Annotated in this window: 212 protein-coding genes and 5 pseudogenes (2 of these 217 running past the window's edge); 94 read left to right on the forward strand and 123 right to left on the reverse strand. The window is 65.8% G+C overall.

The annotated features are described in order from the left end of the window. Together tcuB and ACIGJG_RS23155 are read left to right on the forward strand one after the other, a co-directional pair. Positions 1-520, forward strand: partial view of a tricarballylate utilization 4Fe-4S protein TcuB gene (gene tcuB, locus ACIGJG_RS23150; RefSeq protein ID WP_483673976.1) — the end only. 692 nt of this gene lie to the left of the window's left edge; 520 of the gene's 1,212 nt are visible here — the last part of the coding sequence; its start codon lies beyond the left edge, outside the window; it ends in the stop codon at positions 518-520. Positions 521-610: 90 nt separating this feature from the next. After that, the gene (locus ACIGJG_RS23155) at positions 611-1,594 is read left to right on the forward strand and encodes a Bug family tripartite tricarboxylate transporter substrate binding protein (protein ID WP_483673977.1); all 984 of its coding nucleotides are present in this window, start codon (positions 611-613) and stop codon (positions 1,592-1,594) included. A 47-nt stretch (positions 1,595-1,641) separates the two neighbouring features. On the opposite strand, the gene ACIGJG_RS23160 is transcribed toward ACIGJG_RS23155, so the two are convergent. The 6 genes from ACIGJG_RS23160 to ACIGJG_RS23185 all read right to left on the reverse strand — a co-directional run bounded on the left by ACIGJG_RS23160 (position 1,642) and on the right by ACIGJG_RS23185 (position 8,975). Then, entirely contained in the window at positions 1,642-2,406 is a 765-nt protein-coding gene (locus ACIGJG_RS23160; protein WP_041680298.1) for a fumarylacetoacetate hydrolase family protein, read from the reverse strand. Between the two features lie 39 nt (positions 2,407-2,445). Then, on the reverse strand, positions 2,446-3,087 hold the full coding sequence (locus tag ACIGJG_RS23165; protein ID WP_483673978.1) for an aspartate/glutamate racemase family protein: 642 nt from the start codon (positions 3,085-3,087) through the stop codon (positions 2,446-2,448). A 13-nt stretch (positions 3,088-3,100) separates the two neighbouring features. Continuing rightward, on the reverse strand, positions 3,101-4,549 hold the full coding sequence (locus ACIGJG_RS23170) for an MFS transporter (RefSeq protein ID WP_220630034.1): 1,449 nt from the start codon (positions 4,547-4,549) through the stop codon (positions 3,101-3,103). Between the two features lie 112 nt (positions 4,550-4,661). Next, complete coding sequence (locus ACIGJG_RS23175) at positions 4,662-6,161, reverse strand: amidase family protein (RefSeq protein WP_483673979.1); 1,500 nt, start codon at positions 6,159-6,161, stop codon at positions 4,662-4,664. A 79-nt stretch (positions 6,162-6,240) separates the two neighbouring features. After that, positions 6,241-7,545: an MFS transporter gene (locus ACIGJG_RS23180; RefSeq protein ID WP_011301255.1), complete on the reverse strand. Its 1,305-nt coding sequence runs from the start codon at positions 7,543-7,545 to the stop codon at positions 6,241-6,243. 209 nt (positions 7,546-7,754) lie between these two features. Continuing rightward, positions 7,755-8,975, reverse strand: a complete 1,221-nt coding sequence (locus ACIGJG_RS23185) for a pyridoxal-phosphate-dependent aminotransferase family protein (RefSeq protein ID WP_011301254.1) — start codon at positions 8,973-8,975, stop codon at positions 7,755-7,757. A 179-nt stretch (positions 8,976-9,154) separates the two neighbouring features. Between ACIGJG_RS23185 and ACIGJG_RS23190 the strand changes: the two genes are divergently transcribed. Further along, positions 9,155-9,883, forward strand: a complete 729-nt coding sequence (locus ACIGJG_RS23190; RefSeq protein WP_483673980.1) for a GntR family transcriptional regulator — start codon at positions 9,155-9,157, stop codon at positions 9,881-9,883. A 95-nt stretch (positions 9,884-9,978) separates the two neighbouring features. Here the strand turns inward: ACIGJG_RS23190 and ACIGJG_RS23195 are convergent, their stop codons facing one another. Further along, a complete protein-coding gene (locus tag ACIGJG_RS23195) occupies positions 9,979-10,431 on the reverse strand; it encodes a YaiI/YqxD family protein (RefSeq protein ID WP_140953535.1) in 453 nt (150 codons plus the stop codon). 340 nt (positions 10,432-10,771) lie between these two features. Here ACIGJG_RS23195 and ACIGJG_RS23200 point away from each other — a divergent pair, with 340 nt between their 5' ends. The 3 genes from ACIGJG_RS23200 (at position 10,772) to ACIGJG_RS23210 (ending at position 14,705) form a co-directional block, all read left to right on the forward strand. Further along, a complete protein-coding gene (locus ACIGJG_RS23200) occupies positions 10,772-11,878 on the forward strand; it encodes a porin (RefSeq protein ID WP_220630037.1) in 1,107 nt (368 codons plus the stop codon). Between the two features lie 102 nt (positions 11,879-11,980). Continuing rightward, positions 11,981-13,780, forward strand: coding sequence for a methyl-accepting chemotaxis protein (locus ACIGJG_RS23205; protein WP_483673981.1), 1,800 nt, complete (start codon positions 11,981-11,983; stop codon positions 13,778-13,780). A gap of 334 nt (positions 13,781-14,114) precedes the next feature. After that, on the forward strand, positions 14,115-14,705 hold the full coding sequence (locus ACIGJG_RS23210) for an HD domain-containing protein (RefSeq protein ID WP_483673982.1): 591 nt from the start codon (positions 14,115-14,117) through the stop codon (positions 14,703-14,705). Positions 14,706-14,826: 121 nt separating this feature from the next. Here ACIGJG_RS23210 and ACIGJG_RS23215 read toward each other — a convergent pair whose 3' ends face one another. Beyond that, positions 14,827-15,030 carry a cold-shock protein gene (locus ACIGJG_RS23215; RefSeq protein WP_011301248.1) on the reverse strand — a complete coding sequence of 68 codons (204 nt, stop codon included), beginning with the start codon at positions 15,028-15,030 and terminating at the stop codon, positions 14,827-14,829. Between the two features lie 492 nt (positions 15,031-15,522). Here ACIGJG_RS23215 and ACIGJG_RS23220 point away from each other — a divergent pair, with 492 nt between their 5' ends. The 4 genes from ACIGJG_RS23220 (at position 15,523) to ACIGJG_RS23235 (ending at position 16,779) form a co-directional block, all read left to right on the forward strand. Then, positions 15,523-15,753 (forward strand): hypothetical protein, encoded by a 231-nt coding sequence (locus tag ACIGJG_RS23220; RefSeq protein ID WP_011301247.1) that lies wholly within the window; start codon positions 15,523-15,525, stop codon positions 15,751-15,753. Positions 15,754-15,802: 49 nt separating this feature from the next. Next, positions 15,803-15,940, forward strand: coding sequence for a hypothetical protein (locus tag ACIGJG_RS23225; RefSeq protein ID WP_483673983.1), 138 nt, complete (start codon positions 15,803-15,805; stop codon positions 15,938-15,940). 157 nt (positions 15,941-16,097) lie between these two features. Beyond that, positions 16,098-16,319: a DUF2188 domain-containing protein gene (locus tag ACIGJG_RS23230; protein WP_140949386.1), complete on the forward strand. Its 222-nt coding sequence runs from the start codon at positions 16,098-16,100 to the stop codon at positions 16,317-16,319. A 229-nt stretch (positions 16,320-16,548) separates the two neighbouring features. Beyond that, positions 16,549-16,779 (forward strand): hypothetical protein, encoded by a 231-nt coding sequence (locus ACIGJG_RS23235; RefSeq protein WP_011301245.1) that lies wholly within the window; start codon positions 16,549-16,551, stop codon positions 16,777-16,779. Positions 16,780-16,910: 131 nt separating this feature from the next. Here ACIGJG_RS23235 and ACIGJG_RS23240 read toward each other — a convergent pair whose 3' ends face one another. Further along, entirely contained in the window at positions 16,911-17,477 is a 567-nt protein-coding gene (locus ACIGJG_RS23240) for a helix-turn-helix domain-containing protein (RefSeq protein WP_483673984.1), read from the reverse strand. Between the two features lie 110 nt (positions 17,478-17,587). Between ACIGJG_RS23240 and ACIGJG_RS23245 the strand changes: the two genes are divergently transcribed. Further along, positions 17,588-18,115, forward strand: a complete 528-nt coding sequence (locus ACIGJG_RS23245) for a GNAT family N-acetyltransferase (RefSeq protein WP_011301243.1) — start codon at positions 17,588-17,590, stop codon at positions 18,113-18,115. On the opposite strand, the gene ACIGJG_RS23250 is transcribed toward ACIGJG_RS23245, so the two are convergent. The 4 genes from ACIGJG_RS23250 to ACIGJG_RS23265 form a co-directional block, all read right to left on the reverse strand. Next, positions 18,086-19,216, reverse strand: a complete 1,131-nt coding sequence (locus ACIGJG_RS23250; RefSeq protein ID WP_140949388.1) for an NAD(P)H-dependent flavin oxidoreductase — start codon at positions 19,214-19,216, stop codon at positions 18,086-18,088. The genes ACIGJG_RS23245 and ACIGJG_RS23250 overlap by 30 nt on opposite strands. Positions 19,217-19,283: 67 nt before the next feature. Beyond that, complete coding sequence (locus tag ACIGJG_RS23255) at positions 19,284-20,171, reverse strand: LysR substrate-binding domain-containing protein (RefSeq protein WP_483673985.1); 888 nt, start codon at positions 20,169-20,171, stop codon at positions 19,284-19,286. Between the two features lie 352 nt (positions 20,172-20,523). After that, positions 20,524-21,234, reverse strand: a complete 711-nt coding sequence (locus tag ACIGJG_RS23260) for an SDR family NAD(P)-dependent oxidoreductase (RefSeq protein ID WP_140949390.1) — start codon at positions 21,232-21,234, stop codon at positions 20,524-20,526. A gap of 156 nt (positions 21,235-21,390) precedes the next feature. Continuing rightward, the gene (locus ACIGJG_RS23265; RefSeq protein ID WP_011301239.1) at positions 21,391-21,855 is read right to left on the reverse strand and encodes a RidA family protein; all 465 of its coding nucleotides are present in this window, start codon (positions 21,853-21,855) and stop codon (positions 21,391-21,393) included. Between the two features lie 361 nt (positions 21,856-22,216). On the opposite strand from ACIGJG_RS23265, the gene ACIGJG_RS23270 reads away from it, so the two are divergent. Beyond that, on the forward strand, positions 22,217-22,633 hold the full coding sequence (locus ACIGJG_RS23270; RefSeq protein WP_011301238.1) for an organic hydroperoxide resistance protein: 417 nt from the start codon (positions 22,217-22,219) through the stop codon (positions 22,631-22,633). A 131-nt stretch (positions 22,634-22,764) separates the two neighbouring features. Here ACIGJG_RS23270 and ACIGJG_RS23275 read toward each other — a convergent pair whose 3' ends face one another. Both ACIGJG_RS23275 and ACIGJG_RS23280 read right to left on the reverse strand, forming a co-directional pair. Further along, positions 22,765-23,520 (reverse strand): creatininase family protein, encoded by a 756-nt coding sequence (locus ACIGJG_RS23275; protein ID WP_011301237.1) that lies wholly within the window; start codon positions 23,518-23,520, stop codon positions 22,765-22,767. Positions 23,521-23,612: 92 nt separating this feature from the next. Further along, on the reverse strand, positions 23,613-24,899 hold the full coding sequence (locus ACIGJG_RS23280) for an MFS transporter (protein WP_011301236.1): 1,287 nt from the start codon (positions 24,897-24,899) through the stop codon (positions 23,613-23,615). 217 nt (positions 24,900-25,116) lie between these two features. Here ACIGJG_RS23280 and ACIGJG_RS23285 point away from each other — a divergent pair, with 217 nt between their 5' ends. The 3 genes from ACIGJG_RS23285 to ACIGJG_RS23295 all read left to right on the forward strand — a co-directional run bounded on the left by ACIGJG_RS23285 (position 25,117) and on the right by ACIGJG_RS23295 (position 28,600). After that, a complete protein-coding gene (locus ACIGJG_RS23285; protein ID WP_483673986.1) occupies positions 25,117-26,037 on the forward strand; it encodes a LysR family transcriptional regulator in 921 nt (306 codons plus the stop codon). A 444-nt stretch (positions 26,038-26,481) separates the two neighbouring features. Then, positions 26,482-28,227, forward strand: a complete 1,746-nt coding sequence (locus tag ACIGJG_RS23290) for a M30 family zinc metallopeptidase (RefSeq protein WP_483673987.1) — start codon at positions 26,482-26,484, stop codon at positions 28,225-28,227. A gap of 61 nt (positions 28,228-28,288) precedes the next feature. Continuing rightward, complete coding sequence (locus tag ACIGJG_RS23295) at positions 28,289-28,600, forward strand: hypothetical protein (protein ID WP_041680597.1); 312 nt, start codon at positions 28,289-28,291, stop codon at positions 28,598-28,600. Between the two features lie 23 nt (positions 28,601-28,623). On the opposite strand, the gene ACIGJG_RS23300 is transcribed toward ACIGJG_RS23295, so the two are convergent. Together ACIGJG_RS23300 and ACIGJG_RS23305 are read right to left on the reverse strand one after the other, a co-directional pair. Then, a complete protein-coding gene (locus ACIGJG_RS23300) occupies positions 28,624-29,337 on the reverse strand; it encodes a 2OG-Fe(II) oxygenase (RefSeq protein ID WP_140949394.1) in 714 nt (237 codons plus the stop codon). A 139-nt stretch (positions 29,338-29,476) separates the two neighbouring features. Next, the gene (locus tag ACIGJG_RS23305) at positions 29,477-30,379 is read right to left on the reverse strand and encodes a LysR substrate-binding domain-containing protein (RefSeq protein ID WP_483673988.1); all 903 of its coding nucleotides are present in this window, start codon (positions 30,377-30,379) and stop codon (positions 29,477-29,479) included. A 113-nt stretch (positions 30,380-30,492) separates the two neighbouring features. On the opposite strand from ACIGJG_RS23305, the gene dkgB reads away from it, so the two are divergent. The 4 genes from dkgB (at position 30,493) to ACIGJG_RS23325 (ending at position 34,162) form a co-directional block, all read left to right on the forward strand. Then, complete coding sequence (dkgB, locus tag ACIGJG_RS23310) at positions 30,493-31,296, forward strand: 2,5-didehydrogluconate reductase DkgB (RefSeq protein WP_483673989.1); 804 nt, start codon at positions 30,493-30,495, stop codon at positions 31,294-31,296. A 141-nt stretch (positions 31,297-31,437) separates the two neighbouring features. Continuing rightward, entirely contained in the window at positions 31,438-32,568 is a 1,131-nt protein-coding gene (locus tag ACIGJG_RS23315; RefSeq protein WP_483673990.1) for a cytochrome P450, read from the forward strand. A 40-nt stretch (positions 32,569-32,608) separates the two neighbouring features. Then, entirely contained in the window at positions 32,609-32,965 is a 357-nt protein-coding gene (locus ACIGJG_RS23320; protein ID WP_011301228.1) for an antibiotic biosynthesis monooxygenase family protein, read from the forward strand. Positions 32,966-33,049: 84 nt separating this feature from the next. Further along, positions 33,050-34,162, forward strand: coding sequence for an extracellular catalytic domain type 1 short-chain-length polyhydroxyalkanoate depolymerase (locus tag ACIGJG_RS23325; protein ID WP_011301227.1), 1,113 nt, complete (start codon positions 33,050-33,052; stop codon positions 34,160-34,162). A gap of 8 nt (positions 34,163-34,170) precedes the next feature. Here ACIGJG_RS23325 and ACIGJG_RS23330 read toward each other — a convergent pair whose 3' ends face one another. Continuing rightward, the gene (locus tag ACIGJG_RS23330) at positions 34,171-34,497 is read right to left on the reverse strand and encodes a 2Fe-2S iron-sulfur cluster-binding protein (RefSeq protein ID WP_220630049.1); all 327 of its coding nucleotides are present in this window, start codon (positions 34,495-34,497) and stop codon (positions 34,171-34,173) included. Next, positions 34,478-35,098 carry an IMPACT family protein gene (locus tag ACIGJG_RS23335; RefSeq protein ID WP_220630050.1) on the reverse strand — a complete coding sequence of 207 codons (621 nt, stop codon included), beginning with the start codon at positions 35,096-35,098 and terminating at the stop codon, positions 34,478-34,480. Before ACIGJG_RS23335 ends, ACIGJG_RS23330 begins: the two co-directional genes overlap by 20 nt. A gap of 229 nt (positions 35,099-35,327) precedes the next feature. On the opposite strand from ACIGJG_RS23335, the gene ACIGJG_RS23340 reads away from it, so the two are divergent. The 4 genes from ACIGJG_RS23340 to ACIGJG_RS23355 all read left to right on the forward strand — a co-directional run bounded on the left by ACIGJG_RS23340 (position 35,328) and on the right by ACIGJG_RS23355 (position 39,678). Continuing rightward, positions 35,328-37,319: a PhoX family protein gene (locus ACIGJG_RS23340; RefSeq protein ID WP_140949400.1), complete on the forward strand. Its 1,992-nt coding sequence runs from the start codon at positions 35,328-35,330 to the stop codon at positions 37,317-37,319. Positions 37,320-37,529: 210 nt separating this feature from the next. After that, positions 37,530-38,627 (forward strand): methyl-accepting chemotaxis protein, encoded by a 1,098-nt coding sequence (locus tag ACIGJG_RS23345; protein ID WP_011301223.1) that lies wholly within the window; start codon positions 37,530-37,532, stop codon positions 38,625-38,627. A 110-nt stretch (positions 38,628-38,737) separates the two neighbouring features. Further along, positions 38,738-39,055, forward strand: a complete 318-nt coding sequence (locus tag ACIGJG_RS23350) for a high-potential iron-sulfur protein (protein WP_011301222.1) — start codon at positions 38,738-38,740, stop codon at positions 39,053-39,055. A gap of 5 nt (positions 39,056-39,060) precedes the next feature. Continuing rightward, positions 39,061-39,678, forward strand: a complete 618-nt coding sequence (locus ACIGJG_RS23355; protein ID WP_011301221.1) for a DUF938 domain-containing protein — start codon at positions 39,061-39,063, stop codon at positions 39,676-39,678. Between the two features lie 37 nt (positions 39,679-39,715). Here the strand turns inward: ACIGJG_RS23355 and ACIGJG_RS23360 are convergent, their stop codons facing one another. Continuing rightward, positions 39,716-40,480 (reverse strand): sulfite exporter TauE/SafE family protein, encoded by a 765-nt coding sequence (locus ACIGJG_RS23360; RefSeq protein WP_140949401.1) that lies wholly within the window; start codon positions 40,478-40,480, stop codon positions 39,716-39,718. 105 nt (positions 40,481-40,585) lie between these two features. Next, positions 40,586-41,074 (reverse strand): GFA family protein, encoded by a 489-nt coding sequence (locus ACIGJG_RS23365; RefSeq protein WP_011301219.1) that lies wholly within the window; start codon positions 41,072-41,074, stop codon positions 40,586-40,588. A gap of 235 nt (positions 41,075-41,309) precedes the next feature. Between ACIGJG_RS23365 and ACIGJG_RS23370 the strand changes: the two genes are divergently transcribed. Next, positions 41,310-42,371, forward strand: a complete 1,062-nt coding sequence (locus ACIGJG_RS23370; protein ID WP_483673991.1) for a CAP domain-containing protein — start codon at positions 41,310-41,312, stop codon at positions 42,369-42,371. Between the two features lie 21 nt (positions 42,372-42,392). On the opposite strand, the gene alkB is transcribed toward ACIGJG_RS23370, so the two are convergent. Further along, on the reverse strand, positions 42,393-43,064 hold the full coding sequence (gene alkB / locus ACIGJG_RS23375) for a DNA oxidative demethylase AlkB (RefSeq protein WP_011301217.1): 672 nt from the start codon (positions 43,062-43,064) through the stop codon (positions 42,393-42,395). A 224-nt stretch (positions 43,065-43,288) separates the two neighbouring features. Here alkB and ACIGJG_RS23380 point away from each other — a divergent pair, with 224 nt between their 5' ends. Further along, positions 43,289-43,423, forward strand: a complete 135-nt coding sequence (locus ACIGJG_RS23380) for a hypothetical protein (RefSeq protein ID WP_041680593.1) — start codon at positions 43,289-43,291, stop codon at positions 43,421-43,423. An 80-nt stretch (positions 43,424-43,503) separates the two neighbouring features. Here the strand turns inward: ACIGJG_RS23380 and ACIGJG_RS23385 are convergent, their stop codons facing one another. From ACIGJG_RS23385 to fliF, 6 genes are read right to left on the reverse strand one after another with little or no spacing between them, the layout of a single operon-like run. Next, complete coding sequence (locus ACIGJG_RS23385) at positions 43,504-44,967, reverse strand: flagellar hook-length control protein FliK (RefSeq protein WP_483673992.1); 1,464 nt, start codon at positions 44,965-44,967, stop codon at positions 43,504-43,506. A gap of 23 nt (positions 44,968-44,990) precedes the next feature. Continuing rightward, a complete protein-coding gene (gene fliJ, locus ACIGJG_RS23390) occupies positions 44,991-45,443 on the reverse strand; it encodes a flagellar export protein FliJ (protein WP_011301215.1) in 453 nt (150 codons plus the stop codon). After that, positions 45,436-46,902: a flagellar protein export ATPase FliI gene (gene fliI, locus ACIGJG_RS23395; RefSeq protein WP_140949404.1), complete on the reverse strand. Its 1,467-nt coding sequence runs from the start codon at positions 46,900-46,902 to the stop codon at positions 45,436-45,438. Before fliI ends, fliJ begins: the two co-directional genes overlap by 8 nt. Next, positions 46,895-47,665: a flagellar assembly protein FliH gene (gene fliH / locus ACIGJG_RS23400; RefSeq protein ID WP_483673993.1), complete on the reverse strand. Its 771-nt coding sequence runs from the start codon at positions 47,663-47,665 to the stop codon at positions 46,895-46,897. Before fliH ends, fliI begins: the two co-directional genes overlap by 8 nt. Further along, positions 47,652-48,665 (reverse strand): flagellar motor switch protein FliG, encoded by a 1,014-nt coding sequence (fliG, locus tag ACIGJG_RS23405; protein ID WP_011301212.1) that lies wholly within the window; start codon positions 48,663-48,665, stop codon positions 47,652-47,654. The genes fliH and fliG overlap by 14 nt, the downstream gene beginning before the upstream one ends. Further along, positions 48,652-50,358 (reverse strand): flagellar basal-body MS-ring/collar protein FliF, encoded by a 1,707-nt coding sequence (fliF, locus tag ACIGJG_RS23410; protein WP_011301211.1) that lies wholly within the window; start codon positions 50,356-50,358, stop codon positions 48,652-48,654. The genes fliG and fliF overlap by 14 nt, the downstream gene beginning before the upstream one ends. Before the next feature lie 458 nt (positions 50,359-50,816). On the opposite strand from fliF, the gene fliE reads away from it, so the two are divergent. After that, a complete protein-coding gene (gene fliE, locus ACIGJG_RS23415) occupies positions 50,817-51,140 on the forward strand; it encodes a flagellar hook-basal body complex protein FliE (RefSeq protein ID WP_011301210.1) in 324 nt (107 codons plus the stop codon). Positions 51,141-51,234: 94 nt separating this feature from the next. On the opposite strand, the gene ACIGJG_RS23420 is transcribed toward fliE, so the two are convergent. From ACIGJG_RS23420 to ACIGJG_RS23455, 8 genes are all read right to left on the reverse strand, one after another. Then, positions 51,235-51,516 carry an EscU/YscU/HrcU family type III secretion system export apparatus switch protein gene (locus tag ACIGJG_RS23420; RefSeq protein ID WP_140949406.1) on the reverse strand — a complete coding sequence of 94 codons (282 nt, stop codon included), beginning with the start codon at positions 51,514-51,516 and terminating at the stop codon, positions 51,235-51,237. Continuing rightward, positions 51,513-52,835, reverse strand: a complete 1,323-nt coding sequence (gene fliK / locus ACIGJG_RS23425) for a flagellar hook-length control protein FliK (protein WP_140949407.1) — start codon at positions 52,833-52,835, stop codon at positions 51,513-51,515. The genes ACIGJG_RS23420 and fliK overlap by 4 nt, the downstream gene beginning before the upstream one ends. A gap of 51 nt (positions 52,836-52,886) precedes the next feature. Next, entirely contained in the window at positions 52,887-53,219 is a 333-nt protein-coding gene (locus ACIGJG_RS23430) for a flagellar protein FliT (RefSeq protein ID WP_011301207.1), read from the reverse strand. A gap of 22 nt (positions 53,220-53,241) precedes the next feature. Next, on the reverse strand, positions 53,242-53,646 hold the full coding sequence (gene fliS / locus ACIGJG_RS23435; protein ID WP_011301206.1) for a flagellar export chaperone FliS: 405 nt from the start codon (positions 53,644-53,646) through the stop codon (positions 53,242-53,244). Positions 53,647-53,667: 21 nt separating this feature from the next. Continuing rightward, complete coding sequence (gene fliD, locus ACIGJG_RS23440; protein WP_011301205.1) at positions 53,668-55,083, reverse strand: flagellar filament capping protein FliD; 1,416 nt, start codon at positions 55,081-55,083, stop codon at positions 53,668-53,670. A gap of 50 nt (positions 55,084-55,133) precedes the next feature. After that, positions 55,134-55,505: a flagellar protein FlaG gene (locus tag ACIGJG_RS23445; protein WP_011301204.1), complete on the reverse strand. Its 372-nt coding sequence runs from the start codon at positions 55,503-55,505 to the stop codon at positions 55,134-55,136. Positions 55,506-55,638: 133 nt separating this feature from the next. Next, positions 55,639-56,760 (reverse strand): FliC/FljB family flagellin, encoded by a 1,122-nt coding sequence (locus tag ACIGJG_RS23450; protein ID WP_140949408.1) that lies wholly within the window; start codon positions 56,758-56,760, stop codon positions 55,639-55,641. A 221-nt stretch (positions 56,761-56,981) separates the two neighbouring features. Beyond that, positions 56,982-57,302 (reverse strand): RNA chaperone Hfq, encoded by a 321-nt coding sequence (locus ACIGJG_RS23455; protein WP_011301202.1) that lies wholly within the window; start codon positions 57,300-57,302, stop codon positions 56,982-56,984. Positions 57,303-58,184: 882 nt separating this feature from the next. Here ACIGJG_RS23455 and ACIGJG_RS23460 point away from each other — a divergent pair. Together ACIGJG_RS23460 and ACIGJG_RS23465 are read left to right on the forward strand one after the other, a co-directional pair. Continuing rightward, positions 58,185-60,077 (forward strand): methyl-accepting chemotaxis protein, encoded by a 1,893-nt coding sequence (locus tag ACIGJG_RS23460; protein ID WP_483673994.1) that lies wholly within the window; start codon positions 58,185-58,187, stop codon positions 60,075-60,077. A gap of 174 nt (positions 60,078-60,251) precedes the next feature. Beyond that, entirely contained in the window at positions 60,252-61,838 is a 1,587-nt protein-coding gene (locus ACIGJG_RS23465) for an MDR family MFS transporter (protein ID WP_483673995.1), read from the forward strand. 9 nt (positions 61,839-61,847) lie between these two features. Here the strand turns inward: ACIGJG_RS23465 and ACIGJG_RS23470 are convergent, their stop codons facing one another. Beyond that, a complete protein-coding gene (locus tag ACIGJG_RS23470) occupies positions 61,848-62,780 on the reverse strand; it encodes an oxygenase MpaB family protein (protein ID WP_483673996.1) in 933 nt (310 codons plus the stop codon). 248 nt (positions 62,781-63,028) lie between these two features. After that, positions 63,029-63,310 (reverse strand): hypothetical protein, encoded by a 282-nt coding sequence (locus ACIGJG_RS23475; protein WP_041680293.1) that lies wholly within the window; start codon positions 63,308-63,310, stop codon positions 63,029-63,031. Positions 63,311-63,625: 315 nt separating this feature from the next. Here ACIGJG_RS23475 and ACIGJG_RS23480 point away from each other — a divergent pair, with 315 nt between their 5' ends. Further along, positions 63,626-64,081, forward strand: a complete 456-nt coding sequence (locus ACIGJG_RS23480) for a BON domain-containing protein (protein ID WP_220630058.1) — start codon at positions 63,626-63,628, stop codon at positions 64,079-64,081. A 76-nt stretch (positions 64,082-64,157) separates the two neighbouring features. On the opposite strand, the gene ku is transcribed toward ACIGJG_RS23480, so the two are convergent. The 5 genes from ku to ligD all read right to left on the reverse strand — a co-directional run bounded on the left by ku (position 64,158) and on the right by ligD (position 70,698). Next, a complete protein-coding gene (gene ku / locus ACIGJG_RS23485; RefSeq protein WP_011301196.1) occupies positions 64,158-65,162 on the reverse strand; it encodes a non-homologous end joining protein Ku in 1,005 nt (334 codons plus the stop codon). Between the two features lie 16 nt (positions 65,163-65,178). Continuing rightward, positions 65,179-65,322, reverse strand: coding sequence for a hypothetical protein (locus ACIGJG_RS23490; RefSeq protein ID WP_166487102.1), 144 nt, complete (start codon positions 65,320-65,322; stop codon positions 65,179-65,181). Between the two features lie 88 nt (positions 65,323-65,410). Then, positions 65,411-67,390 carry a hybrid sensor histidine kinase/response regulator gene (locus ACIGJG_RS23495; RefSeq protein ID WP_011301195.1) on the reverse strand — a complete coding sequence of 660 codons (1,980 nt, stop codon included), beginning with the start codon at positions 67,388-67,390 and terminating at the stop codon, positions 65,411-65,413. A 210-nt stretch (positions 67,391-67,600) separates the two neighbouring features. Next, positions 67,601-67,996, reverse strand: a complete 396-nt coding sequence (locus ACIGJG_RS23500; RefSeq protein ID WP_011301194.1) for a hypothetical protein — start codon at positions 67,994-67,996, stop codon at positions 67,601-67,603. Next, entirely contained in the window at positions 67,993-70,698 is a 2,706-nt protein-coding gene (ligD, locus tag ACIGJG_RS23505) for a DNA ligase D (protein ID WP_483673997.1), read from the reverse strand. Before ligD ends, ACIGJG_RS23500 begins: the two co-directional genes overlap by 4 nt. Before the next feature lie 316 nt (positions 70,699-71,014). On the opposite strand from ligD, the gene ACIGJG_RS23510 reads away from it, so the two are divergent. Continuing rightward, the gene (locus ACIGJG_RS23510; protein ID WP_011301192.1) at positions 71,015-72,028 is read left to right on the forward strand and encodes an SDR family oxidoreductase; all 1,014 of its coding nucleotides are present in this window, start codon (positions 71,015-71,017) and stop codon (positions 72,026-72,028) included. Positions 72,029-72,059: 31 nt separating this feature from the next. On the opposite strand, the gene ACIGJG_RS23515 is transcribed toward ACIGJG_RS23510, so the two are convergent. Further along, the gene (locus ACIGJG_RS23515; RefSeq protein WP_011301191.1) at positions 72,060-73,076 is read right to left on the reverse strand and encodes a sigma-54 interaction domain-containing protein; all 1,017 of its coding nucleotides are present in this window, start codon (positions 73,074-73,076) and stop codon (positions 72,060-72,062) included. Between the two features lie 344 nt (positions 73,077-73,420). Between ACIGJG_RS23515 and ACIGJG_RS23520 the strand changes: the two genes are divergently transcribed. From ACIGJG_RS23520 to ACIGJG_RS23540, 5 genes are all read left to right on the forward strand, one after another. Further along, entirely contained in the window at positions 73,421-74,824 is a 1,404-nt protein-coding gene (locus ACIGJG_RS23520) for a sigma-54-dependent transcriptional regulator (protein WP_011301190.1), read from the forward strand. A 99-nt stretch (positions 74,825-74,923) separates the two neighbouring features. Beyond that, positions 74,924-75,736 carry a sensor histidine kinase gene (locus ACIGJG_RS23525; protein WP_483673998.1) on the forward strand — a complete coding sequence of 271 codons (813 nt, stop codon included), beginning with the start codon at positions 74,924-74,926 and terminating at the stop codon, positions 75,734-75,736. Positions 75,737-75,898: 162 nt separating this feature from the next. Continuing rightward, positions 75,899-76,279, forward strand: coding sequence for a hypothetical protein (locus ACIGJG_RS23530; RefSeq protein WP_011301188.1), 381 nt, complete (start codon positions 75,899-75,901; stop codon positions 76,277-76,279). Between the two features lie 62 nt (positions 76,280-76,341). Beyond that, positions 76,342-76,935 (forward strand): hypothetical protein, encoded by a 594-nt coding sequence (locus ACIGJG_RS23535; protein WP_011301187.1) that lies wholly within the window; start codon positions 76,342-76,344, stop codon positions 76,933-76,935. Between the two features lie 37 nt (positions 76,936-76,972). Next, the gene (locus ACIGJG_RS23540; protein WP_011301186.1) at positions 76,973-77,464 is read left to right on the forward strand and encodes a PRC-barrel domain-containing protein; all 492 of its coding nucleotides are present in this window, start codon (positions 76,973-76,975) and stop codon (positions 77,462-77,464) included. A gap of 139 nt (positions 77,465-77,603) precedes the next feature. Here ACIGJG_RS23540 and ACIGJG_RS23545 read toward each other — a convergent pair whose 3' ends face one another. Beyond that, on the reverse strand, positions 77,604-77,918 hold the full coding sequence (locus tag ACIGJG_RS23545; RefSeq protein ID WP_011301185.1) for a BON domain-containing protein: 315 nt from the start codon (positions 77,916-77,918) through the stop codon (positions 77,604-77,606). A 198-nt stretch (positions 77,919-78,116) separates the two neighbouring features. On the opposite strand from ACIGJG_RS23545, the gene ACIGJG_RS23550 reads away from it, so the two are divergent. Genes ACIGJG_RS23550 through ACIGJG_RS23560 form a run of 3 tightly spaced genes read left to right on the forward strand, consistent with a single transcriptional unit; the run spans position 78,117 to position 80,701 of the window. Next, the gene (locus ACIGJG_RS23550; protein WP_011301184.1) at positions 78,117-78,716 is read left to right on the forward strand and encodes a low affinity iron permease family protein; all 600 of its coding nucleotides are present in this window, start codon (positions 78,117-78,119) and stop codon (positions 78,714-78,716) included. Position 78,717: 1 nt separating this feature from the next. Further along, positions 78,718-79,884, forward strand: coding sequence for a DUF3182 family protein (locus ACIGJG_RS23555; protein WP_140949417.1), 1,167 nt, complete (start codon positions 78,718-78,720; stop codon positions 79,882-79,884). Beyond that, a complete protein-coding gene (locus ACIGJG_RS23560; RefSeq protein ID WP_140949418.1) occupies positions 79,871-80,701 on the forward strand; it encodes an alpha/beta hydrolase family protein in 831 nt (276 codons plus the stop codon). The genes ACIGJG_RS23555 and ACIGJG_RS23560 overlap by 14 nt, the downstream gene beginning before the upstream one ends. A 91-nt stretch (positions 80,702-80,792) precedes the next feature. Here the strand turns inward: ACIGJG_RS23560 and ACIGJG_RS23565 are convergent, their stop codons facing one another. The 4 genes from ACIGJG_RS23565 to ACIGJG_RS23580 all read right to left on the reverse strand — a co-directional run bounded on the left by ACIGJG_RS23565 (position 80,793) and on the right by ACIGJG_RS23580 (position 84,119). Continuing rightward, the gene (locus ACIGJG_RS23565; RefSeq protein WP_011301181.1) at positions 80,793-80,981 is read right to left on the reverse strand and encodes a DUF3008 family protein; all 189 of its coding nucleotides are present in this window, start codon (positions 80,979-80,981) and stop codon (positions 80,793-80,795) included. Between the two features lie 97 nt (positions 80,982-81,078). Further along, the gene (locus tag ACIGJG_RS23570) at positions 81,079-81,237 is read right to left on the reverse strand and encodes a DUF3309 family protein (RefSeq protein WP_084791964.1); all 159 of its coding nucleotides are present in this window, start codon (positions 81,235-81,237) and stop codon (positions 81,079-81,081) included. A 204-nt stretch (positions 81,238-81,441) separates the two neighbouring features. Continuing rightward, positions 81,442-82,095 (reverse strand): response regulator, encoded by a 654-nt coding sequence (locus tag ACIGJG_RS23575; protein WP_011301180.1) that lies wholly within the window; start codon positions 82,093-82,095, stop codon positions 81,442-81,444. Beyond that, positions 82,092-84,119 carry a type IV pili methyl-accepting chemotaxis transducer N-terminal domain-containing protein gene (locus tag ACIGJG_RS23580; RefSeq protein ID WP_011301179.1) on the reverse strand — a complete coding sequence of 676 codons (2,028 nt, stop codon included), beginning with the start codon at positions 84,117-84,119 and terminating at the stop codon, positions 82,092-82,094. Before ACIGJG_RS23580 ends, ACIGJG_RS23575 begins: the two co-directional genes overlap by 4 nt. 343 nt (positions 84,120-84,462) lie before the next feature. Here ACIGJG_RS23580 and ACIGJG_RS23585 point away from each other — a divergent pair, with 343 nt between their 5' ends. From ACIGJG_RS23585 to ACIGJG_RS23595, 3 genes are read left to right on the forward strand one after another with little or no spacing between them, the layout of a single operon-like run. Then, positions 84,463-84,888, forward strand: coding sequence for a hemerythrin domain-containing protein (locus ACIGJG_RS23585; RefSeq protein ID WP_011301178.1), 426 nt, complete (start codon positions 84,463-84,465; stop codon positions 84,886-84,888). Positions 84,889-84,907: 19 nt separating this feature from the next. Next, on the forward strand, positions 84,908-86,236 hold the full coding sequence (locus tag ACIGJG_RS23590) for a hypothetical protein (RefSeq protein ID WP_483673999.1): 1,329 nt from the start codon (positions 84,908-84,910) through the stop codon (positions 86,234-86,236). Between the two features lie 7 nt (positions 86,237-86,243). Further along, positions 86,244-86,993 (forward strand): Crp/Fnr family transcriptional regulator, encoded by a 750-nt coding sequence (locus tag ACIGJG_RS23595; protein ID WP_483674000.1) that lies wholly within the window; start codon positions 86,244-86,246, stop codon positions 86,991-86,993. Here the strand turns inward: ACIGJG_RS23595 and ACIGJG_RS23600 are convergent. Further along, a complete protein-coding gene (locus ACIGJG_RS23600; protein ID WP_041680289.1) occupies positions 86,930-88,105 on the reverse strand; it encodes an NAD(P)H-dependent flavin oxidoreductase in 1,176 nt (391 codons plus the stop codon). The two genes, ACIGJG_RS23595 and ACIGJG_RS23600, sit on opposite strands and share 64 nt — an antisense overlap. A 257-nt stretch (positions 88,106-88,362) precedes the next feature. On the opposite strand from ACIGJG_RS23600, the gene ubiU reads away from it, so the two are divergent. From ubiU to ubiT, 3 genes are read left to right on the forward strand one after another with little or no spacing between them, the layout of a single operon-like run. Continuing rightward, on the forward strand, positions 88,363-89,391 hold the full coding sequence (ubiU, locus tag ACIGJG_RS23605; RefSeq protein ID WP_181184380.1) for a ubiquinone anaerobic biosynthesis protein UbiU: 1,029 nt from the start codon (positions 88,363-88,365) through the stop codon (positions 89,389-89,391). Positions 89,392-89,421: 30 nt separating this feature from the next. Continuing rightward, positions 89,422-90,336, forward strand: a complete 915-nt coding sequence (locus ACIGJG_RS23610; RefSeq protein ID WP_140949422.1) for a U32 family peptidase — start codon at positions 89,422-89,424, stop codon at positions 90,334-90,336. Beyond that, on the forward strand, positions 90,333-90,785 hold the full coding sequence (gene ubiT, locus ACIGJG_RS23615; protein WP_140949423.1) for a ubiquinone anaerobic biosynthesis accessory factor UbiT: 453 nt from the start codon (positions 90,333-90,335) through the stop codon (positions 90,783-90,785). The genes ACIGJG_RS23610 and ubiT overlap by 4 nt, the downstream gene beginning before the upstream one ends. A gap of 22 nt (positions 90,786-90,807) precedes the next feature. Here ubiT and norR read toward each other — a convergent pair whose 3' ends face one another. Continuing rightward, a complete protein-coding gene (norR, locus tag ACIGJG_RS23620) occupies positions 90,808-92,376 on the reverse strand; it encodes a nitric oxide reductase transcriptional regulator NorR (RefSeq protein ID WP_483674001.1) in 1,569 nt (522 codons plus the stop codon). A gap of 142 nt (positions 92,377-92,518) precedes the next feature. Here norR and ytfE point away from each other — a divergent pair, with 142 nt between their 5' ends. Both ytfE and ACIGJG_RS23630 read left to right on the forward strand, forming a co-directional pair. Then, positions 92,519-93,196, forward strand: a complete 678-nt coding sequence (ytfE, locus tag ACIGJG_RS23625; protein ID WP_011301170.1) for an iron-sulfur cluster repair protein YtfE — start codon at positions 92,519-92,521, stop codon at positions 93,194-93,196. Positions 93,197-93,245: 49 nt separating this feature from the next. Next, positions 93,246-95,531 carry a nitric-oxide reductase large subunit gene (locus ACIGJG_RS23630; protein WP_220630065.1) on the forward strand — a complete coding sequence of 762 codons (2,286 nt, stop codon included), beginning with the start codon at positions 93,246-93,248 and terminating at the stop codon, positions 95,529-95,531. Positions 95,532-95,592: 61 nt separating this feature from the next. Here the strand turns inward: ACIGJG_RS23630 and ACIGJG_RS23635 are convergent, their stop codons facing one another. The 4 genes from ACIGJG_RS23635 to ACIGJG_RS23650 form a co-directional block, all read right to left on the reverse strand. Then, positions 95,593-96,435, reverse strand: a complete 843-nt coding sequence (locus tag ACIGJG_RS23635) for a TauD/TfdA dioxygenase family protein (RefSeq protein ID WP_011301168.1) — start codon at positions 96,433-96,435, stop codon at positions 95,593-95,595. A 44-nt stretch (positions 96,436-96,479) separates the two neighbouring features. Continuing rightward, positions 96,480-97,454: a quinone oxidoreductase family protein gene (locus ACIGJG_RS23640; protein WP_011301167.1), complete on the reverse strand. Its 975-nt coding sequence runs from the start codon at positions 97,452-97,454 to the stop codon at positions 96,480-96,482. A gap of 225 nt (positions 97,455-97,679) precedes the next feature. Next, the gene (locus tag ACIGJG_RS23645) at positions 97,680-98,681 is read right to left on the reverse strand and encodes an AraC family transcriptional regulator (protein WP_011301166.1); all 1,002 of its coding nucleotides are present in this window, start codon (positions 98,679-98,681) and stop codon (positions 97,680-97,682) included. A gap of 147 nt (positions 98,682-98,828) precedes the next feature. Next, complete coding sequence (locus ACIGJG_RS23650; protein ID WP_011301165.1) at positions 98,829-99,887, reverse strand: beta-keto acid cleavage family enzyme; 1,059 nt, start codon at positions 99,885-99,887, stop codon at positions 98,829-98,831. Between the two features lie 343 nt (positions 99,888-100,230). Here ACIGJG_RS23650 and ACIGJG_RS23655 point away from each other — a divergent pair, with 343 nt between their 5' ends. Both ACIGJG_RS23655 and ACIGJG_RS23660 read left to right on the forward strand, forming a co-directional pair. Beyond that, positions 100,231-101,223, forward strand: a complete 993-nt coding sequence (locus tag ACIGJG_RS23655; protein WP_011301164.1) for a Bug family tripartite tricarboxylate transporter substrate binding protein — start codon at positions 100,231-100,233, stop codon at positions 101,221-101,223. A gap of 2 nt (positions 101,224-101,225) precedes the next feature. Beyond that, on the forward strand, positions 101,226-102,281 hold the full coding sequence (locus tag ACIGJG_RS23660; protein WP_140949425.1) for an AraC family transcriptional regulator: 1,056 nt from the start codon (positions 101,226-101,228) through the stop codon (positions 102,279-102,281). A 146-nt stretch (positions 102,282-102,427) separates the two neighbouring features. Here ACIGJG_RS23660 and ACIGJG_RS23665 read toward each other — a convergent pair. Continuing rightward, positions 102,428-102,826, reverse strand: a pseudogene (locus tag ACIGJG_RS23665) (ABC transporter permease); the annotation flags it as partial. An 80-nt stretch (positions 102,827-102,906) separates the two neighbouring features. After that, positions 102,907-104,004: pseudogene (locus tag ACIGJG_RS23670) on the reverse strand (LLM class flavin-dependent oxidoreductase). Between the two features lie 245 nt (positions 104,005-104,249). On the opposite strand from ACIGJG_RS23670, the gene ACIGJG_RS23675 reads away from it, so the two are divergent. The 3 genes from ACIGJG_RS23675 to ACIGJG_RS23685 are packed head-to-tail and all read left to right on the forward strand — an operon-like array spanning position 104,250 to position 107,704. Continuing rightward, a complete protein-coding gene (locus ACIGJG_RS23675) occupies positions 104,250-105,458 on the forward strand; it encodes an acyl-CoA dehydrogenase family protein (protein WP_011301160.1) in 1,209 nt (402 codons plus the stop codon). 18 nt (positions 105,459-105,476) lie between these two features. Beyond that, positions 105,477-106,100 (forward strand): cysteine dioxygenase family protein, encoded by a 624-nt coding sequence (locus ACIGJG_RS23680; RefSeq protein ID WP_011301159.1) that lies wholly within the window; start codon positions 105,477-105,479, stop codon positions 106,098-106,100. Further along, positions 106,097-107,704, forward strand: a complete 1,608-nt coding sequence (locus tag ACIGJG_RS23685) for a rhodanese-related sulfurtransferase (protein ID WP_483674002.1) — start codon at positions 106,097-106,099, stop codon at positions 107,702-107,704. Before ACIGJG_RS23680 ends, ACIGJG_RS23685 begins: the two co-directional genes overlap by 4 nt. Before the next feature lie 100 nt (positions 107,705-107,804). On the opposite strand, the gene ACIGJG_RS23690 is transcribed toward ACIGJG_RS23685, so the two are convergent. Beyond that, on the reverse strand, positions 107,805-110,147 hold the full coding sequence (locus ACIGJG_RS23690; protein WP_181184381.1) for a PAS domain-containing hybrid sensor histidine kinase/response regulator: 2,343 nt from the start codon (positions 110,145-110,147) through the stop codon (positions 107,805-107,807). 305 nt (positions 110,148-110,452) lie between these two features. Between ACIGJG_RS23690 and ACIGJG_RS23695 the strand changes: the two genes are divergently transcribed. Together ACIGJG_RS23695 and ACIGJG_RS23700 are read left to right on the forward strand one after the other, a co-directional pair. After that, on the forward strand, positions 110,453-111,049 hold the full coding sequence (locus ACIGJG_RS23695; RefSeq protein ID WP_011301156.1) for an excisionase family DNA-binding protein: 597 nt from the start codon (positions 110,453-110,455) through the stop codon (positions 111,047-111,049). 500 nt (positions 111,050-111,549) lie between these two features. Further along, on the forward strand, positions 111,550-111,822 hold the full coding sequence (locus ACIGJG_RS23700) for a hypothetical protein (protein WP_011301155.1): 273 nt from the start codon (positions 111,550-111,552) through the stop codon (positions 111,820-111,822). Positions 111,823-111,850: 28 nt separating this feature from the next. Here ACIGJG_RS23700 and ACIGJG_RS23705 read toward each other — a convergent pair whose 3' ends face one another. Both ACIGJG_RS23705 and ACIGJG_RS23710 read right to left on the reverse strand, forming a co-directional pair. After that, positions 111,851-112,516 carry a hypothetical protein gene (locus tag ACIGJG_RS23705; RefSeq protein ID WP_011301154.1) on the reverse strand — a complete coding sequence of 222 codons (666 nt, stop codon included), beginning with the start codon at positions 112,514-112,516 and terminating at the stop codon, positions 111,851-111,853. Continuing rightward, positions 112,516-113,910 carry a selenium-binding family protein gene (locus ACIGJG_RS23710; protein WP_483674003.1) on the reverse strand — a complete coding sequence of 465 codons (1,395 nt, stop codon included), beginning with the start codon at positions 113,908-113,910 and terminating at the stop codon, positions 112,516-112,518. Before ACIGJG_RS23710 ends, ACIGJG_RS23705 begins: the two co-directional genes overlap by 1 nt. A gap of 212 nt (positions 113,911-114,122) precedes the next feature. Here ACIGJG_RS23710 and ACIGJG_RS23715 point away from each other — a divergent pair, with 212 nt between their 5' ends. After that, a complete protein-coding gene (locus ACIGJG_RS23715) occupies positions 114,123-115,685 on the forward strand; it encodes an AMP-binding protein (protein WP_483674004.1) in 1,563 nt (520 codons plus the stop codon). Positions 115,686-115,884: 199 nt separating this feature from the next. Further along, positions 115,885-116,772, forward strand: a complete 888-nt coding sequence (locus ACIGJG_RS23720; protein ID WP_483674005.1) for a DMT family transporter — start codon at positions 115,885-115,887, stop codon at positions 116,770-116,772. A gap of 12 nt (positions 116,773-116,784) precedes the next feature. Here ACIGJG_RS23720 and ACIGJG_RS23725 read toward each other — a convergent pair whose 3' ends face one another. Next, entirely contained in the window at positions 116,785-117,627 is an 843-nt protein-coding gene (locus tag ACIGJG_RS23725) for a 3-oxoadipate:acetyl-CoA acetyltransferase (protein WP_011301150.1), read from the reverse strand. Between the two features lie 60 nt (positions 117,628-117,687). Beyond that, on the reverse strand, positions 117,688-119,586 hold the full coding sequence (locus ACIGJG_RS23730) for a bifunctional sugar phosphate isomerase/epimerase/4-hydroxyphenylpyruvate dioxygenase family protein (protein ID WP_425332964.1): 1,899 nt from the start codon (positions 119,584-119,586) through the stop codon (positions 117,688-117,690). A 106-nt stretch (positions 119,587-119,692) separates the two neighbouring features. Between ACIGJG_RS23730 and ACIGJG_RS23735 the strand changes: the two genes are divergently transcribed. Further along, positions 119,693-120,460 (forward strand): IclR family transcriptional regulator domain-containing protein, encoded by a 768-nt coding sequence (locus ACIGJG_RS23735; protein ID WP_011301148.1) that lies wholly within the window; start codon positions 119,693-119,695, stop codon positions 120,458-120,460. A gap of 33 nt (positions 120,461-120,493) precedes the next feature. On the opposite strand, the gene ACIGJG_RS23740 is transcribed toward ACIGJG_RS23735, so the two are convergent. Further along, positions 120,494-121,453, reverse strand: a complete 960-nt coding sequence (locus tag ACIGJG_RS23740; protein WP_011301147.1) for a LysR family transcriptional regulator — start codon at positions 121,451-121,453, stop codon at positions 120,494-120,496. 88 nt (positions 121,454-121,541) lie between these two features. Here ACIGJG_RS23740 and aroQ point away from each other — a divergent pair, with 88 nt between their 5' ends. Beyond that, positions 121,542-121,997 (forward strand): type II 3-dehydroquinate dehydratase, encoded by a 456-nt coding sequence (aroQ, locus tag ACIGJG_RS23745; protein ID WP_011301146.1) that lies wholly within the window; start codon positions 121,542-121,544, stop codon positions 121,995-121,997. 740 nt (positions 121,998-122,737) lie between these two features. On the opposite strand, the gene ACIGJG_RS23750 is transcribed toward aroQ, so the two are convergent. From ACIGJG_RS23750 to ACIGJG_RS23760, 3 genes are all read right to left on the reverse strand, one after another. Next, positions 122,738-123,811, reverse strand: coding sequence for a porin (locus tag ACIGJG_RS23750; protein ID WP_140949434.1), 1,074 nt, complete (start codon positions 123,809-123,811; stop codon positions 122,738-122,740). 86 nt (positions 123,812-123,897) lie between these two features. Further along, complete coding sequence (locus tag ACIGJG_RS23755) at positions 123,898-125,223, reverse strand: MFS transporter (RefSeq protein WP_483674006.1); 1,326 nt, start codon at positions 125,221-125,223, stop codon at positions 123,898-123,900. A gap of 109 nt (positions 125,224-125,332) precedes the next feature. Then, positions 125,333-126,166, reverse strand: a complete 834-nt coding sequence (locus ACIGJG_RS23760; RefSeq protein ID WP_483674007.1) for a shikimate dehydrogenase family protein — start codon at positions 126,164-126,166, stop codon at positions 125,333-125,335. 316 nt (positions 126,167-126,482) lie between these two features. On the opposite strand from ACIGJG_RS23760, the gene ACIGJG_RS23765 reads away from it, so the two are divergent. Further along, positions 126,483-127,556, forward strand: coding sequence for a 4-hydroxyphenylpyruvate dioxygenase family protein (locus ACIGJG_RS23765; RefSeq protein ID WP_140949436.1), 1,074 nt, complete (start codon positions 126,483-126,485; stop codon positions 127,554-127,556). A gap of 459 nt (positions 127,557-128,015) precedes the next feature. Beyond that, entirely contained in the window at positions 128,016-129,389 is a 1,374-nt protein-coding gene (locus tag ACIGJG_RS23770; protein ID WP_140949437.1) for an MFS transporter, read from the forward strand. On the opposite strand, the gene ACIGJG_RS23775 is transcribed toward ACIGJG_RS23770, so the two are convergent. Beyond that, positions 129,383-130,360 carry a LysR substrate-binding domain-containing protein gene (locus ACIGJG_RS23775; RefSeq protein ID WP_011301140.1) on the reverse strand — a complete coding sequence of 326 codons (978 nt, stop codon included), beginning with the start codon at positions 130,358-130,360 and terminating at the stop codon, positions 129,383-129,385. The two genes, ACIGJG_RS23770 and ACIGJG_RS23775, sit on opposite strands and share 7 nt — an antisense overlap. Before the next feature lie 95 nt (positions 130,361-130,455). On the opposite strand from ACIGJG_RS23775, the gene pcaH reads away from it, so the two are divergent. From pcaH to pcaDC, 4 genes are read left to right on the forward strand one after another with little or no spacing between them, the layout of a single operon-like run. After that, entirely contained in the window at positions 130,456-131,157 is a 702-nt protein-coding gene (gene pcaH / locus ACIGJG_RS23780; protein ID WP_011301139.1) for a protocatechuate 3,4-dioxygenase subunit beta, read from the forward strand. Between the two features lie 4 nt (positions 131,158-131,161). Further along, positions 131,162-131,731, forward strand: a complete 570-nt coding sequence (gene pcaG, locus ACIGJG_RS23785; protein WP_011301138.1) for a protocatechuate 3,4-dioxygenase subunit alpha — start codon at positions 131,162-131,164, stop codon at positions 131,729-131,731. Between the two features lie 60 nt (positions 131,732-131,791). Continuing rightward, positions 131,792-133,180: a 3-carboxy-cis,cis-muconate cycloisomerase gene (locus tag ACIGJG_RS23790; RefSeq protein WP_011301137.1), complete on the forward strand. Its 1,389-nt coding sequence runs from the start codon at positions 131,792-131,794 to the stop codon at positions 133,178-133,180. A gap of 36 nt (positions 133,181-133,216) precedes the next feature. Beyond that, positions 133,217-134,407 carry a bifunctional 3-oxoadipate enol-lactonase/4-carboxymuconolactone decarboxylase PcaDC gene (gene pcaDC, locus ACIGJG_RS23795; protein ID WP_140949438.1) on the forward strand — a complete coding sequence of 397 codons (1,191 nt, stop codon included), beginning with the start codon at positions 133,217-133,219 and terminating at the stop codon, positions 134,405-134,407. Between the two features lie 6 nt (positions 134,408-134,413). Here pcaDC and ACIGJG_RS23800 read toward each other — a convergent pair whose 3' ends face one another. Further along, on the reverse strand, positions 134,414-135,301 hold the full coding sequence (locus tag ACIGJG_RS23800; RefSeq protein WP_140949439.1) for a helix-turn-helix domain-containing protein: 888 nt from the start codon (positions 135,299-135,301) through the stop codon (positions 134,414-134,416). Positions 135,302-135,425: 124 nt separating this feature from the next. On the opposite strand from ACIGJG_RS23800, the gene pobA reads away from it, so the two are divergent. After that, positions 135,426-136,595, forward strand: a complete 1,170-nt coding sequence (gene pobA, locus ACIGJG_RS23805; RefSeq protein ID WP_140949440.1) for a 4-hydroxybenzoate 3-monooxygenase — start codon at positions 135,426-135,428, stop codon at positions 136,593-136,595. Here pobA and cobA read toward each other — a convergent pair. The 20 genes and pseudogenes from cobA to ACIGJG_RS23905 form a co-directional block, all read right to left on the reverse strand. Next, a complete protein-coding gene (gene cobA / locus ACIGJG_RS23810; RefSeq protein WP_011301133.1) occupies positions 136,574-137,359 on the reverse strand; it encodes a uroporphyrinogen-III C-methyltransferase in 786 nt (261 codons plus the stop codon). The two genes, pobA and cobA, sit on opposite strands and share 22 nt — an antisense overlap. Positions 137,360-137,389: 30 nt before the next feature. After that, positions 137,390-138,901: a cytochrome D1 domain-containing protein gene (locus ACIGJG_RS23815; RefSeq protein ID WP_483674008.1), complete on the reverse strand. Its 1,512-nt coding sequence runs from the start codon at positions 138,899-138,901 to the stop codon at positions 137,390-137,392. After that, entirely contained in the window at positions 138,898-140,061 is a 1,164-nt protein-coding gene (gene nirJ / locus ACIGJG_RS23820) for a heme d1 biosynthesis radical SAM protein NirJ (protein WP_483674009.1), read from the reverse strand. The genes ACIGJG_RS23815 and nirJ overlap by 4 nt, the downstream gene beginning before the upstream one ends. Before the next feature lie 10 nt (positions 140,062-140,071). Next, positions 140,072-140,572, reverse strand: a complete 501-nt coding sequence (gene ahbB / locus ACIGJG_RS23825) for a siroheme decarboxylase subunit beta (RefSeq protein ID WP_140949443.1) — start codon at positions 140,570-140,572, stop codon at positions 140,072-140,074. A 6-nt stretch (positions 140,573-140,578) separates the two neighbouring features. Then, entirely contained in the window at positions 140,579-141,034 is a 456-nt protein-coding gene (locus tag ACIGJG_RS23830; protein ID WP_011301129.1) for an Lrp/AsnC family transcriptional regulator, read from the reverse strand. Then, positions 141,031-142,014 carry a siroheme decarboxylase subunit beta gene (ahbB, locus tag ACIGJG_RS23835; protein ID WP_220630078.1) on the reverse strand — a complete coding sequence of 328 codons (984 nt, stop codon included), beginning with the start codon at positions 142,012-142,014 and terminating at the stop codon, positions 141,031-141,033. The genes ACIGJG_RS23830 and ahbB (ACIGJG_RS23835) overlap by 4 nt, the downstream gene beginning before the upstream one ends. A gap of 11 nt (positions 142,015-142,025) precedes the next feature. Then, positions 142,026-143,267, reverse strand: coding sequence for a cytochrome D1 domain-containing protein (locus tag ACIGJG_RS23840; RefSeq protein ID WP_483674010.1), 1,242 nt, complete (start codon positions 143,265-143,267; stop codon positions 142,026-142,028). After that, positions 143,213-143,542, reverse strand: a complete 330-nt coding sequence (locus tag ACIGJG_RS23845) for a c-type cytochrome (RefSeq protein ID WP_011301126.1) — start codon at positions 143,540-143,542, stop codon at positions 143,213-143,215. The genes ACIGJG_RS23840 and ACIGJG_RS23845 overlap by 55 nt, the downstream gene beginning before the upstream one ends. Before the next feature lie 5 nt (positions 143,543-143,547). Further along, complete coding sequence (locus tag ACIGJG_RS23850) at positions 143,548-143,853, reverse strand: c-type cytochrome (RefSeq protein ID WP_140949445.1); 306 nt, start codon at positions 143,851-143,853, stop codon at positions 143,548-143,550. A gap of 61 nt (positions 143,854-143,914) precedes the next feature. Continuing rightward, the gene (locus ACIGJG_RS23855; RefSeq protein WP_483674011.1) at positions 143,915-145,582 is read right to left on the reverse strand and encodes a cytochrome D1 domain-containing protein; all 1,668 of its coding nucleotides are present in this window, start codon (positions 145,580-145,582) and stop codon (positions 143,915-143,917) included. 182 nt (positions 145,583-145,764) lie between these two features. Next, a pseudogene (locus ACIGJG_RS23860) lies at positions 145,765-146,058 on the reverse strand (putative zinc-binding protein); the annotation flags it as partial. Further along, the gene (gene mobB, locus ACIGJG_RS23865) at positions 145,989-146,603 is read right to left on the reverse strand and encodes a molybdopterin-guanine dinucleotide biosynthesis protein B (protein ID WP_483674012.1); all 615 of its coding nucleotides are present in this window, start codon (positions 146,601-146,603) and stop codon (positions 145,989-145,991) included. The gene mobB and the pseudogene ACIGJG_RS23860, both read right to left, overlap by 70 nt. A 5-nt stretch (positions 146,604-146,608) precedes the next feature. Further along, positions 146,609-147,301 (reverse strand): carbonic anhydrase, encoded by a 693-nt coding sequence (locus ACIGJG_RS23870; protein WP_011301121.1) that lies wholly within the window; start codon positions 147,299-147,301, stop codon positions 146,609-146,611. A 27-nt stretch (positions 147,302-147,328) separates the two neighbouring features. Then, the gene (locus ACIGJG_RS23875) at positions 147,329-148,081 is read right to left on the reverse strand and encodes a peptidylprolyl isomerase (RefSeq protein WP_011301120.1); all 753 of its coding nucleotides are present in this window, start codon (positions 148,079-148,081) and stop codon (positions 147,329-147,331) included. 27 nt (positions 148,082-148,108) lie between these two features. Further along, on the reverse strand, positions 148,109-148,792 hold the full coding sequence (narI, locus tag ACIGJG_RS23880) for a respiratory nitrate reductase subunit gamma (RefSeq protein ID WP_140949449.1): 684 nt from the start codon (positions 148,790-148,792) through the stop codon (positions 148,109-148,111). Positions 148,793-148,811: 19 nt separating this feature from the next. Next, the gene (gene narJ / locus ACIGJG_RS23885) at positions 148,812-149,489 is read right to left on the reverse strand and encodes a nitrate reductase molybdenum cofactor assembly chaperone (RefSeq protein WP_140949450.1); all 678 of its coding nucleotides are present in this window, start codon (positions 149,487-149,489) and stop codon (positions 148,812-148,814) included. Positions 149,490-149,507: 18 nt separating this feature from the next. Beyond that, positions 149,508-151,055, reverse strand: coding sequence for a nitrate reductase subunit beta (gene narH / locus ACIGJG_RS23890; RefSeq protein WP_140949451.1), 1,548 nt, complete (start codon positions 151,053-151,055; stop codon positions 149,508-149,510). Positions 151,056-151,057: 2 nt separating this feature from the next. Further along, the gene (locus ACIGJG_RS23895) at positions 151,058-154,792 is read right to left on the reverse strand and encodes a nitrate reductase subunit alpha (RefSeq protein WP_140949452.1); all 3,735 of its coding nucleotides are present in this window, start codon (positions 154,790-154,792) and stop codon (positions 151,058-151,060) included. A 176-nt stretch (positions 154,793-154,968) separates the two neighbouring features. Continuing rightward, a complete protein-coding gene (locus ACIGJG_RS23900; protein ID WP_483674013.1) occupies positions 154,969-156,354 on the reverse strand; it encodes a NarK family nitrate/nitrite MFS transporter in 1,386 nt (461 codons plus the stop codon). Between the two features lie 38 nt (positions 156,355-156,392). After that, complete coding sequence (locus tag ACIGJG_RS23905) at positions 156,393-157,682, reverse strand: MFS transporter (protein ID WP_011301114.1); 1,290 nt, start codon at positions 157,680-157,682, stop codon at positions 156,393-156,395. A gap of 222 nt (positions 157,683-157,904) precedes the next feature. On the opposite strand from ACIGJG_RS23905, the gene ACIGJG_RS23910 reads away from it, so the two are divergent. Further along, a complete protein-coding gene (locus ACIGJG_RS23910; protein ID WP_483674014.1) occupies positions 157,905-159,122 on the forward strand; it encodes an NnrS family protein in 1,218 nt (405 codons plus the stop codon). Positions 159,123-159,185: 63 nt separating this feature from the next. Here ACIGJG_RS23910 and ACIGJG_RS23915 read toward each other — a convergent pair whose 3' ends face one another. Beyond that, positions 159,186-160,367, reverse strand: coding sequence for an MFS transporter (locus ACIGJG_RS23915; protein WP_245001793.1), 1,182 nt, complete (start codon positions 160,365-160,367; stop codon positions 159,186-159,188). Positions 160,368-160,523: 156 nt separating this feature from the next. Here ACIGJG_RS23915 and ACIGJG_RS23920 point away from each other — a divergent pair, with 156 nt between their 5' ends. Next, complete coding sequence (locus ACIGJG_RS23920; RefSeq protein WP_140949456.1) at positions 160,524-161,438, forward strand: LysR family transcriptional regulator; 915 nt, start codon at positions 160,524-160,526, stop codon at positions 161,436-161,438. Positions 161,439-161,680: 242 nt separating this feature from the next. Continuing rightward, on the forward strand, positions 161,681-162,253 hold the full coding sequence (locus ACIGJG_RS23925; protein ID WP_258234489.1) for a hypothetical protein: 573 nt from the start codon (positions 161,681-161,683) through the stop codon (positions 162,251-162,253). Positions 162,254-162,312: 59 nt separating this feature from the next. Here ACIGJG_RS23925 and ACIGJG_RS23930 read toward each other — a convergent pair whose 3' ends face one another. Then, the gene (locus ACIGJG_RS23930; RefSeq protein ID WP_220630084.1) at positions 162,313-162,627 is read right to left on the reverse strand and encodes an H-NS histone family protein; all 315 of its coding nucleotides are present in this window, start codon (positions 162,625-162,627) and stop codon (positions 162,313-162,315) included. A gap of 1,120 nt (positions 162,628-163,747) precedes the next feature. Next, a complete protein-coding gene (locus ACIGJG_RS23935) occupies positions 163,748-165,130 on the reverse strand; it encodes an NCS2 family permease (protein ID WP_011301103.1) in 1,383 nt (460 codons plus the stop codon). Between the two features lie 439 nt (positions 165,131-165,569). Between ACIGJG_RS23935 and ACIGJG_RS23940 the strand changes: the two genes are divergently transcribed. After that, complete coding sequence (locus ACIGJG_RS23940; RefSeq protein WP_041680282.1) at positions 165,570-165,773, forward strand: hypothetical protein; 204 nt, start codon at positions 165,570-165,572, stop codon at positions 165,771-165,773. 18 nt (positions 165,774-165,791) lie between these two features. Here ACIGJG_RS23940 and ACIGJG_RS23945 read toward each other — a convergent pair whose 3' ends face one another. After that, positions 165,792-166,415 (reverse strand): N-acetyltransferase, encoded by a 624-nt coding sequence (locus ACIGJG_RS23945; protein ID WP_483674015.1) that lies wholly within the window; start codon positions 166,413-166,415, stop codon positions 165,792-165,794. Positions 166,416-166,996: 581 nt separating this feature from the next. Here ACIGJG_RS23945 and ACIGJG_RS23950 point away from each other — a divergent pair. The 3 genes from ACIGJG_RS23950 to ACIGJG_RS23960 all read left to right on the forward strand — a co-directional run bounded on the left by ACIGJG_RS23950 (position 166,997) and on the right by ACIGJG_RS23960 (position 169,634). Beyond that, entirely contained in the window at positions 166,997-168,181 is a 1,185-nt protein-coding gene (locus ACIGJG_RS23950; RefSeq protein WP_483674016.1) for a glycosyl hydrolase, read from the forward strand. A gap of 17 nt (positions 168,182-168,198) precedes the next feature. Continuing rightward, positions 168,199-168,459, forward strand: coding sequence for a MoaD/ThiS family protein (locus ACIGJG_RS23955; RefSeq protein ID WP_011301100.1), 261 nt, complete (start codon positions 168,199-168,201; stop codon positions 168,457-168,459). A 218-nt stretch (positions 168,460-168,677) separates the two neighbouring features. Beyond that, a complete protein-coding gene (locus tag ACIGJG_RS23960) occupies positions 168,678-169,634 on the forward strand; it encodes a chemotaxis protein (protein WP_011301099.1) in 957 nt (318 codons plus the stop codon). A gap of 261 nt (positions 169,635-169,895) precedes the next feature. Here the strand turns inward: ACIGJG_RS23960 and ACIGJG_RS23965 are convergent, their stop codons facing one another. Together ACIGJG_RS23965 and ACIGJG_RS23970 are read right to left on the reverse strand one after the other, a co-directional pair. Next, positions 169,896-170,549 (reverse strand): peroxiredoxin, encoded by a 654-nt coding sequence (locus ACIGJG_RS23965; RefSeq protein ID WP_011301098.1) that lies wholly within the window; start codon positions 170,547-170,549, stop codon positions 169,896-169,898. A gap of 50 nt (positions 170,550-170,599) precedes the next feature. Next, on the reverse strand, positions 170,600-171,037 hold the full coding sequence (locus tag ACIGJG_RS23970) for a universal stress protein (protein WP_483674037.1): 438 nt from the start codon (positions 171,035-171,037) through the stop codon (positions 170,600-170,602). A gap of 214 nt (positions 171,038-171,251) precedes the next feature. Between ACIGJG_RS23970 and ACIGJG_RS23975 the strand changes: the two genes are divergently transcribed. Beyond that, positions 171,252-172,910, forward strand: a complete 1,659-nt coding sequence (locus ACIGJG_RS23975) for a SulP family inorganic anion transporter (protein WP_483674017.1) — start codon at positions 171,252-171,254, stop codon at positions 172,908-172,910. A gap of 9 nt (positions 172,911-172,919) precedes the next feature. On the opposite strand, the gene ACIGJG_RS23980 is transcribed toward ACIGJG_RS23975, so the two are convergent. Then, the gene (locus tag ACIGJG_RS23980) at positions 172,920-173,123 is read right to left on the reverse strand and encodes a ribbon-helix-helix domain-containing protein (RefSeq protein ID WP_011301095.1); all 204 of its coding nucleotides are present in this window, start codon (positions 173,121-173,123) and stop codon (positions 172,920-172,922) included. Positions 173,124-173,204: 81 nt separating this feature from the next. Beyond that, on the reverse strand, positions 173,205-174,821 hold the full coding sequence (locus tag ACIGJG_RS23985; protein ID WP_483674018.1) for a phospholipase D family protein: 1,617 nt from the start codon (positions 174,819-174,821) through the stop codon (positions 173,205-173,207). A 118-nt stretch (positions 174,822-174,939) separates the two neighbouring features. Between ACIGJG_RS23985 and ACIGJG_RS23990 the strand changes: the two genes are divergently transcribed. Further along, positions 174,940-175,146 (forward strand): DUF6494 family protein, encoded by a 207-nt coding sequence (locus tag ACIGJG_RS23990; protein WP_220630085.1) that lies wholly within the window; start codon positions 174,940-174,942, stop codon positions 175,144-175,146. A gap of 12 nt (positions 175,147-175,158) precedes the next feature. Here ACIGJG_RS23990 and ACIGJG_RS23995 read toward each other — a convergent pair whose 3' ends face one another. The 11 genes and pseudogenes from ACIGJG_RS23995 to ACIGJG_RS24045 all read right to left on the reverse strand — a co-directional run bounded on the left by ACIGJG_RS23995 (position 175,159) and on the right by ACIGJG_RS24045 (position 185,868). Then, on the reverse strand, positions 175,159-176,268 hold the full coding sequence (locus ACIGJG_RS23995) for a dihydrolipoamide acetyltransferase family protein (protein WP_011301092.1): 1,110 nt from the start codon (positions 176,266-176,268) through the stop codon (positions 175,159-175,161). A gap of 27 nt (positions 176,269-176,295) precedes the next feature. Continuing rightward, on the reverse strand, positions 176,296-177,273 hold the full coding sequence (locus ACIGJG_RS24000) for an alpha-ketoacid dehydrogenase subunit beta (RefSeq protein WP_011301091.1): 978 nt from the start codon (positions 177,271-177,273) through the stop codon (positions 176,296-176,298). A 12-nt stretch (positions 177,274-177,285) separates the two neighbouring features. Then, positions 177,286-178,386: a pyruvate dehydrogenase (acetyl-transferring) E1 component subunit alpha gene (gene pdhA, locus ACIGJG_RS24005; RefSeq protein ID WP_011301090.1), complete on the reverse strand. Its 1,101-nt coding sequence runs from the start codon at positions 178,384-178,386 to the stop codon at positions 177,286-177,288. 188 nt (positions 178,387-178,574) lie between these two features. Beyond that, the gene (locus ACIGJG_RS24010) at positions 178,575-180,494 is read right to left on the reverse strand and encodes a hybrid sensor histidine kinase/response regulator (RefSeq protein ID WP_483674019.1); all 1,920 of its coding nucleotides are present in this window, start codon (positions 180,492-180,494) and stop codon (positions 178,575-178,577) included. 52 nt (positions 180,495-180,546) lie between these two features. Further along, positions 180,547-181,446, reverse strand: a complete 900-nt coding sequence (locus ACIGJG_RS24015) for an ATP-binding protein (RefSeq protein ID WP_011301088.1) — start codon at positions 181,444-181,446, stop codon at positions 180,547-180,549. 1 nt (position 181,447) lies between these two features. Next, entirely contained in the window at positions 181,448-182,440 is a 993-nt protein-coding gene (locus ACIGJG_RS24020; RefSeq protein WP_041680281.1) for an ATP-binding SpoIIE family protein phosphatase, read from the reverse strand. Positions 182,441-182,468: 28 nt separating this feature from the next. After that, on the reverse strand, positions 182,469-182,879 hold the full coding sequence (locus ACIGJG_RS24025) for an anti-sigma regulatory factor (RefSeq protein ID WP_041680280.1): 411 nt from the start codon (positions 182,877-182,879) through the stop codon (positions 182,469-182,471). A gap of 1 nt (position 182,880) precedes the next feature. Continuing rightward, on the reverse strand, positions 182,881-183,240 hold the full coding sequence (locus ACIGJG_RS24030; RefSeq protein ID WP_011301085.1) for an STAS domain-containing protein: 360 nt from the start codon (positions 183,238-183,240) through the stop codon (positions 182,881-182,883). A gap of 15 nt (positions 183,241-183,255) precedes the next feature. Further along, the gene (locus ACIGJG_RS24035; protein WP_483674020.1) at positions 183,256-184,110 is read right to left on the reverse strand and encodes an STAS domain-containing protein; all 855 of its coding nucleotides are present in this window, start codon (positions 184,108-184,110) and stop codon (positions 183,256-183,258) included. Between the two features lie 216 nt (positions 184,111-184,326). Continuing rightward, positions 184,327-184,590 (reverse strand): annotated as a pseudogene (locus tag ACIGJG_RS24040) (MetQ/NlpA family ABC transporter substrate-binding protein); the annotation flags it as partial. Positions 184,591-184,593: 3 nt separating this feature from the next. After that, positions 184,594-185,868: an O-acetylhomoserine aminocarboxypropyltransferase/cysteine synthase family protein gene (locus ACIGJG_RS24045; RefSeq protein WP_041680574.1), complete on the reverse strand. Its 1,275-nt coding sequence runs from the start codon at positions 185,866-185,868 to the stop codon at positions 184,594-184,596. 290 nt (positions 185,869-186,158) lie between these two features. Between ACIGJG_RS24045 and ACIGJG_RS24050 the strand changes: the two genes are divergently transcribed. The 3 genes and pseudogenes from ACIGJG_RS24050 (at position 186,159) to ACIGJG_RS24060 (ending at position 188,501) form a co-directional block, all read left to right on the forward strand. Beyond that, positions 186,159-187,058, forward strand: a complete 900-nt coding sequence (locus tag ACIGJG_RS24050) for a ketopantoate reductase family protein (RefSeq protein ID WP_011301081.1) — start codon at positions 186,159-186,161, stop codon at positions 187,056-187,058. Between the two features lie 144 nt (positions 187,059-187,202). After that, positions 187,203-187,658, forward strand: a pseudogene (locus ACIGJG_RS24055) (ABC transporter permease); the annotation flags it as partial. Between the two features lie 75 nt (positions 187,659-187,733). Next, on the forward strand, positions 187,734-188,501 hold the full coding sequence (locus tag ACIGJG_RS24060) for a class I SAM-dependent methyltransferase (protein ID WP_011301079.1): 768 nt from the start codon (positions 187,734-187,736) through the stop codon (positions 188,499-188,501). Between the two features lie 34 nt (positions 188,502-188,535). On the opposite strand, the gene ACIGJG_RS24065 is transcribed toward ACIGJG_RS24060, so the two are convergent. Then, a complete protein-coding gene (locus ACIGJG_RS24065; protein WP_041680279.1) occupies positions 188,536-188,889 on the reverse strand; it encodes a LysR family transcriptional regulator in 354 nt (117 codons plus the stop codon). A gap of 241 nt (positions 188,890-189,130) precedes the next feature. Further along, positions 189,131-189,364, reverse strand: a complete 234-nt coding sequence (locus ACIGJG_RS24070) for a hypothetical protein (protein WP_011301077.1) — start codon at positions 189,362-189,364, stop codon at positions 189,131-189,133. Positions 189,365-189,787: 423 nt separating this feature from the next. Between ACIGJG_RS24070 and ACIGJG_RS24075 the strand changes: the two genes are divergently transcribed. The 3 genes from ACIGJG_RS24075 (at position 189,788) to ACIGJG_RS24085 (ending at position 192,509) form a co-directional block, all read left to right on the forward strand. Further along, complete coding sequence (locus ACIGJG_RS24075) at positions 189,788-190,309, forward strand: hypothetical protein (RefSeq protein WP_483674021.1); 522 nt, start codon at positions 189,788-189,790, stop codon at positions 190,307-190,309. 107 nt (positions 190,310-190,416) lie between these two features. Further along, complete coding sequence (locus ACIGJG_RS24080; RefSeq protein ID WP_011301075.1) at positions 190,417-191,163, forward strand: IclR family transcriptional regulator; 747 nt, start codon at positions 190,417-190,419, stop codon at positions 191,161-191,163. Between the two features lie 176 nt (positions 191,164-191,339). Next, entirely contained in the window at positions 191,340-192,509 is a 1,170-nt protein-coding gene (locus ACIGJG_RS24085) for a GGDEF domain-containing protein (RefSeq protein WP_483674022.1), read from the forward strand. Between the two features lie 6 nt (positions 192,510-192,515). On the opposite strand, the gene ACIGJG_RS24090 is transcribed toward ACIGJG_RS24085, so the two are convergent. The 3 genes from ACIGJG_RS24090 to ACIGJG_RS24100 are packed head-to-tail and all read right to left on the reverse strand — an operon-like array spanning position 192,516 to position 195,608. Then, positions 192,516-193,364: a citryl-CoA lyase gene (locus ACIGJG_RS24090; protein WP_011301073.1), complete on the reverse strand. Its 849-nt coding sequence runs from the start codon at positions 193,362-193,364 to the stop codon at positions 192,516-192,518. Then, positions 193,361-194,560, reverse strand: coding sequence for a CaiB/BaiF CoA transferase family protein (locus ACIGJG_RS24095; protein ID WP_011301072.1), 1,200 nt, complete (start codon positions 194,558-194,560; stop codon positions 193,361-193,363). Before ACIGJG_RS24095 ends, ACIGJG_RS24090 begins: the two co-directional genes overlap by 4 nt. A gap of 52 nt (positions 194,561-194,612) precedes the next feature. Next, complete coding sequence (locus ACIGJG_RS24100; protein WP_011301071.1) at positions 194,613-195,608, reverse strand: Bug family tripartite tricarboxylate transporter substrate binding protein; 996 nt, start codon at positions 195,606-195,608, stop codon at positions 194,613-194,615. A gap of 199 nt (positions 195,609-195,807) precedes the next feature. On the opposite strand from ACIGJG_RS24100, the gene ACIGJG_RS24105 reads away from it, so the two are divergent. Next, on the forward strand, positions 195,808-197,064 hold the full coding sequence (locus ACIGJG_RS24105) for an Hsp70 family protein (RefSeq protein ID WP_041680277.1): 1,257 nt from the start codon (positions 195,808-195,810) through the stop codon (positions 197,062-197,064). A gap of 42 nt (positions 197,065-197,106) precedes the next feature. Here the strand turns inward: ACIGJG_RS24105 and ACIGJG_RS24110 are convergent, their stop codons facing one another. The 5 genes from ACIGJG_RS24110 to ACIGJG_RS24130 form a co-directional block, all read right to left on the reverse strand. Continuing rightward, positions 197,107-197,814: a phosphorylase gene (locus ACIGJG_RS24110; RefSeq protein ID WP_011301069.1), complete on the reverse strand. Its 708-nt coding sequence runs from the start codon at positions 197,812-197,814 to the stop codon at positions 197,107-197,109. Continuing rightward, on the reverse strand, positions 197,811-199,832 hold the full coding sequence (gene shc, locus ACIGJG_RS24115; RefSeq protein ID WP_011301068.1) for a squalene--hopene cyclase: 2,022 nt from the start codon (positions 199,830-199,832) through the stop codon (positions 197,811-197,813). The genes ACIGJG_RS24110 and shc overlap by 4 nt, the downstream gene beginning before the upstream one ends. Before the next feature lie 100 nt (positions 199,833-199,932). Beyond that, on the reverse strand, positions 199,933-200,799 hold the full coding sequence (gene hpnD / locus ACIGJG_RS24120) for a presqualene diphosphate synthase HpnD (protein WP_041680571.1): 867 nt from the start codon (positions 200,797-200,799) through the stop codon (positions 199,933-199,935). Positions 200,800-200,930: 131 nt separating this feature from the next. Beyond that, positions 200,931-201,524 (reverse strand): BON domain-containing protein, encoded by a 594-nt coding sequence (locus tag ACIGJG_RS24125; RefSeq protein ID WP_011301066.1) that lies wholly within the window; start codon positions 201,522-201,524, stop codon positions 200,931-200,933. A 28-nt stretch (positions 201,525-201,552) separates the two neighbouring features. Further along, positions 201,553-201,756 carry a cold-shock protein gene (locus ACIGJG_RS24130; protein ID WP_011301065.1) on the reverse strand — a complete coding sequence of 68 codons (204 nt, stop codon included), beginning with the start codon at positions 201,754-201,756 and terminating at the stop codon, positions 201,553-201,555. 964 nt (positions 201,757-202,720) lie between these two features. Here ACIGJG_RS24130 and wecB point away from each other — a divergent pair. The 11 genes from wecB (at position 202,721) to ACIGJG_RS24185 (ending at position 216,943) form a co-directional block, all read left to right on the forward strand. After that, positions 202,721-203,872: a non-hydrolyzing UDP-N-acetylglucosamine 2-epimerase gene (gene wecB / locus ACIGJG_RS24135; RefSeq protein WP_011301064.1), complete on the forward strand. Its 1,152-nt coding sequence runs from the start codon at positions 202,721-202,723 to the stop codon at positions 203,870-203,872. Between the two features lie 70 nt (positions 203,873-203,942). After that, positions 203,943-205,283: a glycosyltransferase gene (locus ACIGJG_RS24140; RefSeq protein WP_011301063.1), complete on the forward strand. Its 1,341-nt coding sequence runs from the start codon at positions 203,943-203,945 to the stop codon at positions 205,281-205,283. Further along, complete coding sequence (locus ACIGJG_RS24145; RefSeq protein WP_220630092.1) at positions 205,280-206,323, forward strand: bactofilin family protein; 1,044 nt, start codon at positions 205,280-205,282, stop codon at positions 206,321-206,323. The genes ACIGJG_RS24140 and ACIGJG_RS24145 overlap by 4 nt, the downstream gene beginning before the upstream one ends. 9 nt (positions 206,324-206,332) lie before the next feature. Then, complete coding sequence (locus ACIGJG_RS24150; protein WP_245001796.1) at positions 206,333-207,397, forward strand: hypothetical protein; 1,065 nt, start codon at positions 206,333-206,335, stop codon at positions 207,395-207,397. A gap of 8 nt (positions 207,398-207,405) precedes the next feature. Beyond that, complete coding sequence (locus tag ACIGJG_RS24155) at positions 207,406-209,250, forward strand: polysaccharide deacetylase family protein (RefSeq protein ID WP_011301060.1); 1,845 nt, start codon at positions 207,406-207,408, stop codon at positions 209,248-209,250. A 136-nt stretch (positions 209,251-209,386) separates the two neighbouring features. Continuing rightward, positions 209,387-210,250 carry a YaiO family outer membrane beta-barrel protein gene (locus ACIGJG_RS24160; RefSeq protein ID WP_235679729.1) on the forward strand — a complete coding sequence of 288 codons (864 nt, stop codon included), beginning with the start codon at positions 209,387-209,389 and terminating at the stop codon, positions 210,248-210,250. Beyond that, positions 210,247-211,074: a hypothetical protein gene (locus tag ACIGJG_RS24165; protein ID WP_166487097.1), complete on the forward strand. Its 828-nt coding sequence runs from the start codon at positions 210,247-210,249 to the stop codon at positions 211,072-211,074. Before ACIGJG_RS24160 ends, ACIGJG_RS24165 begins: the two co-directional genes overlap by 4 nt. A 216-nt stretch (positions 211,075-211,290) precedes the next feature. Then, positions 211,291-212,001 carry a response regulator transcription factor gene (locus ACIGJG_RS24170; RefSeq protein ID WP_011301057.1) on the forward strand — a complete coding sequence of 237 codons (711 nt, stop codon included), beginning with the start codon at positions 211,291-211,293 and terminating at the stop codon, positions 211,999-212,001. Continuing rightward, positions 211,994-213,670, forward strand: a complete 1,677-nt coding sequence (locus ACIGJG_RS24175) for a FecR domain-containing protein (RefSeq protein WP_011301056.1) — start codon at positions 211,994-211,996, stop codon at positions 213,668-213,670. Before ACIGJG_RS24170 ends, ACIGJG_RS24175 begins: the two co-directional genes overlap by 8 nt. After that, on the forward strand, positions 213,645-216,044 hold the full coding sequence (locus ACIGJG_RS24180) for a CHASE2 domain-containing protein (RefSeq protein WP_483674023.1): 2,400 nt from the start codon (positions 213,645-213,647) through the stop codon (positions 216,042-216,044). Before ACIGJG_RS24175 ends, ACIGJG_RS24180 begins: the two co-directional genes overlap by 26 nt. Before the next feature lie 422 nt (positions 216,045-216,466). Beyond that, positions 216,467-216,943, forward strand: coding sequence for a PaaI family thioesterase (locus tag ACIGJG_RS24185; RefSeq protein WP_483673097.1), 477 nt, complete (start codon positions 216,467-216,469; stop codon positions 216,941-216,943). Positions 216,944-217,017: 74 nt separating this feature from the next. Here ACIGJG_RS24185 and ACIGJG_RS24190 read toward each other — a convergent pair whose 3' ends face one another. The 4 genes from ACIGJG_RS24190 to ACIGJG_RS24205 all read right to left on the reverse strand — a co-directional run bounded on the left by ACIGJG_RS24190 (position 217,018) and on the right by ACIGJG_RS24205 (position 220,095). Beyond that, positions 217,018-217,701 (reverse strand): glycosyltransferase family 2 protein, encoded by a 684-nt coding sequence (locus tag ACIGJG_RS24190; RefSeq protein WP_140953069.1) that lies wholly within the window; start codon positions 217,699-217,701, stop codon positions 217,018-217,020. Next, positions 217,698-218,309 (reverse strand): class I SAM-dependent DNA methyltransferase, encoded by a 612-nt coding sequence (locus ACIGJG_RS24195; RefSeq protein WP_011301052.1) that lies wholly within the window; start codon positions 218,307-218,309, stop codon positions 217,698-217,700. The genes ACIGJG_RS24190 and ACIGJG_RS24195 overlap by 4 nt, the downstream gene beginning before the upstream one ends. Further along, positions 218,306-219,310: an acyl-CoA dehydrogenase gene (locus ACIGJG_RS24200; RefSeq protein ID WP_483673098.1), complete on the reverse strand. Its 1,005-nt coding sequence runs from the start codon at positions 219,308-219,310 to the stop codon at positions 218,306-218,308. Before ACIGJG_RS24200 ends, ACIGJG_RS24195 begins: the two co-directional genes overlap by 4 nt. Before the next feature lie 149 nt (positions 219,311-219,459). Further along, complete coding sequence (locus ACIGJG_RS24205) at positions 219,460-220,095, reverse strand: TetR/AcrR family transcriptional regulator (RefSeq protein ID WP_011301050.1); 636 nt, start codon at positions 220,093-220,095, stop codon at positions 219,460-219,462. Between the two features lie 82 nt (positions 220,096-220,177). On the opposite strand from ACIGJG_RS24205, the gene ACIGJG_RS24210 reads away from it, so the two are divergent. After that, positions 220,178-221,707 carry a flavin-containing monooxygenase gene (locus ACIGJG_RS24210; RefSeq protein ID WP_483673099.1) on the forward strand — a complete coding sequence of 510 codons (1,530 nt, stop codon included), beginning with the start codon at positions 220,178-220,180 and terminating at the stop codon, positions 221,705-221,707. Next, entirely contained in the window at positions 221,704-222,666 is a 963-nt protein-coding gene (locus ACIGJG_RS24215; RefSeq protein WP_483673100.1) for an alpha/beta fold hydrolase, read from the forward strand. The genes ACIGJG_RS24210 and ACIGJG_RS24215 overlap by 4 nt, the downstream gene beginning before the upstream one ends. Positions 222,667-222,701: 35 nt before the next feature. Here the strand turns inward: ACIGJG_RS24215 and ACIGJG_RS24220 are convergent, their stop codons facing one another. Beyond that, entirely contained in the window at positions 222,702-223,091 is a 390-nt protein-coding gene (locus tag ACIGJG_RS24220) for a hypothetical protein (RefSeq protein ID WP_011301047.1), read from the reverse strand. Between the two features lie 132 nt (positions 223,092-223,223). On the opposite strand from ACIGJG_RS24220, the gene ACIGJG_RS24225 reads away from it, so the two are divergent. Beyond that, positions 223,224-223,949, forward strand: a complete 726-nt coding sequence (locus tag ACIGJG_RS24225; RefSeq protein WP_220630098.1) for a ubiquinone biosynthesis protein COQ4 — start codon at positions 223,224-223,226, stop codon at positions 223,947-223,949. Between the two features lie 11 nt (positions 223,950-223,960). On the opposite strand, the gene mdcH is transcribed toward ACIGJG_RS24225, so the two are convergent. After that, positions 223,961-224,215: the 3' end of a malonate decarboxylase subunit epsilon gene (mdcH, locus tag ACIGJG_RS24230; protein ID WP_140953059.1), read on the reverse strand. 672 nt of this gene lie beyond the right edge of the window; 255 of the gene's 927 nt are visible here — the last part of the coding sequence; its start codon lies beyond the right edge, outside the window; it ends in the stop codon at positions 223,961-223,963.

The following is a 224,215-nucleotide window of genomic DNA, read 5'->3' on the forward strand; positions in this document are numbered from 1 at the left end:
CGGACACGGCCAGGGGTGCAACGAGCAGGACGATCGCTTTACGCTGGCGCGTCGCCGCTTCCATCACCTGACGTTCTACGGCTTCATGGCCTGCTTTGCGTCCACCGGCGTGGCGACGCTGTACCACTACCTGCTGGATCTCCACGCGCCGTATCCGGTGACGAGCTTGCCTGTGATGCTTGGGTCGGCCGGCGGAATCGGGCTGCTCGTCGGCCCTGCTGGCCTGCTGTGGCTGAATCTGCGGCGCGACCCCAACCGCGGCGATGCCGCCCAGCGTCCCATGGATCGTGGCTTCATCGCGCTGCTGCTGCTGACCGCGGCTACCGGCCTTGCCTTGCTCGCCGGCCGTGATACCGGCGCCATGGCCACGCTGTTGGCCGTCCACCTCGGCGTGGTGATGGCGCTGTTCGCCACGCTGCCGTTCGGCAAGTTCGCCCACGGCATCTACCGCTGCGCGGCGCTATTGAAGTCGGCCATCGAAAAGCGCCAGCCGAACTCGCTGCAGCTCGGTTCGGACTGAGGCAGTCCCAACCTCCAATGCGCTCAGGCACCGGCGTTTGCTACCCGCGGCGCCGACAAGAACATCATCGAACCCCAAGGAGACAGTCGCATGTTTGACATGACCCGCCGTACCGCCATCGCCTGCCTGGCAGGCGCAAGCTTCGCACTCTGCAGCATGATGCCCGCTGCCGCGCAGAGCTGGCCGGAGAAGCCCGTCACGGTCGTGGTACCGTTCGCTTCCGGTGGCACCACCGACATCATTGCCCGCACCATTGGCCAGAAAATGGGCGAGTCGCTTCGCCAGCCCGTCGTGGTGGACAACCGGCCCGGTGCCGGCGGCACGCTTGGCGCGAGCAACGTGGCACGCGCCACGCCAGACGGCTACACGCTGCTGCTGGCCACCGTCGCGCATACCATGGCGCCAGGCATCTACAAGAAGCTGCCCTACGATTTCACGCGCGACCTGGTGCCGGTCGGCCTCGTGGCGTTGACTCCGAACGTGCTGCTCGTCAGCGCTTCGATGCCCGTGAAGTCGGTGGCTGAGTTGATTGCCTACATCAAGTCGCATCCCGGCAAGGTGAATTACGGCTCGGCGGGTCCCGGCAGCACCGAGCATCTTTCCGGCGAACTGTTCCGGTCGATGACCGGCACCGATATCGTCCATGTCCCGTACAAGGGCGGCGCACCGATGATGACCGACCTCATCGCCGGGCAGATCCAGATGGCCGTGGAGACCAGCCCGTCGGCGGCACCGCACGTGCGCTCAGGCAAGCTCCGTGCGCTGGCGGTGACTACGGCGAAGCGTTCGCCCGCCTATCCCGGCGTGCCTACGTTGGACGAAAGCGGCATCAAGGGCTACGAGGTGACCACGTGGTATGCGCTGATGGCGCCGCGTGGCACGCCTGAGACGGTCACGCGGCGCCTCGGCACGGAACTGGCCAAGGCGCTGCAACAGCCGGACGTGCTGAAGCGCTTCGAAGAGCAGGGGGTGACGGCGGGTGACATGACGCCAGCGAAGCTTGCAGAGTTCATCCGCCAGGAAACCGAGCGTTGGGGGCGGGTGTCGAAGACGGCCGGTGTGACTGCGGATTAATAGCGCCGCATGCAAATGTTGCGGCATACCGGCATACCGGCAAACCGTTAGAACTGAACTGACGCGCTGCCGATACCATCGAACGCCACGGTCACCAGATCGCCAGCGGAAGCGGGCAGGATGCCGACCCATGTGCCCGTGGTGACGACCGTACCCGCTTCCACGCGCCTGCCTTCGCGCGTAGCGTGTCTCAACCAGGCCACCAGCCCAAACGCCGGATCGCCAAGCGCATGCGTGCCGCGGCGCTCCAATTCCTGCGCGCCAATCCTGACGTGGCAACGCTGCGAGGCCCAGTCGCGAGCCTGGTAGGGCATCCATTCGCCGAGCACCAGCGCGCCGTGCGCCTGCAAGTCTGCAAGTTTCAGCAGCGCCGGTGCATCGGTGTACTGCTGCCAGCGCGAGTCCACGACTTCGATCGAGACTGCCATGGCGTCGATCCATGCCGATGCCGTCTCGCCATCGAGAGCTGCTGCTTCAGCAGCGTCTACCGAGCGCCCGAGGCGCAGCGCAATCTCGGCCTCGATGCCACGCCAGGTGAAGGGCCATCCCTCGGCTCGCGCCGGGCTGCTCCAGACGCCTTCCACAGGAAGTTGCGCGTGCGTCAACTGCGCCTGACGGGACGGTCCGCCGGACTTCCAGAATGCAGGCCCGGATGTTTGCCAGCCGAAAGCCGAGGCTACCTTTGCCTGTACTGCGTAGGACTCCTCGGGCGTCGTCAATGCGCCAGCCAGTGACTGCGCATCGACGCACTGTTGTTCGCGCCTTGCGCGGATGATGGCGTGGGCGACGGCATCGATCGGGTCGACATTCATATGGGTCATCTTGTTGGAGTGAATGAAAGCAATGGCCTGTCAGTCGCCATCCAGGGCACGCAAGATGGCGCGGCATGCTGCGGGTACCGGACCAATCACGGGTATGGCGAATCGCCTGCTGAGTGCCTCGGCGGCGCGGCCCAGCGGACCGCCCCCAATGACCACGGCTTGCGCGCCATCGGCCTCTATGCAGGACTGGACGGCTGCGGCTAACGCTGCCTCCAGCGCTTCAGGGTCCTGACCAAGCAGCAAGGGATTGCCTGAGGTGAACCGTGTTCCTGTGAAGCCGGCCTCCAGCCCAAGCTGACGGACTTTCGACGCGATGGAGGCCGCCAGTGCCGGTGTGGTCGTGGCGATGCCGAAGCGGCCGTGTTGCGCAGCCTCGCGCATGGCCGCCTCGCCGATGCCTACGACCGGCACTGCAAGCCGGCGCCGAAGGATCTCGGCGCCAGGGTCCCCAAACGCGGCGACGATGACGCCGCCGACGCTGCCCACATCGACGGCACCGACCACGTCCGCTGCTGCCTGCAGATCGCTCTCTTCGACGATCATGGGCACGCCACTTTCCATGGTCAGGCCGCGGATGGCTGCGCGTCCGCCCAGGCTGGAACGCGCAATCTCCACCATCATCTGCGTGGTTGCCTGCGACGTATTAGGGTTGATTAACAGGATCGGATTCATGTCATTGCTTGAGTCAGGATCCGCTGGCACTGGCGGTACCCGTGCCGACTGCCAACTCTGCCGTGTCTTCCGGTTCGGGTTCACCCATGGGGCGGCCGAAGGTCTCAGGCGCAAACTGTACGCTTAGCGCGAACACAGCGTACATGGCGGCCAGCATGCTGAACATGCCACCCACGCCGTAGCTTTCGAACACGCGGCCACTGATCAGCGGTGTCAACGCACCGGCCAGCGTACCCAGCGCGAGAATGAGCGAGGTGCCGAAAGCACGGACATCGGTGGGATATTGCTCGGGGGCAAAGATCCAGATCGAGGTGTTCAGCAGCACCACGCAGAACGTAAAGCACGCCCCGAACAACAGCACCAATCCCACATTGAACGTCAGGAAGCCGAAACTCAGCCCTGCCGCGCATGCCAGTCCCGCACCAATGGTCAGCACGCGCTTGCGCGGAAAGTGGTAGCCGCAATACGAAGCTGCCAGCGCGCCGAACAGGCTTCCGCTTTGCATCACCATGGTGAACAACAGGCTTTTCGAGATGGTGTATCCCTGCGACATCAGGATCGTGGGCATCAACGTCAGCACTGAAATCTGCGCGCCGTATGTCATCGAGACCGCGATACCCAACGCGACCGTGCGCCGGCCCAAGCGACCCTGGAACACATCGCGCAACCGTACCCTGGCCCGTGGCGAATCGTCCTGAACGGCCTCCCGGATGTACTGTGTCGGTTCTCCGCGCAGCTTGCCCAGACGCCCGGAAGCGAGGCCGGAGAGCACACGGTTCGCCTGGTCCACGCGGCCCTTCGACAGCAGGAAGCGAGGCGTCTCGGGAATAAAGCGACGGTAGAACACGACGAAGATGGCGGGCACGACCAGGCAGCCGAACAGCCACCGCCAGCTGTCCGGTCCGGGGAACAGCGCGAACACGGCCAAGCCGAACGCGGGTGCCAGCATATTGCCCAGACCGCCGCTGCCCACGCTGACCATGCCGACCGCGGTGCCGCGGAAACGGGTCGAGCACAGCTCGGCAAGGATTGTCACGGCCACCGAGATTTCACCACCCAGGCCGATGCCGACGATGAACCGGCCCGCAGCCAGCACCGTATAGTTCGGCGCCAGCGCGCAGATGACCGCACCGAGCGTGAACAGCAGCAGGTTCGCATTCAGCATCGCGCGACGGCCGTAGCGATCGGCGATATAGCCCGATGCGACGCGGCCCAGTGCCGCTGCGCTGAACGTCAGCGTATTGAGAAAGCCGATATGCGCGACCGATATGCCCCATTGCTCGCGCAAGATGGGCCCCACCAGGCCCACGGCGTTCTGTTCAAAGACATCGAACATCACGCCCAGCATGATCAGGAAGATGATCTTCTTGTGTGCGGCGGTGACGCCGATGCCATCCATTGCCCGGTCGAGTTCGTGCTGCTGGGGCGAACTCGATGATTGGACATTCACTTCTGCGCCCATCTTGTCTCCTCCTCGAAATGAGGTCAGTTACGGTGTGTCCGCAAACTTGCTGCCGGCATCGCTGGCCGGCATTGGAACAGAGCAGTCATGAAAGTGCGGCTGCGACGCGGTGCTAGGTCAGTGCTGGCGCAGTCAGAGGCGGGCGGCGGGCGCCCACGGCGTGCTCCGCCGCGAACGCCAGCCGCAACAACACGGCTTCCGAAAACGGTCGGCCAAACAACTCCAGGCCGACCGGAACGCCATGTGCGGCGTGGGCATCCGGTTCGGAGAAGCCTGCCGGGATGACGATTGCGGGGAAGCCCGTGGCCGACGCGAGCACGCCATTGCGCTCGGCCTGGGCCTCGCCCACGGGCACGACCAGGCGGCGCTGGTGCGGAAACGCCAGCGCATCGAGACGGTGCGCTGCCATCAACCCGAGGACGCGTTCACGCAACGCTTGCTGGCGTTGCAACCGTTCGCGGTATTCGGTCTCGTTGCCTGCCAGTGCCATGGCGTTCTTCAGCGTTCCCGCGACGCTGGGATGCACGCTCGCCGAAGCGATGATGTCTTCCATGGAGCGTACCGACACGTCGGATGGGGCATCGGCAAGGTAGGCGTCAAGGTCGCCCTTCATTTCGTAGAGGTGCACCAGCGTGTCGGCCAGCAGCGCGTCGGGGTGGATCGCTTCATCGATCTGCACCAGCTCGGCACCTCGTGCACGGATGGTGGCAAGCGCGTTCTGCATGACGGCATTGACGGCGCGATGCTCGGGCCCATCGCCAAAGAAGGAGCGCAGTACGCCGATGCGAGCCCCTTTCAGCGCGTCAGGATGCAGTCCTTCGGTGTAGCTAGGCCGGGTATGCGAAGCGGCTTCGCCGGTAACCGGGTCCGCCGGGTCGTAGCCGGCGATGATGTCGAGCAAGAGCGCGGCATCGGTCACGGTGCGTGTGATCGGCCCGATGGTGTCTTGCGTCAGCCCGCAAGGGATCAGTCCGGTACGGCTGACCAGTCCCATCGTCGGACGCAAGCCGACGAGGTTGTTCGCCGAAGCGGGGGAGCGAATGGAATTGACACCATCCGTGCCGATTCCCAGCAGGCCGAAGTTGGCAGCAATACCCGCGGCCGTGCCGCCGCTTGAACCACCCGGCGTCCGCGTGAGGTCATAGGGGTTGCGGGTTTGTCCGCCCAGCGTGCTGACGGTCTCGCCGCCAGATGCCAGCTCGTGCAGGTTGGTCTTGGCCAGTACGATCGCGCCGGCCTCGCGCAGCCTGCGCACGATGAAGGCGTCCTCCACCGCAAGATTGCCTTGCAGGCAACGTGCGCCCGCAGTCGTCTCCATACCGGCGCATTCGATGTTGTCCTTGACCAGGACCGGTATGCCATGCAGAGACGCGAGCGGAACGGATGGCGCGGCCGCAGCTTGCGCGTCCAGTTGATCCGCTTCTGACAATGCGTGGGGATTGAGCTGCAGTACGCTGTAGATGCCCGGGCCGTTCCTGTCATAGGCGGCGATCCGGTCCAGGTATCGCTGCACCAGTTGACGCGCCGTGAGTCGGCCTTCACGCATGGCGGCATGGACGCCCTCTACGGTGGCCTCCATGACCCGGGTGCCGGAGTCGGTGGTTGATTTCATGTTTGTGTTCCTTGCGCCCACGGGAAGGGCGCCGGGGTGATGAGTCGTCGGGGAGCGGCACGCCGCTCCCCGACATGCGCTACCGGTTGACCAGCTTTGCCGGCAAGGTCCAGATGGCGAACGCGCCAAGGACAAGCATGCCCGCAATCATGTAGTACGCGCTGGTACCGCTCTGGGTTACGTCACGCAGATACCCGATCATGTAGCCGCTGGTAAAGCCGGCCAGGTTGCCGATCGAATTGCTCATGGCGATGGCCGTCGCCGCCGCCGCGCCGCTGAGGAAGGCGGTAGGCAGGGACCAGAACAGCGGCGAACAGGTCAGGATGCCGGCCGCGGCAATCGACAGGAACACCAGCGAGAGCGCCGTGCTGTGCATGATCCAGGGCAGGGCCAGGAAGCCGATGGCGCCCATCATGCAGGGCACGATCAGGTGCCAGCGCCGTTCCCGATGCTTATCCGCGCTCTTGCCGAACACGTACATGGTGACGATGGCCGCCATATACGGGATCGCGCTGAGCAGGCCGATATGCAGCGGATCGGACACACCTGTCGACTTGATGAACGTTGGCAGCCAGAGCGTAATGCCGTACTGCCCGGTGACATAGCAGAAGCAGATCAGGCTGATGAGCCAGACACGCGGGTCGGTGAAGACGTTGCCCACGCGCGCCTCATGGCCCGCCGCCTTGTTGTCCTCCGCCTTGGCCAGCTCGAGCACGCGCTTCTCGTCGTCACTGAGCCATTTGGCCTTGGAGATGGAACTGTCCAGGTAGAAGAAGCAGGCGAGGCCCAGCAATATGGCAGGCACGGCTTCAATGAAGAACATCCATTGCCAGCCCGCCCAACCCGCAATGCCCCCCATGCTGCCCATCAAAAAGCCTGACAACGGGTTGCCGATGATGCCGGACAGCGGCGAGCCCATGCAATAGATCGCCATGATCTTGGCGCGCCGATGCGAGGGATACCAGCAGGACAAGTAGTACACGATGCCGGGCGTGAAGCCCGCTTCGGCCAGGCCCAGCAGGAAACGCAAGGTGTAGAAAGCAGTCGGGGTCTCCACGAACACGAAGCACGCCGAAAGCAGGCCCCATGTCACCATGATCCGGCCGATCCAGACCTTGGCGCCGAAGCGGTGAAGCGCAAGGTTGCTGGGTATCTCGAACAGGAAGTATCCGATGAAGAAGATGCCGGCGCCCAGGCCATAGACGGTTTCGCTGAAGCCAAGGTCCTGCGACATCTGGAGCTTGGCAAAGCCGACGTTGACTCGGTCGAGATAGGCAATCAGGAAGCAAAGCATCAGGAACGGCACGAGGCGCCAGCTTACCTTGCGATAAACCGCGTCTTCGTACGAACTCACCTTTGCCCCGGCGTGCAGGGTAGTTTCCACAGCGTCTCCTTTTGTATTGTCAGGTACGTCGGTGCTGCTGCGCCGATGCTGGAGCCGATCGGCGCTGTGTGGAACGTGGAATGGGCCTGTACCGCCGGGGCCTGCGGCTGCGCGCTTGCAGCGGTGCTGCCAACCAGTTGCGGCAAGGCCCTCCCCGGCCTTGACTGTGAACTGGGGCTCGCCGCGATCGCAGGACCCGGTGGCCTGCGTCAGGCTGCGGCCCGCAGCGGCAAGGGGTTTGCGTGGGCCGCGAGATAGTCCATGGCTGCGGCGACGCCGCTTGCGGCCACTGGCACACCGGACAACTTCAGCCCCATTTCGCAGCCGGACAGCGTGGCCATCAGCGTGAGATCGTTGCAGTCGCCGAGATGGCCGATACGGAACATCCGCCCCTTCATCTTGCCGAGCGCCGCGCCGAGCGACATGTTGAAGCGGTCGTAGATGATCCGGCGCACGGAGTCCGCGTCAATGCCGTCGTGCATCATCACGCCGGTCAGCACCGGGCTGTAGACCGACGGGTCCGCGCACTGGATCTCGAGGCCCCATGCGCGCACTGCACGGCGGCAAGCCTCGGCCAGGCGATGGTGGCGTGCGAAGACGTTGTCGAGCCCTTCTTCAAGGATCATGTCCAGCGCCTCCGACAAGCCATAGAGCAGGTTCGTGCTGGGCGTGTAGGGCCAGTAGCCGGTCCGGTTCATGGCGATGATCTCCTCCCAATCCCAGAAACTGCGTGGCAGGCGCGCGGACCGGCTGGCTTCGATTGCCTTCGGCGACACGGCGTTGAAGCTGATGCCCGGCGGCAGCATGAGCCCCTTTTGCGAGCCGGAGACGGTCACGTCCACGCCCCACTCGTCGTGGCGATAGTCGGCAGAGGCCAGCCCCGAGATTGTGTCGACCATCAGCAGCGCCGGATGGCCCGCTGCATCGATGGCCTTGCGCACGGCGGCGATATCAGACGTGACGCCGGTCGAGGTCTCGTTATGCACCACGCAGACCGCCTTGATGGCATGGTCGCTGTCCTGGCGCAGGCGCGCTTCGATCATGTCGGCCTGAACCCCGCGGCGCCAGCCCTCGATGCCCGGCAAGCCCAGGAACTCCGGGCGCAGCCCAAGTTTCTCGGCCATCTTTTTCCAGAGCGTGGCGAAGTGGCCGGTCTCGAACATCAGCACGGTATCGCCCGGGCTCAGCGTGTTGGATAGCGCGGCTTCCCATGCGCCTGTTCCGGAGGCCGGATAGATCACAACCGGCTGCTCAGTCTTGAAGATCTTGCGGATGCCGGCCAGCACCTTCAATCCCAGCGCGCCGAACTCCGGGCCGCGATGGTCAATGGTCGGGTAGCTGATGGCCCGCAGGATGCGATCCGGCACCGGGCTTGGTCCGGGGATTTGCAGGAAATGACGGCCAGCGGGATGGAAGTCCAGTTTCAGCATTTGCTCCTCCTGTTGAATTTTGCATTCAAAATACTTTAGCAGGAGAGGCGCATCGGAGAAGGGCCCGGAACAAGAAAAAAACGCAGTGTTTACCCCGATCTAAGGGGATCTTGCGCCTTGGCGGCGCTGTGCTATGGGTCTGCTAAAATCCCTTCAAACGCCCATTCGTTGGACTTTGCATGCAAGATTCCATGTCATCAGCCGAGACCACCCTCGCATCCATGCTTCCGAAGGTCGAGCGGCAACGCCTGCATGACACGGTCGTGGGCCACCTTCGCAACTTCATCGTGGAGGGGGTACTGAAGGCCGGCACAAAGCTTAACGAGCGAGAGCTTTGCGAAACGCTTGGCATCTCGCGCACACCGCTGCGCGAGGCACTCAAGGTGCTCGCGGCGGAAGGGCTGATCGATATCTCGCCCAATCGCGGCGCCACGGTAGCCAGGCTGTCGGCAACGGAAATCCGGGATACCTTCGAGTTGATGAGTGGCCTGGAGGCGTTTTCGGGAGAGCTGGCCTGCGAACGCATGACCGCTGTCGAGCTTGCAGAACTCAAAGCCTTGCACTACACCATGCTTGCCTGCCGTGCGCAGGAAGACCTGTCCGGTTACTACGACTGCAACCGGCAGATTCATGACCGCATCAATCAGGCTGCGCGCAACGCTGCGCTTCGCCAGACCTACCTGGCCGTCAACCGCAGGCTGCAAGCGCTGCGATTCCGTTCGAACTTCCAGAAGACGAAGTGGGACAGCGCCATCCATGACCACGATGAAATGCTGATCGCGCTGGAGGCGCGCGATGGCAAGCGACTCGCGGCAATCCTGCGCCAGCATTTGCTCGACAAGCGCGACGCAGTGCTGCTCATGCTGGCAGCCGAGGCGGACGCCGCGCCCGTGACGTCGGAATCCTGATTACACGGGAGACTGTCTTCTCAGCAGCACGAGGTCAGAGTAGCCGCGCCGCAAGAATCGAAGTACGGGCGTGGCCAATTCAAGGTCTCCACCATTCATGGCGACACATGGCGAGCCAGGAACCGATCCAATTGGCCCGCGAACGCCTTGCTATCCTGCGCAGCATATGGTGCCGGACCGCCGGTATCAATGCCTGAACTGCGAAGCTGTTCCATCACGTCGCGCATCGTCAGGCGCTCCTGAATGTTCTCGCGGCTGAACCAGCTTCCCCGCGGGTCAAGCACATAAGCGCCCTTTTCCAGGGCAGCGGCGGCAAGAGGAATGTCAGCCGTAATCACAAGGTCACCGTGGATGACCAGTTCGACAATACGGTCATCGGCTGCGTCGAAGCCGGCTGGCACTTGCAGGGCCCTGATAAAGCGCGACGGGGGCGTGCGCAAGAACTTGTTCGCTACCAGCGTGACGCACACTTCGAGACGCTGCGCAGCCCGATACAACATTTCCTTGACCACAACAGGGCAGGCGTCTGCGTCAACCAGTACTTGCATCGCGGAATTCCAATCGATAGTGGGAGCCGCTCATATTACTGCCAGCCCGGCCGATGGGGAGCGCCTATCCGTGGAATTCCGCGCGTCCATACCGGATCGCTTCATCCCGGTTTGGGCTGACAATACGAAAGATAAGTGTATATAAATCAGTGTGTTGTTTACATTGTAATTACAGATTACGTATTTTATACTCCGCCGCGAGATGCGTATTCTGGTTTGCCGGCAAGAGCTGCGCCGTGGTTGGCGCGACCTTCCCCCGCAGTTCAACCGGTAGCAAACAGATTCCCTCAGGTCCGACAGCCCCTGCAGTTCATTTGCTGGAACTTCCAATAAGGAAAACATGAAGCTCAAACTGTTCGCCATCGCCGCCGGGCTGCTTGCGTCGGCCAGCACTTATGCGCAATCAAGCGTGACCCTCTACGGAATCGTGGACGCCGGCGTCGAGTACCTCAACAAGGTGCCTGATGCCACCGGGAACAGTTCGCACCTGCTGGCCCTGCAATCGGGCAGCCAGGCAGGGTCACGCTGGGGCCTGCGAGGCGTGGAAGATCTGGGTGGAGGCCTGCGCGGCGTCTTTACGCTGGAAAGCGGCTTCACCGTTGACGACGGAAAGATGGCGCAAGGTAACCGCTTGTTCGGTCGTGCCGCCTATGTAGGCTTGCAGAACCAGTGGGGGCAACTGACCGTGGGTCGCCACGCTACTCCGTTCTGGGATTTTGCTGGTGCGTTTGATCCGATGTCTAACGCTGGACGCTACGCCATCGGCGCACAAGACCCGTTCATGCTTAGCCAGCGTGCGGACAACTCTGCCAAGTATGTCGGCACGTTCGGTGGCCTGACAGTGACCGGCCTGTACAGCTTCAACTACAACAACCAGGAAATCCCGGGCAACTTCACCAACGGCCGCGAATACTCGCTGATGACCGTGTATGCGGCCGGCCCGCTTTCGGTTGGCGCCGTGTACGACCAGACGAATCAATCGTCCGCCACCGCACTGACGACCAACCAGTTGTTCCGCCGTGCAGCGATTGCTGGCACCTATGCGTTCGGTCGGGCCAAGGTCTACGGCGGCTACCGCTATGCGCGTGCCTACAACGGTGCGTCCCTGCCGGGCACCGCCGGCGCTACCAACACCTACTCCAACCTTGCCTGGGCCGGACTCGGCTATCAGCTCACGCCGGCCTTCTCGCTGACGGGCGCTGCCTACTATCAGAACCTGCGTTACGCCCAGGTTGGCAATCCGTGGCAGTTCGTCGCAACTGCTGATTACATGCTGTCCAAGCGTACCGACCTGTATGCCTCGATGTCATACGCGCTGAACAACAATTCCCGCTCGGCGCTTGGCGTGAACGGCTTCAACGACGTGCTGGGCTCGACGTCCAGTGAGCGCGTGGTGCCCGGTGCCAATCAGTTCGGACTCGTGGTGGGGATCCGCCACAAGTTCTGAGCGGTTGCAACGCGACAGTCAAACAGCCCGGGGACTTCCCCGGGTTTTTTTACAAGCCTGACGAGACAAGCGCGAAGGCCGCGCCAATCCTTGCCCTCTCTTATGCTTTCATCGATTCGCACGAAAATTCAGGTCATTTCCACCGGCATTGTCGTGACATCGCTTGCGCTGACCGCTTGTGCAACCTATGTCATCGTTCGCGACAGCAACCTGGAAACGATCCGGCAAAACCTCGATGCCATCGCTACCGGCCATGCACTCGCGCTCGATGAATGGGTGACAGGGAAAGCAACCATGGTGGCTGCCGCCGCAGAGCAGATTGCGCCAGGCGACCCACGCGGTATTGTTCGTCAGCTGCAGAAGGCCGGCGCATTCCCGATCACCACTGCCGGCTGGCAGGACAAGTCCTTTGTCGCAAGCAAGGACCAGATGCCGTCAGGCTTCGATCCGACTGCGCGACCCTGGTACAAGGAGACCCTGGCAGCGGCTAAGCCAATCGTGACGAAGCCATACGCTGACGCAACGACGGGCAAGCCGTTTGTCTCGTTCGCCGCACCCATCGTGCGAGACGGCGTGACAAGTGGCGTGGTGTCTGCGGTAGTGTCCCTGGATGGCGTACGCGATGTCGTGACCGCCGTGCGCCCGACGCCCGAGAGTCTTGGCTTTGTGGTCGACAAGGATGCCAATATCCTGGCGCACCCCGATGCAAAGTACATCCGCAAGCCGGCGTCGGAGTTGTCGCAAGCGTTGACGCCACAGGCATTGGCATCCCTTGAAAGCGAAGGAAATCCGCTCGAGATCGAGCTCGACGGCAGAATGAAGCTGCTGCGCGCAAGGCCGATTCACGGTACGAACTGGCAGCTCGTCGTGGCGCTGGATAAGGCAGAGGCCACTGCAGCCCTGAATCGGGTGATCAAGACCTCGGCGTTGGCCATCGTGCTGCTGGCGGTGGTGGCCGCGGCGCTGAGCGGCTTGTTCACCGCACGAGCGTTTCGCCGGCTATCCGAAGTGCGAGACGCCATGAATGAAATCGCCACCGGTGACGGCGATCTGACCCGCCGTCTTCCGGTCGACGGCCGTGACGAGGTCTCGCAGATCGCGACATCCTTCAATACCTTCGTCGAAAAGCTCGGCAGCACACTGACCAGGATTCGGCGTGGCAGCGAATCGGTGAAGGTCGCGACCAACGAAATCGAGGCTGGAAACCAGGACCTGTCGCGTCGTACGGAAATGGCGGCGAGCAATCTGGAGGAGACAGCGGCTTCGCTGTCCGAGCTGACCGGATCGGTGAGCCGCTCCGCCGAAGCAACAGTTCAGGCAACACGTCTTGCATCATCCGCCAGTGACGCGGCGAAGCGTGGCGGCAATGTCGTTTCCGACGTCGTCGCGACGATGGAGGACATCGCCCGTTCGTCATCGAGGATCGGGGAGATCATCGGCGTCATCGACGGCATTGCCTACCAGACCAATATCCTTGCACTGAATGCTGCAGTCGAGGCCGCACGCGCTGGCGAACATGGCAAAGGCTTCGCCGTGGTAGCCGGCGAAGTGCGCAGCCTTGCGCATCGGAGTGCCTCGGCGGCCAAGGAGATCAAGACGCTGATCGAGACCTCCGAAGTCAGCGTACAGTCCGGGACCCAGCGGGTTCAGGCTGCCGGCGATGCGATGACGGAAATCGTCGACGGCATCCGCCAGGTCTCCTCGCTCATTTCCGAGATCAGTGCGGCCATGGGCGAACAAAGTACAGGCCTCAGCCAGATCAATCAGGCAGTCGAGGAAATGGAGCAAGCCACGCAACAGAATGCCGCGCTGGTGGAACAGGCAGCGGCGGCTTCGTCGCTGCTGGATGAGCAGGCCGGCGGTCTGGCGGAGGCCGTGGCGGGATTCAAGCTGAATAGCTGAGCGGCCCTGCGCCGCTCGCTCAGGGGCGCGAGTGCAGGCGAATGCATCCTTGTGATGAGGGCAAGCCAGGCCTGCAAAAATTCACAAGCCATGCGCCCCTGAAAACAACGCGGTGCGCAGAATTATCAAGTCATTCGCCCGAATGCTGCGCGGTGACGCGTATCGCTCCCATTCTTCTTCCGTTGGTAATCCCAACGCATCAAGGACATGACCTGACCACGATGAGGTCGGCTGACGCGTTGGCCATGTTGGCGCGTTGCTTGCCGGCGAGGTTGTCCCGGCGTCGCTGCTAAACTTCCGCCGATAAGCCCAGGCCAGCCCCTCTGCATTCACCGTGAACCTTGCCAATCTGGAACGCCAGCTTTCCTTCCTCAGAGAAATCGACGAGCTGAAGAGTGTCGTGCGGTTGACGCCGCTTATCAACCAGTCGCGTCGGGAAAACAGCGCCGAACATTCCTGGCACCTTGCCATGTATGCGCTGATTCTGTCGGAGCATGCGGCAGCACCCGTTGACGTGGTGCACGTCGTGAAGATGCTGCTGATTCACGATATCGTGGAGATCGATGCGGGAGATGTGCCGTTTCACGACCCGGCGGCGCGAGCCGGTCAGGCGGAGCGGGAACAAGAGGCGGCCGAGCGCATTTTCTCGTTGTTGCCGGAAGCGCAGGCCGCGGAGTTTCGCGCGCTATGGGCAGAATTCGAGGCTGCGGAGAGTGACGACGCCAGGTTCGCCAAAGCGTTGGACCGCTTTCAGCCGCTACTCCATAACGCCGCCACCGGCGGCGGCAGCTGGGTGGAGTGCGACGTCACGGAAGAACAGGCCTTTGCACGATACCGGCCTCCCATTGAGCGAGGCGCACCGGCTTTGTGGGAGGAATCCGCCAGGCTCATTCGCGAGCATTACGGCAAGTCGCAGCCAGAGTGAATTGGCCACGCCAGCGGCAAGCTCCGCGGGTCGAGACAGATCACGTTCGACCCGAGGGTTCTTCGTATCAGGGAAGCCCATGCCGCCCAGGCTGTCCTGGGCGCAGGCGACTATAGAGCGACTATAGCTTGCGAATATTCGACGCTTGCAGGCCCTTCTGGCCTTGTGTCACGTCGAACTCCACTTTCGCTCCTTCATCCAGCGACTTGAATCCGCTGCCCTGGATTTCGCTGTGATGCGCAAACAGATCCTTGCCACCGTCATCCGGGGTGATGAATCCATAACCCTTTTCATTGTTGAACCACTTCACAATGCCAGTTGCCATCTTGCCCTCGGAATTTTGCGCACACACAGTCTGCGTGCGGACGAAGTTGCACCAAAGAATCGCCACGCCAATTTCAATACGGCGCCTCGAGCTGTCAGCATAGCCGAAGAGGTGCTGGCTTCATCTCAGGGTTTACCTCTGAAGTAACTGCGGTCTACTGCCTACTAACCCGATGGTCATTAAATGCGATGGGCCAGTTTTATCAGATTTATTCGGGATACATCAGCTTGTGATCGATCACACCATCGCATGCTTGGGGAAACAGCGGAGTTGTCGGTACTTTGGGTAATTGCAGAGTTGCGTCCCTTTTTGGTTGAAGACGGCGCCCGGAGTGACTAAGATGCTCTCTCCGAGCGAGACAGAAAGATCCACGCTCGCCAGCCAGACCTTGCGTCCGCGAACAGATAGCCGCCTTGTGCCGGCCGACCGAATCAGTCACGGACGGTAGTGAAGTCCCGTAGCCCTATTAGACCTAAAGCTTGGGAGACAACTGTGCTGAGTCATCATGAATTTGCCACGCTGGTACTTGTCAATGGCAGCCCGGACTCAACGGAGCTGGACCGTGCGGATATAGAAGCGCTGCTTGCGCGGCAACTCGTCACGCTGGAGCGGCTCGGTCCGGACCGCAGTCGTCCTCACGTGACAATCCAGGGGTACGTCGTGCTCAAGGCGCTGGACCGTAGTCGCGCACACGATTGCCGGGCGCGCGAAACCGTGCGCTAGCCGTACGGCGCACCTGCATCGTTGACCTCAGGCCCATGTGGCCAGTTTGATGCGTCAACGGGTTGGCAAGCGCTCGAAGCGGGACAAGGTGGAGCTTGTCATCCATGGCTCGGACGGCGCGGTGCAGCGCACCGCCTCGTTCCACCACGCCATTGCTGACAGGGTTCGCAACGAACCGCAAGCGTAGTCATTCGCGGGTTCGCGGAGTTCGCAAAGTTCCCCGAGGTCATTGCCGCGCCAGGCGGCTGTGGCAAATTCGGCACGCGTGATATCAGACAAAAGCGGATAGCCGTGTCGGACGCGTTGGACGGAGACTCACTGCATTCCCAAAGTGGAGACCCATCATGCCGGGAAAGAACGTCCATGTCGTTCCAGCCCATGACGGCTGGGCAGTCGAATCGGAAGCCGGTGGCCCCAGGCAGTTGTTCGACTCGCAGGAACAAGCCATTGCCGCAGGCACCGAGAAGGCAAGGCACGACCAGGCAGAGTTGCTGATCCATGGCCGTGACGGCCAGATCCGCGAACGCAATTCATTTGGCCATGATCCCCGCAACATCAAAGGCTAACGAGGTCGGGCGGTGTGGCCCGCGCGTGCCGGGCCAAGCGGACACGGAAGTGTCCGACGCCGCTGCCGCATTCCGGATAGCGTTCTGCCATCACGGTACCGACGGGCCCGCGTAGGGGTGTAAGCCGCTGCGGCATCAAGGCAAACAGCCATCGCAATGTCTATCATGGAAACGGCCAGCCTCCCTTCTGAACTGCAGAATCCTGGCGCGACGGGCCACTTGAGTTGCCATGCTGGATTCCGAGCGCGAGATGCGCGATCTGGAGTTCGCTGACCGGTATATCCATGACGGCCGCGAACGCGTCCGGCGTCAGATTGCGTTGATCCGGACATTGCGCGACGACGGCCATGACATCTCGCAGGCGTGCCGGCTGCTGACGGCACTGCGCGACGCGGTCGCCGTCGGGCGCCGACATCGCGCGCTGATCATCGAGACGCTGATCGACCTCGGTCGCCGGTAGTTCCGCGCCAGCTACCCCGTGCCATGGATTGGGCAGCGTTAGGGGTGGCGATAGGGGTGGCGATAGGGGTGGCGATAGGGGGGGGCGATTACCTGCCGCAGACAGGGTTCGGTGACCCGGCCGGCTAGGTCCTATCGACGGACCAGCGCCACCACATAGCTGCAGGGCTTGCTTCCCGGATTGTAGAAGGTGCATGGCGCCGGCGGGCCCAGTTGCAGGCAGTCGCCGGCTTCCAGTTCGTGGGTGATCTCGCCTTCCTGGAATACCAGCGCCCCGTTGCGCAGCCAGATCTGCTGGTGCAGAAACGTGAACGCCGAGGGCGGGTACGAGACCCGTGCCCCCGGGGGCAGCGTCACTTCTACAAGTTCGAGCATGCCGCCACTGCGCGGGGATACCGCGCGCCGGGTATAGCCCGTTTCGGGATCGGTCCAGACCGGCTGGTCCGCGGCGCGGCTCAGGCGTTCGCCGGCCTGCTCGGCGCGTGCGAGCAGCATCGACAGCGGCAGGCCGAATGCGCCCGACAGCTTGCCCAGCACGGTCGCCGTGGGGCTTGCCTCGCCACGCTCGATCTTGCTGATCATGGCTTTCGAGACACCCGAGCGTTCCGCCAGGTCCGCCAGTGACCATTCGCGCGATTCGCGCTCGACACGCACGCAGGTGGAGATGGCGAAGGTAGGGTCCTGCAGCGGTGAGTGCATGCGCGCGTCTGATTGGCGGTTCGTCCGGCTGGCCGGCGGCTTGATGTGTGCACTATAGTAGACGATCGGCTATCATGTGAGAAGCCCATTTTGCCATCTGGAGAGCAGCCATGAATATCCGCGACGCAGGCCCGGACGATATGCCGGCGGTTACTGTCATCTACAACGAAGCGGTCGAAACCACGACCGCTATCTGGAACGAGACGCCTGTCGATACGGCTAATCGCTTGGAATGGCTCGCTGCGCGCCGCAAGGCGGGGTACCCGGTGCTGGTGGCGGTCGACGGGGATGCCGGGGTGGTGGGCTATGCGTCCTTCGGCGACTGGCGTGCGTTCGACGGCTACCGTCACACCGTGGAGCACTCCGTTTATGTCCGCTCGGACCAGCGCCGCAAAGGTATCGCAGAAGCCCTCATGGTGGCGCTGATCGATCGTGCGCGCGAGCTCGGCAAGCATGTCATGGTGGCGGCCATCGAGGCGCAGAACGCCAGTTCGATCCGCCTGCACGAAAAGCTGGGCTTCAGGCAGGTCGGGCTGCTCCCCGAGGTCGGGACGAAGTTCGGGAAGTGGCTCGACCTTGCCTTCCTGCAGATCCAGCTCGACCAGCGTTCAGATCCGGACCGTATTGCCGGTCGCTGAGATCGCGTTCAGGCCTGCTATCGCATCGCGCAATTCCGCCTGCAACTGGCCGACCAGTTCGGCCGCCGGCAATTGCCGGGCCAACGGCGCAGCCTGTCCTGACCACTGCGCGGCGTAATCACTGTTGCCCTTCGCCTTGGCCGCGGCATGCAAGGCCTTGCCGGCGTCATACGTGGTCGGGTAGTCAGGGACGGCTGGCGCATCGGGCGCCTCGCCCAGTTCCGTGAAGCGGTTCGTGAAGCCGCGCGCCGCGCGCCCGGAAATCGCGCGCGTCAGTGTGGTCGGCCGTGCCGGCTGCGCCGAGAAGGCCGCGCGGTAGGCCGCATCGGCGGATGATTCCTCGCAGCCGACAAAGGCTGTCCCCAACTGGGCGGCCTGTGCCCCAAGCGCCAGCACCGCGGCAATGCCCGCGCCGTCCATGATGCCGCCGGCGGCGATCACGGGCAGACGGGTGTGCTGCACCAGGATGCGCACCAGCGCCAGAGTGCCGAGGCCTTCGTCATAGCCGGCCGGGTCGAAGACACCCCGGTGTCCACCGGCCTCGATGCCCTGCGCCACGATCGCGTCGATGCCGGCCGCCTCGATCTGGCGCGCCTCCTCCAGCGACGTGGCGCTGGCCAGCAGCACGATGCCCGCCGCATGCAGCGCGTCGATCTTTTCCTGGGCGGGCAGCCCGAAGTGGAAGCTCACCACCGCCGGCTTTTCCTCGAGCAGCATCTGGAACATGGCCTCATCCACGACAAAGCTCTTGTAGATCTCGCGCAGGCTCGCGGGCGGCGTGGCGCCATACTCGGCGAATCGCGGCGCAAGGTAGTCGAGCCAGGCTTTCTCGCGCGCGGCATCAGCCACGGCGGGCACATGGCAGAACAGGTTGATGTTGAACGGCTTGCCGGTCAGCGCGCGCGTGTCGCGGATTGCCTTGCGTGCGCCTTCCGCGTCCATGGCGCCAACGCCGAGCGAGCCGAGTCCGCCCGCCTCCGACACGGCGGCGGCCATGGCCGGGGTGCTGACGCCGGCCATCGGCGCCTGGATGATCGGCGTGGCGATATTCAGCAGCGAGAGCAGGCTGCGGCCATCGCCGGAACGCGTGGTGGTGTCCATGACAGTGATTCCTGTTGAGGTCGGGTAGTGGTTTCAAATTCCTGCGGTCGCTGTGCCATCCCGTGTGTCAGGTATGGCGCAGTTCCTGCACGAACGCTTCGTATGCCGAGGTCGTGAAGCCCGCACGCCTGATCAGGAAGGTGTGTGCGGAACGCACCGGCACGGTCTGCAGATCGGTGGCATCGGGGTACATGACAAGCAGCGAGCGCGGCACAATCGCCGCGGCCGATCCGGCGGTGACGCAGGCCAGGATCGCGTGATACGACGGCATTTCGATCACCGACAGCCGGTGGCGGAGATCCTCGCCACGTTGCTCGAGCCAGTCTTCCGCGCAGCGGCGATAAGTGCAGCCTTTCGAGAACGCGGCGAGATGCCGTAGCGTCACGTCCCGCGGGCCGCGCGCCCTTGGGTGCGTGCCGGGCAGGATCAGCACCAGCTCCTCGGTCCGCAGGAAAACGCCTTCCAGTCCCTCGCCAAGCGCCGCCATGCTCGTATTGCGTGGCGTGCCGGTGCCCGGATGCGCAACCACTGCACAGTCCAGCCGATGGCCCAGCACGGCATCGACGAGAAACCCCGTGGTTCCCGTGGTCAGCTTCAGTTCAACTTCAGGCCATGCGGCATGGAACTGAGCCAGCGGCTTAGGCAGCAACGTTGCGGCAGAACTCTCCATCGAGCCGAGCCGCAGCGTGCCGCTTGGCGCACTGAGGCGCATGGATTGCCGCGCTTCCTCGGCCAGCGTCAGCATCTGTTCCGCGTAGCCGAGCAGCCGCTGCCCTTCCGGCGTCAGGATCATCTTCCTGCTGTCGCGCTGGAACAGGGTGACGCCAAGGCTCTCCTCGAGCTGCTTGACCCGCGTCGTGACGTTGGACTGCACGCGCGCGAGGGCCTTTGCTGCCCGGGTGATGCTCTGTTCGCGCGCGACAGCGCGAAAGATTTCCAGTTCTGCGAGTTCCACGTGGCCGGGCGCGACGCTTGGCGAAGCGTTCTCTAATTAAGAATGCAAGTGTATTGAGTATTGTAAATTGAGAACAATGTGTCAAGGAAGCAGGTGTCAGCGAAGGTGCCCGCACGGTACAGGACTCGCGCGATCCCTACGGCGAAGGTTCGCGCACGCTGGCCGGCATGGACAAAGCGGGGTGTCGTCGTCGCCGGCGCGTCAGTCGATCCGTATCTCGATGGCGCCTATGCCTGATGACGGCGCCGCCGTGTGAACCTGCGCGACGGAAACCGCTTTGCGCCAGGCCTGCCGTAGATTGCGGCAGGCCTGGCGCATTCCGCCTTCTTCAGGGTCCTTCAATCAGCGGCACTCAATGCCCGGCACTCTGGCCCCCATCCACATGCAGGATCTCCCCGGTCACGAAGCCGGCGGATTCCAGATAAAGTACCGCGTCGGCAATATCGCGCATCTCGCCCATATGGCCGACCGGATGCAGCGCGCCCAGCGCATCGTGTGTTTCGGGCGCATGCATCGGTGACTTGATGATGCCCGGCGACACCGCATTCACGCGAATGCCGGTCTTCGCATACTCGATGGCCAGCGACTTCGTCGCGGCGTTCAGCCCGCCCTTGGTCAGCGAGGCCAGCACGGAAGGCACGCCGCTGATGGCATGGTCGACCAGGCTCGTCGTGATGCTGACCACATGGCCGCTGCGGCGCTTCTCCATTTCAGCGATGGCCAACTGAGTGATATGGAAAAAGCCGGACAGGTTCACATTGGTCACCGCCGCGTAGTCCTCGTCCGTATAGCTGGTAAAGGGTTTGGCGACGAAGATGCCGGCGTTATTGACGAGCGTATCGACGCGGTCGAACTTTTCCAGCGCTGTGTCGATGACGCGGCGCGCGGTGTCGCGCTCGCCGATATCGCCGGCCACGGTGAGGATGTCCGGATCATCGGACGGCTGGATGTTGCGCGCCGTCGCGACCACGCGATAGCCGCGTTCGCGATAGGCCTTGACCAGCTCTGCACCGATACCCTGCGAAGCGCCCGTGATGATGGCAACCTTGTGTGAAGCACTCATTTTTAACCTCTGCATAATGGAATTGGATTTGGCTGTCTTGCCAATCGGACCGTCGGGACCGATGGGTCCAAATCTAGGTGAAGCGCCGTGGCGGATGAACGGCCGCCGCGACCAAACAGTTGTGCGTCGTGGGAACAAGTCGAGGAGCCACCGCGGTCAGTCGCGCCGGAGTTGCGCGATGACGACGAGGATCACGGCGGCATTCCCCGGTTGCTGGAAGTGCGAATACGCGGCGCGCGCATGTCCGGCCTTGTCGCCGAGCATGTCGGCGAACAGGTCCGACGCACCATCGAGCACCGCCGGCTGCTGCAACCAGCCCTCCGCACTGGTCACATGCCCTTCCACGCGCACGATGTGATCGAGCCGATCAAAGCCGCCCAGATGCGAGCGGATCTGCGCGAGCACGTTGAGCGCCGCCAGTTCCGCCGCCTGCCTGCCTTGTTCCAGCGACAGGTCACGGCCAACCTGCCCCTGCCAGATCACCTTGCCATCTCTGAGCGGCAGTTGCCCTGAAATGAACAGCAGGTCACCAGCCTGGCTGACGGCGGTGTAGCTGCCGAGCGGCTTCGGCGGATCGGGCAGTGCGAGTCCGCGCGCGGCAAGTCTTTCCTCTATCGACATCGTGCCTCCTGCATGAAGTGGCTGTTGCACATGCAGAGCACTGTAGTGACGCGGGCGTTCTGCATAAAGGCATCGCCGCTTACAGCAATTGGTACATCGCGGAACAAGTGCGCGCGACGCCTACATGCCGGCGGCGCCTTTGTATGCGCGTGTATCAGCGAGGAATGCTGATACGTGGGCTCACAACATCGCCGGTATGCCGCTACAGCGGGGATACACCGGTCCCTTCAAATGCATGCACCAGCGCGGCGGACATGGCATCCAATCCGGATGTCCCGGCTCCCCCTGCGTTGCACTGCGGCGACAGGCCCGACCTGAAGCCATTGCCACACTATCGAGCACACAAGGTGAGACCTCAATCATGACCAAGATCGAACACGTTCTGTACACCGGCAAGACCCACACCACTGGCGGCCGCGACGGCGCGGCGCGCAGCAACGACGGGCGCCTGGACATCAAGCTCTCGCCTCCGGGCAGCACCGGCAGCGGCACGAACCCGGAGCAGCTGTTCGCCGCGGGCTGGTCTGCCTGCTTCATCGGCGCGATGGGCAAGGCCGCCAGCGTGTTGAAGGTCAAGCTTCCGGCCGATGTCGCCGTGGACGCAGAGGTGGACCTCGGCACCACGGACGATGCCTATTTTCTGCAGGCGCGGCTCAATGTCAGCCTGCCGGGCATTCCCTCGGACACCGCGCAGGCGTTGGTAGAAAAGGCGCACCAGACCTGCCCGTACTCCAAGATGACCCGCGGCAACATCGATGTCACGATCAACGTGGTCTGAGCCACGGGCCCGTGGATCACGCGGGCTGCTTCCTGACCGACGCCGGCTGCTGTTTAGCCGGCGTCGGCTTGTTACATGGCGGCAAGTTCATGCTGCCGTCAAAGCCTTTCCCATATCGACCCAGACGTGATTCAGGCAGGAATCATTTCGCGGCCGAAGCTGTCCAGTTCCTGGGCAAGGCTGCGCGCTGCCAGCCTGACCAGCGCTTCGCCTTTCTCCGGCGTTGCCAGGCCCGGATCGGAGCCGATGCGGCCATCAGGGAACCGAGCGCGGAAGTCGTGCGCCTCGCGGATCGGGCCCGAAGGCGCGATCTTCGGTGCGTAGTCGGCCAGCTTGATGGCGGCGGGAAACGCCCATTGCGTAATGGCAATTTCCGACGGCGTGGCATGCGAGCCATGACCCGTCGGGAACTGTTCGCGCGCCAGTTCGCCCACGCCTTCCAGATCCCACCAGTTGCACAGCTTCAGCGCGAAGCCCGCGCGGCGGCCGGCAAAGCTCGCCTCGGCATAGATCTCCGAGAATGCCGCTTCAATCGAGGCGATATTGCCGCCGTGCCCGTTGAGGAACAGGATCTTCTCGAAGCCATGGCCCACCAGCGAGCGCGTCCAGTCGCCGATCGCGGCGATAAAGGTGGACGGGCGCAGGCTGATGGTGCCGGGAAAGCCAAGGTGATGCTGGGCCATGCCGATATTGAAGGTGGGCCCGACGAGGATATCGGCGGCCTTTTCCCTTTCCGCTTCGCGCGCAATGATCTCGGGGCACAGCCAGTCGGTCCCGAGCAGCCCGGTTGGCCCGTGCTGCTCGTTCGAACCGATGGGAATGACGATCGTGCGGCTGCGTTTCAGGAACTGCTCGATTTCCGCCCAGGTCGACAGATGCAAAAGCATGATGACTCCTTTCTTTGTCCGTTCCCACCGGAAACCGGACCTGTTTGACAAGGCAGTACGAGCCAGGCAGCGGCGCACTGCTTCCAGATTGGCTACCGCTTCGCGGGCAGCTTGTTAGCGAGAATGATCAGGGCGGCGGCCACAGGCAGGCAAGCCATGGCCAGTATGCCGAGGTGCAGGGTGCCCGTCGCGGTCTTGGCCCACCCGATAATGGCGGGACCCCAGAAGCCGCCCGACAACCCGATGGTATTGATCAGCGCAATGCCGCCGGCCGCCGCCGGGCCCTTGATGTACTCGGCGGGCATGGCCCAGAACACGGTGTAGGCCATCCACAGGCCCATGGTGGCAAGCGTGAGCAGGGCCAGCGTCAGGACGAGATTGCCATCGGCCAGTGTCGAGGCACCCAGCAACAGCCCGGCAGCGAGGGCGGGCAGCGCGCTGTGGAAGCGCCGCTCGCCCACGCGGTCGGACCTGCGGCCCATGAAATACATGCCGAACGCGGCGGCCACATAGGGGATGGCGGAGTACCAGCCGAGTTGCACGGTATCGGTCACGCCCTGTGCCTTGATGAAGGTCGGCAGCCAGAAGCTGATGGCATAGATCGCGGCGATGATGCAGAAGTAGGCGAGCGCCAGCACGTAGACCCTTGCGTCCTTCGCCACGGCCATGAACGAATGCTTGTGCGCCCCGGGGACATGGAGTTCCGCTTCCAGCCGGCGCCGTTCATCCGCGTTCAGCCACGCTGCGTCGGCAGGCCGGTCCGGCACGAACGACAGCGCCAGGATGCCCAGCAGGATGCAAGGCAGCCCCTCGACCAGGAACATCCACTGCCAGCCTGTCAGGCCAGCGGTGCCGGCAAGCGAGGTCATCAGCCAGGCCGACACGGGGCCGCCGACAATGCCGCCGATCGGACCGGCCAGGAAGACGATGGCAATGGCGCGCGCCATCCGTTGCGGACCGTACCAGCACGAGAGGTAATAGATCATGCCGGGAGCGAAGCCCGCCTCGAACACGCCCAGCAGGAAGCGCATGGCGTAGAACATTGGCACATTGCGTACAAAGAGCATGCAGGCGGAAGTGATGCCCCACAGCACCAGGATGCGGCTGAAGGTCTTGCGCGCGCCGACACGCGGCAGCAGCAGGTTGCTGGGTATCTCGAAAAGCACATAACCGATGAAGAAAATGCCCGCGCCTACGCCGTAGGCGGCATCGGAGAAGCCGAGATCGCCTTGCATCTGCAGCTTTGCAAAGCCGACATTGACCCGGTCCAGGTACGCGAACAGGTAACAGGTCAGCAGGAAGGGCAGCAATCGCCAGTTGATCTTGCTGTAAAGCGAGGAGGCGTCGTCAGCGGCGCTTGTGGTGGGAACTGCGATCATGCCGGTCTCCTGTGGTATTGCGCGCAATCGGCGCTTCTAGTAGAGCCGATGGTGACAGCGCAGCGGGAGCCGGCAAAGAGCAACTGTGCTCACACATCGTTCCCTTTTGAGCAACGCAGCCCGCCCCCTTACGCGGCAGCGCGTCCATCGAGCAAACGCTGCCTGCTTCAGGTAAGGTGGCGCATCGCCCGCTCATCGATTCAGTGGATGTCCTCCTATGCGTGAGATCAATCAGCAGCGCTTGCGGTACTTTCGTGAAGTCCTCGCGCAGGGCACGATCCGTGGGGCGGCGGACAGTCTCAATACCGCGCCGTCGGTCATCACCCGGCAGATCCGGCTACTGGAAGAAGAGCTTGGCGCCACGCTGTTCGAGCGCGAGCCGCGCGGCTTGCGGCCAACGGCGGCGGCTGCGCATTTGATCGAGTTCTGGCGCGGGTACCGTTCTCACCAGGAGAAGCTCGAAGACCAGTTGCATGCGCTCAAGGGTCTGCAGCAAGGCGAAGTCCAGCTGGCCATGAGCGAGGGCTACGTGGACCCGCTGGTCAACGAGGTGCTGGCCCCGTTTTGCGCGCAGTACCCGAAGCTCGACGTCCAGCTGGAGATCCTGCCGGTCGACGACGTTCTGAACGAAGTGGCAGAGAGCCGTGCGCACATCGGCCTTGCCTACAATCCGCCGCCGCATCCGCGCATCGAATACCGTGCGAGCGCGCCGCAGCCGGTCGTGCTGCTGGTCCGGCACGATCACCCGCTGGCGTTGCGCGGCGGACCGGCCAGCGTGGCGGACTTGCAGTCCTACCCGCTCGCGATGATGCCGGCATCGTTTGGCGTCGGGCACGCGCTGCAGATGCTGGAGTTTGCCGAGAACATCCGGATCCGCCCGACGCTGGTCAGCAACTCCCTGACGGCGCTCAAGCAGTTCGTCGCCTACGAAAACTTCATGACGCTGATCGGCGAGTTCGCCGCGTATCGCGAGATCGCGGCCGGCACCCTTGCGGCGGTGCCGCTCGATCATCCGCTGTTCCAGGGCACGCAGGCACGGCTGCTGGTCAAGGCCGGCCGGCCCTTGCCGGCGGCGGCGCTTGCGATGCTGGACCATATCTCGCGCAAGATGTCGATCTTCGCCGGTAGCGGAACGTAGCTTTCGCTGCCGGTTTGCAGAGCAAATCGGAAAGGCTCGCGGGTGCAACGCCTGCCGAGCGCTCCCGTCAAGCGATAAGCCACTCCGCCATGGCCGGTTAGACATCCGCGCCACAGTCATTTCATTTGTCCTCCTGCTGTCCCATTGAGTCACCGTGCGCTGGCTCGCAGAATGGCGCAACAAAAAAATACGGAAGGAAGCCGGGAATTTCCCTGATTCATCTTCAAGGAAATTCAGATGGTGGCATTGCCTCGCCGCGATGACGATGGCCAGTTCAGCCATCGTGCGGATTCTGGCTAGCTCATGGCTTCCTGAGGGGTTCCAGCCATAGCGTCGACGCCCTGAAAGATCGACGCATGGCAGGAAGCAGGGCTTCCAAGACGGCAGTCCTGTATCGCCACGCTCATTGCGGCTGGCATTTACTTTTAAATCGGGAGAGTCATTATGCGCGCATCGCGCAAGCAATATTTCAAGGGGTCAGTGGCTGCTGCCACGTTGCTCAGTGTGGCGCTGGCAGGCTGTGGCGGCGGTGGCGATAGCGGTGGCGATGCAACCGCTTCGTCTTCACCGGCCGCGCAGACGCCCGTGAATACACCAGTGGCCCAGCCAGGCGCGCCGGCGGGAAACGCGCCGTTGGGCACGCCCGGTGCGGCACCGGCCGGAGCACCGAAGAACACTCTCGCACTGGCTTGCGAAGGGTGTCCGCCTTCCGTGGCGCTGTCTTACTCTGGTTCGGGCGTCGGCATATGGCGAGCAAAAAACGACACAGCAAGCAGCGCCGATGTGCCAGTGCAGATCGCAGGACTGACGGGGCAGGACCTCACGCTGGTCTTTACCAACACGACTGGCAGCGAGCTGACCGTGCAGGGGATTTCGCTGACGGCGGGCAGCTCGTCAAGCATGCGGCAATCGATGCTGCGCGGCCGAGACGCCGGTGCCCGCGCGCACGGCGGACATGACGAGCAAATCATGGAGTTCAACCGTACCGGCTGGCAGCAGTACGCGCGCCAGGGCGCGGCGCCGCGCTTTTCGGTCGCGGCGCCGGTCCAATGGGCGGTGAACGATACCCGCAACTGGTACAGTGCGGACGGCACCACGCGCGCCGCCACGCTCGTCAGGCAAGCCACGGCGTCGGACGGCGTAACGGTCAACTACTGGGTGGAAACCGCGGAAAGTACGCCACAGAAGGTGTCGTCCGCGCATCTCGATGCGCTCGTGGCAGGATTCTCCAACGCCGGCGGCATCTATGACATGCTGAAATCCGTTGGCGGCCCGCTGTGGGGACCGCACCAGTACGGCAGTTCGATGATTGCGTCCGAGGGCCAGCCGGTCGATATCGTGATCCTGAACTTCGACCGCAACGCGCAGCCGTACGGCAAGCTCGGCTACTTCTGGTCGCAGAACGCGTTTCTGAAGACAAGCCGGCCGGACAGCAACGAATCGGTGTCGCTCTACCTGGACGCGGAAACGCTGTACCTCGGCGGCGAGCCTGGCAGAGAAGATATTCTGCTTGCCATGGCGCACGAAGGCATGCACTTGCAGAACTTCTATCGACGCAGCGTACTGGCCGGTGGCCAATACGGCTTCAATGTCTGGCTGGAGGAAATGACGGCCATGATGATGGAAGACTTTGCCAGCTTGCGCGTCAATGACGGGTACAACAACATCCGTGACAACCGTTTTATCGACTACATCGGTTACAAGGGCGGCAATCTCAACTGCAACCTGCTGAGATTCACCGGCTTCGGAACGAAGTGCGAGAGCTATTCCGTGTCCGGGTCGCTGGGCGGGTTCCTCAACCGCCAGCTGGGGCTTGATTTCTACAAGGACCTGCTCTCGCGCACATCGCATGCCGATTCGGTGGCGGTACTGGATGCGGCAATAAGGAACGCCAAACCAGCATCGAGCCTGGCGGACGAGGTGCTGCGCTGGTCGACCACGTCGGGATCTTTGATGCCTGCCGCGGGGTCGCCGGCCGGCTACGGATATCCGGCGCGCATTGACGGCGGCTTTACCTTGCCCGTGATCGACCCGAGTCTCTACACGGGGATCCGGACATTGGCCACTGCCGTGCCTGACATGCTCGAACCGTACGCGACGTTCCCGGTCGTGCGGCAGGCTGTGCAGGGCACCTACAATGAGACCGTCAAGCTGCCGGCAGGCATGACGCTCACGGTTGTGGTTCACTGACCGGAACGCCGGCATCAGGCGGACATTGCATCACCTTATGCCGGCTCTGCCATACGAGTCCATGTTCAGACGACTACCTGCGGCCCTCATCGTTGCCGCCTGTACCCTTACCGCATGCTTTACGCCGTCGGTCGGTGCCCACATCACACTGGAAGGCAAGATCCGGGTCAAGGGCAATGCCATGTTTCCCATGATCGTGCTGCAGCAGGACGACGGACCGGCGTGGGAGCTGACCGGCATGACCGTGGCTGCGGCACGCGAGCAGTTCAATCAGCTCGCGACCGTGCACGGTACCGTCACGCGCGCGCCGGGCAAGGACACATGGATGCCGGGCCTGCGCGTGGATTCAGTCGAGTCTCGTCCCGAGCCATAGTGCGTCGAGGCGCTCAACGCCGGCTATTGCGCGTCGTGAAAAATCAGCCCGACCGTATGACGCCTGCCGCTGCGCACAACACTGACGCCATGGCGCATTGCGACTTTGCGCGTGCCGCCGCGCAGGCCCGGCACCGGTCGCTGGTTGACAGTGAACACCACGGCATCGCCTTGCCGCAGCGCGACGACTTCGGCGCGCTGGCCATGCGCGGCGCTTTCGGTCATGACGAACTCCCCGCCTTCGAAATCGCGGCCCGGCTCGGAGAGCAGGATCGCGACCTGCAGCGGAAACACGTGGGTCCCGTAGAGGTCCTGATGCAGGCAGTTGTAGTCGCCGGGCCCGTACTGCAGGATCAGCGGCGTCGGCCGGGTCTGGCCTGCGCGATGGCATCGGCCGAGGAAGGCTTCCAGTCCGTCGGGGTACTGCACGTCCACGCGCATCAGCGCATTCCAGCGATTGGCGATCGCCGCGAGCGGCGGATACAACGTGTGGCGAAGCTCGTCCAGCAATGGCGGCAGCGGATAGGCGAAGTACTTGTACTCGCCGCGTCCGAAGCCGTGGCGGGCCATTACGACGCGCGAGCGGTACAACTCGTCGCGGTCGTATAGCGCAGCCAGCGTCTCGCATTGCTTCGGCGTCAGCATGCCCTGCAAGACCGCATTGCCGTGTTCATCCAGTGACCTGCCCACTTCGGTCCAGTCGAATGCTGTGCTGATATCCGCAGAACGCGCTTTCATGCTTTGCGCCTGCTGCATTGGATCAGTCTTCATGGTGGCTCACTCTTTGTGATGACGTGTGATGCCAATGTAAGGACCGAGGCCGTTCTCGAAACTCCGCTGCTTGCTGTTGAATTCAGGGCGAGCGCTACCAGGCCGGCTATTCGTCGAACGGTTGCTTGCCCAGCACCTCAACCACATGATCGACGAAGCAGGTGATGCGCGACGCCAATGCCGTATTGCGATAGTAGACGGCGTTGATCGGCTGACGCTCGTCTAGCGTCTGCCGTGCAAACAGTGGCACCAGCCGGCCACTGTGGCGGTCTTCGCGTGTCATGAAGTCCGACAGGCAGACGATCCCCTGGCCGGCCAGTGCCAGGCTCCTGAGCGTTTCGCCGCTCGATGACGCAATGGCCGGTTTGATGTGCACGATGCTGCCGTCGTCGTCGCGCAATGGCCAGTCGTTGAGCGAATCGGGCTGGCTGAAGCCGAGCAACGCATGCTGCGCAAGCTGGGCAGGTCTGGTCGGTATGCCGTGTCGTTTCAGGTAATCGGGGCTGGCCAGCACCCGCACGCGGCTGGTGCCGATCGGCCGCGCATGCAGCGTCGAGTCCTTGAGCGAGCCGATGCGGAACGCCACATCGGTCCGCTTCTCGATCAGGTCGATGATGCCCTCGTTCGAGTGCAGTTCCAGTTCCACGTCCGGGTAGCGTGCCCGGAAGCCTTCCACCAGCGGCACAAGCACGTGCAGCATGAAGGGCGTCGCCGCATCGACGCGCAGGCGTCCCACGGGGCGCATGCGACGTGCCGCCATCTGCTCTTCCGCGTCGTCGACCATGGCGAGAATGGCGCGTGCATGGGTCAGGAATGCCACGCCTTCCTCCGTCAGCTCCAATCGCCGCGTGGTCCGGCGCAGCAGCGTGGTCTGCAGCTTTTCTTCGAGCCGGCTCAGCGTGCGGCTGGTGGCGGATACCGTTAGGTCGAGCTGTTCCGCGGCTGCTGTGATCGAACCCGTATCCACGACAGCCGCAAAGGCCAGCAGTTCGTCGATGGTCGTCTTCATTGTTGATTTCAAATCAAATGAATTTGACTTATACACGGCTTAATTTGCAAATGTAAAGCCGGCAAACTGGCTCCATTCCAAGTTATCTCTTGCTGCCACACAGGAGTCCCCTCATGAGCATTCCTTCTTTCGGCGTCGGTACGTTCCGCCTGACCGGCCAAGCCGCCGTCGACTCCGTATACAACGCGCTGGACCTCGGCTACCGCGCCATCGACACTGCGCAGATCTACGGCAACGAGGCCGATGTCGGCCAGGCCATCGCCGAAAGCGGCGTGAAACGCGACGAGCTGTTCCTCACCACCAAGATCTGGACCGAGCACTACGCCGCCGACAAGCTCGTGCCGAGCCTGCGCGAAAGCCTGGACAAGCTGCGCACCGACTATGTCGACCTGACGCTGATCCACTGGCCCGCGCGGGGCAACGGCGTGCCGCTGCGCGAGTTCATGGAGGCGCTCGCCGCGGCGAAGTCGCTGGGGCTGACGCGCCAGATCGGCGTCTCGAACTTCAATATCGCGCTGACGCACCAGGCCATCGACGTGGTCGGCAAGGGAGAGATCGCGACCAACCAGATCGAACTGAGCCCCTACCTGCAGAGCCGCAAGCTGACGGCTTTCCTGACGGAGCAGGGCATCGCAGTGACGTCGTACATGACGCTGGCTTACGGCAAGGTGCTGACGGACCCTGTGCTCGCACAGATCGCCGCAAAGCATGGCGCTACGGTGGCACAGGTTGCCCTCGCATGGGCGCTGCAGCTCGGCTATGCCGTGATCCCGTCGTCGACGAAGCGCGAGAACCTCGCAAGCAACCTGCTGGCGCGCGACCTGAAGCTCGACGCCGGCGACATGGCGCAGATCACCGCGCTGGAACGCAACGGCCGCGAAGTCAACCCCGAGGGTCTGGCGCCGGAATGGGACTGAGGCCAGGCTTCTGCATTCGACATTTCATGTCGCCACGAAGCTTCGGGGCAGTGGACAGTGCAAAGATTCGTCTGACGCTGTAGCGCCGCGAGCATTCCTGTTGCGCGCCGCCGATCAGCAACACACCGAATCCGCCACACCATGATGCCTGCCGACCCGCTTGAAGCCGTCACCGCTCCAGATCCGTATCCGTACTATCGTGCGCTCGCGACGCGTCAGCCGTTTGGTTTCGACGAGAGGCTGGGCTTGTGGGTGGCAGCCGGGCGCGCGGAGGTGGCAGCCGTGCTGGCCCATCCCGACTGCCGGGTGCGCCCGCTGTCGCAGCCGGTGCCGACTGCGCTCGCCGGCACCGCGGCGGGCGAGTTGTTTGGCCGTCTGATCCGCATGAACGACGGGGCCGCTCACGCACCGCTGAAAGCCATCCTGATGCGGTTGATGGCCAGCATGGATGCAGCCACGGCAAAAACGCGTTCTGCCGGGCTAGCCGGCGTACTCGATCTCGTGCCGGACATGGCGCCGCTCAACGGTGCCACGATCAATCGCTGGCTGTTCACGCTGCCCGTCGTGACGGTGGCCGATCTGCTCGGCCTGCCCGTGCGTGCGGGCGCCGATGCCATGGCTGTCGCGGCCCGCGTGGCCGCCTACGCAGCGGCGCAGTCGCCGCTGGCTACAGCCGGCGATGTCGAGGCGGGTGCCGACGCGGCTCGGTGGCTGGGGCAGTGGCTGAAAATGCCTGCGGGGCGGCCATGTCCGGCGGAAGACCTCGGCCTGCTGCCAGCGCTGCGGCAAGCGGCGCATGCCGATGACATCGCGCCAGAGGTCGTCGCGGCCAATGTGATAGGCCTGATGGTGCAGGCATGCGAGGCCACGGCCGGGCTTGCCGGCAACATGCTGGTCCGGCTCGGCCGCAGTAGCCCCACCACGCGCGGGCTCGATGAACTGGCTGTGCGCGTGGCGATCGACGATCCGCCGGTGCAAAATACACGCCGCTTCCTTGCGGCTGATGCGCGCGTGTGCGGCGTGCCGGTCAGGGCCGGCGATGCCGTGCTTGTACTACTGGCCGCTGCGTCGTGCGCAGCGCCCGTCGAAGCTGGCGCAAGGCCCTGGACGTTCGGCGCGGGCCGCCATGCCTGCCCCGGCGACGCGCTCGCTCGGGCGCTTGCCGCGGCGACTGTCGACGCGCTGCTCGCGCGTGGCGCGCAGCCGACCGCCCTGGCGCAGGCGTTCCGCTACCGGCCTTCGCACAACGCGCGCATCCCGCATTTCCTTTGAAGCGCTGGTTCCTCCCCAATCTCTCACGGAGACCCACGACATGATCGCCGTCATCTTCGAAGTCGAGCCCGCACCGGGCCGCAAGGACACGTATCTCGACATTGCCGCGAAGTTGCGGCCCACGCTGGAGGCCATCGACGGCTTCATCTCGGTCGAGCGTTTCCAGAGCCTGACGAACCCCGGCAAGATCCTGTCGCTGTCATTCTTCCGCGACGAGGCTGCCGTCATGGCATGGCGTAACACCGAGGAGCACCGCCAGGCGCAGGCCGCCGGCCGCGGCGGCGTGTTCTCGGGCTATCGGTTGCGCGTGGCGCAGGTGTTGCGCGACTACGGCCTGAACGAGCGCGACGAGGCGCCCGCCGACAGCCGCGCGGTGCATGACCGCGCAACGCGCTGAGCCGCCGTGGCTCGCGCATACGCCTGACAAGAAAGCCTGACACAATCGATCCCGTCAACGGAATCCGGACGGGAGGCCAGTCACATGGGACGCCGCGGCGGCAGCACGGCACGGCTATGGACAGCGTTGGGCAAGAGCGCGACGCGCCAGGCCCGGCGCATGGGGCGCGAGATGACCCGCGCGATCAACAAGTCGGTGACCAAGCCGATGACCGAGGCCATCGTGCGCAACGCGGTGAAGCAGTCATCGGCCGTCACCAAGGCCACGCAACGCGCGCTGTCCGGGGTGGCCTCGCCCGTGCCGCCGCCACAAAGCCGCGGCAGCGGACGTTGGGAAGAAGGCGTTGGCGGACTCGGCCCGCTCGCGCAGCGCAACTACCGCATCTTCATACCGGCCGGCGTAACGGCCCGGCGGCGTGCGCCGATGCTCGTGCTCTTGCACGGCTGCGGCCAGGACGCCGCGAGCTTTGCCACGGTCACGCGCGCTGTAACCGTGGCGCGGGAGGCGGGCTGCGTCGTGCTGCTGCCGGAGCAGTCGTCGCAGGGCAACGCACAACGGTGCTGGAACTGGTTTCGTCCCGCTACGCGCGGGAGTGCCGAGGCCGCGTTGCTGATGGCGATGATCGACCATGTGTGTGGCCGCTATCCGGTGCGGCCTGACCGCGTCAGCGTGATGGGGCTATCGGCCGGCGGTGCGATGGCGATGATGCTGGGATTGCGTTATCCGGATCGCTTTATCGGAGTTAGCTCGCATGCGGGGGCGGTGCCTTACAGCGCTGGCAACACGGCGCAGGCCGGGGCGGCCATGCGGGGCAGCCGGGTGCCGGATGCTGCGGCGCGGCAGGCACTGCGGTTATGGTTGGCGGGGCGGCCTTTGCCGCCGTTGCTGCTGCTGCATGGCGATAGGGATTCGGTGGTTTCGGTGGAGAACGCGATGACGGCTGCGCGGCTTTGGCTGGACTTGCTGCCGGATCCGTCGGTGCGGCTGGTCGTGCCTGGCGCGCGTCGCGTGCAGCGTGGGCAAAGGTTGCCGGCGGAGGTGTCTGACTGGCTGGTCGACGGGGAAATCTTCGTGCGGCTCGTCAGGATCGAGGGCCTCGGGCATGCGTGGAGCGGGGGGCCGGCGGCGCAGGCCTTTTCCGATCCGCGGGGACCGGATGCGTTGCGGATCGCGTTGCGGTTTTTCGGGGACAGGTGAGGGCAAGCCTACTCGAGCTTGCCCGGCTCCATCACGACATCGCTGACGGGACACGCCACACAAGGCAGGATCCACCCGTCATCCTTCTCATCCGGGCTGAGCCCGGGCCAGTCGATCCGATAGCGGATAGCGCCCTCGCGCAAACGGCTCGCACAGGCACGGCACGTTCCGTTGCGGCACGAATTGGGCAGTGCGACGCCTTCGAGCAGCCCGGCTTCGAGCAGACTCAGGCCGGCTGGCGCGGCAAAGGTGACATCGCCGGGCAACACGCGCACGGTGAATTCGGCCAGTTCGTCCACCGGGACGTCGCCGGTTTCAGTGTGCGGATCCGTCATCGTCGGCCTGTGGAAACAGCGCACGTCCGTGCGTGGCGTCGCGCAAGGCAGCCTGGGCAGCATCGCGCTGGGTAGCGGGGAGCCGGATCACCAGGCGCGCCATGGCGCCGTAGGCGGTGTCCGCCAGCGTGCAGCCGTCCTGTGCCGCCTGTTCAAGCCAGCGGCGCACGCGCGGCTCGTCGGCGTAGTCGACCTCCACCGCCAGCTCTGCATAGGCAATGCGCTCGACCCGCTCCGCGGATTTCAGTGCCGCGGCAATTGCATCGGTATAAGCGCGCACCAACCCGCCAGCGCCGAGCTTGACACCCCCGTAGTAGCGCACCACGGCGGCCAGCACCCCGTCGAGATCGTGATGGCGCAACACTTCCAGGATCGGCCGTCCCGCCGTGCCGGAGGGTTCCCCGTCATCCGACATCCCCGACTGCCCGCCAGCAAGCAGCGCCCAGCACACATGCGTGGCGGCGGGGTGCTGCGCACGCAGTGATTGCAGGACTGCCATGGCGGCGTCGCGGTCAGGAACGGGGATCGCCAGGGCGAGAAAACGGCTCTTGCGGATCTCGAGTTCGGCGTCGACAGGGGCGGCGAGGGTATAGGTGGGCAAGCGGAACTGCCAGGCAGGCACGGTGGCCAACAACGACAAAACGGGGAGTTTACCGCAGCGCCGCGCCCGGTCATCGATGTGGCGATTTAGTGGTTCATCGTCAACTTCCTGTCATATACCCCCACTACGATGCGCAGCGACGAGGGCGCGGCTGTCGCGCCATGTCTGGTTTCTATGACAAGCGGATGCACTTTGAGCCATGCCGCCCCACTTTCCCCGGAAAAGACCCATGTTCGACAAACCTGATGCCTCGCGTCGCAAGGCGCTGAAAATCCTCGCCGGTGCGCCGATGCTGCCGCTGGGCCTGGCTTCCGCCGGCCTGCTCGTGGGCTGTGGCGGTGGCGATGAGGCCATTGCCGCGCCGGCCACCAACCCCAACGCGACCTTCACCACCGCGGAATTCACCGGCATGAGCGCCCCGACGCTGGCCAATCCGGCCGCCATGGCAACCACGACCGTTGGCTCGAGCATGAAGGTCAACTTCAGCGACGGCAGCAGCCGCACGTTCAAGCTCGCCTACCAGCCGTTCTTCATCACCGGCGACATGGTGCCGGACGGCAAGGGCGGCACTATCCTGGCCGGCGGCTATTACGACATCAACAACCAGCCGATCCGGGATACCTCGGTGGCCGGAAAGGAGCGCCAGTTCTTCTCCGACGCGCCCGACGGCACCTCGCTGCTGAAGATTGAAAATGCCCGCGTTGCCGGCGTGAAGGGCAACCCGGTGTTCGCCGTGGTGCAATTCGAGTACAACACGCGCGACCAGTCGGGAGCCGACACCTATGGCCGCCTGCCGTCGCCCATCGCCGTGCTGACGCTGGACCAGGACCCGGCCACCGGCAAGCTCACGCTGGTCAAGTACCACAACGTGGACACCTCGCCAGCGCACGGCCTGTGGATTACCTGCGGCGCCAGCCTGTCGCCGTGGAACACGCACCTGTCGAGCGAAGAATACGAGCCCGACGCCTTCACCGCCGATGCGAAGCTGATCGCCCAGTACAAGGCCTTCAGCAAGAACCTGCTCGGCAGCGAGACGGCCTACAAGCCTTACCACTACGGCCACCTGCCCGAAGTCCGCGTAAATCCGGACGGCACGGGCAGCATCACCAAGCACTATTGCGTGGGCCGCATCTCGCACGAACTGGTGCAGGTCATGCCTGACAACCGTACCGTGCTGATGGGCGACGACGCCACCAACAGCGGCCTGTTCATGTTCGTGGCCGACCGCGAAACGGACCTGTCGTCGGGCACGCTGTATGTGGCGAAGCTCGGCAGCGGCTTCTCGATCGATCCGGCCGCCGCCGGCTGCGACATCAGCTGGATCAAGCTGGGCCACGCCACCAGCGCCGAAATCGAGAACCTGGCCGACACGCTTGCACCGGCCGATGTCATCGATGTGAAGCTGGTCGATCCGACCATCGCCGATCCGTCGGCCACCGGCTACACCAAGATCTTCTACAACGGCGCTGCCAACTGGGTGAAGGTCATGCCGGGCATGGAGAAGGCCGCTGCGTTCCTGGAAACGCACCGCTACGCCTACCTGAAGGGCGGCAGCATGGGCTTCACCAAGATGGAAGGCACCACGGTCAACATCAAGGACAAGATCGCCTACTCCGCGCTGCAGAACGTGGTCGACTCCATGGTGCTGAACAAGAAGGGCTGGAACGCGCAGAGCGGCATCTCGCTGGACGCCGCGCTGAACGCCGGCGCTGTCATGCAGCACAAGCTGGACGGCGGCCAGAAGGATCAGGACGGCAATGCCATCGACAGCGAATGGGTGCCGGTGCACACCAAGGGCCTGCTCAACGGCCGCGACATCGCCGCGGATGACCTCGGCAACACGGCCGACCCGAACTGGATCGGCAACCCGGACAACCTGAAGTTCTCAGAAAAGCTGCGCACGCTTTTCATTGGCGAGGACAGCGGCCAGCACGTCAATAACTTCCTGTGGGCCTACAACGTCGATACCAGGCAGCTGTCGCGCCTGCTGTCGACGCCGGCCGGCGCTGAAGCCACCGGCCTGCACGCCGTGGACGAGATCAACGGCTGGACCTACATCATGAGCAACTTCCAGCATGCCGGCGATTGGGGTTCCACTTTGCACGCCAAGGTGCAACCGACGCTGGACCCGCTGGTGCGCGCGAACTACAAGGACCGGGCCGGTGCGGCGGTCGGCTACCTGACGGCTGACCTGTCGAGCATCAAGCTGGCCAAGGCCTGACCGGTCGGGCAAGGGGATACATCAGTAGGCGGGCTTCGGCCCGCCTTTTTTGTTTCTGCAAACGGCTCGCCCGCCGAGGACAGGGCCGGCCGGCCAAAGTTGTCTTGTCAACTATATTGGCTGTTCTCCCTAAATATCCGCGCGGCCGTGCCGATACTCCAACGGCAGACCATCGAAAACAGACATCGGACAAAAAGGGGGAGAGCAACAATGTCGCAGGCAAATCTGAGCATCCGTGCGCGTCTGGGCGCCAGCTTCGGACTGGTCGTGCTGTTGTCGGGCGCGGCCATCGGCACGGGCCTGGCGCAGCTTGAGGGCAGTGACGCGGCGCGTTACACCGTGCTCGGCCTGGGCCTGGCAGCACTGGTGGCGGCCGTGGCGGGCGCCTTGTGGCTCGCCGCGGCCATCGAGCGGCCGCTCGCGGATGCCGTCTACATCGCCGAGACCGTGGCCGCCGGCGACCTGAGCCAGGACTTCGACACCGACCAGGGCGGTGCCTTCGGCCGGCTGCTCGGCGGCATGGGCAAGATGGAGGACATCCTGACCGACCTGGTAAGCCGGATCAAGAGCTCGACCGACTCGATCGCCGACTCGTCGCGTCAGATCGCGGATGGCAATACCGATCTCTCCCAGCGGACCGAGGAACAGGCGGCCACGCTGCAGGAAACGGCGTCTAGCATGGGCAGCCTGACCGATATGGTGAGGCGCAACGCCGAACGCGCCCACGCCGCCAATGACATCGCTGCCAATGCCTCTGAGATCGCCGAGCGCGGCGGCGTGGTCGTCAATGACGTGGTGCAGACCATGCAGGCGATCAGCGCCAGCTCGAACAAGGTGGTCGAGATCATCCAGGTTATCGAAGGCATTGCGTTCCAGACCAATATCCTGGCGCTCAATGCCGCCGTGGAAGCGGCGCGTGCGGGCGAGCAGGGTCGTGGCTTTGCCGTGGTTGCCGGTGAAGTGCGCACACTGGCACAGCGCAGCGCCACCGCCGCGAAGGAAATTCGCGTGCTGATCGGCGATTCCGCGCGGCAGGTCGAAGGCGGCGCCGTGCTGGTCGACAAGGCCGGGCAGACCATGGAAGAGCTCCAGCAGGCCGTGCGCAGTGTCACGGGCATCCTCGGCGAGATCTCGGTGGCGTCGCGCGACCAGAGCAGCAGCATCGAGCAGGTCAACCAGGCCGTGGCGCAAATGGATGCCGTCACGCAGCAGAACGCGGCACTGGTGGAACAGGCCGCAGCGGCGTCGGCATCGCTGGCGGACCAGGCCCATCAGCTCCAGGGCGTGGTGGGCGAGTTCAAGCTTTAAGCAGACCGCGTTTGGGGGCCCGGCATTGCACCGGCCGCCTAATCCGCAGTAACCTCTGCGCGAGGCGGCAGGCACATGCCGCCACTTGCCCCACCTCAGAGGAGACTGCCATGCCATGCAGACGCCAGTTCCTGGGATACCTGCCGCTCGCCCTGTCGGGCGGCGTGGCTATCACCGGGCTCTTCGGCAGCCCTTCCGCCAGCGCCGCCATGATCGGCGAGCAGGAGCCGCAGGCGCAGAAAGTTGGCTACAAGGCCGACACCACCAAGGTGGATCCGAAGAAATACCCAAGCCACAAGACCAGCCAGACCTGCGCCAACTGCCAGCTTTATCAGGGCGACACGGGTAGCGCCGCCGGCGGCTGCGCGCTGTTCGGCGACAAGGAGGTCGCGGCAGCCGGCTGGTGCAACGCCTGGGAGCAGGGTTGAAATCCATGACGAGCCAGACCCCTGACCCTGATGCCCGCCGCCTCGCGCCAGCCACGGACCGCAACCGCGAGCCGATCCTCGCCGTGCTTCGCAACGTGCTACCGGCGACCGGAACGGTGCTGGAGATCGCGAGCGGCACCGGCCAGCATGCGGTGCACTTCGCCGCGGCGCTGCCGGGCTTGACCTGGCAGCCAAGCGACCCTGATGCGGCGGCGCGCGCGTCGATCGCTGCCTGGACCCATCACGCAGGCCTGACCAACGTGCGCGCCCCGCTGGCGCTCGATGTGTGCGCGCAGCCGTGGGGTATCGATGCCGCCGATGCCGTGGTCTGCATCAACATGGTCCATATCTCGCCATGGGTGGCCACGCAGGCGCTCTTTGCCGGCGCGGGCCGGCTGCTTGGCGCTGGCGGCGTGTTGTTCCTGTATGGGCCTTACCGGCGTGGTGGCGCCCACACCGCGCCGAGCAATGCCGCGTTCGATGCGCAGCTCCGCGCGACCGATCCGGAATGGGGCGTGCGCGACATGGAAGACGTGATATCTCTGGGCGAGGCGCAGGGCATGCGCTGCGATGCGCCGGTGACGATGCCGGCCAATAATTTCAGCCTCGTGTTCCGGAAATAGACGATCCTGGCTCGCGTGGCGCGCTCCCTTGGGCCCGTCAACCGTGCACCAGCATCACCGCCGCCGTGGCGATCAGGCATAGCGCGAACAGCGCGCGCAGGCGGCGCTCGGGCATCCGGTGCGCCAGTGCCACGCCCCACGAAATTGTCAGCATGCCGCCCAGCGAAAGCGGGATGCCGCTGACCCAGTCGACATGTCCGGCATGCGCGTAAGTGGCAAGGGCCACCACGGCACCGGGCGTCACGAGGGCCAGCGCCAGCCCCTGTGCGGCGGCCTGTCGCATGCCGAACAGGCCAACCAGCGCCGGCGCGGCCACCACGCCGCCGCCGACGCTGAAGAAGCCCGAGAACGCGCCGCCGACCACGCCGACCAGCGGAATCCAGCGCGGCGAGACGCGTGCATGCTGAGCTGTGATCGCCCGTCCGGGCAGCAGCCGCCAGAGAAAATACAGCGCCAGGCCGATCATGAAGCCGGCAAAGATGCGGCGCAGCAACTGCGCATCCATGGAAGTAGCCAGCCGCGCCGACAGGTAGGTCGCGAGTACCGCGCTGAGTCCGAGCATGAGCGCCATGCGCAGCGCGATATCGGCACGCTTGCGGTATTGCCAGAAGCCGATCAGCACATTGGGCGCGATCATGACCAGCGCCGTGCCCTGAGCAAGTTGCTGATCCATGCCGAACAACAGCCCGAGCGCGGGGATGGCAATCAAGCCGCCGCCGATGCCGAACAGGCCGCCTACCGCCCCAAGCAAACCACCCAACCCGAAAATCAACAGCGTAGACAGCAGGAAATGTTCGGGCATTGCGGGCACGGCGCAGGAACGGATGGAGGCGGGACGGAGGTGCGGCGGATGCGGGAGACATCATACGCGACCATTCCGGCACCCGAAGCCGGCCCTCCGCGACGGTCACCCCTTCAGCAGGCCATGCCGGCGATGCCATTCCTGCAGCGACTCCTCCGGCCAGGTGCCGCAACGCACGTGGCCCTTGCCGCGTGGTACATCCACCCACTCGGGGGCGAAATCTAGGGCGGCCTCGACCACATCGGGCGGCTTGGGCAGCGGGGTATCGATGGCCGATGCGTGGGGATGGACGAGGTGCGGCCAGCGCGGATCGAACAACCACAGCGCGCTGCCGCACTTGAGGCAGAAATGCCGTTGCGCCGGTGAACGCGTGGCGCGCTTGCCGGGTTCGCGCATGACGGCGTGGTAGATCCCCAGGTGCTTCTTGCCGCGTACGCGCAGCGTCGAGGCATCGCCGCCCAGATTGATGGCGTAGCCGCCGCTGCCTGCGGTCTTGCGGCAGATCGAGCAGTGGCAATGCATGAACGGATATGGAGAGTCCGACTCCAGCGAGAATTGCACGGCGCCGCAATGGCACGAGCCTTCGAGATGCATGACTGGCCTCCTGTTCAACGATTCGATGCCATTGACTTTAGAAGACGTGCCGTCAGGGGCCCAAGGTCAATGTGCGGCTTACGCTGCTACCTGGCGGATGCCGTGCAGCCGGTGCTGCACCCTGGCAGCCATACGGGGGAATTCGGCCGCAGCGATGCGCTTTTTTGCAGGATTGGCAAGGTAGCGCCGTCGCTACCATGCTGGCTCCCGAATACCCCGCAGGATCCCTTTCCGAATGATCAGGACACGTTTTCTCGCTGCGCTGTTGCCTGTCGCGCTGACCGCCTGCGGCGGCGGTGGAGGCGGTGGAGATAACTCCGCCCAGACGCCGATGGCGCCGCCGCCGACCGCTCGCGCACCGCAGACCAACGTGCCTGCGCCCACCTATGTCGCCGGCTCGGGTCGGCTAGTGATGTTTCAGGCGCTCAACGACGTGCGCGACGCGCTCGGCGTCGGCCTGCTGGCACAGGATGCCGCGCTCGACACGGCCGCCCAGGCACACGCCGAATACCTGCAGGCCAACCGGATCGTCGGCCATGACGAAGCATCCGCCAACGCTGGGTACTACGCCGACACGCCGCTGGCGCGCGCGCGCAAGGCCGGTGCTCCCGATACCGAATGGATTGGCGAGGTGGCGGCCGCACAAGGCGCGGGCGTCGACGTCGCCGCCGACGCCCGCGGCTGTTTCGACCAGTGGTACTCCACGGTCTATCACCTGCAGGGGGTGATCGACAATGCCGAGTCCGTGGGCGTGGGCTTCGTGCCTGCGCGTAACGGCTGGTTCAGCACGTGCGTGCTCATGTTCGGCACGAGTACCGCGGTGCCGCCCGGGCCGCAGGCCAACAGCACCCCTTATGCCGGCGGCCAGCAGATGGCTACGCATGCAATCGTGACGATCCCGCGCGCGGCCGAGGTGGCTGTGCAGCCCGGGTTCAATGCCGGTGGAGAACAGCCGAACCCGGCGCCGGACCTTTCCGCGCCGGGCCGCCCCCTGATGGTGTACGTGAATGGTGCCAACGGCGAAGTCCTGACGGTGTCGAGCTTCCGTCTGTTCGACGGCACCGGCGCCGAAGTGCCCACGCGCGCGTTGGTGTCGGAGGCCGCGAAACCAGGCTCGATGGGGTCGGCCGTGGCCGACCCGAACGGCCAGTACCTGCGGCGCAACGCGGTGTTCCTGCTGCCGCTTGCGCCGCTGAAGTCTGGCGCCACCTACACGGTGAGCTTCGCCGGCGCGCGCGCCGGCACGCCGCTGAGCACAAGCTGGTCGTTCACTACGGTGGCTGCCCCGGTACCCTGACCGGACGCTTTGCCGCAGCGGCTACAGCGCCCTGCGGAAGGTCAGGTTGATCCGTTTCTGCCCGAGCAGCGGGTGGTCACCATCGGCCAGCGGCGCCACGCCATGGAAGGCCAGGCGCGAAGGGCCGCCCCATACCACCACGTCGCCATGGGCGAGCCGTATGCGCGCAGGCCGGTCGGCGCGCCGCAAGCCGCCGAACAGGAACACAGCCGGCAGGCCCAGCGATACCGATACGATCGGGGCGCGAAGATCGCGCTCGTCGCGATCCTGATGCAAGGAAAGCCGGGTGCCCGGCTCATACCGGTTGATCAGGCAGGCATCCGGCGCAAAGCAGGCAAAGCCTGCCTCGGCCGCGGCACGCGTGGCCAGGTCGAGGAATGCCGCGGGCATGGCCGGCCATGGCTCGCCATCGAGCGGATCGCATGGATCATAGCGGTAGCCCGTCCTGTCGGAGACCCAGCCGGCCTGCCCGCAGTTGGTCATGGCCACCGACATGCGCAAGCCACCCGGCGTGATCATGTGGCGCCAGGGCGCTTTTGCAGCAATGTCTCCGATCTCGTCGAGCAATTGCGGCGCCTGCGTGCGCGCAAAGCCGCGCAGCACGATGGCACCGTCCGCAAGCGGCTCGGGCGCGGTGCCGGGGGCATACCCGTCTTGCGAGTTGTCGAGATTGTCGAAGAGGTCGAACGTCATGGGGCAGTGGCACAGGCAGGATGGCAGGGCAACCTGCGGGAATTATCGCTCCGATGCACCGGCGCCGCCGGAACGCTGTGGCGCGGTGTATCGCGCACAATTTGATTCACTGCACTCCTCGGCCCTCGATCGGGAAAATCAGGGTTTATACTTAGCTCCACCTTCCTGATTCCTGCCCCATGACATCGCGCCCGCTCGATCGGGCCAGTTCGACCTGCTGCATCATGAAACGCTTTCTCGCCTTCAGTCTTGTCGCCTGGCTTGCCGCCGCCGTATTGATCTTCGGCGGGGATTCGCCGGCGATGATCGCGTTGAGCGGGGTAGTCGCGCTGGCGGGCCTGGACATCTTCCAGCCCTGAGCCGCCGTTGAGCCGAAAAAGACAAAGGCCGCCCGTGAGGCGGCCTTTGTCGTGTTGGAAGCGCCTGGGGCGCCTCTCAGTCAGGCGAAGGTATCGACCTCTCCCTGTGCCAGCACGCGTGCCGGACGGGCGACCGGCGTGGCGGGCGCGGACTCGGCGCTGGCCAGGTTCGTGCCGAAGCCCGTGTGGCCTCGGCTGTTGCCGGCCTGCTGCTGTTGCTGCTGCTGACCGTTGCCGGTCTGGCCGGCAAAGCTGTCGGCGCCGACCGACGTCTGGCCGAGCTGGATGCCGTTTTCGGACAGTGCGGTGCGCAGGTGGGGAATTGCGGCTTCCACCGCGGCGCGCACGGCCTGGTGCGGCGAAACGAACTGCGCCTGGGCCTGGTCGTTGACGACGTTGAGCACAACCTTCAGCGGACCCAGGTTGGGCGGGTTCAGCTGCAGTTCGGCGCTCTGGCTGCCTTGCCCCGTGAGCCGGATCATCTGCTGGCCCAGCGCCTGCGGCCACTGCGTGTCGTTCAGCGGCGGCGCCACCACGGGGCGTGCGGCTGCGGCGACGGCTGCTGGAGCGGCGGAAGGCGACTGGTTGGCCAGTGCCGCGGCAATTGCCGGTGCAGCGCCGTCGTTCTGCGTGGGCACTGCGGAATCGGCCGTTTGCGCGGCGACCTGGATCTGTTGCGCGAACGGGGCTGCGACGGTTTTGCCGTCCTGCGCAGGACTGTCGACGCGCTGCAGTGCCATGTGCTGAGGCTGACCGGCGCCAGGCTGGCCCTGGCTGTCGGCGAACTGGCCGCCGTGGCCCTGCCGCATGTCAGCCGCCGCAGTCAGCGGCGCATTCGGCGTGGCGGCGGTCTGGGCGGCGTCAGTCGTGACAGGCTTTGCCGAAGCGTCTGCCAGCACGGCGCGCTGCGACAGGATATTGGCAAGCGTGTCGGCGACAGTCGGAGCCGACTTGGCCGTGGTGGCCACCTGCACCGTTGCCTGGGCGGCTTGCGTATCGACCGTATCGGTATTCAGGTCCGCGAGCGTGGTCGCGGCGGCGCTGGTCATATCGGCCGATGCGGCTGCAGGCGATTGCAGTGCTGCAAGTCCCGACGCTGCGGCGGTACCGGCGCCCGAGACGGTGTTGCTGCCTGCGGCAGTTGGCGGCGCGCCATCCGCGGCGACAGGGGTGGGCGTGGCCGGCAGCAGCGTGGCCAGTGCTGCCGCAGCGGCGCTGGCATCAGCCGCCTGCGCGCTGGCGTCCTCATCGTCATTGGGGTCCTTGCGGCGGCCCGGCTGTGCGCCGGTCTTGCCGGCGGTGGCGCGCGGCGTGTCCTTGGCGTCAGGCGTCTTCGCGGTGTTGTTGTCGCGGGTGTCCTTCGCCGGTGCGTCCTTTGCAGGCTGGGCCTTGGCATGGGAATCCTGGCTCGCCGCGGGTTGACTGTTGTCCTTCGCGCGCGATAGCGCACCCCTGAAGGCGTTGTTGCCGGCATCTGCCGCTGCACGGCTGGCCGGGTCTGCCTTGGGAGAGGCGTTGCTGACGATCTGGCTGATATCGATCATGGGTGGATGCTTGTCCCTTGGGCTCAGTTGAGTCGGCTGGCGTTGTCACGGGCCAGTCGTGCGGCGTATTCGTCGTTGGCGCGCTGCTCGCGGCGCGCGGCGACCTTTTCCTCGCGGGCGTCGGCGCGCGCGATCAGGGTGTCGAACGAGTTCACGCGGCGCTTGTTGTTCTGCCAGCGGCTGCGTCCGGCCAGCAGGTCGGCTTCGGCCTTTTCCAGCGCGGTAGTCTGCTGGCGGATGGCGTGGTCGAGCGAGTCAAGGAAGCGCGAGAAATCGTGCCAGCGCCCCGACGTCATCCCTTCCGCGGCTACTGCCTGCATGCGCTCGCGATATTCGTGGCGATATTGCGTGAGCTGGTTGAGCTGGTTCTCGGCCTGCGTGCGCAGCCCCTGCAGCCGGCCCAGTTCGCGCGCGGCGGCATCGGTGTCGTTCTGGGCCAGCTCGGCCAGGGTTTGCAGAGCATTCGGTTTAGCCATATTCGCTCCTGTCGAAGAGGCTATGCAGCTGCCCGACCGCGTCGTCGTATTCCGCGCGCTCGTGGATGTCCTGCTGCAGGAAGGCTTCCATCCGGGGATGGAGCCGGATCGCCAGATCCAGCTCGGGATCGTTGCCGGGCACGTAAGCGCCCACGCTGATCAGGTCGCGGTTGCGCTGGTAGCGCGACATCAGCTGCTTGAAGCGGCGCACCGAGCTGAATTGCTCGGGCGGGATCAGCGCGGTCATCGCGCGGCTGATCGACGCCTCCACGTCGATGGCCGGATAGTGGCCGGCCTCGGCCAGGCTGCGAGAGAGCACCACATGGCCGTCCAGGATCGCGCGCGCCGAGTCGGCGATCGGGTCCTGCTGGTCGTCGCCCTCGGTCAGCACGGTATAGAAGGCCGTGATCGAGCCGCCGCCTTCCGGGCCGTTGCCGGTGCGCTCGACCAGCGTCGGCAGCTTGGCAAACACTGAAGGCGGATAGCCCTTGGTGGCGGGCGGCTCGCCGATCGCCAGTGCGATCTCGCGTTGGGCCATCGCGTAGCGCGTGAGCGAATCCATGATCAGCAGCACATGCTTGCCCTGGTCACGGAAGTACTCTGCCAGCCGCGTCGAATACGCGGCGCCCTGCATGCGCAGCAGCGGCGAGCAATCGGCCGGTGCCGCCACCACGACCGAGCGGGCGCGGCCTTCGGGGCCGAGGATGTGTTCGATGAATTCCTTGACCTCGCGGCCGCGTTCGCCGATCAGGCCGACCACGATCACGTCTGCGCTGGTGTAGCGCGCCATCATGCCGAGCAGCACGCTCTTGCCCACGCCGGAGCCCGCGAACAGGCCCATGCGCTGGCCGCGTCCCACGGTCAGCATGCCGTTGATCGCGCGCACGCCGGTGTCGAGCACCGTCTGGATCGGCGCTCGCATCAGCGGGTTGATCTGTTCGGCGGACAGTGGGACTTCCTGCGCGGCGCGGATCGGGCCCAGGCCATCGAGCGGACGGCCGGCGGCATCCACCACGCGGCCGAGCATGCCTTCGCCGACCGGCAGGCGTTTGGAACCCGGCTCGCGCGGCGAGCTGGCGCCCTCCGGCTGCGGCGACGGCTCGAGCGGATAGACGCGCGCGCCGGGCAGCAGGCCAACCACGTCGGACTGCGGCATCAGGTAGAGGCGGTCTGCGCCGAAGCCGACGACTTCGGCTTCCGCCGTGCGCTGGCCGCCGGGATTGGCGCTGAACTGCCCCGCGGGCAGTTCGATCAGGCAGTCGCTGCCCACGGGCAGTCGCAGGCCAACGGCTTCCAGCACCAGGCCGGCCGCGCGCGTGAGTCGCCCGCAACTGCGCTTGCTGTCGAGGCCGGAGATGCCGGCCGAAGCCTTGTTCAAGGCATGGCGCCAGTGCTCTGCGTGGGGCGCCGGCGGCAGTTCGGGCACCTCGGTCCGGGCTTCCGTCGCAGCGTCAGTCATGCTGCGGCTCCCACGGATCGTCGCGGCCCAGAGCCTTCGCCACGCGTGCCCAGCGGGTTTCCAGCCGGGCGTCGCGTTCGCCGCTGGTCGCGCTGGCGATGCAGCCGCCACGCGTGACGGCCGGGTCTGCGCGCAGGGTCCAGCCAGCAGCTTCGAGTTCGCCCTGCATATGCGCTTCGACCAGCCCCACGTCTTCGGGATGGAGCAGCAGGCACGGCGAGCCGGTCAGCGCCGGTTCGCTGGTCAACAGCTCGCGCACGGCGGGCAGCAGGACTTCCGGATCTTCTTCCACTTTCGTGCGCACGAGCTGGCGCGCGACATCGAGCGCGAGCGAAACCAGCGCATCGGACACTTCCTGATCGACGCCGTCGAGCGCCTTGCGGAAGTTCGCGGCCAGTCCCTGCAGGCGCGTGGCTTCGTTGCGCGCGGCTTCGAGCCCGCGCGCATAGCCTTCGCGGTGGCCGTCGCCATAGCCCTGGGTCTGGCCCTGGGTATAGCCCTGTGCGTAGCCTTCCTTGCGCGCGCCTTCGCGCATGGCGTCGAGCGCCGCGAAGTCGATCGGCGGCGGCGCCGGTTCGGCGGGTGCTTCCTGCACGATCTCTTGCAGCGCGGCGCGCGGGTCCAGGGAACCCATCTGCCAGCGCTGCCAACCGGCGCCGCGCGTGCGGCGCGGCGGCTCGAACGGGGCAAAGCCGCCAGCGTCGCCGGCCTGGTTCTCGCGCAGTGCGATACGTGCGGCAAGGCCGCGCTCAGACATAGGCATCGTCTCCTCCGCCAATCTGGACTTCGCCGGCATCGGCCAGGCGTCTTACCACCTGCAGGATGGCCTTCTGCTCGGCCTCGACCTGCGACACGCGCACCGGGCCCAGCGCATCCAGGTCCTCGCGCAGCATTTCGCCGGCACGCGTGGACATGTTGCGGATGAACTTGTCGCGCAGCTCCGCCGGCGCGCCCTTGAGCGCGACGATGAGCGATTCGGTGGCGATTTCCTTGAGCACGCGCTGGATGCCGCGATCGTCGACTTCCATGAGGTTCTCGAACAGGAACATCTCGTCGATGATCTTCTGCGCCAGGTCGCCGTCGTGCAGGCGCACGCCGTCGATGACGGCTTCTTCGTGCGCGGTGCTCATCAGGTTGATGATCTCGGCCGCCGTGCGTACGCCACCCATGCGGCTGCGCTTCAGGCTCTGGCCCGACAGCAGCTTCGACAGCACGTCCGTCAGTTCTTGCAGCGCGCCCGGCTGCACGCCGCCGAACGTGGCGATACGCAGGATCACGTCGTTGCGCAGGCGGTCCGTGAACAGCGCCAGCACCTCGGACGACTTCTGGCGGTCCAGGTGGATCAGGATGGTGGCGATGATCTGCGGGTGCTCGTCGCGGATCAGTTCGGCCACGGAGGTCGCATCCATCCAGTTCAGCGAGTCGATGCCGCTGCCCGGATCGCGCGATTCCAGGATGTCCTCGATCACCGACTGGGCGCGCTCTTCGCCGAGCGCTTTGTTCAGCACGCTGCGGATGAACGAGCTCGAATCGACGTTCAGCGCGAGGTATTGCTCGGTCTCGCCGCGGAACTCGCCGAGCACGCCGGCCATTTCCTCGCGCGTCACCGAGCGCAGTTCGGCCATGGCCGAGCCCAGTTCCTGCACCTCGCGCTGGGACAGGTGCTTGAACACTTCGGCAGCGGCGTCTTCGCCGATCGCCATCATCAGGATGGCGCTCTTCTGCAGGCCGGTAGCAGTGGAGGCGGCTTTAGCGGAGGTCATTGCCAATCCAGTTCTTGATTACGCTCGCAACCAGGCGCGGGTCGCGTTGCGCGGCGTCGCGCACCAGCGCGAGATCGCTTTCATATTTCGCGGCCAGCCGCAGGACTTCCGGATTGGTCGGTTCCTCGGGTGGCAGCAGTTCGGCCGTAGTTTCGGCGGCCGGAGTGGGTGCCGGCAGCGGCGGGGTGGTGTAGCGGCGCAGGATCGGGCGCGCAATCTTGAACCACGCGAACAGTGCCAGCAGCGCCAGCAGCAGATAGCCCGCGCCGGTCTTGGCCAGGTCGATCATTTCAGGTTGTTTCCACAACGGCAGTTCAGGCGTCACTTCGCGATCGACCGTGAACGGGCTGTTCACCACATTGATCGAGTCGCCGCGGTCGGCCGAGAAGCCCATGGTTTCCTTGGTCAGGTTCTCGATCTGGGCCAGCAGTGCCGGCGGCAGCGGCTGGGCGACCATCTTGCCCTTGGCGTCGGCCTGTTGCCGGTAATTGACCACCACCGCGACGGACAGGCGGCGCACGCCACCGGGCGCCTGCTGCACGTGGCGAACGGTGCGGTCGAGTTCGTAGTTGACCGTCGAATCGCGACGGTTGCTGCTCGGGCCGGTCGATGCGGTGCTCGTGGCGGCCTGGGCCTGGCCTGCCTGCGCGCCTTGCGGCTGCGCGGGTGCGCCGGCCTGGCCCGGTGCCTGTCCGGCACGCGGCGTTTGCGCCGTGGTGATCGGCGCCGTGGCAGGCGCCGGCGGCTGGTTGGACAGCGCGCCCGGCACGCCGCCCGGCGGCGTCGCACCCTGCTGGTTCGACTCGCTGGTCTGCTGGCTGCGGATGGCAGCGTGGGTCGGGTCCTGGTTTGGCTTGTAGCTTTCGTCGGTGTGCTCGACGATCGAGAAATCGACGTCGGCCGTCACCTGTGCGCGCACATTGTCCTTGCCGACGATCGGCGTCAGGATCGATTCGATGCGCTTCAGGTAGTTCTGCTCCAGCGCCTGCACATACTTGAGCTGGGTCGCGTCGAGCATGCGCTCGTTGCCGCTGTTCGACAGCAGGTTGCCGTGCTGGTCGACGATGGAGATCGCCTTCGGCGTCAGTTCCGGCACGCTCGACGACACCAGGTGGCTGATCGCCGCGACCTGGCCTTCATCGATCGCGCGGCCGGGATAAAGCTGCAGCACGATGGACGCCGTGGGCTTCTGGCGCTCCCGCACGAACAGCGTCGGCTTCGGAATGGCCAGGTGCACGCGTGCGGACTGCACGGCGGCGATCGATTCGATCGAGCGCGCGAGCTCGCCTTCGAGCCCGCGCTGGTAATTGACCTGTTCGGCGAACTGGCTGATGCCGAACTTCTGGTTGTCCATCAGTTCCAGGCCCGTAGTGCCGCTCTTGGGCAGGCCTTGCGAAGCCAGGCGCAGACGCGTCTCATGGACCTTTTCCGCCGGGACCATCACGGCGCCGCCGCCTTCGGCGAACTTGTACGGCACGTTCATCTGCTGCAGCGACTGCAGCACCGCGCCGCCGTCGCGCTCGGACAGGTTGCTGTACAGCACCTTGTAGTCCGGCGCACGCGACCACAGCACGCCGACGGCGATGGCCGCAGCCAGTGCGGCGCCACCGAGCATCAGCGGCAGCTTGGGATTGGCCTTGAGGCGGTCGAGCACTTCGCCCGAGCGGCCGGGCAAGGACATTGCCGCGGTCATGCGCGCGCTCCGGCCATGGCCGGGCGATAGCCCCGATCGCTCTGGCGATGGTGGCCACCATGGACGTCGGCACGCCTTGCTTCGGCACGGCTCACTTCAGGCTGCTGAGAAAACACGCGTACTCCCGGGAGGGTTGTTCTGGAACACCGTGCCGGATGGGGAAACGCAAGGCAAAGCCCGCGCCTTTCCGGCACGGTAGCGATGATCGGTCAACGCGCTTGCGCACAATCTGGTGAATAGGCCGGGTTTTCCTCCCGATTTCGGCTGATGGCGCGCGGCGGGCGGCAGGTACGCTTGGCCTCGCTGAAATTGGGTGGCAAGCGCGCGCGATCCGGCTGCAATGTGGACCTTGCGGCACGTTTCGACGGTATTTGCGCGGCTGCCTACCGTCGAACCAATGTCTAACCACAGGATCCGGCACCGATGCATCGACCCGGGCCGGCAGGGAAACCCGCTTCATGACCACGCTCTCTCCTATCGAAGGCATGCTGCAGCAACTGCGCGGCCTGGCCCAGACCGCGGCCGGCACCAGTTCGCAGGCTGCCGCACCGGCGGCCTCCGGTGGCTTCGCCGGCGAACTGCAGCGCAGCCTGAGCCGCATCAATGCCACGCAGGAACGCGCCTACGGCCTGTCCGAAGCTTTTGAACTCGGCAAGCCGGGCGTGGCGCTCAATGACGTGATGATCGAACTGCAAAAGGCCAATGTGTCGTTCCAGACTGGGGTGCAGGTGAGGAACCGGCTGGTGCAGGCGTATCAGGAAATGATGAATATGCCGGTGTAAGGCCATGCCGGCATGGCGCCGGCAAACCGGATGTCAGGCAGCCCCTGTGCCGCGAACGCGGACAGGGGCTGTTTCCATTCAGGGAACAACGGGATCAGACCGGAGCTTCGGGGCCGGATTCCAGCTGGTAGAGCCAGGCAAGCAGCTCCGCAATGGCAGCGTACAGTTGCGGCGGGATATGGCTGTCCAGGTCCACCTGCATCAGCAGGTTCACGAGAGTGGGAGAGCCGTGCACGTAGACTCCGGCTTCCCGCGCACGGGCAATGATAGCCTCGGCGACGACGCCATAGCCCTTGGCCACCACGCGAGGTGCCTTGTCGTCCGTCTGGTACGACAGCGCGATGGCGGCGCCGCGGTTCGGATCGGCTTCGCTCATGCCGAGCCTCCGTTTTCCATGCTGTCGCGTGTTTCGACGTTCAGGCGCTGCAACGCGATGCCTTGCGCTTCGAGCTGGCTGCGCAGCTGCGGACGCGCCGCGATGAAGCGCGCGGCGACATCGGTCTCGGCCGTTGCCAGGCGGGCTTCGAGGCCATTCGGACCGAGTGTCAGCACGGCCTCGACCATGCCGAGCTTCGGCAACTGCAGCCGCAGACGGCTGGACCACTGCCGCGCATCCGATGCGTCTTGACTGGCCGCGTCGTCTTCATGGCGCGTGATGTCCCATTCCATCGGCGTGCCGGGCCACGCTTCGCCGGCGAAGCGGAATTGTTGCGTAGCCAGCAGTTCCAGCTGCTGGCGCACGACACCTTCGGTGGACGGGTGAATGGCCGGTCCTTGCGCCGCTTGCTGTTGCGCGGGCTCGGGGCCGGCACTCAGGTCCATCAGCACGCTGTGGCGTGGCGCGGCGGCTTGCTCCGGGGCGCGCCCCGCGTCGGCCGTGGCCTGGTAGGCCTGCGTGGCGACCGAGCCAGCGGAAGGCCGGGACGGCATGCCATCCGGCGATGCCTCTCTGCTGTAAGACGCATGCGAGCCCATGCCCTGGCGTACGCCTTGTTCGAACGGCGCGTGGTTGTGGGCGACACGCGGGTTGCCTGGCGCTGCCAGCGCTTCGGCAAGCAACTGCGAGGCAGGGATGGGGACCGGGCCAGCTGCGCGTGGCACATCGGCGGCCGTGGAGCTGTTGGAACCTGACGGGCCGCTGTACGTCAGCATCGGCGCCTCGGGCCCGGCTTTCGCACCCGGCGGCGCGAAGGGCGCACTGGGCAGCAGCGGCTGGCCGAGCGGGGCTTGCGGCTGTTGCAGGATGCTGGCCAGTGGCCGCGCACCCGCAACCCATTGCGCCAGGTGCGATTCGTAGAACAGTCCGCTCTCATCCACCATATTGGCCAGCGCCGTCGCCACGGTTGCCGTGTTGCCGGTCGTCGGCGGAGCGGGAAGCAAGGGGCCAGCCGAGCGCAGTGGCTGCGCAGGCGTGCCGTCCATCAGCGTCAGGATGGCGCGCGCGGCAAAGCTCAGCGACTCGCGCGTGGAAGCGCCGGGTAGCAGCGTGGCCTGGCCCGGTTGGCCATTGGCAGCCCTGGCGGCCTGGCTGTTGCGGATGGCCTGGTCGGTCGAGTTCTGCACGCCCGACTCGGATGCGTCCAGCACGGGCTGGAGCAGCGCAACCTTGTCGAGCGTGGACAGGCCCGTGCGCAGTTGTTGCGGATCGAGCGTCTGGACGGAACTCAGTCCGGGAGGAAGATGGATGCCGGTCATGTTGCCGGGACAGACGAGCGGCGGGCCTCTTGGGACTCGCCGCGCAAAGCGTTACGCCGTCGCGCCGTAGGCGGCGGACAGGTCGAACTGGCGGCGCGAGCTGGTCAGCAGGCTGCCAATGCGGCGGAGTTCGGGCATGGCCAGGTCACGGATACGCGCGTCGTACGTCAGGATGCGGTCCAGCAACTGGTAGCGGCGCATGCGCTCGGCATCCGAGAGCGACGCTTCATGGTCGAGCTGGCGCAGCCGGTCGACCAGCACCAGGTAGCCGCTCTGCAGTTCGGCGACGGTATCCCAGTCCGCGGCCTGCGCGGCTTCGAACATGCGGCCAGACAGCACGAGGATTTCCTCGTAGCAGGTGACGATGGGAGAGAATTGAGCCATTTCGGTAGCCTTGCAGCGTAAATTATTGCTCTGCCTGCTGGGACGTCTCGTCGATCTGCGCCCAGGCCGAAGCCAGGCTTTCCAGCAGCCGGTCGACTTCGTCGAGCATGTCGCCATCGCTGTGCAGGTTGGCCAGCATCAGGCGCCGCACCATGTATTCGTACAGCGACTCGAGGTTGGCGGAGATCTCGCCGCCCGCCTCGTGGTCCAGCACGGCGCGCAGGCCGTTGTCGACGATGTCGATGGCCTTGGAGATGGCATTGCCGCGCGCCACGATCTCGCCGTTCTCCAGATGGAACTTTGCCCTCGCGATGGCAGCGCGCGCGCCGTCATACAGCATTGTGATGAGCTTGATGGGACTGGCACTCATGGCGCCGGTCTGGACCCCAACCTGGGCGTAGGCGTTGATGGCTTGGCGGGCGAACATGGTTTGCTCTCGTTAAGGCGGTTACTTGCTCGATGCGTTGTTCAGCGCGGTGAACTGCTGCGTCAGGTAGCTGCTGGTGCGATTCATCTGGCTGACCATCAGGTCCAGCTGGGTGAACTGGGCCTTGTAGCGGTCCATGGTTGTGTTGATACGATCCTGCGAGTCGCTATAGTTCTTTTCCAGATCCTTCAGCGTCTTGGTGATGCCGTCCTGCGCGGTCTTGAGCGAACCGTTTGTGGCCGACAGGCCGTCAACATAGCCGCTTACCTGCTTGCCGATGCCGCCGGTGCCCGTGGTGCTCGAGAACATGGCAGTGACGCCGGCAAGATTGTTGTTGAGCGCCTTGGTCAGCTTGGTATCGTCAACCGACATGGTACCGGTCTTGCCGTCGAATTTGATGCCAATATCTGCCAGCGAGATAGAACCGCCGTTGCCGTCCGGCATGGTGCCGCCAAGCATGGAGCGCAGGCGCATCTGGATGGAGCGCAGCGTGCCGTCGCCGGTCAGTGGCGACGAGCTTTGCTTGGACGTATCGAATGCAGTGAGCGACTTCGCCGTGGTCTGGATATTGTTGTACGCGGTAACGAAGGCCTGGATCGACGACTTGATCGAATCGTAGTCACGCGTGACCGTCAGCGAGGTGGTGCCTTCCTTGGTCAGGTTCATCGTGAGGCCCTGGCCGGCGTCGACCACGGCATTGCTCTGGCTGACGATATCGATGCCATTCACCTTCAGCGTGGCATTGGCCGGGGGCACCTTCTGCTCCATGGCATTCGTCGTTGCCGAGGGATCGAAGCCGACGATATTGTTCAGCGCCGCACTGCCCGACGACACGCGCATGGTGGCCTGCGTGCCGGTCTTGTCGGAGGTCAGCACCAGGCGATACGGGGTGCTGCTGCCATCATTGATGATGCTGGCGGTCACGCCTACGCCGGCCTTGTTGATGGCGTCACGGATATCCTGCAGCGAGGCGTTGTTCGCAATCGTGACCTTCTTGGTGCTGGTCGGTGTGGCGGTCGGATCCGCCGCGAGTGCTTCGCCGAAGTCGAAGACGATCTCGCCGCTGGTGCCGGCAATGGCAGCCTTCTGATCGGCAATCTGGCCGCTGACCAGCGATTGCGCGGTAGCCAGCGTCTTGACGGTAATGCTGTAGTTGCCCGGTACGGCGTTGGATGCCGTGGTCACCGACATGATGTCAGTCGAGCCCACCGTGGCCTTGACGGCACCGAACGTCGTGGCGTCGCCAAGCTTCTTGGCGGCGGCCTGGTATGCAGTCAACACGCTCTGCACCTGCCCAAAAGCCGACAGCTTTGCCTGGAAGCTCGTGGCCCGCTTGTCGATGGCGTCGAGCGGTGCCTGCTCGGCGGTTTTCAGTTGGTCGAGCAGGCTGGTCAGGTCCAGGTTCGAGCCGACGCCAAGGGCGGAGATCGCTGCCATGTTGTTTTTACCTCTTCTTCAATTGACGTGACTTCGTATGGTGAGCGCGCTTACACGGCCTGGCTGACGAACAGTCCCTGCAGCTTGTCGATGGCGCTTGCGATTCGCAGTACCTCTACGGTGGGCATCTGCCGGATCAGTTCGCCGGTTTCCTTGTCGACCACCTTGGTGATGACGCGGTGCGTGCTTTCGTCGATCTCGAAGCGCAGGCTGATCGACGTTGACTTCAGTGCCTCGACCAGTTCGCCGACGGCAGCGGAGGTATCCACCGAACCCGCCGCGCCAGTCTTTCCGCTGTCGTCCTGGCCATTGCCAACAACGGGAAAGGAGACGCCTGTCGGTGCCTGGACGCCAATGGTGCTGGCGGGCACATCGGAAGGAAGTCGCACTGCGACCGGAGTCACTGAAGAAGGAGACGCCATGATTTGCTCCATCCGGTTTGGCGTGAATCAACATCGGAAAGAAACGCTTTGCAGGCAGTGGTCTGCCTGCAAAACGCTCCCGGCAAAAAGGCCGGGCCTTGCGGCCCAGCCTTTTTTGCCAGCGCAGGTGCGATTAACGCAGCAGCGACAGCACGCCTTGAGTGGTCTGGTTGGCTTGCGCCAGAACCGAGGTACCAGCCTGTTGCAGGATGTTCGCGCGGGTCATGTTCGACACTTCCGTTGCGTAGTCTGCATCCTGAATGCGCGAGCGCGAAGCCGACAGGTTCGTCACGGTCGTGCCCAGGTTGGCGATGGCCGAGTCAAAACGGTTTTGCACGGCACCCAGCGAGCTGCGCAGGTCGTCGACCTTCGACAGGGCGGCGTCGATGGCAGCCAGCGGGTTTTGGGTAGCGGCCGACAGCGGCTTGCTCGAATCAAACGTGACGGTTGCCGTCGGGGTGGCGGTGGTCGTGCCTTGGGCGGCGTCCTTGACGGTGATCGTGGCCGCGTAGAAATCGCTGCCGTTCTGGACGAACCAGCGGCCGTTGTCATCTTGCACCAGCGTGTTGGCGGTGCCGCCGTTCGCATCCGTGAACGTCATGTCCGCTGCGGCGACGTCGACGCTGGCGCCGGTGTTGTCGCGGCCCTGGACCACAGCATTTTCACCAGTGGCGGTGTTGGCGCTGTTATAGGCGTACGGCGTCGTGGTACCGGCCGACGACGGGCCGGCTACGTTCAGGGTGTTCAGGCCCAGCGTGGTGGCGTTGATCTGCTTCAGGTCGATGCTGATGGTTTCGCCGTCGTTGGCGCCAACCTGCACAGCCATCTTCGAGTTGCTGGCCAGGACCTTCACGCCGTTGAACTGCGTCTGCGACGAAACGCGGTCGATTTCGTCCAGGCGTTGCTTGATTTCAGCCTGGACCGAAGCCAGGTCGGAGCCCGAGTTCGAACCGTTGGCGGCCTGCACGCTCAGTTCACGGATACGTTGCAGGTTGTTGTTGACTTCGGTCAGTGCGCCTTCGGTCGTTTGCGCCAGCGAGATGCCGTCGTTGGCGTTGCGCTGGGCTTGGGTCAGGCCGCGGATGTTGGCGGTGAAGCGGTTCGCAATGGCTTGGCCAGCAGCGTCATCCTTGGCGCTGTTGATGCGCAGACCCGACGACAGGCGTTGGATCGCGGTGTTCAGCGACGATTGCGAAGCGTTCAGGTTGTTCTGAGTCATCAGAGACAACGAATTGGTATTAATGACTTGCGCCATTTACGACTCCTGTATGCAAAGTTTTGGGCATTCCGGCAGTTGCCGTAACGTTGGCTGCCTGCTTTGCAGGGCGTAGAGTGCCTCCGTTGTTTGGGTTATCGACAGGTGTCGCGAAAGGTTTAGAGTGACTTTTTCGCAGGATTGCAACAGCCGAGATGGCCGCGGCTCGCTCGTTGCGGACGGCTGCAGCGTGTCTGGCGCGGCCGCGTTGTGGCCGTACTTCAGCGCCGCCGGCGCTTGCGCGGCATGTAGATGGGTACGAAATCCGGCGAGGTGTCGGTTTCGGGGGCGGGCAAGGCTTCGCCGCCGGCGCTGGCCTGCGTGATCATGGCAATCGCATGCTTGTATACGACCACCGGCCTGGTGTCCTGCATGTCCTTGCCAAGCAAGAGCAGGTAGTCGTCCAGGGCGAGCACTACGCCTTGCAGCCGGGTGCCGTTGCACAGGAGCACGACAACCGGGATGCGGCTTCCCGCGTGGAGGCCGAGTTGCTGGTGCTGCAGTTTCCGGCTGTCTCGTGGGGGCCTGGTTTCCTTCTTCACATCGACTCCGGAAGAGCCCGCAGGGGTTCTGGCGGCTGGTGGCGATCGACCGACCGGTGCCGATATTCAGTATGGCCCGGCCAGCGCAATGGGAGAAACATTCGCTCTCGGCACCGGCATGGGAATGCTTCCCGCGCGCCACGCCGCCGACGGGGCCGTGTTGCGGACCACGGGGTTCGACGCGCTTTTTGGCGACCGGTGCGGTCGGGGGAGAAGGGGAATACTTCAGCGGCGAGAGTAACAAATTTTTACAAACACAGCAGAAGTCGGCCATCTTCGAGAATTAGAGGTTTTCCTCTAGACGGCTCGTTGCCAATATCGACACTCTTGAGGTAGCGGTCTGCCGGCCAACGGCCGACAGACGCGCTGCGGATTCCTGGGACGCTTGTATGCCCTTTGTATTAACATAAGTGCACACTTACATAGTGCGATCCCAATTCGAGCGAAACCTGATGCCGTCGCGATAAAAGTGATTATTTCATCGCATTCAACTAGGGCGTTCACTGATAGAAACGGGATTTACACCTCATGTAAGCACGTTTATATTCATACCAGAGCTAACTGGCTCTGAGCAGTCCTGGAAAGCCTACGAGCACCCCGCGCGTGGGCTTCTTTTTTTGGGGCTCACGTCGAGCCGGCGGCACCTTGCGGTGCTCCGCCATGGGGCCATCGGGATGCCTGGCAGGATTAAAAGGCACACCGCAACCTGCCCATTCATGGAAATGCGGCCACTTTCCATGCCAATTCCAAATTCCCTTCAAGAAGTGTTCGGTCACCGCCGATAGGCAGCCGTGCGCCGGTTGTCAGCAGTCACGTCCAGTGACAGCTCCCACGCGCGCGCATGACAAAAATATCAATCACGGAGTGTTTGGAGGGAGTGAGATGGCCTGGTTGCGAAACCTTGGCATAGGGACCCGCCTGTCCCTGGCCTTTATGCTGGTGGTGCTGTTGCTGATTGGCGTCGCGGTATTTGGCGTGACGTCGCTGGCTGGGATGAACGCATCCTTGCACCTGACCGTGGAGGGTCGCCTGCTCAAGGTGATCGACCTTGGCCATGTCAAGCAAGACGCGCTCGAGATCGGCGTGATCGTGCGTGACGCGGCCCTGACCGAAGATCCCGCGCTGGTCCAGCAGAATACGCAGCACATCGACGGCATGCGCAAGGAGATGGGCGCGACGCTCGATGCGCTGGGCAAGCTGATCGCGGCTTCCGGCCGTCCCGACCTGCAGAAGACCTTTTCCGATCTGACCACCTCGCGCGAGGCCTACAACGGCCAGCTCGACATGGTGCTGCGCCAACTGGGCTCCGGCGAGTTCGCCGGCGCGCGGGCGGCCCTTGTGGTGACGTTGCCCGCCGCGCAACGCCCGTACTTCGAAAAGCTCGATGAGATCATGGACGGCGGCCGCAACCTTGCGCTGGCCGCGGTCAAGCAAGCCGATGCGGGGTTTGTCTGGACCCGTAATGTGCTGCTCGGCCTGACCGCGCTGGCCGTGCTGCTCGCGGTGCTGATGGGCACCGCCATCACGCGGTCGATCACCGGCCCCGCGCGCGAAGCACTGGAAGCCGCCGAGGCGCTGGCAACGGGCAATCTGCGCCACGCGTTCAACGTGCGCAGCCGCGATGAAATGGGCCGCATGCTGGCGGCGCTCGAACGCGCGTTCCGCCACCTCGCGGCACTGGTGCATGGCATCCAGCAGGCGTCTGGCTCGATCGACGGCGCCACGCGCGAGATCGCCCGCGGCAATACCGACCTGTCGCAGCGCACGGAACAGCAGGCTGCGTCGCTGGAGCAGACCGCAGCATCGATGGAGCAACTCACGTCGACGGTGCGCCAGAACGCCGACAACGCGCGACAGGCCAACCAGCTGGCGGTCAACGCTTCGGATGTGGCCACGGAAGGCGGCCGCGTCGTGCGCGATGTGGTCCAGACCATGGACAGCATCTCCAGGTCGTCGTCGCAGGTGGCGGATATCACCGGCGTGATCGAGAGCATTGCGTTCCAGACCAATATCCTTGCGCTCAACGCGGCGGTTGAAGCGGCGCGCGCGGGCGAGCAGGGGCGCGGCTTTGCGGTGGTGGCGTCCGAGGTGCGCAATCTCGCGCAGCGCTCGTCCGCTGCCGCCAAGGAAATTGCCGAGCTGATCGGCGGCTCGGTGCGGCAGGTGCAGGACGGTGCGCGTCAGGCAGAGCAGGCGGGCAAGACCATGGACGACATCGTTGGCGCGGTGCGTCGGGTGACGGACATCATGGGCGAGATCTCGGCGGCCAGCACGGAGCAGACTTCTGGCATCGAGCAGGTCAGCCTGGCGGTGACGCAGATGGAAAGCATGACGCAGCAGAACGCCGCGCTGGTCGAACAGGCCGCCGCCGCGGCGGAGAGCCTCATGCAGCAGGCCGGCGGCCTGGTGAACGAAGTGGGCCGGTTCGACGTCGCACAGGGATCGCCTGCGACGCTCGCGCTCAGTGCAGTCGTGCCGCCGCGCGAGATCGAACCCGCGCCGCTCCCGCCAGTGACGAAGCCGGTGACGCAGACCCCGGCCCTGGCCGCCCCGCGTGCCCGTGCCGCGGCCGTGCCTGCGGCCACGCGTGCGCCGGTGCAGCGCAAGCCACAATCGCAGCCCGTGCTGGCCAAGCGCGCGCCGGCCGTGCCCGCAAAGCAGCGTCCGCCGGTCGGCCGACAGCGTCAGGAACCGGTGCTCAAGACCGCCCTGCGGCGCCCCGCCGGTGCCACGCAGACGGCCATGGCCGACAGCGGCGACTGGGAAACCTTCTGATCCGACCGTAGCAGTCCCTTCACCATTGCGCCGGCGCCCTCGACGAGAGCCCCGGCGCGGATGTCTCAAAGCGCCTACAATAGCGGCTCTTCCTGACCCTCGTAGCAAGAGCAGGCCGGTCCACCTGGCGCATGCGGCGCCTTGCGGCCGCCATGCCTGCCGCCGCTGGTGCCGATGACCGCCGTTCCTTCCCAGTCGCCGCGCGCGGCCGATACTTCGCCTTCCTCGTCCTCCCCAACCGTCCCGACCGCCCCGACCGCCAGCGAACCGCCGGTCATGCAGATCCTGTTCGGGCTGATGCTGGCCATCCTGCTCGGCGCGCTCGAACAGTCGATCGTCGCAGTGGTGCTGCCCGATATCGCGCTGCAGCTGCGCGGCTTCGAGGACATGGCCTGGGTGATCTCGGCCTACCTCGTCGCCTCGACTGTGGCCACGCCGATCTACGGCAAGCTCTCCGACGTGCTGGGCCGGCGCTCGGTACTGTCGTTCTCCATCCTGCTGTTCATGGTCGCCTCCGCGGTGTGCGCGCTGGCCCAGACCATGCCGCAGCTGATCCTCGCGCGCATCCTGCAAGGCCTGGGCGGAGGCGGACTGATCTCGGTGTCGCAGGCGGCCATTGCCGACGTGGTGCCGCTGCGGGACCGCGGCCGCTACCAGGGTTACGTGAGCGGCGTGTGGGCCGTGGCCAGCATGGCCGGGCCGGTGATCGGCGGGTACCTCGCGCATTACCTGTCCTGGCGCTGGATTTTCTGGATCAATCTGCCGCTGGCCTTGCTGGCGCTGGTCGTGGTGCGCCGTGCACTGCGCTTCCTGCCGGTCAGCGGCCGGCGCCATCGCATCGACTATCTCGGCGCGCTGCTGTTCGGCGGCGGCCTGAGCGGCGTGCTGGTGTTCCTGACGCGGCTGGGGCAGGGGCATTCCCCGCTGCGGACGGATTCACTGGCGCTGCTGATCGCCGGCCTGGTGGCCATCGCGCTGTTCGTCTGGCAGGAAAAGCGTGCGGCGGATCCCGTGATTCCGCTGGCCATGCTGGGCGTGCCGACCGTGGCCATCTGCTGTGCCACGCTGTTCTTCTGTTTCTTCCAGCTCATCGCCATGTCGGTGTTGCTGCCGCTGCGTTTCCAGGTAGTGGGCGGAGCCGCGGCCGATGCCGCTGCGCTGCGGCTGGTGCCGCTTACGCTAGCGATTCCGTTCGGCGCCTACGCGTCGGGGCGCATCATGTCGCGCACTGGCCGCTACAAGCCGCTGCAGATGGCGGGCGCCTCCGTCGCGCCTCTGGCGATTGTCGCGCTCGCCTTTGTCGATCCGGCCGCGGTCTGGCTGTGCGTGCTGGTAATGGTGATTCTTGGCTTTTCGATCGGCTTGCAGCTGCCGAGCGGCCTGGTCGCCACGCAAAATGCCGTGCCGCCTCAGCAGGTAGGCATTGCGACGGCATTGACGGCGTTTTCGCGCATGCTCGGTGGCGCGGTCGGCGTGGCGGTGCTGACCACTGTGCTGATCGCGCTGCTGCGCCATAGCGGGATGGCCGTGACTGACCTGTCCGGCGGCGAGGACGTGCTGATGAGCATGTTCCGACGCGCGCTGGCCCCTGACACCCCGGCGGCCGACGCCGCCGCCGTAAGACAGGCCGCTGAGCACGCCTTCCGCCTGCTGTTCCTGATGAGCGCGGCGGTGTCGTTGCTGGCGCCGTTCCTGGTCATGCGCCTGCGGGAAGCCACCTTGCGAGGCAGCCCGGCGGCTGCCTCGGCGGCGGCCGAGTAGCCCTCGGTCTCAGGCGCCGCGCGCCACCCGCCGCCGCGCGCGCGCCGCCAGCCCCGGCCCCAGAGCCCAGCGCAACGTCGGGGCCAGCACGCGCATGCCGGCCAGCGATGCCGGACGGCGGATCGATGGCCCGTCGAGATCGAGCATCCGCCGCGCCCAGTCGGGCAGCAGCGCAATGCCCGCGTAGGCCATGACGCGCACCGCCGGCAGCAGCATCGGGTTGGCCACCGGCATCTTCATCACCAGCCGCGCCACTTCACGCGTGCGCGCGCTCGCTTCCAGCTGCGGCCGCATTGCCTCGAGATAGGCGGCGATTGCCGCGCTGGAGCGGGGCACATGGGACGCGCCCAGCAATTCGGCAATCTGAGCGACTTCGTCGTAATAGCGGTCCTGCTCGGCGTCGCTAAGCGGTCCGACATAGCGCAGATACCCGGCCATGAAGCTCGATACCTCGGCCACGTGCACCCATGTCAGCAGGACCGGGTCATCGGCGGCGTAGGGCCGTCCGTCCAGTCCGCTGCCGCGGATGTGCGAGTGGATGCGTCGCACGCGCTCGATCAGTGCCATGGCGTCGGCGCGGCTGCCGTAGGTCGTCCCCGCGATGAACTGGGCGGTGCGGCCCAGTCGCCCTTGCATGTCGGCCCGGAAGGTCGAATGGTCCCAGACACCAGCCAGTGCCAGCGGGTGCAGTGTCTGCATCAGCAGCGCGCTGACACCGCCGGCCAGCATCGCCGGAAAGTCTGCATGCACGCGCCAGCAGACCGCATCCGGGCCAAACAGCCCCGGGTCGCCGGGCGGGTTGTCGTAGTCCAGCGTCAGGCCGGAATTGCTGCGGGTGAGCGCGCGCACCTGAGCGCCGGCCTCAGAGCGCAGGCGACTCGAAATGCGGCTGATGAACTGGCCGTGGCCGCGGCCAGCCGTGGGGTCGGTGGAGGCTGACAAGATCGGTGGATGCGTTGGAGGTCACGGTCAGGATACACGGGAAGCCGGTGGCGTGATGATGGCTGACCGGGGGCTGGTGCGACTGCACAGTTGCGATGGGCGGGGCGAGCAACAAAAAAAGAGCCGGAATTCCTTCGAATTCCGGCCCACCCAATGTCCGGGATGCGTGAATGGCAGCACCGCATGCTGCTGCCCGCATGCCGGAGAACTTATGTGCCGGTGCCGGACGGGCACCGGCAGGTCACGCGTTACGGCTGGCGCTGGCCTCCGCCTCCCATGCCGCCTTGTCCCTGTTGATGGCTTTGTTGGCCTTGCTGGCCCTGTTGCGAGCTTCCGCCGCGATCCTGCTGCTGCTGTTGGCCCGAACCCTTGTCCTGGTTACCCATCTGTCCGCCGCTCGAGCGTTGGCCCTGTTCAGAACCTTGCTGGCCGCTGCGTTGGCCGCTTTGCGACTGCTCCTGCTGCCGCTGGCCTTGTTGCCCTTGCTGGCCCTGTTGGGATTGCCCCGGCTGCTGTTGCTGCTGTCCCATTGCTCTCTCCATGTCGCGCGGCGAACTGCCGCGTCAAGGCATGTCGCAAGGCATATGCCAGCTTTGTCTTTACCGCCGCAGGCGGGATTCCCGTCGGCGGCGGTGAATGATTCCAGCCGGTTTTACAAATCGTTGTCCCGATTTACATGGCCGCGTGCCGCTCGGTTGGCCTGCCCAGTGCGTACTGCGCACACGCGACGGACTGGGAACAGGTACGGGGATTGCAGTACACCAGCGGGGCCGCCCCGCGTCGTCGCGTGCAAGCAGCATAGGTGCCGTGGCAGGCCGTTCCGATTACCCGCTTAGGAGAGAACCATGCAATCCAGCCAACCTACCGCTCCGATCCTGCGCAAGGCCTGTCTGGCGGCAGCATTGGCGGTTGTCGGGGGCAGCGCTTTGGCGCTGGATGCCGGCGGCTTCATGCGTACTGCTGTCGACACCACATCGCCGCCGTCCAATTCTGCGCCGGGCATGCCGGGCCGCGCCGCCATCGATCGCGACACGCGAACCGCCCCGGCAAACAGCGACACGAGCACCGACAAGGCCAAGCAGGCCGTCACGGACAGCACCATCACCACCAAGATCAAGACCAAGCTGCTGTCGACCAAGGACCTGAAGTCGACGGGCATCCACATCAAGACCAAGGATGGTACGGTCAATGTCAGCGGCGTCGTGCCGAGCCAGGAACAGCACGACCTGGCGCTGGAGACGATCCGCGGCGTGGACGGCGTGACCTCGGTCAACGACACGCTGAAGGTATCGTCGCGCTGACCGCCGCATGGACAATGGCCGGCCCCATGTGGGCCGGCCCTCGCATTGCCATGTCTTCCCGGTAGGGATCGCGGCGTCAGGCCTGCTTGCGCCGCGCTGTCGTCCGTGACGCAGAGGTGCTCTTGCCGCCGGACGAATGCGACGCGCGCTTCGCGGACGCGCGGCTGCCGGCCGCGCGTTTTGCGGGTGCATGCTTGCGGGCCGGCGCACGGCGTGCGGTCTTTCGAGGGGCGTCCTCTTCTTTGGGCTCGGAGGACTTGTCGCGACCCCCGCGCTTGCCCCGGGTGTCGAGGCTCTGCTTGAGCAGCGCCACCATGTCGATGACCTTGGCACTCTTGCGTGGCGCTTCCTCTTCTTCGGCCGCCGGCGTGAGCTCATGCGTCTGGCCCGATTCGATTTTCTGCTCGATGCGCGCCATCAGGTCGTGGCGATAGGTGTCGCGATATTGCTCCGGCGCCCATTCCTCGCTCATGTCCTCGACCAGCTTGACGGCCATTTCGATCTCGCGCGCGTGCGCACCCGTGGCCTTTCCGCTCGACGCCTTTGGCAGCTTGAGCTCCGAGATCGGCAGCACTTCGTCGGCAAAGCGCATGGTGTTGAGCACCAGCGCATTGTCGTCGACCAGCATGGCGGCCAGGTGCTGGCGATTGCGCAGCACCACGAGCGCCAGCGCGGCGCGTCCGGTGCGCCGCATGGTTTCGCGCAGCAGTGCATAGCCGCGCTCGCCGCGCTTGTCGGGTTCCAGGTAGTACGGCGTGTCGAAGTAGTAGGGCGGGATGTCGTCGGCCTGCACGAAACTGACGATATCCACCGTCTGCGTCGCCTCGACGTTGGCCTGCCGGAAATCTTCGTCGCTGAGCACCACGTATTCGTCTTTCTCGTACTGGTAGCCCTTGACGATGTGCTCCTTGGGAATGGGCTTGCCGGTGCTCTTGTTGATGCGCTGGTAGCCGACCGGTGCCATGTCCCGCGCGTCAAGCAGATCCAGGTCCAGTGTCTGGCTGCGCGACGCGGGCTTCAGCACCACCGGAATGTTGACCAGGCCGAACGTGATCGCGCCTTTCCAGATAATGCGGGACACGGCGGGTCTCCTCGAATCAGGCGGCCGCGCGTTGCGGCGGTGGCGGCGGCACGTCACCAGGGGGCGGATCGACGACGGGCTCTGGCTCGCCCGGCGGCGGTTCCGGGGGCGGGATCTCGGGCTTGCGAGCGGGTATGTCGGGGTCGGGAGTGGTATGCATATCGTGTTCCGTCAGGGTTGATGCGGTTGATCCTCGAAGGCTGCGCCGAGTGCCTTTTCGACGCCATTTCGGCGCCCTCTCGGCGGGATCAGCTGCCTTGCTCCTCGAACAGCCGGGTCAGCGCTTCCAGGCTGGCCGGCTTGACCAGATGGCGGTCAAATCCCGCTTCCAGCGCCCGCCGGCGGTCTTCGGGCTGCCCGTAGCCGGTGAGCGCAACGAGTGTCGCTCCGCGCATTTCGGGCAGCGCGCGCAGGCGCCGCGCGGTCTCAAAGCCATCCATGGCGGGCATGCCGAGATCGAGCAGCACTACCTCGGGCTTCACTTCCGGTGCGCGTGCAACGGCACTGGGGCCATCGGGCGCGGTCACCACGGTGTGTCCCAGCATCCTCAGCGTCATGCTCATGGCCTCAAGCGCATCGGTGTTGTCGTCCACCAGCATGATCACGCGCGGCGGGCCGGACGGCCGAGGCGCCATGGTCTCGGCCGGATGCCAGTTCTGCCACGGCTCGACCGGCAACTCCACGATGAAGGTGCTGCCTTCGCCGGGGCCCGGGCTTTCTGCCCGGATACTGCCGCCATGCAGCCGCACGAGCTGCTGGACAAGGGTCAGACCGATGCCGGGACCTTCCGGCATATAAGACTGCGCGCCACCCGTATCGGCGCCATCGTCCGCATATCCGGCTCCCGCAACGGGCGGGCTGCCCGGCTCCTCGGGTGCCAGCGGGTCGAACAGCAGCCGCTGCAGTGTCCCCGTAAGGCCCATGCCGTTGTCGTGCACCCTGACGTCGACGCGTCCGTCCGTCACCGTGACATCGAGCCGGATCTGTCCGCCGGCCGGCGTATAGGCCGCGGCGTTGTGTAGCAGATTGCTGAAGATCTGGGTGAGCCGGACCATATCGCCGCGCACGGGCAGCGGCTGTTCAGGCAAGGACAGCCGCAGCGTGTGCTGCTGGGCTTCCATGACGGGCCTTACGGTTTCCACCGCGGTGTTGAGCGCGCCGCGCAGTTCCACGAGGTCCTGTCGCAACGTGATCCTGCCCTGGTTGAAGCGCGAGATATCGAGCAGGTCGTCCACCAGTTGCGACAAGTGCCTGAGCTGGCGTCCGATCACGTCGCGCGCGCGGAATGCGTCGGCCGGCGCGGGTTGTGGCTGTTGCAGAAGGTCGACCGCGCTGCGCATGGGGGCCAGCGGGTTGCGCAATTCGTGCGCAAGCATGGCCAGGAACTGCTCCTTGCGGCGCTCCTCGCCGCGCAACGCGCGCCGGGCACGGTTCTGCGTGGTGACGTCCTGGCAAGTGCCGGCCACGCGCAGCGTCTCATTGCCAGTGCCGCGCATGGGGAAGGCGCGTGCAAGGACTTCACGGATGCCGCCGTCGGCGTGCATGAACTGGAATTCGATGTCGAGCTTGCCGTCCTGCAGCATGCTGGCAACGGCGCTTGCCACGCGCGCACGATCCGCCGGTACGACGCGATCCAGGCAGCACGACGGGTCTTCCATCATCTTTTCCGGCGTCTGGCCGCACAGCTCCGACAGGCGCGGACTGACGAACAACAGGCGGCGCTCGCGCGCGTCAAGCAGCCAGACCACATCGACGAGCGACTCCGCGAGCTGGCGGAACATGTCCTCGTTGTCGTGCAGGGCCTGGCTGGTGCGGTGATAGGCATCCTCGGCCCGGCGCAGCCGCAGCAGCGACTGGATACTGGCGATCAGTTCCTCGGGCTCTGACGGTTCGACCATGAAGTTGTCCGCGCCGCAATCCAGTGCTTCCACGCGCTGCGCTGAAGTGGCAAGCGCCGGCGAAGTCAGCAGGATGGGCGTACTGGAAAGGTGGGGGTCGGACTTGAGCAGCTTGCAGACCTCAAGCCCGCTGATGTCCGGGAGGCGCAGCGCCAACAGCACCAGCGCAGGCATATGCTGCCGCACCAGCGACAACGCTGCCTGTCCGGTCGAAGCTTCCAGCACCGAAAATCCGGCGCGTTGCAGGATGCTGCTCTTCACATAGCGCGGCCCTTCGCGGTCCTCCACGTTGAGGATCAGGCGGCCTTGGTGGGCAACGCGCGAGGTCATGGCCGGCAACCTTCGCGACGCGGGGCCGCAGCGCAGCGCGATGTAGAAATTACCCGATAGATTTGCGTACAGTATGTACGCTTTACAAGCTTATGCGTGCTCACGGCGTCGTTCCCCTTGTATCGCTGCGTTGGCAGCAGGTATCCGGTCCGTTATCGGTGGGACCACGAGGGGAACATGCGCAAAAGGCGTGCCGGAGCACCATCCGGGCTATCGCCGCGCCGCTTCACCGCTATGCGCTTCGGCGCTTGGTGAGGTTCCGCCATGCGGTCCGGCCGATTGCGGAGCCTCGGCGGCTTTCTGCGAAATCTTTCCTGGCTCCGTGGCGCCTGGCGCACCGCCAGCGTCCTTCTTGCCGAACCGCGAGGCGATCTGGTCCTGCACCTTCGCCAGGGCGTCGGCCTGGCGCTTCGCCTCTTCGGCTTCCTTCGCCTTGCGCGCATCCGTGGCCTGTTGCTGCTCCGGGGTAGGCGCTGGCAGGCGTGCGCTCGCGGGCAGGGCCACGGCGATCAGCAACGCGGCGGCCAGCGCGCGCCGGGAAAAGTGCGGCCCGGCGGCGCCAGCCAGGCGCACATGGCGGAGATAGGGAATCAAGGATCGGGTCATGGCTTGCTCCTTCCGGCGCGAGCCAGCCTGGTGGCAGCGCGCGTGATGGTCTGGCGGGTGTCCGCATAAGTGTCCCAGGGGTCGTGGCGTGCCAGCTCGTCCAGGCGAGGCGCCACATTGGCGACGGTCCACTGGTCGGAGGCCTCGAGCCCGTCGAGCTCGTCCCACGCAAGCGGAACCGACACGCCCAGGCCGGGGCGCGCCCGCGCGGAGAATGCCGCGGCCGTCGTGGCGCCAACGCCATTGCGCAGGTAATCGATGAAAATCTTGCCAATGCGGTTGCCCGCGCCGCTCTTGGCCACGAAGCGCTGCGGAATCGTCACGGCCATGTGCAGCACCACACCGTGGGCAAACTCCTTGACCTCATCCCAGCCCGCGCGCGGTGTCAGCGGCACCACCACGTGCAGGCCCTTGCCGCCGCTGGTCTTCAGGAAACTGGCGAGCCCGAGTTCGTCAAGCCACGCCTTCATCAGCGCCGCGGCTTCGCGCATGTGCGGCCACGGCACGCCCTCCCCGGGGTCGAGATCGAAGATGATGCGGTTGGGCCGGTCCATGCTGCGCTTGTTGGCATTCCAGGTATGGAACTCCACCACATTAAGCTGCGCCGCGGCCACCAGTGCGTGCTCCGAGACGATCTCGAGCAGCGCCGGATGACCCGGCCACAGGTCCGGATCGAGCACGTTGACGCCGTCGATCTTTAGCGTGTCGCCATGCCGCTGGAAAAACTGCTGGCCGGCGACGCCGGCCGGCGCCCGCACCATGGCGATGGGGCGGCCGCGCAGATGCGGCAGCATCAGTGGCGCCGCGCTTTCGTAGTAGCGCACCAGGTCTCCCTTGGTCAGCCCGCTGGCGGTATCGATGACGCGCTCCGCGTGACTGATGGCGACCTTGCCGTTCGCCGCCGTGGGTTTGCCCTTGCGCGTGGTGGCTGGCGCGCTCCTGGCTGCGGTTGTGGCCGCCGTCTTGCGGCCGGCGGGTGCGGCGGGCTTTTCCACGGACACCGCGCTGGCGGGTTTATCGCTGCGCAAGCCATGGAACACGGCATGGCGCACGCGGCCTTCGCGCGTCCACGATCCGAACGACACCTCGGCCACGAGCCGCGGCCGAACCCACAGCCCCTTGATCGAGGAGGGCAGCTCATGGAAGGGCGCCTTGTCAGTGCGCTGCGCATCCAGCTGTTCGCGCAGGCTGGCCAGCGAGCGCGTATCGAACCCCGTTCCCACATTGCCCGCATAACGCAGGCGCCCGGCGCTGTCGTGCACGCCGAGCAGCAGGGAGCCGAGACCCTGGCGGCTGCCCTTGGGCTCGGTAAAGCCCCCGATCACGAACTCCTGGCGCTGCGTGCATTTGAGCTTGATCCACGTGTTGCTGCGCGTGCTGACATACGGCGCGTCGATGCGCTTGCCGATCACGCCTTCGAGCTTCATGCGACAGGCAGCGTCGAGCATTTCGTCGGGGGCGGCTTCGAATTCCTCGCTGAAGCGCAGGCGTGTGCCGGTGTTGTTCTCGAACAGGCGCCGCAGCAGCGCGCGCCGTTCGGACAGCGGCGCCTTGCGCAGGTCGTGGCCGGCATAGAACGGCAGGTCGAAGACGAAGTACTGGATCGATTCCACGTGCGACGTCTCGAAGGCATTCTGCAAGGCCTGGAAATCGGTCTCGCCGTGCTTGCCGAGCACGACGATTTCCCCATCGAGCCAGCCATCGGGCAATCCGAGCGCGCGCACTTCGCGCGCGAGCGTCTTGAGGCGCGATGTCCAGTCGTGGCCCTGGCGCGTAAACAAGCGCACGTCGTCGCCGTCGATACGGGCCAGCATGCGGTAGCCGTCGAACTTGATCTCGTAGCGCCATGCATCGGCATCGGGGGGCGCTCGCTCGACCAGCGTGGCCAGTTGCGGCGACAGCGCGAGCGGCAGTGCGGCGGCAGTGGCGCGACGTGGGAGCGGCAAGGGCTTGGTTCTGGCGCTGTCCTTGGTGCTGTCCTTGGCGCCGTTGCCGGGCTTCGTAGCGTTCGTAGCGGCCCTTCGCCCGGTGGTCTTGCGCGCGGCCGATGTGCCGGCCAGCACGCTGTCGGGCAGCGCTTCGGTCACGTCGAATTCGGATGCGGGCACCGCCGCATCGTCGCGCTCCTTGATCAGCAGCCAGGCATCCTGCTCCTTCTGCCGGCTGCCGTGCATGCGCACCAGCGTCCAGTGGCCATGCAGCTTTTCGCCGCGCAACTCGAACTTGAGCTTGCCGGCGCGATAGGCCGCATCGGCATCGCCGTCGGGCACCCAGACCCCACGATCCCACACGATCACCGTGCCAGCGCCGTAGTGGCCCGGCGGGATCACGCCCTCGAAGCCCGCATAGTCGAGCGGATGGTCTTCCACATGCACCGCCATGCGCTTGTCGGCGGGGTCCAGGCTCGGACCCTTTGGCACGGCCCAGCTTTTCAGCGTGCCGTCGAGTTCCAGCCGGAAGTCATAATGCAACCGCCGCGCAGCGTGCTTCTGGATGACGAAGGACAAGGTGCCGGCGCGCTTTGCCTTTGGCGTTGCCCTGGCGCGCTGGCGCGTGCCGCCGGGTTCGGGCGTGGCTGCGAAATCCCGCATCTGGCGATACTTGCCGAGCGCGTCGGCCGGGCGCTTGCGCGCGGGCTCCGCAGTTCGGGTGCTACGCGTGCCGCGGGTGTCGTCAGGGGTCTGGCGCGTGGTCTTGGCCATGGTGAACCAGCCTCACCTTGCAAGGAGGCGAACCTCGGTGGCTTCAGCTTAGGCACGGCCCTGGCGCGCCGAAATCGGCGCCAGTCCTACACCTGAGTCGGCCAATGCCGCGCGCGTGTGCTTCTTACCGGACGTTGTAATTCCTCGCCGGCGCGTGCGCGTGTGTCCGGGCGCGAAACGCCGGCGCCGGGCTCCTGTGGCGGCGGGAACGCTCCTTGCGGGATAAAGGCCCTGCATATCGGTCGAGCGTCGCCGGCAGTGGGTCCCGGATGCCGGCGATCGTCGTTCCCTTGCCGGGGCATCAGGAAGCAAGCAGATGAAAGTCTCTCTGAAGAAAATCGGGTCGCAGGTCATCGTGCTGACGGGGGCCACCAGCGGTGTCGGCCTGGTTACTGCGCGCAAGGCCGCGGCCATGGGCGCCCGGCTCGTGCTGGTAGCCCGCAGCGAGGATTCGCTGCACAAGCTGGCCGAGGAACTGCGGGAGAAGGGTGCCGAGGTCATTACCGTGACCGCCGACGTGGGCCGGCACGAAGATGTGGCGCGCGTGGCGCATGCCGCCATCGAGCGCTTTGCCGGGTTCGATACGTGGGTCAACAATGCTGGCGTGACGATCTTCGGCCGCCATGCCGATGTGCCGCTCGAAGACCAGCGGCGCCTGTTCGACACCAACTACTGGGGCACCGTGCACGGCTCGCTGGCCGCCGCGGCGCACCTGCGCGAGCGGGGCGGCGCGATCATCAACATCGGCAGCGAGGCCTCCGACGGGCCGCTGCCGCTGCAAAGCGCATACGCGGCATCGCAGCATGCGATCAAGGGCTTCACCGATTCCCTGCGGCTGGAACTGGAGCAGGAAATGGCGCCGATCAGCGTCACGCTGATCAAGCCCGCCGGGCTGGAAACGCCGCTGGCCATGCATGCCAAGAACTTCCTGGACGTGGAGCCGCGCCTGCCGCCGCCACTCTATGATCCGGCACTGGCCGCGGAGGCGATCCTCTTTGCCGCCGAGCATCCGCGCCGCGACCTGTTTGTCGGCGGGGCGGCCAAGGCGTTCTCCGCAGCTGCCTATCACGCGCCGCGCACATTCGACCAGGTCATGCGCCGCTTCATGGGCCGCGCGCAGCAGACCCGGCATCCCGCCGGCCCGCTGGAGGACAACACGCTGTACGGCGGCGGCAACGACCTGCAGGAACGCACGGGCAACCGTGTCGCCTTGCAGTCATGCCCTTACACGACGAGTGCGCGCCATCCCGTGCTGACCACGGCGCTCGTTGTCGGCGCGTCGGCCGCACTGGCCGCAGTGATGCAGGTTCGCCGCGGACGGCATGACTAGGCCTGGCACGCATTGCCACCGGTGCCGGCCCTCAGCCGGCCCGGTACGCTTCAAGGCGGTTGTACAACGTCTTCAGGCTGATGCCGAGTGCGCGCGCGGCCTGCCGCTTGTCGCCGTTGTAGTGGGCGAGCGTGGCCATGATGATCTCGCGCTGCGTGTCGGCAAGCGTGGTGCCGACACGCACGTTGACGACACCGTCTACCGTGTTCGGCCGCTGCGGCTGCGAGCCGAGGTTGGGATTGCCGATCTCGATCACCTTGTCGGCGAGGATGAACGCGCGGTAGACCGCATTCTTGAGTTCGCGCACATTGCCGGGCCAGTCGTAGCGCGTGAGCCGCTCAAGCGTGCCGGCGGAAAACACCTTGTCGGTCCGCTCCATCGCGTTGTACTCGGCCAGGAAGTGCCGGGCGAGCGGAATGATGTCTTCCACGCGCTCCCGCAACGGCGGGATATGCAGCGGAAATACCGCCAGGCGGTAGAGCAGGTCTTCGCGCAATTGGCCGCCGCGCACGGCGTCGAGCGGGTCGCGGTTGGTGGCGGCGAGAATGCGGACATCGGTCGCGATCATCGTATCGCCGCCGACGCGGTGGAAGGTACAGCTTTCCAGAACGCGCAACAGTTTGACCTGCATCGCGAGCGGCATTTCCGTTACCTCGTCGAGGAACAGCGTGCCGCCCTGCGCCTGTTCGAAGTAGCCAGCCTTCTGGTCGATCGCGCCGGTGAAGCCGCCCTTTTCGTGGCCGAACAGTTCGGACTCGATCAGCGTAGGTTGAATTGCGCCGCAGTTGACCGCCACGAACGGTCCTTCGCACCGGCTGCTGCGCGCGTGTACGGCCCGCGCCACGACTTCCTTGCCGGTGCCGCTTTCCCCGACGGCGATCATGGTGACATCGGTAGCGGCGACACGTTCGACCTGCGCGAGCAGGCGGCGCATGGCGGGCGAGGTGCTTTCCCACAACAGGGAGACCTGCGAGGGAATGGCGCGGCCCCGCAAGCCCTCCGCTTGCGGGGCCGCGCCGCGTCGGGACGGACTGGCGGTAGTCGACACGTTGGCATGGATAACGGGGCGCGGGACGTTCCTATGCTAGCCCGTGGGGCAAGGCGGTGCCAGACGTCAGGCGCAGCGCGCGGAAACATCCGACAGCCGTGTCAGAGAGACACTGGCAACAATCAGGCCTGTAGATAGGTAGACTTCCCATACGCATTTTGCGTTGCTCCGCCCGTCTGCGATGGCAACACGTTACGTCAGACCGGACGACGGCAGGGCACGACGTGTTGCATTGCAGCAGGCGGGGAAGATTGTTTATTCCCCCGGCAACGCTATTGCGCGCTATTCGCTATTCGCTATTTGCTATCCCCAGGTCAACTCCCCGGCCTCCGGGCCGCGCAACCATGTCTCACATCCTGATTGTCGACGACGACGAGAATGCCTGCGCCGCGCTGGCCGAGATCGTGGCACTGGAAGGGTTCACCGCCTCGACCGCGGGCAGCCTGCGTGAAGCCCGCCTGCAGATCGGCTGGCGCATGCCGGATGTGATCCTGGCTGACCTGCGCCTGCCGGACGGCAACGGCCTGGAGCTGTTTGCCGAAGTGGCATCTTCGGGCGTGGAAATTATCCTCACCACCGGTTACGCGAGCGTAGACAGTGCCGTGGAAGCCCTGCGCTCGGGCGCCACCGATTACCTCGTCAAGCCCATCAACGTGGCGCGTCTGCAGACCGTGCTGAAGCGGCTCGCCAATACCGGAGCGCTGCGCGCGGAAATCCATTCGCTGCGCGGCGAATTGCGCCGCTATGGCCGGTTTGGCCGGTTGCTGGGCAGTTCCGACGTCATGCAGGCGGTCTACGACCAGCTCGCGCGGGTGGCGCCGACAGAGGCCACTGTGCTGCTGATCGGCGAGAGCGGCACCGGCAAGGAACTGGCGATGCAGACGGTGCATGAGTTGTCCGCGCGGCGGCGGCAGCCGTTCCTGGCGGTCAACTGCGGCGCCATCTCGCCGACGCTGATCGAAACCGAGATGTTCGGCCACGAGCGGGGCAGCTTCACGGGCGCCGACCGCCAGCACAAGGGCTATTTCGAGCGCGCCGACGGCGGCACGCTGTTCCTTGACGAAATCACCGAGATGCCTGCCGAGCTGCAGGTCAAGCTGCTGCGCGTGCTCGAAACCGGCAGCTTCATGCGGGTCGGTACCAACCGCGAGCAGCACGCCGATGTGCGGGTGCTCGCGGCGACCAACCGCAATCCTGAAGAGGCCGTCGCCGAGGGCAAGCTGCGCGCGGACCTGTTCCACCGCCTCAATGTGTTTCCGGTAGAACTGCCGCCGCTGCGCGCACGTGGCGACGACGTGATCCAGATTGCCAATACGATGCTGGAGCAGCTCAATGCCGAGCAGGGCACTGCGCGGCGCTTCGCACCCAACGTGCTCGACAGCCTGCGCCAGCACATGTGGCCAGGCAATGTGCGCGAGTTGCGCAATTTTGTGCAGCGCGCCTACATCATGGCCGATGACGACCTGATCACCGAAGTACAGGTGCCGCTGCAGGCTGCGGCGGCGCAGGCGCCGGCCGCCGCGATGGTATCGGTGCCGGTGGGCATGTCGCTGGCCGATGCCGACCGGCAGCTCATCTTCGCGACACTGGAACAATGTGCCGGGGTGAAAAAGCACGCTGCGGAAATTCTTGGCATCAGCCTCAAGACCCTGTACAACCGGCTGGAAGATTATGCAGCGCGAGGCGAGCTGCCCGAGTGGCTGCGTGCCGCGCGCACCAGCCAGGGCGGCATCCCAGCCAGCGGCTGACACCCACGGGCTCGCCACGGCGGTGTCGGCTGGCCCCGCTTGAGCTGGGTTGCATGCTTTTTGCATGGCAACTGCGTGAAAAACCGGGGCAACAAGATCATGACGCAGCATTCGCCATCCAGCGAGCCGGAGCATCCGAACCATGAACGCACGCCATCGCGCGAGCATGACGTGCGGACCGTGACGGAAGTTGGGGCGCTGATCGACCAGACCGCACACGACCTCCGTTCTTCGCTCAATGCCATCCAGAGCTGGGCCTACGTGCTCGAGCGCGCGATCGACCAGACCGCCGCGCCGGCACGGCGAGCGCTCGATGGCGTGCGCGCAGGCATCCAGCAGCAACTGGCGCTGGTGGAGGAAATGGAAGAGGCTGTGCGCTTGCTGGCCGACGACAGCCCGCCGCAATGGCGCCGCACCGACCTGCTTGCCGCAACCACGCAGGCCGTCGCCGACCGCCGGCAGGCTGCGGCTGCGCGGGGTGTCGAACTGAAAGACGTGCAGACCAGCGGCGAGCCGTCCGACTGGTTCATCGACGCGGACCCGGTTCGCCTGGCACCGCTGTTGCGCCATCTGGTCGTGCATTGCATCTGGCGTTCGCAGGCGGGCGGCTCGGTGGCCGTGCATCTGTATGCGGAACCGGAGTACATCCGCTTGCGCATCACGGAAAGTCCGCCGGTGGATCAGACCCGCGGCGCAAGCCGCTTGTCCGTGCTCTCCGATTTCTTCGGACGGCGTCCGGCGCCGCCGGCGCAGTCCACGCGGCAGTCCAGCGCGCTGCTGCTGACGCGCCGCATGGTGGAGCTGCACGGTGCGGTGCTCAGCACTGAGAGCGAAACCTCCGACACCGACAAGGTCACGGTCTGCATCGGCGTGAAGTTTCCACGCAAGGCGGCGCCTGCCGCCACGCTGTAGCTTTTACACTGCGCCGGCACAAAGTGCCGGCAATGCGCCCCCAAGGCGGGAACTGCGGTCCGCTGAAACGCCGGCGGCGTGGAGAAGCCTGCACAACGGCGGGCATTCGCGTGCTGGCCCGCTGATTGCATGGGAAGGGGTATTCATTACGGAGGCCCAGCCATGCAAAAAGCCCATGCTCCCGCCAAGCCCAGCACCGCCCGCAAGCCTGCCGCCACCTCCGCGAAAACGGGAAAGTCTGCAAAGGCCTCGGCACCGCGCGCCGGTGCGTCGGCAAAGCGCCCGTCGTCCAAGCCCGACACACGCTCCAGCGCGTCGTCTGATGAAAAGAAGCGCAAGACGTACCAGGGCGCGGTCGACGATTCTCTCGAAATGACGTTTCCCGCGAGCGATCCGATTTCGCCCAGTGCTGCCATGCACGCCGAGAAGAAGACGCAGACCGGCCGCGACGACGTCGACTGGAAACTCAAGCGCGGCAGCGAACACCAGCCCGCGGGCGCCAAGCCTGCCGGACATCGCAAAGGCGCGACCGGGCGCGGTTGAACGCCGCGCAGCGCTAGCCATGCCGAGACAGCCCCAATGCCCCGCACGACAAAGGAGCCTCCATGTCTGATGCCATCATCGCCGGTCGTTTCGACAGCTTTGCCAAGGCGGAAACCACGGCGAGCCGCCTGCGCGCGCAAGGCGTCGCCGAAGAAGACCTGAGCGTCTTCTACGTCAATCCGCCCGGCCAGCACGCGACCTATCCGATCGGCGGCGACACCGCTGTCGATCCCGGTGCGCGCCGCTCGGGGTTGGGTGCGCTGACCGGCGTGCTGCTGGGCGCGACGATGGGTGCGGCCGTCGGTGCCGCACCGGTGACGATCCTGGCGCTGTCGCCGCCGGTTTCGCTGTTCGTGCTGGTCTTTACGACAGGACTCGGGGCCTATGCCGGTTCGCTGGTCGGTGCGCTGTCCCTGACCCGCTCCGGACGGGCCGAAGCCCGTGGCGGTGGTTCGCCCGTGCGCAACGCCGGCGTATTGCTGGCCGCGCATGTCGAAACCGGCAACGCGGGCCTGGTGTGCGATGTCCTGCGCAAGGGTGGCGCACGGGACATCGAGCGTGCACAGGGCCACTGGCGTGAAGGCCGTTGGGCCGATTTCGACCCGCTGGCACCGCCCGTGCCGGCCGGGCGTGAAGGCGAGCCGTACCGCGCGTGACGGATCTGTTCGCATTTGCAACCATCAGGAGATGTCCATGAGACCCGAGCAACCCCCGCCCCGTGATCTGGATCCGGATCTTGATCCGCGCCGTGAACCGCCCCCGCCGCGTGGCGCCGCGATTGTCGGCACGATCGACCACAATTCACCGGGCCCGGGCCCGTTCGTGATGGCGGCCGATACGCTGGAAGGCAACAAGGTGGTCGATCCGTCCGGCGACGACATCGGCACCATCGACCACATCATGATCGACGTGCCCGGCGGACGCGTTGCGTATGCGGTGCTGGCCGTCGGCGGCTTCCTCGGTATCGGCGAGAAGCTGTTCGCGCTGCCGTGGTCCGCACTGACGCTCGATACGCGCCGCAAGTGCTTCGTGCTCGGCGTGGAGAAGGACCGCCTGAAGGCCGCACCGGGATTCGACAAGGATCACTGGCCTGGCATGGCGGATTCGCAGTGGGCCACCAGCATTCACGAGTACTACGGCATTTCGCCGTACTGGGAGTCGGATCGCTACGATCCGTGGCGTTGATCGGACCCTGCGCCGCATTGGCGGCCGCGTGGATCCCGCCACGGCGATGACAACGGATTCAGGGTGGGAGAGAGGGGTGAGGGCCGGCGGCGCTGTCCGTCGGCCCTTGCTTTGTGCGGGGCCTGAACGCAGGTGTTGCCTACACCTTGTGGTGAATGGGGCCCGAGGCGTGATCCGCCGGGTCTGCATTCATGCCACTGACGGCCGGCTGTGCGGGAGCGGGAACAGGAGGATCGTCGCGCCGCGTGCGCAGTGCGTTGTGAACACCGAGTACGCCGGGGCTGATCGCCGCGGCTTTCTCGATATCTTGCGCGACGGACGGGGTATCGACGCAGCCAGTCAGCGTGACGCGGCCATCGGCCACTTCGACGACGAGCCCTTCGGGCAGGCTGCCGCCGAAGGCCTCGGCAATGCGCGCACGTACCTGCGCTTCCAGTTCGGGGGATTGCGGCATGGTGTTCTCCGGTTGGGGCAAGAGGAATCCCAGGCCGCGCAAGATGTGTTCCAGCGCCGACGCCGCTCGCATGCCGAAGTGCGGCGCGCGTTGTAGGACAGCGCCCGCTGAACATCGGCGGCGTGATCCATACAATAAAAAGCAGCGCATGCCGGCACAAGCCGATGGAGCGAGAAGCGAGAAGCGAGGAGAGCGGCAATGAGCAGAAACGGTCCCGACCTCAAGGATACGCAAGGCGCGGCAGCCTCACAGGCCGGGCGGCACAGATCCCGTCTGATTCATGGGTTCGACAGATTCGCGGGCGCAGCCACGCGCCACGCCGGGTCCCCCACTGCGTTTGTGATGGCAGTGTTCGTGGTTGTGGCATGGGCCGTCACGGGCCCGATGTTCGGCTACTCGGAGACGTGGCAACTCGTCATCAATACAGGAACCACCATCGTGACTTTCCTCATGGTGTTCCTGATCCAGCAGAGCCAGAACAAGGATGCCGTCGCCGTGCACCTGAAGCTCAACGAGTTGCTGGCCTCGCATCGCGAAGCGAGCAATATGCTCGTCGCCATCGAGGATCTCGATGAAGAAGAGTTGCGCCAGCTCGCCGCGTTCTACCGCCATCTGGCCGAGCTTGCCGAACAGGAGGGCGGCCTCAAGTGCAGCCACTCGCTCGATGAGGCGAACATGAATACCGCGAAGAAGCGCGAGGCCCGCGTCAGCCGCCACGCCGTCGCACCGGATGCCGGACCTTCGTCCGCGAAGCCAGGCAAGGCGCCGGAAGCCGACATGGCCAGCCACGAGGCCTGACATGCCAGCGACCAATAACAAGGCGAGGCAGGTGATGGTGTATGGCTGCGCACGCTACGGGCAGCCGGACAGCCACCAGGCCATGACGCTCGAACAGATCGGCCGGAACGTGGCGACGATCGGCGGCTACGGCTTCAGCGGTGCCTACGAGCACAGCGCCACTGCGCGGACGCCGGCTGGCGGAACCGCGGCGCCATATCTCGTGCCGCTGGACACGGTGGTGGGTGACGCGCAGGCGCAAGCGCTGCATCTTCGCAGCGCCGACGACCTGTTTGGCGGGGTCGTGCCGTTTGCGTTCGTGGCGACCAAGGTGATCTCGCACGGGCTGGTCGCGCCCGATGCGGCTGCGCCCGCGGGCTGGAATCCGGACTTCGCGCAGCGGGCAGGTGTGGCGGTGCTGCCTGGCTTCACGGCGTTCTCGCTCGAAGACGCCCGCAGCGCCGGCCTGCGCCTGATGGCCGGCGGCGTAGTCCGGCTCAAGGATCCGTGCGGCATCGGCGGGCTCGGCCAGCAGACCGTCGACAGCGAAGCCGCGCTCGACGCTGCGTTGGCGGCGATGTCGGCGACCGACATCGAATCCCATGGCCTCGTACTCGAGCGCGATCTCGATTCGCCGGACACGTACAGTGTCGGACAGATACTGGTAGCGGGAGTGCTGGCCAGCTATTGCGGCACGCAGGATCTCACCGTCAACAACACCGGTGAAGAGGTATATGGCGGATCAACGCTGGCGGTTGTGCGCGGCGGCTTCGATGCGCTGCTGGCCCAGCCGTTCGGGCCGCGTGCGTTGTCGGCGATCCGTGCGGCCATGGCCTATCACGACGCCGCGCTCGCCTGCTACCCCGGCATGGTGCTGTCACGCTGCAACTACGACGTGGCATTCGGCGTGCCGGTCGGCGCCACTGGCGAAGGCGCAGCCAGGGCGCTCACCGGCGTCCTGGAGCAATCGTGGCGCGTGGGCGGCGCCACGGGCGCGGAACTGGCCGCGCTGAGAGCGCTGAAGGCTGACCCCGCGCGTGAGCGCGTCGTGGCCGCCACGCGTGAAGTGTATGGTCCGGACGCGCACTTGCCGGCCGGTGCCGAACTGTATTTTCAGGGCGAGGACCGCGACGTGGGCCTGCTTACCAAGTACGCATATCTGGAGTCGGACAACGATGGCCACCCATGAAGATCTGATCGAAATCCAGAGCGAAGGCGGCAGCATTGCCGGCACGCTGATTGCGCCAGCCACCAGGCTGCCCGGCGTGCTGTTCGTGCATGGATGGGGCGGCAGCCAGGAGCAGTATCTGGCGCGCGCGCGCAAGGTGGCAGGGCTCGGTTGCGTGTGCCTGACTTTCGACCTGACCGGCCACGCTGGTACCCGCGCGCAGTATGAAACTGTCAGCCGGATGCGCAACCTGGCGGATGTGGTCGCCGCCTATGACGTACTGGCGCGCCACGCGGAGGTGGACCGCAATGCCATTGCGGTGGTGGGCAGCAGCTACGGGGGCTACCTGGCCGCCGTCCTGACCAGCATGCGCCATGTGCGCTGGCTGGGGCTGCGCGCGCCGGCGCTGTACATGGACGAGGGCTGGGAGCATCCGAAGCGGCAGCTTCATCGCGAACAGGACCTCGTCAACTACCGGCGCTCCATCGTACCGCCCGAGACCAACCGGGCATTGCGTGCCTGCACCGCCTTCGAGGGCGATGTGCTTGTGATTGAATCGGAGAACGACCAGATCGTCCCGCATGCGGCGGTCACCAGCTACGTGGATGCCTGTGTACGTGCGAATTCCATGACCTATCGCGTGATCAAAGGAGCGGACCACGGTATCACCGATGAAGAGCACCAGCGCGCTTACTCCAGCCTGTTGCTCAACTGGTTGCGGGAGATGGTCACCGGGGCGCGCGCAGGTCCCGTCTCTGCGCAGCGTCCGACGGCGGCTAATTCGCCGTCTGCGGATGAGGCACGGCGCGCTTCGGAAGGCTCCGGAGCGCGGCCGTAGGGCCCGCTCATGCAAAGCGCCTGGCGGCACCAGTGCGGCACGGGCGTATAACGCGACGGGCTATGGCGCGCGGCTCAAACGAGCGGGGCGATCACTTGTCCGACACGTGCTTGGGCTTGCCCTTGGTTTTGGTCGATGCCATCTTCTCGAGTTCCTTGGTGCTCATCGACTTGGCCATCGATTTGGATGCGCCCTTGAGCGCGCCGGCCTTCTTGTCGCCGCGCTTGGCGGCAAGCGCCGCGCCGGCGGCCTGTTGCTGTGCCTTGGATTTGGCTGGCATGACTAACCTCCTTCTTTTTCAGGGCGCTGCGACCGGCGAAGGAACGAACCCGGACGCCAGCGCATGCGTGCACGATGCAGTGCACATTTCTGCCTGTCTATATTCGGCCCAGCACGACCAGCAGAGCCACGATCAGGACAATGAGGCCCAGTCCGCCGCTTGGCCAGTATCCCCAGCCCGAGCTGTACGGCCATGCCGGCAAGGCGCCGACGAGCAACAGGATCAGTAAGATCAGAAGAATGGTGCCGATTCCCATATCGCGCTCCGGTTTTTGGGCCGCGAGGCCACGCTTGTCATCAGGGCGCGGCCGGTCAGTGTGCCGGGGTGTTGAATGGGCCATAAACCGGCTTCGCCACGCAGTTTCAGCGTAGCCGAGGGCGTTGCCGCATCCTTCCCGAACGCGGCTGAAAACCTTGTAGGAATCGGACGACGACCGGGCGCTTGACCCGGCACTCGCGGCTCAGCCGGCCTCGGTCAGGCCGCGTTCCACGGCATAGACTGCCACCTGCACCCGGCTGGCAAGATTGAGCTTTTTCAGGATATTTTGCACGTGGATCTTCACGGTGCTCTCGGCGACACCCAGGTCGCGTGCGATCTCCTTGTTGCTCTCGCCGCGCGTCAGCCCCTGCACGATCTCGCGCTCGCGCGCAGTGAGCTTCGCGGTGTCGTCTTGGCGCACCGGGGCTGGCGCGGGCGCGCGAAACTGCTGCACGAGCTTCGCTGTCATGGCTTCGGAGATCACGGGCTCCCCGGCGGCGGCGCGGCGGATGGCGCTCGTGAGCGCTTCGGTCTCGATATTCTTCAGCAGGTAGCCGCGCGCGCCGCGGCGCAGCGCGGTGGCCAGTTCCTCGGCCTCTTCCGATACGGTCAGCACGATCACCGCCGAGTCCGGCAGGTCTTCGACCAGCAACTGCAGCGCTTCCAGCCCTGACAGGCCCGGCATGTTCAGGTCCAGCAAGATGACATCGGGCCGGTGCTGCTTGGCGCGCTTGATGCCCTCCACGCCGTCGGCCGCTTCATCGACGATCTCGAAGTCGGCCTGCCGCTGGAGCAGCGCGCGGATGCCCGAGCGGAACAGCGTGTGGTCGTCGATCAGCAGGATGCGGATGGTCATGGCAGGGACTCCTGGAATAGGCGCGGCATCGCTTGCCCCGCGGTGGATTGGCGTTCGGCCCCGGCGGCCTGGTCGCCGTGCGGCAGCACCAGTTCGATGCGCACGCCGCGGCCCGGCCGGGCGTCGATGGCAAGGCGCGCGTGCAACCGCGCGGCGCGTTCGCGCATGATGTTCAGGCCCACATGGGCCTCGCTGTCGCGGCCGAGCTCGGCCGGGTCGAAGCCCTCGCCGTCGTCCTCGACCACAAGACGGAAATCATGGCCATGGCACAGCGACACGGTCACGTGTGCGGCCATCGCATGCTTGCGCACATTGGACAGCGCTTCCTGCAGGATGAACAGCACCTGAAGCTGCTGCTCGGGCTGCAGCGGCAGGCGGTTGCCGTGATCGTCGATGACCAGCGTGGCTTCGGTGCGGCACTGCCGCCGGAACCGCTCGACGGTTTCTTCCACAGCGGGACGCAATTCGCCGGGCGTCAGGCGCGAGCGGAAGTTGTTCAGCAGCTCGCGCACGTCCTGGTAGCTCTCTTCGACACCATGGCGCAGCATCGGCACGATCTCGCGTGCTTCGGCGAGGTCGTCGCGGTCCACCGCGTCGCCGAGAAGCTGCACCTGCAGGTTGAGGAAATTGAGGCCCTGCGCAATGCTGTCGTGCAGGCCCTGCGCGACCAGGTTGCGCTCTTCGACGACGGCGAGCTGCCGCGCGCTGGCGGACAGGCGCAGGTGCTCCAGCGCGATGCCAAGGTGCTGTGCCAGGGTATCGAGCAACTGCCGGTCCGACGGGGGCAACTCGCGCGGTGCGTGGAAATGCAGCGCAAAGGTGCCGATGGCGCCACGCTGGCTTTCGATGCGGAACGCCGCGATGGCCGTGAAACCTTCGCGCGTGCATGGCGACGGCTGGGGCAGCAGCGGGCGGCGTGTGGTCCTGCGCAGGTCGGCGATGGCGACCACGCCTTCACGCGTGGCATCGCCACAGTGGCAGGCATCGACGGCCATGCAATTGCCGGACTCGGCCAGTGCCGCAGGCAGGCCCGCGGAGGCGAGCAGGTGCAGCTTGCCGTGCTGCGCGTCCATGACGCGTACGGATCCGCCGTCGGCATCGAACTGCCCCATGACGCGTTCCAGGAAGCCGCGCGCCATGGCTTCGGCATCACGGGCCTGGTTGAGGAACGCGGCCATGTCGTAGAGCGTCTCCAGGTCGCGGTTCTGGCGTTCCAGCTCCGCAGTCTTGCTCGCCACGCGCGCGGCCAGGTCCTGGTACAGGTCCTGCAACTCGGCCGCCATGCGGTTGAAACCCGCATTGAGCGTGCCGAACTCGTCGCGTGTTTCCACCGGCAGCCGCAGCGAGAACTCGCGCGCGGCCATGCGGCGCAGGCCGTCCTGCAGCCGCAGCACCGGCAGGATGATCCACAGGTATAGCAGATAGATGACGGCGACCGTGCCCACGCAGGCAATGGCCGCCAGTCCGGCTTGCGAGAGGCGCAGCAGGTCGGTCTTGCGCGCACTGTCGTGCTCGATCAGCATCACGAGCCGGTCGGCCTCTGCCACGAAGGCGGGCAGCGCCTGCACATAAGCAACCCCGCTACCCGCCTGCGCCAGCGGCCTGAGCTCGTGCTGCCAGTCATACGCGACACGGTCGAGCTGTTCATGGATGGCCGGTTCATCGGGCAGGAACAGCGGCCGGACCGGATTGCCCTTGCGCAGCTGAGCAAGCGTGCCGTCCAGCGCCTGGATCTGCGCATCGCGGGCACCGGCCTGTCCCGCATTGGCCAGTCCCAGCTCGATTGCCACGCGGTTGGCGCGCATCCGCAGGCTGCCGGCATCGTTGATGGCGGCGCCCGCGCCTTCGAGCTTCCAGGACAGCCACAGCGTGCCGGCGATCATGGTGAGCACCACCAGCAGCGACGCCAGCGACAGCAGGATGATGCGCGTGGACAAGCGGTGACGCGGTGGCGTCAGGCCGGCGGCATCGGGAAACTGGCTGCTGTCCGCGGCAGGCGCGGTGTCGGTGTCGGAATCTGGCATGGGAGCAAGGTTTGCAGACGGGGGCGGTCAACCTCACGGGCGATTCTCCGCGTGGTGAGCCCTATCGGGCATGCGCCAGATCAATAAAACGCCGATTGATGGCGCTTGTTTGTGGTGTTTTCTGCGCTTTGCAGCCGATCGACCGCCTGGCGAGCGGAATGCATCCCGGCGATCGGAGGAAAACATCACGGCGTGATGGAACCGAACGGGCCGTTCCCGTGCTTCCGATAGACCGCGCCGTGGGTCAGGTCTTGCCCGCGAATCTCGCCAGGACTTATTCGCGATCAAGTCCCGCCGGCAGCACGAGTCCTAGCATCGACGCGTCTGAACCCGGAGAACCACCATGTCGAGCGCCATTGAGATCCTGGTCCGCCAGCACCGCGACTGCGACCAGGCACTGGAAGACCTTGAAGCCTGCCTGCGCGGTCCCGACTGGGACATGGCCGCGAGCGCCTTCGCGCGTCTGGAAGCGGCTCTGCAAGGCAATTTCTCGGCCGAGGAAGACCGCCTGTTTCCGGCCTTCGAAAAGGTCGCCGGCTCCGCCAGCGGCCCTACCGCCGTGATGCGGCATGAGCACGACGAAGTCCGCGGGTTGCTGGTCAACGCAGGCGAATGGCTGCAGCTGCGCGACGCGAACGCACTGGCAGCCGAACTCGACACACTTGTTGTGCTGCTGCAGCAGCACAACATCAAGGAAGAGAACGTGCTGTTCCCGATGTGCCGCACGCATGTGCCGGAACTTGACACCTTGCTGGCGAACGGCGTCTGAGCGAGACAGGAACGCGACCTTGAAAGCCATCGGTCTCGACTACCATCGCGCACCGCGTCCCGGCGTGGTGTTCGGCTGCCTGATGCCGGCACCGTGGCTCGGTGCCGCGGCGGGCGTGCTGCTGGCGCTCGGCCCAGTGGCGGGGCTGCCGGACAGGTTCGCGCCGCTCGCGCTCGCGGCCGTGCATGTGCTCGCGCTGGGCATGCTGCTGCCGGTCATGCTTGGCGCGCTGTTCCAGATGATGCCGGTGGTGGCAGGCGTGGCGGTGCCGGGATCGGGGCGCGTGGCGCCGCTTGTGGCGCTGACTGCCAGCATTGCGGCTGGCGCACTGGCCGCTGGCTTTCTCGGCGGCGGCACCGTGCCGTTCCGCCTCGCCGCGCTGGCAGGGGGCTTGCTGTTGCCGCTGGCGGGTGGCTTGCTGCTGTGGGGCGGCCGTCGTGTGGGAAGGGTCGATGCCACCACACGCACGCTGGCCGGCATCGGCGCGCCGCTGGCGCTGACCGGACTGCTCGGCGCGGCGCTGGCGGGCTTGTTCGGCGGCCTGTGGCGTGCGTCGCCGTCACCGTTGCTGGCATTGCACGTTGTCTGGGGCCTTGGCGGCTGGCTGGCCGCGCTGGTGACCGGCATAGCGACCACCGTGCTGCCGATGTTCTGGCAGGTTCCGCGCCTGCCGTGCTGGCTGCAGCGCTGCCTGCCGCTTGGCCACTGGTTGCCGTTGCTGGCATTCACTGTCCTGATCGTGGTGCAGCCGGAAGGCCAGATCGCGCGCTGGGCGTTTTGGGCCTGGCTAGCATTCGCCGCCGTGACGGCCGCTTTCATGCTGGCCGGCATGCTGCGCGCGCGACGCCGCCATGATCCCGTCTGGCTGCTATGGCCGGTGGCCGCTGCAAGCATGCTTGCAGCGGCGCTGCTGGCAGCGGCCTTGCCGCAGGCGCCGTCCGCCTGGCTGTCCTGGTGGGTCGGCACGCTCGCGCTGATTGGCGGCGGCGTGCTTCCCGTGACAGCGATGCTCGGCAAGATCGTTCCCTTCCTGGTCTGGCTGCACCTGCGCAGGCTGCTGCCGCCACGCGCTCGCGTGCCGGCCATGCAGGTCATCATCAACCCGGACGCCCAGCGGCACCAGTCCTGGCTGCTGCTTGCCGCCTTCGCGATGCTGCTCGCATTACCGTTGGCGCCGGCATGGTTCGCGCGTGCGGGTGGACTCGCATTGGCCCTGGCCAATGGGTGGCTCGGCCTGCAATTGCTGAAGGCGCTGCGTTGCATGCGCGCCATGCGGGCACAGGGCGGATTGCCGCCGAGGAAGCCGTTCGTGGGGACGGCGCAGGCAGGGAAAACACACCATGGTTGAGACCGCGATGCTTGAAAGACTGCAGTTGTTCCGCGGCGTCGATGCCCGCGTGCTTGGCGCGATTGCCAACGGGGCCACGACGCAGCGCCTGTCGAAGGGAGAATTCCTGTTCCGCCGCGGCGACGCCTGCAGCGGCCTGATCATCGTGCTGGACGGGCTGGTCAAGCTCGCATTGCCGGCCACGCCATGCAGCGTCAAAGGCCTGGAACGTGCGGTCGAGGTGTTCGGTCCTGGTGCGGTGTTTGGCGAAGATGTGCTGTTCGCGGATGCGCTACAGCCGGCCGATTGTCAGGCGATGATGCGCACGACGGTGCTCTGCATCGACAGCGCCGCACTGTGGGACACGCTGGAGCAAGACCCGCTGTTGTCCGCACGGCTGCTGCGCAACCTGTCGAGCCGGCTCCATGCGCTGATGCGCGATATCGAGGCCACCAGCCTGCAGAACGCCTTGCAGCGCGTGGCCGGCTTCCTGCGCGACGAGGCGCATGCCGGCCGCTGCACGTGGCTCGCCTGCACGCAGCGCGTGATCGCCTCCAAGCTTGGCATCACGCCCGAGACTCTCTCGCGTGTGGTCAGCCGCTTCAGCGCCGAGAATCTGGTACGGCTCGAACGCGGGAAGATTTTCGTGCTTGATGCCGAAGGGCTGGGGCGCCTGGCCGCTGACGGGTTACACGCGGACGCCCCCGCCGTCGCTCATGCCGCGACGGTGGCTGCCGGCATCGGCACGACAGCGGGCTTTTCGCCGGTCAGCAGGTAGTGGAGCAGGTCCGCCACAGGGCGGATCGCTTCGCCGAACGGCAGCGCGCCCTTGCCGCGGAAGAATAGCCCGCGTTCCACATCGCCGCGCACGGCCTGCGCCAGTTTCAGGTCGATGCAGAACTGCCCGATGCGCGCCACGCCGTCGCGCAGCCCGCACGCATGCAGGCAGTCGAATCCTTCCAGGCAGTCGCGCGCCTTGGCCCGGCGCTGCAGCCGGCTTTCGCTCGACAGGTAACGCGATAGCCATGGCGTCAGCACGGCGCGCGCCGGCAAGCCTGCCACGCTGGTGAACTCGCACAGGTCTTCGGGGCTCGCGGTGGCCAGCACGTGCTTGAAGGCCGGATGCGCGTCGCATTCCTCGGTGACAGCGAACGCTGTACCAAGCTGCACTGCGGCGGCACCTTCGCCGAGCCAGTGGCGCACCTTCGCATGGCTGTTGATGCCGCCCGCCAGGATCAGCGGAATGCTGTCCCACGCGAGCCCCAGCGTCTGGAACAGCTCGCGGCATTCGGCAAGCACACGCGCAAACGAAAAGCGCGCTTCGCCGAGGTCCTGGATGGCGGGGGCACCAAGATGGCCGCCCGCGTGGGCGGGATGTTCAACTACGATCGCATCGGGCAGCCGTCCCTTCTTCATCCACTTGCGCAGCACCAGTCCGATGCCGCGCGCTTCCGACAGGATCGGGATCAGCGCGACCTTCGGGTAGTCCGCGGTCAGCTCCGGCAGGTCAAGCGGCAGGCCGGCGCCCATGACGATGGCATCGGCGCCGCTTTCGCACGCCTGGCGCACCAGTTGCGCGTGCGAACCGACGGCTTTCATCACATTGACGGCAACAAGGCCGCGCCCGCCGGAGAGGTCGCGCGCGCTGCGGATCTCGCGGTCCAGCGCCACGAGGTTGGCGGCCTCGATGCGCGCCTTGTCGCGCGTGCCGCCTGTCTGCGCCATCAGGTCGGGATGGTGGTGGCGCAGGTCGATGCTGGCAATGGTGCCCACGCCGTTGTGCGCGGCCACGGTGCCCGCCAGGCGGTGTGCCGAGATGCCGATGCCCATGCCGCCCTGGACGATCGGCAGCAGCCGGCGCCCGGCCAGCTTCAGCCAGTGTTCTGTCATGATGGTCTCACTATCTGGGAACTGCGCGCGGCCCGCGGTATCGGACCGCGCACGAACGGCCAAGCGTGGCACAGCGGGCAGCCCCGGCGTTTGCCGCAGGTCAATGGCGTGAACGCACTGCACCAATGGCGTAGGCCGACTGGTCTATGACGCACGTCGTCATGGCGCGGTTTGAGCGCGGTCAAGTCCGCTCGCCAAGTGGCTGGCTAGCATCTGCGCTGGCCGAATTCCCGCGCCGCGCTCGCGGCGCCTGTGACATGACAATTTCCTCTTCCGTGCGGGCGCGCCACCCGCAACTGGTGGCGCCGGCGGGCTCGCTGACCGCGCTGCGCGCGGCGCTCGAACACGGCGCCGATGCCGTGTACCTCGGCTTGCGAGATGCCACTAACGCGCGCAACTTCGGCGGCCTCAACTTCACCGAGGCCGACATCCGCACCGGCGTGGCCGAAGCCCATGCACGCGATGCCGAGGTGCTGTTCGCGATCAACACGTTCCCGCAGACGGGCGAAGTGGCGAAGTGGCACCGCGCGGTCGATGCTGCCGCGGATCTGGGCGCCGACGCGGTCATCATGGCCGATGCGGGACTCATGGCCTATGCGTCCGAGCGTCACCCCCAATTGCGGCTGCACCTGTCGGTGCAGGGCTCGGCCACGCATGCCGACGCGATCGAACTGATGCGCGAGCGCTTCAACGTCAAGCGCGTGGTGCTGCCGCGCGTGCTGTCGCTCGCGCAGATCGGCAAGCTCGCGCGGCAGACCAGCGTGGAACTCGAAGTCTTCGGTTTCGGCAGCCTGTGCGTGATGGCCGAGGGCCGCTGCCTGCTGTCCTCATATGCGACCGGTGACTCGCCCAACAACAAGGGCGTGTGCTCGCCCGCGCATGCGGTGCGCTGGACCGAGCAGGACGGCACCATGCATGCGCGCCTGTCGGGCATCCTGATCGACAGTTATGCGCCCGGCGAGCCCGCCGGCTATCCCACGCTGTGCAAGGGACGCTTCGAGGTGCAGGGCGAGCGCGGCTACGTGCTGGAAGAGCCCACGAGCCTCAACGCACTCTCTTTGTTGCCAGCGCTGATCGACATCGGCATCGCTGCCATCAAGATCGAAGGCCGCCAGCGCAGCCCGCGCTATGTGGCGGACGTGGTCGGCGTGCTGCGCGCCGCCATCGACGCGGCCTGTGCCGAGCCCGCGCGTTTCACGCCGCGCCAGGAATGGCAAGGCACGCTGGGCCGCCATGCCGAAGGCGACCAGGTCACGCAGGGCGCCTATGACAGGCCGTGGCGATGAGCGCGGCAACCTTCAATCACGGAGCCATTGATGCGGAATACCTCCACCCCGGGCACGGCTAGCTTCGGCATTGCGCTGGGCCCTCTGCTGTACTACTGGCCGCGCGCGACGGTGATGCAGTTCTATGCCGACGTCGCGGAATCGTCCGTCGATCGCGTCTACCTGGGCGAGACCGTCTGCACGCGCCGCCACGAACTGCGCCATGCTCACTGGATCGAGATCGCGCAGATGCTGCGCGACGCCGGCAAGGAGGTGGTCCTGTCCACGCCGGTGCTCGTCGAGTCCGATTCCGATATCGCCTGCATGCGCCGTGTCTGCGAGCAGGACGAATTCCTCGTAGAGGCCAATGACATTGGTGCCGTTCGCTGCATGGGCGGCCGTCCGTTCGTCGGCGGGCCGCATCTCAACGTCTATCACGCCGATACGCTGGCGTGGCTGGCCAGTCTCGGCGCCAGCGGCTGCGTGATGCCGGTGGAGATGGACGGCGCCACGCTGGCTGCACTATCGGCCGGGCGCTGCGCCGGCGTGGCGCTGGAAGTGCTCGCCTGGGGCCGCATGCCGCTCGCGTTTTCGGCGCGCTGCTTCACCGCACGCCACCATCGCTTGCGCAAGGACGCGTGCGAATTCCGCTGTCTCGACTATCCGGATGGTCTCGTTGCCGCCACGGGCGAAGGCCAGGCGTTCTTCACGCTCAACGGCATCCAGACGCAGTCTGCCACGTGCCTGGATCTGTGCGCGCAGGCGTTGACCATGGCACATGTGGGTATCGATATGCTGCGCGTCAGCCCGCAATCGACCGGCACGCTGGACGCGGTGGCTGCGCTTGCGGCAATCCGTTCGGGCACACGCCCGCCCGCGCCCAGCGGCGTGCTGCCGGCCGGCGCCGAGCCGAGCAACGGCTACTGGCACGGGCGCCCCGGCATTGCGTGGGAGGCGCGACCATGAGTGCACTGCAATCGCTGCTGGCCCGCGTGCATCGCCGCTTGCCGGGCCGAGCGCGGGCGTTGCCGCTGGTGTCGGCGCTGGAACTGGCTCGCCGTGCCAGATGGCTGGAGCCGCCTGCGGCGCTCGACGGGCATACCTTCTTGCTGACAGTGACGGACCTCAAACTTGACGTGCCGTTCCGATGCGAGCAGGGACGCTTTCGCCTGGCCAGCGCAGATAGCGGCGTGCCGGAACTGACGCTGCGCGCGTGCGTGCCGGATTACCTGCGGCTGCTCGCGGGGCAGTGTGACACCGATACGCTCTTCTTCCAGCGCAGGCTGGTGATTGGCGGGGATACGGCGTTGGGGCTGGAGGTGAAGTATTGGCTGGATGCGGCGCCTCGGCCAGCGTGGCTCGGGGCGATCGCCGGGAAGTTGGCAGCGGGGTTTGCAGGTGGAGGCGAACGTTGATGGGAGCGGCACCCTGACCCCCTTACTTACACCCCAGCCTCTTTGCCAGCTTATGCAAATTGCTGGCATCGATCCCAAGTTCCCGCGCGGCCTTTGCCCAATTCCGCCCGTGAAGCCGCAACGCGTGCTCGATGCAATCCCGTTGGGTCTGCTCTACGGCATCGCGCAAGGTGACGCCCGCGGCTAGCGTGGCTCGCGAATGCACTGCTGACGTCGCGCTCGCCACGGGTGCCACAGGTCCCTCCGATGGCGAAGCCAGACTATCCAGGTCCAGCAGATCCGCCTCCAGTGTCACGATGTCATTCCGGTTGGCCCCACGGCTCACGGACCGCAGCGCCGCACGGCTCACCACATGCTCCAGCTCGCGCACATTGCCGGGCCAGCGGTAGCGGCGCAGCGCATCCTGCGCGCTCCGTGACAGGCGCAGGCTGCGCATGCCGAGGCGCGCGCGGTTCAGTTCGAGAAAGCGGCCGGCCAGCAGCAGCACGTCGTTGTCGCGTTCGCGCAGCGGCGGAATGGGGATCGGATAGACCGACAGCCGGTGATACAGGTCAGCGCGGAACGAGCCGTCCCGTACATGCTCGCGCAGGTTGCGGTTGGTCGCCGCGATCACGCGCACATCGACGCGGCGTGGCTTGTCGGAGCCCAGGCGCTGGATCTCCCCGTTCTGCAGCGTGCGCAGCAGCTTGGCCTGGATAGCCAGCGGCAGTTCGCCAACTTCATCAAGGAACAGTGTGCCGCCGTCAGCGGCTTCGAAGCGGCCCGGACGCTCGCCGGTGGCGCCCGAGAACGCGCCTTTGACATGGCCGAACAGCTCGCTCTCGGCGAGGGACTCCGGCAGCGCGGCGCAGTTCACGTGGACCAGCGGGCGGTCGCGCCGGCGCGACAGGCGATGCAGCCTGTGTGCGAACAACTCCTTGCCGACGCCGGTTTCGCCAAGCAGCAGCACCGGCAGTTCCGAATCGGCCACCACGTCCAGTTCATGCAGCAGCCCGGTGATGGCCTCGCTCTGGCCGATGATCTCGCCCTCGTCCGGCGGCAGCTCGTTATCAGGCGTCTTGCCGCGAGAGAGCTGCAGCGCGCGGATGTCCGCCTCGAGTTGCGTGGTGCGGATGGCGGCCTCGACCAACAGCGTCAGTCCGTCCAGCTCCGCCTGTGCGGCCTCGTCGAAGGTGCCGACCTGCAGCGCGTCCAGCGTGAGCACGCCCCAGGCGCGGCCGTCGAGTTCGAGGCGGATGCCCATGCAGTCATGCACCGGCAGGGGCTCTCCCACATGTTCGTCGATGAGGCCGTCGTAGGGGTCGGGCAACACGCTGTCATGGTGAAAGCACGTGACCCCACGCCGCGCGAGGATGGCGCCAAGTCGCGGGTGCAGTCCCACCGAAAACCTACGCCCGAGGGCGTCTCGTACGAGCCCGTCTACGGCCACGGGCCGCAAGTGTTCTTCTTCCAGGCGCAGCAGCGCCACAGCGCCACAGCCGAAACAGGCGCGCAGCGCGCTCACCAGCCGCTGCAGGCGAACCGCGTGCGGCAGGTCGGCTCCCAGGTCGGCCAGTAGCTCCGGGTAGACACCACGGTGGAGTAGGGTCATAAATACCTTAACGGGTAAATTACACCGCGATTATATGTGGGTGAATTATACCGTTAGAAATATAACTCAATGATTCTATTCAGATAAAAACTGGCACGGTACTCGCGTAGTGATCTCCGACACATTCGACAAGGAGCACATGATGCGCTTGCAAGACCAGCCTCTGGGCCAGCTGGCCCGCCGGATTCCTGGTGCCACCGGCATCTTCCACGGCTATGACCTCGACTTCTGCTGCGGCGGCAAGCAGACGCTGCGCGATGCCGCGGTTGCCAAGGGACTCGACGCCGATGCCATCGAATCGCGTTTGCAGACCCTCCAGCGCGACAGCGAGCCCGTGCAGACCGATTGGGGTGCGGTGCCGCCGGCCTCACTGATTGCCCACATCCTCACGCGTTTCCACGAGCGTCATCGCGAACAGCTTCCGGAACTGATCCGCCTCGCCCGCCGCGTGGAGCACGTGCATGGCGACCGGCCGGATTGTCCGGTCGGGCTGGCCGACCATCTGGTGGCGATGCGCAGCGAACTGGAAGCGCATATGCAGAAGGAAGAACAGATCCTGTTCCCGATGCTCGCGCGCGGGCTGCAGGCGGCCGCCACGGCGCCGATCACGGTCATGCGCATGGAGCATGACGACCACGGCGAAGCGCTGCAGCGGCTGGCCGCACTGACCAACGACATCACGCTGCCGCGCGCTGCATGCAATACCTGGCGCGCGCTGTACCTGGGCCTGCGCACGCTGCGTGAAGACCTGATGGAACACATCCATCTGGAAAACAACATCCTGTTCGAGCCGGCCGCAGTGGTCGCAGCGAACGACTGAGTCCTCCGGACACATCCCCAAGGAAACTAACCAACAAGCGAGCCTCATCATGGGTCCCTATCGCAGACTCTGGTTCCTGCTGATCGCCGTGCTGGCGGTCACGTTCTCCCTGCTCGGCTATTACGGGGTCGAGGTCTACCGGCAAGCACCGCCGATACCGGCGAAGGTAGTAGCCAGCGACGGCCGCACGCTGTTCACCGGCGACGACATCCTCGACGGCCAGACCGCCTGGCAATCGGTAGGCGGCATGCAGCTCGGCTCCATCTGGGGCCACGGCGCCTACCAGGCGCCGGACTGGACCGCCGACTGGCTGCATCGCGAACTGACCGCGTGGCTGGACCTGGCGGCGCAGCAGCAGTATGGCCGTCCATACGCCAAGCTTGACGGACCCGCGCAAGCCGGCTTGCGCGAGCAGTTGCGCACCGAGTACCGCGGCAACCAAACCGATGCGCAGACCGGTGTGCTGACGGTCTCGCCGCTGCGCGCGCAGGCCATCGCGCAGACAGCTGACTACTATGACCGCCTGTTCTCCGACTCGCCTGATCTGCACACGAGCCGCGAGCACTTCGCGATGAAGGAGAACACGCTGCCGAGCGCCGAACGCCGCGCGCAGCTTACGCACTTCTTCTTCTGGACGGCATGGGCCGCTTCCACCGCGCGTCCCGGGCACGAAGCGACCTACACCAACAACTGGCCGCATGAGCCGCTGATCGGCAACCAGCCGACCAGCGAGAACGTGGTGTGGTCCGTGGTCAGCGTGGTGGTGTTGCTGGCTGGCGTTGGCCTGCTGGTGTGGGCCTGGGCGTTCCTGCGCGGGCAGGAAGAGAACCTGCCGCACGCGCCGACGCGCGATCCGCTGCTGGCCGTGGCGCTCACGCCGTCCCAACGCGCGCTCGGCAAGTACCTGTTCCTCGTCGTCGCACTGTTCGTGTTCCAGGTATTCCTGGGCGGCTTCACCGCGCACTACACGGTGGAAGGCCAGAAGTTCTACGGGCTCGATGTCTCGCAGTGGTTCCCCTACTCGCTGGTGCGCACCTGGCACATCCAGAGCGCGCTGTTCTGGATCGCCACGGGCTTCCTGGCCGCGGGGCTGTTCCTCGCGCCGCTGATCAACGGCGGCAAGGACCCGAAGTTCCAGCGCCTGGGCGTCGACGTCCTGTTCTGGGCGCTCGTCGTTGTCGTGGTCGGCTCGTTCACGGGCAACTACCTGGCAATCGCGCAGATCCTGCCGGCAAACCTGAACTTCTGGCTGGGCCATCAAGGTTATGAGTATGTGGACCTTGGCCGCCTGTGGCAGATCGGCAAGTTCGCAGGCATCCTGATCTGGCTTGTGCTGATGATGCGCGGCATCTGGCCGGCGCTGCGCGCGCGCGGCAGCGATAAGAACCTGCTTGCGTTGCTGACCTCGTCGGTCGTGGCGATCGGCTTGTTCTACGGCGCGGGTCTGGCTTACGGCGAGCGTACCAGCCTGACGGTGATGGAGTACTGGCGCTGGTGGGTCGTTCACCTTTGGGTGGAGGGCTTCTTTGAAGTGTTCGCAACCACGGCGCTGGCTTTCGTGTTCTGCACGCTTGGTCTGGTATCGCGCCCGATGGCGACGGCGGCAAGCCTCGCCTCCGCGTCGCTGTTCATGCTGGGCGGCATTCCGGGCACGTTCCACCACCTGTACTTTGCTGGCACGACCACGCCGGTGATGGCAGTCGGCGCGGCATTCAGCGCGCTCGAAGTGGTGCCGCTGATCGTGCTCGGCCACGAGGCATGGGACAACTGGCGCCTGAAGGACCGTGCGCCATGGATGGCCGACCTGAAGTGGCCGCTGATGTGCTTCGTCGCCGTGGCGTTCTGGAATATGCTCGGTGCCGGCGTATTCGGCTTCATGATCAACCCGCCGATCTCGCTGTACTACATCCAGGGCCAGAACACCACGCCGGTGCACGCCCACGCCGCGCTGTTCGGCGTGTATGGCTTCCTCGCGCTGGGTTTCACGCTGCTGGTGCTGCGCTATGTGCGCCCGGCCTACCGCCTGAGCCCTGCATTGATGAAGACGGCGTTCTGGGGATTGAACGCGGGCCTCGTGCTGATGATCAGCACCAGCCTGCTGCCGATCGGCATCATCCAGTTCCTGGCGAGCGTAGAGTATGGCACCTGGTACTCGCGCAGCGAGGCCTTCATGCAGCAGCCGATCCTGCAGACCCTGCGCTGGGTGCGCACCTTCGGCGACGTGGTGTTTATCGTCGGTGCCGTGTCGTTCGCGCTGCAGGTGGTGCTGGGGCTGGGCAACCGCACGATCATCGCGGATGTGAAGCCGGTGGGACTGGAGCCGGTCAGGCGCTGACACCAGGGCTCCCCTCTCCCAATTCGCGCGAGAGGGGAGCAACCCACCAACTGTTCCGCAGTCAGAACGGCCGATCCCCCATGATGGTGGCGCGCTCCATCCTGCGCGGGGCCGGCCAATAGTCGCTGACCGCATAATGCTGCGTGGCCATGTTGTCCCAGATCGCCACGCTGTTCGGCCGCCAGCGGAAACGCACCTGGTACTCCGGAATCGCGGCCTGGCTCAGCAGATAGTTCAGCAGCAGGCTCGCGCCGGGCGTCTTGTCCTGTCCGAAGCGCACGTTCTCGGGCGTGTGGTAGTTGATGAAGTGCGTGGAGAACGGCGTCACGTACAAGATCTTCTCGCCGGTGTCCGGATGCGTCCGGACCACGGGATGATCGACCAGCGGGTGCTTGCGCACCAGTTCCTCGCGCTCCTCGGTCGACATGATCGCGCCAAACGAATGCTCGATGCCATGCTTGGCGCGCAGCCCTTCGATCTTCTGCTTGATCTCTTCGGGCAGGTTCTTGTAGGCGTCGACCATATTCACCCAGATCGTGTCCCCGCCAACCTCCGGGCAGGAGATGCAGCGCAGCACCGCACCCCTGGGAGGATTCGCGCGCCACGAGGCATCGCTGTGGTAGGTGTTCTCGAAATGGTCCCGCTTCTCGCTCTTGACGATCTCGATGAGACCCGGATAGCCAGGAACCGTATTGGCGACGGGGTGGTCTTCCAGGTCGCCGAAGCGCTTCGCGAACGCGACGTGGTCGTCGCGCGTCATCTCCTGGTCGCGGAAGAACAGTACGCGGTGCTTGAGCAGCAGCGCTTTGATCTCCGCATGCAGCGAATCGTCGCGCGCGACATTGCCAAGCTGCACGCCGGTCAGCTCGGCGCCGATCGAACAGGTAAGTGGATTGACTTGCATGGTGGCTACTCCTTGAAGGTCTGGATGTCAGCAGTCGGTCAGGGTCAGTCAGCCGTGAGCACGATCTTGCCCATGTGCTGGCTGCTCGCGATGTAGGCGTAGGCTTCTCCAATCGAAGCCATCGGGAAGGTCTTGTCGATCGGCAGGCGCAGCCTGCCTCCGCGGAAGAACGGCAGCAGGTCGCGTGCGCAGGCCTGGATGCAATCGAGGCGTTCCTGCTCGGTGCGCGTGCGGAAGGTTGCGCCGATCAGCTTCAGGCGGTTGTGCCACAGCAGGTTCAGGTCGAGTTGCGCGGTGCTCGCGCCGCCCAGGCGGGCAAGGTTGACGAGCCGCCCTTTCACCGCAAGGCTCCTGACATGGTCCTCGAAGACCGTGCCGCCGACCGTATCGATGATGATGTCCACGCCGCGTCGGTCGGTGGCTGCCATGATGGCGTCCACCTGGGAATCGGTGGACGCATTGACCCCGACATTGATGCCGAAGTCCGCCAGGCGTTCGAGCTTTGCGGCGGATCGCGACGATGCGATCACGGGCCGCGCGCGCATCGTCGCCGCGATCATGATCGCGGCCATGCCCACGCCGCCTGAGGCGCCGTTGATGAACACCGATTCGCCGGCCTTCAGTTCGCCGTTGCTGACCAGTGCATCGTGGGCGGTGATGAAGACATTGGGAAACGCGGCGGCCTCGACCCAGGACACATCGTCGGGCACGGCCATCAGCGCCAGCGGGGCTGCGACCACATACTGCGCATGGCAGCCGCGGCCGTGGCCCATGACGCGGTCGCCTTCACGCCATTGGCTCACCTGTTCGCCCACGCGCACGACCTCACCCGCGAACTCGACCCCTGCGGTCATCGGGTCGCCGTTCCGATGCTCGCGCATGTATTTGATCTCGCCGTAGTTGAGGCCGGACGCGCGAACGCGGACCAGGACCTCGTTGGCGCCGGGCTGGGGAATGGGGATATCCCGCACCTCAAGCCGACCACCGTCGGCGCCGGCTATGACTTGTGCCGCTTTCATGCCTTCTCCTTTGCTTTCCCCTGCATGGCAGGGTGTTGGCTGGATTGTCGCCAGAGCAGGCATTCAACGCTTGACGCGTGGCGCCACAACTTGGCCTATCGCGTCAGGCGTGAGGACCTTGCGTACGAAGCGCTGGCGCACGCGGGCGCCGGAAAGCAAAGCGGGAGCAGGGACGCCGTCAGGCCGACGGCGCAAACAAGGGATGTAGCGGGACGGGTGGCGCGATCAGTGTTCCGCGCCGGTGCGCCAGCGTGTCGGCGGCATGCCGAATTGCGAGCTGAACCAGCGCGAAAAGGTGCTGACTTCCGCGAAGCCAACCAGCATCGCCACCTGGGAGACGGGATAGCGGAGATCCGCGAGGTAGCGGCTTGCCAGCCCGCGCCGGACCTCGTTTACGAGCGAAGAGAACTCTTGCCCTTCTTGTCCGAGCCGGCGTTGCAGGGTCCGCGCGCTCATGCCGAGCTGCTGGCCGACCTGCTCGATGCTGCCTTGTCCGCGCGGCAGCAGCATATGGACCGAACGGCGTACGTTGGACGCCGTGGAAATCCTGCGCCCGCGCGGGTGCTGGTCGAGAAATTCCCTGGCGTAGCGGGCGAGATTCACATCGCCAAGCGGATTGGGACGATCGAGATCCTGCCGGTCCAGCACGATGCCATCGAAGTCGCTGCCGAACTCCACATTCGTGCCGAACAGCCGGCGATGCACGTGCAGGTTCGCGGGCGCGCCATGCGTGAAATGCACGCTGCGCGGCTTCCACTTTCCGCCGAGCATCGATTTCATCAGGCAAAGCATCGCGCCGATCGAAAGCTCGACCGGCTGGCGCCCGGGGGTCGGGCGGTCGGTGATCAACTGCAGCCGGACGATGGCGACAGCATCGGTTTCCTCGACATGGACGAGCACGGACTCGCTCAGCAGGTGGCGGTACGTCTCGAGCTGGCCGAGCGCGTGGCGCAGAGTCGGCTGGTGCTGCAGCAGCAGGCTGATCGGGCCGAAATCGGACAGGCGCCACGACTCGGCCATCAGCAATCCGACCGCCGCGCCGCTGGACGCCTGCTCGGAGGCATCGAGCACATTCGCCAGCCACGGCTCGGGGACATGGAGGTCCGGTGAAACGATGCATGAGCGGTCCGCCCCGACATGACGGATCATGCGCTCCGGGTCGACGCTGAGCGTGCGTGCGATCTCGGAGAACTTGACAAGTAGGGCGCTGCGAATCAGGGTGCTCATGTGATGGCTCAGGGGACGAATCCGTGGCTTGCGGCGCGCCGTTGCGACGCCGCGGTGCCGTCACTCAAGGTATTCAGGCGCCCGTGGCGTGTCAACCTTGCGTGCGCCCGAGCTATCGTAAACACCTAGCCATCACGCACGATGGGCTTAGCGCGTCTTGCGCAAGTAGCCCTGCGTACCGCCGTTGCGGTTCGGCGCAAAGCCGTTGGCCTGCAGCGACTCTTCCACGGTATCGTAGAACACCCCGATCTTGCTGATCTCGCGCGCCTCTTTGGCCGTGGCAATCTCGCGGCCGAACTCGTGGGAGATGCGCACAAGCTGCTCGATCTGCTTCACGGTGCTCATCTTCGCCGTGCGCTTCTGGTTCCACAGCACGTCCTCGGTACCGCAACGCACGTGCAAGCCCATGGCAATGCCCATCATGTTGACCGGCAGCACATTGCGCACATTGCTCTCCACGGTCACCACCGCGCCGTCGGGCACGCCGCGCATGAAATTGCCGAGGCTGTAGACGTTCGGGGTGTCCATGCCGCCGCCGATGGCGACCCAGTTCATCACCAGCGGACCCTTGTAAAAGCCTCGGCGCATCAGGCGCTCCACTGACTCGAAGCTGTTCGTGTTGTAGCACTGAAACGCGCTCTGAATGCCCTTGGCCGTCAGGCGGCGGACGTGTTCCTCGACCCACCCGGGTTGCGCGGGCACGGTCATTTCCTTGTAGGCGTTGAAGATGGCCGGGTTCTCGCGCGAGGTGCCCCGGAAGTCGGCATCCTCGGCATGGTCGGTCACGTTCATCTGCGAGGTGTTGACCGTGACCGTCACCTGATCCGGAGTGGGCTCCAGGTCGGCCAGCATGTGACGCGTGTCGTCGGACAGCCACTTGGCGGCCTGGCCCTCGTTCTCCGGTGCGAACGAGATCGAGCCGCCTACCTGGATGATCATCTCCGGCACGGCCTTGCGCACGCCGGCGACCAGTTCGTTGAACTTTGACAGGCGCTTGCTGCCCTTGCCGTCGAGTTCGCGCACATGCAGGTGCAGCACCGTGGCGCCCGCGTTGTAGCAATCTACGGCCTTCTGGATCTGTTCCTCCATCGTGACCGGGATGTCCTCGGGAAAGTCGGACGGCAGCCAGCCCGGCGCATACGGTGCGGCGGTGATGATCAGCGGTTGCTGGTTTTCCGGGAAAAGATGGCCGTCGAGAAAGTTCATGGTGGTCTCCAGGGGGGAAGGGCTGCTGTCGTTGCCAGGAGTTGCCCCCTCGCATGGCGAGAAGCGCGTGTCTCCTGTTCCCGGCTTCGATCCGGTGCGTCGAGTATCGGGTTCGTCGGCCCGCCCGGACTTGCTTATCCGGGCCAATCGTTTGCTTTTTTGGGACGGGCTCGCCGTGGGCGCTGCTGCCGGACAGGCTTGTCACCATCGGCACAAATCTGTCGCGCGATGCAAAGCGGGGGCGGGGGCGACCCCACAGAATGCGCTGGAAGGCCATTTCAGCGCCACGCCAACGGCATCGGAGATGCCGGGCGGAGGAACAAGAGACCCCCAAGGAATTGCCATGAAGCCGTTCTCCAGGATTGCGCGCCACACGCTGGCGTTGATGACTGCCACCGTCTGCCTTATGCCTGCCGCACAGCCGGCCAGGGCTGCGGACTGGCCAACCAAGCCCGTACGGATCCTCGTCGGGGCGCCCCCCGGCGGCACGGCCGACATCGTGGCGCGCCTCTTCGCGCATGAATTGCAGCGTCCGCTCGGACAGCCCGTGATCGTCGATTACAAGGCTGGCGCAGCGGGAACCATCGGCGTACACGGCCTGCTGTCCGCGCCGCGCGACGGGTACACCTTCCTGCTGATCCAGAAGGGCATTGCCGCGGAAGTGCCGCACGTCATGAAGGTGTCGTTCGATCCCTTCAAGGACCTGGTCCCGATCGCGCAGCTGACCCGTCAAGGTCTGGTGCTGGTCGGCAAGCCCGGCCTGCCGGCGAAGAACCTCACTGAACTCATCGCCTATATCAAGGCGAACCCGGGCAAGATCGACTACGCGAACTACGGCGCCGGCCTGCGCGGGCAGACCATCGGCGTGCAGTTCAACCGCCTGGCGGGACTGACGACCGGCGCGGTGAGCTACAAGGGGTCGCCACCCGCGCTGCAGGACGTCATGGGCGGCCATGTGCCGCTGATGTTCGACGGCCCGGCCACATCGCTGCCGTTCATCAAATCCGGGCAGTTGAAGGCGTTCGCCATTGCCTACCCGAAGCGCATCGCCGCACTGCCTGATGTCCCGACGTTCACCGAGCTCGGATACCCCGATCTCAAGGAAGTGAGCTGGATGGGCCTTTGGTCCGCGCCGGGCGTACCGCCGGCAGTCGTCACGAAGGTGCGCGAGGCGCTGCTCAAGGCGATGCAATCGCCGGATGTCAGAAAGAAGGTCGAGGACCTTGGCATGGAGGTCGGTTCGGCGGCTACCACGGAGGAGCTGGCCAGGGACGTGCGGGAGTCGTACGAACGCCAGGGCAAGCTGCTGCGCTCGATCGACTTTAAGCCGGAGTGATCGTGCAGACGGCCAGCGTCGGCAAGCTGATCCGCAGCGCCAGCCTGAACGGTTACATCGAACTGGTGGAGTCGCTCGGGCTGGACCCCTACGCGTTCCTGCGCGGAGTCGGATTGTCGGCGCGGCTGCTGGAAGACCCGGAACGGCTGATCCCGAGCCATGCCGTTCGCGAACTGCTCGAAGTCACGGCAGCTGCCACCGGCGTGGAAGATTTCGCGCTGCGGCTCGCGGCCCAGCGCTCGTTCTCGAACCTCGGGCCGATCAGCCTGGTGCTGAAGGAAGAGCCCACGCCGCGGCTGGCGCTCGAGACGCTGTGCCGCTATCTCAAGCTGCTCAGCGCGTCGCTGATCACGCGTATCGAGGACAGCGGCAACACCGTGATCGTCCGCGAGGAACTCGTGCCGAGTCCAGGGCTTGCCACGCGGCAGGCCATGGAGCTCGCCGTGGGTGTGAAGTTTCGCATCCTGCGCGAACTGATCGGTCCGCGGTGGCGGCCCGTCGAGGTGTGCTTCACGCATCGCGCGCCGCTCGATGTATCGGCGCACCGTGTCTTCTTCGGTTGCAAGCCGATGTTCAACCAGTCGTTCAATGGGCTGGTCTGCGCGGCGGCGGACTTGCAGATGCCACGAACGACGGAGAATGCGGGCGCGGCACGCTTTGCGCGCGACTACCTTGAGACGGCGCTTCGGCAGCGTAGTGAAGGCATTCGTGAATCGTGCCGGGAGTTGATCCTGGCTTTGCTGCCGGGTGGGCGCTGTACTGCGCAGCAACTGGCGCACCATCTGCGTGTCGACCGTCGCACGCTTTACCGGTATCTCAATGCGGAAGGGGTGACGTTTTCAGAGTTGCTCAATGAGGTGCGGGCGGAGTTGGTGATACGCCATCTTCGGGAAAGTGACCTGCCAGTGGGCGAGGTTTCAGCCTTGCTCGGATTCTCGGCGCAAAGCTGCTTCAGTCACTGGTTTCGCGTGACGTTTGGGTGTAGTGCGTCTGAGTGGCGCAGGCAAACGATGTTCGCCGGTCCGCAAGCTCGCGCCGAAGCGGTGCTGGAGCGATAAGTGTGGCGCATCTGATCTGAAAGCGAAGCAAGAAGCATATCCAGCTGAGCCATCGCGCGTCAGCAACAACGTCTGGAACCGTGGGTCAAGCGCCGGCAGCGATTGTGGTGTTGCCGGATACGCCGGTGAGGTGTGGGGACGATGCGCACGCGCAGCACGGGATGCACCCAGTAGCCGATGCGGCGCGACCAGCCGATCGACACGCCGATCAGGAAGCCCGCGACGCCGCCATAGGCCACGCCGAGGCCAAGCAGCTTTAGCGTGTTGAGCGTGCTGTCGCCGAGCCGGGGCCAGTCGTCGACGTAGACCTCGATCAGCGCCAGCAGCGCAGCGGCGGCCAGCGCGGCGATGCTGAGTTCCTCGGTGTAGGCCCAGTCGGAGAAGCCCGCGACCTTGTTCGGCCAGCGCCAAGTGATGGCGCCGAACGCGGTCCATGCGATGGCGGCAGCGATACCGGTCGGCCACGGCCGCCATGCGGAGCGCGACTCCGGCGTGGCAGCGCCGCGCGCGAGCGCCGCCGGCGGGTTCGGACAATGTATGGCTATGGCTCATGGATTCGGCTCCCCGCTTTTGTTGTGTCGTTTTGGTTGGGTCAGTCCGGCAGTTCAGTGACGACAGCTTGCGCTCAGGCGGCTTTGCGATTCCGCTGCTGCTGCGCATCGCGCTGCGCGACCAGTTCGCGCACACGCGGAATCAGTTCGCGGCCATAGTCGACGACGTCTTCCAGCGGGTCGAAGCCGCGGATCAGGAAAGTCGTGACACCGAGGTCGTAGTACTCCAGCAGCGTTTCGGCCACTTGCTCAGGTGTACCGACGAGGCCGGTGGAGTTCGAGCGTCCGCCGGTCTCGCGAGCAATCGCGGTCCACAGGCGCTGGTCGACGCGGTCGCCCTGTTCTGCCGCCGCAAGCAGGCGGCGCGCGCCTTCGCTCTGTTGCGGGCCGCCGCGGCTATAGCCCTGCTGCACGCGCAGCGCGCGGGTGCGTTCGAGGATGCTGTCGGCGCGGGCCCAGGCCTTCTCCTCGGTCTCGGCCAGTACCGGGCGGAACGACACCGAGAAGGGCACCTCGCGGCCATGCTTCGCGGCTTCGGCGCGTACGCGTGTGGTCAGGTCGCGCACCTGGTCGAGCGATTCTCCTTACAGCGCATACACGTCGGCATGCTTGCCCGCGACCGTTAGCGCCGCTTCGGATGCGCCGCCGAAATAGATCGGCACATGCGGCTTCTGCGCCGGCTTGACTTCGGAGAAGCCGTTGCTGAACCGGTAGTACTTGCCTTCGTGATCGAACGGTTTGTCCGCGGTCCAGATGCGGCGCAGGATGCCGAGGTACTCGTCGGTGCGCGCGTAGCGTTCGTCGTGGTTCAGGTAATCGCCATCGCGCTTCTGTTCGTGGTCGGAGCCGCCAGAAATGAAATGCACGCCGAGCCGGCCGCCGCTGAACTGGTCGAGCGTGGCGATCTGGCGCGCGGCCAGCGTCGGTGCGGTGAAGCCCGGGCGATGGGCCAGCATGAAGTGGATGCGCTCGGTGACCGTGGCCGCATAGGAAATCGTCAGCGTCGCCGACGGGCCCGTGGAATGGTGCGGCACCAGGATGCGGTCGAAGCCGGCCTGCTCATGGGCCTGCGCGAATGCGCGCACGTAATCGCGATCGATCACCGGGCCCGTCGGGCGGTGGATTTCGGACTGCTTCTGGCTCTGGATCATGCCGATGATATCGACGCTCATGCGAGTTTCTCCTGGATGGAAGGGTGCAACGTAGCGCTCGCGCGGACGGCGCAAGGCGATGTGCAAAGGAAGAGACGACAAAGGGGCAGGGCCACAACGTACGCCCAAACGCCGCGCGGCCGAACGAATAAAAACGACAGACCATATGCAGGATGCGTCGTTATCGAAACGGCGCGGCGGCGGTACGCTATATGGCATTCACAAGCGGTGCGTGGCTCGCGTACCGACCCTGCAAGGAATCCACCATGTCCCTGTCTTCCCTGCGCCGGCTGCCGAGCAGCGAGGCGCTGCTCGGCGATGTGCTCGCCCAGTTGACGCCTCGCCTTGCGGCAACCGCCGCGCAGCACGACGCCGCGGCGAGCTTTCCTCACGAGAACTTCACGCTGCTGCACCAGTACGGTTTGATCTCGCAGGTAGTGCCGCGCCCACACGGTGGCGGCGGAGCGGGGTTGGCAGAGGCGCGCCGCATCATCGATGCGGTGGCCAGCGGCGATGCCGCGACGGCGCTGGTACTGACCATGACCTATCTGCAGCATCGCGCGATCGGGCGAGCCGATACGCACTGGACCGAAGCGGTACGCAAACAGGTATTCGCGAGCGCGGTTGAAGATGGCGGACTGATCAATTCGCTGCGAGTGGAGCCGGACCTTGGCTCGCCTGCCCGCGGTGGCTTGCCGGGCACCGTTGCCACGCGCCTGGCGAACGGATGGCGGCTTAGCGGCCGCAAGCTGTACAGCACCGGCATTCCGGCATTGCGCTGGCTGTCGGTCTGGGCACGCACCGACGAGCCACAGCCGCGCGTCGGGGTGTTCCTCGTGCCCCGGCCCGGGAGGGACACGGCGGGAATCCGCATCGTGGAGAACTGGAATCATATGGGCCTGCGCGCGTCGGGCAGCCATGAGACGGTGCTCGACAATGTGTGGATTCCGCCCGAAAACGCCGTCGACATCCGCGAGCCTTCGGCGTGGGCGCCCGCTGGCGCCAGCCAGGCCGATGTCGATGCCAATGCGGACCAGCAGGCATGGATGGTGGTGCTGCTCGGCAGCCTTTATGACGCCGTGGCGCGTGCGGGCTTCGACTGGATCCTCGCCTTTGTGCGGGAGCGGACACCCGGAAGCCTTGGCGCGCCGCTCGCGACACTGCCACGCGTGCAGGAAGCGATCGGCGAGATCGCGACGCTGCTGCATGCCAACCAGGCGCTGCTCGACGATGCCGCCGCACGCACCGACGCCGGCACCCCGCCGACACCGACCGACAGCGGACTGTTAAAGTTCACGGTGACGGGCAATGCGATCCGCGCGGTGGAGCTGGCGCTGCAGCTGTCGGGCAACCACGGCCTGAGCCGCAACAATCCGCTGGAACGCCATTACCGTGACGTGCTGTGCAGCCGCATCCATACGCCGCAGAATGATTCGATCCTCGTGGCGGCCGGGCGCGTGGCGCTCGGACAATGACATATCAGGAGACACGGGATGAGTGAGTCCCCCACCGCGGGCCGCGCTTCGCTGGCGCCGCTGCGCGAGTTCATCACGGGCCTGTCGGCGCTGCTGGATGAGCAGCCCGGCGAGGCGCGCATCCTGCGCGAAGGCGGCGCGCTGCTGGCACGGCTGGTCGCACGCGATGACTGGCTGCCCGATGCGTTCGCGCAGCCGCATCCCGAGTACTACCAGCAGATGCTGCTGCACTGCGACTCGGCCGAGCGCTTTTCGATCGTCAGTTTCGTGTGGGGGCCGGGCCAGCGCACGCCGATTCATGACCACACGGTGTGGGGCCTGATCGGCATGCTGCGCGGCGCCGAATATTCGCAGCCATTCGTGCTCGATGGATCGGGCCGGCCGGTTCTGCATGGCGAGCCGACGCGGCTGGAGCCGGGCCACGTGGAAGCCGTTTCGCCAACCGTGGGCGATATCCACCGCGTACACAACGCCTACGACGACCGCGTCTCGATCAGCATCCACGTGTACGGCGCCAACATCGGCGGCGTGCGCCGCAGCGTTTATACCGAAGCCGGCGAACGCAAGCCGTTCATTTCCGGCTATTCCAACCCTTACCTGCCCAATCCGTGGGACCGCTCGAAGGATTCCGCCGCATCATGACCGTTTCTGCACAACCGTTTCCGCTGATTACCAGCCAGGCCGTGCGCCAGGCGCTGCTGGACCGCACGGAGATCGCACTGATCGACGTGCGCGAGGAAGATCCGTTTGCGCAGTCGCATCCGCTGTGGGCGGCTAACTTCCCGCTGTCCAAGCTCGAACTCGAAGCGTGGCCGCGCATCCCGCGCCGCGATACGCGCATCGTTGTCTATGGCGAGCATGAGGGCACCGACCTCGCGCCGCGCGCGGCGAACGTGCTGCGCGGGCTTGGCTATACCGACGTGAACCTGCTCGAAGGTGGACTCGATGCCTGGATTGCTGCCGGCGGCGAAGTGTTCCGCGACGTCAACGTGCCGAGCAAGTCGTTCGGCGAGGTCGTGGAAGCGAAGCGCCATACGCCATCGCTGGCTGCGCCGGAGGTCAAGGCTCTGATCGATCGCGGTGCCGACGTGGTCGTGGTGGACGCCCGGCGGTTCGACGAATACCAGACCATGAGCATCCCCACGGCCACGAGCGTGCCGGGTGCCGAACTGGTGCTGCGCGTACGCGAGCTCGCGCCGAACCCGGCGACGCAGGTCATCGTGAATTGCGCGGGCCGCACGCGCAGCATCATCGGCACACAATCACTGATCAACGCCGGCATTCCCAACCCTGTGGCAGCGCTGCGCAACGGCACCATCGGCTGGACGCTGGCGGGGCAGACACTGGACCACGGAGCAAGCCGACGCGCGCCCCTGGAAGTCCCCGAGGCCAACCGCGAGCAGGCACGCCGAGGCGCGCGCGATATCGCCGCGCGTGCGGGTGTTCAGAGCATTGCTTATGATGCGCTGGCGTCGCTGGAAGCGCCGGGCCGCACGGTCTACCGGTTCGATGTGCGCACGCCCGAGGAATATGCCGATGGCCACTTGCCCGGCTTCGTCAACGCGCCGGGCGGACAGCTCGTCCAGGAGACCGACCACAGCGCGCCCGTGCGCGGCGCGCGCATCGTGCTGGCCGATGATGATGGCGTGCGTGCGGACATGAGTGCGTCCTGGCTTGCGCAGATGGGCTGGGATGTCCGCGTGGTCGAACCAGTCGATGCGGCGCTGCGCAGCGAAGCCGGCGTTCCGCGCGTGCCTGGGCCCGACGCGGCGCCGGTGGAGACCGTGTCGCCGGCCACGCTCGCATCGTGGCTGCAGGCGCAGGATGGACAGACCGCCGTGCTCGATGTCACGGCCAGCGCCAACTACGTAAAGCGCCATATCCCGGGCGCGTGGTTCGTCATACGCGCGCAGTTGGCTGATGCGCTGAAGCGCATTCCAGCGGCGCAGCGCTATGTGCTGACCTGCGGCACCAGCCAGCTCGCGCGCTTTGCCGCCGCGGATCTGCGTGCGCTCACGCAGGCGGAGATCTGCGTGCTGGAAGGCGGCACGCTCGCGTGGATCGCGGCGGGTCTGCCGGTCGAAAGCGGAGAGACGCATCTGGCCGTGCCGCGCACGGACCGCTACCGCCGACCTTACGAAGGCACCGACAACGCGGCTGCGGCGATGCAGGCGTACCTCGACTGGGAGTTCGGGCTGATCGCGCAGCTTGAACGCGATGGGACGCATTTTTTTAATGTGGTCTGATTTTATGGCGTAGGGGTGTTGGGCACAGCGTTCCAATAAGATCAGTGGCGGGACGCCTTCGGCTGCGTTACGCGCATGTCGTCGTCTGGACGCAAGCTCATCAACTGCGAATCGCCATACTCAGCCGTGCAAAGGCGTCATCGAATTCCTCGCCGAGCGCACCGAGTGCGGCCACATTGCCTTGCCGGGCCGCCGTTTCCATGCGATGGCAGACCTCCCCCAGCGCAAACGCACCCACGGCGCGCGACGACGACTTCAAACGGTGCACGCCATGCGCGACGCCGTCCGCGCGCTGTGCGGCGATATCGCGCCGGATGCTGGCGGCAATCGTCTGGGCAGCACGTTCATATTCGTCCAGCAGTTCGCGAATCGCAGCGGCGTCGTCGCCGACAAAGGCCCTGAGCGCTTCCGCATCGAAGACGGGCAATGCATGCGGGCCGGCCGTGGGCATCGGCCCCGCCAGCGAAGGCGAGGGCGACGGCAGCCAGTGCGCAAGGGTCTGCTGCAGCGCGGACAGCGTCAGTGGCTTGGCCAGGTAGTCATCCATGCCGATATCCCGCGCCTGCAACGCTTCCCCTTTGATCGCGTTAGCGGTCAGCGCGATGACGGGCATGCGTGTCCGGCCGGCCTGGGCTTCTTCGGCGCGGATCTGGTCGCACAGCGCATAGCCATCGAGCCGAGGCATATGCAGGTCGGTCAGCAGCAGCGCATAGCTGCCACGGCGCCACCGGTCGAGCGCGTCGGCGCCATCAGCGGCGAAGTCGACACGGTAGCCGAGCAACTGGAGCTGGCGCGAGATCACACGGCGATTGATCTCGTCGTCTTCCGCGACGAGCAGGCGATGGGCCTGTACCGATGCCGAGGTACTGGCCTGCGCAATCTCTGGTTCGGCAAGTGGCGCGGCCGCCGGCAGCAGGCGCTTCGCAGCCATCGCCACGGCATCTTCCAGCGTGCGCCGGCGCAATGCATGCCGGCCGATCGAAACGGCATTGCCGGCCTCTGATGCCGGGGCTGGACTGTAGCCTGCACGCAAGCGCACACGCCCGGTGCCAGTGGGCATCTGCGCGATAAGCGCGGAGATTGCGGCGGGACTTGCGTCGTCGCCGTGCAGCAGCACCCCGGCCCCGGTGCCATCGGCAGCCGCGGCGATGCGTGCTGGCACGTCGTCTTGCGCCGTTACCGTAGCGCCTGCGTGGCGCAGGTAACGTGCGACGGTGGTGCGTTGCGGCTCGGCGATGCCGATGAGGAGGCAGTGCACGCCACTGATCGGAGTGGGCCTTGGCAGCGGCGCTTCGGCGGCGCGCAGCGGCAGGCAGACGGTGAAGGTGGCCCCGGCGCCGGGCTGGCTCGCCGCCGCGATCGAACCGCCCATCAGTTCGGTGAGCCGGCGGCAGATCGCCAGGCCCAGGCCCGTGCCGCCGAAGCGCCGCGTGGTCGTGGTCTCGGCCTGTACGAATGGCTGGAACAGCGTCGCCATCGCATCGGGGGGCATGCCGATGCCGTTGTCTTCAATCTCGAACCGGACCACGTCGCCCCCGGCGGGCGCGATGCGCAGATAGACGCGGCCGCCGGGCAGCGCCCCGCCGGAAAACTTGATCGCGTTGCCGACCAGGTTGTAGAGCACCTGCCGTAGCCGCAGATCATCGCCAAGCACTTGCGCAGGGAGCCCGGGATCGATGTCGAGATAGAGCGCCACGTTATTGCGCTCGGCCAGCAGCACCAGCGACGCGCACAGCGTCTCGACGGTATGTTCGATCGATAGCGGCACGCATTCGATGCGCATCTTGTCCGCTTCGATTTTCGAAAAATCGAGGATGTCGTCGATGATGTTCAGCAGCGCGGCGGCCGATTCACGCACGGTCGCCACCATCTCGCGCTGATCGGCCGAGAGCGTCGTGCGCGTGAGCACTTCGATCATGCCGATGACGCCGTTCATCGGCGTGCGGATCTCGTGGCTAATCATCGCGAGGAAGGCGCTTTTGGCGCGCGACGCTGCCTCAGCCTCCTGGCGGGCGCGTTCGATTTCAAGCTGGGCGATGCGGCTCTGGGTCACATCGCGCGCGGTGGCGTAGAGCGTTCCGTCGTCGCGCAGCACCGCCCGCCAGGACAGCCAGCGCACTGCGCCGTCCTTGCAGAGATAGCGGTTCTGGAAATCTTCGATCGGATTCCCTTTGACATGGCTCCGGACGAGTTCCTGCGTACGCGCCCGGTCCTCGGGCGCGACGAAATCGAGGAACGGACGCGCGAGTAGTTCGTCGGCGCGCCAGCCCAGCACGCTTGTGAAGGCGGGATTGACGCGCGTGAAGTAGCCGTCGCCCGAGGCCTCGCAGATGAGGTCCAGCGACAGTTCCAGCAATGGGTCGCGGTGGTCTGCCGCCTGCGTTGGGGCAGTGACGTCATCGCCAAGGCGGGCCGGGACATGCGTCTCTTCGGACGTTGACATAGGAAGCGGGCGTTTGGCGTCGGTGTGCGATCGCGAGCGTCGGGCGTTAATATGATTTAAGTGAAACTTAATTAACGCATAAATGACATTTTCGCGCATGCTAGCACAGAACTGCATTGCCCCATCCGATCTCGCAAGTTGAGGCCGGCGCGCGTGAGCCGGGGTCTGGAGTTCGTGCGCGGGCCAAGATTGAAAAAAAGGGAGTCGGGCGTTGTATCATTTCCATCCTCGCCGCCTTCATCATCTATGGTCGGTGGCGGCATGTGGCTCACGCGCCCTGCGGAGCAAGATCCTGAGCAGGCTCCATGGCTGAAGAACCCGACTTTTATTCCACCCGCGAGGCGGCCCGCCGGCTAGGTGTGTCGCTGCGCTCCATCCAGGTATGGGTGGAGAGTGGGCGCCTGCCAGCATGGAAGACCGATGGCGGCCATCGGCGTATCCCGCGCACGGCGGTGGAAACGCTTGCGACGGAGCAGGATCAGGCACGCGCAGCGTCGTCGCGGCCGCCCACCATCATCCTGATCGATGACGACCCGTACATGCTGGACCTCTACCAGCGTGTAATTTCTACAAGACTGCCGGCCGTGCGGTTGGAAGTGGCGCAAAACGGATTTGAAGGGCTGCTCATGATCGGGAAGGTCAATCCCGACCTGATCGTCCTCGACCTGATGATGCCGGGGATGGACGGCTTCCGGCTGATCCATGCACTTGGCAGGGTTCCCCACTACTGCGAGATCGGCACCGTCGTCATGACGGGCCTGACGGAAGAGGAAATCGCCGCGCACGGTGGGCTGCCCGCTGCGGTCACCGTGCTGCGCAAGCCCCAAGGCGTGCTGGCGTTGCCCGAGACGATCGAAATGCTGCTCAAGCTGCCCGCCGGCCACGAGGCGGCGGCGGCCTGAACCACTGCGCGCCGACTCCCTTCGAGCGTCCGGACTCCGCGCTTTTCCACCGGGACGAAAACCTCAACCGCCTCCAAGCCACTGCGGGCTCGTGACGGTTTCTCCACGCATATCTAACCGTACAGTCATGGAAATGCAACAAATTGTTACGTCGACTGCGATGAGTATCATTTTTCCCACATCGAGGCGTGCACCCCGCGGGGCGGATGGTTCTAAATACTTCAACAAATCAATAAGTTATTTGAGATCTCTGCTATGGCAGGCGCGTATCGGCACTCGCCTTATTGTGGCATATGGAGCATAACTTCTCTCAAGTACACCTTTTGCGTTGTTGTGGTTTCATTTTCAATATATTGTTTCCCGGCGGTGCGTATCCTCCCGTACCGTCGAGCAGTCATCCATGCTCGTTCGGCACCCCCGTGCCCGCACTGTCCGGGCACGGGTTCTTTTTGGAGACATAAACGCATCCGGCTCTGCGACAAGCTGAAGTGGAGAAAAAGATGGTCGTACCTCTGAGATGGGTGACCGAGAGCTATCGCGGCATGTTCATCCACGCGTTGGCTTTTGAACTGGTGGACGCCACCAGGGAGCTGACCGGACCGGGACCGAAATGGGGTTATCTGCTGGGCGTCGGATATGCGGACGTTCCGAGTCACGATATGCAGTACGACCGCGAGGTCGACAAGCAGGACTACTACACGCGTGCCGCAGCCGAGCAGGCAGCGATCCACTATGGCCAACGTATCATCGACGTGATCTTCGAAATGCGTTGACGACTGGCCGCGTCGACAAGCCGCTTCTTCAACGCAGCAGCAACGCCACGCCACACAGGACCAGCGCGGCGCTCCACACCAGGTCCAGGTTGATCCATCCCGTGCGCAGGAATGCCACACCAATGCGGTCATAGACCAGCAGCGCCACCGCGCAGATGGCCACCAGCATCGCGCCGGTATGCAGGCCCAGTGCCAGCACGGCCGGTGCCACGGCGCTGCCGCGGCTGATCTGGCCGGACAGTGGCGACGCGCATAGCGGCATGAGCACTGGCACCAGCATGAGTCCGGCGCCATGCACGCCCGCCATCAGGAACGACCAGCATGCAAGCCCGGCCATGCCGGCTTGCATGCCCACGCGCGGCCGACCGCGGTGGCCGCGCCAAACATGCCATGCCGCCCAGCCGATCAGGACAAGCCCACCAGCGCGTGCGAACACGCGCGTGTCGATCACGCTGCCTAGCCACAGTGCCACCGCCACGAATACCGCCACCGCGAGCGCATGGCCGAGCGCGATCGGCAACAGCGACAGCATCACCACACTGCGCTTGTGGCGGTGCAGTCCCAGCGCCACGGCGAACAGCCAGCCCATGGCAGGGTTGATGCCGTGGAACAGGCCCAGCGCAGCAATCAGCAGCCACGGCCACCATGACGCCCACTGCGCCGATGCAGTCGTCAGCGTGGCGGACGGGTCCATTACGGATAGCAGTACGAATCCGACGAACAGTCGCCGCCCTGAAGCCGGACCTGGTGCGGGCGATGCCCTTTCGGCCATTCGAGGAAGAACTTCGGGTCGAACTCGATGCCGCCATTCGGGCCGGCGTCGAGCTTCACCATCCAGCCGTCGATGCCCTCGGGATAGAACTGCGGATCCACCGCGCCGTACAGCGAGTTGGTGAAGTAGACGCGTCGGCCGTCGCGGCTGATCTCGACCATCTGCGGCCCGCCATTGAGCGCGCCGTTCTTCGCACCGGGATGCGTAGCGCGCGACACGATGCCGCCGATGCGCACCTTGCCCGTGAGCTTCGGTTCGAACGGGTCGGAGACATCGTATTGCAGCAGGTCACCCGTGCCCCAGCACGACACGTAGAGGAAACGGTCGTCCATCGACAGGTCGATGTCGGTCACGAGCGGCGGCACGGCCTTGAAGCCCTTTAGCACGGGCGGCAACTGGTCGGGGTCGGCGGCCTCGGCCGGGATCTCGATGACCTTGCGCACGGCCCACTTGTCCTTGTCGCGATACCAGGTCCAGATCGACGATGACAGGTCCTTCAGGCTGATCACGCAGTTGACGAAGCCATAGGCTTTGGTCGGGTCATGCGCCGGGCGCAACTCGAACACGAGCTGGTGCTCGTCGCCGAAGTCGATCTCCTGCAGGTGCCTGCGCCGCGTTAAGTCCCAGAAGTGTAGGCGGCGGCCATAGCGCGCGCCGAGCAGGATGTCGGGCACCAGGCCGTCCTCGACCATGTCCGGCGTGCCCCATTCGCTGGTCACCAGCGTGTCGTAGCCCAGGTGCCACCAACCGTCATAGGCGAAGTACTGCGGGCCGCGCTCCACCTCCCACCGGCCGAGCGGCTCGAAGCTCTGCGCGTCGAGCATGGCGATGCCGCCGGGGCCCTTGCCCTCGGCATTGCCGAGTGCGGTCACGTAAATGCCGCCTGGCCCGCAGTGCACGGTATGCGGGCGGCTGTAGCCGGTGCGCTCGGCCAGTGTCTCGGGTTCGATCACCTTGGCCAGGAAGGGCTTGAGCGGATCGGGCTTGGTGTCGAGGATATAGATGCGCGACGAGCGCAGTCCCGGCACGACGAGATAGCGTCGCTCCATATGCGGATGCGGCGCGTTCGGGCACAGGCACGAGGAACATGCATTCCACCCGAAATGGTGCAGCTCGTCTCCGGCATGCGGCATGGCGACCTGGCCGACGATGGTCGCGTAGCGTGGTGATGCAGGATCCACGTCGACCACGGCGATCGCATCGGGCTGCTTGCGCTCAGGATCGAACATCGCCACGTAGGCAATGGTCTCGGGCGGCGCCTTGGCTGCCAGGCGGGGGGATGGGTAAAAGCTCGGATCCGGCTTCCAGGTGGCCATGGCGCGTCTCCTCGGGTCTGTTCCCGGGTCTGTTCCCACATACCGCAGGTTTTCCAATATAGGACAGAACGCCGCCGGGGCGTGGGGCCGGCGTCCCGGTCAGTAGCGGCCATGACGAGGCAGATTCGTCGCTTTGGACGAGTTGCTGTCGCGCGCCGCTTCGCGATACTCGTCGGCACCCTTTACTTTGTCTGTTGCCGCGGACCGCCCCCATGACTCCTGCCGCCCTGACGCCGTTCGAAGCCACCGATATCCGCACCCTGATCGATGAACAGGCTGCGCGGCGCGGCAGCCATCCGTTCCTGGTGTGGGAACCCTTTGAAGGCCAGGGCAAGACGTGGTCTTACGCTGAATTCGGTGACGCGGTCCGACGCTTTGCAGCGGGATTGCAGACACGCGGCGTGCAAGCCGGCGAGCGCGTGCTCGTGCATCTGGACAACTGCGCGGAATCGGTCATCGCCTGGCTGGGCTGCGCGTATGCGGGCGCGGTGCCCGTGACAACGAACACGCGTTCCAGCGCCGACGAACTCGCTTACTTTGCGAGCCATAGCGGCGCCGTGGCCGGCATCACGCAGCCGCGCTTCGCGGCCATGGTGCGCGCGGCTGCGCCGGCATTGAATTGGGTGGCCGTCACCGCGACCGACAACGGTGCGCCGCCGGAAGCGGATGTGGCTGGCTTCACGCCGTTCGCGGCCATCGATGCCGATCCCGCCACGCTGGCCAGCCGCCCGCACGACCCGATGGCGCCGTTCGGCATCCAGTACACCTCGGGCACGACTTCGCGGCCGAAGGCGGTGCTGTGGAGCCATGCCAACGCGCTGTGGGGCGCGCAGCTTTGCGCGCGGCATGAGGACCTCCGCGCGGACGATGTCCATCTCGTGCACCTGCCGCTGTTCCATACCAACGCGCAGGTGTATTCGGTGGCCGCTTCGCTGTGGGTAGGCGCCACGGTGGTGCTGCTGCCGAAGTTCTCGGTATCGCGCTTCTGGCCGGTGTCGCTGAAGCATGGCTGCACCTGGACGTCGATGGTGCCGTTCTGCGTGCGTGCGCTGATGGCCCAGCCGCTGCCCGAACGGCACAGCTATCGCCACTGGGGCAGCGGCGTCTGCGAGCCGCCGACCGACGCCCACTTTGGCGTGAAGACCATCGGCTGGTGGGGCATGACCGAGACCGTCTCGCACGGCACGGTGGGCTCGCCGCATCGCGCCAATGCGCCGATGTCGATGGGGCGCCCGTCGCCGGGATATGAAATCCATGTGCTCGATGCGCAGGGCCGGCCGGTGGCGCCGGGTCAGACCGGCGATCTCTACGTGCGCGGTCGACGCGGGGTGTCGCTGTTCCTGGAGTACTTCAACGATCCGGCCGCCACGGCCGCGGCGTTCCGCGAAGATGGCCTGTTCATCACGGGCGACCGCGTGCGGCTCGGCGAAGACGGTGCCTTGTACTTTGCCGACCGGGCCAAGGACATGCTGAAGGTAGGCGGCGAGAACGTGGCGGCGTCGGAAATCGAACGCGTGATCGCGCTCGTGCCCGGCGTGGCGGAAGCCGCTGTGGTGGCGAAGAAACACCCCATGCTCGATGAAGTGCCGGTGGCCTTCGTCATTCCCGGACCGGCGGCTGGCGACGATCTGGCGAAACGGATCCTTGCCGCCTGCGCGGCGCAACTCGCCGACTTCAAGCGTCCGCACGAAGTGCGCCTGATGGACAGCCTGCCACGGGCCACGCTCGAGAAAGTGGCGAAGGCGAAGCTGCGGGAACTGCTGGCACAGGTGTAGTACGGAGCGCACACTTTCCGGGCGCAGCATCAAGCACAGATTGCGCCTGGGTTGCCGGACCGATTATTCACTTCCAGCGCATTCTGACTTTCCACCCAGCCCGATTGTTTTTCCCACCGGCAACGGTAACCTGCTCCCATCCCCCCATCCACGCCGCGCAACGCACCTCCGAGCGGCGCAACGAGCAGGCAAGGCCCCAATGAAGGACTACCACGCGCCGCAAGGCATTGCGCTGATGATCGCGGCGGTCGCTTGCTTTGCCATGCTCGATACGCTGACCAAGGTCGTCGGCAGCGCGGTCCCCGTGGTCATGGCGCTGTGGGTGCGCTATCTCGCGCAGACCGCGCTGACAGGCGCGGTTCTGCTACCCGCGCGAGGGCGGGCGCTGCTGCATACGCGCCGGCCGGTGCTCCAGAGCCTGCGCGCCGTGCTGATGCTGACATCCAGCCTGTGTGCGTTCTTCAGCCTGAAGGTCCTGCCTGTGGGGGATTTCACCGCCGTGGCCATGCTGACGCCGCTCGCGATTACGCTGGCCGCCGCCGCGCTGATGGGGGAGCACGTATCGCCGGTGCGCTGGCTGTTCCTGCTGTTGGGCCTTGTCGGCGCATTGATGGTGATACGGCCTGGCCCCGAATTCCAGCCGGCCATGCTGCTGCCGCTGGGCGTGGTGCTGTCCAATGCGGGCTACCAGTTGATGACCGGTCCGCTGACGCGAGCCGACGGGGTCGGTACGACGCATTTCTACACAGGATGCGTTGCCACGCTGCTGCTGACCGCGGCGTTGCCTTTTACGTGGGTCTGGCACGTGAGCCCGCTGCACTGGTTCATGCTTGCCGGCATGGCGCTGGCCGGTTGTGCCGGCCACCTGTGCCTGGTCTTTGCCTATGCGCGCGCGCCGGTTGGCGTGCTGACGCCTTATCTCTACCTGCAGATCGCGTTCGCGATGCTTGGTGGCTGGCTGGTGTTCTCGCACGTGCCGGACGCCTGGTCGCTAATGGGCGTCGTGATGATCGCCGCCAGCGGTGTCGGCGGCACTGCCGCTGCGGCGCGCGAGCGCGGCCGGCGCGCGGTGAGCGCCCCGGCCTGACATCGGCTCCGGCTATGCCGTCTCGGTGAGGGCAGTCAGGCCGAGCAGCGTTCTCGCCTGCGCGGGCGTCGCCACGGCGCGGCCATACTCGCCGCACAGCTGCGCCACGCGTTCCACCAACTGCGCGTTGCTGCGCGCCAGCGTGTCCTTGTCCCAGCGGATGTTGTCTTCCAGGCCGGTCCGGCAATGGCCGCCCAGTTCCAGCGTCCAGTGATTGACCTCGAGCTGATGCCGTCCGATACCGGCTGCCGTCCAGGTGGCGCCCGGCAGGACCTTGTGCAGCTGCTCCACCTCGAATTCCAGCACTTCGCGGCGCGCGGGCATCGCATTGCGAATGCCGAACACAAATTGCACATGTGGCTGCGGCGCGATCAGGCCTTCCTTAACCAGGTCGGCCATGCTGTAGATCATCGACACATCGAAGATCTCGATCTCCGGCTTGACGTGGTACTCGCGCATGCTGCCAGCCAGTTCGCGAATGAGCGTCGGCGAGTTCTCGTAGACGCTTGAAGGGAAGTTGACCGATCCGGTGGCCAGCGAGGCCATGTCCGGACGCAGATTCAGCATGGCACCACGCTGGCTGGCCTCGCGCCCGCGTCCGCCCGTGGAGAATTGCACGATCATGCCGGGGCAATGCTTGCGGATGCCCTCCTGCAAGGCGGCGAAGCGGTCCGGGTCTGAGCTGGGGTTTTGCTCGTCGTCGCGGACATGCAGGTGGACCAGCGTGGCGCCGGCCTCGAAGCTGGCGTGCGTGCTTTCGATCTGTTCGGCCACCGTGACCGGCACGGCGATGTTGTCCTGCTTGCGCGGCACGGAACCGGTGATGGCCACCGAGATGATGCAGGGGTCTTGCATGCGATGTCTCCTTGGGGGATGTCGTGAAAGTCGTAGAGGGGATGGCCTCGGCGAAGGGCTTCAGTTGTGGCGCAGCTTCGCTTGCGCCGCCATGCGGACCGAGGCATTGGCCGCGCCATAGCCCAGATATCCGCTGCGCTGCACGAGCTCGAAAAAGAAGCGCTCGTGGAAGGGCTCGGTATAGGTGTGCAGGAATTCGCCATGGCCGTCGCGGTCGTAGAGCAGGCCAAGGCGCTGCAGCCGGGCCAGCAGCGTGTCGTCGAGCGCGAGCCGGGCGGCGAGGTCGTCGTAGTAGTTGTCCGGCACGGGCAGCATCGCGGAACGGCTGCGGTCGATCTGCTCCACCGTCTGCGTGAGTTCTGCGGAGCGGAAGGCGATGTGGTGCACGCCCGATCCCGCATAGGCGGCGACGAATCGGCCCGTGGCGGTGCGGCCGCTCTCCGACACATTGAGCGGGATGCGCACGCGCTGGTCGGCGCTGACCATGGCGCGGCTCTTGACCAGCCCGTACGGATCCGCGATCTCGTGCACGCCTTCGGCCTGCATGCCGAACACCGACCGGTAGAACAGCACGAAGGTGTCGAGCTTGTGCGCGGGCAGGGCCTGTGCAATGTGGTCGATCGCCGTCAGCCCGGCGTCGGAGGTGTCGGCCTGCACCGGCGCGCGCAAGTCGAAGTCGCTCTCGTAGATGCTGCGTGCGGCGTCGAGGTCATCGATCAGGTGGAACAGCAAGCCGTCTGGCGAGCGCAGCGCGGGAATCACGCGCTCGTCGGGGCCTACCCGTTCGCGCCACTCCTTGCATAGCAGCGCACGGGCACGCGAGATGGCGCGGCCGGCGTCGTCCACCTTGAGGCCGATCGCACAAACGGAAGGGCCGTGCAGCTGGAAGTGCTCGGCGGCGGCGCTGTCCTGCTCCGCATTGAGGATCAGGTTGATGCCGCCCTGCCGGTACAGGTCGACCGCCTTGGAGCGATGGTGTCCGGCATGCACGAAGCCAAGCGATTCCAGGCGCCGGGCCAGTTCGCGGCCGGCCACGTAGTCGACGGCAAATTCGATGAAATCCACCCCGTCGAAAACCGGTGGCGCCGGCAGCGCATGCCCGCCCGCCTCGGACTCGAGCCAGATCAGCGAGCGCAGCCCGTCCAGTGCGGTCTGCCGCGCCGGTGCGGCACGGAACTCGTCGTTGAAAATTTCCAGCGACAGCGGGCCCGTATAGCCGGCCTGCAGTACGGCGCGCGCGAACGCGGTGACGGGCAGGTCGCCCTGGCCCGGAAAGTTACGGTAATGCCGGCTCCAGCCCAGCACGTCCATCGACATGCGCGGCGCGTCGGCAAGCTGCACAAAGAAGATCTTGTCCGCGGGCACGGCATCGAGCCCCGACAGGTCGTCGCCGAGCGCAAGCGTATGGAAGCTGTCCAGCACCAGCCCCAGCGCCGGATGGTCCGCGTGCTGCACGATGTCCCACGCCTGGCGCCAGGTGCGCGTGTGGCGACCCCATGCCAGCGCCTCGAAGCCGACGCGCAGGCCGCGCCGCGCGGCGGCCTCGGCCATCTGGCGCAGATCGGCGGCGGCGCGCGCGGGATCGTCGATGGCGATGTCTTGCACGTTGCTGCAGACCAGCACCGTGTCGGCGCCGAGCTGTTCCATCACATCGAACTTGCGTTCGGCGCGCGCCATATTGCGCGCAAACAGCTCCGCCGGCATCGCCTCGAAATCGCGCAGCGGCTGGTAGAGCATGATGCGCAGCCCGAGGTCGGTCGCCATGCGGCACACCTCGGCGGGCGAGCCCTCGAAGTTGAGCAGGTCGTTCTCGAAGATTTCCACGCCGTCGAACCCGGCCGCCGCGGCGGCTTCGAGCTTCTCCGGCAGCGTGCCGGACAGCGAGACGGTGGCGATGGACTTGGGGAGCGGCTTGAGCGAAAGGTCGGCTGACATGGCACGTGCGGCAGGGAAGGGCATGCCGCAAGGTTAGGAGCCAACTGTGGGCCAAACAATCGCAATTCGCGCGCCGACGAGCGATAATCGCGCGATGGCGCGCGACAGTCGTGCATTACTCGGGTTAACCATGGAAAAAGAACCGCTGAACCGGCGTGACTGGATCGCAGGGCTGGAAAAGGGCCTGGCCATCCTGGAGGCCTTCGACAACGACCATCCGCGGCTGACGCCAAGCCAGGCGGCGCAGTTGACGGGCCTGACCCGCACCGCTGCGCGGCGCTACCTGCTCACACTCGAACACCTTGGCTACACCACCAGCGACGGTACGCTGTTCAGCCTGACGCCGCGGGTGCTCAAGGTCGGCTGGTCCTACTTCGATTCGGCGCGACTGCCACGCCTGGTGCAGCCGTTCCTGCAGCAGATCACGGCCCAGTTGGGTGAGGCGGCTTACCTGAGCGTGCTAGATGGCTGGGAGCTGGTGTTCATCTCCCGCACCAGCACCAGCCGCGTGATGAGCACGGGCTTCGTGCTGGGCGCGCGCGTTCCGGCGCCACTGGCCTCGGCGGGCGTGATGATGCTGGCGTCGCAGCCGGAGGACACGGTGCGGGAGTGGCTGGACCAGTGCGTGCTGACGCCCTATACGCCATACACCATCCTCCAGCACGACCGATTGCTGCAGGAAATCCGCAAGGCCGGCGCGCAGGGCTATGCCGTGGTCGAGCAGCAGCTGCAGATTGGCGTGCGTGGCGTCGCGGTGCCGCTGCGCGATCGCCACGGCAAGGTGATCGCCGCGCTGTCGGTCAATATGCAGATCGGCGAGGAGAGCGCGGAAGCGGCATGCGCGCGCGTGCTGCAGGTGCTGCAGGACACCGCGCTGTCGATCATGCGTACGCTGTAGCGCCCATGCGCCTGCCGTGCTAAGCGCAGTGGCTTACTTGTGCAATGAACTCGCCAGCGCGAACGGCCCCTGCGACAGGCGGTCCTTGAGAAATTCGATGCACACGCGCATGCGCGCCGATGAAGATGCGCGCGCGCTGGTCACGGCCCAGACATCGGCCGGCTGCTGCCAGGCCGGCAGCACCTGCATGAGTTCGCCTTCGCGGATGCTGTCGGCCACATCCCAGACCGACGCCATGATGATGCCGTAGCCTTCATGGGCCCACTGGCGCGTGACGTCGCTGTGGTTGGACGCCATCGGGCCGGTCACCTTGACCATCTCCATGCCGGCCGGGCCTTGCAGCCGCCACACGCCAAAGGCCTGGTCGCGCTCGCGGTGGAGCAGGCAATCGTGCTGCGCAAGCTCGGCCAGATGGCGCGGCGTGCCGCGCCGTGCCAGGTAGGCCGGCGCCGCACACAGCACGCGGCTGCCGCTGGCGATGTGGCTCGCAATCAGGTGCGGCTCCTCAACTTCGCCGATGCGGATATCGAGATCGAAGTTCTCGCCGATCAGGTCCACGCGCCGGTCCAGCAGCTCCAGCCATACCTCCAGCCCCGGATGCTGTTGCCGCAGCAGCGCCAGCACCGGCGCCACGAAACGCCGTCCGAGCCGGAAGCTTGCGGCAATGCGCAGCAGCCCGCGCGGCTCGCTGTCGGCCCTGCCGGCGCCGCCGACGGCTTCGAGCATGCCATCCACGTCCTCCAGGATCTTCCGCGCCCACGCAAACGCGTTCTCGCCCTCCGCCGTCACGCTGACGCGTCGCGTCGTGCGATGAAAGAGCCGGGTGCCGAGCATCGCCTCCAGCATGGCGATGCGCTTGCTCACATGCGCGGGCGAGATGCCCATCTCATGCGCGGCGGCAATGAAGCTCGAACGCTGCGCTACGGTGCAGAACAGCCGCAAGTCCCGCAGGAACGGGTCATTGTTCGCTGACAGCGCATTCTGAGTTTCCATATTGCCGGATTGTTATTCGCAGGCTTAACGATAGGCTATCGACGAAGGCCGCGCCAGAGGCGCGGCCGCGTTCATTTCAGGAGACGACATGAAGACGGTACTGGTGCTCAATGGCCCTAATCTCAACCTGCTCGGCACGCGCGAGCCGGCGGTGTATGGCAGTGAAACGCTGGCCGATGTAGAGCGCATCTGCGCGGAAGCTGCGCAATCTCTTGGTCTGCGGGCCGAATGCCGGCAGACGAACTACGAAGGGCAACTGATCGACTGGATCCACGAGGCCGGGCGCGCCTGTGCTCAGGGGGAGCTGATTGGCGTGGTGCTCAATGCGGGGGCGCTGACGCATACCTCGATTGCGCTGCATGATGCGATCAAAGGGGCTGCGGTGCCGGTGATCGAGTACCACATTTCGAACGTGCATGCGCGCGAGGCGTTTCGGCATCATTCCTGGATTTCGCCGGTGGCTCGGGGGGTGATGGCGGGATTTGGAGTGGCGGGATATGGGCTGGCGGTTTCGGCGCTGGCCGGGATGGTCTCAGGTAAGTGATTGGGTTTGGCGCGCTTGGCAGGCGCCGCTGTTTCGCCGGCGTAGCCGGCGACCTCCTTTTCCGAGCGACAAAAGGAGGCAAAAGCGCGTCAGGCTTGCCCTAACGGGCGAATATTTATCGTAGTGTGCTGAGGGTTTTGTACGGGTATGGGCTTCAGAGTCATTCACGCTGCCTGCCGCGTGGGGCACGACTGTGAGAGGGAATACAGCGCTGATTGAACGAGCCCCGAAACTGTCCGTGGCCCCTGCTGCCGGCGATATCGTGTGATCGCCTTCGGCTGCGCCACGCGCAGAGCCCTAGTCTGAGCACGCAGGCCCAGGGCGAATTGCGCCTCAGGACGAGGCCCGCGCATTGCATGCGCGAAGTCGAGGAAAGGGATCTCGGAACGAACCTCGGGCGCCGGGGACATTGATGCGCTTGCACCCCGACTACGACGCGCGCGCAGCGCAGCCGAAGGCGTCCCACCTCTGGCCTTATTGGAACGCTGTACCCGAGTCCAACTTGGGGATCGTACAAAAGCCGGTTATCGCCAGGCACAGGTTCCGACTCACATAGCGTAGCAGGGTTGAACGTCGATCACGTTTCGCGAGACCAAAGCCGCTTGAACCATAGAAGCGCACCGTTGATGGCCAGCCGCCATGCGACGCGTTTTTCTGCCTGCTCTTTTGTCGCATGGACAAAAGAGTAGGTCGCCGGCTACGCCGGCGAAACAGCGGCGCCCGCCAAGAGCGACACGACATCAGAACTTATGCCTGACCCCCGCCATCACCCCCAACCGACTCCCATTCCCATACGTATTCCCACTGTTATTAAACGCAGGCGCGCTGTTAAGCGCGATCCACGCCCCCTGCAGATGCGTGTAGTCGACTTCCAGATAAATATCCGTCCGCTTGCTGAAGCTGTAATCCAGCATCCCCGCCGTAGTCAGCCGCTTGCCGCTCTGCCCGGCGTGGCGCAGCCAGTCATACTGAAAAGTACCGATGAACGCGAGCGCATCGTTCAACGCAAACCGCGTACCCACATAGCCAACATTGTTCCGATAGTCCGCCACATCCAGATGGTTGTTGGTATAGCCGAGGTAATACTGCGACCGCCCGGCCTTGTACGTGCCACCAAGCCCCCACACCGTCTGCTTGCTGGCCTGCGCCGCAGGCACGGCGCCGAAGAACGCCGACGATACGTTGTAGGTCTGCTGATACACCGCACCGACTTCGATCGGCCCTGAGCTGTAGACCAGCGAGCCGGCCGCGGCCGAGCTGTTCTTCACGCTGCCGGCGACCTCGCCGAATGTGTAGGCACCCGCAATCTGCAGGCCCCCGAAGCTCTTGATGTACTTGACGGTGTTGTCATACCGCAGGCCGGTGTAGTTGCCGCCCTGGTAGCCGACGATCGAGTTGTTGGCGAAGGCCATCGCTTCGTACGACGACAACACCTCATGGGCCAGCGTGTATTGGCGCCCCAGCGCCAGCTTGCCGAAGTCACCCTCCAAGCCCACGACCGCGGTACGCCCGAACAGGCGACCGCCTTGCTGGCTGGTGCCGGTGTCGGGACTGAAGCCGGATTCGAGGATGAACCACGACTTCAGCCCGCTGCCGAGATCCTCGGTGCCGCGCAGGCCCCAGCGGCTGCCGGTCAGGACGCCGTCGGTCATCTGGACTCTGCCGTGGCCCGCGGCATCTTCGTTGGTGCTGTAGCGGATAGTGGTATCGATCAGGCCATAGAGCGTGACGCCGGTGGTGACGGGGGTGGTCTGGGCGATTGCCCCCGCGCTGCCCGCGCCGAGCGCGAGCAACGTGATCAGTTGCTTCTTCATGGTGTGTTGGATGTCCCGCTGTAGTGTGGCTCGAATGCCTTTTTGTCGTCAGGCGTGTTGCAAGGGGTTGGGAGCTGGCGTGTGGCTCAGTGCTCGGGCACCTTGCGCGGCGCGGTCAGGAACATCCAGGTCAGCGCGATGAAGTACGCGCAGGGGATCATCGTGAAGAGCACGGCGTAGTTGTTGTGCGTGGCCGTCAGGACATAGCCCACGAGCTGGGTCATGAACATGCCGCCGACTGCGCCGATCATGCCGCCGAAGCCGAATACCGAGCTGACCACATGCTTGGGCGTGTAGTCCATCACCATGCTCCAGATATTGGCAGTCCACGCCTGGTGCGCACCGATGGCGACCGATATCGCGGCGACGGCCGTCCACAGGCTGCTGGCGCCGGCGGCGAACACGATCGACGTGATGCACACCGCGAAGATCAGCATCGAGAGCAGCCGAGCGCGGACCGCCGCCATGCCGTGGCTGATGAGCCACGACGACAGGGCGCCGCCGCCCACGCTGCCGATATCGGCACACAGGTAGATGACGATCAGCGGGATGCCCATCTGCGTGACGCTGATGCCGAGCTGGTACTGCTGGTTCAGGAACGGCGGCAGCCAGTACAGGTAGAACCAGAACACCGGCGCGGTGATGGCATAGGCGAAGGCGAAGGCCCAGGTGCCGCGCATGCGCAGGATCTTCGAGTACGGGATGCGCTGCGGCGCGGGCTCGACATCGCGGCTGACGTGTGCGAGTTCCGCTTGCGTGACTGTGGGATGCTCATCGGGGTTGTGGTACTTGATCATCCAGAACACGAGCCAGAGCGCGCCCATCGCACCGACGATCAGGAACGCGGCCTGCCAGCCCCAGGCCTGCAGGATCAGCGGCAGCATGATCGGTGTGAGCATGGCGCCGACGTTGGTGCCGGCATTGAAGATGCCGGTCGCCACGGCCCGTTCGCTGGCCGGGAACCACGTGCGCGTGGTCTTGACGCAGGCCGGGTAGTTGGCGGCTTCAGTCAGGCCGAGGAAGAAGCGGCAGATCATGAAGCCGACGGCGGACGCCGCCAACGCGTGCGCGCCGCAGGCAATGCTCCACAGCAGCACGGCCAGCGCAAAGGCGCGCTTGACGCCGACCATGTCGATGAAGCGGCCTTGCAGCGCGAAGCCGATGGCGTAGCCGACCTGGAACCAGAAGTTGATGTTGGCGTAGTCCTGCGCGGTCCACGCCATGGCCTTGGCCAGCACCGGCTGCAGCACGCCGAGCGCGGCGCGGTCGACGTAGTTGAGCGTAGTCGCGAAGAACACCAGCGCGAGCATGCCCCAGCGCACCTTGCCGAGCGCGAACCCGGCGCGGATCTTGTCGGCAAGCGAGTGGCCGGGCACGGCGTGGGCCGGGATCTCCTTGTTGATCGTGGTCATTTGTCTGTCTCCACTATTCACGATTGGATGCAATATGTCGTCCGGTATGCCTGGAACGCCTGGGCAGGGGGGCATCCGGTCTTGTTCGTGTCGAAGGCGCGGCCGTCTTTCAGTATTTAAGGCGAGCCACCGCGCGCAGCGCTTCCGGCGTGGCGGTGCCGAAGCCAAAAAACTCCAGGTAGGCGGGAATCATCTCGAACAGCATGTCGGTGCCGACCTGGACCTTGCAGCCGCGCGCGATAGCGGCTTCCAGGAAGGGCGTGTATTCGGACTTCATCACCACTTCGCCGACCATCGCGCCGGGATCGATGCGCGCCACGTCGAAGGGCAGCGCATCGCCGGGATTCATGCCGAGCGGTGTCGCGTTGACCACCACATCGTAGCCGGCCGGGTCGGCCGAACCCGTCCTCACGCGCAGCGCCGGGTAGTGCGCAATCAGGCGGTCACGCAGCGCGAGCGACGAAGCCTCGCGCGTATCGAACAGCGCCAGTTCCGCCACGCCCGCTGCGGCCAGTGACGCGGCAATCGCGCTGCCCACGCCGCCGCTGCCCGACACGATGGCGCGGGCGCCTTCGAGTCGGCAGCCCTTGCGCTGGATGCCGCGCGCGAAGCCGGCGCCGTCGAACTGGTCGCCGACGAGTTTGCCGTCATCGCGCAGCAGTACCGCGTTGCAGGCACCGGCGATGCGCGCGGTCGGCGTGAGTTCGTCGACCAGTTCGACGGTGGTGACCTTGTGCGGCATGGTCACCAGCGCCCCGCGGATATTGCTCAGGCGGAACAGCGAGCGGAAGAACACGGGGTAGTCGTCGGGCTTCACGCCCATCGGCACCACGACGGCGTCGATGCCCTGCTGTTCGAACCAGGGGTTGTAGATCATGGGCGCCTTGAAGGATTCCGTGGGGAAGCCAAGGTGCGCAATGAGGGTGGTCTTGCCGTTGATCATGATGTTCCTGGGGGCGGAGGAGTCCGGGGCGGCGTGGATGCGTGGTCCTCGCCTGGCGAGGGAATGTCTCGATGACCGGAGATTAGTGGCCCGTGAGCCGGGAACCAAGCGATGTAGTCGGCATAAGGCGCGATTAGCGAACGCATGTGGGCGATCAGGAAACGCAGTGCGGGTTTCTACGGAGGGCGGTGGCTGTCACGCGCCATGCGGCAGGCGGCGGGCACATTGTTATGATCGGACGACCTTGCCGCCGGCCCTGTCGCATTGCTTGTCCGGGCGGCCTGCCACACAGCCCCACCATCACAGGAGCCCCGACATGAGCGCCGCTGAAGCCTGGGACAACCCGCTGGGCATCCAGGGTTACGAGTTCATCGAATTCGCCTCGCCGGATCCCGCCGCGCTCGGCCGCACCTTCGAGCGTTTCGGCTTTGCCGCCATTGCCGAGCACCGCCACAAGGCGGTCAGGCTCTACCGCCAGGGCGAGATGAATTTCATCGTGGACGCGGAGCCCGATTCCTTCGCGACGCGCTACGCGGCCGAGTACGGCTTGTCGATCTGCGCCGTCGGCATCCGCGTGAACGATGCCGCCGCGGCCTACGCGCGCGCGCTCGACGCCGGCGCGTGGCCGTTCGAAGGTGGCACCGTGGGTCCGATGGAGCTGAACATCCCGGCCATCCAGGGCATCGGCCAGTCGGTCATCTATTTCATCGACCGCTGGCGTGGGAAGGAAGGACGCCCCGGCGATGTCGGCGACATCTCGATCTATGACGTCGACTTCCGTCCCATGTCGCAGGGCAACCGGCCGCGCGACGCGGGCCTCGTCCGAGTCGATCACCTGACGCAGGCGGTCGAGCCCGGCCATCTCGAGGAATGGAGCGATTTTTACCGCAAGGTGCTTGGCTTCCGGGAAATCCACGAAGTCCATCCCGACTGGCAGGTGGCCAGCGACGCGTGCGTGCTGCTGTCGCCGTGCGGGCAGATCCGGATCCCGCTGTACGAGAAGGGGACGCCGCGCCACGACCGCATGCGCCATTACCTGTCGGACCCGCATGGCGAGGGCATCCAGCACATCGCGCTGGCCACGGATGACCTGGCGGCCAGCGCCGCGGTCCTGGCAGCCAGTGGCGTGCAGTTCGTGCAGCCGCCGGCCGCTTACTACGGCACGCTCGATGGGCGCCTGCCGGGGCATGGCCTCGATCCCGCCACACTGCAGCGCTACGGCATCCTCGTGGACGGCACCGTGCGCGCGGATGGCGGGCAGGACCGCTTTCTCCAGGCCTTTGCAAAGCGCGAGGCGGGCGAGTTCTTCTTCGAGATCGTCCAGCGCGACGGTCACCATGGCTTCGGCGAGGGCAACTTGGCTGTACTGGAATCGTTGGCGGGGGAGTGAGACGGTCCGGCTTCGGAGGCCGCTCCCGACTGGCCGGGCCTGATGCTGCCCTTGGGGGACTGCGGTCGCATGGACCCTTGCTTAGCGCATCCTAAGCAATACGTCATGGCATGGAAAATAACATCTGGCGTTATTTCCATGAAATTTAGGCATGTATCGGCGGCGCCGTGATCGCGCGCTAGTCATAAATTGCGTGTGTGCAGAAAATTCTTGTGCACTGCTGCGTATCGTATTCCGTACGCGCAAGTTTTCCGCCAAATTGGACTTCGCTCTAGCGTAATCCACTCTCCCCGACGTTGTTCACGATCCGCCCGCGCGGGGGGTTAACCCGGATTCTTGCCCGCAAGTCCTCGCACCTAAGATCGGTTCCATTAGAGAACCTCGGTTCGCTATAAGAACAAATGGCGGGCTGCCGAGACAGCGGCCGAGCCGATTTCCTGAATCAAACGGAGACAAACCGTGCCCCAGTCCCAACCCGCCAAAGGCGGCGTCATCGACGTCCAGGCTCTGATCGACGAGCGGCCGTTCACCGGCTACCAGTGGCTGATCCTGATCCTGTGCTTCCTGATCGTTGCGGTCGATGGTTTCGACACAGCGGCCATTGGCTATATCGCGCCGGCGCTGGTGCAGGACTGGGGTATCCAGAAGTCGGAACTCGGCCCCGTCATGAGCGCCGCGCTGTTCGGCCTGGCCTTCGGCGCCATCTTCGCCGGTCCGCTCGCTGACCGCGTCGGCCGCAAGCGCGTGCTGGTGCTTTCGGTGTTCTTCTTCGGCCTGTGCAGCGTGGCCACAGCCTTCGCGCCAAGCCTTGGCTGGCTGACGGCGCTGCGCTTCCTGACCGGGCTCGGCCTTGGTGCCGCCATGCCGAACGCGGTGACGCTGACCTCCGAATTCGCTCCGCAGCGTCGCCGCGCCGTGCTGGTCAACACCATGTTCTGCGGCTTTCCGCTCGGTTCCGCCGTGGGCGGCTTTGTCGCGGCGGCGATGATTCCGCACTACGGCTGGCACAGTGTGCTGCTGCTCGGCGGCGTGCTGCCGGTCGTGCTGGCCGTGCTGCTGGTGTTCCTGCTGCCGGAATCGGTGCGGTACATGGTGCTGCGCAGCTACCCGGTCGAACAGATCGGCAAGGTGCTGCAGCGGGTCACGGGTGCGGCCACCACGGCGACCGGCTATGTCATCGGCGAGCAGGCCCCGGCCACGCGCTCGCCCATCGGCACGGTGCTGTCGCCCGGCTATCGCCTGGGCTCGGCCATGCTGTGGAGCACCTACTTCATGGGTCTCGTCATCTTCTACCTGCTGACGAGCTGGATGCCCACGCTGATGAAGGACGCGGGCTTCACGATCGAGCGTGCCTCGTTCCTGACCGCGCTGTTCCCGCTCGGCGGCGGCATCGGCACCATCGCCGCTGGCTGGTTCATGGACCGCTTCAATCCGAACAAGGTCATTGCGTTGACGTATGCCGCGACAGGCGTGCTGATCTACGCGGTCGGGCAGGGCACCGGCAGCCAGGTGCTGCTCGGCGTACTGATCTTCCTGGCCGGCACGGCAATGAATGGTGCCCAGTCGTCGATGCCGTCGCTCGCCGCGGCGTTCTATCCGACGCAGGGCCGTGCGACCGGCGTGGCGTGGATGCTCGGCATCGGCCGCTTCGGCGGCATCACCGGCGCGCTGCTCGGTGCGGAACTGCTGCGCCGGCAGCTGGGCTTCGACATGATCTTCACGTTGCTTGCGGTGCCGGCGTTCCTGGCAGCGATTGCGCTGATGGTGAAACACTTCGGCGGCCGTCCGGCAGGGACCACCGAGACGGGTGGCCGGCCCGTGGCCACTCACTGAGACGGGAGCGGTTGTCCGCGACGCGGGGCATCGGGATGCGCCGCCGCCCGGATGCAATCGGCCAGCGCCTCGGCCATCGGCGTGAGAGTGCGGTCCTTGTGCCGCAGCAGGCCAACCGGCTCTTCGGTGCCGAGGGTGTCGATGGGCAGTGCTACCAGCCCGCCTTCATCCATGGCGCGTCGCGTGGCCGACATCGGTGCGGCCCAGACGCAGTCGCTCTGTTCCGCCAGCAGGCGCCCCAGATACGCATCGGACGTCTCCACGCAGCCATCCGGCAGGCGCAGGCCGTGGCGAGCCAGCAGGCTTTCGGTGTTGTGCCGCGGAATCGACCCCGCGGCAGCAATGACCAGCGGCCACGCGAGGCAATCGATCAGCGTCGGGCGCGAATCCTTCGTCAGCGCATGCCCGGGCCGCACCGCCAACACCAGCGAATCGGGCCCCAGCGACTCGAACCACAGGCTTTCCATCGCGACCGGATCGTCCATGCGGCCGATCACGAGATCGAGCACGTCGGCCTTGAGCTGGTCGATCAGGTTGCGATTCATGCCGGTACGCACATCCAGCCCGACCTCCGGATACGTGGCGCGAAAGCGCAGCACGGCATCGGTCAGCACGGCCGGCACCACGCTCGGCAGCGCGCCGAGGCGGATACGTTCATGCGTCTTCGCGCTTTCGCCCGTGACGCTGCCGGCGGCGGCGTCAATATCGGCCAGGATGCGCAGCGCATGCTGCAGGAAACGCGTGCCCGCAGTGGTCAGCTCGGTGCCGGCGCGCTGCCGTACGAGCAGCCGCGTGCCGGCCAGTTCTTCCAGTTCGCTCAGGGTCTTGGAAACCGCTGGCTGTGTCAGCCCGAGGCGGTCCGCGGCGCGGCCCAGATGCTGGGTTTGCGAGACCGCGACGAAGCAATAGAGATGCCGCAGCCGCACGCGGTTACGGAAGATGTCCTGCGCGGCCTGCTCTTGCCGTTCCATATCGAAAATTCATCGTAATCGCTCAATAACTCAATTTACATGACTTTGGGTGTGTCTTAAAGTCATTCCACCCCCTTACAACACGGAGACGAAGCATGCAGCGCCTCGCCCAGTACCGTCGCCCCTATTGGGACACCCAACCCGAGTACCGTTTCGACCCCTATGCCTCGACGGTACTGCGCTCGCCGGCGCTGCCGCTGGTGCAGATTCCGCAGTCGCTGTCCGAAGTGACCGGCCCCACGTTTGGCGCCGAGTTCGTGCGCGCCGGCGACAACGACCTGACGATTGGCAATGGCGGCGATCCGCTCGGCGAGCGCATCCTGGTGACGGGCCGCGTGCTGGACGAGAACGGCCGTCCGGTCCCGAACGCGCTGATCGAGGTCTGGCAGGCCAACGCAGCGGGCCGCTACACGCACAAGCGCGACCAGCATGACGCGCCGCTCGACCCGCATTTCTCGGGCGAAGGCCGCACCGTCACCGATGCCAACGGCCGCTACCAGTTCAAGACCATCAAGCCCGGTGCGTATCCCTGGCGCAATCACCACAACGCCTGGCGGCCGCAGCATATCCACTTCTCGCTGTTCGGTAACGCCTACGCGACGCGCCTGGTCACGCAGATGTACTTCCCCGGCGACCCGCTGCTGGCGTTCGACCCGATCTTTAACTGCGTGCCCGACGAGAAAGCGCGCAACCGCCTGATCTCGACCTTTGACTGGGAAACCACGCAGCCCGAGTACGCGCTCGGTTACCGTTTCGATATCGTCCTGCGTGGCCGCGATGCCACGCCGATGGAGTAAGAGCATGCTGTACGCCACCGCTTCGCAAACTGTCGGCCCTTACCTGCATATCGGCCTGACCGGCCTGAACTGCGCCGACCTCACCGCTGACGCACCGGAACTGGCCGGCCAGCGCATCGTCATCGAAGGCCGCGTCGTCGACGGCACCGGCGCGCCCGTGCCCGACGGCATGGTCGAGATCTGGCAAGCCAACCCGGCCGGCCGCTACCGCCATGCCGAAGATGCGCGCGAACTGCCGCTGGTTGCCGGCTTCACCGGCTTCGGCCGCGTGCCGACCGCCGAGGACGGCTCGTTCCGCTTCGTCACCGTGAAGCCGGGCGTGGTGCCGGGCGCGGACGGCAAGCCGCAGGCGCCGCACATCATGGTGTCGGTGTTTATGCGCGGCCTGGTCAAGCACGTGGCCACGCGCGTCTACTTCCCGGACGAGACCGCTGCCAATGCCGCCGACGGCGTGCTGGCACTGGTGCCGGCGGAGCGCCGCGGCACGCTGATCGCTACCGCGCAAGGTAATGGCACGCTGCGTTGGGACGTGGTGCTGCAGGGGGCGGGTGAGACGGTGTTCTTCGATATCTGACGCTGCGCGCATAATCGTGCCGTCGCCAATGTCGTGACGGCACACCCACTACGCCCCCCAATGCCAAGCTCGACCCGCCTTACCGATCCGATGTTCGGCAGCCCGGCGGTGCTGGAGATCTTCTCCAATACCGGCACCGTGCGCTGCATGCTTGCCGTCGAAGCGGCACTGGCCCGCGCCGAATCACATTGCGGCGTGATTCCCGTCGCCGCGGCCACTGTCATCTCCGAAGTCTGTTCGGACGTCTCAGTCATCGATCTCGATGCCTTGGCCCAGGCCGCCGTTTCAGCGGGCAATCTCGCCATTCCCTTCGTCAAGCAGCTCACTGCCGCCGTGGCGGCGCGCGATGCCGAGGCTGCGCGCTTCGTGCACTGGGGCGCCACCAGCCAGGACATCATCGACACCGCACTGGTGCTGCAGCTTGGCGAGGCCCTGCCGCAGCTTCAGGCGGCATTGCTCGCGCTTGGCAATGCCTGCGCCGGCCAGGCCACGTCGCATCGCGACACGCCGATGGTCGGCCGCACGTGGCTGCAGCACGCGTTGCCCACGACGTTCGGCCTGAAGGCTGCGGGCTGGCTCGATGCACTGCGCCGAGACCTGCGCCGTCTCGATGCTGCACGCGATCATAGCCAAGCGCTGCAGTTCGGCGGCGCAGCCGGCACACTCGCGAGCCTCGGCAAGTCCGCGCCGGACGTGGCGCGTGCGTTGGTCAGTGAACTGAACCTGGAGTTGCCCGCGCTGCCGTGGCACGCGCATCGCGACCGACTCGTGGAAACTGCGACCGCGCTGGGCATGCTCACCGGCACGCTCGGCAAGATGGCGCGCGATATCTCGCTGATGATGCAGACCGAAGTCGCGGAAGTGGCCGAGCCATCCGGCCCCGGCCGCGGTGGCTCAAGCACCATGCCGCACAAGCGCAACCCGGTCGGCTGCGCCGCCGTGCTGACCGCGGCGGTACGTGTGCCGCCGCTGGTCGCGACGATGCTGTCGGGCATGGTGCAGGAACACGAACGCGCGCTCGGCGGCTGGCAGGCCGAGTGGGACACGCTGCCGCAGGTCGTCGCGCTTGCCGCCGGCGCCTTGCGCCAGATGGGCGAGGTGGTCTCGGGCCTGCAGGTCGACGCCGCGCGCATGCGCGCCAATCTCGACATGACGCATGGCCTGATCCTCGGCGAGGCGGCCATGCTCGAACTCGGCGGCCGCATCGGCCGGCTCGAAGCGCACCATGTGGTCGAGCGCGCATCGCGCCGCGCGGTGGCGCAAGGCACCACGTTGCGCGATGCGCTGGCACAGACGCTTGCCGAGAATCCGTCGCACGCCAGTCTGCTTGACGATGCCGCGCTCGACAGACTGGCGGATCCGGCCAACTACGCCGGCCAGTCCGCTGCATTCGCCGATGCCGCCGTGCAGGCCTGGCATGCGTCGCTGGCGCAGCGGCAGCAGCGCTGAACACAACACGCCCCCCAAGGTTTCCAGGAGACCGCATTGCCTTACCTCGACCATGCCGGCGCCCGGCTTTACTACACCGTGGACGGCCCCGACAACGCGCCGGCCATCCTCTTCTCCAACTCGCTCGGCACTGACCACACCATGTGGCAGCCGCAGGCGGACGCCCTGGCCGGACGCTTCCGCGTGGTGCGCTACGACACGCGCGGCCATGGCCGTTCCACCGCGCCGGGCGACGCCTTCACCATGGATCAGCTTGGCGGCGATGCCATCGCTATCCTGGAGGCGCTCGGCATCGCGCAGGCGGTGTTCTGCGGCGTGTCGATGGGCGGCCTGACCGGCATGTGGCTGGGCGTGCATGCGCCCGAGCGCTTCCCGAAGATCGTGCTTGCCAACACCGCCGCGAAAATTGGCAATGCGGATGGCTGGAACTCGCGCATCGAAGGCGTGCTGCGCAACGGCATGCGCCCCATGGTGGCGCCTTCCATCGAACGCTGGTTCACCCCGGGCTTTGCCGCCACGGCAAGCCGAGCCATCGACCCGCTGCTCACAGTGCTGGGCGGACTCGATCCGCGCGGCTATGCCGCCAACTGCGCCGCGGTGCGCGACGCGGATTTCCGCGATGCCGTACGCACGATCCGCGTGCCCGTACTGGTGATCGCGGGCAGCGACGATCCATCCACGTCCGCGCAGGAAGGCCGCGAGCTTGCCGCCGCGATTCCCGATGCGCGCTTCGTCGAATTGCCTGCCGCACACATCTCCAACTTCGAACAGCCGGGCCGCTTTACTGCCGCGCTACTTGATTTCATCGTCGGCCGCCTGCCGGTCACCGATGATCACGCCCGCTATGATGCAGGCCTGTCCGTACGGCGCGACGTACTCGGCAGCGACCACGTCGATCGCTCGATCGCGCGCCTGACACCGCTCAATGAGGAATTCCAGAACCTGATCACCCGCTATGCATGGGGCGAGATCTGGACGCGCGAAGGGCTGCCGCGGCACACGCGCAGCCTGCTGACCATTGCGATGATGGTGGCGCTGAACCGCTCCGACGAACTGAAGCTGCACTTGCGCGCCGCCGCCAACAACGGCGTGACGCGCGACGAGATCAAGGAAGTGCTACTGCAGACCGCCATCTACTGCGGCGTGCCGGCTGCGAACTCGGCCTTCCATATGGCCGAGGAAGTGTTCGCCGCCATCGACGAGGCCAACCGCCGGCCGCAGGCCTGATCCATCCTATCGCGTTGCAAATGCCGGCAGCCGGGCGCGCCCCGACTGCCGGAACTCGGTCGGCGTCTGCCCGACCTGCTTCGCGAAGAAGCGTGAGAAATACGCCGCATCGGCAAAGCCGAGCGACAGCGCAATGTGCTTGACCTCGAGGTCGCTGAACAGCAGATCGCGCTGCGCCTGCGCCAGCACCCTGGCGTGGACCATCTGCAGCGCCGACTGCCCCGCCATCTGCCTGCAGATACGGTTGAGCTGCGTGCCCGTGATGCCGATGTCGCTGGCGTAGTCGCCAATCTCCCTTTGCTCGCGGTAGCCGGACTCCAGCAATTGCTGGAACTGCTGGAAGTGCCGCGCAGGCCGGCTGTTGCTGCGCGCCGCGGCGGGCGCCGACGCGTCCGCTAGACGAGCGATGCCGATCAGCACCACGGTCAGCAGAGCGGACAGCGCGGCACCGCGCCACGCGGACACGCTTTCCATTTCTCCCCTGAACAGTGACAGCGCATCGGCCAGCGGGTCGTCGCGCCGCACGCGGTCGTGGCGCGGGCGCTCGAACAGCGGCAGGGTATCGGGCACACCGGCCACCAGTGTGCGCAGGTGGCTGTCCGTCATGGTCACGACGATGCCATCGGTATCGGGCCGGAACATGAAGCCATGGATATGCTGCGGCGGCACGGTGACCAGCGAGCCGCCGCGCAACGCTTCGCGCCCGCCCTCGAGCAAGGCTTCCCCGCCGCCCGCATGGATGTACAAAATTTGCAGGAAGCGCTCGTGCCGGTGCGGCTGGATCTCCCAGCCGTGCAGCTTGCTGCGCTGCGCAATCGATTCAAAATGCAGCTGATCCAGTAGCGGCTCTGAAGAACTGGCGCCGTACAGCGAGTAAGTCGGGACGGATTTCACGGCGGGTTAGTGTTTACCAGTAATGTTCGAATTGTCCTGTTCTTGGTTCGGTCTGTCCATTCCGGAAAGCCACCCCGGCCGCTATCTTTTCTCCCATCAGAACAACGCTTACGGAGACAAAGCCATGCGCACCCAGGTAGCCATCATCGGCGCCGGCCCCGCCGGTCTTCTGCTCGGACAATTGCTCAGCCGCGCGGGCATCGACAACATCATCGTGGAACAACGCAGCCCCGAGTACGTACTGGGCCGCATCCGCGCCGGCATCCTCGAAAGCGTCACCGTGGACGCGCTGGAACGTGCGGGCGTTGCCGCACGGCTGCATGACGAAGGCCTGCCGCATGCGGGCATCGAACTGTCGTTCAACGGCCAGCGCCATCGCATCGACCTGCAAGCGCTGACGGGCCGAACGGTGACGGTGTATGGCCAGACCGAAGTCACGCGCGACCTGATGGCCGCGCGCCAGGCGGAGGGCACCACGACCATCTACGAAGCCGCCGACGTGAGTCTGCACGGCTTCGACGGCACGCGGCCCTTGGTGCGCTACCGTAAGGACGGCGCCACGCATGAAATCGAATGCGACTATATCGCGGGCTGCGATGGCTTCCACGGTGTCAGCCGCCAGAGTGTGCCCGCGACGTCGACGCAGCTGTTCGAACGCGTCTATCCGTTCGGCTGGCTGGGCATCCTGTCGGACACGCCGCCTGTCGCCGACGAGCTGATCTACGCCAGCCACGAACGCGGCTTCGCACTGTGCAGCATGCGGTCCAAGGCGCGCAGCCGCTACTACGTGCAGGTGCCGTCGACCGAGCGCGTGGAGGACTGGTCGGACGAACGCTTCTGGGATGAACTGCGCAGCCGGCTGGATCCGCAAGCCGCCGAGTCGCTCGTGACCGGACCCTCTATCGAAAAGAGCATCGCCCCGCTGCGCAGCTTCGTGTGCGAGCCGATGCGTTTCGGCCGCCTGTTCCTGGCCGGCGATGCCGCACATATCGTCCCGCCGACCGGCGCCAAGGGCCTGAACCTCGCGGCCAGCGATGTGCTGTACCTCGCCGACGCGCTCACGGCGCGCTATCAGCAGGACGATGTGCGGGAACTCGACAGCTATTCGGAGAAATGCCTGCGCCGCATCTGGAAGGCCGAGCGCTTCTCATGGTGGATGACCTCGCTGCTGCACCGGTTCCCCGATGCCGACGCGTTCTCGGCCCGCATCCAGCAAGCCGAGCTTGATTTCCTGGTCAGCTCCGAAGCCGCCTGCAAGGCGCTGGCCGAGAATTACGTCGGGCTGCCGTACTGAGGCGCTGGCTCTTCATGCACCGGCGCATGCACCGGCGCCAATGCGTCGGACAGCACCGCGCCGACCATGATCACCGCGGGACTGGCCAGCCCCGCGTCGAGCGCTTCGCCCAGCGTGGCAAGCGTGCCGGTCCAGCACCGCTGCCCGTTGCCGCCTGCGTGCATGACGACTGCCGCGAGCGTGCCGGGCAGCATGTTTGCCGCCAGCAGCGCATCGCGGATTGCCGCGAGCCGGCTCATACCCATGTAGATCACCAGCGTCGTGCCGCTGCGCGCCAGCGCGCCCCAGTCAGGGCTGCCGTGATCACTCGTGTGCGCGGTCACTAAACTCACGCCATGGCAGTGCGCGCGGTGCGTCAGCGCCACGCCCAGCGCCTGCGCGGCGGCCTGTCCGCTGCTGATGCCATTGACGACCTCGACCGGCACACCATGCGCGCGCAGAAATGCCGATTCCTCGGCGCCGCGCCCGAACAGCAGCGGATCGCCGCCCTTCACGCGCGCGACCTCCTTGCCGGCCATGGCATGCATCAGCGTCAGTTGCAGGATGCGGTCCTGGCTCACCGAGCAGCGTCCGCCGCGCTTGCCGACCCATTCCACGTGCGTGCCCGGGCTGGCATAGCAGGTCATCTCCGGCGACACCAGGTCATCCACGAGCCAGACCTGCGCGCGCTCCAGCACGCGTGCCGCGCGCACCGTGACGAGTTCGGGGCTGCCGGGGCCGGCGCCGACCAGCCATACCTTGCCGGGCTTGAGGGGAGGGTTCATGGGGAGTCCATTTATCTTTCGTGGCGAGCGTCAGTGGCTGGTGCCGGACGAGCGAGTGGTCTTGTTGAATACGTTGTACTTGCCGATGGGCTTGTCCATCGGGATGCGCTTGACCTCGCGCACCGTGCGCGCGTCGTACACCACGATGGCGCCATCGCGCTCCATCACGCTGACCAGCGCATAGCGGCCGTCGCGCGTGAATTCCACATGGGCGGCGGTGCGGCCCGGGCTCGGCGTCACGCTGCCGGCCACGGCCAGCGTCTGCTTGTCGATCAGCTGCAGCGTGTCGCGCTTCGGGCTCATCATGGCATCGGCCCAGGCATAGGGCGTGTTCTCGTGGCTGCGCAGGAAGAAGCCCGGCCCGTTGGTCGGCACCGTGGCAACGGTCTGCCAGCTCTGCATGTCGATCACGCTGATGCTGCCTTGCTTCAGGTTGGGCGACGCCATGACCTCGTGACCGTCGCGCACCCACGTGATGCCGCTGCCGAGATGGGGCATGCCCGACAGCGCCAGGCCGGCCACCTTGCGGCCATGCGCGAGGTCGACGACCTGCCCGCCGCCATCCCGCGATGCGCCCAGGATGTGCCGGTATGACTGGTCGAAGTAGAAGTCGTCGAGTACGTCGTCCAGCGCGATCTTCCTCGTTGCGGGCGCGGTGCCGGCTTTCATGCTGACGTAAGGGATCTCCCAGACCTCCGGAATGTCCTTGAGCGCGACGATGAAGCTGTGCCGCGGCGCGGCATCATAAACGGCCGATACCCGCGACGCCCGGCCGTTCCGGCCTTTGACGTCGATGACCGCGGCCAGCGCCAGGTCGTCGGCGCGCAGAAGCACCAGCGTCTGCGGCAAGGTGTTGCCGGCCAGCACCCACTTGCCATCATCGCTGACGGCCACATTGCGCGTGTTCAGGCCGACGCGGATCTCCGCCGTGAAGGTCAGGTTCCACAGGTCGTACTTGCTGACCCAGCCATCGCGGCTAGCCATGAACACATAGCGGCCGTCCTGGCTGAACTTCGGGCCGCCATGTAGCGCGAAACGCGTGCGGAAGCGGTGGATCGGCTCGAGGCGGTCGCCATCGAGCACGCTGATATGATGGCTGCCGGCTTCCACGACGAGAAACAGGTTGGCCGGGTCGGCCTTGAACACGGGCGTGGCGGGAAGGCTATCCGTCGCGGGGTACACGATATGACTAACGCGGATGTCGGCGGCAGCCCACGGCCGCGAGGTCGCGGGCCCGGTGCGCAACCATGCGGCGAGGTCCGTCAGTTTGGCGTCGTCGAGCTGGCCCGCAAAACCCGGCATCTGCGTAGCCGCCCGGCCTTCGCGCAGCACCGTGGCCAGCTCGGCCGGGCGCAGGCGCTCCAGGCTCTCGGGCAGCAGCGCGGGGCCCATCGCGCCAAGACGGTCGGCGCCGTGGCATGCGGCGCAATGCTGTCCGTATAGCGCGGCGGCGTCGACGGTGGCCGCTTGCCCGCCTATGGCCGCCGTCTGGCACACGCCTGCGAGCACGTACGCCGCCAGCCATTGCAGGAAGCGGTTCATGCGGCGACCTCCGCGCCGAGCGGCATGGCAAGCTCCTCGTCGGTCAGGTAGCAGCCGGGGTCTTGCGCCCATGGATTGCCGGTCACCGCGGCCGCGCGCACACGCGTATTGCCGTTGCAGATATCCACCTGCGCGCAGTTCGCGCAGCGCCCTTGCAGCGGACGCGGCGATGCCGCCAGGCCTGCCATGAGTGGATCGCTGCGGTTGGCCCAGATATCGCCGAACGCGCGCTCGCGCACATTACCGAGCGTGACGTGCCACCACATCGTGTCGGGGTGGACGTTGCCGAGGTTGTCGATATTGGCCACGCCAACGCCGGTCGCATTGCCGCCCCAGTTCACAAGCCGCCGGCGCATGTCGGCCAGCCGGTGCGGCTGGTGCCGCGCGATCCAGTGCAGCAGGTAGACGCCGTCTGCATCGTTATTGCCGGTGACGAAGTCCCCGGCATGGCCCTGGCGCGCGCGCTCCCAGACGTGGTCAAACAGCCAGTCAAGCGCGGCGCGCGTGGCCGCGTGACGCGCGTCGTCGCCACGGTGGCTGCGGCCGCGCCCCGCGTAGTTGAAGTGCGACAGGTAGAACTTGTCGATGCCTTCCGCTTCGGTAAAGGCCACCACCGCCGGCAGTTCGTTCGCGTTCTCTTCGGTCAGCGTCATGCGCACGCCTACCCGCAGGCCAGCGCTGCGCGCCGCGCGCAGGCCGGCGAGTGCACGGCGGAAAGCATCGCCGCTGCGGCGGAAGCGGTCGTGTGTGTCCTGCATGCCGTCGAGGCTGACGCCGACATAGTCGAAGCCGCTCTCGGCTAGCCGCGCGGCGTGCGCGGCATCGAGCAATGTGCCGTTCGACGACAGCGACAAGTGGAAGCCCATCTCTCGCGCGCGCGCTGCAATCGTGTACAGATCCTCGCGCAGCAGCGGCTCGCCGCCGGACAGGATCAGCGCGGGGGCATGCGCTGCCTTGAGCTGCCCGAGCACATCCAGCGCTTCAGCCGTAGTCAGTTCGCCCTTGAAGTTGGTGTCGGCGGAGGTCGAATAGCAATGCTTGCAGTTGAGGTTGCAGCGCCGGATCAAGTTCCAGATGACGACCGGGCCGGCCGGCTTGCGCGGCGCGGGCAAGGGACCGCCATCGCGCAGCGCTTCCATGAATCGGGACAGGCGGAACATGATGACTCCCTTACTCGGTACGGGCCGGTGGCAGGCGCAGGCCGGTCTTCTTGAGGATGCGCGTGGACCACAACACGTCGTGCGCGCGGCAGGCGTCACCGAGCAACTGCGCAATGCGCGCCACGAGCGGTAACGCCTCTTCCCGCGTGCGGGCATGCGCCATGGCGAAGAGGTTGTACGGCCACAGCGGCAGGTTGCGCGGGCGCCGGTAGCAGTGGCTCACGAATGGCAGTGCACCGACCTGCTCGCCCAGCGCGTCGATGCAGGCGTCGTCCACATCCCACACAGTCATGCCGTTGGCACGCCAGCCCAGCGCATAGTGGTTCGGTACTGCCGCGATGCGGCGCAGCGTGCCGTTTGCCTGCATTGCCGTCAGGCGGGCAATGACCTCGGCTTCATCGATGCCAAGCTGCGTACCAACGGCGGCATAGGGCGAGCTGACAAGCGGAAGGCCGCCCTGCGTCGCGCGGATCAGCGCAAGGTCGATGGCATCGTGCGCGTAAGGTTCCATGGCGATTCACGCGGGCAGGTAGAGGTTGACGAAGTACTCGCGTTCCTTCGGGAACGGAAGGATCTCCACGCCCGCATCGCGGCCGATGCGCTGCAAGGCGGGGCTCACATCCTCGGCACGCTGCACCGCAAGCACGAACCACAGGTTCAGGTGATGCGAGCGTGCGTAGTGGTGCGCCACTTCCGGGTGCGCGTTGATCGCGTCGATCACGGCGTCAAGCCTGTCTTCCGGCGCGTGGCACGCGCACAGCACGAAGCGGCCGCCCGCGCGCTCGATCTGGTACAGCGGCCCGAAGCGCGACAGGATTCCGGCGTCCAGCAGCGCCTGCAGGCGCGCGAGCAGTGTGGCCTCATCAACTTGCAGGGCTTCGGCCGCATCGGCATACGGCCGCTGTGTCAGCGCCAGTCCGTGCTGCAGGGTGTTGATGATGCGGCGGTCGAGCGCATCGGGGACGAAGGTCATGACGGCTCCTGCTGCGGCGCGTAGCGTGTGTTGCGCTGCTTGTAGCAGCGCGTGCCGACAAGGACGGCGCCCGGTAGCTGGCTGAGTCCTACCTGCTCGTTGATGCGTGCCAGCGCTTCGCGCGATGCTTGCGCGTCGCGCGCGTGAACCATCGCGAAGAGGTTGTACGGCCAGTCGGGAGCGCTGCGTGTGCGGCGATAGCAGAGCGTCACGCCCGGCATGCGCGAAAGGCGGATGCCAAGTGCGTCGACGCGGCTGTCTGGCACATCCCAGACGGACATGGCGTTGTGCTGGTAGCCGAAGCGGCCGTGGTGCAGGACCACCCCGAGCCGGCGGATTACACCGCTTTCGCACCAGTGCGCGAGCCGTTCGAGGATGCGATCCAGTGGAATGCGCGTACGCAGCGCGAGCGCGTGGAATGGCTGCGGCGCCAGCGGTAGGCCCGATTCGAGCGCGGCGATCAGCCGCCAGTCGTCGGCATCCGGCTGCACCGGGCCCGGCGTCCTGGTGGCGCGGCGCGGCTGGCGGGAACCGCTATCGCGCAGCGAAAAGCCAAGGTCGATGTGATACTCGCGCTCCATCGGCAGGTCCAGAGGGGTCAGGCCGGTCCTGGCTGCGATGTCGGCGAACACTGCGTCGAGCGCATCGCGGTCGCGCGCGCCCGCGACGAACCACAGGTTGTGGCGATGTCCGCGCCGTGCGTAGTTGTGGCTGATCGCGCTGCAGGTGCTCACGCACGCCGCGACGCGGTCCAGCTGCGCGGGTTCGACCGCCAGTGCGCCAAGCGAGCTGACGCCGATCACATTCGGCGCGAACACCGCGCCAATGCGGCTGATGCGCCCGGTGCCAAGATCGCGCGCGAGCAGGCTCAGCAGGTCGTGTTCGCAAAGGCCCAGTTCACCGGCCAGTTGGCGGTATGGGCGCGGATGCAGCGGCAGGTCGCGCTGGATCCGGTCGTAGAGCATGGCTTCGTCGTACATGGTTGCAATCGTTACATGCCGAAGCGCTGGGCGCGCACCGTGAAGAAGATGCCGCTCGGGTTATCGGCCGGCAGCGTAGCGAGCCGCGCGAAGGTGGCTGTGTCGTAGACCTCCACGCGGTTGTCGTCGCGGCACGACAGCCACACGGCTTCGCCCTTGGGCGTGAATTCCATGTGCAGCACGCCGCGGCACGGGCGCATGGTCCGCACGACCCGCCGCGTCGCGGTGTCGATGACCTGCACCGTGTCGTTGTGCGGGAAGGCGAAGTTGACCCAGACCTGCCGGCCATCCGGGCGCGCCATGACAAACACCGGCTGGCCGGCCAGCGCAACGCGTGCGGATTCCTTCCAGCCTTGCGCAGCGTCGGCGACGAGCACCTCGTGCCGTCCGATCGCGGGCAACCATGGCATGCCCTGTGCCATGCCCCAGCCGCGCAGGTGCGGCATCTTGTAGACGGGCAGCGGATCGGTGCCGCGGCCATAGCCGGACAGGATGCGCCGCGCCTCGGGCGGAGACTGCCACAGGTCGACCAGCGCCAGCCCGTCCTGGCCAAATAGGCCCGCGATGTACCAGCGGCCATCCGGCGTGACGAGCCCGTCGTACGGGTCGCGTCCGGCGTGCAGCCGCGTGACCTGCGGCTCGCGCGGGTGGTGGATGTCGATGATCCAGATCTCGCCCGATTCGAACAGGCTGGCGGCGAGCCTCCGGCCCGGCAGGTCGGCCAGGCCGACGACCTTGGAGCGCTTGCCGTCCATGCCAATGGCGGGAATGTCTGCCAGGGGTTCCAGCGTCGCCGCATCGAACAGCTTGATGCCCCCCGGCGCATAGTTCTGTGCCGCTACCACTCGGCCATCCTGCGTAATGGCGCCGCCGATGCTGTTGCCAGCCTGCATCACGCGATGCGTGACGCGCGCTTGCAGAAGGTCCACGCGCGACAATCCGCCGTCGCGCCCGAAGACGTAGGCAAAGCGGCCATCGCGCGAGAACACCACGCTCGCGTGCGACAGATCGCCCAGGCCGTCGACCGTCGCAAGCTGCGTCATGCCAGTGGTCTCCACGACCTGCATGCGGCCCGCGGCGCGTTCGATGATGACGCCGAGATCGCCAGTGCCGCGCACCGGCGTTGCGCAACCGGCGAGCAACGCACCGGTCAGGAGAATGGGCAACAGACACTTCAGTGCCTGCCGTGTGATCCGGGCTACCTGCCCGGAACGGCTGGTGCCTGGCCGGCCTGCAATCGTTCGATCAGCCATTGGGCTTCATCCTGCGTCATGAAAGGTTGCCATGGCGGCATGGCGGTGCCGGGGCGGCCCTGCAGCACGGTGGCCACCAGGCCATCGCGCGGCTTGCCTGTAAGCGCGGCGGCCGTCAGTGGCGAACCGAGCCCGCCTTGCAGCGTCATGCCGTGGCACGCACCGCAGTCATCGCGCAGCAGACGGGCGAGTTCCGCCTGCCGAGCCGGCAGCGGCTGCGCCGCCGACGTACCCGCTGCGGCGAGCAGCAGGCCGAGCGCGATGCAGCGCGCCATGCCGGTTACAACGTCAGCACCCATTTGGCGAGCGTGTCGGCTTCGGCGTCGGTAACACGGTTGGCCGGCATCGGTACCGGGCCCCACTTGCCGCTGCTGCCCTTGAGGATGGACCCGGAAAGCTGGGCGGCGGCGTCCTTGCTGCCCTTGTACTTCGCGGCCACGTCCTTGAAGGCCGGACCGACCAGCTTCTTGTCGACGCTGTGGCAGGCCATGCAGGCCTTGCTCGCAGCGAGCTCGGGGCTCGCGTGCGCAGCCGCGGAAAGCAGCGCACAGGCGGCCGCGGCGATGGCGATTCGGATGGTTTGCATCTCTTGGCTCCGGTGGCGTGTGGTGCCGAACCACGTACATGGCTCCGCACCGCACGCACGATCAGTAGATGTCGTGCTGCGTGTTGTAGGCGTTGAACTTGCCGGTAGGCGTGATCAGGCGCGGATCCTTGATCACCGTCTTGAGCTTGCGCGTCTTGTCATCGACGACGACCAGCGCAGACTCGCCATCCTTGGTGCCCCATACGGAGAACCACACCTCGTCGCCGGCCTTGTTGTATTCGGCCTGCACCACGCGCTTGGCGCCTTCGCCTTTCAGATTGGCCCATTCGGCGACCGGCAGTACCTGGAAGCCTGCTTCCAGATTGCGCGTATCGAATACGGCCACCGACTGGTTGAGCTTGGCGTCGGGGTTCAGCGGCGTATCGACCCACAGGTTGGACGACTTCGGATGCGTCTTGATGAACAGCGAACCGCCGCCCTGGCCCTTGACCGTCTGCACGACCTTCCATGCCTGCGCCTTGTGTCCCACGGGGTCGGTACCGATCAGGCTGATGGTCTCGTCGCCGAGATGGCTCGTGGCCCAGACCGGTCCGAACTTCGGATGGACGAAGTTCGCACCGCGGCCCGGGTGCGGCGTCTTGCCCACGTCGACCAGCGCAGCGAGCTTGTCCTCCTTGGTATCGACGACCGCTATCTTGTTCGAGGCATTGGCGGCCACCAGGAAGTAGCGGCCCGTTGCATCGAAGCCACCGTCATGCAGGAACTTGGCGGAGTCGATGGTCGTGGTCTTGAGGTTGTTCAGGTCCGCGTAGTTGACCATCATGATCTTGCCGGTTTCCTTGGCGTTGATCACGAACTCCGGATGGAAGTGGCTCGCGACGATCGAGGCCACGCGCGGCTCGGGGTGGTACTCGTTGTCCACGGTCATGCCGCGCGTCGAAACGACCTTGAGCGGCTTGAGCGTGTCGCCTTCCATGATCACGTACTGCGGCGGCCAGTAGGAGCCTGCCACGGCGTACTTGTCCTCGTAGCCCTTGTACTTGGACGTCTCCACCGAGCGCGCTTCAAGACCGATCTTGACCTCGGCGACGATGTCGGGCTTCGGCAGCCACAGATCGATCAGGTCCAGGCGTGCATCGCGTCCGATCACGTACAGGTAACGGCCCGATGCCGACATGCGCGAAATATGCACCGCATAGCCGGTCTTCACGATGTTGATGATCTTCTTGCTGTCGCCGTCGATCAGCGCGACCTCGCCGGCATCGCGCAGCGTGACCGAGAACAGGTTGTCCAGGTTGTACTGGTTCATCTTGCGCGCGGGACGCTTCGCCACGGGCACGATGTCCTTGCGGCTCTTCTCGATGTCCGCAAGCGAGAACTCCGGCGGTGTCGGCGGATCGAGCTGGATATAGCGGGCCATCAGGTCGACCTCGCTGTCGGACAGGTCCCCCGAAGTGCCCCAGTTCGGCATGCCAGCGGGGCTGCCGTACTTGATGAAGGTCTTCAGGTACTCGCTGCCGCGCGCACGCGTGATGTCGGGCGTCAGCGGCTTGCCGGTCGCGCCTTTGCGCAGCACGCCGTGGCAGCCGGCGCAGCGCTCGAAGTAGATTTGCCGGGCATGGTCGAACTCGGTGGGTGTCAGGGTAGGCGTCGCTGCCATCGGCGGCGTGGCAGATGCGGCTGCCGGTGTGTCTGCGCTGGCGTGGCTCAGCCAGAGAGTAAGCGGCAATGCCGCAAGCGCAGTGAACCTCCAGGATTTCGCTTTCATAGTGCTGTTCTTCAGCGAGTTGGGGAAAGCTGTCATGCCGGCCGTATTTTTTCGTGATGCTTGTTGCGCCGGCGGTCATGGAGATCATGGTGAACATTGCGCAGTGCCGGGTTGACTGTCGTCAACGGCAGCGGGCGCCGCCGCCTATGGCCTTGCAGTCATTGTGGACATGACGCGGAAAATCACATCGCGCCCCGCACCTCTGCGAGTGCCTGCTGCACGGCGTCCCACGTCTCGGCTTCTTCAGCCTCGGTGCATACGCCGTGCTGCCGTTTGGTGGCGCCAAGCCGGTTCAGCACGAGGTGCCGGTCGGGCACGACGTCAACGCTTGCGAGGCAAGCCTTGACGCAGGAAAGCGCACATCCGTCGAGTGCAAGGATGGGGCGGCCCGAACGCGCGACACGCGTCAGCGCGGGCACGCCGCCGCCGACGCCGCTGATGCAGGACATCTCGGCTGCACCGCTGCGGTCGAGCCGGACCGCGAAGGTGTTCGCAAGCTGCGCGACGCTCGAGCAGCCAGAACAGGCATAGACCAGCGGCAGGCTGGCCAGGGTGGAGTGGGACATGGTGAATTCAGCGGCAGGCACGGCAGCCTGGAATCCGTGGGTGCGTCGGTAACGAGCGCGAGGATGGACGGATCGCGGGGATAGTAGGGCTCGCGGCCATGCACGGGCCGGTAGACCTCGATGCGCGGTATCGCGTCGCTGCGGAAGCCTTCCACCAGCGTCAGGTCCGCGGGCGACAGGCGTGCAAGCTGCTCGTGCAGCGTGGGTTCCTTCTCGCCGTGCAGCTCGCGCACGATGGCATAGCGGTACGGTGACGCCACCATGACCTCGTTGGCGCCGGCCGCGCGAAAGCGCGCGCTGTCCTTGGTGGGCGGTTCCAGTTCCAGCGGATGGTGGCTGTGCTTGACCACGTTGACGCTCAGGCCGTGTGAACGGAACCAGGGCAGCATGGCGGTAATAAGTGTGGTCTTGCCGCTGCCAGACGTGCCGGCGATGCCGATAACGAATCCTTGCATGATCCTCAGTTCTTCGCGGATGAGTTGCCACGCCCGATCGGGCATACGAGTGGCAGGAAGCTGTCGGCCCGATGCGAGTACGCGAGCAGCGCACCTGCTTCGAGGTCGAAATACCAGCCGTGCAGCGTCAGCCGGCCGCGGTCCAGCTCGCGTCGCACGAAAGGAAACGTCTCGAGATTGCCTAGCGACACGAGAATCGCTGCCTGTTCACAGGCGCGCTGGCGTTGCGCGCTGCTCGCGCCGGCCAGTGTGTCGTCGACGTGCCGCCTCGCGGAACTGGCGATCCGCACCCACGGCCCGATGAAGTCTCTGCCCGCGACAGCGTCTTCGTGTTCGGCACCCGCGGGTTGCGCCAGTAATGCGCGAATCCCGCCGCATCCGGCATGGCCCATCACGATGATGCGGGCCACGCGCAACTGCTCCACCGCGAACTGGATGGCGGCGGATACGCCGTGCAGGCTGCCTTCGTGGTTGCCGGTGCATGGCGGCACCAGGTTGCCGATATTGCGTACCGTAAACAGCTCTCCGGGGTCGCATCCAAGTAGCAGGGCGGGGTCGACACGCGAATCACTGCAGCCGATCAGCAGCGTCGGCGGACGCTGGCCGTCGCGCAGCGTATCGAAAAGCTCGGGTTCGTCCTCGAAGTAATGCTGCTGGAAGCGCTCGAACCCTTTCAGCAGACGTTCGATCTCGTGCATGCCAGAAGCCTCCGGGGACGGTTTTCCCTACTGCACCAGCGGGCTGTCGGCGCCTTCGAGCTCGATACCCGTGATGCTGGCCCTGCCGATCAGCAGGCTGGCGTACTGCTTCCAGGCACGGTCGCGCGCGGCGGCGGTCAGCGCGTGGGCGATGTCGGCGCGCACCATGTCGAACGGCAGGCGCGTGCCGTCGCAGCGGTCAAGTACGCGTACGATATGCAGGCCGAAGCGCGTCTCGACCAGTTGCGGCAACAGGCCCTGTACCGGCGCGGAGAAGACCGCGCGCTCGAACTCCGGCGCGGTCTCGCCACGGAACACGCGTCCAAGTCTGCCGCCGCCCGCGCCGCTCGGACAGTTCGACAGCGCCTGCGCATGGCTCGCGAAGCTCGACGGATCGCCCTTGATCAGCGCCAGCGTCTGCAGTGCCACCTCGCGCAGCGCGTCGAGCGGCACGCGCGGCGTGACCTGGAACAGGATGTGCTCGACCTCGACCCATTCGCCTTCGCGGAAGCGGTCGGGCCGGCTGTCGTAGTGGCGGCGGCAGCTGCTTTCGTCCGCGTCCGGTACGGGCGCTTCATGCGCGAGCAGTGCCAGTGCGAGCGCATCGTCATCCGTGTCGCCGCCGGCAATGCCGAGGCGCTCGGCCTCCGTGCGCATCAGGCGGCGCAGGATGGCCGACACGGTGGCCATATGCGCGGGATTGCGCGCATCGCGGTGTTGGTCCATCTCGCGTTCGATATCGTCATCGGTCAGTTCTACGCCATTGACGGTGACTGGCATGGTGTTCTCCGGTTCTGATGGATGCGCTTAACGGCTGCGCACGAGTTGCCACGCGCGGCCGAGATAGCCCACGGAAGCGAAACCGCTCCAGACATGGACGAGGCGCGTGAACGGGAAGATCACGAACAGCGACATGCCCATGAACAGGTGCACCTTGAACAGGAGCGGGGCTTCGGCGACGAAGCTTGCGGCATCGCCGCGCAGCGTGACGATGTGCTGGGCCCAAGTCATCAGCTGCACCATCATGTGGCCGTCCATATGGCTGGCCGATTCGAAGATGGTCGACAGCCCTAGCAGCAGCGTCACCAGCAGCCACAACAGCAATACCTTGTCGCCCGTGCGGGTCACTGCCGATACGCGCGCGTTGGTCAGGCGGCGATGCAGCAGGATCAGCAGGCCGGCCAGGCACATGGTGCCCATCACGCCGCCGGCGGTCATCGCCACAGCCTGCTTGAGGCTGTGCGAAACACCAAGCGCATCCCACACTGCCACGGGCGTCAGCAGACCGGCCAGATGGCCGAAAAACAGCCCGAGGATGCCGACGTGGAACAGGATGTTGCCCGTGCGCAGGTTGCCGCGATACAGCACCTGCGAGCTGTCGGTCTTCCAGGTGTACTGCTCGCGCTCGAAGCGCGCGAGGCTGCCGAACAGGAAGATGGCGAGCGCGATGTACGGGTAGATGCCGAAGAGGAATTGGTTGATCAGGTTCATGGTCGTAACCTTGGCATGCTTAGCAGACGGGGGACACCGGCGCGCGCTGCGCTGTTGTGCCACGCGGATAGAACTTCACGGCCTGCGCGCCAGTGGCGGGGCCGAGCAGCGGCTCGACGCCGTCCGCACCGGGGCCGAAGGTTTCCAGCGCTTCGTCCATGTCGCGTACGGGCGGCTCGGTTTGTGGTTCGGGCTGCACGTCGGTCAGCGTGCGCAGCACGGCGAAGACGCTTGCATACGGGCTTTCGTTGCGCGCCAGGCGGTCGCCCACGGCGGCCAGCACATGGATGGCGTCGCCGAGCAACTGCTCGGCGCGCGCATCCTTTCCATCCGCGGCCAGTGCGCCGAGGTACTCGAGGAACAGCGGCACGTAGTCGGGCAGTTCGGACGCGGTCGGCTCGAAGCCGTCGCGCCGGTATTCCTCGATCAGGTCGACCATGGCCTGGCCGCGGTCGCGGCTCTCGCCGTGGACGTGCTCGAACAGGTGCAGCGAATGGGCCGGGTTGCGATCGAACGTGGCGACGTAGTTTTCCTGCAGTGCAATCAGCGATTCGCTGCGCAGCAGCGAAGTCAGCGGCGTCAGCATGTCGCGCGCCTGCGGCCATTCGGCCAGTGCCGCGTCGATCTCGGGCAGGCTGTCGAGCAGTGCTTCGTCGGGGTAGCAGAGCAGGGCGCTAAGAACTGGGTAGAGGGGCATGTTGGTTCTCCTGTCTGGTCAGCCGGCGAATGCCTTGCGCGAACGCGGCAGCGCGGCATAAGCGATGGCCGGCTTCGGCTTCTTGCCGAACAGCGTGCCTTCGGACGTGCCGCCGGAGCAGCCGTTGCCGAAGGTGAAGCCGCAACTGGCCTTGTCGCCGAAGCTGTCCTCGACCATTTCCTTGTGCGACGACGGGATGACGAAGCGGTCTTCATAGTTTGCGATGGCCATGGTCTGGTACATGTCTTCGACCTGCGCCGGCGTCAGGCCGACCTGCTCGAGCACCGCCAGGTCCTGCAAGCCATCCACCACCTGCGAACGCTTGTAGGCGCGCATCGCGAGCATGCGGTCGAGCGCGGACAGAACGGGCATGACATCGCCCGCGGTCAGCAGGTTGGCGAGGTACTTCACCGGAATGCGCAGGCTCTTCACGTCCGGGATCACGCCGTTCATGCCCATATGGCCCCCCTCGGCGGCGGACTGGATCGGCGACAGCGGCGGGATGTACCAGACCATCGGCAGCGTGCGGTACTCGGGGTGCAGCGGGAAGGCGACCTTCCATTCGCAGGCCATCTTGTAGACCGGCGACTTGCGCGCGGCGTCGAGCCAGCTCTGCGGAATGCCCTGGCGGCGCGCCTCGGCCTGAACGATGGGATCGTGCGGGTCGAGGAACACGTCGAGCTGCGACTGGTACAGGTCTCGCTCATCAGCGACCGACGCGGCTTGCTCGATACGATCGGCGTCATACAGCATCACGCCGAGATAGCGGATGCGGCCCACGCAGGTTTCCGAGCACACGGTCGGCTGGCCGGCCTCGATGCGCGGATAGCAGAACAGGCACTTCTCGGCCTTGCCGCTCTGCCAGTTGAAGTAGATCTTCTTGTACGGGCAGCCCGAGATGCACATGCGCCAGCCCCGGCACTTGTCCTGGTCGACGAGTACGATGCCGTCATCCTCGCGCTTGTAGATCGAGCCGGACGGGCAAGATGCCACGCATGCCGGGTTCAGGCAGTGTTCGCACAGGCGCGGCAGGTACATCATGAAGGTGTTCTCGAAGGTCGAGTACATCTCCTTCTGCACGTCGTCGAACAGCTTGTCGCGGCCGCGCGAGCTGAATTCGCCGCCGAGATCGTCTTCCCAGTTCGGACCCCATTCGATCTTTTCCATCTTGCGGCCGGTCAGCACGGACACCGGACGCGCGGTCGGCGGCGTCTGCACGAGCGGCGCCTTCTGCAGGTGCTCGTAGTCGTACGTGAACGGCTCGTAGTAGTCGTCGATCTGCGGCAGGTTCGGATTGGCGAACAGGTTCGCCAGGATCTTCAGCTTGCCGCCCTGGCGCGGCTCAAGGCTGCCATTGGCGTTACGCTTCCAGCCGCCTTGCCATTTGTCCTGGTTCTCCCATTCCTTGGGGTAACCGATACCCGGCTTGGTTTCGACATTGTTGAACCATGCGTACTCGATGCCGTCGCGGCTGGTCCACACGTTCTTGCAGGTTACGGAGCAGGTATGGCAGCCGATGCACTTGTCGAGGTTCAGCACCATGGCTACCTGGGCACGGATCTTCATTCTCAGGCTCCTTCCTTCACTGTCGTTTCCACGAGCGGCCCTTCCAGCCAGTCGACCTTCTTCATCTTGCGCAGGATCACGAACTCGTCGCGGTTGCTGCCCACGGTGCCGTAGTAATTGAAGCCGTAGGCAAGCTGCGCGTAGCCCCCGATCATGTGCGTGGGCTTGGTCACGGCGCGCGTGACCGAGTTATGGATGCCGCCACGCATGCGGCTGGTCTCGGCGCCCGGCACGTTCACGATCTTTTCCTGGGCGTGGTACATCAGGCACATGCCCTGCGGCACGCGCTGCGACACCACCACGCGGGCGGTCAGCGTGCCATTGACGTTGAACACTTCCACCCAGTCGTTGTCTCGGATGCCGTTGGCCTTGGCTTCGACCTCCGAGATCCACACATGCGGACCGCCGCGCGACAGCGTCAGCATGCGCAGGTTGTCCGAATAGGTGGAGTGGATACCCCACTTCTGGTGCGGCGTGATCCAGTTCAGCACCAGCTCGGGGTTGCCGTTCGGCTTCTTGCCGAGCATCGGGCTGACCGTCTTGGTGTCGATGGCGGGCTTGTACACGCACGAGCCTTCGCCGAAGTCGAGCATCCAGCGATGGTCCTGCCAGAACTGCTGCCGGCCGGTCAGCGTGCGCCATGGAATCAGTTCATGCACGTTGGTGTAGCCGGCGTTGTAGCTGACTTCTTCCGATTCAAGGCCCGACCATGTCGGCGCCGAGATGATCTTGCGCGGCTGTGCCTGCACGTCGCGGAAGCGGATCTTGTCGTGCTCGCGGCCTTCGGCCAGGTGGGTGTGGTCGCGGCCGGTGATCTTCGACAGCGCATCCCACGCCTTCACCGCGACGTGGCCGTTGGTCTCGGGCGCGAAGGTCAGGATCATCTCGGCCGCATCGATCGCGGTTTCCAGCTTCGGGCGGCCCTGGCTCACGCCAGGCTCGGTGACGGTCTTGCTTAGTTCACCGATCTCCCTGACCTCGTGTTTCGTGTCCCAGTTGATGCCCTTGCCGCCGTTGCCCATCTTGTCGAGCAGCGGGCCGATCGAAGAGAACTTCTTGTAGATGTCGGCGTAGTTGCGCTCAACCACCGTCATCGACGGAGCAGTCTTGCCCGGAATCAGGTCGCATTCGCCATGCTTCCAGTCCTTCGGCTCGAACGGCTGGCCGAGCTCACCGGGGGTGTCGTGCAGCAGCGGCGTGCAGACCAGGTCCTTGCGCGTACCGAGGTAAGGCCCGGCAATCTCGCTGAACTTCTTCGCGATGGCCTTGTAGATTTCCCAGTCGGTTTTGCTTTCCCACAGCGGCTGCACGGCCTCCGACAGCGGGTGGATGAACGGATGCATGTCGGACGTGTTGAGGTCGTCCTTCTCGTACCACGTGGCGGTCGGCAGCACGATGTCGCCGTACAGGCAGGTCGTGCTCATGCGGAAATCGAGCACGGTCAGCAAGTCGAGCTTGCCTTCGGCGGCCGGGCGTACCTTGACTTCAGTGGGCTTGATTGCGTCGTTCTCGTCGCCGAACACGGCGTTCTGCGTGCCGAGCAGATACTTCAGGAAGTACTCGTGACCCTTGCCCGAGCTGCCCAGGATGTTCGAACGCCACACGAACATATTGCGCGGGAAGTTCGCGGGGTTGTCGGGGTCGTCGCACGCGAACTGGAGGTTGCCGGACTTCAGTTGCTCCACGGTGTAGGCCACCGGGTCTTTGCCGGCGCGTTCTGCTGCATCGACCACGTCGAGCGGGTTGCTGCCGAGCTGCGGCGCGGATGGCAGCCAGCCCATGCGTTCAGACTTTGCGTTGAGGTCGAGCAGCGACATCTTGTCGTACTTGCCCTTGTCCGCGGTCGGCGACAGGATCTCGTCGACGCCGAGCTTCTCGTGGCGCCACTGGCTGGTGTGGTTATAGAAGAACGAGGTGCCGTTCATCTGGCGCGGCGGCCGCGACCAGTCGAGCCCGAAGGCCAGCGGCGCCCAGCCGAACTGCGGACGCAGCTTTTCCTGGCCGACATAGTGGGCCCAGCCGCCGCCGCTCTTGCCGACGCAGCCGCACATCATCAGCAGGTTGATGATGCCGCGGTAGATCATGTCGTTGTGGTACCAGTGGTTCAGCGCCGCCCCGACGATGACCATGCTCTTGCCTTGCGTGCGGTCCGCGTTGTCGGCGAACTCGCGCGCGACCTGGATGACGAGCTTGGCCGGCACCGAGGTGTGCTTCTCCTGCCAGGCGGGCGTGTAGGGGACATCATCCTCATAGGAGGCCGCGACGTTCGGGCCGCCCAGGCCCTGGTCGACGCCATAGTTAGCGAGCTGCAGGTCGTACACGGTTGCCACGAGCGCGGTGGTGCCATCGGCCAGCGTCACGCGGCGGGCCGGTACGCGGCGGCGCAGCAGCGCGTCGTGTTCGCCACCGAAGTACGGGAAGCCGACTTCGGCGACCTCGTCGTGGCTGCCCAGCAGCGACAGGCGCGGATCGATATGGCGGCCGCTGCCGCCGTCTTTCATCTCCAGGTTCCAGCGGCCGACCTTTTCGCCTTCGTTATGCGCGGCCTCGCCCCAGCGGAAGCCGATCGAGCCATTGGGTGCGAGGATCTCGCCGGTCGCGTCGTCGATCTGCAGTGTCTTCCATTCGGGATGGTTCGCTTCGCCAAGGTTGTCGGCCAGATGCGAGGCGCGCAGGAAGTGGTCAGGCACCAGGGTGCCGTCGTTGTCGCGCAGCAGCACCAGCATCGGCATGTCGGTGTACTGCTTGATGTAGTCGCGGAAGTAGGCGGATTTGCGGGTGACGTGGAATTCCTTGAGCACGACATGGCCCATGGCCATGGCCAGCGCGGCGTCGGTGCCTTGCTTCGGGGCCAGCCAGATGTCGCCGAATTTGACCATCTCGCCGAAGTCGGAAGACACGGCCACGGTCTTGGTGCCCTTGTAGCGCACCTCAGTGTAGAAGTGCGCGTCCGGCGTGCGCGTCTGCGGCACGTTGGAGCCCCACACCATCAGGTAGGTGGAGTTGTACCAGTCGGCGGATTCGGGCACGTCGGTTTGTTCGCCCCAGATCTGCGGGCTCGCGGGCGGTAGGTCGCAGTACCAGTCGTAGAACGACAGGCAAGCGCCGCCGAGCAGGCTCAGGTAGCGCGCGCCAGCGGCGTAGGAGACCATCGACATGGCCGGGATCGGCGAGAAACCGATCACGCGATCTGGGCCGAACTTCTTGACGGTGAATGCGTTGGCGGCGGCGATCATCTCGGTCGCGGTGTTCCAGTCGGCGCGCACGAAGCCGCCCTGGCCGCGCACGCTCTTATAGCGCTTCGCCTTTTCCGGGTCCTGGCTGATCGATTCCCAGGCCGCGATCGGATCCATGGTCTTGCGGGCCTCGCGCCACATTTCCATCAGGCGGCCACGGATCATCGGGTACTTCACGCGCTGGGCGGAATAGACGTACCAGCTGTACGATGCACCACGCGGGCAGCCACGCGGCTCATGGTTGGGCAGGTCGGGGCGGGTGCGCGGGTAGTCGGTCTGCTGGGTTTCCCAGGTGATCAGGCCGTTCTTCACATAGACCTTCCATGAGCACGAGCCTGTGCAGTTCACACCGTGCGTGGAGCGCACGATCTTGTCGTGCTGCCAGCGGCTGCGATAGCCGTCTTCCCACTTGCGGTCCTCGTTCACCACCGCGCCGTGCCCGTCCGCATACGTGGACTTGACGCGCGACATGAACTTCAGTCGATCCAGAAAGTGACTCATCTCTTGTTCTCCGCGAATGCTTGCTGCGCGCGGCGTGAGGCCGTTGCAGGGACACTCGTAGCTTATGGGGGAGTAAAGTGCGCGCCAATTCGCTGGTGGAACAGGCCGCGCGGTGCGTTCGGGCTAGTCGGCGGGCGCCGGCCTAGTTCTGTCGAACTAGGCCGGCCGGCAGCACATCAGCAAGGCATGGCTGCGTTGCGGCGCGCGTAGCACCACCACGTCACCAGCACGCAGCTCACGTAGAACGCGATGAAGCAATACAGCGCGGCGTCGGCGGAGCCGGTCAGTTCCAGCGACGTGCCAAAGCTCTTGGGGATGAAGAAGCCGCCGTAGGCACCGATCGCGCCGGAGAAGCCGAGCACCGCGGCGGATTCCTTGCCCGCTTCCTGCAATGCCTGCTTCTGCGCCGTGTCGCCCTTGCCCTTGGCGGCACGCTGGCGTTCGGTCAGGAAGATCACCGGAATCATGCGGAACGTGGAGCCGTTGCCGACACCAGTCAGCGCGAACAGCGCGACGAAGGCTGCGAGGAATGCCGGGAAACTGCCCGCTGCGCCGTCATGCGGCAGTGCGTCCAGCACGGCGAACACGGCGGCGATCATGCCGACAAACGTCCACAGCGTGACGCGCGCGCCGCCAAGCTTGTCGGAGATCCAGCCGCCCACGGGACGCGTCAGTGCGCCGACCAGCGGCCCGAGGAACGCATACGCGGTCGGGTTCACGCCCGGAAACTGCGACTTGGTCAGCAGCGCCAGGCCGGCCGAGAAGCCGATGAACGAGCCGAACGTGCCCACGTAGAGCCAGCACATCAGCCAGTTGTGCTTGCGCTTGAAGATGATGGCCTGGTCAGCGAAGGACGCCTTGGCGTCGGCGATGTCATGCATGCCGAACCATGCGGCAAGCGACGACACCACGATGAACGGCACCCAGATGAACCCCGCGTTCTGCAGCCACAGGTTCTTCATGGCGTCGCCGGCCTGGTACTGCTGGGGCTCGCCGCCAAGCGTGCCGAACACGGCCACCGATACCACGAGCGGCGTGACGAACTGAACGACCGACACGCCGAGATTGCCGATGCCCGCATTGAGGCCTGTAGCCAGGCCCTTCTTCGCCTTCGGGAAGAAGAAGCTGATATTGGCCATCGACGAACTGAAGTTGGCGCCGCCGAAGCCGCACAGCAAGGCGAGCGCAAGCAGCGTCGGGTAGCCCGTGGACGGATCGCGCAGCGCGAAGCCCATGCCGAGCGCAGGAATCAGCAGCAGCGCCGTGGAGATCGCGGTGAAGCGTCGACCGCCGAACACCGGGACGAGGAACGAGTAGAAGATGCGCAGCGTGGCGCCGGACAAAGCGGGCAGTGCGGTGAGCCAGAACAGTTGGTTCTTGGTGAACTGGAAGCCAGCGCGATCAAGATTGACCGCGACCACGCTCCACAGCATCCAGACCACGAAGGCCAGCATCAGCGCGGGGATCGAAATCCACAGGTTGCGGTAGGCGATGCGCTCGCCGGTGTTCTGCCAGAAGGCCTTGTTCTCGGGCTCCCAGCGGGTCAGTACGGAAGTGGACATGACAGTGTGCTTAAGTGTTGAGGGATGTCAGGAAGGCGTCAGGCGGTCTGAGTCAGGCCGACTGCTTGCTCCTTGCGCCGGCGTTCGGCGCGTTGGCTGTAGTGCATCCAGACCAGGCTTACGCACACCGTGCCGTACATCAGCATGAAGCAGCTGCTGCGCACGCCGGTGAGGTCGGCCAGCGCGCCGAACAGGATCGGCAGCACGAAGCCGCCCAGCCCGCCTGCGAGCCCGACTACGCCGGAGACGGCGCCGATGTTGTGCGTGAAATCGTTCGAGATGAACTTGAAGACCGAGGCCTTGCCGATGGCGAACGCAATGCCGACCACGAACAGCAGGAAGGTGAACACCGCTGGCGTCAGCGCGATGCGGAAGCTCTGCGGGCCCGTGGTGGTGTGGATCACGAAGTCGGTTTGCGGGTAGCTCAGCAGGAAGAAGCCGACCCAGCTCACCCACATGACCCACCACGTGGTGCGGTGCGCGCCGTAGCGGTCGGAGATCCAGCCGCCGATCGCGCGCAGCACGCCGCCGGGCAGCGAGAAGCAGGCGGCCAGGAAGGCGGCCACCTTGATATCGAAGCCGTATTCGCCGATGTAGTACTTGGTCATCCACAGCGACAGGCCGACATAGCCGCCGAACACCACCGAGTAGTACTGCGAGTAGCGCCACACGCGCGGGTCGCGCATCACGGCAAGCTGCTCGCGCCAGCCGGCACTCGTCATCACCCGGTGGGCGGGATTGCTGCGCGACCCGAGCCAGAACACGATGGCCGTCACCAGCATCGCCACCGAATACACGCGCGGCACGATTTCCCAGGTGCCAGCGGCGAGGATCAGCGCGGGTGCGACAAACTTGGTCAGCGCGGCACCGGAGTTACCGGCACCGAAGATCCCCATCGCGAGCCCTTGGCGAGAACGCGGGAACCAGCGTGCCACGTAAGGCGTGCCGACGGAAAACGAACCGCCCGCCAGACCGACGAACAGGCCGAGCACCAGCAGTTGCCACAGCGTGTGCGCGTACGAGATCAGCCAGATCGGGATGACGGTAGCCAGCATCAGCACGAAGAACACGACACGGCCGCCGTAGCGGTCGGTCCACAGGCCTAGCGGCACGCGGATCAGCGAGCCGCTCAGCACGGGCGTAGCGGCGAGCAGGCCGAACTCGGTTTCATTGAGCCCGAGTTCCTTCTTGAGCGGGATGCCGAGGACGGCAAATAGCATCCAGACGGCAAAGCAGATGGTGAAGGCGAACGTGCTGGATGCCAGCGTCGTCCATGCCCCGGAAGGGACGGGCTCCGGCATGCGCGCCGCGCGTGTGGGGGTGGCCATGGCCATGCTCCTGTGTCAACTTTGACGGTGATGCCAGCGTAGGCACGACCGCTGCGGCTGACCATTCGCCGGGAGCACAAGCCGCCACGCCGCGGAACCTGCTGGTGGAGCTAGTTCCATCGGCGGAGGACGGCGGCCGCATCACGGTGATATCGTGATTGCAGCCCGCCTGGACACGGTATCAACCCGTGACACGGATCAAACTTCTCGCCAGCGCCCATCATGGAAACCATCCCGATCCTGCCCGCACGCGGTCCGCGCAAGTCGCCGGAGACGGGGCCGCCGCCGCGCGGCTTTGCGCTGTTCGCACTTGGCTTCCGGCCGTTCTACCTGGGCGGCGCGATCTTCGCGGCCATTGCCGTGGCGGTATGGGCTGCCGTGTTTGGCGGCGTGCTCGCAGCGCCGTCCGCCGCGCTGCCGCCGATGCTGTGGCATGCGCACGAGATGGTGTTTGGTTTTGCCGCGGCGATCGTCGTCGGCTTCCTGTTCACGGCAGGGCGCGCATGGACAGGGCAACCCACGCCGACCGGCGTGCTGCTGGCCTCCCTGTTCGTGCTCTGGCTGGGCGGACGCGGTGCGATGTGGTTTGGCACCGGCGCGCCAGCTTCATGGATCGACGCCGCGTTCCTGCCGCTGGCCGCGCTCGCATTCACGCGCACGCTGGTGCGCGGCGGCAATCGCCGCAACTATCCGCTGGCGTTTGCGCTGTGGCTGCTCGCGCTGGCCAATGTGGTGAGCCTCGGATTGCAGGCCAGCGGCCACACGAATGGCGCGTTGCGTGCGTGCCAGGCCGGAGTCGCCCTGATCACGCTGTTCGTGATCGTGATCGGCGGGCGCGTGATTCCGATGTTCACCACGAATGCGATCCCAGGCTTCCGTCTGCGTCAGTATCCGAAGGTGGATCGGCTTGTCGTGCCTGCGGCGGTGCTTGGGCAGCTGGCCGGCCTGGTTCCGCTGCCGGGTTGGCTGGCTGCGGCACTGTCCGTGCCCGCGGCGGTGGTGCTCGGCATCCGCGTGGCTGGCTGGCGTGGCTATGCGGTGGGTAACCGGCCGCTGCTGTGGTCGCTGCACCTTGCCTATGCGTGGCTGCCGCTGGCTTTCGTGCTGCAGGCGGCTGCGGCGCTCGGGCTCGTGATGGCAGGCATCGCTACGCATGCGTTCACGGTGGGCGTGCTGGGCGGCGCGATCATAGCGATGGTCACGCGCACGGCGCTCGGCCACACGGGGCGGATGCTGGCGGCCGGTGCAGCCGAGACCGCCGCGTACTGGCTGGTGGCCGCAGCCGCCGTGTTGCGGGTGATCGGGCCGCTGGCCTGGCCGGCCGGCTATCTGCATTGGATCTACGGCGCGGCGGTTTGCTGGGTGGCCGGTTTCGTGATCTATGCGGTCGTCTATGCCCCACGGCTGATGCGGCCGAGGATCGATGGGAAGGCCGGCTGACAGCGCACAGATTGCCGGTAACAGCGGGACAAGAAGCAGCGGATTCGTATCTGCCGTCGAGTCCTACCCCATCCCGGCCACCACGCCGACGCCAGTGCCGCCCCGTTCCCTCCTCACGCTCAGCCACGCCACCAGCAGCGCGGCCAGCGGTGCGAGTGCAGCGACCCACGGCAGCGCGCCCAGGCCCGGGCCGTGATCGACCACCGTGCCGCCCAGCCACGCGCCGATCCCGTTGCCGAGGTTGAAGGCCGCGATATTGAAGCTCGACGCGAGATTCTGGCCTGCGCCGCTGGCGTGGTGCAGCACACGAAGCTGCAACGGCGACACTGTGGCGAATGCGGCCACGCCAAGGATGCCGACAAAGATCGCGACGGCCGGCTGGCTGTGGACCGCGAAGGTCATGGCGGCCAGCACACCGGTGAGCGTCGCGAGCGAGCCCAGCAGCGCCGTGGTGGGCTGGCGGTCCGCGAAGCGTCCGCCCAGGATGTTGCCGAGGATCATGCCGCCGCCGAACAGCAGCAGGATCGGCGACACGGCACTTTCGCTGAAGCCCGCCACGCGCGTCAGCAGCGGCTGCACATAGGTGATCACGGCAAAGACACCGACCGACTGCAGCACGGTCATCAGCAGGCCTAGCAGTACCTGCGGACGTACGACGGTGGGGAGCTCCTCGCGCAGCGCAACCGGGGCGCTCTGGTCGCGGCTCTTGTCCACCAGCGCGGCAATCACCGCCAGCGACACCACGCCGATCAGCGTCATGGCCCAGAAGGTGGCGCGCCAGCCGAGATGCAGGCCGAGCCATGCGCCGGCGGGCATGCCTAGAAGCGTGGCCAGCGTGAGGCCAGAAAACATGACGGAGATCGCCGAAGCGCGGCGCTCGGCCGGCACCAGCCCGGTCGCCACGACGGCGCCGACGCCGAAGAAGGTGCCATGCGTGAGCGAGGTCAGCACGCGCGCGATCATCAGCGTGGTGTAGTCGGGCGCCAGCGCACAGGCCGCATTGCCGACGGTGTAGATGACCATCAGCGCGAGCAGCACGGCCTTGCGCGGCATGCGGCGGGTCAGCAGGGTGAGCACCGGCGCGCCCGCGAACACGCCGAGCGCATAGCCGGAAACCAGCATGCCGGCGGCGGCAATGCTGACGTGCAAGTCAGTGGCCACTTGCAGCAGCAGGCCCATGATGACGAATTCGGCGCAACCGATGCCGAAAGAGCCAGCGGTCAGCGCATAGAGCGCAATGGGCATGCGGTTGCTGCGTGGCGGGGAGGAGATTGGGTTCGACATGGTGGGGGCGGTTGTGGATCGCAGGGTGGGAGTGCGGGAAGACTGGAGTGTCAACCTTTTCATCTTCATTAAAAACAGGCAAGATGGATAATCAGTTTCAATAGAATATTGATAATCATGGACCGCATCGGCGATATCGGCTTGTTCCTCCGTGTGCTGGATCTCGGTTCGATCAGTGCCGCCGCGCGCAGCATGGATCTGTCCGTGGCGGTGGCTAGCCAGCGCCTGCAGCGGCTCGAACGCGATCTCGGCGTCCGACTGCTGCATCGCACGACGCGACGCCTGCACGCGACCCCGGAGGGCGCGATCCTGGCGGAGCAGGGCCGCGCGCTCGTCGAAGACCTCGATGCGCTGGGCAGCTCGCTGCGCCAGGCAGGTAGCGGCATCTCCGGTACCTTGCGGCTGACCACGTCGTCGTCGTTCGGGCGCCTGTATATTTCGCCGCTGCTGCCGGAATTCATGGCGATCCATCCCGGGCTGAAGCTCAGCTTCACCATGACCGACAACGTGCTGGACCTTGTCAGCGCCGGGTTCGACCTGGCGATCCGGATCGGCACGCTTGACGATTCGACGCTGGTTGCGCGCAAGCTGGCCAGCAACCGGCGGCTGTTGTGTGCCTCGCCGGAATACCTGAGCCGCCGGGGTACGCCGCGCACGCCGCAGGACCTTGCCAGCCATGATTGCCTGGTGCTGGTGGGCAGCCAGGGGCGGCAGGACGTCTGGCACATCGGCGATGGGGCGGGCGGTGAGATCGCCGTCCGGGTGCGCGGACCGATCGAGGCCAACTCTGGCGAGTTGCTGTCGGATGCCGCGCTGGCCGGTCTGGGAATCGCCCTGCATTCGACCTGGCACGTTTGCGCGGCGCTGCGCAAGGGACAACTGGTGCCGGTGCTGGCCGATTATCCGCTGGCGGAGTCGGGCATCTACGCGGTCATGCCGCAACGCCGGCTGGTGCCGCCGCGCGTTCGGGCCTTCGTGGATTTCCTGGCCGAACGCTTTGGCGAGAATCCGCCGTGGGAGCGTCTGGCCTGACGGGGCGCGCCCCAGTGCAACCGGTGCCTAAAAAATGGGCGGTCCGGTGCGTTGACGCACAGACACGGCGTTTGGCGGGTGACGGGCGAGGATATCCACAGATTCTGTGGATATCCTCGCGGTTTTTCAACATGGGTTTTCACTGTCGACGCGACGCCCGGCCTGAGGGTATGCTGAGCAGTCCGCCCCGGCCTGCCGCTGCCGTTCGGCGTCCCCGCCTGCATTCCCTTCCTTCCGATCCCATGCGAAACCAAGGGCTGACGGCAGTACCGATCCTGACGATGCTGGTTGCCGCTGTCATGGCGGCTGGTTGCGTGGCGCAGTATCGCGTGCCCTCGGGCGCGCCGGCGGCCAGCGTACGGTTGATGACGGATACCGACGACAACACCACCTTCACAGTGGTGGACCCGGCCAAATGCCCGGTACCGGCGCGCCCGCTGGTACTGGCCGGCACCGGCAAACAGCTTTCGGCAATCGGCAAGGACCGCGGACTCGACATGGCAGGGAGCTCGCCCGAGTCGCCGTCGCGCACGCGCGAGCGACAGGTCGAGGCCGGCCGACGGATCTATGTGGGGGTGAGTTCGATGGCCGCGCCACCCGCGCCCGAATTGCGTTGCGCGGCAGGCGTGTCGTTCGTGCCCGAGGCGGGCGCGCAATATGAAATCCGCTACAAGCGTGACGAGACGGCGAGCCAGTGCTCGGCACAGGTGCTGCGCCTGCAACCGTTGCCGTCAGGCGGTGCGCGGCCCATGGTCGAGCCGACGCAGCAAGGCTTTCGCGCGCTGAGGAAGGAATACGTCTGCCAGGCGTCCTGAGACTGCCGGGAAGCGCCGGCCCCTGACCCCAGGGGCGGCCGGCGGGGACGACGACTGAATTACGACTCGATCAGGAACCGTTCCGGGCGCTTGCCCAGCCATGCCGGGGCGCGGCCACGGCCGGACCACGTCTTGCCGGTCTTGGGATCCATGTACTTCGCCGGCAGCGGAGCGTGCTCTTTCTTGGTGGCGGTGTTCGAACCAGCCGGCCGGCCACGGCCGCGGCGCGGCGCGATGTCGTCCGGGGTCAGACCGTATTCGGACATCAGCGAGCGGATCTGGTCGATCACGCCGGCGACTTCAGTCGCCCTTACTTCATTAAGCTTGGCTTCGAGCGCTTCTTTTTCCGCAAGAAGTTGCTTGTATGTCGCCATTTATATTCCCCTTTTTCTGCAATAGGCCGCTGCATGGTACTGGAACTACATGCCGATTTGGCATTGTCATGCGGCGGTGGACACAAAAAAATTTTACAAAATATAACGCAGATTGCACGGGTCTATTGTTACAGAGTGTGGGATTGGGGGAAATAACGGGTGGAGGCGGGGGCAATAGCAATGCTGGTTGATGCTTTGGCAAAGGCTAAAGAAGTTCTTCGACGAATTGCAGGGAGTATTGTTCTTGGCATGCGCCGCTGTTTCGCCGGCGTAGCCGGCGACCTACTTTTGTCCGAGCGACAAAAGTAGGCAAAAGCGCGTTTTGGTTGCCCCAAAGGGGCGAATTTTTATCGTAGTGCGCCAGGGGTGTTGTACGGGTATGGGCTTCAGAGTTCTTCACGCTGCCTGCCGCGTGGGGCACCACCGTGGTCAGGAATAAAGCGCTGATTGAACGAGCCCTGCAAGCGCTGGTGGCCCCTGCTGCGAGCGATACCGTGTGATTGCCTTCGGCTGCGCTGCGCGTAGAGCCCTAGTCTGAGCACGCAGGCCCAGGGTACGCCACGCCTCGGTGACGATGCCCAGGCATGACATGCGCGAATTAAAGAGAGGAAATGGACCTCGGGCGCCAGCGACGTTGATGAGCTTGCCCCCAGACGAAGACGCGCGCGCAGCACAGCCGAAAGCGTTCCACCCCTGCCGCTATTGGAACGCTGTACCTATACGTGGTCGGGGCTTGTTCAAAATCCGGTTGGCGTCAGGCACCGCGCTGAAAACCTACGCGTAGCAGGGTCGAACGGCTGACCTCCGTGGCAGGCGTCCAAAGCCGTTTGAGCCACTGCCGCCGTGGAATTGATGGCCAGCGGCTACGACGCGCTTTTCTGCTTACTCTTTTGTCGCTAGGACAAAAGAGTAAGTCGCCGGCTACGCCGGCGAAACAGCAGCACTTGCCAGGAGCGATAACCCAGCCCCAACGAGAAGCCCGCGCCGGCTAGAAAAAAAGCCCCGGGAAAGCAGGAATCCCAGGGCATAAATCCACCGCTGTGGCGGCAGAGGAGACATCGTTGAATTCACTGCGGACAACCGCGCCAGAGGCAGCAGTTGTCCGATTGGCATATCGATTTCAGATCGCCCAGCCTCCGGCATAGAACGCAGCCAGTGCTACGGCAATCGCTACGGTGCCGACATTGAGCTTGCGCCATTCGCCCGCAACGATGCGGCCGACCACCAGCGTGCAGAAGCCGAGCATGATGCCGGTGACGATATTGCAAGTCAGCACGATAAATACCGCGCAGACCAGACCGGCGAGTGCATCGACGAGGTCGTCCATATGCAGGCGCGAGACGCTCGACAGCATCAGCAGGCCCACGTACATCAGCGCCGGTGCGGTGGCGTACGACGGCACCAGGCCGGCCAATGGCGAGAAGAACATCACTGCGAGGAACAGCAGGCCGACTACCACTGCGGTCAGGCCGGTCTTGGCGCCGGCGGCAACGCCGACGGTCGATTCGATGTAGGCCGCGGCCGGTGCGCCGCCGAAGATGGCGGAGAAGATCGAACTGACCGAGTCCGCCGTGAGCGCGCGTCCGCCGTTGCGGATGTGGCCATTGGCGTCGAGCTGGCCGGCCTGGCCCGCGACGGCGCGGATCGTGCCGGTGGCATCGAACACGGCAGTCATCACCAGCGCCAGCACGCTGGGCAGCACGGCGGCGGACAGTGCGCCGCGGATGTCCATGGCGCCGATCAGCGACTGGTGGCCCGGTGCGCTCAGCGACGGCAGCGCGAAGACGCCAGTGAACTTCACGGCGGGGTCGAAGATCAGGCCCAGCACCGAGATGGCGACGATCACCAGCAGGATGCCGCCCGGCACGCGCCGGCGCTCCAGGCCGAAGATGGCGGCCAGCCCCAGCACCGACATCACGACGGGGAACGCGGTGATCTTGCCCAGCGCCACGGGCAGGCCAGCGCCGCTGTTCTTGACCACGAGGCCGACATCATTGGACGCGATCAGCAGCAGGAACAGGCCGATGCCGATCCCCGCGCCGTGGGCCACGCCGGCTGGCAGGTTGCGCAGGATCCAGGAACGTACGCCGGTCACGGAGATCGCGGTGAAGACCACGCCCATCAGGAACACGGCGCCGAGTGCCACGGCCGGCGACAGCCCCTGCCCGAGCACCAGGCCAAAGGCCATGAACGCGGTCAGCGAAATGGCACAGCCGATCGCGATCGGCAGCTTGGCCCAGACCCCCATCAGCAGCGAGCCGAAGGCCGTGGTCAGGCACACCGCCACGAATACCGCGCTGGTGTCGAAGCCGGCCTTGCCGAGCATGCCCGGCACGACGAAGACGGCGTAGACCATGGCCATGAAGGTCGTCACGCCTGCCACGAGTTCCTGCCGCTGCGTGCTGCCGCGGGCGGTGATCTGGAAGTAGGCGTCGAGCTTGTTCTTGACTTCGGGGCGCGCGGAATCGACTTCCGTCACTGACGGATAGGGCTGTTCGATCATGATGATCTGTCTCCTTGCTGGGCGCTGCCACGGCTGGCGGGAAGGGGCCGCGAACAGGCTTTGTCTCACGTGGTTCTAGGTATCGGCCGTGGCGCTCGCGCCGCGGCCGGTTTTATCGGTGTGCCGGCTGTCTTTCGCCTTCTGGACGGGCGCGATCTGGGCAAGGCTGAAGGCTAGGTGACGCGCGGCGCGTCGTCATAACCCCGACAAAATGCGCGGTATGTCCGCAGCGGAATAGTGAATGTGATGACTTGCCGTCTCGCCAGCGGCCGGTGGCGCCGAGGCCATTCAGAGAGGGGTCGCCATTATCAGCCAGTTCGAATGGGGCCTATAGGTATTGACCCGTATGTCTTTGGGGCGACTTCGCTATACTAGGGATAACCCTCGGATCGAACGAAAAGTGCGGTCCTATGCGCTTATTTTCTATCAGGAATCTCTTATGCAAGTCCTTGCTGACACTCTCTATCGCCAGTCGCCGAGCCGCCGTCCCGCAGTCCCTGCAGACCCTTCCCGCAGTGTTGTCCCATACGCCCGCATGGGCAGCGGCAAGTCTCTGAGCGCCCGCGTGCGCGAGTATTTCGCGCGGGGCTGGGCGCTGCATGTGCAGAACGCGCGCGAGGCCGCGCCGATCACCTGGCTGTGAACGCGGCCCACTGCAGACTCAGTACATCCCCGTTGCTTCCTTGAAGCGTCCCAGCGTCCAGCCATGCCCGAGCAGCAACATGCGGGTATGCAGATCGTCCTTCACTACCGCGCTGACTTGCTCGCCCAGCGAGGTGAGGGTCTTGTAGCGCAGGTCGACATAGCCAAGCGCGTACCGCCGGCCGAGCGACTGCCATAGCGCATGAGCGCCCGCCGACTGCCGCGCGCCGCTGAGCAGGCATAGCCCGCCATCGAGCGCCCAGCGGTAGAGGCCTGACGCCAGGCCGAGGCGCTGGTAGGCCGGCGCAAACTTCGTGTGCGGCGATCGCACCCACGGGTCGGCGCGCCGGCCGACTTCAATCAGCCGGTTGAAAACCGTAAAGCCAGCCAGCTGGCGGCTGGCCACATCTTCCACATACACGAAAATCTCGCCATCGGCCTCGCGATAGCGCAGGCGCAGCCCGGGAAGGCCGCTTGGCATGTGAGGCATGTCATGCAGCCGGTCGCCCGGGCGGCGCATGCGGTCATGCAGCGCGCCGAGTTCGTGTTCCACTTCGGCAGTTTCGGGGCTGACATCGACGCGCAATTCCAACGCGCGTGCCAGTACCTGCGCCGGGTCGCGCAGTGCAAACGTCATGGTCATGGCGTGCTCCTCAGCTATTGAAGGCGACGTACAGAATGACGAGCGCCACCATGGCGCAAAGCGTGCGGCGATAGATGGATGGCATGGCTTTCTCCTGAATGCACGATGGTTCGCGGCTGCCAACGCGGCAGCCGCATGCAAAGTGCCGTGCGGGAAAGCTCAGGTCGGGACGGAGGTCCGCCGAGCTGTCCGCACGGCCAGGAAAAGCACGGCCAGGCAGGCCGGGATTACCGGCAGGCCGATGCGCGTGACCATCTCCGACGCGCACGCGGCCGCGCCATGCGTGGCATGGCGAAGCGAGGCGGTGGCGTGGAGCGACAGGGGCATCGGCAAGGTAGTGGGGGCATAGAGTCGGCTGGGCAATTTGCCGCCGACCAAAGACTCTTATGCCACATCGGGCACTGAATGTCCAACTATCAGGCTGAGATCTGCGTTCAACAGCGGCCAACGAACAGGATTCTCGATGGACTTCCCTAGTCAGACGGGTTGCATGCCGCCGCAATATTGCAATTGTGAACACTGTCTACATGGACTAGACTCGGTAGCACATGCCCCACGGCGGGGCAGTTCCGCAGGGAGCCATGATGACAGCTAGCACGGCACCGCAAACCGAACCCCACAAGACGTCAGCTCCGGAATCCGGCCCGGTCATGCTGCTGGTCGCCACGATCAAGGGCGCGTGGTTCCTGGCCAGTGACCCCGCGCGCCGCACCTGGGAACTGCGTGGGCCGGTATTCCTCGGGCACACCATCCACCACATCGTGCAGGATCCGCGGGAACCGGAGCGCATGCTGATGGCGGCGCGCACCGGCCATCTGGGACCGACGGTATTCCGTTCGGACGACGGCGGCGGCAATTGGACCGAGGCCACGCGCCCACCGGCGTTCAACAAGGCCCCCGAAGGTGAAACCGGCCGCGTGGTGGACCATGTCTTCTGGCTCACGCCCGGACATGCGTCCGAACCCGGCACGTGGTATGCCGGCACCTCTCCGCAAGGCTTGTTCCGCAGTACCGATCACGGTGCGAGCTGGGAGCCGGTGGCCGGCTTCAATGATCACCCGATGCGGCGCGCCTGGACCGGCGGCGAACAGGACGGCACGCCCGACGGCCCAAAGATGCATTCCATCCTTGTCGATCCGCGCGATCCGAAGCACCTCTACATCGGCATGTCGAGCGGCGGCGTATTCGAAAGCACCGATGCGGGTGCCGACTGGAAGCCGCTGAACCGCGGTTGCGCCGCGAATTTCCTGCCGGACCCCAACGTCGAATTCGGCCATGACCCGCACTGCGTGGTGCAGCATCCGGCTGCGCCTGACATCCTGTACCAGCAAAACCACTGCGGCATCTATCGCATGGACCGGCGCGAAGGGGTGTGGAAGCGCATCGGCGACGCCATGCCGCGCGAGGTTGGGGATATCGGCTTCCCGATCGTCGTGCATCAGCGCGATCCACGCACGGTATGGGTCTTCCCGATGGATGGCAGCGACGTCTGGCCCCGCGTGAGCCCCGGCGGCAAGCCCGCGGTCTATGTCACGCGCGACGCAGGCGAGTCGTGGCAGCGGCAGGATCGTGGCCTGCCCACCGATCAGGCCTGGCTCACCGTCAAGCGCCAGGCCATGACTGCCGACGCGCACGCGCCTGTGGGGGTGTATTTCGGCACCACCGGCGGCGAGATCTGGGCCAGTGCCGATGAAGGCGAACACTGGCAGTGCATTGCGAGCCACTTGCCGCACATCTACGCGGTCCAGTCGGCGCGGCCGGTCTGACGCTCAAGGGAGTCAGCATGCGCGTCCATATTGCCTCGCCGCTGCTTTCCTATACCGATCAGCAGTCGGTCGTGGAAGCCCATGGCAAGAGCATCGGCCAGTTGCTCGAGGACCTGGACCGGCAGTTTCCCGGCATGCGTTTCCGCATTGTCGATGAGCAGGACAAGCTGCGGCCGTATATCCGCGTCTTCGTCAATCGCGTGCAGTGGATGCGGCTCGACGCGCCGCTGCACGACGATGACGAGGTCCACATCCTGCAGGCACTCGCTGGCGGCTGATTCGCTGTATCGCGTATCGCGGGCATTCCGCCGCCATGATCCGGTGCAAAGTCGTTGCGTGAATCAGATCAATCCCCCTTAAGCCCTGCTTAAATCCCCGAGTCCGGTTGCCGATATCCAGACATCGAACGTCTGCTGTCCGCCTGCCGCCGGGCCGCAGACCGCACCTACCGCAGCGGCAAACTAATTAGCCATTCGGCACGCAAGGGGAGCATCACATGAGCAGTTCGATGAGGGACATCGACGAACGCACCAACCTGACCAACAACAACCAGTTCGAACTGCTGTTGTTCCGGCTGGGCGACGCCGAGCATACAGGCCAGTCCGAACTGTTCGGCATCAACGTCTTTAAGGTCCGCGAAATCCTGGTGATGCCGCCGGTCACCACCGTCGTCGGCGCGGATCCGTCGATCCTGGGCATGGCCGACATCCGCGGCCAGGTGATTCCGGTCATCGACCTGCCGCGCCTGGTTGGCTGCAAGCCAGCAAACGGCCTCGGCATCCTGCTGGTGACCGAATACGCGCGCTCGACGCAAGGGTTTGCGGTCGAGGCCGTCGAGGAAATCGTGCGCCTGGAATGGAACCAGGTCCATTCAGCCGAAGCCAGCGTGCGCACGGGCCACGTCACCAGCATCGCCAAGCTCGACGCCGGCACGGACAACGCGCGCCTGGTGCAGGTACTGGACGTCGAACAGATCCTGCGCGACGTGCTGCCGTCGCGCCAGCCGGACGTGGTTCCGGAAGCGGTTGGCCCCCAGCTCACCCTGCCGCCTGGCACCAAGGTGATCGCCGCCGACGATTCCGCGCTCGCGCGCGGGCTGATCGAGCAGAGCCTGAAGGCGCTGGGCGCGCCGGTGCTGATGACCAAGTCCGGCAAGGAAGCCTGGGATCTGCTCGACAGCATGGCCGCTGAAGCCGCCAGCAACGGCCGTTCGATCCACGACGAAGTGGCGCTGGTGCTGACCGACCTGGAAATGCCGGAGATGGATGGCTTCACGCTGACCCGCAAAATCAAGGCGGACAGCCGCCTCAAATCGCTGCCGGTCGTGATTCATTCATCTCTTTCCGGCGAGGCCAGTGAGGAACATGTGCGCAAGGTGGGCGCCAACGCCTATGTCGCCAAGTTCGTCGCGAAGGAACTTGCCGAGACGTTGCGCAGCGTGCTGGTGCACTGAACGCCGCCCGGCGTGGTCAACTTGTATCGCATGAGGCACAGAACAGCCCCGGACGCAACCATTTCCCCACGCCGTCCTGTTGCCTATAAATTAGGCACGCCAGTCTTTTCCAATGCCGGCGCGCCTTGTGCGGTTGTCAATAGGCCGGATATCCACTGTTCCTGTGGATAGTTTTCCCGGGGGCCCCGTCCGCCTCATACCTAAGTATGAGGCGACACCCGGAAACGCGGACCGGACGGGCGCTACCGCCCGCCATTCTCCTTACTTTGGCTGGGCCACCACCCGAAGGTAGGGCTTCAACGTCTTGAAGCCATTCGGGTATTTCTTCCGTGCGTCTTCGTCCGAAACCGACGTCGGGATGATCACGTCATCTCCCGGTTTCCAGTTGACCGGCGTCGCCACGGCATGCTTCGCGTTGAGCTGCAGCGAATCCAGCAGGCGCAGGACTTCGTCGAAATTGCGGCCGGCACTCATCGGATACGCCAGCATCGCCTTGATCTTCTTGTCCGGCCCGATCCAGAACACTGAGCGGATGGTCGCGTTATCCACGGCGGTGCGCGGGCCGCCGCTGGCTTCGGGGTGGATCATGTCATAGAGCTTGGCCACCTTCAGGTCGGCATCGCCGATCATCGGATAGTTGACCGCATGGCCCTGTGTTTCCTCGATGTCCTTGGCCCAGCGCGAGTGGTCGCCGACCGGATCGATGCTCAGGCCGATGATCTTGGTGTTGCGCTTGTCGAATTCGGGCTTGAGGCCAGCCATATAGCCGAGTTCGGTCGTGCAGACGGGCGTGAAGTCCTTCGGATGCGAAAACAGGATGGCCCAGCCGTCTCCGATCCATTCATGGAAATGGATCGTGCCTTGCGTGGTCTCGGCGGTGAAGTCAGGGGCTTCTTCGCCAATTCGAATCGCCATGATCGAACTCCTTGGTTGGGGGTGAAGACAAAGGGGCTAATGAAATGCCGCTAGTGAAACACCAGCACGGGAATCGTACTGTGCGTCAGGACCTTGTGCGTCTCGCTGCCGATCAGCATGGCCTGCAGGCCGCGCCGCCCGTGCGACGACATCACGATCAGGTCGCAGTCCCGCTGCTGCGCCGTCAGGACGATCGCCTGCCACGGGTGGTCGTCCGTGGCGGTGACGGTTTCGCATGGTACGCCTGCCTGGGTTGCCGCCCGGCTCAGGGCAAGCAGGAATTCCTCAGCGTGGCGCGCGGCCTCGGCGGCGAACGTTTCCCGCGACTCCTGCAGGCTGGTGAGCCGGTAGGTCATCAGGTGGTACTGGGGGATCACATGGAGGCCAGTGACCCGGGCACCGATGCGCTCGGCAAAGGTCATGGCCCGTGCAATCATAGCGTCGGCTCGGGGCGAGCCGTCCGTGGGAACCAGGAAGTGCCTGAACATCATGTCCTCCGCTTGCCAGAGTCCACGGGAAGCCGGCGCGCTGGCGCCTGGCGCATGCCCCGGTCCGCGCGGGCCACTCCAGTATAGGAACTGGCCGGTCGTGGCAACAGGATCGGAAGCGGGCCCGGACGCAAGCCGCATGGCAGTGATGATCATTAACACACTGTTATCATCCTATGTGCATATCGATCCCCGATGACAACGAGGTCGCACAATGATGGCGCTGCGCGAAGCCTGGCAGGCAGGACTGTTCCACCGCAAGAACTGGCTTCCCAACATCGTGGCCGGCGCCATCGTCGGCGTGGTGGCATTGCCGCTGGCCATGGCGTTTGCCATTGCGTCGGGCGCGAAGCCCGAGCAGGGGCTGTACACGGCGATCGTGGGGGGACTGCTGGTGTCGGCGTGCGGCGGCAGCCGCGTGCAGATCGCGGGGCCCACCGGCGCGTTCATTGTGATCCTTTCCGGCATTACCGCGAAGCACGGCATCGACGGCCTGCAGATCGCCACGCTGATGGCGGGGCTGATCCTGCTGGCCATGGGGCTGGCGCGGCTCGGCAGCGTGATCCGCTTTATTCCGGCGCCGGTCATCGTGGGTTTCACGGCCGGCATCGGCGTGATCATCTTCGTCGGCCAGTGGCGCGATTTCTTCGGCTTGCCGGCGGTCGCCGGCGAACATTTCCACGAGAAGCTCTGGCACCTGCTCCAGGTTTTCCCGCAACTGCACGTGGCGACGACGGCGATTGCCGTGCTGAGCCTGCTGCTGGTTGTCGGGGCGCCACGCGTGCACTGGCTGCGCCGCATCCCCGGGCCGCTGCTGGCGCTGGTGGCGGCCACCGCCATCCAGGCGGTGTTCCGCTTCGAGGGCGTGGCGACGATCGGCAGCGCCTTCGGCGGGCTGCCACGCGGCTTGCCGGGGCTGTCCCTGCCCGAGGTCACGCTCGCGCGCGTCATCGAGCTGGCCGGGCCAGCCTTCACCATCGCCATGCTCGGCGCGATCGAGTCGCTGCTGTCGGCCGTGGTTGCCGACGGCATGGCCGGCACGCGCCATGATTCGAACCAGGAACTGATGGGCCAGGGCCTGGCCAATGTCGTCGCGCCGCTGTTCGGTGGCTTTGCGGCGACCGGCGCCATTGCGCGTACCGCCACGAATATCCGCAACGGCGGCAACAGCCCGCTGGCCGGCATCACGCATGCGGTCACGCTGGTGCTGGTGGTGCTGTTCCTGGCGCCGCTGGCGGCCAACGTGCCACTGGCCGCGCTGGCCGCGATCCTGTTCGTGGTGGCCTACAACATGAGCGAGCTGCGCCATTTCGCGCGCATGGTCCGCCGCGCGCCGCGTGCCGACGTGGCGATCCTGCTGATCACGTTCAGCCTGACCGTGCTAACGGACCTGGTAGTGGCCGTCAATATCGGCGTGATCCTGGCCATGCTGCAGTTCCTGCGGCGCATGTCGGTGTCGGTCGAAGTGTCACGCCAGGACGCGCCCGATCTGGAGCACGAACTGTCGCGCGACGGCGGCACGCCGCCCGGTCTGCCGCCAGGCGTGCTGGTGTATGGCATCGACGGGCCATTCTTTTTCGGTGCCGTGGAGAATTTCGAGCGTGCGCTGATCCAGACGCATACCGATCCGCGCGTGCTGCTCATCCGCTTGCGCCGCGTGCCGTTCATGGACATGACTGGCTTGCAGACGCTGGATGAGGTAATCGGCAAGCTCCGCGAGCGCGGCGTCGCCGTGGTGCTGTGCGAGGCGAACGCGCGCGTGCGCCAGAAACTCATGCGCGCGGGGGTGCTGGCCGCGCTCGGTGAAGCCAACTACCAGGACACGCTGGCTGCGGCGGCCGAGCGCTGCGCGCAGCTTGCGCGCGAGCAGTGACAGCGCGGCTCAGGCCTTGTCGGCGGGCGCTTTCTTTTTGGCGGCGGCCTTTGCCTTGGTGGCGTAGTCCACACCGTGTTGCGCGAGGTATTCGCGGATCAGTTGCCGCACCACCTGCGATGGCGTCAGGTCCTGCGATGCGCACAGGGTCTCGAAAGCCTTCTTCTTGACCGGATCGATCAGTATGGTGAGGCGGGCGGTCTTGGATTCCATGGAGGTCAGCCGCGATGCGCGGCGGCAATCGGAAACGCATTATATACAGCGGCCCCGGCGGCTCCAGCGGCCCGCGGGCGCCTACAGTTCCTCTTCGATCGGCAACATCCGCAGCAGTCCCTGTCCGAGATGCTGCAGCGCGCCCATGTCCGGTTCGCTGTCATAGGTGCGCAGCAGGCCGTTCTCGCGTGTGACCCACACCAGATGCGAGCCACTACCGTCGGCGTCCGGCGCGAGCATGACTTTGTAGGCGACATCCAGCAGCGCCTGGTCCAGGTCCTTGCCGAGTGCCACGCACAGCGGCGCGCTGTCGACGACCACGCCCATTTCCGTATTGAGCCGGGCGGAGCGCGGGTCCAGGTTCAGCGATCCGACGAATAGCAGGCGCCGGTCCACCATATAGCTCTTGGCATGCAGGCTCGCGCGGCTCTTGCTGACCATGCTGCGGTGGCCCTGCTTGCCTTCGCGCGCCATCTCCGCATAGGCGGACGGCTTGAGTTCGTACAGTTCCACGCCCGCTTCGAGCAGGTCCTTGCGCCACGGCGAATAACCTGCGTGCACGGCGCTGACATCCGTCGCAGCGAAGGAGTTGGTCAGGATACGCACCGTCACGCCGCGCTGCGTCATCTGCGCAAACCATTCGACGGCCTTGCGGTTCGGCACGAAATAGGGCGATACCAGCGCCAGTTCCTGTTGCGCACTGCCAAGCAGCTTCACGAGCTTGGGAATCGCATGGCTGGAATCGTCTTCGGGCGGCAGCGTGACCTTCGCGGCCTTGTCGGCAATCACCGTGGCCTGGCCCCAGTACGCGGGCAGCTTGCCGCTTTCGAGCGCCTGCGCGAGCCCCGAGGACAGCAGGGTCTGCGAATACTCGCCGCCGCGCGCTTCGGCGACGTGCTTGTCGAGGTAGTCGCGCAAGGCCTGCAGCTGCGCCGCGGCGTCCTCGGGCGGCTTGACCAGCGCACTGACGGGGTAGGCGGCGGCGCCGTTCCAGTAGTCGTCGAACACCGCCGAGACCTCGGGCACCACGGGGCCCGCCAGCAGCAGGTCCAGATCGGTGAAATCCGAGCCCTTGTCGGCGGAGAAATACGCATCGCCGATATTGCGGCCGCCGACGATCGTGAGCTGGTTGTCGGCGGTCATTGACTTGTTGTGCATGCGGCGGTTCAGCCGGCTGTAGTCGAGCGCCATCGCGGCCATGCGCAGGCTGCGCGAGGCGAATGGGTTGAACAGCCGGACTTCGATGTTCGGGTGGTCATCGAGCGCCGACAGGATGCGGTCCTGTCCGGCCACGTGCAGGTCGTCGAGCAGCAGCCGCACGCGTACGCCGCGGTCTGCGGCGGCGATGACGTTGGCGAGCAGCGTCTTGCCGGTCAGGTCGCCGTCGTAGATGTAATACTGCACGTCCAGCGTGCGTTGCGCGGCCCTGGCCAGCGCGATGCGTGCCACTAGTGCGTCCGGGCCGCTGGCGAGCGGATAGAACCCGGACTGGCCCGGGTGCGCCGAGAGCATCGGCGCCATGGTGCGGGCCAGCAGCGTACTGGCCGTGTCCGCTGGCGTCACCGCGTAGGTGCCTACGCGCCCATCCTGCGGCGGCAGGCTCGCACAGCCGGCCAGCAGCAGCGCGGTGGCCAGCAGCACCGTGAGGCGGTGCTGCCAGCGATGCGTCAGTCGGGGGCGGTCCTGGACGGCGGGCATGGCATCTCCTGGGCGGCGGCCAGCCTCCTGTGTAGCGCGTTTTGCGAGCGCGCGCCAGTCCCGCGCCGGCCTGCACTACTATCAAGGCATACACGACGAAACCCGGCAGGAGACAGCCATGGATCAGGAAGCCTTCAATACGAGCATCCGCAAGTTCCTGAAGACCGTCGGCGTCGGCTCCCAGCGCGAGATCGAACAGGCCGTGGCGGCCGCGCTGGCCAGCGGCGACCTCGACGGGAACGAGATCCTGCCGGTCAAGATGACGCTCGAGCTCGGCAAGCTCAAGCTCAGCGCGACGTTCGACGGCGAGATCCGGCTGGCCTGAATTCGCCTGTCCCTATTCGGGCAGCGCCAGGTCGGCGATCACCGCGGCCAGGAAACGCGCGGCCTCGCCACCCGTGACCACGCGGTGGTCGAAGGTCAGGCTCAGCGGGATCACGCGGTGCACGGCCGGCACGCCATTGGCCGCGACGACTTCGTCGCGGATATGGCCGGCGCCGAGGATCGCCACCGTGGGCGGCACCACGATCGGCGCGGCATAGCGGCCCGCGATCATGCCGAAGTTGGACAGCGTGATGGTGTTGCCGCGCATTTCCTCGGGCGCGATCGTGCGCGCGCGGATATCGGCGCGCATGCGGTCCAGGCCGTGTCGCAGATCCGCGGCGTCGCGGTTGCCCACATTACGCAGCACGGGAACGAACAGGCCTTCGGGCAGGTCGGCGGCGATGCCGACGTCGATCTTCTGCATCACGTGCCGCTTGCCGGTCTGGCCCTCGTACCAGCCATTGAGCCCCGGCTCCGCACGGCAACCGGCCACGAGCGCGCGCACCAGCCGGATCGTCACGTCATGCGCGCCTTGCCACGCATGGATATCGGCATCGTCCATCACGGTCGCGGCGGCGACTTCGCTCTGGGCGCGCGCCATGTTCTGCGCCATCGCACGACGCACGCCGCGCAGCACTTCACCCGGGCCGGTTTCAGCCAGTGTTGATGCGACGCGTTCCACATCAGCAGCCGTGACGACACCGTCGGGCCCGGACGGGTTTGCCATCGCCAGGTCCACGCCGAGCCGCCTTGCCAGCGCGCGCACCGCCGGCGTGGCCTTGATGCCCGCGCCGGCCGCACCCCCGCTCAGCGGCGTGGCGGATTCTGCCACCACATGCGAGCCGACCTTGACCGCGCCTACTACGGTGCCCGCATCGGCATCGTTGCCCGCGCCTTCGAAGCTCGCGAGCGGCGCGCCAAGGTGGACGAGGTCGCCCGCCTGTGCAAACAGCTTGCCAATCGTGCCGGCATACGGCGAGGGGATTTCCACAATGGCCTTGGCCGTTTCGACCGACAGCAACGGCTGATCCGCGGCCACGGTGTCGCCGACCTTCACATGCCACGTCACGATCTCGGCTTCCTGCAGGCCTTCGCCCAGGTCGGGCAGCTTGAAGACTCTCATCGTTGCGTCCCCGTAAGACTATTGCCACTATGCCGACAGCGCCTTGCGCACGGCATCGACAATGCGCGCCACGCTCGGCAGATAGGTGTGTTCCAGCCGCGCAAGCGGCACCACGGTGTCGAAGCCCGTCACGCGCTGCACCGGCGCCGCAAGCGAGTACAGGCCCGCATCAGCCAGCCCCGCAGCGATCTCCGCGCCGAATCCCGCCGTGCGTGGTGCTTCGTGCACGATCACGCAGCGGCTCGTGCGCGCCACTGATTCGAGGATGGTCTGCATGTCGAGCGGCTTGAGCGTCGCCACGTCGATCACGGCAGCCGATATGCCTTCCTCGGCAAGCTGATCGGCTGCGGCCAGCGTTTCCTGCACCATTGCGCCCCAGCTCACCAGCGTGACGTCGCTGCCATCGCGCAACGTGAAACAGGCGTCGAGTGGCAATGCCGCGCCGTCGTCCGCGACTTCCTGCCGGAACAGCCGGTATAGCCGCGTCGGCTCCAGGAAGATCACCGGGTCGGGATCGTTGATCGCAGCGAGCAGCAGGCCATAGGCGCGTGCCGGCGATGACGGGATGACCACGCGGATGCCCGGCATGTGGGCAAACATCGCCTCCGGGCTTTCCGAGTGGTGCTCGGGCGCGTGGATGCCCGCGCCGAACGGCGAGCGCACCACCAGCGGACAGCTAAGCCGGTTGCGCGTACGGTGCCGCATGCGCCCGGCGTGGTTGATGATGTTGTCGATGGCCGGATAGATAAAGCCCGTGAACTGGATCTCCGCCACGGGCTTGAGCCCCATCGCCGCCATGCCGATCGCGGCGCCGACAATGCCGGCTTCGGCCAGCGGGGTGTCGAGCACGCGCTGCGGACCGAATCGTGCCTGCAGCCCTACCGTGGCGCGGAACACGCCGCCATTCACGCCGATGTCCTCGCCGAGCAGCATGACATCGGGGTCGTGCTCCAGCGCGTAGCCGAGCGCCTGGTTGACGGCCTCGACCAGAGTGATTTCAGCCATGGTGCGCTCGCCTCAGTTCGGGTTGGTCTGGCCATGCGGCGCGGCATAGCGCCGTGCCGTCGCGAGCTGCTCTTGCAATGCTGCGGGCATGGTCGCGTACAGGCAGTCGAACATCGCGGCGGGATCGGGCGGCGGCAGCGCCAGGTAAGCTTCCACGGCCTGCGCGACCTGCTGCGAGCATTCGCGCACCAGCGCTTCTTCGCGCCCCGCATCCCACGCGCCGAGCTTTACCAGGTGCTCGCGCAGCCTGAGCAGCGGTTCGGCCTGCCAGTGCGCCTTGACCGTGGACTCGTCACGGTAGCGCGAGGCATCGTCAGCCGTGGTGTGGTCGCCGAGCCGGTACGTGATCGCTTCGATCAGCGATGGTCCCTCGCCGGCGCGCGCACGCTCGATCGCTTCGCCTACGCGGTGACGCACTGCCACGACATCATTGCCGTCGATCTGCTCGCCGGGAATGCCCGCGGCGATCGCTTTTTGCGCGAGCGTGTGCGCAGCGGTCTGGCGGCTGCGCGGCATCGAAATGGCCCACTGGTTGTTGTTGACGACGATCACGAGCGGCGCATGCCACGCGCCGGCCATGTTCATCCCCTCGTAGAAATCGCCTTTCGAGGTGCCACCATCGCCAAGCATGCAGACTGCCACGCGCGGCTCGCCGCGCAACTGCACCGCGTAAGCCACGCCTGCCGCATGGCAGACCTGCGTGCCGATCGGCACGTTGTTGCCGAAGTCGTGCGGCGCCGCCGCAAAACCGCTGCCGCGCTCGTCGCCGCCCCAGTACAGCAGGCTTTCGGTCATGGTGACGCCGCGCACAAACTGCGCGGCGTGATCGCGGTACGACGGCACCAGTATGTCCTCGGGCCGCATCGCGCTGGCTACGCCAACGCCGACCGCCTCCTGCCCGAGCGCCGATGCGAACGTGCCGATCTTGCCGGTGCGCTGCATCGCAATGGCTTTGAGGTCGAACTGGCGGGTCAGCACCATCGCACGGTACAGCGGCAGCAGCGCGTCCGGGTCGTTGGCGAATGGCGGGAGAGGGGAAGAGGAAACCGGGGTTGCGCCCGGCGGGTCGAGGTATCGTGTGTAGCCGATGTCAAAGCTCGCAACCGTGCCCATGTGGCCGCCTCCGATGTGCGTGTCAGGGATTCCGCACGTCCTTGTGGGACGGCAGGATCGGGTCGGGTTGCTTTGAGTTTAGGGCATGGGCGCGCGCGCGGGGATTGGAAAGCGGCGTTTATGTTGCACGGGGCGCAAAAGGGGCCTGGGGCCCCGCTTCGGCCGTGGGGCGTGGATCCACGGGCGTGTTATCCCGCCAGCGCGAACGCCTTCTCGATCGCGTTCAACAATTCCTGCAGTCGCAGAGGCTTTCCGCACACCGCATCGAATCCGGATTCCATTGCGGCGCGTCGATCCTGCTGTCGCGTGAATGCCGTCAGCGCCACGGCGGGAACATGGTCCAGAGAGGCAACGGCCTCGCGCACACGAATCCTGCGAATCAGGTCGTTGCCATCGCATCCGGGAAGACCGATGTCACTGATGATCAGATCCGGCATGCTGGTGGTCACCTGATCGAATGCCTCCTCGCCGTCACCGGCCGGGCGCACAAGTGCGCCGTAGCCAGTCAGGATCGCCGTGAGCGCGGCGAGCGCATCCATGTCATCCTCTAACAACAGTACGTCCAGGCCGCTTAGTGGCATGGCATCCGGTGCTGAAGGAGCTACGGCGAGCGGGGCGTCCTCGTCGCTTCGCGCGGGGGCGGTCAATGGAATCGTGACCTCGAAGGTCGAGCCCAGCCCCACGCCGGCGCTGGATGCCTGCACCGTACCGCCGTGCATTTCCACCAGTTGCCTGACGATGGCCAAGCCCAGTCCCAACCCGCCATGCTGTCGACGGTTGGCATCTTCGCTCTGGGTAAACCGGTCAAACAGCAGCGGCAGAAACTCTGCGGTAATACCTCGTCCGTGATCGATGACGCGAACGCGCAAGGCACCGCCATTTGATGCCACCTCGATCCGCACGATGCCCCCTTCGGGCGAGAATTTGATCGCGTTCGATACCAGGTTCCACAGGATCTGTTCGAAACGGGCAGGGTCCAGCCACGCAGCATCTGCCAACACAGGCGGCATCTCCGTGACCAGTGTCACGTTGCGCTCCTGAGCCTGGCGCTGCATGCTCTCGACCGCAACGCGGACGAGTTCGGCCGGATTGACCCGCTCGAGCTCAAGTTTCAGTTTGCCAACGTTGAGCATCGACACGTCGACCAGATCCGCGATCAAGCGGCGTTGAATCGCGATATTGCGTTCGACAGCGGCCAGTCCGCGCCGGCCTTCGTCGGAGTTGATGTGTTGGTTCAGGACATGGGTCCAGATGGAAATCACGTTTAGCGGACTGCGCAATTCGTGCGACAGGATCGCGATGAAGTCATCCTTCATGCGGTTCAGACGCTCCATCGCTGCACGTGCCGCTTGCTCGCGCTCTATCAGCTGCTCGCGCTGGCGTTCAAGGTTGACCCGGTCAGTAATGTTTGACACGACGGCGACCTTGACACCCGACTGGAGCACGGCAGAGATACTCCACTCGAGGTGCATGATTTCGCCTTGGGCGTTGCAAAGCGGAAAAGTGCCTTGCCATCCGTGCTCCTGCAGGCGCCCGGTGGACTCGGCCACTCGCTCTCGCCAGTCCTGCGGTGCAAACTCAGCGACGGGCTGCCCCGCGAGTTCCGCTCCTGACCGCTGCAGCAGCGTCACCATGGCCGGGTTCACGTCGACAAAGCGCCCGGACAGGTCCAGCGTACAGATGCCTCCGATGGCCTGGTGATAGATCGCGCGAAAGCGCGCCTCGCTTTCGCGCAAGGACTGTTCGGCGGCACTTGCGCGTATCAGTGACGAGATCGTGGCCACCAGTATGGCTGGCTCGGCCGGGTGCGTCAGGTAGGCGCTGGCACCTGCATCAAGGCCGCGCACCTTGTCGCAATCGGCCATATAGGTGGCCGACAGATGCACCACGGGTATGGTGGCGGTTTCCGGCCGTCCGCGCAGGATCCTGCAGACCTGGAAGCCATCGATATCGGGCAGGTTGACATCGAGCACCACGGCCGACACGCTGACATCGGCGAGCTCCAGGGCCCGCTGCCCGATCTCGGCTTCTACGGTCCGGAACCCGGCGGTTGCCAGTACGCGCACCGTCGCGTACCGCGTGACGGGATTGTCGTCCACCACCAGCACCAGCGGCTGGACGGCGCCGCCCGCTGCGTGTCCGCCCGGGACGACGTCGACGCTATCCGGCATGACCGTCTCCAGCGGGCGCCTGGCTCTGGCTCGGGAACGTCGCGGGCAAGGTCACGTAGAAGCGCGAACCGACCCCGACCTGACTTTCGAAGCCTATCGAGCCGCCGAGCAGTTCCGCCAGTCGCTTGCTGAGCGCCAGTCCGAGTCCCGAGCCGCGATAGCGGCGCTGCAGCGGCGAATCGACCTGCACGAAGTCACCGAACACCGCGCCATGCGCCTCCGCCGGTATCCCGATGCCGGTATCGCGCACGGAGAACATGATCATGTCGCCAGGCTCGCGCTTCGCCGAAACCCGCACTTCACCACTGGGGGTAAATTTCAGCGCGTTCGAGATAAAGTTGCGCAGGATTTGCGACACCTTGCGGTCGTCGCTGAACAACTTGCTCACGTCATGTGGCTCCTCGAAGATCAGCGATACCTCGGGATTGGTCAGCACCGGCTTGAACATGCCACGCAGCGCATCGAACAGCGCCACCATGTCGAACCAAGCCGGCGATACATCGACGCGGCCCGCTTCCAGGCGCGCCAGGTCCAGCAGGTCATTGACCATGCCGGCAAACTCGGCGGCCGTATCGCGCACGAACCTGACCTGCTTCTCCTGTTCCGGGGTAAGTGGGCCATCGACACGGTCGATCAGCAAACGCGTGATGCTTTGAATCGCCACGATCGGCGTGCGGAACTCGTGGCTCATATAGGCCAGAAAGCGGCTCTTGAGTTCGGTGGCCTGCCGAAGCTGTTCCGCCTGGATGTCGAGTTCGGCGTAGAGCGCTACGACACCGCGGTTGGTCTCGTCGATCTCGGTGCGCAAGGTCTCCACTTCCCGCGTACGCGCGTCCAGTGCTGCCTGCAGGCTGGCAATGTCTTGGGGGGTGGAAGCGGGTGCGTTCATTTCAGACCTCCGCGCGGCGGATGACCACCACCGTGGCATCGTCCCGTCCGCGGCAGAACCTCCAGAGCACAAAGGCGGCAATCAGCGCGGGGTCGCGTTGCAGCACGCTGGCGTCGTCGAGATTCCAGCGCGACTGGATGCCGTCGGAATGCAGAATCACCAGGGCATGGTCCGGCCATTCCAGGTGCTGCTCCTGCACGGTACGCACTTGCAGCCCTGCCGTGCCGCTCTGGCTGATCAGCGTGCGGTCTGCCAGGCCAGAGATGACGCGTCCGATAATATTGCCCGCGCCTGCAAAGCAGATGCGATTGGTGCCGGCGTCGATGCGCGCGACGCCCACCGCCGCACCTCGCGTCCCCCGCAATGCGGCATGCGCCTGTTCTACGTGATGGCGCGGATTGCCTCCTCGTTGCCGGTCGAAGGCCTGCAGGGCGGCCACCGCCGCGTGTGCCGCGTCCGGGCCGTGTCCGAGACCGTCAGCCATCATGACGTCGGCGCGCCGGTCGTGCAAGGCCACATCCCATCCATCGCCGCTGACGTGCTCGCCGGGGGCCGGCACGCACACGGCCCCAATCGCAAAGCCGTGGTCCGGGCGACGCGCTCCGCCATTGATGTCACGCTCGCGGTAGAAGCGTGCCAGGATCAGGCTGCCGGAGCCGGGGCGCGTGTAGATATCGAAATCGTCGGCCAGGCGGCGGACCGCACCGAGTCCCTGGCCCGCGCTGCCGGCCGTTGAGTATCCGTCGTGCAAGCAGGCCTGTAGGTCGGCCATGCCCGGGCCATCGTCCATCGACAGCAATTCGATCGCCACGCTGTCCGCGACTTCGCTTGCCGCCAGCAACATGCGGCCACGCTTGGCATGGCGCAGCAGGTTGTTGCCAAGCTCGTTGACGGCAAGCGCGAGCCGCCCCGCCTGGACTGCATCGAATCCAAGCCGTCTCGACATTTCCGTCGCCTGCCGCCGGACTTCGCCGACGCGGGTTGAATCGCCCATCGGTACGATGAGGTGTGGTCCGTGGCGTCTACTTCCACCGAGTGATGCTGACACAGGTTCCCTCGCCAACTTGGGTACGGATGACCAGTTCGTTCACCAGGCGCCTGCTGCCCGACAGCCCCATGCCAAGACCGGTGCCGGTGGTCCAGCCATCGACCAGCGCCTGCTCGACATCCGGTATGCCCGGGCCGTGATCCTCGAAATGCAGGCGCAGCCCGCGGCGCACGCCCTCGTCCAGGATCTCCCAACGCATCTCGCCACCGAGTCCATACACCATGGTGTTGCGTGCAAGCTCGCTTGCCGCCGTGATCATCTTAGTCTGCTCCACCAGCGAGAATTTGAGCTGGCCTGACAATGTGCGGACCAAGGCGCGCGCTTGCACGATGTCCCGCTCGTCGCGGAGCGGCGCACATCCGGTGCCAGGCAGTTCGTCGGCCACGTCAGTTCCTCCGCACGCCGTCGAGTATGGCCATGCCACGCTCCACATTCAGCGCCGTGCGCACACCTCCGAGCGATAATCCCAACTCCACCAGCGTAATCGCCACGGCGGGCCGGATACCCACCACGACGGTGGTGGCGCCGAGCAACCTGCCGATATCCGAAATGCTGACGAGCATGCGGCCGATAAAGGAATCCACTACTTCCAGTGCCGAAACATCGATCAGCACGCCGTGTGCGCCGCTCTTTTCTATTTGCCCGGCCAGATCTTCCTGCAACATCAGAGCGGTCTGGTCCTGCATATCGATCTGGATGGTCACGAGCAGGTGCTTGCCCATCCGCAAGATTGGAATCCGTTCCATGGCGGTTTCTGCGTCTCAGGCAGCGCCGCGCGACACCGTGTGTCCCGTCAGGCGCATCGCGGTGGCGAGCGCATCGGCCAGGGTGGACTTGGTAGTGATGCCTTGCAGGTCGATGCCCAGATGGACAATGGTTTGTGCAATCTGTGGGCGGATACCACTGATGATGCTTTCGGCACCCATCAATCGAATGGCGGTCACCGTCTTGATCAGGTGCTGCGCCACCAGCGTATCCACGGTAGGCACCCCTGTAATGTCGATGATGGCCAGTTCCGAGCCGGTTTCCACCAGCCGCTCCAGCAGTGTTTCCATGACCATCTGCGAGCGGCTGCTGTCGAGCGTTCCGATCACGGGCACCGCCAGTACTCCTTCCCACAGCTTGATGACAGGCGTCGACAGTTCCATCAGCTCCTGCTGCTGACGCACGATGATCTCTTCGCGCATTTTCTGGTACGAGGACACAGTCCACTGCGCCATGCGGTCGACAATGTCCGAGGCAGCCCAGATGACGTTGATCTGGTCCTCCACACCCCCAGCCTGCCGCTGCAGGGCTTCGAAGATCGGCCGCTTGAGCGCCAGCACGAAGCCACTGGTCACGTCGGCGGTTTCGCCCTGTGCGGCGCGCGCGCTGGATAGCCGCGTCAGCGTCTCTCGCAACGCAGTCCATGACGCCGCGGCTCTGAACTGGGCGGCATCCCCGGCGCCACGCATGCCGGCTTCCAGTGCCCGCAGGATCGCCCGCTGCTCGGAAATCAGATCGTGGGTCAGCGCTTTCCCCTCTGCATAGACCTGGTACTCCGCCGTCCATCCCGGGATCACGCTGTCCTGCTCGTTGCGCAAAAGATCGGCTAGTCGCTGGTTTTCTGGGGGCATGGGGTGTCGGGGTCAGTATGTGATAGGCACCCGCCTCAAGCTTGCGTCAGGCAAGTGGATCACTTCATTCTAGGAAAGATCACGGGTGTGCACTATCGGCCCGTAGATTGAGGGGCAGGCGAGGGCAAAATCAGAAAAAGTGTCGCATTGACCTCTTCAAAAAAGAAAAAGGCTCCCGCGGGAGCTTTTCCATCTTGGCTGGGTTCGGCCGACCGCTTATTTCTGATAAGCCGGCGGCACGAACCCTGCAAAGCGCTGTTGCGCCACGGTCTTGAACTCGGCCGACTGATAGGCGTCGCGAATGTCCTTGACGAACGGCTTGTTGAGGTCCGCAGTCTTCATCGCCACGAGGTTCATGTAGTAGTCGGGAATCTTCTCGAGCGCCAGCGCCGAGGTCAGTTTCAAACCGGAAGCCAGCGCGAAGTTGCCGTTGACGAACGCATAGTCCACATCATCGAGCGAGCGCGGCAAGCGGCACGACGCTCAGGCGGCTTCGAGGGCGCGGTCGAGGTCTTCGATCAGGTCATCGATATGCTCGATGCCGATCGACAGGCGCACCATGTCTTCGCTCACGCCGGCGGCCTTGAGCTCGTCGGCATTGAGCTGGCGGTGCGTGGTCGAGGCCGGGTGCGTAGCCAGCGACTTGGCATCGCCAATGTTGACCAGGCGCGTGAACAGCTGCAGCGCGTCGAGGAAACGCGCGCCGCCTTCACGTCCGCCCGCCTTCAGGCCGAACGACAGGATGCCGGGGCCGCGGCCGCCGAGGTACTTCTGCACCAGCGCGTGATCAGCGTGCTCCGGCAGGCCTGCGAAGTTGACCCATGCCACCTTCGGATGCTTCTGCAGGTGGTGAGCGATAGCCAGCGCGTTCTCGGTGATGCGGTCCAGGCGCAGCGCCAGCGTCTCGATGCCTTGCAGGATGAGGAACGCGTTGAACGGCGACAGCGCCGCGCCGGTATTGCGCAGGGGCACCACGCGCGCGCGGCCGATGTAGGCCGCTGGGCCCAGTGCCTCGGTATAGACCACGCCGTGGTATGACACGTCGGGCTCGTTCAGGCGCTTGAAGCGGTCCTTGTGCTTGGCCCACGGGAACTTCCCGCTGTCCACGATCGCGCCGCCCACGCTGTTGCCGTGGCCGCCCAGGTACTTGGTCAGCGAATGCACGACGATATCCGCGCCATGCTCGAACGGCCGGCACAGATACGGAGAGGGCACGGTGTTGTCGACGATCAGGGGCACGCCATGGTTGTGCGCCACGCGCGCAATCGCTTCGATATCGACCACGTTGCCGAGCGGATTGCCGACCGATTCCACGAAAACGGCCTTGGTACGTTCGTCGATCAGGTCGCCAAAGCTCGCCGGATTGCGGCCATCGGCAAAGCGCGTTTCGATGCCCGACTGTGGCAGCGTATGCGCGAGCAGGTTATAGGTGCCGCCGTAAAGCTGGCTCGATGAGACGATGTTGTCGCCGGCCTCCGCGATGGTCTGGATCGCGTAGGTGATGGCCGCCATGCCCGAAGCCAGCGCAAGTGCGCCGACGCCGCCTTCGAGCGCGGCCAGGCGCTGCTCCAGCACGTCGTTGGTCGGGTTCATGATGCGGCTGTAGATATTGCCTGGCACCTTCAGGTCAAACAGGTCGGCGCCATGCTGGGCGCTGTCGAACGAGTAGGCGACGGTTTGATAGATCGGTACCGCTACGGCACGCGTGGTCGGATCGGGCGAGTAGCCGCCGTGGACGGCAAGGGTTTCAAGTCTCATGTTCGGGTTGTTCTTGGAGAGGTGCTGGACCGGCACGCGTGCGGAAGATGCCGGATGGAGCCGCGGCGAACGGATGCGTCGGGCTTGGGGGATGGTAGCAGCGCGGGGTGGCTCAGGCCATGTGGGGGAAAGAACCATACTGCATTTGCTTATGCGCGTTTGGGACTTTTTGAGGTTGTGGGCCCGAACCGCAAGCCCCCGCCGAAGACCCCGGCAAAAACAGCGATCACCCGCCGAGAACCCTGCCCCTGCCATAATCCTTCATCCCAACCCCCCGGAGCATGACAATCATGAAAGTCGCCATCATGGGCGCCGGAGCCGTCGGCTGCTACTACGGCGGAATGCTAGCGAGGGCCGGCCACGAAGTCATCCTGATCGCCCGCCCGCAACACGTACAGGCCATCGAAGCAACCGGCCTGCGGCTCGAAACGCAATCGTTCGATGAACAGGTCAAGGTGTCGGCCAGCTCGGACCCCAGCGCCGTACAGGGCGCTGACCTCGTCCTCTTCTGCGTGAAATCGACCGACACCCAAAGCGCCGCGCTGGCGATGAAGCCGGCGCTTGCCAAGAGCGCGCTGGTGCTGTCGCTACAGAATGGCGTGGAGAACGCCGACACGCTGCGCAGCCTGCTGGAGCAGGAGGTGGCCGCGGCAGTGGTCTACGTGGCTACTGAAATGGCTGGCCCCGGACATGTCAGGCACCACGGCCGCGGCGAACTCGTGATCGAGCCGACCAGTCACGGCGCAAACCTAGCCGCGATATTTGCCGCCGCAGGCGTGCCAGTCGAAACCTCCGACAATGTGCGCGGCGCGCTGTGGGCCAAGCTGATCCTGAACTGCGCATACAACGCACTGTCGGCCATTACGCAACTGCCATACGGACGCCTTGTTCGCGGCGAGGGCGTCGAGGCCGTGATGCGCGACGTGATGGAGGAATGCTTCGCCGTCGCGCGCGCCGAAGGCGTGAAGCTGCCCGACGATGTCGCGCTGGCGATCCGCCGCATTGCGGAGACCATGCCCGGACAGTCGTCATCGACGGCGCAGGACCTCGCGCGCGGCAAGCGCAGCGAGATCGATCATCTCAACGGCCTGATCGTGCGCCGCGGCGACGCGCTGGGCATCCCAGTGCCAGCCAACCGGGTGCTGCACGCACTGGTAAGGCTGATCGAGGACAAGCAGCAACACGGCTGATTGCTGTCCAGATGTGGGGGTGGCAAATGTCCCGACATGGATATGCGCCGGCCGCATAAGGCCCAGCGATATCATTCCTTGACCCTGCCATTGCCCGTTCCCTGCAGTGCAAGGCTCGTGCCCGCTGCGCAGTGCCATCCCGTCCTGCTGCCGCTGGCGCTGCTGTGGTTCGGCCTCGGCAGCAAGAGCCTGATCTTTGTGCTGATCCACTCGGTGCTGTGGCCGCTCGCGCTCAATACCTATGCGGGATTTCGCAGCGTACCGGAGACGCTGCGCATGGCCGGGCGCAACTACGGGCTGCGCGGCGTGCGCTACGTGGTGCTGATCCTCGTGCCGGCTGCACTGCCCGCGATCCTGTCGGGGCTGAAGATCGGCTGGGCCTTTGCCTGGCGCACGCTGATCGCGGCGGAGCTGGTGTTCGGCGCATCGTCGGGGCAGGGCGGGTTGGGCTGGTTTATCTTCCAGAACCGCAACGAGCTTTACACGGACCGCGTATTCGCCGGCCTGGCTACGGTGATCCTGATCGGCTTGCTGGTCGAAGGGCTGGTGTTCACGACGCTGGAGCGGCTGACCGTGCGGCGCTGGGGCATGCAGCATTAGTTGCCCTGTCCATCAAGCGGGAGTAGTGTACGGCTCCGATATCAACGGCCATCGCCACACTCATCGGAGTCCCGCATGACAGAGATCCACCACGCCGCCGCCGAAGGCTTCGCCGCTCAGGCCGCCACATACGCCCGCGGCCGACCGGAATACCCCGAAGCCATCGGCGACTGGTTGCGTGGAACGCTGGGCCTTGGTCAGGGCAAGACGGTTGTCGACCTCGGCGCCGGCACTGGCAAGTTTTCGCGGCGGCTGGCCGCGACCGGTTCCACTGTCATTGCGGTAGAGCCGGTCGACGAGATGCGCGCGCAATTGTCCGCTGCGCTGCCAGCGGTGAAGGCCGTTGCCGGCGCGGCCGAGGCGATGCCGTTGCCCGATGCGAGCGTCGATGCCATCGTCTGCGCCCAGGCCTTCCACTGGTTTGCCAACGATCGCGCCATGGCGGAGATCCGCCGCGTACTGCGTCCCGGCGGGATGCTGGGACTGGTGTGGAACGTGCGCGATGAGAGTGTGCCTTGGGTCGCGAGACTCACGGCGATCATGACGCCATACGAAGGCGATGCGCCTCGGTTCTACAAGGGCGACTGGAAGCGCATGTTTCCGGCTGATGGATTCGGGCCGCTCGCGCTTGAGAGCCTGCCTTACGTGCACGCCGGCCCGCCGCAGCAAGTCATCGTCGATCGCGTGATGTCGGTCAGTTTTATTGCCGCGTTGCCGCCGCAGCGGCAAGCCGAAGTACGCGCCCAACTGGAGGCCGTGATCGACGATGATCCGGCACTGGCTGGCCATGCGCAGGTGGCGTTTCCGTACCGGACGGAGGCGTACAGCTGCCTGCGCGAGTAGCCGCACGTTGCCGCACACAGCCGTGACGGGCCCGCTACATGGTGGCCTGTCGCACCCAGAACGCCACGGGGCCATAGGGCGGCATCACGGATGCCGGCATGACGGGCTCGCGCGCGAGGGTGTCCAGAATATCGCGCCACATCGCCAGCACGCGCTGCGCCCGGGGCAGCATGCGGACGGCGTCAGGCGTGGGCAGCCAGTGCGGGCTGCAGACGCGGAACAGTGTGGTATCCAGCGCGGACTCCAGGCTGCGCAGCTGATAGTGCAGCCGCTGTGACTGGATGCCAAGTTCGGATGCCGCGCGGCTTGAGTCCCGATAACGCATGAGTGCGACGAACGCACGCAGGGACAACAGGCTCACGCGCCGGTTCTTCAGGAGGTGTGCCATGCAAGGGGCCATGCCGGCTGCCGACAGCCTGCCGCAGGCTGCCGGTTCGCGCGGCGTGGTGGCGCTGGGTAAAACGCTGATCGTAGCCACCGGCGTGGCCACCTTGATTCAGAAACTTCCGCAACCTTGTCGCGATACGTCGGAAGTTTCGTTCGGCTTTCCCAGGTGGGATCCTCTTGGGACGGGCGGAAAGCGGGGGGAGAAGCATCCACATCAGGGCGGCAACGCGCCCCGTGCGGCGTCAGTGCAGCGGCAACTGGCCGAGCGCAGTCAGCGCGAGCACGACTTCGGGTGACAGCCGGCGTTCGCGGCATGGCACGCCGGCGGTTTCCAGCGTGGTCCAGAGGTCGGCGTCACCGGTGACGATCCGCTGCCTGAGGTGGGCAAGATAGGTGTGCTCGGATGGCGTGAGCGGGCGCGGTGCGCTGCGCAAGTCATCCAGGATGTCGCCAAGCGAGAGATCGGAAGGGGTCATACAAAGCGAAAAAGTAAAGCTGCGGCGGGATAACGCATGATTCTATCCATGCAATGCAGTAACGGCTTAACCAAAAGCGGGCAATAACCCTTCTAATTCAGGCATGTGGCGCCTACGCGGCGAATGCCTCGGGACGATGTGCTTTAAGGCGCCTTTGCCTGCGTCACGAAGTCGCGCCGCCAGCCATTGTTGTTGCGGAAAAACGCCACTGTCAGTCGCCGGCGGCGCTGTTCTGCGACAGTGCCGCGCGCATACGGCGCGGAGAGGCTAAAGGCAGTGTGCGCAACGCACATCGCAGCATTGCCACATGGCGGAATAAACCTGCGGCGCCGCGCGTATACGCCTATACAACAGGTATCAGGCGAGGTCGCAGGAACGGGCTGCATGGGCGGCCCGCATAGTTGTTGTGCAGGAGGTATGGCCATGGACCGTGCTGCAAGATGGGCGGGGGCCTGGGTAATAGCCGGTATCGGCCTTTGCGCCGGCACGCCGGCGCTGGCGGACGAGGCGTGGAGCACGGGACCGCCGTGCCAACTGGTGGCTGGCCAGGTGGTCATCAATGGCCAGTGGCAGCAGGTGACAGGCGTGGCCTGCCTGCAGCCAGACGGCAGCTGGCAACTCGTGGACGGCAGCGGCGGCGCCTACTACTCGACGCCGTACTACTACGACGACGATGGCGATGCATGGAACTGGGCGCCGGTGGCCGTAGGCTATGGCGCGGCCTTCATCTTCGTCGATCGCCATCACCATGTGCACCCGATGCACCATGTCTACTTCCGCTATGGCGGAGGTGCTGGCTGGGGCGGCCGCAGCTTCCGTGCCATGCCGCCCGGCGGCTACCGTGGTGGCATGGGGGGCGGCGCGGGCCGCGGAATGGCCGGTGGCATGGGTGGCGGCATGGGCGGCGCGCACGGCGGTGGCTTCCACGGAGGCGGCCATCGCTGACGGTCCGGCGGCCACACATTGACAAGGGCAGGTCCGTTCTATACGGTGATTGCTCGTTCCGTCATGCCGGCGTGCATTGCACGCCGGTTTTCTTTCCGCGTCCACCTATGCCACGCAAAGCCGCCCAGGTCTCCGAAGCCGACAAGCACGCCGCCGAAGGCGGGGCCGTAGCCGTGGATCGCGCCCTGTTCGTGCTGTCCGCGTTCCGGCTTGGCGATACCTCGCTCGGGCTGGCGGACCTGGCGCAACGCTCGGGCCTGTACAAGAGTACGCTGCTGCGGCTGCTGGCCTCGCTCGAGCATGCCGCGCTGGTGCAGCGGCGGCCCGACGGGCGCTACAGCCTGGGGCCGGAGGTGGCGCGGCTCAATGCGGTCTATGCCGCGTCGTTCTCGCTGGAAGCCGTGGTCATGCCGGTGCTGCGCGCGCTGGTCGAGGCCACGCGTGAAAGTGCCGCCTTCCATGTCGAGCAGGGCGAGCACAGGCTGTGCCTGTATCGCGTCGATTCGCCGCAGCCTGTGCGCGACCACATCCGCGCGGGCGAACTGCTGCCGCGCGACCGCGGCGCCGGCGGGCGCGTGCTGCGCGCGTTTGCGGGCGAAGGCGGCGAGTTGTACGAACGCATCCGCCGCCAGGGCGTGATCGCGCTGGTCGGGGACCGCAGCCCCGATATCGCCGGCGTTTCCGCGCCGGTATTCGGGCCCGACGGCGCCCTGGCGGGCGCGCTTACGCTGACCTGTCCGACAAGCCGGTTCCGCGAAGACTTCCGTGACGATGTCCTTGGCGCCGCCCGCGGGCTGACTCAAGCGCTCGGTGGGACGTTCCCTGATTTCCCCGAGATGCCGGCCGCCGCCTGACCTCGTCGCCTGACCTGTTGCGTGCGGGTGTTGCACCGAGGCGACCCGGCTTGTCGGGGGTGCCCCGCTGGCGCCGGAGCGGGATATCATTCGCGGTCGCCCCCCTTTACCCCGTGCCGTCATGTCGATTCGAAACCGATCGACGGCATCCCTCATGGCCTTGTTAAGGGATTCTCGTGCACCTGGACCAGCAGACCATTGCGGTCGTCATGATGGTGTTCTTTTCCAGCACGCTGGTCATTGCGGCCGGGCTGGTCTTTGCGCTGCGCGCGATCGAAGCGGGGCGGCTATGGGCGTTCGGCCACGTGGTTGGCTCCGGCGCCGGGCTGGCGCTGGCGGTCAGCGCGGCCGGCGGGGCGCCGCACATCGGCATGGCCGGGGCCGCTGCCTTCATGGTGGGCTGGCTGCTGATCTATCGCGGCGTTCGCGTCTACTACGGCCTGCCGCAGGGAACGCGCATGCTGCAGGCGGGGGTCTATGTCGTGCTGGCCATGATGTCGCTGGCGACGATCGGTACGCTCGTAACCACCGGGCGCGGACGGCGCAGCATCGGCGCCCCGCTGGTGCTGGTGTCGAGCCTGCTGCAGCTGTCCACCCAGCTCGTTGGGGCCAGCCATGCGCTTAGCCAGGTTGCCGCCGAGCGTCAAGACCTGACCCTGTTCTTCGCTGGCCCGGCCGGTTCGGCCTGGGCGCTGGCACCGCTGATCGCCGTCCTGCTGGGCCTGTTCGGCTTCACGGTGATGGCGATGGAGCAGATCATCGCCAACAACGAAAGCGGCGCGCGCGTGGACGCGCTGACCGGCCTGCTCAATCGCGGCGCGCTCGACATGTCGGCACTTAGCCTGGTTGCGCGCTGGCAGCGCGACGGGCAGTCGCTGTCATGTCTGGTCATTGATATCGACCACTTCAAGCAGGTCAACGATACCTTCGGCCACCATGCCGGCGATGCCGTGCTGCGCGAAGTGGCCCAGGCGCTGGACAACTCGCGCCGCGCCTCGGACGTGGCCGGACGCTACGGCGGCGAGGAATTCTGCATCCTCTGCCCGCATACCGACGAACACCAGGCCACCGCGCTGGCCAACCGTATCCTTCGCAAGGTCCGCGCCATTCCGCTGCCGGGGAAGGAGTGCTTCGCGTCGGTGAGCATCGGCGTCGCGCAGCTGCACGGTGCAACGGGTAGCAAGGAGCTGCTGTGGCGCACCTTGTTCGCGGATGCCGACCGCGCCCTCTACCAGGCCAAGCAGCAGGGCCGCGATCGCTATGAGGTGGCGTCCGCCATGCTCGACGAGAAGCCGGCGCCGCTGCCGGTCCTCGTGAACAGCCAGATCATGACGCCGGCGGCCTGAACGGCGTCAGTCTCCCTGCGCTGGCACATCGCGTTGCGGCGTGCCGTCGTAGGTCCAAAGGAACTGGCGCGGGATCGGGCCCTTGTTGCGGCCGCCTTGCTGTGTCTGCTCCCACGCGTGCGCGAGGATGCCCACGGAGCGCGACAGGCAGAACAGCCCGCGCGCCAGCGGCGCCGGAAACCCCAGTTCCGCGTAGATGACAGCCGTGGCCCCGTCGATATTCATCGGCACTGGCTTGCTGCGGCCTTCGCCGAGCGCGCGCTCCACGGCCCGCGCAATCGCGGCAAAGCGGCCATTGACCACGCTTTTCTCCGCCGCCTGATCCACCAGCGCCAGCAGTCGCGGCGCACGCGGATCCACGGGATGAAAGCGGTGGCCGAAGCCCGAGACGAACCTGCCGTGCAGGTCGCGGTAGTGCGCCAGGCCGGCGCTGACGGCCTGGTCCAGAGCGGCGCCTTCGTCGATGCGCCCGGCGATGTCCTGGTACAACTCCACAGCCTGCTCGCCTGCGCCGCCGTGCACATCACCGAGCACGTTGACGGCCGAAGCCATCGCGTTGTTCAGGCCGACGCCGCAAGTGGCGGCCATGCGCGCGATGGCGATGCTGGGCGCCTGCGGGCCGTGATCGACAGCCGCCATCAATGCGGCATCGAGCAGTTCGCCCTGTCCCGGGCCGGGCAGCTCGCCGCGCAGCATCAGCCAGATCATCTGCGCGAACGACACCTGGCCGATCAGCTGTTCGATCGGATAGCCGCGGTATCGGATTTCGCCGGGGCGCATGTCGATGATTTCCGTGCGCCACCAGTCCTGGGACAGCTGCTGGCCGGGGTCCATGGCCTGATTGATCTCGCTCATACCGCGCGCTCCTGTCTGAGGGTATCGATGTCGGCCTCGCTGTAGCCAAGGCCGGCGAGGATCTGCTGTGTGTGTTCGCCAAGCTGCGGGGGCGGTGTGTCCACCGACGGCGCTTCCTGGTTCAGCTTGAAGCCGGTGCGCACCACGCGGATATCGCGGCCCACGCCGGGCACGTCGGCAAACGTCCCGATCATGCCGCGGTCGCGCACCTGCGGCTGCTCCAGCGTTTGTGGCACGCCCAGTACGGGGCCGGCCGGCACGCCGGCCTCGTTGAGCAGCGCCCACCACTCGTTGGCGGGCTTCTTCTCAAGTTCGGCCTCTAGTGCCTGCGTTAGCGCGGCGCGGTTCGCCAGGCGCGCCTGGCGCGCGGCGAAGCGTTCATCGGCGATCAGCTCCAGACGGCCGACCACGCGGCACACGGCCTCGAACTGCTCCTGCTTGTTCGCGGCGATGTTCAACAGGCCGTCGCCGGTGCGGAAGGTGCCAGACGGACTGGCCGTGAAGTTCTCGTTGCCCATCGGCGCCGGTGCCTTGCCGGCGATCAGGTGGTTCGACACGACCCAGCCCATGGTCGCGAGCGTGGCTTCGAGCATCGACACGTCGATGAAGTAGCCCTCGGTGCGCTGGTGGTCCGCCAGCGAAGCGGCAATCGCAAATGCGGCAGTAATGCCGCCGATGGTGTCCGACACCGGATAGCCGACACGGTACGGCGCGGTCTCTGCATCGCCAGTGATGCTCATCACGCCCGACATGCCCTGGATGATCTGGTCATACGCGGGCAGGTCCGACAGCGGCCCGTCCTGGCCAAAGCCCGAGATCGCACAGTAGATCAGGCGCGGGTTGTCCTGCTTCAGGACGTCGTAGCCCAGGCCCAGCCGCGCCATCACGCCGGGGCGGAAGTTCTCGACCACCACGTCGGCGCTCTGGACGAGCTTGCGGAACACTTCCTTGCCGCGCGCGTGCTTGAGGTTCAGCGTGATCGACTGCTTGCCCGGGTTCTGCGCCAGGAACGACACGCCCATCAGGCGCTGGTTCAGGTCTGCATCCGCGCCGAGCTGGCGCGCGAGATCGCCGGTGCCAGGCGTTTCCACCTTGATGACTTCCGCGCCCATGTGCGCGAGCTGGTGGCAGCAGAACGGGCCGGCCAGCACATTGGTCAGGTCGAGGACGCGCACATGGCGCAACGGTTTTTGCATGATGGAATTCCTGCTGACTGCGGGATTGACCGAGATAGGCGGCCGCTGCGAATTACTCTACGCGCGCGCCGGATTCCCGCACGATCGCGCTCCAGCGTGTGTTTTCGGATTTGATGAAGGCCGCCAGGTCCTGAGGCGTGCCGCCGCGCGGCTCACTGCCTTCCTCGCGCATCTTGCTGAGGGTGTCGGGCTGGGCCAGCGCCTTGTTGACCTCGGCGTTGAGCCGCTTGACCACGTCCGGCGACGTGCCCGCCGGAGCCACGAGCGCCTTCCAGTCCTCCGCCTGGAAGCCTGCAAAGCCGGACTCGGCCACGGTCGGCACTGCTGCCAGCAGCGGCAGGCGTTTGGCCGATGTGACGGCCAGTGCGCGGATCTTGCCAGCCTTGATCATCGGCATGGCAATCGGCGGCGTGGCGAAATAGAAGTCGGTCTGGCCGCCGAGGAGGTCGGTCAGTGCCGGCGACGCGCCCTTGTATGGCACGTGCAGCATCTTGATGCCGGCGCGCCGCGCGAACATTTCGCCCGTGAGGTGGCCGACCGTGCCGGTGCCGGCGGAGGCCATCGACAGCGGCTTCGCCTTGGCGGCTGCCACGAGATCCGCCACCGTCTTGTACGGCGAATCGGCCCTCACGATCAGCACCACCGGCTGGGCGGAAACCAACACCACGGGCGTGAAGTCCTTCACCGCGTCATAAGGCATCTTCGGGTACAGCGTCGGGTTGATCGCCAGGTTGGCAGTCTGCCCCATGCCAAGCGTGTAGCCATCGGGTTTGGCCTTCGCGACGACGTCGAGGCCGATATTGCCGCCGGCTCCCGCGCGGTTCTCCACCACCACGTTCCAGTGCGTGGCCACACCTACCTTGTTGAATACCAACCGCGACAGCACGTCGGTGCCGCCGGCAGGCGGGAACGGCACCACGAGCCGAACAGGCTGGCTCGGGTACGTGTCGGCGCGGGCAGGTCCGGCTGCCGCCATGACGGCAGGCAACGCGAGGCAGAGAAGGGCGCTGGCCCACGAGTGAAGCTTGCGACGGTGCGGGAAAGTCATATAGTCTCCTGATGCTTTTGATGTTCTATAAGATAGAACCATGATCTTATAGAAAGAACGATAGCAGAATAGGAGCCGTTGCTAAACGTGTCAAGAGTCCAGCGTTTTCACGATCTGCCACTACAATGGCGCCCGGCCCGCGCCCGGCCGTTTGGTCCGCGCGGGAACATTGCAGTGGTTGTACGGAAAAACGGAATTGATGATGTCAAACGCATGCGGCCTGGACTTCGGCACGTCCAACTCCACGGTGGGCTGGACCCGCCCCGGCCACCCGGCCGCGCTCTTGCCGCTCGAAGATGGCAAGCTCACGCTCCCCTCGGTGATCTTCTTCCACGCCGAAGACCCGCTGGTCAGCTACGGCCGCGCTGCGCTGGACGACTACCTGGCCGGCTATGAAGGGCGGCTGATGCGCTCGCTCAAGAGCCTGCTCGGCACGTCGATGATGGAAGACAGCACCGAGGTGATGGGGCAGGCCATGCCGTTCCGCAAGCTGCTCGCCCACTTCATCGGCGAACTGAAGGCACGTGCGGAACGCTCCGCCGGCACCACGTTCACGCGTGCGGTGCTGGGCCGCCCGGTGTTCTTCATCGACGAAGATCCGGCAGCCGACCGTCTCGCCGAACAGACGCTGGCCGAAATCGCGCGCGATGCCGGCTTCCGCGACATCGAATTCCAGTACGAGCCGATCGCGGCTGCGTTCGATTACGAGGCAAAGATTTCGGACGAAGAACTTGTGCTGGTGGTCGATATCGGCGGCGGCACGTCCGACTTCTCGCTGGTCCGCCTCTCGCCGGAACGGGCCAAACGCATCGACCGGCGTGAAGACATCCTGGCCAACGGCGGCGTGCATATCGGCGGAACAGATTTTGACCGAGCGCTGAGTCTTGCGCGGGCAATGCCGCTGCTGGGCCTCGGCAGCAAGTTGCGCAGCGGCAAGGAGATGCCGTCGAGCCAGTACTTCGATCTGGCGAGCTGGCACACCATCAACCTGGTCTACACGCGCAAAGCGTGGTCGATCGTGATGGACAACTACCGCGACGCGGCCGACACCGTAAAGCTCGACCGCCTGATCCGCCTGATTCGCGAGCGCGCCGGGCACTGGCTGGCCATCCAGATGGAAGCCGCCAAGATCGCGCTGTCGGGCGTCGACCGTACCGACGTGGACCTGCATCGCATCGAGCCGGAGCTGATGCTGTCAATCACGCGTGATGAATTCGACGAATCCATCGGCAAGCTGGTGGCGAAGACGGAGAAGACGGTAACGGACATGCTGGCGTCAGCGGGCGTGGACGGCGCATCGGTCGACACGATCCTTTTCACTGGCGGTTCCAGCAGCGTGCCGATGCTTCGGCATCAACTCGGCCAACTGCTGCCGCGCGCGCGGCGTGTGGAAGGGGACTTGTTTGGCGGGATCGGGTCGGGGCTGGCGCTGGACGCGGCGCGGAAGTTTGGGTGATTTTAGCGGTCAGCGTGTTCAAAGCGAATGGGCACGCATGGATCAGTACGTGCAGGCGATGACGCCCCAATGCTGACCGACTGCCCGCCGGACCGCCAACAAATTAGCCTTCGCCACCGAGGCATCGCGTCCCAGCCGCATCAGCGCCGGCAATTGCCACGGTGCCTTCAATAATCCCACCATGACCGCACCGACATCGGTGCGCCCATCGCTCCCCATGCCAGCCACTGCCAACGGGGGCACAGCGCGCGTAGCCGGATCGATTACCACGCGGCACGCCGCGAACGGCAGTCCGTAGTGGCGCGCGACGCGGGCGGCAATGTGGGATTCCATGTCCACGGCCAGTGCCCCGCCGGCATCGCGCAATGCGGCCTTGTCGGCTAGCGTAACCACCGCAGTGTCGGAACCGGCGATGACGCCGGATACCGCTTGCGGCAGCGCCTCCTGCAGCGCGGTTACCCAGGCCGGATCGGTCGGGGTCGAGACGCCGTCCGTTTCATCGCGCACGCTGGTGGCAATGACCACGGCGCCTGGCACAAGCGCTGGATCCAATCCGCCGGCCACGCCGAAACTGATGATGCCCGCGCATGCTTTGACGCAGCGTTCAATGGCCACGCCGAGCGCTGTACCGCGCTGGCCGTACACCACTTCGGAATGCTGCCCGCCGGCAATGCGGGCTTCGAAATCCATGCCGCAGACAACCAGCACACGAGGTTCGCCATCGGGGCGCGCGATTGCCGCGCCGGTCACAGTCCCCACGCCACCTGACGGTTGCCGCTGCGCTCCAGGTTGCGATAGCGCGCCAGCGCCCACAGCGGGAAGTAACGCGCATAGCCGTGATAGCGCAGGTAGAACACGCGCGGGAATCCTACGGCGGTGAAGCGTGGCTCGTGCCAGAGGCCGTCGGCTTGCTGCGTGCGCAGCAGGTAGTCGATGCCGCGCGTCACCGCGGGGTGTGCGGCCTGGCCCGCAGCCATCAGCGCGAGCAATGCCCAGGCGGTTTGGGAGGCCACGCTCGGTGCCGTTTCGTAGCCACGATATTCGAGCTTGTAGCTGTCGCCGTCTTCGCCCCAGCCGCCATCCGGATTCTGGATGGCCACGAGCCATTCCGCAGCACGCCGCAGCGGCGGCGCGTCCGGTCCCAGACCCGCGGCGTTGAGCGCGCACAAAGCGCTCCAGGTGCCGTAGATGTAGTTGGTACCCCAGCGCCCGAACCAGCTTCCGTCCGGTAACTGCTCGGCGAGCAGGTATTGGAGCGCGCGCGCGGCCGGTTCGCTCTTGTCGGGCGTGGCGCCGGTCTGGCACAGCATCGACAGGCAGCGCGCCGACACGTCGGCCGTGGGCGGGTCGAGCAAGGCCCCATGGTCCGCAAACGGGATGTTGTTCAGGTACAGATGCGTGTTCTCGGGCTCGAACGCACCCCAGCCGCCGTTGGCGCTCTGCATGCCGACGATCCATTCAATCGCGCGGGCGGTGGCTTCGGCGTTCGGATCCGCGCGTCCGGAATGATCCGTACGCGCGGCGCGGTGCATCGCCGCGACTACCACGGCGGTGTCGTCCACGTCGGGGTAATGCGGATTGGCGTACTGGAACGCCCAGCCGCCTGGGCGCACATCCGGCCGGCGTACCGTCCAGTCGCCGCGCACGTCGAGCACCTGCAACGGGCGCAGCCAGTCCAGCGCGCGCGTGACGGCGGCGGTAGCGCGCGGCTCCGACGCTTCCAGCAACGCATGCGCAGCCAGCGCGGTATCCCAGACCGGCGACAGGCACGGCTGGCAATAGGCTTCATCACCGTGGACCACGAGCAGCTTGTCGATCGAGCGGCGGGCGATGGCGCGGTCCGGATCGTCGGGCGGGACGCCGAGCACGTCGAACATCATCACCGAGTTCGCCATGGCGGGGAAGATCGCGCCAAGACCGTCTTCGCCGTTGAGCCGTTCGCGCACGAACGCCTTCGCCGCGTCGATGGCGCGGCGGCGCAGGCCGCGCGGCATGACGTGTTCGGCCGTGCGCAGCAGTACGTCGGCGCCGTGAAACAGCGCGTGCCAGCCCTTATGCTGGTGCGGTGCCCGTGGCGGCAGCCGTACGGCATCGCGCGAGCCGAGGAACAGTTCGTCGATACCGACCTTGCGCGGATTGCGCGCCTGCGGCCGCAGGCTGTTCAGCACCAGCAGCGGCACGATGACCGTGCGCGCCCAGTAGGAAACCTTTGACAGGTGGAACGGGAACCACTGCGGCAGCAGCATGATTTCCACCGGCATCATCGGCACGGCCTGCCACGGCATCACGCCGTACAGCGCCAGCAGCGTGCGCGTGAAGACGTTGCTGGTTTCCGCGCCGCCCATCGCGAGGATGACCTCGCGCGCGCGCGCCATGTGCGCTGCCTGCGGATCGTCGCCGGCCATCTTCAGCGCGAAGTAGGCCTTCACGCTGGCGCTGATATCGGAGCGGCCTTCATGGAACAGCGGCCAGCCGCCGTCGGCATTCTGGATGCGCCGCAGGTAGCGCGCGATGCGGGCTTCCAGCGACAGGTCCGGCGTCTCGCCGAGGTAGTGCACCATGAGCACGTACTCGGCGGGAATGGTGGCGTCGGCTTCGAGCTCGTAGACCCAGTGCCCGTCGGCATTCTGCTGCGCGAGCAGCGCATCGACCGCGTGGCCGATGCCGGCATCCAGCGGGGACAGGGCCTCAATGGGGGCCTGTAGGGCCGGCGCCGCGGTCGCGACCGCGGCGCGCGGAGCGGCAAGGACGGCCTCGTTCATCGACATTCAAACTCCTTGTGCGGCACGACGCTTGCGTGCCTCGATGATGATGTTCAGGACACCCCCGGACGCGTCGCGCCACAAGGCGGATCCTTTTGCAACATCCTCAAACCATGGTGTGCCGCAGGACGATCCACAGCAACTGCGCACGCGGCACACGCACGCGTGCGCGCGGCGCGCGCCAGCCCCGCGCACGCAGGCGCACGAGCAGGCAGTGGTAGACCTGCGACATGATGCGCGGGGAGCGCACCACGCGCGACGGGCAGCGCGCCATCACCGCGTCGGCCTGTTCGTAGTGCGCCTGCGCTTCACGCGCGACGGCCGCGCACGCGGCGTCGATACCGGCATGCGCGATGACTTCCATTGGCGTGGCGTGCTCCAGCCCTTGTACGCCCGCGGCGGCCAGCGCGGGCGCAGGCAGGTAGAGGCGGCCGATGGCGGCGTCTTCGTCGATATCGCGCAGGATGTTGGTGAGCTGCAGCGCACGCCCGAGATGATGGGCCAGCGCGAGGCCAGGCGCTTCATCCATGCCGAACACACGAACGGCGAGACGGCCCACCGCGCTCGCGACACGGTCGCAGTACAGGTCCAGCGTGTCGGCATCGGGCGCGCGGATATCGGCGACCACGTCCATGGTCATGCCGTCGATCACGTCGAGGAAATCCTGCTGGCGCAGGTGGAAGGCTTCGATCTGTTGCGCCAGCGGCCGCAGCGCGCTTGGGGCCATGCCCGCGTAGCACAGGCCGATGTCACGTCGCCATGCGTCCAGGCCGGCCAGGCGCTCGGCATGCGGCGCGTCGCAGTCTGCAATGTCGTCAACGGCGCGGCAGAACGCGTAGATCTCGAACATGGCCTGCCGCTGCGCTGCTGGCAGGATGCGCATGGCCGCGTGAAATGAACTGCCCGAGGATACGGCCTGCGTGGCCGCACCGGCGATGGGGGCGTCTGGCGTTGCGATTTGAGTACCGGCCACGTAACTCCTCGACACGCTTTTTTTGCCGTCGTGCGGCATCGGCGGACCACTGTGCCGTGCCACGCTGACGGTGGATTGGGGTCGGCCGATTATAGCAACAACCTCGTAACACGCCGCCGGGCTAGAGCGCTCTATCGGGAGCGTCCGGAAGGGGCGGAGGCGGCCTCGCCGGTGCTTGTGCCGCCTGGTACAAACCGCGTGTAAGGCAAGTCGTGGGCGGGGGAGGTGGTGGTCTGGTCGACTACCTTTTCCACGTCCGGGACTTCACGCAGCGCATCCATGAACGGCGCCTTGGCGAAGCCCGGGCGCACGCAACCCTGCACCGTCAGCCAGCGGCCGCGCACCGTGATCCACAAACTACTGTCCTGCCAGGCCGGCATGGTCGCGGCCAGCGTTCTCAAACGGCGTTGCAGACTTTCGGCGATTTCCTTGTCGTACTGGAAGGCATTGGCGAGGCGGCAACGGCCTTCGGTCCAGCAGTGGTTGCCTTGTTCGATGCGGTGATGCGCTTCACGTCGCCATTCGGCCTCGCTCACCCGCGGGCCGGCGGGTTCGGGGCAACCGGCAATGCGCGACGAGATTTGAATGAAGGGATCGTTGCCGTAGTTCGCCATGGCTTCGGCGCGCAGCGATTCCACCGGCAGGAGCAGTGCGAGAAGAAAGGCGATGCCCCAAATGCAAAGAGCCCCGCATTCGCGAGGCTCTTTGCCGGCAGGCGCGTGCATGGGCGCGCGCCTGCTATGTCCAAACCGGTCAGACCGCCTGGATCTTCGTGGCTTGTTCGCCCTTCTGGCCCATCGCCTTGACGTAGCGGACCTTCTGGCCTTCCTTCAACGACTTGAAGCCTGCGCCTTCAATCGCGGAGAAGTGCGCGAACAGATCGTTCCCGCCTGCGTCCGGGGTGATGAAGCCGAAGCCCTTGGCGTCGTTGAACCACTTAACGGTACCGGTTTCCATATCTTTTTCAACCTTGAATTTCAAATGAGCTTAATTGCCCGCTGTACATCGTGCTCAATGCAGGAACCGGGCATGGGTTGGTGAATGCCCAGTTCCACCGCGCATTGTTTATGCCTTTCAAATGTCGGTGGTATGACAAACGAAAAACACCACGGAACGACACACTGAAAGGCGCTGCACATGTGGGATTGCATTCTGACGAATTTTCCCGGCGTGTCAATCAGGCAAAGCGCCGAATCATGATGAGAGGTTCCGACACGAGATATTAGCGGTTTCTACATCGCCGTCGATTCAGTGAATTCCCTGAGTTGCGCGCGTTCTGAACCGCTGCGCGTCGTACGCCGGCGTACTGACAGACTTTCCATTTATGCAGATGTGTCAGCCAGCACCGTTGTCGGGCATAATGTCTGCTTTGTAAGCCATTGTCTTGCCACCGTTTTTACAATTGCTTACTCGTTTTGCGCATACCGCGTTTGGGGGATATCCACCGGGACAGCGTCGCAAACCAGAAACGGTGAGATGAAAATAAGGATATCGCGCGAAAATGCTTAAGGCTGACGCGACGAAACCACTGCGCGCCACGCGGAGGCGGATGTCACTGGCCGAACGGGGAAACACAGTCGCAATAGCGGCAGCGAGGCCTCGCTTTTCCACGGACAGGGGCACCAGGTTTGTCCGGTCCATCGCCGCCGATTCCGCAAGTCGTCCATCTCGGTCCGGATACCAGCCGGCGTGATCGCCTGTGCCTGAACGATGGATCCCGTTTGGCACAATTGTTGACAATGTGTTGCGCCGGGCTGTCATAGCATCCAATTTTTGCCCTCGTTCGGTGCATAGCGCGTCTTGGCGTGGCGGCCGTGCAAGCACTTGTGGCGGAAACACCAGCGTGGCGCGATCACAACACAAAGTTCATGTTGTCCATAGCTACACCGTGGTAGGCTGTCAAGTTATTTTGTGTGACATTATGAAAATCCTTTCGGTATTTGGCACACGTCCCGAAGCCATCAAGATGGCCCCGCTGGTCAAGACACTTGGGGGCAGCGCGGAAATCGACTCCGTCGTCTGTGTGACCGGCCAGCATCAGCAGATGCTGCAGCAGGTCCTGGACCTGTTCGACATCGTTCCCCAGTACAACCTGGAACTGATGACGCGTAACCAGACGCTCAACGGCCTGAGTTCGCGGCTGCTGGCATCGTTTGACGACGTGCTCGAGACGGTGCGTCCCGACAGGATTCTCGTGCATGGCGATACGACCTCGGCCATGGTTTCCGCCCTGGCGGCGTTCCATCGCCGCATCCCGGTGGGCCATGTCGAGGCAGGTCTGCGGACTGGCGACCTGTCGCAGCCCTGGCCCGAGGAGATGAACCGCCGCACCATTGATGTCTGCGCCGACCTGCTGTTCGCGCCAACTGAATCTTCACGTCATAACCTGCAGGCCGAAAACCTGGGCGGCCGCATCGTGGTCACTGGTAATACCGTGATCGACGCACTGCTCCAGACGACTGGCCGGATCCTCGCAGACCAGCCGTTCCGCGAGCGGCTCGATGCGCATTTCCCGTTTCTTCGCGACGACCGCAAGCTGCTGCTGGTCACGGGCCACCGCCGGGAGAATTTCGGCACCGGTTTCGCCAATATCTGCGAGGCCCTGGCACAACTGGCGCGGCGCGACGACATCCAGATCGTCTACCCGGTCCACCTCAACCCCAACGTTCAGGGCCCCGTGCAGGACAAACTGTCGGGCTTGCCCAACGTGCATCTGATCGAGCCGCTCGATTACGCGCTGTTCGTGCGGCTGATGCAGCGGGCCCACGTCATCCTGACCGATTCCGGTGGCGTGCAGGAAGAAGCCCCGTCGCTGGGCAAGCCCGTGCTGGTGATGCGCAATGTCACCGAGCGTCCCGAGGCGGTGCATGCCGGGACGGTCAGGCTGGTTGGTACCGAGGTCGCGAGCATCGTGCATTCGGTCACCCACCTTTATGACAATGACGATGCCTGGCGTGCGTTCTCGCAGCGGCTGAATCCTTACGGCGATGGCCACGCTTCGCAGCGCATCGTGGCGGCGCTCACGGGGGCGCCCATGGGCGAGTTCCTGCACGACCAGCAGGCGGCGGCGTGACCGCCATGACGCTTTCCGCTCCGGCCCGCCATGCCCGCCCTGCGGCGCACCACGGGGCGGCCGCATTCTGATGGGAACCATGGACACCGTGTCGCTAGTCAACCACGTACTTCTCGCGGCCTCGCTGTGCATCATCGCGCTGCTGGTGATCTACACGGCGCGGCACTACGTGTTCACGCTGAATCGCCTGTTTGGCCGCCAGCGCCAGCCCTACCTCGATATCGAGCATGGGGTATGGCCGCAGGTCGTGGTCTGCGTCGCCGCGCATAACGAAGAGCGCGTGATCGCGGATTGCCTGAACGCGCTGCTGGAGGTCGACTATCCGCACGACAGAATGACGATCATGCCGGTCAACGACCGGTCCACAGACGGCACGCGGCAGATCATTGACGATATCGCGGCGAAGCATCCGGGCCGCTTCTCGTTGTTTCACCGCACCGAGGGGCGCCCCGGCAAGGCGGCGGCCTTGCGCGACGCGACCGCGCTGATCGAGGCCGAGATCATGATCGTGTTCGACGCCGACTACCTGCCCGCGCGTGGCCTGATCAAGCAGCTCGTGGCACCGTTTTTCGATCCGGAGGTCGGCGCGATCATGGGCCGCGTGGTGCCGGTCAACGCCGGTGCCAACCTGCTGACGCGCCTGCTCGACCTGGAACGCGCGGGCGGCTACCAGGTCGACCAGACCGCGCGCATGAACCTCGGGCTGGTGCCGCAATACGGCGGCACCGTGGGCGGCATTCGCTGCCGTGCGCTGGCCGAGATTGGGGGCTGGAATATCGACACGCTCGCCGAAGACACCGATGTCACGTTCCGCCTGCTGCAGCGCGGCTGGAAGACGGTCTATCAGAACCGCTCCGAGTGCTATGAAGAGGTGCCGGAGGTGTGGCCCGTGCGGGTCCGTCAGATCAGTCGCTGGTCGCGCGGTCACAACCAGGTGATGGTGAACAATATCTGGAAGCTGGTCACGAACCGGCGCATCAGCCTGCGCGAGCGGGTCGACGGCGCGCTGCTGTTGCTGATCTTCATCATGCCGCCGATCCAGCTGCTCGGCTGGGTGATTGCCGCCATCCTGTTCTACATCGCGGCGCAGTCGATCGTGTCGGGCTGGGTGTTCCTGACTGCGTTGCTTTGCTATGGCGGGCTGGGCAGCAATGCGGCGTTCTTCGAGATCGCTGCGGCCACCTACCTCGACGGCCACCGCAACCGCATCCGCCTGTTGCCGCTGAACCTGTTCGGCTTCCTGGTCAGCATGGTGGCGATCTCGCGCGCGGCCCTCACGCAGATCGCCGACGCATGGCGCAAGCGCGAGCTGGTCTGGGACAAGACCGAACGCTTCCGTACGCCGGTCCCGGGCGCCACCGGCGCCGTGCCGGCAGCCTCCGACACCAAACCGGGCGGAGAGGCGCGATGACGGCAAACTACTTCCTGCTCGCGGGCGCCGTGCTGGGCCTGTTGCTGCTGCCGTTCGTGCCCGCGCTTTCCGAATGGCTGCGGCCGACCGACTTCGCGCCGCTGCCGATGCGGCGCGACCAGCCGAATAGCCTGACCTTTTTTGCCAACGGCTTCCGCTCGCGCCTGGTGGAGCAGCATGGTGTGGATCTGGACGCGCTGCGCAGGGCGGGCGACGCCTACGAGATTCCCGTCAGCAAGGCGCTCAGCGTCGGGCGTGATATCCGTACGCTGGAACGGGATCAGCAGAAGGCGCTGGCGCGCGCACTGGGCAAGGCCAACCATATCGTGCTGTTCCGCGGCAGCGCGTGGCTCGGGCGGGACAGCCGCGTGCGTGCCGACCTCTACGTGGAGCGCGATTTCGAGGCCGGCGCCGGTACGCAACTGCGCGCGTGCCTGGCCGAAGGGAACGTACGGCTCGGCGAGAAGGCGGAGGTTCAGCGCTGGGTGCATGGGCGCCAGGTGCACCTGATGGCGAATTCGCGCGTGGCGGGGCGGGTCACGGCAGAGCACTTTGTCTGCTTCGCCGCGCCGGCACGCTTCGAACGGGCCGGTGCGCCATCCGTAGTATTCGGCGATGTCGCCGACACCCCGAAGCCGGTGCCCATGCCGCAGCCGGTGGCTTCGCGCCAGGTGCTCGACGGCGATGCGGAAATCGGACACGACAGCACGCTCGCGGGCGACTACGTGGTACGCGGGAATTGCCGTGTGACAGGTGAGGTCGCGCTCGAGGGCAGCATCAAGAGCCATGGCGATCTGCACGTCGGCGAGGGCGCCCGCGTCATCGGCAGTCTTTCGGCGCGAAAGAACATGGAGATCGGCGCCGGCAGCGCGATTCTGGGGCCGCTGATCGGCTTCGAGGATATCGTGCTCGGCCCGAATTGCCGGATCGGACGTCCCGATGCGCCGACCACGCTGGTGTGCAACCGCTTGTTCGTCTCGCCAGGCTGCATCGTTCATGGGGTGATCACCACCCATGAAGGTGCGCGCTTCGCAGCGTAGGAGCAGGCTGTGTTATGGCTCCCGAACCTGTTCCGCGCCTTCGCCGCCGCATGCCCGGCCGACAGCGTGTGCCGGCTCGTACGGTGCTGCGCCGGGATGCTGCTCGCCACGAGCTTGTCGCTGACCGCAGCGGCGGCGGACTCCAGACCGGCAACGCTTATGTTCGAAGACTTCACGGTCGCCAATGGCGCCATGACCGTATTTGCCCACGGCGACTATGTCGAGCCCTACACCGCGATCTATGCGCTGCTGGTCGCGCACAGGCTCGGGGTGGACGTGCGCACGCGGGCTGCGGCATTGGCGCAGTGGCTGCTGCCCTACCAGCAGGCGGACGGCCCATTCCCGCGCATCTGCCGCAGCGGCGACACGCAGTGGGTTGCCTGCGGTCCGGCCGATGCCGACGATTCGCTTGCGGTGTTCTGGTGCCTGCTGGCCAGCGAGGTGCTCAAGGGCGATCGCGCACTGGAGGCCAGTTGCGGCAAGTCGCTGGAAAACCTGGCCACGTTGTGGGATCCGCAACGTGCCACGTTCCGGGCGCGGTTCGGACGGCCCGAGGCTTATTTTGCCGACAACGTCGAAGTGATTGGCGCGCTCGGAAAACTGCGCGCCCGGTCCGACACCGCGGCGCGATACGCGCGCGAACTGTCGCAACTGCCTTCGCAGAGACTGATGCTCGACGGGCTGGCGCGCAGCTACGGCTACAACCCGGCAGTGGCGCTGGAGCCGGCACGGGCCACCTTGCCGCCGGCGCCCTACGGTTTCTATCCCAATGTGGTCGCCCCGGTTTATCTGTGGCTGTGCGATGTGACCACCGGCTCGCAGGCGGCACGCCAGTGGGCCGTATGGAAACACCGCCATGCCGAGGACTGGCTCGCTGGCAAGAGCGACCACTATCCGTGGGGCGTAATCGCATTGGCGGCATACCAGGCTGGCGATCGCGAGACCGCCGCCGCATGGCTGAAGGCGTCGGCGGCGTGGCGCGCGCAAGGTCGCTGGAATGTACTGGAGGAAGGTGTGCGGATCGGGCTCCTGCATGCCATGCCTGACACGGCCGACAGGCCCAACATGCAATGAGGTTGAATTTGCTGAAAGTATCCGCGTGGCGCAAGCATGTCCTGGGCGTGCTCGCACTGGTGGCGATCGTGGCGTGCGCGCTGCTGGCGTATCGCAGCATGAACGAAGGGCCAGGCAAGCCGCAGAGCGACAGCATCGTGCTGGTGGTTCCCGACAACCTGTCGGGCGAGAACCGCATTTACGCGCAAGCCTGGATGGACGCCGCGCTCGAAGAAGGCGTGCGCCTGAGCACGGTCACCGCGTCGGAGTTCGTGCGCCATGGCCTGAACGGCGAGCGCGACTACTCCGCGGTGATCCTGCCGGACACCGTACACCGCTCGATGACCACGGCATTTGTCAACAAGGTCAGGCAGTTCGTGGAGGCCGGCGGGGCGCTGATGCAGGTGTATGACGCAGGCATCCTCAACGAGAACGGCTTCTACGAGCAGGGCGCATCGCGCATGTCGGATGTGGTCGGCGTGCAGTACGGTTTCTATGCCAGGCTGCGCAACGACATGGCGCATCAGGCGACGGTGTATGGCGCACCGGAGGTCATGGTTGGCCTGCATATTCCGCCTGGCCGCTGGATCGCCAACGATGGCCGCGCGATGCTGTCGGGCTATGGCGAAGACATGCTGCGCTATCCGGCCATGCACACCGGCAGTGGCTACACCGGCAAGGTGCTGATGGTGTCGGACGACAACTCGATCATTGCCGGCGAGCGCAAGCTCGGCAAGGGCCGCGTGCTGTTCGTCAACCTGCCGCTGGGTTATCTCAAGCTGCGCACCGACGGTGTGTTGCTGCACGGCTTCCTGAATTACTTTGCCACGGGCATGCTGGAACAGCCGAAGCTGTCGCCGGCGCCGCAGGGCATTGGCGGGCTGGTGCTGAACTGGCACTGCGATGCGCAGATCTGCATCGACGCGGTCGACAGCCTGATCAAGGACGGCGTATTCAAGCGCGGTCCGTTCAGCTTCCATATCACCGCCGGGCCGGACCAGCGCCAGTTCAACGATGGCCGTGGCGTCGATCTTGCGAACAACGCCGCGTTTACCGAAGTCGTGCGCGGGCTCATGCGCGATGGCCATGAGATCGGCAGCCATGGCGGCTGGATCCACGACTGGTTCGGGCTCAACGTCAACGAGAAGAACCAGGCGTCGATGGAGGTCTACCTGCAGAAGAATGCGGATGCCGTCCAGGCGCTGACCGGCAAGCCGCAGACGGAGTACTCGGCGCCCACCGGCAACCAGCCGGAATGGGCGACGCGCTGGCTCGACGAGCACAACGTCAAGGCCTACTACTTCACCGGCAATATCGGCCAGGGACCGACGCGCACCTATCGCAACGGCCGTCGCGACGAGCACATCTGGTCGTTCCCCGTGCAGACCTATGGCCAGTACAGCACGATTGAAGAAGCCTACATGTCCAACATTCCGGAGACGGAGATCGCGAACTGGCTCACGTCGCTGGTGCGCTTTACCGCGGGGACCGGCGAAATCCGCCTGATCTACTTCCATCCGCCCGGCGCCGTGCGCTATCTGCGCGCCATCGACGCGCTGCTTGAATCTGCCGACGCCGAACAGGCCCGTCACAAGTTCCAGTGGCACACGATGACGCAGATGGCGGACTTTGCACAGCGGCGCGAGCAGACCGTCTGGCGTCTCGCCTCGGACCGCAACGATGTCCGCGTCACTGCCGAGAACAAGGAATCGCTCGACGCCCTGACGTGGCTGTTCCCGACCGACCGCTATGCCCGGCCGCGTGTGGAAAGCGGACAGGGCAGCGTGTCGATGCAGGGGGCAAGCTGGAAAGTGGTGGCGGGCCCCGGAAACCGGATCGTGATTGCCGCAGGGTTGAAGGCGGGCGGAGCCTGATGGCGCCGCAGCGATCGCCGTAATGAGTTTGGTCAGTATGAATTGGGTCAGTTGGACCCCAGCTAATTGGGATGAATTGAGCGTGGATTGGAATCGAATCGTAGGGGGTGCTTCGCTGGCAGCATCCGCCCTGGCCATGAATGTTGCCCGCGCGCAGGGCGAGGTACAGCCTGCCGCGGTTGAGCCGGAGGCCACGCTGGCCCAGGATGCATCCTCGATGACGCCGATGCCGATCCCTGTTCCGACGCCGCGGCCCATGGCGATCCCGCAGCCGCTGCCGGTGCCCTTCGAGCCGGAAAAGGGCGCCATCGAAGTTGTGCTTGGCAACGGCCGCATGACCAACGGCTACGGTGGGGCAACTGCCGCCGCGGTGCGCGGCATGGCCGTGACACCGCTGGGCGTGGTGCAGGGCGAGCTCGATCACCAGAGCCGCTTCGGCTTCAGCGGCCAGTACGGAGCGCTGTCGCTGACGCGCGATCTGTCCGAGGATTACTACATGACGGTGGGCGCCGGCGCCGGCAGCAGCGAGCTGTTCCCGAGCTGGCGCGTCGATGCCAGTGGTTACCGCAAGTTCGGACCGGACCGCCGCTTCGTAGCAGGCCTGGGCGCCTACTATGCGAAAGGCCAGGACGGCGGACGTTCGGACCACGGCGTGTTGCTGAGCGGGCTCGCGTACTTCCCGTCGCTGGTGGTCGAAGGCGGCCTGCGTTTCAACCGCGCGAACCCGGGCCAGGTGTTTGGTCCTAGCCAGTATGTGGCCGCCACCATTGGCAGCGACGAGAAGCGTGCGTTTATCCTGCGCGCCGAGCACGCCCGCGAGGCCTATCAGGTCTTCTCGACCGGCACCGAGCGCGTGGACTTCGACAGCTACAGCTTCAGCGTGCAATGGCGCGAACGGATTTCCCGCTCGCTGCTGCTGCTGATCGGCGCGCAGTATTACCACAACCCCAACTACAGCCGCACAGCCGGTGAAGTGGGCTTCCGATGGAGTTTCCGGTGAACGGCACCGCCGCCCCACAGGATCCGCAGCAGGGCAGGCGTCCCGCTGCCGCGCGCGGCGACCCGCTGCAGCGCGTGACCGGCTATCGCGGCGACCGGTTCGAGAAGCACCGCGCCATGCGCCGGCTGGCGTTTCCGCTGACGCGCTGGATTGACGTGTTGCTGATCCCGGCCTTCCTCACCTATGCGCTCTGCGCGGGGTGGCCATGGGTGGCAGACTTCTGGCGCCGCATGATCGGCTTCTGGAGTACAGCGCTCGGCGGCGAGATCTCGCTGCAGGCGGACTCCGCGCTGTTGCCCGGCTTCGGCACCGTGCCATACGCGCACGCCAATGCCGCCCTGCCCACGCCGGTGCAGTGGCTGTGCGGCATGGTGATCACGCTGGTGCTGCTGTTCGGTACACGATGGCTGACTTCGGGCCGCGCGCTCCCGCTTGCTTACGGGCTGCGGCTGATCGGGCTGATTCAGGCCAGCGCGCAACTCTACTTCTACGCCTGGCCTGCGAGCTTTCCGTATGACGCAGGCAAGTCCATCGCGTCGCTGACGCAGGCTTCCGTGCTGGTCATCGCCATCACGCCGTGGTTGTACGCGCTGATCTATAACGTGCTGGACTTCGGCTTCGTGCGCAAGCTGCTGCTGTCGGCTATGGCCATGGCGTACCTGATCGTGCTGATCCCGCTCCAGTACACGCTGGCCGCTTCGTCGCTGTTCCATTTCTCGGTGCTGTGGTATCCGATGGTCTTCCTGCTCGGATCGATCTTCGTCCAGTTCGGCACGCTGGTGGCGTTGTACGCCTGGGCGATGAGCTGGAAGCCGCGCAACTGAGCGCGGGTTGCATGCCGTTTGTCTTGTGTCCTGGGGGCGCAAGCCGCGGTTGAGTAACATTGTGGTTTGTGGCGATGCTTCGGCCAGGCTCGCTGCCATGCATTCCTAACGGCCGCGCTCTCCTGGTGGTTCAGGGAGAACACAGAAAATCAATAACGCACGACCGCAGGATCGCATCAGCAATTTGCAGTCGCAGCAGGCAGAAGGGTGTGAGGGATGAGGATTGCCTCGGTGGAAGACGATCCGGACCAGGCGGAGCTGATCCGGAAAATACTGGACGAGGCCGGATTCGAATGCGAATCCTATGCCACGGGCGCGGGCTTGCTTCGTGCATTGCGCGAGCAGGCGTTCGACTTGCTCGTCGTGGACTGGCAATTGCCGGACACCAGTGGCATCGAACTGGTGAGCTGGGTGCGCCAGACTTCCGGCGCCATGCCGCCGATCCTGTTCCTGACCAGCCGCACCTCTGAAGACGACATCGTTGCCGGCCTGAGCGTCGGGGGCGACGACTACATGCTCAAGCCGATCCGTGCCGCGGAACTGCTCGCGCGCGTGCGCTCGCTGCTGCGGCGCGCCTATCCCGAGACCGCGCGCGAGACGGACATCATCCGCCGCGGCAGCTATTGCCTGGATCCTCGCGCGCGCACGATTGCGCTTGGCGGGGAGCCTGTCCCGGTGTCGCCGCGCGAGTACGAACTGGCGCTTTTCCTGTTCCGCAACATGGGCCGGCTGCTGTCGCGCGATGTGGTCGAGCAGGCTGTATGGGGACGTGCCATCGGCACTGGCTCGCGCACCATCGATACGCACATGTCGCGTCTTCGCATCAAGCTGGCATTGCGGCCCGAGAACGGCGTGAGGCTCACGTCGATCTATTCGCACGGCTACCGTTTCGAAGAGGCAGATGCCGGGGACGATGGCCATGCGTAAGGCCGCCGCGGCAAGTGCCGGAATCGCTCTGGCATTGTGGCTGGCGGCGTCCGGGCCGGCGCAAGCGGGCGCGGCCGGTGCGGAAGGCGCCGATTTCATCTACGTGGTCGAACGTGGCGACAACCTGTTCAACGTGGCTGAGCGCTTCATGGCCAGCGCCGAAGGCTGGCGCGTGCTTCAGGCACGCAATGGCGTGGCTGATCCTTTTCGGCTGGCGCCCGGCACGCGCCTGCGCATCCCGCTTGGGCAGATTCCCGAGCAGCCCGGTGCGGCGCGCGTGGTCTTCGTCAACGGGCAGGCGCAGGCCGATGGCGAGCCGCTGCGCGCGGGCATGGCGCTGCGCGAGGCCGCGCGCATCGTGACCGCGGCCGGCAGCACCCTCACGCTGGAGCTGCCTGACCGCACGCGCGTGACGCTGCCGCCGGCCACGACCGTGACGGTGCGGCGCCTGCGCACGTTCCGCAAGTCCGGACTGACCGATACGGTGATCGGCATCGAGCGCGGCCAGGCCGACACGCGTGTCGCGCCCGAGGGCGGCGGCGTGGGCCGCTTCGAACTGCATACGCCGATGATGGTGACTGGTGTTCGCGGCACGCGCTACCGCGTGTCCGCCGATGCCGCGGGCAGCCGCAGCGAGGTACTGGAAGGCCGCGTCGGCGTCAGTCTTGCGCGTGCGGCGGCGGCATCCGGCACGGCGGTGGCGGCTGGTTACGGCATCGGTGTGGCGGCAGGCGCCGCCCTGTCGCGACCCGTTGCGCTGCTGCCCGCGCCCCAACTGCAACCGCTGCCTGACACGGTCCTTGGGCCGGCTGCGGACGCCGCGTGGCAACCCGTGCAGGGCGCCGCCGGCTATCGCGTCTCGGTCGCGCGCGATGCCGCGCATACCGAGCTGGTCTGGACAGGCGAAACGGCGGACACGCGTGTCGGCCTGGATGGCCTGCCCGAAGGATCGCTCTACCTTGCTGTGAGCGCCATTGACGCGCAGCGCCTGACCGGAAAGCCGGCATCCGTGCCGTTTGCGGTGCGGCTGAATCCGGCAGCGCCATTCACGTTGCAGCCGGCCGCCGGCACCGTGCGCTATGGCGAATCGGTCGCGTTTGAGTGGGCGGCCGTGGGCGCCGCGGCATCCTACGAACTCGCCGTGTCCGCCGATGCGGGGTTTGCCGCGACCGCAGCCACACAGCAAGCCCGGTCGGAGCACGCGGCACAGAAACTTGGGCCGGGCGCCTGGTTCTGGCGTGTGCGCTCGCTGGACGCGGCCGGGCGGCCCGGACCATGGTCGGCCGCCGTGCCGTTCACGCTAGAGCCCGCGCCGCCCATGCCGACGCTGCGCGACGACGGCGACAGCCTGCGCATCGGCTGGCCCGCGGACGCGCGGGCGACGGCGGGATACCGCGTGCAGATCGCCGAGGACGCCGGCTTTACCCGCATGGTGGGGGACCAGCGCAGCGCCGACAACGAAGTGGCACTGCCGCGGCCACCGGCCGGTACCTACTATGTGCGCGTGGCGCGCGCCTTGCCGGACGGCAAGGAGCCAGAGACCTCATTCTCCGCGCCGCAGCGTCTCGACATCGTCGCGCTCCTGCGTGACGGACAGGGCGTCACGATCCGGCTCGGCAACGGCGCCCGCGACGAAGGCGGCCATGACGCCGGTATCCGCATCCGGTAAGTCGGGGCGACGTGCGCCGGATGCCGCCTTCGGGCGTCGCACGCTCGTCGAATGGGCCTTGCTGCTGGCTGCCGTGCTGGCGCTGGTGACGGTCGTCGCGCGCCATGGCTGGGCCGAGCGTGCGGACCTGGCCATCTACGATCTATCCATCCAGGCGCAGCACCATGCGGCGCGCGACGATATTGTCATTGTCGCCATCGACGACGCGAGCATCACGGCCATCGGCCGCTGGCCCTGGCGCCGCACGGTACTGGCTGCGCTGGTGGACCGCATTGCCGCCGGTCAACCGCGCGTGATCGGCATGGACGTGATCCTGACCGAGCGCGACACGCGCTATCCGAAGGACGATGCCGTGCTTGCCCGCAGCTTCGCCGCAGCGGGCAACGTGGTGCTGCCCGCGCTGGCCGAATCATCAGCCAATGGCATGGTGGTGCGATATCCGCTGGCCGGGCTACGCGCTGACGTCGGGCACATCAACCTCACGGTGGACGCCGACGGCGTGGCGCGGCAGCTATACCTGCTCGAAGGGCCCGCACCTGTGAAACAAGCCGGGCTGCCCCACGTGGCGGTGGTCATGGCGTCATGGGGTCGGACGCAGCCACCCGTCGTCAGCTATCGCCATGAGCCGGCCAGCGTGATCGACGCGTTCGGCTGGGAGCGCCGATACCGCTTGCGCATCCCGTTCGCGGGCCCGCCGGGCACGTTTGCCCGCGTTTCGGCGCGCGACCTGCTGGAAGGCCGCATCGACCCCGCCATATTCCGTGACAAGGCCGTACTGTTCGGCGCCATCGCGACCGGGATGGGCGACGTATTGCCCACGCCGGTAGCGCGCGACGGGCGCGGCATGAGCGGCGTGGAAATCCTGGCCAATACGGTGCAGACGCTGCTGGACAACGATGCCATCGTCGTGGTGCCGCGGGCCTGGCAGGTGGCGTGCACCGTGCTGGCCATACTGGCGGCCGCGCTCGCCGCGCTGGTGCTGACGCCGCGCGGCGCGCTGCTCGCGACAGGTGTGATGGTGGCGGTGCTGCTTGGCGGGCCGCCGCTGCTGCTCGCCGGTGCTCGGCTGTGGTTTGCGCCCGCAGCGGCGCTGCTTGGTTGCCTGATGTTTTATCCGTTATGGAGCTGGCGCCGCCAGGAAGCCGCACTTCGCTTCCTCGCGCAGGAACTGGCGCGCCATGAGCGCGAGCCCGACCTGCCTTCCGCTTCCACGGCCATTGGCGCCACGCTGGAGAGCCGCATGCGTGCGGTCTATCGCATGAGTTCGCGGCTGCATGACCTGCGCCGCTTCCTCGCCGACGGGCTCGAAAGCCTGCCTGAGCCGACGGTGATCTGCAACCTGGAAGGCGGGGTGCTGCTTGCGAACCGGCGCTGTGTGGCGCTCGTTCCCGGAGTGCTCGGCGCAGGCAACGGCAGCATCGCGCAGAGCGGCCATGCCGATATGGATGGTGGCGCGCGTCCGGATATCCGCGCGGTGATCGCCGTATTGTTCGCCGCGCCGGAACCGGCGCTGGAGTACTGGCAGGCGCTGCATGCGCGCAGCACCGTAGCCGGCGGTCTCGACGATGGCATCGAACTGGCCGCGCGCAATGAGCGCCGCTATCTCATGCATGGCGCGCCGCTGCATGACGAGCAGGGCAGCGTAGCCGGGCTGATCGTCAGCTTCATCGACATCACAGCGATTCGCGTGGCCGAGCGCCAGCGCGAGCTGATGCTGCGTTTCCTGTCGCACGACATGCGCTCGCCACAGGCGTCGATTCTCGCGCTGATCGACCTGCATCGCGGCGCAGCCGGCGACGGGCCGCCCGCCGAACTGCTCACGCGCATCGGCGCGCATGCCCGGCGCACCATGTCGCTGGCCGATGACTTCATTCGCGTCGCGCGCGCAGAAACACAGCCGCTCGCGCTTCAAGATGTGGATCTGGCGGGGCTCGTACTGGACGCCACGGACGAGATGTGGGCGCTGGCCAATGCCGGCGGCGTGCAGCTCAACGTGCACGTGCCCGATGATCCGGCTATGGTCCGTGCCGAGCCTGCGCTGCTTGTGCGGGCGATTGGCAATCTCGTCAGTAACGCGATCAAGTTCAGTCCGCGCGGCGCAGCGGTCATGGTGGCATTGCAGGCTGAGCCGGATCGCTTCGTTGTGTCGGTGTCGGACCACGGGCCCGGCATCCCGCTTGCGAAGCAGCAACGGCTGTTCGCGCCATTTGCGCGGCTGCATGAACATGAGGCCGGTGCGCCGGCCGGCAGCGGGCTGGGTCTGGTGCTGGCAAAGAACGTGGTGGAGCGCCATGGTGGCAACATCCGCGTGGCGAGCGATGCAGGGGCGGGGGCGACATTCTCGCTGCACCTGCCTACTTCACCATGTTACTGAGCGCCGTTCGACACAATTGTTGGCAGTTGCCTTGGGCGGATTTGCCTACGATGTCGGGGTCGTGCGGCCCCGCTACGCACGGCTTGTAACGCCCGCTCCAGCCCTCCCAGTAGTTTCTGGGGCGGGCGCTTTTTTTTGGTTCATTGGCAACTTGCGGAGTGGAGGGGGCACCCGCCCCAGTCCCACTAGTCGCCAAGCTCTGCTGCGGCCTCCATCAGAACGTCCGCACTTTCGAATCCCAGTCTTACACCTAATGCATCATTCGCCGGCTGCCACAAGGCATGCGCGCGCGCGAGCCGCACGGCTCCCGCTTCCGTCAGCCAAACCGCGCGCCGGCGTCGATCATGCTCGGACGCAACGACCTCGGCAAAGCCCGCGCTGACGAGCTAGTGTAGCTACATGTAATTAACCAGGAGACTGACGTGACGAATTACCGCTATGGGGTTGCATCGCCAGCCGAGATCGCGGAGATGAGCGGCAAGGCCGTTCTGGAAGCAATCATCGACGGGCGATTGCCGCAACCGCCGATCTCCCAGATACTCGGCTTCTGGCTGACGCAGGTGGGCGATGGATTCGCAGTATTCGAAGGCGATCCGGGCGCGCAACTGTTCAACCCCATGGGAACCGTGCACGGTGGCTGGGCGCTGACGCTGATCGACAGCGCCACGGGTTGTGCGGCCAATTCCGTGTTGCCCGCTGGGACGGGCTACACGACGGTCGAAACCAAGGGCAATTTCTCGCGGCCGATCAAGGCCGACATTGGCCGGGTACGTGCGGAGGGACGCGTGATCAATCAGGGGCGGCAGATCATCACGGCGGAGGCGCGCGTGCTCGCCGCCGACGGGCGTGTACTGGCCCATGGCACTTCCACGTTGCTGGTGCTGGCGTCTGCCAAATAGACGGCCAGACCCTGGCGCGCGGGCGAGCGCTGATCGCCGCCTTTTCCTTCATTCCTCATTGGGCACCGCGCTGACTACGCCGGCGGCACGTCCGCGGACAGCGCGGCCAGCATGGCAAGATAATCCGCAAAGCCGCCCGGCGCCCGGGCGGTCGCGCGTGCACTGGTCATGACCCGCGGCTGCGTGCTCCATGCGATCTGCGCGTTCAGCGCGATAAGGCGCTGCACCAGCGCCACGTCCTCGCTGATCGCATGCGGCGGGAAGCCGCCGGCACGGCGATAAGTGCGCGCGCAAATGCCGAAGTTGGCGCCATGGATGTGCCGATGGCCGTCCTTGCGGCAGTATCGCGCGTCAAATCTGGCGGGGACATGGGCCGGCTGCTGGCTCCAGTCGTCCACCGTCACCAGTCCGCACACGGCATCGGCGCACAGTGCCAGCTGCGCCACCAGCCAGTCCGGGGCCACGCGGCTGTCGGCGTCGGTGAAGGCGAGCCAGCGCGCTTTGCGTGCAAGCAGATGCTGCGCGCCAAGATGGCGCGCGATGCCGACATTGCGCGAGGCCATGGTCAGGCACGTCACCTGCGCAGCCGCATGGCGTTGTGCGATAGCAAGCGAGTCGTCGGTGCAGTCGTCGAGCACGACCACCAGCATGACAGGCTCCCCGTTAAGCGCCGGGTGCAGCGCCGCCACGTGCAGTGCCAACAGGCACGCCTCAAGGCAGGCTTCTTCATTGTGGACCGGTACCACGACGCCGATCATCGCATGGCCTCCCGCATGCGTAATGGCTGCGTGTTGCGCGACCAGACTTCCAGCAGAAAATCAGGTTCGAGATGGCGCACGTGCCGGCACAGTCCAGGCTGTCTTCCAATGGCCGCGTGGATATCGCGTGTTGCCATCTGCCGTTCGCGGAACGGGCGCAGCCAGTGGCACGCGACGATGGTGCCGCGCGGTGTCAGCGCGCCGACCGCCTGCCGGGCCGTGGCGATCCAGTCGTCCGGCGTGAAGTAGTAGCCGAGTTCGCTGAGCACGATCAGGTCGAAGCTGCCCCCAGGCCATTCCTGCGGCAGCCGGGCCACGCGACCCTCGACATGCGAGTGGCCGGCCAGGCGTGTCTGCATGCGATCGATGGCGCGAGCCGCCACGTCGATGGCCAGCAGCGCATCGCACCGGCCGGCGAGCTGCTCGGTCAGTATGCCGTTCGCGCAGCCTGCTTCCAGTGCGCGCGCGTATCTCGCTTCGGGCAGCGCGGCCATGAGCAGCGCGCGCTTGCGTGCCTCGTACCACAGTGTCTCGAAGCCCCACGGGTCGTCCTGCTCGAACATGGCATCGAAGGCTTGCGCGGAGGTCGCGGAGGTCGCGGGGGTCATAACGCGTACTCGCAGTCGGTGTGGCTCATGGCAGTGCCCAACGCGGCAAGGTCGCGTTCGGCGTGGCTTTGCCGCAGGAATACCGGCAGGTCCGCATAAAGCGAAGCAAGGCGCGCATTGCGGCACAGTGGCCCGGCGCCGAGCACATTGCCCGCGCGATGCATCACGCGCTGCACCGCGGCTTCGACTGCCGTGCGCAGGCGCATCGCGGCCGCGAATGCATCTTCGGCCGGATTGGCGTCGATCCACGCGGCCGTTTCGCGCAGTAGCGCGGCTGCGGCACGGAGATCGCCATCGATGGCGCCGAGATGCGCGGCCGCGTGGGCGTCGCCGTGGTTGCGTACCGCGTCGCGCACTGCCCATGCCAGCGGCAATACCGCGCCGTACCAGCACGCCGCGATGCCCCCGCCGCCATGCCAGAAGCCGGGACGCTCGAGATAAGCGCGCGGGCCGCCGATCTGTAGCGCGGGGCAGTCGTGCAGCAGCACGTCGCCACTTGCGGTATCCGCCATGCCGACTGCGTGCCAGCCATCGGTCGTGATCGTTACGCCCGGCCCTGACATATCGAGCGCGGCGAGCACGGGCACGCCATCGTCGCCATGGCAGGTCAACAGGGCATGGGACACGCCGCTGGCGCCTGAGCACCATGCCTTGCGTCCGTCGAGCAGAATCGGCTTGCCTTTCGCGACACCCGTTTGCGCTGCAAGGGCCCTTGTATCGAGGTCCGGCGCGGGGCGTGCGCGTACACGCGCATCGGGCGGTTCGGCGGCCCAAACAGCCCAGATGGTGTCGCTAGTCGGGAATGCACCGGCTACTTCGGCCAGGATCGCCAGCGCATCGGCGTGAGCTTCGAACAGCTTGATAGCCACCGGCCCCTGCGTGGCCGCGATGGTGGCGAACAACTGCCACCGTACGGCGGTATGGCCGTGTCCCGGCAGCGGAATATCGCCAGACCGGCCATGGCTTTCGATCAGTGCGCTGATCGTATCGCGTAGGTTCATGGTGGCGAAGGAGAGCGGTCGCGCATGACGGCGCCTTCGCAAGTTCCTTGCCAGTCTCGTCGCTACGGCGGTATAGCGGCTCCAGAGGGCCTGTGCCGCCGGACGTGCAATCTTTACCGGTGTGCGTACGGCGCTTCTGAAAAAGGGAGTCAGCCCTGGTTGCGCGCGAGCACCATTGCCAGTTCCACCGCGGTAGCGGCCACGGTGTCGACGTCCGGCGCGTACCCGTCGCGTATCCAGCGCAGCGCGATGTGAACGACACCGCCAGCGACGCCGGCCAGTAACAGGGGATCCGCAGTCTGCCCGGCAGGCAGCAGCGTGTGCGCGAGCAGGCCGCCGAACGCCCGCAGCGACTCATCGAGCGCTTCATCGACACGCTTGCTGACGCCACGGATCTCCAGCAGGAACACCCGGGCCGAGCGCGGTTCGCGCTGCAGCGCGCCGAAGTACGCGCGCAGCATGGCCAGCGCGCGCTGCTGCCGGTCGCGTCCCGCGTCTTGCGCCGCATGCTCGATCGATTGCAGCAGCAGATCGGTCACGGCGCGGAACGACGCTTCGAGCAGCGCCTCGCTGTTGGCGAAGGACTCGTAGAAATAGCGTTCGGTCAGCCCTGCCGCCTCGCAGACCGACTTGACCGTGGAGTTCTGGTAGCCGCGCTCCCCATAGACCTGGATGGCGGCCGCAATCAGCTGGCAGCGGCGCTGCGTGCGGCGCTCGTCGGCTGCTGCACCGCGGTAGCGGCGGGCGGTGGAGGTTTCGGTGGGCTCGGTAGGCGCGGTCGTCATGGGGCCATTATGACATTCCCTATTGTCAGATTGCATCTGACAACCTATGGTGTCAGAAGTGACTGCATCCGGGAAATCCGACATGACTGCTGCCGCACCTGAAGACACGTTGCTCGATGTGCTGATTGTGGGTGCCGGCCTGTCGGGTATCGGCGCCGCGCGGCAGTTGCAGCAGCGGTGCCCCGGCAAGCGCTTCGCCATCCTTGAGGCGCGCGACGCCATCGGCGGCACGTGGGACCTGTTCCGCTATCCGGGCATCCGGTCGGATTCGGATATGTACACGCTTGGCTACCGCTTCAAGCCATGGAAGGGCGCGAAAGCGATTGCTGACGGTCCGTCGATCCTGTCCTATATCCGCGAGACCGCCGACGAGGCGGGCATTACGCCGCGCATCCGCTTCGGATGCAAGGTGGTGAGCGCGGCGTGGAACAGCCACGATGCCTGCTGGACAGTTACGGCCGAACGCGTTGCCGATGGCAGCCGGCAGCAGTGGCGCGCACGGTTTCTGTATGTGTGCGCGGGCTACTACAGCTACGCTGCGGGCCACCGGCCGGCTTTCGCGGGCGAAGAAAGTTTTCGAGGACGCATCGTGCATCCGCAATTTTGGGATGCTTCGCTCGACTACGCCGCCAAGCGCGTGGTGGTGATCGGCAGTGGCGCCACGGCCGTCACGATGGTGCCTGCCATGGCTGGCACCGCTGCGCACGTGACTATGCTGCAGCGTTCGCCAAGCTACGTCGTCACGCGGCCCGGTGAGGACGCCATTGCCGCGAAGTTGCGCCGGCTGCTGCCGGAAGGCCTGGCCTATGCCGCTACGCGCTGGAAGAACGTGCTGCTCGGCATGTTCTTCTTCCAGCTTGCGCGCCGCCGGCCCGAGCGCGTCAGCGAGCGCATGGTCGGCATGGCCGCCGCGCAGCTCGGTCCTGACATCGATGTCGGCAGGCACTTCACGCCGCGCTACAAGCCGTGGGACCAGCGTGTATGCCTGGTGCCGGACGGCGACCTGTTCCGCGAGATTCGCGAAGGCCGCGCGTCGGTCGTGACCGACGCCATCGAACGCTTTACGGAAGACGGCATCCGGCTGGCGTCGGGCCAGACGCTGCCAGCCGATATCGTCGTGACGGCGACCGGGCTCAAGCTCAATATGCTCGGCGATATCGCCATCAGCGTGGATGGCCAGCCGCGCGTGCGGGCCGAGCAGATGGCCTACAAGGGCATGATGCTCAGCGACGTGCCGAACCTGGTGCTGGCCTTCGGCTACACCAACGCCTCGTGGACGCTGAAAGCGGATCTCACGGCCGAGTACGTTTGCCGGCTGCTGAGGTACATGGACCGCCGGGGCTATCGCGCTGCCGTGCCGCGGCGCGATGCCGCGGTCAAGCCCACGCCGTTCCTCGACTTCACGTCCGGCTATGTGCAGCGCGCCGCTAGCGTGTTGCCCCGTCAGGGCGACCGCAAGCCATGGCGGCTCTACCAGAACTACCTCATGGACATGCTCACCATCCGCCATGGCCGCATTGCCGATGGCGTGCTCCAGTTCGATGCCCCACATCCCGCGACGGCGCCGCGCGAAGTGCCGGTCAGCCTGTCAGGCGGCGAGGTACAACCATGACCTTCCTGTTCTATGCGGTGCTGGCCGTTGCGGCGCTCTTCGCCTGCCTGTTCCTTTACACCATGCGCGCGGTGCGGCGCGTCGAGGCGGCGCTGCCGCCCGACGGTCGCTTCGTCGACGTGCCCGGCGCGCGCCTGCATGTCGTCGAGCGCGGGCAGGGGCCTGCGCTGCTGCTCGTGCACGGACTGTCGGGCCAGCTCGGCAATTTCGGCTACGGCATGATCGAGCCGCTCGCGCGCGACTTTCGCGTCGTCGCGGTGGATCGGCCCGGCTCAGGCTATTCCGTCCGTACGCCCGGAGCGAGCGCAGACCTGGCGGCGCAGGCCGACGTGCTGGCGGCGCTGATCGACAAGCTTGGATTGGAGCAGCCGCTAGTTGTCGGCCATTCGCTGGGCGGGGCCATTGCGCTTGCGCTGGCGGCAGGCCATCCCGACCGGGTCGGCGGCCTTGCACTGGTGGCTCCGCTGACGCATCCGGCCGAGGAGATCCCGCCGGTGTTTCGGCCGCTGACCATCCGGCAGCCCTGGCTGCGCCAGTTCGTGGGGTGGACGCTAGCGGTGCCGATGTCGGACCTGCGGCGCGACGAGATCCTGGACATCGTCTTCGGCCCCGATCCCGTGCCTGCGGACTTCGCGCTACGCGGCGGTGGCATGCTGGCCTTGCGGCCCAGCCATTTCGTTGCGGCGTCGGAGGATCTGGTTGCCGGCGTGCCGAGCCTGCCGAGGCTGGTGGCGCGCTACGCAGAACTGCGCCTGCCTGTGAGCATCCTGTTCGGTCGCGAAGACCGGATTCTCGATCCCGCCGCCAATGGCGACGCCCTGGTGAACAAGATGCCCGGTGCCTCGCTGACGCTGGTGCCCGGCGGACATATGCTGCCGATCACCGCCGCCGCGACCTGCGTCGACTTCGTCCGCGAAGCCGCGGCACGGCTGCGCGAAAGGCAGCAGGTGGCGGCATGAGCCAAATGCCTCGCGCGCAGCGCCGGTATCCGGGTTCAGTGGTGGGCCATGCCGGGCTTGCAGTCCTGCACCCAGCCGGCGACACGGCTTGGGGTCATCGTCGGACGCCACTCGCCGGAGCTTCGGATCTCGACATCCGTTCCCTGCCGCGCCTGGCGCAGGCTCACGATGTAGAAATAGCCCGTGTCGGAACGCGTGGCGGAACCAATGCGCACATCGACCTTGCCCGGTTCCGGGTAGGCGAGGACATTGGCTTCTTCGCGCAGCCTGCTCTTGAGGCACAGTGTGAGGTCGCCGACGCTGGCGTCGGAGTGGATCTGCTTCGGTTCCTGGGCCTGGATGTACTCGACGTTGGCGCCGCTGGCGCAGGCGGCCAGCCAAGGCACCGCGACCGCCGCGAGCAGGAGGATGCGGGTTGCGGACATGCATGTTCCCTTTGTGGATGCGACGCTGCATGCTACCTGAGAATGTGTAGCACAGGTCCGTCCGAACTTCACGCCGCGCCGGCTGCCGCCGACCGGCCAAGCCTCTGACCCACTGCCGACAGGATGACGCCGATGGACGCCGCGATTGCTCCCAATCCTTACAAGCGTGACTACGCCACTGCCTTCAGCGCAATGCGCAAACTGCTGGCCGACGGGCACGACACCACGCAGGTGTTCCTGATCATGCGCGCGCTGAACGGGCCGTCGATGCCGAAGAACTTCGCGCGCCTGCTTGGCACGCCCGAAGGGCGAAGGTTGGTTTATCAGCGCACCGAACTGGCGGAGCGGCTCGCCGACCCGGCTTTCGTGGCGAGCTTCGCGCCGGGTACGGTGGGCGCCGCGTATCGCGATTTCCTGCACAAGACCGGCTATAGCGCGGACGGACTCGCGGATATCTCCAACCTTGGCCGCGAGCCGCTGGTCGAAGATGCCTACATGTGGTTCGGCCGGCGCACGCGCGATATCCACGACATCTGGCACGTGCTGACCGGCTACCGCGCGGACGAGAGCCTTGGCGAAGCCGCACTGGTCGCGTTCAGCTATGCGCAGACCGGCGGCCTGGGCTGGGCGTTCATCGCGGTAGCCGCATCGCTGAAGAGCCTGCGCCTGACGGGGAGCATTGCTTTTGCGCGCGCGGTGCTGGAAGGCTACCGCCTCGGCCGCCGCACGAAATGGCTGCTGGAGGAAGATTACGAACTGCTGCTGCATGAACCGCTCGACACGGCGCGTGCCCGCCTTGGCATTGGCGAGGCGCCGCGTTACATGGCGTGCAATCCGCTGCAGGACTGGCACGCCTGAGCGGTCGTCAGCTATGGCTGGCCGCGCCGCATGATCGCGGCCAGCGAATCGACCCGCGTCCTGTCCGCCGCCATGACGATGCCATCGGCGAAGACGGGCTGGGCCAGTCGCGTCAGCACATCACCCGGCGGCGCTTCGATAACCACGCGTGCACCCGTCGCGTACGCGAGCAGCATGGTCTCGTGCCAGCGCACCGGGACGGCCATGTTGAGGGCCAGGTCATCGGCGATCCGGCGTGGGTCGCGCAGTTCGCGCGCAAGGCTCGC

The organism is Cupriavidus sp. C1SS-2L (assembly GCF_057073735.1).

Excerpts from the sequence above, each read along its gene's own strand:
- ahbB (WP_220630078.1), bottom strand. The coding sequence starts at position 142,014 with ATGTACGACGAAGCCATGCTCTACGACCGGATCCAGCGCGACCTGCCG.
- ACIGJG_RS23555 (WP_140949417.1), top strand. The coding sequence starts at position 78,718 with ATGCCAGCGACCAATAACAAGGCGAGGCAGGTGATGGTGTATGGCTGC.
- ACIGJG_RS23500 (WP_011301194.1), bottom strand. The coding sequence starts at position 67,996 with ATGACCCGATCCTTGATTCCCTATCTCCGCCATGTGCGCCTGGCTGGC.
- ACIGJG_RS23570 (WP_084791964.1), bottom strand. The coding sequence starts at position 81,237 with ATGGGAATCGGCACCATTCTTCTGATCTTACTGATCCTGTTGCTCGTC.
- ACIGJG_RS23545 (WP_011301185.1), bottom strand. The coding sequence starts at position 77,918 with ATGCCGCAATCCCCCGAACTGGAAGCGCAGGTACGTGCGCGCATTGCC.
- ACIGJG_RS23905 (WP_011301114.1), bottom strand. The coding sequence starts at position 157,682 with ATGGCCACCCCCACACGCGCGGCGCGCATGCCGGAGCCCGTCCCTTCC.
- ACIGJG_RS23935 (WP_011301103.1), bottom strand. The coding sequence starts at position 165,130 with ATGATCGAACAGCCCTATCCGTCAGTGACGGAAGTCGATTCCGCGCGC.
- fliD (WP_011301205.1), bottom strand. The coding sequence starts at position 55,083 with ATGGCAGCGATCTCCGCCCTTGGCGTCGGCTCGAACCTGGACCTGACC.
- ACIGJG_RS23790 (WP_011301137.1), top strand. The coding sequence starts at position 131,792 with ATGCCAAGCTCGACCCGCCTTACCGATCCGATGTTCGGCAGCCCGGCG.
- ACIGJG_RS23430 (WP_011301207.1), bottom strand. The coding sequence starts at position 53,219 with ATGGCTCAATTCTCTCCCATCGTCACCTGCTACGAGGAAATCCTCGTG.
- ACIGJG_RS24200 (WP_483673098.1), bottom strand. The coding sequence starts at position 219,310 with ATGAACCTACGCGATACGATCAGCGCACTGATCGAAAGCCATGGCCGG.
- ACIGJG_RS23315 (WP_483673990.1), top strand. The coding sequence starts at position 31,438 with ATGATGCCTGCCGACCCGCTTGAAGCCGTCACCGCTCCAGATCCGTAT.
- ACIGJG_RS24015 (WP_011301088.1), bottom strand. The coding sequence starts at position 181,446 with ATGAACGCACCCGCTTCCACCCCCCAAGACATTGCCAGCCTGCAGGCA.
- ACIGJG_RS23750 (WP_140949434.1), bottom strand. The coding sequence starts at position 123,811 with ATGAAGAAGCAACTGATCACGTTGCTCGCGCTCGGCGCGGGCAGCGCG.
- ACIGJG_RS23650 (WP_011301165.1), bottom strand. The coding sequence starts at position 99,887 with ATGAACTTTCTCGACGGCCATCTTTTCCCGGAAAACCAGCAACCGCTG.
- ACIGJG_RS24105 (WP_041680277.1), top strand. The coding sequence starts at position 195,808 with ATGATGTCAAACGCATGCGGCCTGGACTTCGGCACGTCCAACTCCACG.
- ACIGJG_RS23495 (WP_011301195.1), bottom strand. The coding sequence starts at position 67,390 with ATGACCTCGCGCGTTGCCCACCAAGGCCGCCTGATCCTCAACGTGGAG.
- ACIGJG_RS23595 (WP_483674000.1), top strand. The coding sequence starts at position 86,244 with ATGCTTGAAAGACTGCAGTTGTTCCGCGGCGTCGATGCCCGCGTGCTT.
- ACIGJG_RS23560 (WP_140949418.1), top strand. The coding sequence starts at position 79,871 with ATGGCCACCCATGAAGATCTGATCGAAATCCAGAGCGAAGGCGGCAGC.
- fliJ (WP_011301215.1), bottom strand. The coding sequence starts at position 45,443 with ATGGCTAAACCGAATGCTCTGCAAACCCTGGCCGAGCTGGCCCAGAAC.
- ACIGJG_RS23235 (WP_011301245.1), top strand. The coding sequence starts at position 16,549 with ATGCTGGATTCCGAGCGCGAGATGCGCGATCTGGAGTTCGCTGACCGG.
- narH (WP_140949451.1), bottom strand. The coding sequence starts at position 151,055 with ATGAAGATCCGTGCCCAGGTAGCCATGGTGCTGAACCTCGACAAGTGC.
- ACIGJG_RS24100 (WP_011301071.1), bottom strand. The coding sequence starts at position 195,608 with ATGACTTTCCCGCACCGTCGCAAGCTTCACTCGTGGGCCAGCGCCCTT.
- ACIGJG_RS23710 (WP_483674003.1), bottom strand. The coding sequence starts at position 113,910 with ATGGCCACCTGGAAGCCGGATCCGAGCTTTTACCCATCCCCCCGCCTG.
- pdhA (WP_011301090.1), bottom strand. The coding sequence starts at position 178,386 with ATGGGCACGGTTGCGAGCTTTGACATCGGCTACACACGATACCTCGAC.
- ACIGJG_RS23690 (WP_181184381.1), bottom strand. The coding sequence starts at position 110,147 with ATGTCAACGTCCGAAGAGACGCATGTCCCGGCCCGCCTTGGCGATGAC.
- norR (WP_483674001.1), bottom strand. The coding sequence starts at position 92,376 with ATGACCCTACTCCACCGTGGTGTCTACCCGGAGCTACTGGCCGACCTG.
- ACIGJG_RS23725 (WP_011301150.1), bottom strand. The coding sequence starts at position 117,627 with ATGCAAGACCCCTGCATCATCTCGGTGGCCATCACCGGTTCCGTGCCG.
- ACIGJG_RS23915 (WP_245001793.1), bottom strand. The coding sequence starts at position 160,367 with ATGCCCATTGCGCTCTATGCGCTGACCGCTGGCTCTTTCGGCATCGGT.
- fliI (WP_140949404.1), bottom strand. The coding sequence starts at position 46,902 with ATGACTGACGCTGCGACGGAAGCCCGGACCGAGGTGCCCGAACTGCCG.
- ACIGJG_RS23695 (WP_011301156.1), top strand. The coding sequence starts at position 110,453 with ATGGCTGAAGAACCCGACTTTTATTCCACCCGCGAGGCGGCCCGCCGG.
- ACIGJG_RS23720 (WP_483674005.1), top strand. The coding sequence starts at position 115,885 with ATGAAGGACTACCACGCGCCGCAAGGCATTGCGCTGATGATCGCGGCG.
- ACIGJG_RS23480 (WP_220630058.1), top strand. The coding sequence starts at position 63,626 with ATGCAATCCAGCCAACCTACCGCTCCGATCCTGCGCAAGGCCTGTCTG.
- ligD (WP_483673997.1), bottom strand. The coding sequence starts at position 70,698 with ATGGCCAAGACCACGCGCCAGACCCCTGACGACACCCGCGGCACGCGT.
- ACIGJG_RS23275 (WP_011301237.1), bottom strand. The coding sequence starts at position 23,520 with ATGCTTTTGCATCTGTCGACCTGGGCGGAAATCGAGCAGTTCCTGAAA.
- fliS (WP_011301206.1), bottom strand. The coding sequence starts at position 53,646 with ATGTTCGCCCGCCAAGCCATCAACGCCTACGCCCAGGTTGGGGTCCAG.
- ACIGJG_RS23675 (WP_011301160.1), top strand. The coding sequence starts at position 104,250 with ATGTCCCTGTCTTCCCTGCGCCGGCTGCCGAGCAGCGAGGCGCTGCTC.
- fliG (WP_011301212.1), bottom strand. The coding sequence starts at position 48,665 with ATGACCTCCGCTAAAGCCGCCTCCACTGCTACCGGCCTGCAGAAGAGC.
- ACIGJG_RS23260 (WP_140949390.1), bottom strand. The coding sequence starts at position 21,234 with ATGAGTGCTTCACACAAGGTTGCCATCATCACGGGCGCTTCGCAGGGT.
- ACIGJG_RS23565 (WP_011301181.1), bottom strand. The coding sequence starts at position 80,981 with ATGCCAGCCAAATCCAAGGCACAGCAACAGGCCGCCGGCGCGGCGCTT.
- ACIGJG_RS23380 (WP_041680593.1), top strand. The coding sequence starts at position 43,289 with ATGAAACGCTTTCTCGCCTTCAGTCTTGTCGCCTGGCTTGCCGCCGCC.
- ACIGJG_RS23165 (WP_483673978.1), bottom strand. The coding sequence starts at position 3,087 with ATGAATCCGATCCTGTTAATCAACCCTAATACGTCGCAGGCAACCACG.
- ACIGJG_RS23200 (WP_220630037.1), top strand. The coding sequence starts at position 10,772 with ATGAAGCTCAAACTGTTCGCCATCGCCGCCGGGCTGCTTGCGTCGGCC.
- ACIGJG_RS23540 (WP_011301186.1), top strand. The coding sequence starts at position 76,973 with ATGAGACCCGAGCAACCCCCGCCCCGTGATCTGGATCCGGATCTTGAT.
- ACIGJG_RS23270 (WP_011301238.1), top strand. The coding sequence starts at position 22,217 with ATGACCAAGATCGAACACGTTCTGTACACCGGCAAGACCCACACCACT.
- ACIGJG_RS23980 (WP_011301095.1), bottom strand. The coding sequence starts at position 173,123 with ATGGAATCCAAGACCGCCCGCCTCACCATACTGATCGATCCGGTCAAG.
- ACIGJG_RS23245 (WP_011301243.1), top strand. The coding sequence starts at position 17,588 with ATGAATATCCGCGACGCAGGCCCGGACGATATGCCGGCGGTTACTGTC.
- ACIGJG_RS23155 (WP_483673977.1), top strand. The coding sequence starts at position 611 with ATGTTTGACATGACCCGCCGTACCGCCATCGCCTGCCTGGCAGGCGCA.
- ACIGJG_RS23735 (WP_011301148.1), top strand. The coding sequence starts at position 119,693 with ATGGAAAAAGAACCGCTGAACCGGCGTGACTGGATCGCAGGGCTGGAA.
- ACIGJG_RS23870 (WP_011301121.1), bottom strand. The coding sequence starts at position 147,301 with ATGCACGAGATCGAACGTCTGCTGAAAGGGTTCGAGCGCTTCCAGCAG.
- ACIGJG_RS23530 (WP_011301188.1), top strand. The coding sequence starts at position 75,899 with ATGCAAAAAGCCCATGCTCCCGCCAAGCCCAGCACCGCCCGCAAGCCT.
- ACIGJG_RS23920 (WP_140949456.1), top strand. The coding sequence starts at position 160,524 with ATGGACCGCATCGGCGATATCGGCTTGTTCCTCCGTGTGCTGGATCTC.
- ACIGJG_RS23930 (WP_220630084.1), bottom strand. The coding sequence starts at position 162,627 with ATGGCGACATACAAGCAACTTCTTGCGGAAAAAGAAGCGCTCGAAGCC.
- ACIGJG_RS23965 (WP_011301098.1), bottom strand. The coding sequence starts at position 170,549 with ATGGCGATTCGAATTGGCGAAGAAGCCCCTGACTTCACCGCCGAGACC.
- ACIGJG_RS23940 (WP_041680282.1), top strand. The coding sequence starts at position 165,570 with ATGCAAGTCCTTGCTGACACTCTCTATCGCCAGTCGCCGAGCCGCCGT.
- ACIGJG_RS23525 (WP_483673998.1), top strand. The coding sequence starts at position 74,924 with ATGACGCAGCATTCGCCATCCAGCGAGCCGGAGCATCCGAACCATGAA.
- ACIGJG_RS23520 (WP_011301190.1), top strand. The coding sequence starts at position 73,421 with ATGTCTCACATCCTGATTGTCGACGACGACGAGAATGCCTGCGCCGCG.
- ACIGJG_RS24070 (WP_011301077.1), bottom strand. The coding sequence starts at position 189,364 with ATGACCCCTTCCGATCTCTCGCTTGGCGACATCCTGGATGACTTGCGC.
- ACIGJG_RS23450 (WP_140949408.1), bottom strand. The coding sequence starts at position 56,760 with ATGGCGCAAGTCATTAATACCAATTCGTTGTCTCTGATGACTCAGAAC.
- ACIGJG_RS23340 (WP_140949400.1), top strand. The coding sequence starts at position 35,328 with ATGTTCGACAAACCTGATGCCTCGCGTCGCAAGGCGCTGAAAATCCTC.
- ACIGJG_RS23840 (WP_483674010.1), bottom strand. The coding sequence starts at position 143,267 with ATGGCTGATCGAACGATTGCAGGCCGGCCAGGCACCAGCCGTTCCGGG.
- ACIGJG_RS24000 (WP_011301091.1), bottom strand. The coding sequence starts at position 177,273 with ATGGCTGAAATCACTCTGGTCGAGGCCGTCAACCAGGCGCTCGGCTAC.
- ACIGJG_RS23765 (WP_140949436.1), top strand. The coding sequence starts at position 126,483 with ATGAGCGCCGCTGAAGCCTGGGACAACCCGCTGGGCATCCAGGGTTAC.
- ACIGJG_RS23610 (WP_140949422.1), top strand. The coding sequence starts at position 89,422 with ATGCGGAATACCTCCACCCCGGGCACGGCTAGCTTCGGCATTGCGCTG.
- cobA (WP_011301133.1), bottom strand. The coding sequence starts at position 137,359 with ATGAACCCTCCCCTCAAGCCCGGCAAGGTATGGCTGGTCGGCGCCGGC.
- ACIGJG_RS24195 (WP_011301052.1), bottom strand. The coding sequence starts at position 218,309 with ATGACCCCCGCGACCTCCGCGACCTCCGCGCAAGCCTTCGATGCCATG.
- ACIGJG_RS24065 (WP_041680279.1), bottom strand. The coding sequence starts at position 188,889 with ATGGCACACCTCCTGAAGAACCGGCGCGTGAGCCTGTTGTCCCTGCGT.
- ACIGJG_RS23815 (WP_483674008.1), bottom strand. The coding sequence starts at position 138,901 with ATGAACCGCTTCCTGCAATGGCTGGCGGCGTACGTGCTCGCAGGCGTG.
- ACIGJG_RS23955 (WP_011301100.1), top strand. The coding sequence starts at position 168,199 with ATGCGCGTCCATATTGCCTCGCCGCTGCTTTCCTATACCGATCAGCAG.
- ACIGJG_RS24160 (WP_235679729.1), top strand. The coding sequence starts at position 209,387 with ATGAATGTTGCCCGCGCGCAGGGCGAGGTACAGCCTGCCGCGGTTGAG.
- ACIGJG_RS23420 (WP_140949406.1), bottom strand. The coding sequence starts at position 51,516 with ATGAGCGAAGCCGATCCGAACCGCGGCGCCGCCATCGCGCTGTCGTAC.
- ACIGJG_RS24030 (WP_011301085.1), bottom strand. The coding sequence starts at position 183,240 with ATGGAACGGATTCCAATCTTGCGGATGGGCAAGCACCTGCTCGTGACC.
- ACIGJG_RS23360 (WP_140949401.1), bottom strand. The coding sequence starts at position 40,480 with ATGCCCGAACATTTCCTGCTGTCTACGCTGTTGATTTTCGGGTTGGGT.
- ACIGJG_RS23705 (WP_011301154.1), bottom strand. The coding sequence starts at position 112,516 with ATGGACCCGTCCGCCACGCTGACGACTGCATCGGCGCAGTGGGCGTCA.
- ubiT (WP_140949423.1), top strand. The coding sequence starts at position 90,333 with ATGAGTGCACTGCAATCGCTGCTGGCCCGCGTGCATCGCCGCTTGCCG.
- ACIGJG_RS24045 (WP_041680574.1), bottom strand. The coding sequence starts at position 185,868 with ATGAGACTTGAAACCCTTGCCGTCCACGGCGGCTACTCGCCCGATCCG.
- ACIGJG_RS23365 (WP_011301219.1), bottom strand. The coding sequence starts at position 41,074 with ATGCATCTCGAAGGCTCGTGCCATTGCGGCGCCGTGCAATTCTCGCTG.
- shc (WP_011301068.1), bottom strand. The coding sequence starts at position 199,832 with ATGTCGATGAACGAGGCCGTCCTTGCCGCTCCGCGCGCCGCGGTCGCG.
- ACIGJG_RS23830 (WP_011301129.1), bottom strand. The coding sequence starts at position 141,034 with ATGACCTTCGTCCCCGATGCGCTCGACCGCCGCATCATCAACACCCTG.
- ACIGJG_RS23975 (WP_483674017.1), top strand. The coding sequence starts at position 171,252 with ATGATGGCGCTGCGCGAAGCCTGGCAGGCAGGACTGTTCCACCGCAAG.
- dkgB (WP_483673989.1), top strand. The coding sequence starts at position 30,493 with ATGAGCATTCCTTCTTTCGGCGTCGGTACGTTCCGCCTGACCGGCCAA.
- ACIGJG_RS23850 (WP_140949445.1), bottom strand. The coding sequence starts at position 143,853 with ATGCAAACCATCCGAATCGCCATCGCCGCGGCCGCCTGTGCGCTGCTT.
- ACIGJG_RS23330 (WP_220630049.1), bottom strand. The coding sequence starts at position 34,497 with ATGACGGATCCGCACACTGAAACCGGCGACGTCCCGGTGGACGAACTG.
- ACIGJG_RS23700 (WP_011301155.1), top strand. The coding sequence starts at position 111,550 with ATGGTCGTACCTCTGAGATGGGTGACCGAGAGCTATCGCGGCATGTTC.
- ACIGJG_RS24060 (WP_011301079.1), top strand. The coding sequence starts at position 187,734 with ATGACAGAGATCCACCACGCCGCCGCCGAAGGCTTCGCCGCTCAGGCC.
- ACIGJG_RS23640 (WP_011301167.1), bottom strand. The coding sequence starts at position 97,454 with ATGAAAGCGGCACAAGTCATAGCCGGCGCCGACGGTGGTCGGCTTGAG.
- ACIGJG_RS24180 (WP_483674023.1), top strand. The coding sequence starts at position 213,645 with ATGACGCCGGTATCCGCATCCGGTAAGTCGGGGCGACGTGCGCCGGAT.
- ACIGJG_RS23230 (WP_140949386.1), top strand. The coding sequence starts at position 16,098 with ATGCCGGGAAAGAACGTCCATGTCGTTCCAGCCCATGACGGCTGGGCA.
- ACIGJG_RS23160 (WP_041680298.1), bottom strand. The coding sequence starts at position 2,406 with ATGAATGTCGACCCGATCGATGCCGTCGCCCACGCCATCATCCGCGCA.
- ACIGJG_RS24225 (WP_220630098.1), top strand. The coding sequence starts at position 223,224 with ATGGACGCCGCGATTGCTCCCAATCCTTACAAGCGTGACTACGCCACT.
- ubiU (WP_181184380.1), top strand. The coding sequence starts at position 88,363 with ATGACAATTTCCTCTTCCGTGCGGGCGCGCCACCCGCAACTGGTGGCG.
- ACIGJG_RS23760 (WP_483674007.1), bottom strand. The coding sequence starts at position 126,166 with ATGATCAACGGCAAGACCACCCTCATTGCGCACCTTGGCTTCCCCACG.
- ACIGJG_RS23195 (WP_140953535.1), bottom strand. The coding sequence starts at position 10,431 with ATGCAAGTACTGGTTGACGCAGACGCCTGCCCTGTTGTGGTCAAGGAA.
- ACIGJG_RS24125 (WP_011301066.1), bottom strand. The coding sequence starts at position 201,524 with ATGCACGCGCCTGCCGGCAAAGAGCCTCGCGAATGCGGGGCTCTTTGC.
- ACIGJG_RS24095 (WP_011301072.1), bottom strand. The coding sequence starts at position 194,560 with ATGCAAAAACCGTTGCGCCATGTGCGCGTCCTCGACCTGACCAATGTG.
- ACIGJG_RS23490 (WP_166487102.1), bottom strand. The coding sequence starts at position 65,322 with ATGCATACCACTCCCGACCCCGACATACCCGCTCGCAAGCCCGAGATC.
- ACIGJG_RS24020 (WP_041680281.1), bottom strand. The coding sequence starts at position 182,440 with ATGGGCGATTCAACCCGCGTCGGCGAAGTCCGGCGGCAGGCGACGGAA.
- ACIGJG_RS23265 (WP_011301239.1), bottom strand. The coding sequence starts at position 21,855 with ATGTCGATAGAGGAAAGACTTGCCGCGCGCGGACTCGCACTGCCCGAT.
- ACIGJG_RS23285 (WP_483673986.1), top strand. The coding sequence starts at position 25,117 with ATGCGTGAGATCAATCAGCAGCGCTTGCGGTACTTTCGTGAAGTCCTC.
- ACIGJG_RS23190 (WP_483673980.1), top strand. The coding sequence starts at position 9,155 with ATGCAAGATTCCATGTCATCAGCCGAGACCACCCTCGCATCCATGCTT.
- ACIGJG_RS23600 (WP_041680289.1), bottom strand. The coding sequence starts at position 88,105 with ATGACAGAACACTGGCTGAAGCTGGCCGGGCGCCGGCTGCTGCCGATC.
- ahbB (WP_140949443.1), bottom strand. The coding sequence starts at position 140,572 with ATGGAACCTTACGCGCACGATGCCATCGACCTTGCGCTGATCCGCGCG.
- ACIGJG_RS23175 (WP_483673979.1), bottom strand. The coding sequence starts at position 6,161 with ATGAAATCAACCACCGACTCCGGCACCCGGGTCATGGAGGCCACCGTA.
- ACIGJG_RS23185 (WP_011301254.1), bottom strand. The coding sequence starts at position 8,975 with ATGCTGAAACTGGACTTCCATCCCGCTGGCCGTCATTTCCTGCAAATC.
- ACIGJG_RS24175 (WP_011301056.1), top strand. The coding sequence starts at position 211,994 with ATGCGTAAGGCCGCCGCGGCAAGTGCCGGAATCGCTCTGGCATTGTGG.
- ACIGJG_RS23205 (WP_483673981.1), top strand. The coding sequence starts at position 11,981 with ATGCTTTCATCGATTCGCACGAAAATTCAGGTCATTTCCACCGGCATT.
- ACIGJG_RS23730 (WP_425332964.1), bottom strand. The coding sequence starts at position 119,586 with ATGCCCTTCCCTGCCGCACGTGCCATGTCAGCCGACCTTTCGCTCAAG.
- ACIGJG_RS23300 (WP_140949394.1), bottom strand. The coding sequence starts at position 29,337 with ATGAAAGCGCGTTCTGCGGATATCAGCACAGCATTCGACTGGACCGAA.
- ACIGJG_RS24140 (WP_011301063.1), top strand. The coding sequence starts at position 203,943 with ATGGGAACCATGGACACCGTGTCGCTAGTCAACCACGTACTTCTCGCG.
- ACIGJG_RS23925 (WP_258234489.1), top strand. The coding sequence starts at position 161,681 with ATGCGAAACCAAGGGCTGACGGCAGTACCGATCCTGACGATGCTGGTT.
- ACIGJG_RS24170 (WP_011301057.1), top strand. The coding sequence starts at position 211,291 with ATGAGGATTGCCTCGGTGGAAGACGATCCGGACCAGGCGGAGCTGATC.
- ACIGJG_RS24080 (WP_011301075.1), top strand. The coding sequence starts at position 190,417 with ATGCCACGCAAAGCCGCCCAGGTCTCCGAAGCCGACAAGCACGCCGCC.
- ACIGJG_RS23985 (WP_483674018.1), bottom strand. The coding sequence starts at position 174,821 with ATGCCCGCCGTCCAGGACCGCCCCCGACTGACGCATCGCTGGCAGCAC.
- ACIGJG_RS23350 (WP_011301222.1), top strand. The coding sequence starts at position 38,738 with ATGCCATGCAGACGCCAGTTCCTGGGATACCTGCCGCTCGCCCTGTCG.
- ACIGJG_RS24050 (WP_011301081.1), top strand. The coding sequence starts at position 186,159 with ATGAAAGTCGCCATCATGGGCGCCGGAGCCGTCGGCTGCTACTACGGC.
- ACIGJG_RS23895 (WP_140949452.1), bottom strand. The coding sequence starts at position 154,792 with ATGAGTCACTTTCTGGATCGACTGAAGTTCATGTCGCGCGTCAAGTCC.
- ACIGJG_RS24075 (WP_483674021.1), top strand. The coding sequence starts at position 189,788 with ATGGACCGTGCTGCAAGATGGGCGGGGGCCTGGGTAATAGCCGGTATC.
- mobB (WP_483674012.1), bottom strand. The coding sequence starts at position 146,603 with ATGCAAGGATTCGTTATCGGCATCGCCGGCACGTCTGGCAGCGGCAAG.
- ACIGJG_RS24220 (WP_011301047.1), bottom strand. The coding sequence starts at position 223,091 with ATGTCCGCAACCCGCATCCTCCTGCTCGCGGCGGTCGCGGTGCCTTGG.
- ACIGJG_RS24210 (WP_483673099.1), top strand. The coding sequence starts at position 220,178 with ATGACTGCTGCCGCACCTGAAGACACGTTGCTCGATGTGCTGATTGTG.
- ACIGJG_RS23295 (WP_041680597.1), top strand. The coding sequence starts at position 28,289 with ATGTTCAGACGACTACCTGCGGCCCTCATCGTTGCCGCCTGTACCCTT.
- ACIGJG_RS23910 (WP_483674014.1), top strand. The coding sequence starts at position 157,905 with ATGGAAACCATCCCGATCCTGCCCGCACGCGGTCCGCGCAAGTCGCCG.
- ACIGJG_RS23240 (WP_483673984.1), bottom strand. The coding sequence starts at position 17,477 with ATGCACTCACCGCTGCAGGACCCTACCTTCGCCATCTCCACCTGCGTG.
- ACIGJG_RS23775 (WP_011301140.1), bottom strand. The coding sequence starts at position 130,360 with ATGGAACGGCAAGAGCAGGCCGCGCAGGACATCTTCCGTAACCGCGTG.
- ACIGJG_RS23445 (WP_011301204.1), bottom strand. The coding sequence starts at position 55,505 with ATGGCGTCTCCTTCTTCAGTGACTCCGGTCGCAGTGCGACTTCCTTCC.
- ACIGJG_RS23550 (WP_011301184.1), top strand. The coding sequence starts at position 78,117 with ATGAGCAGAAACGGTCCCGACCTCAAGGATACGCAAGGCGCGGCAGCC.
- ACIGJG_RS23635 (WP_011301168.1), bottom strand. The coding sequence starts at position 96,435 with ATGCAAGTCAATCCACTTACCTGTTCGATCGGCGCCGAGCTGACCGGC.
- ACIGJG_RS24035 (WP_483674020.1), bottom strand. The coding sequence starts at position 184,110 with ATGCCCCCAGAAAACCAGCGACTAGCCGATCTTTTGCGCAACGAGCAG.
- ACIGJG_RS23305 (WP_483673988.1), bottom strand. The coding sequence starts at position 30,379 with ATGAAGACGACCATCGACGAACTGCTGGCCTTTGCGGCTGTCGTGGAT.
- ACIGJG_RS23645 (WP_011301166.1), bottom strand. The coding sequence starts at position 98,681 with ATGAGCACCCTGATTCGCAGCGCCCTACTTGTCAAGTTCTCCGAGATC.
- ACIGJG_RS23370 (WP_483673991.1), top strand. The coding sequence starts at position 41,310 with ATGATCAGGACACGTTTTCTCGCTGCGCTGTTGCCTGTCGCGCTGACC.
- ACIGJG_RS24090 (WP_011301073.1), bottom strand. The coding sequence starts at position 193,364 with ATGAGCGAGATCAATCAGGCCATGGACCCCGGCCAGCAGCTGTCCCAG.
- ACIGJG_RS23510 (WP_011301192.1), top strand. The coding sequence starts at position 71,015 with ATGAAAGTCTCTCTGAAGAAAATCGGGTCGCAGGTCATCGTGCTGACG.
- ytfE (WP_011301170.1), top strand. The coding sequence starts at position 92,519 with ATGCGCTTGCAAGACCAGCCTCTGGGCCAGCTGGCCCGCCGGATTCCT.
- fliK (WP_140949407.1), bottom strand. The coding sequence starts at position 52,835 with ATGACCGGCATCCATCTTCCTCCCGGACTGAGTTCCGTCCAGACGCTC.
- ACIGJG_RS23345 (WP_011301223.1), top strand. The coding sequence starts at position 37,530 with ATGTCGCAGGCAAATCTGAGCATCCGTGCGCGTCTGGGCGCCAGCTTC.
- fliE (WP_011301210.1), top strand. The coding sequence starts at position 50,817 with ATGACCACGCTCTCTCCTATCGAAGGCATGCTGCAGCAACTGCGCGGC.
- narI (WP_140949449.1), bottom strand. The coding sequence starts at position 148,792 with ATGAACCTGATCAACCAATTCCTCTTCGGCATCTACCCGTACATCGCG.
- ACIGJG_RS23755 (WP_483674006.1), bottom strand. The coding sequence starts at position 125,223 with ATGACCACGATCAACAAGGAGATCCCGGCCCACGCCGTGCCCGGCCAC.
- ACIGJG_RS23950 (WP_483674016.1), top strand. The coding sequence starts at position 166,997 with ATGATGACAGCTAGCACGGCACCGCAAACCGAACCCCACAAGACGTCA.
- ACIGJG_RS23845 (WP_011301126.1), bottom strand. The coding sequence starts at position 143,542 with ATGGCGCGCTGCATCGCGCTCGGCCTGCTGCTCGCCGCAGCGGGTACG.
- ACIGJG_RS23680 (WP_011301159.1), top strand. The coding sequence starts at position 105,477 with ATGAGTGAGTCCCCCACCGCGGGCCGCGCTTCGCTGGCGCCGCTGCGC.
- ACIGJG_RS23170 (WP_220630034.1), bottom strand. The coding sequence starts at position 4,549 with ATGGGCGCAGAAGTGAATGTCCAATCATCGAGTTCGCCCCAGCAGCAC.
- ACIGJG_RS23320 (WP_011301228.1), top strand. The coding sequence starts at position 32,609 with ATGATCGCCGTCATCTTCGAAGTCGAGCCCGCACCGGGCCGCAAGGAC.
- ACIGJG_RS23630 (WP_220630065.1), top strand. The coding sequence starts at position 93,246 with ATGGGTCCCTATCGCAGACTCTGGTTCCTGCTGATCGCCGTGCTGGCG.
- ACIGJG_RS23970 (WP_483674037.1), bottom strand. The coding sequence starts at position 171,037 with ATGTTCAGGCACTTCCTGGTTCCCACGGACGGCTCGCCCCGAGCCGAC.
- ACIGJG_RS23945 (WP_483674015.1), bottom strand. The coding sequence starts at position 166,415 with ATGACCATGACGTTTGCACTGCGCGACCCGGCGCAGGTACTGGCACGC.
- pobA (WP_140949440.1), top strand. The coding sequence starts at position 135,426 with ATGCGCACCCAGGTAGCCATCATCGGCGCCGGCCCCGCCGGTCTTCTG.
- pcaH (WP_011301139.1), top strand. The coding sequence starts at position 130,456 with ATGCAGCGCCTCGCCCAGTACCGTCGCCCCTATTGGGACACCCAACCC.
- ACIGJG_RS23225 (WP_483673983.1), top strand. The coding sequence starts at position 15,803 with ATGCGTCAACGGGTTGGCAAGCGCTCGAAGCGGGACAAGGTGGAGCTT.
- alkB (WP_011301217.1), bottom strand. The coding sequence starts at position 43,064 with ATGACGTTCGACCTCTTCGACAATCTCGACAACTCGCAAGACGGGTAT.
- ACIGJG_RS23875 (WP_011301120.1), bottom strand. The coding sequence starts at position 148,081 with ATGCCAGTCACCGTCAATGGCGTAGAACTGACCGATGACGATATCGAA.
- nirJ (WP_483674009.1), bottom strand. The coding sequence starts at position 140,061 with ATGTTCCGCCTGTCCCGATTCATGGAAGCGCTGCGCGATGGCGGTCCC.
- ACIGJG_RS23290 (WP_483673987.1), top strand. The coding sequence starts at position 26,482 with ATGCGCGCATCGCGCAAGCAATATTTCAAGGGGTCAGTGGCTGCTGCC.
- pcaG (WP_011301138.1), top strand. The coding sequence starts at position 131,162 with ATGCTGTACGCCACCGCTTCGCAAACTGTCGGCCCTTACCTGCATATC.
- ACIGJG_RS24190 (WP_140953069.1), bottom strand. The coding sequence starts at position 217,701 with ATGATCGGCGTCGTGGTACCGGTCCACAATGAAGAAGCCTGCCTTGAG.
- narJ (WP_140949450.1), bottom strand. The coding sequence starts at position 149,489 with ATGCCCCTCTACCCAGTTCTTAGCGCCCTGCTCTGCTACCCCGACGAA.
- ACIGJG_RS23960 (WP_011301099.1), top strand. The coding sequence starts at position 168,678 with ATGAGCAGTTCGATGAGGGACATCGACGAACGCACCAACCTGACCAAC.
- ACIGJG_RS23535 (WP_011301187.1), top strand. The coding sequence starts at position 76,342 with ATGTCTGATGCCATCATCGCCGGTCGTTTCGACAGCTTTGCCAAGGCG.
- ACIGJG_RS24215 (WP_483673100.1), top strand. The coding sequence starts at position 221,704 with ATGACCTTCCTGTTCTATGCGGTGCTGGCCGTTGCGGCGCTCTTCGCC.
- ACIGJG_RS23355 (WP_011301221.1), top strand. The coding sequence starts at position 39,061 with ATGACGAGCCAGACCCCTGACCCTGATGCCCGCCGCCTCGCGCCAGCC.
- ACIGJG_RS23685 (WP_483674002.1), top strand. The coding sequence starts at position 106,097 with ATGACCGTTTCTGCACAACCGTTTCCGCTGATTACCAGCCAGGCCGTG.
- fliH (WP_483673993.1), bottom strand. The coding sequence starts at position 47,665 with ATGCCTATGTCTGAGCGCGGCCTTGCCGCACGTATCGCACTGCGCGAG.
- ACIGJG_RS23995 (WP_011301092.1), bottom strand. The coding sequence starts at position 176,268 with ATGAGAGTCTTCAAGCTGCCCGACCTGGGCGAAGGCCTGCAGGAAGCC.
- ACIGJG_RS23580 (WP_011301179.1), bottom strand. The coding sequence starts at position 84,119 with ATGCCAGATTCCGACACCGACACCGCGCCTGCCGCGGACAGCAGCCAG.
- wecB (WP_011301064.1), top strand. The coding sequence starts at position 202,721 with ATGAAAATCCTTTCGGTATTTGGCACACGTCCCGAAGCCATCAAGATG.
- ACIGJG_RS24205 (WP_011301050.1), bottom strand. The coding sequence starts at position 220,095 with ATGACGACCGCGCCTACCGAGCCCACCGAAACCTCCACCGCCCGCCGC.
- aroQ (WP_011301146.1), top strand. The coding sequence starts at position 121,542 with ATGAAGACGGTACTGGTGCTCAATGGCCCTAATCTCAACCTGCTCGGC.
- ACIGJG_RS23575 (WP_011301180.1), bottom strand. The coding sequence starts at position 82,095 with ATGACCATCCGCATCCTGCTGATCGACGACCACACGCTGTTCCGCTCG.
- ACIGJG_RS23585 (WP_011301178.1), top strand. The coding sequence starts at position 84,463 with ATGTCGAGCGCCATTGAGATCCTGGTCCGCCAGCACCGCGACTGCGAC.
- ACIGJG_RS23325 (WP_011301227.1), top strand. The coding sequence starts at position 33,050 with ATGGGACGCCGCGGCGGCAGCACGGCACGGCTATGGACAGCGTTGGGC.
- fliF (WP_011301211.1), bottom strand. The coding sequence starts at position 50,358 with ATGACCGCGGCAATGTCCTTGCCCGGCCGCTCGGGCGAAGTGCTCGAC.
- ACIGJG_RS24130 (WP_011301065.1), bottom strand. The coding sequence starts at position 201,756 with ATGGAAACCGGTACCGTTAAGTGGTTCAACGACGCCAAGGGCTTCGGC.
- ACIGJG_RS23740 (WP_011301147.1), bottom strand. The coding sequence starts at position 121,453 with ATGGAAACTCAGAATGCGCTGTCAGCGAACAATGACCCGTTCCTGCGG.
- ACIGJG_RS23250 (WP_140949388.1), bottom strand. The coding sequence starts at position 19,216 with ATGGACACCACCACGCGTTCCGGCGATGGCCGCAGCCTGCTCTCGCTG.
- ACIGJG_RS23715 (WP_483674004.1), top strand. The coding sequence starts at position 114,123 with ATGACTCCTGCCGCCCTGACGCCGTTCGAAGCCACCGATATCCGCACC.
- ACIGJG_RS23215 (WP_011301248.1), bottom strand. The coding sequence starts at position 15,030 with ATGGCAACTGGCATTGTGAAGTGGTTCAACAATGAAAAGGGTTATGGA.
- ACIGJG_RS23385 (WP_483673992.1), bottom strand. The coding sequence starts at position 44,967 with ATGATCGATATCAGCCAGATCGTCAGCAACGCCTCTCCCAAGGCAGAC.
- ACIGJG_RS23460 (WP_483673994.1), top strand. The coding sequence starts at position 58,185 with ATGGCCTGGTTGCGAAACCTTGGCATAGGGACCCGCCTGTCCCTGGCC.
- ACIGJG_RS23855 (WP_483674011.1), bottom strand. The coding sequence starts at position 145,582 with ATGAAAGCGAAATCCTGGAGGTTCACTGCGCTTGCGGCATTGCCGCTT.
- ACIGJG_RS23465 (WP_483673995.1), top strand. The coding sequence starts at position 60,252 with ATGACCGCCGTTCCTTCCCAGTCGCCGCGCGCGGCCGATACTTCGCCT.
- ACIGJG_RS23280 (WP_011301236.1), bottom strand. The coding sequence starts at position 24,899 with ATGATCGCAGTTCCCACCACAAGCGCCGCTGACGACGCCTCCTCGCTT.
- ACIGJG_RS23990 (WP_220630085.1), top strand. The coding sequence starts at position 174,940 with ATGGATCAGGAAGCCTTCAATACGAGCATCCGCAAGTTCCTGAAGACC.
- ACIGJG_RS23655 (WP_011301164.1), top strand. The coding sequence starts at position 100,231 with ATGAAGCCGTTCTCCAGGATTGCGCGCCACACGCTGGCGTTGATGACT.
- ACIGJG_RS23475 (WP_041680293.1), bottom strand. The coding sequence starts at position 63,310 with ATGGGACAGCAGCAACAGCAGCCGGGGCAATCCCAACAGGGCCAGCAA.
- ACIGJG_RS23900 (WP_483674013.1), bottom strand. The coding sequence starts at position 156,354 with ATGTCCACTTCCGTACTGACCCGCTGGGAGCCCGAGAACAAGGCCTTC.
- ACIGJG_RS24145 (WP_220630092.1), top strand. The coding sequence starts at position 205,280 with ATGACGGCAAACTACTTCCTGCTCGCGGGCGCCGTGCTGGGCCTGTTG.